The 230,686-nt window shown below is 61.8% G+C and carries 187 protein-coding genes, 2 tRNA genes, 10 pseudogenes and 1 riboswitch (2 of these 200 only partly in view); of the genes and pseudogenes, 88 read left to right on the forward strand and 111 right to left on the reverse strand.

What is annotated here, in order from left to right; genetic code table 11:
- The 7 genes and pseudogenes from prmA to TK06_RS17650 all read left to right on the forward strand — a co-directional run.
- On the forward strand, positions 1 to 525 hold the 3' portion of the coding sequence (gene prmA / locus TK06_RS17620; RefSeq protein ID WP_063323115.1) for a 50S ribosomal protein L11 methyltransferase. Its footprint begins 354 nt before the window's first position; the window shows 525 of its 879 coding nt (coding positions 355-879); its start codon lies beyond the left edge, outside the window; its stop codon occupies positions 523 to 525.
- A 30-nt stretch (positions 526 to 555) separates the two neighbouring features.
- A pseudogene (locus tag TK06_RS17625) lies at positions 556 to 1,786 on the forward strand (DUF3426 domain-containing protein).
- Between the two features lie 147 nt (positions 1,787 to 1,933).
- Positions 1,934 to 2,941 (forward strand): tRNA dihydrouridine synthase DusB, encoded by a 1,008-nt coding sequence (gene dusB / locus TK06_RS17630; protein WP_024617888.1) that lies wholly within the window; start codon positions 1,934 to 1,936, stop codon positions 2,939 to 2,941.
- A complete protein-coding gene (gene fis / locus TK06_RS17635; protein ID WP_003186237.1) occupies positions 2,938 to 3,258 on the forward strand; it encodes a DNA-binding transcriptional regulator Fis in 321 nt (106 codons plus the stop codon). The genes dusB and fis overlap by 4 nt, the downstream gene beginning before the upstream one ends.
- 83 nt (positions 3,259 to 3,341) lie before the next feature.
- The gene (purH, locus tag TK06_RS17640) at positions 3,342 to 4,949 is read left to right on the forward strand and encodes a bifunctional phosphoribosylaminoimidazolecarboxamide formyltransferase/IMP cyclohydrolase (RefSeq protein WP_063323116.1); all 1,608 of its coding nucleotides are present in this window, start codon (positions 3,342 to 3,344) and stop codon (positions 4,947 to 4,949) included.
- 140 nt (positions 4,950 to 5,089) lie between these two features.
- Complete coding sequence (gene purD / locus TK06_RS17645; RefSeq protein WP_063323117.1) at positions 5,090 to 6,385, forward strand: phosphoribosylamine--glycine ligase; 1,296 nt, start codon at positions 5,090 to 5,092, stop codon at positions 6,383 to 6,385.
- Between the two features lie 99 nt (positions 6,386 to 6,484).
- Positions 6,485 to 9,274 carry a hybrid sensor histidine kinase/response regulator gene (locus tag TK06_RS17650; RefSeq protein ID WP_063323118.1) on the forward strand — a complete coding sequence of 930 codons (2,790 nt, stop codon included), beginning with the start codon at positions 6,485 to 6,487 and terminating at the stop codon, positions 9,272 to 9,274.
- Between the two features lie 15 nt (positions 9,275 to 9,289).
- Here the strand turns inward: TK06_RS17650 and TK06_RS17655 are convergent, their stop codons facing one another.
- The 3 genes from TK06_RS17655 to TK06_RS17665 form a co-directional block, all read right to left on the reverse strand.
- On the reverse strand, positions 9,290 to 9,967 hold the full coding sequence (locus tag TK06_RS17655) for a hypothetical protein (RefSeq protein ID WP_063323119.1): 678 nt from the start codon (positions 9,965 to 9,967) through the stop codon (positions 9,290 to 9,292).
- Positions 9,960 to 10,679 (reverse strand): hypothetical protein, encoded by a 720-nt coding sequence (locus TK06_RS17660; protein ID WP_063323120.1) that lies wholly within the window; start codon positions 10,677 to 10,679, stop codon positions 9,960 to 9,962. Before TK06_RS17660 ends, TK06_RS17655 begins: the two co-directional genes overlap by 8 nt.
- 64 nt (positions 10,680 to 10,743) lie before the next feature.
- On the reverse strand, positions 10,744 to 11,553 hold the full coding sequence (locus TK06_RS17665) for a hypothetical protein (RefSeq protein ID WP_063323121.1): 810 nt from the start codon (positions 11,551 to 11,553) through the stop codon (positions 10,744 to 10,746).
- Between the two features lie 234 nt (positions 11,554 to 11,787).
- Between TK06_RS17665 and TK06_RS17670 the strand changes: the two genes are divergently transcribed.
- Complete coding sequence (locus TK06_RS17670) at positions 11,788 to 12,384, forward strand: MarC family protein (protein ID WP_003186248.1); 597 nt, start codon at positions 11,788 to 11,790, stop codon at positions 12,382 to 12,384.
- A gap of 3 nt (positions 12,385 to 12,387) precedes the next feature.
- Here the strand turns inward: TK06_RS17670 and TK06_RS17675 are convergent, their stop codons facing one another.
- Positions 12,388 to 13,227: a hypothetical protein gene (locus TK06_RS17675; RefSeq protein WP_063323122.1), complete on the reverse strand. Its 840-nt coding sequence runs from the start codon at positions 13,225 to 13,227 to the stop codon at positions 12,388 to 12,390.
- Positions 13,228 to 13,444: 217 nt separating this feature from the next.
- Between TK06_RS17675 and TK06_RS17680 the strand changes: the two genes are divergently transcribed.
- The gene (locus TK06_RS17680; protein ID WP_063323123.1) at positions 13,445 to 14,095 is read left to right on the forward strand and encodes a hypothetical protein; all 651 of its coding nucleotides are present in this window, start codon (positions 13,445 to 13,447) and stop codon (positions 14,093 to 14,095) included.
- A gap of 131 nt (positions 14,096 to 14,226) precedes the next feature.
- Here TK06_RS17680 and TK06_RS33060 read toward each other — a convergent pair whose 3' ends face one another.
- The 7 genes from TK06_RS33060 to cobG all read right to left on the reverse strand — a co-directional run bounded on the left by TK06_RS33060 (position 14,227) and on the right by cobG (position 26,078).
- Positions 14,227 to 14,955: a hypothetical protein gene (locus TK06_RS33060; RefSeq protein WP_238992551.1), complete on the reverse strand. Its 729-nt coding sequence runs from the start codon at positions 14,953 to 14,955 to the stop codon at positions 14,227 to 14,229.
- A complete protein-coding gene (locus TK06_RS33065) occupies positions 14,903 to 15,544 on the reverse strand; it encodes a hypothetical protein (protein WP_238992552.1) in 642 nt (213 codons plus the stop codon). The genes TK06_RS33060 and TK06_RS33065 overlap by 53 nt, the downstream gene beginning before the upstream one ends.
- Positions 15,545 to 15,554: 10 nt before the next feature.
- Positions 15,555 to 21,299: a TcdA/TcdB pore-forming domain-containing protein gene (locus TK06_RS17685; RefSeq protein ID WP_238992553.1), complete on the reverse strand. Its 5,745-nt coding sequence runs from the start codon at positions 21,297 to 21,299 to the stop codon at positions 15,555 to 15,557.
- A gap of 421 nt (positions 21,300 to 21,720) precedes the next feature.
- Complete coding sequence (gene cobJ, locus TK06_RS17690; RefSeq protein WP_063323124.1) at positions 21,721 to 23,409, reverse strand: precorrin-3B C(17)-methyltransferase; 1,689 nt, start codon at positions 23,407 to 23,409, stop codon at positions 21,721 to 21,723.
- Complete coding sequence (locus TK06_RS17695) at positions 23,409 to 24,140, reverse strand: precorrin-2 C(20)-methyltransferase (RefSeq protein ID WP_063323125.1); 732 nt, start codon at positions 24,138 to 24,140, stop codon at positions 23,409 to 23,411. The genes cobJ and TK06_RS17695 overlap by 1 nt, the downstream gene beginning before the upstream one ends.
- On the reverse strand, positions 24,140 to 24,766 hold the full coding sequence (locus TK06_RS17700) for a precorrin-8X methylmutase (protein ID WP_063323126.1): 627 nt from the start codon (positions 24,764 to 24,766) through the stop codon (positions 24,140 to 24,142). The genes TK06_RS17695 and TK06_RS17700 overlap by 1 nt, the downstream gene beginning before the upstream one ends.
- The gene (gene cobG / locus TK06_RS17705) at positions 24,759 to 26,078 is read right to left on the reverse strand and encodes a precorrin-3B synthase (RefSeq protein WP_063323127.1); all 1,320 of its coding nucleotides are present in this window, start codon (positions 26,076 to 26,078) and stop codon (positions 24,759 to 24,761) included. Before cobG ends, TK06_RS17700 begins: the two co-directional genes overlap by 8 nt.
- Positions 26,079 to 26,417: 339 nt before the next feature.
- Between cobG and TK06_RS17710 the strand changes: the two genes are divergently transcribed.
- The 23 genes and pseudogenes from TK06_RS17710 to ureC all read left to right on the forward strand — a co-directional run bounded on the left by TK06_RS17710 (position 26,418) and on the right by ureC (position 49,105).
- The gene (locus tag TK06_RS17710) at positions 26,418 to 27,629 is read left to right on the forward strand and encodes a bifunctional cobalt-precorrin-7 (C(5))-methyltransferase/cobalt-precorrin-6B (C(15))-methyltransferase (protein WP_063323128.1); all 1,212 of its coding nucleotides are present in this window, start codon (positions 26,418 to 26,420) and stop codon (positions 27,627 to 27,629) included.
- Positions 27,622 to 28,719: a cobalt-precorrin-5B (C(1))-methyltransferase gene (locus TK06_RS17715; RefSeq protein WP_063323129.1), complete on the forward strand. Its 1,098-nt coding sequence runs from the start codon at positions 27,622 to 27,624 to the stop codon at positions 28,717 to 28,719. The genes TK06_RS17710 and TK06_RS17715 overlap by 8 nt, the downstream gene beginning before the upstream one ends.
- On the forward strand, positions 28,716 to 29,438 hold the full coding sequence (locus TK06_RS17720; protein WP_063323130.1) for a cobalt-precorrin-6A reductase: 723 nt from the start codon (positions 28,716 to 28,718) through the stop codon (positions 29,436 to 29,438). Before TK06_RS17715 ends, TK06_RS17720 begins: the two co-directional genes overlap by 4 nt.
- Positions 29,439 to 29,901: 463 nt before the next feature.
- A pseudogene (locus TK06_RS33540) lies at positions 29,902 to 30,012 on the forward strand (addiction module antidote protein); the annotation flags it as partial.
- Positions 30,013 to 30,389: 377 nt separating this feature from the next.
- A pseudogene (locus tag TK06_RS33075) lies at positions 30,390 to 30,626 on the forward strand (DUF2946 family protein); the annotation flags it as partial.
- A 144-nt stretch (positions 30,627 to 30,770) separates the two neighbouring features.
- Positions 30,771 to 31,251 (forward strand): annotated as a pseudogene (locus TK06_RS17730) (copper chaperone PCu(A)C).
- Between the two features lie 12 nt (positions 31,252 to 31,263).
- Positions 31,264 to 31,707, forward strand: a complete 444-nt coding sequence (locus TK06_RS17735; RefSeq protein ID WP_203417385.1) for a DUF2946 domain-containing protein — start codon at positions 31,264 to 31,266, stop codon at positions 31,705 to 31,707.
- 245 nt (positions 31,708 to 31,952) lie between these two features.
- Positions 31,953 to 34,079 (forward strand): TonB-dependent copper receptor, encoded by a 2,127-nt coding sequence (locus TK06_RS17740; protein ID WP_063323133.1) that lies wholly within the window; start codon positions 31,953 to 31,955, stop codon positions 34,077 to 34,079.
- Positions 34,080 to 34,282: 203 nt separating this feature from the next.
- Positions 34,283 to 35,662, forward strand: a complete 1,380-nt coding sequence (locus TK06_RS17745) for a PepSY-associated TM helix domain-containing protein (protein ID WP_063323134.1) — start codon at positions 34,283 to 34,285, stop codon at positions 35,660 to 35,662.
- Between the two features lie 115 nt (positions 35,663 to 35,777).
- Positions 35,778 to 36,566: an ABC transporter ATP-binding protein gene (locus tag TK06_RS17750; RefSeq protein ID WP_063323135.1), complete on the forward strand. Its 789-nt coding sequence runs from the start codon at positions 35,778 to 35,780 to the stop codon at positions 36,564 to 36,566.
- Positions 36,563 to 37,510, forward strand: a complete 948-nt coding sequence (locus tag TK06_RS17755; RefSeq protein WP_063323136.1) for an ABC transporter substrate-binding protein — start codon at positions 36,563 to 36,565, stop codon at positions 37,508 to 37,510. Before TK06_RS17750 ends, TK06_RS17755 begins: the two co-directional genes overlap by 4 nt.
- A complete protein-coding gene (locus tag TK06_RS17760; RefSeq protein WP_063323137.1) occupies positions 37,507 to 38,517 on the forward strand; it encodes a FecCD family ABC transporter permease in 1,011 nt (336 codons plus the stop codon). Before TK06_RS17755 ends, TK06_RS17760 begins: the two co-directional genes overlap by 4 nt.
- 381 nt (positions 38,518 to 38,898) lie before the next feature.
- Positions 38,899 to 40,164: an urea ABC transporter substrate-binding protein gene (gene urtA, locus TK06_RS17765; RefSeq protein WP_063323138.1), complete on the forward strand. Its 1,266-nt coding sequence runs from the start codon at positions 38,899 to 38,901 to the stop codon at positions 40,162 to 40,164.
- Between the two features lie 158 nt (positions 40,165 to 40,322).
- Positions 40,323 to 41,825: an urea ABC transporter permease subunit UrtB gene (urtB, locus tag TK06_RS17770; RefSeq protein ID WP_063323139.1), complete on the forward strand. Its 1,503-nt coding sequence runs from the start codon at positions 40,323 to 40,325 to the stop codon at positions 41,823 to 41,825.
- The gene (gene urtC / locus TK06_RS17775; RefSeq protein ID WP_063323140.1) at positions 41,825 to 42,904 is read left to right on the forward strand and encodes an urea ABC transporter permease subunit UrtC; all 1,080 of its coding nucleotides are present in this window, start codon (positions 41,825 to 41,827) and stop codon (positions 42,902 to 42,904) included. The genes urtB and urtC overlap by 1 nt, the downstream gene beginning before the upstream one ends.
- Complete coding sequence (gene urtD / locus TK06_RS17780; protein ID WP_063323141.1) at positions 42,901 to 43,770, forward strand: urea ABC transporter ATP-binding protein UrtD; 870 nt, start codon at positions 42,901 to 42,903, stop codon at positions 43,768 to 43,770. The genes urtC and urtD overlap by 4 nt, the downstream gene beginning before the upstream one ends.
- A gap of 133 nt (positions 43,771 to 43,903) precedes the next feature.
- Positions 43,904 to 44,602 (forward strand): urea ABC transporter ATP-binding subunit UrtE, encoded by a 699-nt coding sequence (urtE, locus tag TK06_RS17785; RefSeq protein ID WP_063323142.1) that lies wholly within the window; start codon positions 43,904 to 43,906, stop codon positions 44,600 to 44,602.
- A gap of 30 nt (positions 44,603 to 44,632) precedes the next feature.
- Positions 44,633 to 45,484, forward strand: coding sequence for an urease accessory protein UreD (locus TK06_RS17790; protein ID WP_063323143.1), 852 nt, complete (start codon positions 44,633 to 44,635; stop codon positions 45,482 to 45,484).
- Between the two features lie 89 nt (positions 45,485 to 45,573).
- Positions 45,574 to 45,876 carry an urease subunit gamma gene (gene ureA / locus TK06_RS17795; RefSeq protein ID WP_003197350.1) on the forward strand — a complete coding sequence of 101 codons (303 nt, stop codon included), beginning with the start codon at positions 45,574 to 45,576 and terminating at the stop codon, positions 45,874 to 45,876.
- Between the two features lie 9 nt (positions 45,877 to 45,885).
- Positions 45,886 to 46,419 carry a GNAT family N-acetyltransferase gene (locus TK06_RS17800; protein WP_063323144.1) on the forward strand — a complete coding sequence of 178 codons (534 nt, stop codon included), beginning with the start codon at positions 45,886 to 45,888 and terminating at the stop codon, positions 46,417 to 46,419.
- 5 nt (positions 46,420 to 46,424) lie between these two features.
- Positions 46,425 to 46,958, forward strand: coding sequence for a GNAT family N-acetyltransferase (locus TK06_RS17805; protein ID WP_063323145.1), 534 nt, complete (start codon positions 46,425 to 46,427; stop codon positions 46,956 to 46,958).
- Positions 46,955 to 47,257, forward strand: a pseudogene (locus tag TK06_RS33080) (urease subunit beta); the annotation flags it as partial. The gene TK06_RS17805 and the pseudogene TK06_RS33080, both read left to right, overlap by 4 nt.
- Before the next feature lie 147 nt (positions 47,258 to 47,404).
- Positions 47,405 to 49,105, forward strand: a complete 1,701-nt coding sequence (ureC, locus tag TK06_RS17810) for an urease subunit alpha (RefSeq protein ID WP_063325175.1) — start codon at positions 47,405 to 47,407, stop codon at positions 49,103 to 49,105.
- Positions 49,106 to 49,304: 199 nt separating this feature from the next.
- On the opposite strand, the gene TK06_RS17815 is transcribed toward ureC, so the two are convergent.
- Together TK06_RS17815 and TK06_RS17820 are read right to left on the reverse strand one after the other, a co-directional pair.
- Positions 49,305 to 49,604: a chaperone modulator CbpM gene (locus tag TK06_RS17815; RefSeq protein WP_063323146.1), complete on the reverse strand. Its 300-nt coding sequence runs from the start codon at positions 49,602 to 49,604 to the stop codon at positions 49,305 to 49,307.
- Between the two features lie 246 nt (positions 49,605 to 49,850).
- Positions 49,851 to 50,792 carry a DnaJ C-terminal domain-containing protein gene (locus TK06_RS17820; RefSeq protein ID WP_063323147.1) on the reverse strand — a complete coding sequence of 314 codons (942 nt, stop codon included), beginning with the start codon at positions 50,790 to 50,792 and terminating at the stop codon, positions 49,851 to 49,853.
- Positions 50,793 to 51,089: 297 nt separating this feature from the next.
- Between TK06_RS17820 and TK06_RS17825 the strand changes: the two genes are divergently transcribed.
- Positions 51,090 to 52,364, forward strand: coding sequence for an Hsp70 family protein (locus tag TK06_RS17825; protein ID WP_063323148.1), 1,275 nt, complete (start codon positions 51,090 to 51,092; stop codon positions 52,362 to 52,364).
- A 133-nt stretch (positions 52,365 to 52,497) separates the two neighbouring features.
- On the opposite strand, the gene TK06_RS17830 is transcribed toward TK06_RS17825, so the two are convergent.
- The 4 genes from TK06_RS17830 to TK06_RS17845 all read right to left on the reverse strand — a co-directional run bounded on the left by TK06_RS17830 (position 52,498) and on the right by TK06_RS17845 (position 55,802).
- Positions 52,498 to 53,511, reverse strand: coding sequence for an AI-2E family transporter (locus TK06_RS17830; RefSeq protein WP_003197331.1), 1,014 nt, complete (start codon positions 53,509 to 53,511; stop codon positions 52,498 to 52,500).
- 218 nt (positions 53,512 to 53,729) lie between these two features.
- Complete coding sequence (locus tag TK06_RS17835; RefSeq protein ID WP_063323149.1) at positions 53,730 to 54,017, reverse strand: PsiF family protein; 288 nt, start codon at positions 54,015 to 54,017, stop codon at positions 53,730 to 53,732.
- 137 nt (positions 54,018 to 54,154) lie between these two features.
- Positions 54,155 to 55,045, reverse strand: a complete 891-nt coding sequence (locus TK06_RS17840) for an esterase/lipase family protein (protein WP_063323150.1) — start codon at positions 55,043 to 55,045, stop codon at positions 54,155 to 54,157.
- A 118-nt stretch (positions 55,046 to 55,163) separates the two neighbouring features.
- Complete coding sequence (locus TK06_RS17845) at positions 55,164 to 55,802, reverse strand: FMN-dependent NADH-azoreductase (RefSeq protein WP_063323151.1); 639 nt, start codon at positions 55,800 to 55,802, stop codon at positions 55,164 to 55,166.
- Between the two features lie 136 nt (positions 55,803 to 55,938).
- Here TK06_RS17845 and TK06_RS17850 point away from each other — a divergent pair, with 136 nt between their 5' ends.
- Positions 55,939 to 56,880, forward strand: a complete 942-nt coding sequence (locus TK06_RS17850) for a LysR substrate-binding domain-containing protein (RefSeq protein ID WP_063323152.1) — start codon at positions 55,939 to 55,941, stop codon at positions 56,878 to 56,880.
- A gap of 57 nt (positions 56,881 to 56,937) precedes the next feature.
- On the forward strand, positions 56,938 to 57,468 hold the full coding sequence (locus tag TK06_RS17855; RefSeq protein ID WP_063323153.1) for a ferritin-like domain-containing protein: 531 nt from the start codon (positions 56,938 to 56,940) through the stop codon (positions 57,466 to 57,468).
- 112 nt (positions 57,469 to 57,580) lie between these two features.
- Here the strand turns inward: TK06_RS17855 and TK06_RS17860 are convergent, their stop codons facing one another.
- The gene (locus TK06_RS17860; RefSeq protein WP_063323154.1) at positions 57,581 to 59,656 is read right to left on the reverse strand and encodes an AsmA family protein; all 2,076 of its coding nucleotides are present in this window, start codon (positions 59,654 to 59,656) and stop codon (positions 57,581 to 57,583) included.
- 376 nt (positions 59,657 to 60,032) lie between these two features.
- On the opposite strand from TK06_RS17860, the gene TK06_RS17865 reads away from it, so the two are divergent.
- The 8 genes from TK06_RS17865 (at position 60,033) to TK06_RS17900 (ending at position 66,032) form a co-directional block, all read left to right on the forward strand.
- Positions 60,033 to 60,449, forward strand: a complete 417-nt coding sequence (locus tag TK06_RS17865; RefSeq protein WP_063323155.1) for a hypothetical protein — start codon at positions 60,033 to 60,035, stop codon at positions 60,447 to 60,449.
- 158 nt (positions 60,450 to 60,607) lie between these two features.
- Entirely contained in the window at positions 60,608 to 61,240 is a 633-nt protein-coding gene (locus tag TK06_RS17870; protein ID WP_063323156.1) for a TetR family transcriptional regulator, read from the forward strand.
- A gap of 466 nt (positions 61,241 to 61,706) precedes the next feature.
- Positions 61,707 to 62,090 (forward strand): DUF6124 family protein, encoded by a 384-nt coding sequence (locus TK06_RS17875; RefSeq protein WP_063323157.1) that lies wholly within the window; start codon positions 61,707 to 61,709, stop codon positions 62,088 to 62,090.
- Between the two features lie 224 nt (positions 62,091 to 62,314).
- Complete coding sequence (gene ureE / locus TK06_RS17880) at positions 62,315 to 62,815, forward strand: urease accessory protein UreE (RefSeq protein WP_063323158.1); 501 nt, start codon at positions 62,315 to 62,317, stop codon at positions 62,813 to 62,815.
- Entirely contained in the window at positions 62,812 to 63,486 is a 675-nt protein-coding gene (locus tag TK06_RS17885) for an urease accessory protein UreF (RefSeq protein ID WP_063323159.1), read from the forward strand. The genes ureE and TK06_RS17885 overlap by 4 nt, the downstream gene beginning before the upstream one ends.
- Before the next feature lie 9 nt (positions 63,487 to 63,495).
- Positions 63,496 to 64,110, forward strand: coding sequence for an urease accessory protein UreG (ureG, locus tag TK06_RS17890; RefSeq protein WP_003197309.1), 615 nt, complete (start codon positions 63,496 to 63,498; stop codon positions 64,108 to 64,110).
- Positions 64,111 to 64,141: 31 nt separating this feature from the next.
- Positions 64,142 to 64,714 (forward strand): HupE/UreJ family protein, encoded by a 573-nt coding sequence (locus TK06_RS17895; RefSeq protein ID WP_063323160.1) that lies wholly within the window; start codon positions 64,142 to 64,144, stop codon positions 64,712 to 64,714.
- Positions 64,715 to 64,898: 184 nt separating this feature from the next.
- On the forward strand, positions 64,899 to 66,032 hold the full coding sequence (locus TK06_RS17900; RefSeq protein WP_063323161.1) for an AGE family epimerase/isomerase: 1,134 nt from the start codon (positions 64,899 to 64,901) through the stop codon (positions 66,030 to 66,032).
- 138 nt (positions 66,033 to 66,170) lie between these two features.
- Here TK06_RS17900 and TK06_RS17905 read toward each other — a convergent pair whose 3' ends face one another.
- From TK06_RS17905 to amaB, 8 genes are all read right to left on the reverse strand, one after another.
- Positions 66,171 to 66,935: an SDR family oxidoreductase gene (locus TK06_RS17905; RefSeq protein ID WP_003197302.1), complete on the reverse strand. Its 765-nt coding sequence runs from the start codon at positions 66,933 to 66,935 to the stop codon at positions 66,171 to 66,173.
- Between the two features lie 765 nt (positions 66,936 to 67,700).
- Positions 67,701 to 68,417: an ABC transporter ATP-binding protein gene (locus TK06_RS17910; protein ID WP_053117959.1), complete on the reverse strand. Its 717-nt coding sequence runs from the start codon at positions 68,415 to 68,417 to the stop codon at positions 67,701 to 67,703.
- Positions 68,414 to 69,286, reverse strand: a complete 873-nt coding sequence (locus tag TK06_RS17915; RefSeq protein ID WP_063323162.1) for an ABC transporter ATP-binding protein — start codon at positions 69,284 to 69,286, stop codon at positions 68,414 to 68,416. The genes TK06_RS17910 and TK06_RS17915 overlap by 4 nt, the downstream gene beginning before the upstream one ends.
- Complete coding sequence (gene livM / locus TK06_RS17920; protein ID WP_060739397.1) at positions 69,283 to 70,563, reverse strand: high-affinity branched-chain amino acid ABC transporter permease LivM; 1,281 nt, start codon at positions 70,561 to 70,563, stop codon at positions 69,283 to 69,285. Before livM ends, TK06_RS17915 begins: the two co-directional genes overlap by 4 nt.
- A 2-nt stretch (positions 70,564 to 70,565) precedes the next feature.
- Positions 70,566 to 71,480: an ABC transporter permease subunit gene (locus tag TK06_RS17925; RefSeq protein WP_063323163.1), complete on the reverse strand. Its 915-nt coding sequence runs from the start codon at positions 71,478 to 71,480 to the stop codon at positions 70,566 to 70,568.
- Between the two features lie 164 nt (positions 71,481 to 71,644).
- Positions 71,645 to 72,781, reverse strand: a complete 1,137-nt coding sequence (locus TK06_RS17930; RefSeq protein ID WP_063323164.1) for a branched-chain amino acid ABC transporter substrate-binding protein — start codon at positions 72,779 to 72,781, stop codon at positions 71,645 to 71,647.
- Positions 72,782 to 73,151: 370 nt separating this feature from the next.
- Positions 73,152 to 74,435 (reverse strand): L-pipecolate oxidase, encoded by a 1,284-nt coding sequence (gene amaA, locus TK06_RS17935; protein ID WP_063323165.1) that lies wholly within the window; start codon positions 74,433 to 74,435, stop codon positions 73,152 to 73,154.
- A gap of 92 nt (positions 74,436 to 74,527) precedes the next feature.
- Entirely contained in the window at positions 74,528 to 76,018 is a 1,491-nt protein-coding gene (gene amaB / locus TK06_RS17940; protein ID WP_063323166.1) for an L-piperidine-6-carboxylate dehydrogenase, read from the reverse strand.
- Between the two features lie 177 nt (positions 76,019 to 76,195).
- Here amaB and TK06_RS17945 point away from each other — a divergent pair, with 177 nt between their 5' ends.
- The 3 genes from TK06_RS17945 to nadE all read left to right on the forward strand — a co-directional run bounded on the left by TK06_RS17945 (position 76,196) and on the right by nadE (position 79,392).
- Entirely contained in the window at positions 76,196 to 77,104 is a 909-nt protein-coding gene (locus TK06_RS17945; protein ID WP_063323167.1) for a LysR family transcriptional regulator, read from the forward strand.
- 229 nt (positions 77,105 to 77,333) lie between these two features.
- Entirely contained in the window at positions 77,334 to 78,560 is a 1,227-nt protein-coding gene (pncB, locus tag TK06_RS17950; protein WP_063323168.1) for a nicotinate phosphoribosyltransferase, read from the forward strand.
- A 4-nt stretch (positions 78,561 to 78,564) separates the two neighbouring features.
- Positions 78,565 to 79,392 carry an ammonia-dependent NAD(+) synthetase gene (gene nadE, locus TK06_RS17955; protein ID WP_063323169.1) on the forward strand — a complete coding sequence of 276 codons (828 nt, stop codon included), beginning with the start codon at positions 78,565 to 78,567 and terminating at the stop codon, positions 79,390 to 79,392.
- 319 nt (positions 79,393 to 79,711) lie between these two features.
- Here nadE and azu read toward each other — a convergent pair whose 3' ends face one another.
- Positions 79,712 to 80,158 (reverse strand): azurin, encoded by a 447-nt coding sequence (gene azu, locus TK06_RS17960; protein ID WP_063323170.1) that lies wholly within the window; start codon positions 80,156 to 80,158, stop codon positions 79,712 to 79,714.
- A gap of 342 nt (positions 80,159 to 80,500) precedes the next feature.
- On the opposite strand from azu, the gene TK06_RS17965 reads away from it, so the two are divergent.
- Both TK06_RS17965 and TK06_RS17970 read left to right on the forward strand, forming a co-directional pair.
- On the forward strand, positions 80,501 to 81,088 hold the full coding sequence (locus tag TK06_RS17965) for a TIGR00730 family Rossman fold protein (protein WP_063323171.1): 588 nt from the start codon (positions 80,501 to 80,503) through the stop codon (positions 81,086 to 81,088).
- A 68-nt stretch (positions 81,089 to 81,156) separates the two neighbouring features.
- Positions 81,157 to 81,345: a hypothetical protein gene (locus tag TK06_RS17970; protein WP_057448273.1), complete on the forward strand. Its 189-nt coding sequence runs from the start codon at positions 81,157 to 81,159 to the stop codon at positions 81,343 to 81,345.
- Positions 81,346 to 81,417: 72 nt separating this feature from the next.
- On the opposite strand, the gene TK06_RS17975 is transcribed toward TK06_RS17970, so the two are convergent.
- The 14 genes and pseudogenes from TK06_RS17975 to rnr form a co-directional block, all read right to left on the reverse strand.
- Positions 81,418 to 81,795, reverse strand: a complete 378-nt coding sequence (locus TK06_RS17975) for an NUDIX hydrolase (RefSeq protein WP_063323172.1) — start codon at positions 81,793 to 81,795, stop codon at positions 81,418 to 81,420.
- A gap of 142 nt (positions 81,796 to 81,937) precedes the next feature.
- On the reverse strand, positions 81,938 to 82,831 hold the full coding sequence (locus TK06_RS17980) for a transglutaminase family protein (RefSeq protein WP_063323173.1): 894 nt from the start codon (positions 82,829 to 82,831) through the stop codon (positions 81,938 to 81,940).
- Complete coding sequence (locus TK06_RS17985) at positions 82,831 to 85,317, reverse strand: circularly permuted type 2 ATP-grasp protein (protein ID WP_063323174.1); 2,487 nt, start codon at positions 85,315 to 85,317, stop codon at positions 82,831 to 82,833. The genes TK06_RS17980 and TK06_RS17985 overlap by 1 nt, the downstream gene beginning before the upstream one ends.
- Positions 85,318 to 85,544: 227 nt before the next feature.
- Positions 85,545 to 88,840: pseudogene (locus tag TK06_RS17990) on the reverse strand (DUF2126 domain-containing protein).
- A 174-nt stretch (positions 88,841 to 89,014) separates the two neighbouring features.
- Positions 89,015 to 89,476 (reverse strand): hypothetical protein, encoded by a 462-nt coding sequence (locus tag TK06_RS17995; protein ID WP_063323175.1) that lies wholly within the window; start codon positions 89,474 to 89,476, stop codon positions 89,015 to 89,017.
- Positions 89,473 to 90,393: a hypothetical protein gene (locus tag TK06_RS18000; RefSeq protein ID WP_063323176.1), complete on the reverse strand. Its 921-nt coding sequence runs from the start codon at positions 90,391 to 90,393 to the stop codon at positions 89,473 to 89,475. Before TK06_RS18000 ends, TK06_RS17995 begins: the two co-directional genes overlap by 4 nt.
- Before the next feature lie 277 nt (positions 90,394 to 90,670).
- A complete protein-coding gene (locus tag TK06_RS18005; protein WP_057448265.1) occupies positions 90,671 to 92,971 on the reverse strand; it encodes a YgiQ family radical SAM protein in 2,301 nt (766 codons plus the stop codon).
- A gap of 291 nt (positions 92,972 to 93,262) precedes the next feature.
- On the reverse strand, positions 93,263 to 94,660 hold the full coding sequence (gene dnaB / locus TK06_RS18010; protein ID WP_027911801.1) for a replicative DNA helicase: 1,398 nt from the start codon (positions 94,658 to 94,660) through the stop codon (positions 93,263 to 93,265).
- A 117-nt stretch (positions 94,661 to 94,777) separates the two neighbouring features.
- A complete protein-coding gene (rplI, locus tag TK06_RS18015) occupies positions 94,778 to 95,224 on the reverse strand; it encodes a 50S ribosomal protein L9 (RefSeq protein WP_003197251.1) in 447 nt (148 codons plus the stop codon).
- 18 nt (positions 95,225 to 95,242) lie between these two features.
- Positions 95,243 to 96,133: a hypothetical protein gene (locus TK06_RS18020; protein ID WP_063323177.1), complete on the reverse strand. Its 891-nt coding sequence runs from the start codon at positions 96,131 to 96,133 to the stop codon at positions 95,243 to 95,245.
- A 36-nt stretch (positions 96,134 to 96,169) separates the two neighbouring features.
- Positions 96,170 to 96,400, reverse strand: coding sequence for a 30S ribosomal protein S18 (gene rpsR / locus TK06_RS18025; protein WP_002551829.1), 231 nt, complete (start codon positions 96,398 to 96,400; stop codon positions 96,170 to 96,172).
- A gap of 28 nt (positions 96,401 to 96,428) precedes the next feature.
- Positions 96,429 to 96,857, reverse strand: a complete 429-nt coding sequence (gene rpsF / locus TK06_RS18030) for a 30S ribosomal protein S6 (protein WP_003186395.1) — start codon at positions 96,855 to 96,857, stop codon at positions 96,429 to 96,431.
- 306 nt (positions 96,858 to 97,163) lie between these two features.
- Complete coding sequence (gene rlmB / locus TK06_RS18035; RefSeq protein ID WP_063323178.1) at positions 97,164 to 97,922, reverse strand: 23S rRNA (guanosine(2251)-2'-O)-methyltransferase RlmB; 759 nt, start codon at positions 97,920 to 97,922, stop codon at positions 97,164 to 97,166.
- Positions 97,919 to 100,549, reverse strand: a complete 2,631-nt coding sequence (rnr, locus tag TK06_RS18040; RefSeq protein WP_063323179.1) for a ribonuclease R — start codon at positions 100,547 to 100,549, stop codon at positions 97,919 to 97,921. The genes rlmB and rnr overlap by 4 nt, the downstream gene beginning before the upstream one ends.
- 226 nt (positions 100,550 to 100,775) lie before the next feature.
- On the opposite strand from rnr, the gene TK06_RS18045 reads away from it, so the two are divergent.
- Together TK06_RS18045 and TK06_RS18050 are read left to right on the forward strand one after the other, a co-directional pair.
- Positions 100,776 to 100,862 (forward strand) — tRNA-Leu (locus TK06_RS18045).
- A gap of 177 nt (positions 100,863 to 101,039) precedes the next feature.
- Positions 101,040 to 101,126 (forward strand) — tRNA-Leu (locus TK06_RS18050).
- Positions 101,127 to 101,317: 191 nt separating this feature from the next.
- On the opposite strand, the gene TK06_RS33545 is transcribed toward TK06_RS18050, so the two are convergent.
- The 13 genes and pseudogenes from TK06_RS33545 to TK06_RS18110 form a co-directional block, all read right to left on the reverse strand.
- Positions 101,318 to 102,202, reverse strand: a complete 885-nt coding sequence (locus tag TK06_RS33545; protein ID WP_371914741.1) for a methyl-accepting chemotaxis protein — start codon at positions 102,200 to 102,202, stop codon at positions 101,318 to 101,320.
- Between the two features lie 21 nt (positions 102,203 to 102,223).
- Positions 102,224 to 102,916: pseudogene (locus TK06_RS33550) on the reverse strand (methyl-accepting chemotaxis protein); the annotation flags it as partial.
- Between the two features lie 487 nt (positions 102,917 to 103,403).
- Complete coding sequence (locus tag TK06_RS18060; protein ID WP_003186407.1) at positions 103,404 to 104,696, reverse strand: adenylosuccinate synthase; 1,293 nt, start codon at positions 104,694 to 104,696, stop codon at positions 103,404 to 103,406.
- Between the two features lie 54 nt (positions 104,697 to 104,750).
- Positions 104,751 to 105,938: an ATP phosphoribosyltransferase regulatory subunit gene (locus TK06_RS18065; protein WP_063323181.1), complete on the reverse strand. Its 1,188-nt coding sequence runs from the start codon at positions 105,936 to 105,938 to the stop codon at positions 104,751 to 104,753.
- Between the two features lie 474 nt (positions 105,939 to 106,412).
- The gene (gene hflC, locus TK06_RS18070; RefSeq protein WP_063323182.1) at positions 106,413 to 107,282 is read right to left on the reverse strand and encodes a protease modulator HflC; all 870 of its coding nucleotides are present in this window, start codon (positions 107,280 to 107,282) and stop codon (positions 106,413 to 106,415) included.
- Positions 107,282 to 108,454 (reverse strand): FtsH protease activity modulator HflK, encoded by a 1,173-nt coding sequence (gene hflK / locus TK06_RS18075; RefSeq protein ID WP_063323183.1) that lies wholly within the window; start codon positions 108,452 to 108,454, stop codon positions 107,282 to 107,284. Before hflK ends, hflC begins: the two co-directional genes overlap by 1 nt.
- 85 nt (positions 108,455 to 108,539) lie before the next feature.
- Complete coding sequence (gene hflX, locus TK06_RS18080) at positions 108,540 to 109,841, reverse strand: ribosome rescue GTPase HflX (RefSeq protein WP_003197227.1); 1,302 nt, start codon at positions 109,839 to 109,841, stop codon at positions 108,540 to 108,542.
- Between the two features lie 12 nt (positions 109,842 to 109,853).
- Entirely contained in the window at positions 109,854 to 110,114 is a 261-nt protein-coding gene (gene hfq / locus TK06_RS18085; protein ID WP_003186419.1) for an RNA chaperone Hfq, read from the reverse strand.
- Between the two features lie 91 nt (positions 110,115 to 110,205).
- Positions 110,206 to 111,177 carry a tRNA (adenosine(37)-N6)-dimethylallyltransferase MiaA gene (gene miaA / locus TK06_RS18090; protein ID WP_063323184.1) on the reverse strand — a complete coding sequence of 324 codons (972 nt, stop codon included), beginning with the start codon at positions 111,175 to 111,177 and terminating at the stop codon, positions 110,206 to 110,208.
- Complete coding sequence (gene mutL / locus TK06_RS18095) at positions 111,177 to 113,090, reverse strand: DNA mismatch repair endonuclease MutL (protein ID WP_063323185.1); 1,914 nt, start codon at positions 113,088 to 113,090, stop codon at positions 111,177 to 111,179. Before mutL ends, miaA begins: the two co-directional genes overlap by 1 nt.
- Entirely contained in the window at positions 113,087 to 114,514 is a 1,428-nt protein-coding gene (locus TK06_RS18100; RefSeq protein ID WP_063323186.1) for an N-acetylmuramoyl-L-alanine amidase, read from the reverse strand. Before TK06_RS18100 ends, mutL begins: the two co-directional genes overlap by 4 nt.
- Before the next feature lie 3 nt (positions 114,515 to 114,517).
- Positions 114,518 to 114,985, reverse strand: coding sequence for a tRNA (adenosine(37)-N6)-threonylcarbamoyltransferase complex ATPase subunit type 1 TsaE (tsaE, locus tag TK06_RS18105; RefSeq protein ID WP_003197219.1), 468 nt, complete (start codon positions 114,983 to 114,985; stop codon positions 114,518 to 114,520).
- Positions 114,973 to 116,472: a bifunctional ADP-dependent NAD(P)H-hydrate dehydratase/NAD(P)H-hydrate epimerase gene (locus tag TK06_RS18110; protein ID WP_063323187.1), complete on the reverse strand. Its 1,500-nt coding sequence runs from the start codon at positions 116,470 to 116,472 to the stop codon at positions 114,973 to 114,975. The genes tsaE and TK06_RS18110 overlap by 13 nt, the downstream gene beginning before the upstream one ends.
- A 63-nt stretch (positions 116,473 to 116,535) precedes the next feature.
- Here TK06_RS18110 and queG point away from each other — a divergent pair, with 63 nt between their 5' ends.
- The gene (gene queG / locus TK06_RS18115; protein WP_063323188.1) at positions 116,536 to 117,615 is read left to right on the forward strand and encodes a tRNA epoxyqueuosine(34) reductase QueG; all 1,080 of its coding nucleotides are present in this window, start codon (positions 116,536 to 116,538) and stop codon (positions 117,613 to 117,615) included.
- On the opposite strand, the gene TK06_RS18120 is transcribed toward queG, so the two are convergent.
- Positions 117,597 to 118,208, reverse strand: a complete 612-nt coding sequence (locus tag TK06_RS18120; protein WP_057448254.1) for a trimeric intracellular cation channel family protein — start codon at positions 118,206 to 118,208, stop codon at positions 117,597 to 117,599. The genes queG and TK06_RS18120 overlap by 19 nt on opposite strands.
- A gap of 264 nt (positions 118,209 to 118,472) precedes the next feature.
- Positions 118,473 to 119,015, reverse strand: a complete 543-nt coding sequence (orn, locus tag TK06_RS18125; RefSeq protein WP_024780809.1) for an oligoribonuclease — start codon at positions 119,013 to 119,015, stop codon at positions 118,473 to 118,475.
- Positions 119,016 to 119,124: 109 nt separating this feature from the next.
- On the opposite strand from orn, the gene rsgA reads away from it, so the two are divergent.
- Complete coding sequence (rsgA, locus tag TK06_RS18130) at positions 119,125 to 120,156, forward strand: small ribosomal subunit biogenesis GTPase RsgA (RefSeq protein ID WP_063323189.1); 1,032 nt, start codon at positions 119,125 to 119,127, stop codon at positions 120,154 to 120,156.
- Positions 120,157 to 120,279: 123 nt separating this feature from the next.
- Here rsgA and motB read toward each other — a convergent pair whose 3' ends face one another.
- A complete protein-coding gene (gene motB, locus TK06_RS18135) occupies positions 120,280 to 121,317 on the reverse strand; it encodes a flagellar motor protein MotB (RefSeq protein WP_063323190.1) in 1,038 nt (345 codons plus the stop codon).
- A gap of 3 nt (positions 121,318 to 121,320) precedes the next feature.
- Entirely contained in the window at positions 121,321 to 122,172 is an 852-nt protein-coding gene (gene motA, locus TK06_RS18140; RefSeq protein ID WP_063323191.1) for a flagellar motor stator protein MotA, read from the reverse strand.
- A 167-nt stretch (positions 122,173 to 122,339) separates the two neighbouring features.
- Between motA and TK06_RS18145 the strand changes: the two genes are divergently transcribed.
- The 4 genes from TK06_RS18145 to TK06_RS18160 all read left to right on the forward strand — a co-directional run bounded on the left by TK06_RS18145 (position 122,340) and on the right by TK06_RS18160 (position 127,570).
- Positions 122,340 to 123,878 carry an HDOD domain-containing protein gene (locus tag TK06_RS18145; protein WP_063323192.1) on the forward strand — a complete coding sequence of 513 codons (1,539 nt, stop codon included), beginning with the start codon at positions 122,340 to 122,342 and terminating at the stop codon, positions 123,876 to 123,878.
- 42 nt (positions 123,879 to 123,920) lie between these two features.
- Complete coding sequence (locus TK06_RS18150; RefSeq protein WP_063323193.1) at positions 123,921 to 124,736, forward strand: rhodanese-like domain-containing protein; 816 nt, start codon at positions 123,921 to 123,923, stop codon at positions 124,734 to 124,736.
- Between the two features lie 19 nt (positions 124,737 to 124,755).
- The gene (asd, locus tag TK06_RS18155) at positions 124,756 to 125,616 is read left to right on the forward strand and encodes an archaetidylserine decarboxylase (RefSeq protein WP_063323194.1); all 861 of its coding nucleotides are present in this window, start codon (positions 124,756 to 124,758) and stop codon (positions 125,614 to 125,616) included.
- Positions 125,617 to 125,809: 193 nt separating this feature from the next.
- Complete coding sequence (locus TK06_RS18160) at positions 125,810 to 127,570, forward strand: hypothetical protein (RefSeq protein ID WP_063323195.1); 1,761 nt, start codon at positions 125,810 to 125,812, stop codon at positions 127,568 to 127,570.
- Between the two features lie 170 nt (positions 127,571 to 127,740).
- Here the strand turns inward: TK06_RS18160 and serB are convergent, their stop codons facing one another.
- Positions 127,741 to 128,955 carry a phosphoserine phosphatase SerB gene (gene serB / locus TK06_RS18165; protein ID WP_003197189.1) on the reverse strand — a complete coding sequence of 405 codons (1,215 nt, stop codon included), beginning with the start codon at positions 128,953 to 128,955 and terminating at the stop codon, positions 127,741 to 127,743.
- A 133-nt stretch (positions 128,956 to 129,088) separates the two neighbouring features.
- On the opposite strand from serB, the gene TK06_RS18170 reads away from it, so the two are divergent.
- The gene (locus tag TK06_RS18170; protein ID WP_063323196.1) at positions 129,089 to 130,603 is read left to right on the forward strand and encodes an AhpA/YtjB family protein; all 1,515 of its coding nucleotides are present in this window, start codon (positions 129,089 to 129,091) and stop codon (positions 130,601 to 130,603) included.
- A 392-nt stretch (positions 130,604 to 130,995) separates the two neighbouring features.
- On the opposite strand, the gene TK06_RS18175 is transcribed toward TK06_RS18170, so the two are convergent.
- The 10 genes from TK06_RS18175 to TK06_RS18220 form a co-directional block, all read right to left on the reverse strand.
- Positions 130,996 to 131,700, reverse strand: coding sequence for a PqiC family protein (locus TK06_RS18175; protein WP_063323197.1), 705 nt, complete (start codon positions 131,698 to 131,700; stop codon positions 130,996 to 130,998).
- 179 nt (positions 131,701 to 131,879) lie between these two features.
- Positions 131,880 to 134,144, reverse strand: coding sequence for a DNA topoisomerase IV subunit A (gene parC / locus TK06_RS18180; RefSeq protein WP_063323198.1), 2,265 nt, complete (start codon positions 134,142 to 134,144; stop codon positions 131,880 to 131,882).
- Between the two features lie 10 nt (positions 134,145 to 134,154).
- Positions 134,155 to 134,673 (reverse strand): retropepsin-like aspartic protease family protein, encoded by a 519-nt coding sequence (locus TK06_RS18185; protein WP_063323199.1) that lies wholly within the window; start codon positions 134,671 to 134,673, stop codon positions 134,155 to 134,157.
- Complete coding sequence (locus TK06_RS18190; RefSeq protein ID WP_063323200.1) at positions 134,670 to 135,656, reverse strand: esterase-like activity of phytase family protein; 987 nt, start codon at positions 135,654 to 135,656, stop codon at positions 134,670 to 134,672. The genes TK06_RS18185 and TK06_RS18190 overlap by 4 nt, the downstream gene beginning before the upstream one ends.
- A complete protein-coding gene (parE, locus tag TK06_RS18195; protein ID WP_063323201.1) occupies positions 135,656 to 137,560 on the reverse strand; it encodes a DNA topoisomerase IV subunit B in 1,905 nt (634 codons plus the stop codon). Before parE ends, TK06_RS18190 begins: the two co-directional genes overlap by 1 nt.
- 41 nt (positions 137,561 to 137,601) lie before the next feature.
- A complete protein-coding gene (locus TK06_RS18200) occupies positions 137,602 to 138,210 on the reverse strand; it encodes a YqiA/YcfP family alpha/beta fold hydrolase (RefSeq protein ID WP_063323202.1) in 609 nt (202 codons plus the stop codon).
- Between the two features lie 640 nt (positions 138,211 to 138,850).
- Positions 138,851 to 139,210, reverse strand: a complete 360-nt coding sequence (locus TK06_RS18205; RefSeq protein ID WP_063323203.1) for a DUF6124 family protein — start codon at positions 139,208 to 139,210, stop codon at positions 138,851 to 138,853.
- 560 nt (positions 139,211 to 139,770) lie between these two features.
- Positions 139,771 to 140,586: a 3',5'-cyclic-AMP phosphodiesterase gene (cpdA, locus tag TK06_RS18210; RefSeq protein WP_063323204.1), complete on the reverse strand. Its 816-nt coding sequence runs from the start codon at positions 140,584 to 140,586 to the stop codon at positions 139,771 to 139,773.
- 123 nt (positions 140,587 to 140,709) lie between these two features.
- Positions 140,710 to 141,162, reverse strand: coding sequence for a DUF1249 domain-containing protein (locus TK06_RS18215; RefSeq protein ID WP_003186471.1), 453 nt, complete (start codon positions 141,160 to 141,162; stop codon positions 140,710 to 140,712).
- Complete coding sequence (locus TK06_RS18220) at positions 141,153 to 141,770, reverse strand: NUDIX domain-containing protein (RefSeq protein ID WP_063323205.1); 618 nt, start codon at positions 141,768 to 141,770, stop codon at positions 141,153 to 141,155. Before TK06_RS18220 ends, TK06_RS18215 begins: the two co-directional genes overlap by 10 nt.
- Before the next feature lie 214 nt (positions 141,771 to 141,984).
- Between TK06_RS18220 and TK06_RS18225 the strand changes: the two genes are divergently transcribed.
- Positions 141,985 to 142,731 (forward strand): DUF3298 domain-containing protein, encoded by a 747-nt coding sequence (locus tag TK06_RS18225; protein ID WP_063323206.1) that lies wholly within the window; start codon positions 141,985 to 141,987, stop codon positions 142,729 to 142,731.
- Here the strand turns inward: TK06_RS18225 and cytX are convergent.
- Together cytX and thiC are read right to left on the reverse strand one after the other, a co-directional pair.
- Positions 142,700 to 143,992 carry a putative hydroxymethylpyrimidine transporter CytX gene (gene cytX / locus TK06_RS18230; RefSeq protein WP_063323207.1) on the reverse strand — a complete coding sequence of 431 codons (1,293 nt, stop codon included), beginning with the start codon at positions 143,990 to 143,992 and terminating at the stop codon, positions 142,700 to 142,702. The two genes, TK06_RS18225 and cytX, sit on opposite strands and share 32 nt — an antisense overlap.
- Positions 143,993 to 144,205: 213 nt before the next feature.
- Positions 144,206 to 146,095 (reverse strand): phosphomethylpyrimidine synthase ThiC, encoded by a 1,890-nt coding sequence (thiC, locus tag TK06_RS18235; protein ID WP_063323208.1) that lies wholly within the window; start codon positions 146,093 to 146,095, stop codon positions 144,206 to 144,208.
- Between the two features lie 175 nt (positions 146,096 to 146,270).
- Positions 146,271 to 146,376, reverse strand: a riboswitch (TPP riboswitch).
- Positions 146,377 to 146,530: 154 nt separating this feature from the next.
- Here thiC and TK06_RS18240 point away from each other — a divergent pair.
- On the forward strand, positions 146,531 to 147,970 hold the full coding sequence (locus TK06_RS18240; protein ID WP_063323209.1) for a TolC family outer membrane protein: 1,440 nt from the start codon (positions 146,531 to 146,533) through the stop codon (positions 147,968 to 147,970).
- Positions 147,971 to 148,163: 193 nt separating this feature from the next.
- Here the strand turns inward: TK06_RS18240 and waaA are convergent, their stop codons facing one another.
- Complete coding sequence (gene waaA / locus TK06_RS18245) at positions 148,164 to 149,438, reverse strand: lipid IV(A) 3-deoxy-D-manno-octulosonic acid transferase (protein ID WP_063323210.1); 1,275 nt, start codon at positions 149,436 to 149,438, stop codon at positions 148,164 to 148,166.
- Positions 149,439 to 149,460: 22 nt separating this feature from the next.
- Positions 149,461 to 150,351: a LysR family transcriptional regulator gene (locus tag TK06_RS18250; RefSeq protein WP_063323211.1), complete on the reverse strand. Its 891-nt coding sequence runs from the start codon at positions 150,349 to 150,351 to the stop codon at positions 149,461 to 149,463.
- 103 nt (positions 150,352 to 150,454) lie between these two features.
- On the opposite strand from TK06_RS18250, the gene TK06_RS18255 reads away from it, so the two are divergent.
- The 4 genes from TK06_RS18255 (at position 150,455) to TK06_RS18270 (ending at position 153,993) form a co-directional block, all read left to right on the forward strand.
- Positions 150,455 to 150,787 (forward strand): DMT family transporter, encoded by a 333-nt coding sequence (locus TK06_RS18255; RefSeq protein ID WP_046065574.1) that lies wholly within the window; start codon positions 150,455 to 150,457, stop codon positions 150,785 to 150,787.
- 221 nt (positions 150,788 to 151,008) lie between these two features.
- Positions 151,009 to 152,184 (forward strand): NAD(P)/FAD-dependent oxidoreductase, encoded by a 1,176-nt coding sequence (locus tag TK06_RS18260; protein ID WP_063323212.1) that lies wholly within the window; start codon positions 151,009 to 151,011, stop codon positions 152,182 to 152,184.
- Entirely contained in the window at positions 152,181 to 152,993 is an 813-nt protein-coding gene (locus TK06_RS18265; protein ID WP_003197149.1) for an aldo/keto reductase, read from the forward strand. Before TK06_RS18260 ends, TK06_RS18265 begins: the two co-directional genes overlap by 4 nt.
- Before the next feature lie 34 nt (positions 152,994 to 153,027).
- Complete coding sequence (locus TK06_RS18270) at positions 153,028 to 153,993, forward strand: hypothetical protein (protein ID WP_063323213.1); 966 nt, start codon at positions 153,028 to 153,030, stop codon at positions 153,991 to 153,993.
- 147 nt (positions 153,994 to 154,140) lie between these two features.
- Here TK06_RS18270 and hldE read toward each other — a convergent pair whose 3' ends face one another.
- The 7 genes from hldE to TK06_RS18305 form a co-directional block, all read right to left on the reverse strand.
- Positions 154,141 to 155,562 (reverse strand): bifunctional D-glycero-beta-D-manno-heptose-7-phosphate kinase/D-glycero-beta-D-manno-heptose 1-phosphate adenylyltransferase HldE, encoded by a 1,422-nt coding sequence (gene hldE / locus TK06_RS18275; RefSeq protein WP_063323214.1) that lies wholly within the window; start codon positions 155,560 to 155,562, stop codon positions 154,141 to 154,143.
- 85 nt (positions 155,563 to 155,647) lie between these two features.
- Complete coding sequence (cysC, locus tag TK06_RS18280; RefSeq protein WP_063323215.1) at positions 155,648 to 156,256, reverse strand: adenylyl-sulfate kinase; 609 nt, start codon at positions 156,254 to 156,256, stop codon at positions 155,648 to 155,650.
- Between the two features lie 121 nt (positions 156,257 to 156,377).
- Positions 156,378 to 157,793 carry a PIG-L deacetylase family protein gene (locus tag TK06_RS18285; RefSeq protein ID WP_063323216.1) on the reverse strand — a complete coding sequence of 472 codons (1,416 nt, stop codon included), beginning with the start codon at positions 157,791 to 157,793 and terminating at the stop codon, positions 156,378 to 156,380.
- A 16-nt stretch (positions 157,794 to 157,809) separates the two neighbouring features.
- Positions 157,810 to 158,706, reverse strand: coding sequence for a GNAT family N-acetyltransferase (locus TK06_RS18290; RefSeq protein ID WP_063325176.1), 897 nt, complete (start codon positions 158,704 to 158,706; stop codon positions 157,810 to 157,812).
- Positions 158,706 to 160,496, reverse strand: a complete 1,791-nt coding sequence (gene msbA, locus TK06_RS18295) for a lipid A export permease/ATP-binding protein MsbA (RefSeq protein WP_063323217.1) — start codon at positions 160,494 to 160,496, stop codon at positions 158,706 to 158,708. Before msbA ends, TK06_RS18290 begins: the two co-directional genes overlap by 1 nt.
- A 150-nt stretch (positions 160,497 to 160,646) precedes the next feature.
- Positions 160,647 to 161,813: an O-antigen ligase family protein gene (locus tag TK06_RS18300; protein ID WP_153044846.1), complete on the reverse strand. Its 1,167-nt coding sequence runs from the start codon at positions 161,811 to 161,813 to the stop codon at positions 160,647 to 160,649.
- A 12-nt stretch (positions 161,814 to 161,825) separates the two neighbouring features.
- Positions 161,826 to 162,932 carry a capsular biosynthesis protein gene (locus tag TK06_RS18305; protein WP_063323219.1) on the reverse strand — a complete coding sequence of 369 codons (1,107 nt, stop codon included), beginning with the start codon at positions 162,930 to 162,932 and terminating at the stop codon, positions 161,826 to 161,828.
- Between the two features lie 221 nt (positions 162,933 to 163,153).
- Between TK06_RS18305 and TK06_RS18310 the strand changes: the two genes are divergently transcribed.
- Positions 163,154 to 163,786, forward strand: coding sequence for a phosphotransferase (locus tag TK06_RS18310; protein ID WP_063323220.1), 633 nt, complete (start codon positions 163,154 to 163,156; stop codon positions 163,784 to 163,786).
- 18 nt (positions 163,787 to 163,804) lie between these two features.
- On the opposite strand, the gene TK06_RS18315 is transcribed toward TK06_RS18310, so the two are convergent.
- The 11 genes from TK06_RS18315 to glnE form a co-directional block, all read right to left on the reverse strand.
- The gene (locus tag TK06_RS18315; RefSeq protein WP_063323221.1) at positions 163,805 to 165,091 is read right to left on the reverse strand and encodes a hypothetical protein; all 1,287 of its coding nucleotides are present in this window, start codon (positions 165,089 to 165,091) and stop codon (positions 163,805 to 163,807) included.
- Complete coding sequence (locus tag TK06_RS18320) at positions 165,088 to 165,990, reverse strand: glycosyltransferase family 2 protein (RefSeq protein WP_063323222.1); 903 nt, start codon at positions 165,988 to 165,990, stop codon at positions 165,088 to 165,090. Before TK06_RS18320 ends, TK06_RS18315 begins: the two co-directional genes overlap by 4 nt.
- Positions 165,983 to 167,731, reverse strand: a complete 1,749-nt coding sequence (locus tag TK06_RS18325; protein ID WP_053181410.1) for a carbamoyltransferase family protein — start codon at positions 167,729 to 167,731, stop codon at positions 165,983 to 165,985. Before TK06_RS18325 ends, TK06_RS18320 begins: the two co-directional genes overlap by 8 nt.
- 358 nt (positions 167,732 to 168,089) lie before the next feature.
- Complete coding sequence (locus tag TK06_RS18330; protein ID WP_063323223.1) at positions 168,090 to 169,544, reverse strand: lipopolysaccharide kinase InaA family protein; 1,455 nt, start codon at positions 169,542 to 169,544, stop codon at positions 168,090 to 168,092.
- On the reverse strand, positions 169,544 to 170,296 hold the full coding sequence (locus TK06_RS18335) for a lipopolysaccharide kinase InaA family protein (protein WP_063323224.1): 753 nt from the start codon (positions 170,294 to 170,296) through the stop codon (positions 169,544 to 169,546). Before TK06_RS18335 ends, TK06_RS18330 begins: the two co-directional genes overlap by 1 nt.
- Complete coding sequence (locus TK06_RS18340) at positions 170,293 to 171,027, reverse strand: lipopolysaccharide kinase InaA family protein (protein WP_063323225.1); 735 nt, start codon at positions 171,025 to 171,027, stop codon at positions 170,293 to 170,295. Before TK06_RS18340 ends, TK06_RS18335 begins: the two co-directional genes overlap by 4 nt.
- Positions 171,027 to 171,833: a lipopolysaccharide core heptose(I) kinase RfaP gene (rfaP, locus tag TK06_RS18345; RefSeq protein ID WP_063323226.1), complete on the reverse strand. Its 807-nt coding sequence runs from the start codon at positions 171,831 to 171,833 to the stop codon at positions 171,027 to 171,029. The genes TK06_RS18340 and rfaP overlap by 1 nt, the downstream gene beginning before the upstream one ends.
- Positions 171,830 to 172,954 carry a glycosyltransferase family 4 protein gene (locus TK06_RS18350; protein ID WP_063323227.1) on the reverse strand — a complete coding sequence of 375 codons (1,125 nt, stop codon included), beginning with the start codon at positions 172,952 to 172,954 and terminating at the stop codon, positions 171,830 to 171,832. The genes rfaP and TK06_RS18350 overlap by 4 nt, the downstream gene beginning before the upstream one ends.
- On the reverse strand, positions 172,954 to 174,012 hold the full coding sequence (gene waaC / locus TK06_RS18355; protein WP_063323228.1) for a lipopolysaccharide heptosyltransferase I: 1,059 nt from the start codon (positions 174,010 to 174,012) through the stop codon (positions 172,954 to 172,956). The genes TK06_RS18350 and waaC overlap by 1 nt, the downstream gene beginning before the upstream one ends.
- A gap of 1 nt (position 174,013) precedes the next feature.
- Positions 174,014 to 175,048 carry a lipopolysaccharide heptosyltransferase II gene (waaF, locus tag TK06_RS18360; protein WP_063323229.1) on the reverse strand — a complete coding sequence of 345 codons (1,035 nt, stop codon included), beginning with the start codon at positions 175,046 to 175,048 and terminating at the stop codon, positions 174,014 to 174,016.
- 187 nt (positions 175,049 to 175,235) lie between these two features.
- Positions 175,236 to 178,187, reverse strand: coding sequence for a bifunctional [glutamate--ammonia ligase]-adenylyl-L-tyrosine phosphorylase/[glutamate--ammonia-ligase] adenylyltransferase (glnE, locus tag TK06_RS18365; RefSeq protein ID WP_063323230.1), 2,952 nt, complete (start codon positions 178,185 to 178,187; stop codon positions 175,236 to 175,238).
- 382 nt (positions 178,188 to 178,569) lie between these two features.
- Between glnE and aceE the strand changes: the two genes are divergently transcribed.
- The 5 genes from aceE (at position 178,570) to msrA (ending at position 188,260) form a co-directional block, all read left to right on the forward strand.
- Positions 178,570 to 181,215 carry a pyruvate dehydrogenase (acetyl-transferring), homodimeric type gene (gene aceE / locus TK06_RS18370; protein ID WP_063323231.1) on the forward strand — a complete coding sequence of 882 codons (2,646 nt, stop codon included), beginning with the start codon at positions 178,570 to 178,572 and terminating at the stop codon, positions 181,213 to 181,215.
- An 11-nt stretch (positions 181,216 to 181,226) separates the two neighbouring features.
- Positions 181,227 to 182,864 (forward strand): dihydrolipoyllysine-residue acetyltransferase, encoded by a 1,638-nt coding sequence (gene aceF, locus TK06_RS18375; RefSeq protein WP_063323232.1) that lies wholly within the window; start codon positions 181,227 to 181,229, stop codon positions 182,862 to 182,864.
- A 396-nt stretch (positions 182,865 to 183,260) separates the two neighbouring features.
- Positions 183,261 to 184,652 (forward strand): alkaline phosphatase D family protein, encoded by a 1,392-nt coding sequence (locus TK06_RS18380; RefSeq protein ID WP_063323233.1) that lies wholly within the window; start codon positions 183,261 to 183,263, stop codon positions 184,650 to 184,652.
- A 182-nt stretch (positions 184,653 to 184,834) separates the two neighbouring features.
- Positions 184,835 to 187,528 carry a putative bifunctional diguanylate cyclase/phosphodiesterase gene (locus TK06_RS18385; protein ID WP_063323234.1) on the forward strand — a complete coding sequence of 898 codons (2,694 nt, stop codon included), beginning with the start codon at positions 184,835 to 184,837 and terminating at the stop codon, positions 187,526 to 187,528.
- Positions 187,529 to 187,612: 84 nt separating this feature from the next.
- On the forward strand, positions 187,613 to 188,260 hold the full coding sequence (msrA, locus tag TK06_RS18390; protein ID WP_063323235.1) for a peptide-methionine (S)-S-oxide reductase MsrA: 648 nt from the start codon (positions 187,613 to 187,615) through the stop codon (positions 188,258 to 188,260).
- A gap of 137 nt (positions 188,261 to 188,397) precedes the next feature.
- Here msrA and TK06_RS18395 read toward each other — a convergent pair whose 3' ends face one another.
- The 3 genes from TK06_RS18395 to TK06_RS18405 form a co-directional block, all read right to left on the reverse strand.
- Positions 188,398 to 189,237: a 23S rRNA (adenine(2030)-N(6))-methyltransferase RlmJ gene (locus TK06_RS18395; protein ID WP_063323236.1), complete on the reverse strand. Its 840-nt coding sequence runs from the start codon at positions 189,235 to 189,237 to the stop codon at positions 188,398 to 188,400.
- A gap of 81 nt (positions 189,238 to 189,318) precedes the next feature.
- Positions 189,319 to 190,050: a DUF4123 domain-containing protein gene (locus TK06_RS18400; protein WP_063323237.1), complete on the reverse strand. Its 732-nt coding sequence runs from the start codon at positions 190,048 to 190,050 to the stop codon at positions 189,319 to 189,321.
- Positions 190,047 to 192,101, reverse strand: coding sequence for a type VI secretion system tip protein VgrG (locus tag TK06_RS18405; RefSeq protein WP_063323238.1), 2,055 nt, complete (start codon positions 192,099 to 192,101; stop codon positions 190,047 to 190,049). Before TK06_RS18405 ends, TK06_RS18400 begins: the two co-directional genes overlap by 4 nt.
- A gap of 268 nt (positions 192,102 to 192,369) precedes the next feature.
- Here TK06_RS18405 and TK06_RS18410 point away from each other — a divergent pair, with 268 nt between their 5' ends.
- Positions 192,370 to 192,864: a DUF2165 family protein gene (locus tag TK06_RS18410; RefSeq protein WP_063323239.1), complete on the forward strand. Its 495-nt coding sequence runs from the start codon at positions 192,370 to 192,372 to the stop codon at positions 192,862 to 192,864.
- Between the two features lie 90 nt (positions 192,865 to 192,954).
- Complete coding sequence (locus TK06_RS18415; protein WP_063323240.1) at positions 192,955 to 193,719, forward strand: heparin lyase I family protein; 765 nt, start codon at positions 192,955 to 192,957, stop codon at positions 193,717 to 193,719.
- 139 nt (positions 193,720 to 193,858) lie between these two features.
- Here TK06_RS18415 and putP read toward each other — a convergent pair whose 3' ends face one another.
- Complete coding sequence (putP, locus tag TK06_RS18420; RefSeq protein WP_063323241.1) at positions 193,859 to 195,343, reverse strand: sodium/proline symporter PutP; 1,485 nt, start codon at positions 195,341 to 195,343, stop codon at positions 193,859 to 193,861.
- Positions 195,344 to 195,805: 462 nt separating this feature from the next.
- On the opposite strand from putP, the gene putA reads away from it, so the two are divergent.
- Both putA and TK06_RS18430 read left to right on the forward strand, forming a co-directional pair.
- A complete protein-coding gene (gene putA / locus TK06_RS18425) occupies positions 195,806 to 199,759 on the forward strand; it encodes a trifunctional transcriptional regulator/proline dehydrogenase/L-glutamate gamma-semialdehyde dehydrogenase (protein ID WP_063323242.1) in 3,954 nt (1,317 codons plus the stop codon).
- Between the two features lie 241 nt (positions 199,760 to 200,000).
- Complete coding sequence (locus tag TK06_RS18430; protein ID WP_063323243.1) at positions 200,001 to 201,803, forward strand: acyl-CoA dehydrogenase; 1,803 nt, start codon at positions 200,001 to 200,003, stop codon at positions 201,801 to 201,803.
- Positions 201,804 to 202,016: 213 nt separating this feature from the next.
- Here TK06_RS18430 and TK06_RS18435 read toward each other — a convergent pair whose 3' ends face one another.
- Together TK06_RS18435 and TK06_RS18440 are read right to left on the reverse strand one after the other, a co-directional pair.
- Positions 202,017 to 202,319 (reverse strand): cell division protein ZapA, encoded by a 303-nt coding sequence (locus TK06_RS18435; RefSeq protein ID WP_003197073.1) that lies wholly within the window; start codon positions 202,317 to 202,319, stop codon positions 202,017 to 202,019.
- Entirely contained in the window at positions 202,316 to 202,546 is a 231-nt protein-coding gene (locus tag TK06_RS18440) for a hypothetical protein (protein WP_063323244.1), read from the reverse strand. Before TK06_RS18440 ends, TK06_RS18435 begins: the two co-directional genes overlap by 4 nt.
- Positions 202,547 to 202,819: 273 nt before the next feature.
- Here TK06_RS18440 and TK06_RS33555 point away from each other — a divergent pair.
- From TK06_RS33555 to selO, 5 genes and pseudogenes are all read left to right on the forward strand, one after another.
- Positions 202,820 to 203,527, forward strand: a pseudogene (locus TK06_RS33555) (MCP four helix bundle domain-containing protein); the annotation flags it as partial.
- Between the two features lie 198 nt (positions 203,528 to 203,725).
- Positions 203,726 to 204,430 (forward strand): methyl-accepting chemotaxis protein, encoded by a 705-nt coding sequence (locus tag TK06_RS33560; RefSeq protein WP_371856959.1) that lies wholly within the window; start codon positions 203,726 to 203,728, stop codon positions 204,428 to 204,430.
- A gap of 278 nt (positions 204,431 to 204,708) precedes the next feature.
- A complete protein-coding gene (locus TK06_RS18450) occupies positions 204,709 to 206,451 on the forward strand; it encodes a potassium/proton antiporter (RefSeq protein ID WP_063323246.1) in 1,743 nt (580 codons plus the stop codon).
- 34 nt (positions 206,452 to 206,485) lie between these two features.
- A complete protein-coding gene (gene mscK, locus TK06_RS18455; RefSeq protein WP_063323247.1) occupies positions 206,486 to 209,848 on the forward strand; it encodes a mechanosensitive channel MscK in 3,363 nt (1,120 codons plus the stop codon).
- A gap of 37 nt (positions 209,849 to 209,885) precedes the next feature.
- Complete coding sequence (gene selO / locus TK06_RS18460; RefSeq protein WP_063323248.1) at positions 209,886 to 211,349, forward strand: protein adenylyltransferase SelO; 1,464 nt, start codon at positions 209,886 to 209,888, stop codon at positions 211,347 to 211,349.
- Positions 211,350 to 211,584: 235 nt separating this feature from the next.
- Here the strand turns inward: selO and TK06_RS31930 are convergent.
- The 5 genes and pseudogenes from TK06_RS31930 to TK06_RS18485 all read right to left on the reverse strand — a co-directional run.
- A pseudogene (locus TK06_RS31930) lies at positions 211,585 to 211,734 on the reverse strand (helix-turn-helix domain-containing protein); the annotation flags it as partial.
- A gap of 274 nt (positions 211,735 to 212,008) precedes the next feature.
- Positions 212,009 to 212,158, reverse strand: a pseudogene (locus tag TK06_RS31935) (helix-turn-helix domain-containing protein); the annotation flags it as partial.
- Between the two features lie 274 nt (positions 212,159 to 212,432).
- Complete coding sequence (locus TK06_RS18475) at positions 212,433 to 212,834, reverse strand: helix-turn-helix domain-containing protein (protein ID WP_063323250.1); 402 nt, start codon at positions 212,832 to 212,834, stop codon at positions 212,433 to 212,435.
- A gap of 159 nt (positions 212,835 to 212,993) precedes the next feature.
- On the reverse strand, positions 212,994 to 213,272 hold the full coding sequence (locus TK06_RS18480) for a hypothetical protein (RefSeq protein WP_063323251.1): 279 nt from the start codon (positions 213,270 to 213,272) through the stop codon (positions 212,994 to 212,996).
- A 133-nt stretch (positions 213,273 to 213,405) separates the two neighbouring features.
- Entirely contained in the window at positions 213,406 to 214,311 is a 906-nt protein-coding gene (locus tag TK06_RS18485; protein ID WP_203417442.1) for a LysR family transcriptional regulator, read from the reverse strand.
- A 207-nt stretch (positions 214,312 to 214,518) separates the two neighbouring features.
- Between TK06_RS18485 and ycaC the strand changes: the two genes are divergently transcribed.
- Both ycaC and trxC read left to right on the forward strand, forming a co-directional pair.
- Positions 214,519 to 215,145, forward strand: coding sequence for an isochorismate family cysteine hydrolase YcaC (gene ycaC / locus TK06_RS18490; RefSeq protein ID WP_063323253.1), 627 nt, complete (start codon positions 214,519 to 214,521; stop codon positions 215,143 to 215,145).
- Between the two features lie 113 nt (positions 215,146 to 215,258).
- Complete coding sequence (trxC, locus tag TK06_RS18495; RefSeq protein WP_063323254.1) at positions 215,259 to 215,681, forward strand: thioredoxin TrxC; 423 nt, start codon at positions 215,259 to 215,261, stop codon at positions 215,679 to 215,681.
- A gap of 3 nt (positions 215,682 to 215,684) precedes the next feature.
- Here the strand turns inward: trxC and TK06_RS18500 are convergent, their stop codons facing one another.
- The 8 genes from TK06_RS18500 to TK06_RS18535 form a co-directional block, all read right to left on the reverse strand.
- Positions 215,685 to 216,881: an ABC transporter substrate-binding protein gene (locus TK06_RS18500; protein ID WP_063323255.1), complete on the reverse strand. Its 1,197-nt coding sequence runs from the start codon at positions 216,879 to 216,881 to the stop codon at positions 215,685 to 215,687.
- Complete coding sequence (locus tag TK06_RS18505) at positions 216,881 to 217,885, reverse strand: CobW family GTP-binding protein (RefSeq protein ID WP_063323256.1); 1,005 nt, start codon at positions 217,883 to 217,885, stop codon at positions 216,881 to 216,883. Before TK06_RS18505 ends, TK06_RS18500 begins: the two co-directional genes overlap by 1 nt.
- Complete coding sequence (locus TK06_RS18510; RefSeq protein WP_063323257.1) at positions 217,882 to 218,181, reverse strand: hypothetical protein; 300 nt, start codon at positions 218,179 to 218,181, stop codon at positions 217,882 to 217,884. Before TK06_RS18510 ends, TK06_RS18505 begins: the two co-directional genes overlap by 4 nt.
- A 14-nt stretch (positions 218,182 to 218,195) precedes the next feature.
- The gene (locus TK06_RS18515; RefSeq protein WP_063325177.1) at positions 218,196 to 218,945 is read right to left on the reverse strand and encodes an SDR family NAD(P)-dependent oxidoreductase; all 750 of its coding nucleotides are present in this window, start codon (positions 218,943 to 218,945) and stop codon (positions 218,196 to 218,198) included.
- A gap of 70 nt (positions 218,946 to 219,015) precedes the next feature.
- Complete coding sequence (locus tag TK06_RS18520; protein ID WP_063323258.1) at positions 219,016 to 219,777, reverse strand: SDR family NAD(P)-dependent oxidoreductase; 762 nt, start codon at positions 219,775 to 219,777, stop codon at positions 219,016 to 219,018.
- A gap of 11 nt (positions 219,778 to 219,788) precedes the next feature.
- Positions 219,789 to 221,129, reverse strand: a complete 1,341-nt coding sequence (locus TK06_RS18525) for an MFS transporter (protein WP_063323259.1) — start codon at positions 221,127 to 221,129, stop codon at positions 219,789 to 219,791.
- Positions 221,130 to 221,156: 27 nt separating this feature from the next.
- A complete protein-coding gene (locus TK06_RS18530) occupies positions 221,157 to 222,038 on the reverse strand; it encodes a polysaccharide deacetylase family protein (protein ID WP_063323260.1) in 882 nt (293 codons plus the stop codon).
- A 37-nt stretch (positions 222,039 to 222,075) separates the two neighbouring features.
- On the reverse strand, positions 222,076 to 223,437 hold the full coding sequence (locus tag TK06_RS18535; protein WP_063325178.1) for an amidase: 1,362 nt from the start codon (positions 223,435 to 223,437) through the stop codon (positions 222,076 to 222,078).
- A 347-nt stretch (positions 223,438 to 223,784) separates the two neighbouring features.
- Between TK06_RS18535 and TK06_RS18540 the strand changes: the two genes are divergently transcribed.
- Positions 223,785 to 224,786: a GntR family transcriptional regulator gene (locus TK06_RS18540; protein ID WP_063323261.1), complete on the forward strand. Its 1,002-nt coding sequence runs from the start codon at positions 223,785 to 223,787 to the stop codon at positions 224,784 to 224,786.
- A 16-nt stretch (positions 224,787 to 224,802) separates the two neighbouring features.
- Here TK06_RS18540 and TK06_RS18545 read toward each other — a convergent pair whose 3' ends face one another.
- Entirely contained in the window at positions 224,803 to 225,570 is a 768-nt protein-coding gene (locus TK06_RS18545; protein WP_063323262.1) for a ParA family protein, read from the reverse strand.
- 359 nt (positions 225,571 to 225,929) lie between these two features.
- Here TK06_RS18545 and TK06_RS18550 point away from each other — a divergent pair, with 359 nt between their 5' ends.
- The 7 genes from TK06_RS18550 to TK06_RS18580 all read left to right on the forward strand — a co-directional run.
- Positions 225,930 to 226,649, forward strand: coding sequence for a beta-ketoacyl synthase chain length factor (locus TK06_RS18550; RefSeq protein WP_063325179.1), 720 nt, complete (start codon positions 225,930 to 225,932; stop codon positions 226,647 to 226,649).
- Positions 226,625 to 227,434, forward strand: coding sequence for a lysophospholipid acyltransferase family protein (locus tag TK06_RS18555; protein ID WP_063323263.1), 810 nt, complete (start codon positions 226,625 to 226,627; stop codon positions 227,432 to 227,434). Before TK06_RS18550 ends, TK06_RS18555 begins: the two co-directional genes overlap by 25 nt.
- A complete protein-coding gene (locus TK06_RS18560) occupies positions 227,415 to 227,675 on the forward strand; it encodes a phosphopantetheine-binding protein (RefSeq protein WP_063323264.1) in 261 nt (86 codons plus the stop codon). Before TK06_RS18555 ends, TK06_RS18560 begins: the two co-directional genes overlap by 20 nt.
- Before the next feature lie 9 nt (positions 227,676 to 227,684).
- Positions 227,685 to 227,939, forward strand: coding sequence for an acyl carrier protein (locus TK06_RS18565; protein ID WP_003197040.1), 255 nt, complete (start codon positions 227,685 to 227,687; stop codon positions 227,937 to 227,939).
- Positions 227,936 to 228,481 (forward strand): hypothetical protein, encoded by a 546-nt coding sequence (locus TK06_RS18570; RefSeq protein WP_063323265.1) that lies wholly within the window; start codon positions 227,936 to 227,938, stop codon positions 228,479 to 228,481. Before TK06_RS18565 ends, TK06_RS18570 begins: the two co-directional genes overlap by 4 nt.
- Positions 228,478 to 230,157: an acyl-CoA synthetase family protein gene (locus TK06_RS18575; RefSeq protein ID WP_063323266.1), complete on the forward strand. Its 1,680-nt coding sequence runs from the start codon at positions 228,478 to 228,480 to the stop codon at positions 230,155 to 230,157. The genes TK06_RS18570 and TK06_RS18575 overlap by 4 nt, the downstream gene beginning before the upstream one ends.
- A 146-nt stretch (positions 230,158 to 230,303) precedes the next feature.
- A protein-coding gene (locus TK06_RS18580; RefSeq protein ID WP_063323267.1) for a glycosyltransferase family 2 protein crosses the window boundary here: on the forward strand, positions 230,304 to 230,686 show its 5' portion. Its footprint extends 352 nt past the window's final position; only the first 383 of its 735 coding nucleotides appear in the window; its start codon is at positions 230,304 to 230,306; its stop codon lies beyond the right edge, outside the window.

Here is a 230,686-nt window from a genome sequence, read left to right on the forward strand (position 1 = left end):
GCTGCGCCAGAGCCAGACGCAGTCAACCTGCTGCTGGATCCGGGCCTGGCGTTCGGCACCGGCACCCACCCGACCACCGCACTGTGCCTGGAATGGCTCGACGGCCAGGACCTGAAGGACTGCAACGTCCTCGACTTCGGCTGCGGGTCGGGGATCCTGGCGATTGCCGCGCTGCTGTTGGGCGCCAGGGAAGCGGTGGGCACCGACATCGACGTCCAGGCCCTGGAAGCGTCCCGCGACAACGCCGGGCGAAACAACATTGCCGAAGCATCGTTCCCGCTGTACTTGCCGCAGGACTTGCCACAGGTCCAGGCCGACGTCCTGGTGGCCAACATCCTCGCCGGCCCGCTGGTGTCCCTGGCGCCGCAACTGTCGAGCCTGGTCAAGCCGGGCGGACGCCTGGCACTGTCAGGCATCTTGGCCGAACAGGGTGAAGAAGTCGCCGCCGCTTATGCCGCGGACTTTGACCTGGACCCGATCGCCAATCGCGATGGCTGGGTGCGCATCACCGGACGTCGGCGCTAGAATGACCGCCTGTATCCACCGGATTGCCGCATGACTGACAGTTTCGTCACCCAGTGCCCGCATTGCCATACCCGTTTTCGCGTCAGCCATGCTCAATTGAGCGTGGCCCGCGGGGTGGTTCGTTGCGGCTCGTGCCTGCAAGTGTTCAATGCCGCACGACAGTTGCTGGAACAACGCACTGCCAAACAAGCGGCGCCTGCCGTCGTGCCGACCTCCAAACCGGCGGTCGAAGCCCCGCCCCGGGCGATCAGCCAGAAACAATGGAGCGCTGCCGAGCTGGATCTGGATGATCTGGACAAGGAACTGGCGCGCCTGGAGCGGCGCGACAATCGCGCGCCAGGAAATACCGGCCGGCGCCGGGAAGACAACCTCAGCGCGCAACGCGACTCGCTCTCCAGCGAACAGCAAGCCTGGCCCGACAGCCTGTACAGCGAATCTTCCAGCGAGCGCGCCGAAGCCGTCCTCCAGGACACCATCGAACCGTTCGAACCCCACGAGCCGGCCCGACCACCGCGCACCGAGCCGTCGCTATCCCTGGCCCTTGAACCACTGGAACCGGACGACGAGCCCGACGAACACCTTGAGCGCCTGTCCGCCACCGACGACCACGACGACGAACCCGAGCAGTTGGCACCGTTGCGCAAGTCACGGGAACGCCAGGAGCCGGGGATACGCGCCGAAGCCCTCCACGACCTGGACGACGACCCGTTGCAACTGGACTGGCGCAAACGCCGCTCGCCCTGGGGCCGACGCTTGTTGTGGGGCCTGCTGATACTGCTCGCCAGCGCGGCCCTGGGGGGGCCAGTACATCGCCTACCATTTCGAAGAACTGGCCCGCCAGGACCAGTACCGGCCGTGGTTCCTGCAAATCTGTCCGACCATCGGCTGCGAAGTACCGTCCAAGGTCGACATCGCCAAGATCAAGAGCAGCAACCTGGTGGTGCGCAGCCATCCGGAGTTCAGCGGTGCCCTGGTGGTGGACGCGATCATCTACAACCGTGCGCCCTTCTCCCAACCTTTTCCATTGCTGGAACTGCGCTTTGCCGACCTCAACGGACACCTGATCGCCAGCCGTCGCTTCAAGCCCGGCGAGTACCTGGGTGGCGACCTTGAGGACCGCGGCGAAATGCCGCCCCAGACGCCCATTCACATCGCGCTGGATATCCTGGACCCTGGCCCCAAAGCGGTGAACTACAGTCTGAGCTTCCATTCCCCCCGAATGAAGCCGGCCAGGGTCGGCCAATTGACGGCAGCTTTCTGACTGACCCTACCCAGACCAAACCGCTGGCGATAACAAAATAGCTGTTCAGATTTTATCCAATTCGATCTTTATCCAGTCATCGAGAGCGGGTATCATGCCAACCCTTTTTCGAAGTCTCATGATCCGGCCCCACTTCAGGGAAGTCCTATGTCGGCGGTACGCATCGGCCCATATACATTGCAGAACGGCCTGGTTCTCGCCCCGATGGCGGGGGTCACCGACCAGCCCTTTCGTCAGCTGTGCAAGCGACTGGGTGCAGGATTGGTGGTTTCGGAAATGGTCACCAGCGACATGAGTTTGTGGAACACCCGCAAATCGCGTCTGCGCATGATCCACGAAGGTGATCCCGAGCCCCGCTCGGTACAGATCGCCGGTGGCGACGCACAGATGCTGGCGGAGGCGGCCCGGGCGAACGTCGAGCTGGGGGCGCAGATCATCGACATCAACATGGGTTGCCCGGCAAAGAAAGTCTGCAACAAGGCTGCAGGCTCGGCACTGTTGAAAGATGAAGCACTGGTCACCGAGATCCTGCAGGCGGTCGTCGCCGCGGTCGATGTGCCGGTGACCCTGAAGATCCGCACCGGGTGGGACCGGGAGAACAAGAATGGCCTGGTGGTGGCGAAGATCGCCGAACAGGCGGGCATCACGGCGCTGGCGGTCCACGGCCGCACCCGTGCCGACCTGTACACCGGCGACGCCGAGTACGACACCATCGCCGCGATCAAGCAGGCGGTGTCGATTCCGGTGTTTGCCAATGGCGACATCGATTCGCCCGAGAAGGCCCGGTACGTGCTCGACGCGACCGGTGCCGATGGCCTGTTGATCGGCCGGGCCGCCCAGGGGCGGCCATGGATTTTTCGTGAGATCGAACACTTCCTGCGCACGGGCGAAAAGCTCGCGGCGCCGCAGTTGTCCGAGGTGGAACGTATTCTGCTAGAGCATCTGGCCGCGCTACATGCCTTCTACGGAGAAGTCATGGGCGTACGCATCGCTCGCAAGCATGTGGGCTGGTATCTCGCAACCCTGCCGGGCGCCAGGGAGTTTCGCGCCCGTTTCAATCGTTTGGATGGTACGCAAGCACAATGCGCCGACGTTCAGGCGTTCTTCGCTGAGCGTTACAAGAGCCTGACAGGGGACGAAGGGGTGGCCGCATGACGATGATGACCGAGACTTTAGTGAGTGGAACAACACCCGTGAGCGACAACGTGAATTTGAAACAGCACCTCAATACGCCCAGCGAAGAAGGCCAGACCCTTCGCGGGAGTGTCGAGAAGGCGCTGCACAATTATTTCGCCCACCTTGAGGGCGCTGCCGTCACGGATGTGTACAACCTGGTGCTTTCCGAAGTCGAGGCGCCTCTGCTCGAAAGCGTGATGAACTACGTCAAGGGCAACCAGACCAAAGCCAGTGAGCTGCTGGGCCTGAACCGCGGCACCCTGCGCAAGAAACTCAAGCAGTACGATCTGCTGTAAGCATTCAATCAAACCAGAAAGGCGCCCGCGTAAAAAACGGTCGCCTTTTTTGCTGACTTCCCTTGCTTTTGATGGAAATTGAAATGACCGACCAGACCACCCGCCTGCCGATCCGCCGCGCCTTGATCAGCGTCTCCGACAAGACCGGGATCCTCGAATTCGCCCGCGAGCTGCAACAGCTGGGCGTCGAGATTCTCTCCACCGGCGGGACCTTCAAGCTGCTGCAGGACAACGGCGTCGCCGCAGTGGAAGTCGCGGACTACACCGGTTTTGCAGAAATGATGGACGGTCGGGTCAAGACCCTGCACCCGAAAATCCACGGTGGGATCCTGGGCCGTCGCGGCATCGACGACGCCATCATGAACGAACACGGCATCAAGCCGATCGACCTGGTAGCGGTCAACCTCTACCCGTTCGAAGCCACCATCAACAAGCCCGGCTGCGACCTGCCAACTGCCATCGAGAACATCGACATCGGCGGCCCGACCATGGTCCGCTCGGCGGCCAAGAACCACAAGGACGTGGCCATCGTGGTCAACGCCAGCGACTACGCCAGCGTGCTGGAAAACCTCAAGGCCGGCGGCCTGACCTACGCCCAGCGTTTCGACCTGATGCTCAAGGCCTTCGAACACACCGCCGCCTACGACGGCATGATCGCCAACTACATGGGCACCGTGAACCAGGCCGCTGAAACCCTGTCGACCGAAGGCCGCAGCGAATTCCCGCGCACCTTCAACACCCAGTTCGTCAAGGCCCAGGAAATGCGCTACGGCGAGAACCCGCACCAGAGCGCGGCGTTCTACGTGGAAGCCAAGCCTGCCGAAGTCGGCATTGCCACCGCCACCCAGTTGCAAGGCAAGGAACTGTCGTTCAACAACGTGGCCGACACCGACGCCGCGCTGGAATGCGTGAAGAGCTTCGTCAAGCCTGCCTGCGTGATCGTCAAGCACGCCAACCCGTGCGGCGTGGCGGTGAGCCCGGACGCCGAAGGCGGCATCCGCCAGGCCTACGAACTGGCCTACGCCACCGACACCGAATCGGCCTTCGGCGGCATCATCGCCTTCAACCGTGAGCTGGACGCCGCGACCGCCAAGGCCATCGTCGAGCGCCAGTTCGTCGAAGTGATCATCGCCCCTTCGGTCACTGAAGAAGCCCGCGCCATCGTTGCCGCCAAGGCCAACGTTCGCCTGCTGGCCTGCGGCCAATGGTCGGCCGACCGTGTGCCGGCCTGGGACTACAAGCGCGTCAATGGCGGCCTGCTGGTCCAGAGCCGCGACATTGGCATGATCGGCAGCGAAGACCTGAAAGTAGTGACCAAGCGCGCCCCGAGCGAGCAGGAAATCAACGACCTGATCTTCGCCTGGAAAGTCGCCAAGTACGTAAAATCCAACGCCATCGTCTACGCCAAGAACCGCCAGACCATCGGTGTCGGCGCCGGCCAGATGAGCCGCGTGAACTCGGCCCGCATCGCCGCCATCAAGGCTGAGCACGCCGGCTTGCAGGTACAAGGCGCGGTCATGGCCTCCGATGCGTTCTTCCCGTTCCGCGACGGCATCGACAACGCGGCCAAGGTCGGCATCACCGCCGTGATCCAGCCGGGTGGTTCGATGCGTGACAACGAAGTGATCGCCGCTGCTGATGAGGCAGGGATTGCGATGGTATTCACCGGCATGCGCCACTTCCGTCACTAATTTGCTTGATCGTACCCACGCTCTGCGTGGGTACGCAGCCCGGGACGCTCTGCGTCCCTGGACGCAGAGCGTCCGTAGAGGCATTCCCACGCAGAGCGTGGGAACGATCAGCCCCATCAGCGTCATCCGAGGTTTTTGAAATGAATGTTTTGATCATTGGCAGCGGTGGCCGCGAACACGCCCTGGCCTGGAAAGTGGCCCAGGATCCACGCGTGCAGAAGGTTTTCGTGGCACCGGGCAATGCCGGCACCGCCATCGAAGCCAAATGCGAAAACGTCGCCATCGACGTGCTGGCCCTGGAACAACTGGCCGACTTCGCCGAAAAGAACGTCTCGCTGACCATCGTCGGCCCGGAAGTGCCGCTGGTCGCCGGCGTGGTCGATCTGTTCCGCTCCCGTGGCCTGGACTGCTTCGGCCCGACCGCCGGTGCCGCGCAGTTGGAAGGCTCGAAAGCGTTCACCAAGGATTTCCTGGCGCGTCACAAGATCCCGACCGCCGACTACCAGAACTTCACCGAAATCGAACCGGCCCTGGCGTACCTGCGCGAGAAAGGCGCACCGATCGTGATCAAGGCCGACGGCCTGGCTGCCGGTAAAGGTGTGATCGTTGCCATGACCCTGGCCGAAGCCGAAGACGCCGTGCGCGACATGCTCGCCGGCAACGCCTTCGGTGACGCCGGTTCCCGCGTGGTGATCGAAGAGTTCCTCGACGGCGAGGAAGCCAGCTTCATCGTTATGGTCGATGGCAAGAACGTCCTGCCAATGGCCACCAGCCAGGACCACAAGCGTGTCGGCGACGGCGACAGCGGCCCGAACACCGGCGGCATGGGTGCCTACTCCCCGGCCCCGGTGGTGACCGCCCAAGTACACCAGCGCGTCATGGACCAGGTGATCTGGCCGACCGTGCGCGGCATGGCCGAGGAAGGCAACGTCTACACCGGTTTCCTCTATGCCGGCCTGATGATCGACAAGGCTGGTAACCCAAAAGTCATCGAATTCAACTGCCGTTTCGGCGATCCTGAGACCCAACCGGTGATGCTGCGCCTGCAATCGAGCCTGGTCCTGCTGGTCGAGGCCGCACTGGCCCAGGCCCTGGACAAGGTCGAAGCCCAATGGGATCCGCGCCCAAGCGTCGGTGTCGTATTGGCGGCCGGCGGTTACCCCGGCGACTACGCCAAGGGTAGCGCGATCCAGGGCCTGGATGCCGCGGCCCGCCTGGAAGGCAAGGTCTTCCATGCAGGCACGGCGTTGAAGGACGGGCAAGTGGTCACCGCCGGCGGTCGCGTGCTTTGCGCCACCGCCATGGGCGCCAGTGTCGACGAAGCTCAGCAGCAGGCCTACAAGCTTGCCGCCGAGATCGACTGGGAAGGTTGCTTCTACCGCAAGGACATTGGCTACCGCGCCATTGCCCGCGAGCGTGGCGAAAATCTGGAATAACCCAGCCATTCAGCCAGGCAAGGGGCTGCGGCCCTTGCCTGACTGTTCCGGCGCCGCGCATAGTTATACTCTGGCATCAACCTACGAAGGGATTTCGCCGTGCGCTGGCTCAGGATTGCCATAGGCCTTACCGTCACCTTGCTGACGTTGCTCTGCATGCTCCCGGCCCAGGCCGCGCCAGGCAGTGGCTGGGCCGTATTGCTCGACGAACAGGGCGACCTGACGCTGAGCGACATCCGCTCTGCCCGCTACACCAATCAATTCAGCCCCATCGACCTGGACCGTCTCCAGGCCGCCGAGCCCGGCGGGGCATTGTGGTTGCGTTTCCGCCTGGCCCCCGACCGGCATGAACAGATCCTGCGCATCTTCGCGCCCGACCTGTCGCGCCTGAACCTCTACGTGCTGGACGGCGATACCCTGGTTGACCAGCAAGTCAGCGGCAATGCCACGCCGCACACTGAACCTGCGGTCCCCAGCAACGATTTGATGCTGCCCCTGCCACGCAGCGACAAATCGCTGGACGTCTACCTGCGACTGTCCTCGCGCCATGAACTGCGCCCCTACATCACCTTGCAATCGGCAGTCGTGGCCGCGGCCGATCAGAACCAGACACTGATCTATGGGTTGCTGTTCGGCTGCATCGCCATGCTGGTGCTGCATAACCTTACCCGCTACGCCTACACCCGTTCACGCAGTTGCCTGTGGCTGGCAGCCTGTGAAGGACTGCTGATGCTCAGCCTGGCGCTGTTGCTGAATCTGGCCGGAGCCTGGCTGCCCGACTGGCCAGCCGTCCAGACGCCCGGAGCCTACCTGGCCTTGTTACTGACAGCGCCCTGCGGCCTGATGTTCGCCTACCGTTTCTTCGCGCCCCTGGGGCCGCACCCGTTGAATCGGCTGCTGCTGGGGGACATCGTGCTCGTCATGCTGTGCAGCCTGTTGCTGTTGTTCGTCAATACGCTGCCGCTCAATATCATGACCTATGCCCTCGTGGCCCTGGCCGGCCTCAGCATGCTGCTCGTCAGCGCCTGGCACTGGCAAAAGGGCTACCGCCCAGCCCGGCTGTTCGTCGCGGCCATGGTGGTCTTCAACCTGGGCACGCTGATCATCCTTCCGGCACTGCAAGGGCTCACGGAGGTTCCTCCCCAGGGCTTGATCATCACCCTGCTGATCTTCATCTGCATCAGCGGCCTGTTGATGAGTGTCGCCCTGGGTGAGCGCCAGCGCTCGATCAACGAAAGCCGATTCAGCATCAGCCGCGACCTGGCGGCGAGCAATGCCGAGATCAATGCCAAGGCCGAGTTCCTGGCCAAGATCAGCCACGAGATCCGCACCCCGATGAACGGCGTGCTGGGCATGACCGAACTGCTGCTGGGCACGCCGTTGTCGGTCAAGCAACGCGACTACGTGCAGACGATCCACAGCGCCGGCAATGAACTGCTGACCCTGATCAACGAGATCCTCGACATCTCCCGGCTCGAATCCGGGCAGATCGAACTGGACGACGTGCAGTTCGACCTCAATGCACTGATCGAGGACTGCCTGAGTATCTTCCGCGCCAAGGCCGAACAGCAGAATGTCGAGCTGATCAGTTTCATTCAGCCCCAGGTGCCGCGAGTGATCAGCGGTGACCCGACGCGACTGCGCCAGGCGCTGCTGAGCCTGTTGGAAAACGCCCTGAAGAAAACCGACGAGGGCGAAGTGCTGATCGTCGTCGCCCTCGACGAGCGCAGCAATCAGCCGCGCCTGCGCATCGCCGTGCAGGACAGCGGGACGCCGATGGACGCCGAAGAGCGCGACACGCTGATGCACGCCGAGCTGCACAGCAAGAATTTCCTGTCGGCCACGCGCCTGGGGGGCAACCTGGGCCTGGTCATCGCCCGTCAGTTGATCATCCTGATGCACGGGGAATTCGGTATCAAAAGCGGCAGCAACCAGGGCAGTACCTTGTGGCTGACCTTGCCGCTGGACCCGGATCGCCTCGAACATCCGACTGCCGACCTCGATGGCCCGTTGCAAGGGGCGCGGGTATTGATCGTCGACGACAACGACACCTGCCGCAAAGTACTGGTGCAACAGTGCAGCGCCTGGGGCCTGAACGTCAGTGCCGTGCCATCGGGCAAGGAAGCCCTGGCGCTGCTGCGCACCAAGGCGCACCTGCGCGATTATTTCGACGTGGTGTTGCTGGACCAGAACATGCCAGGCATGACCGGCATGCAACTGGCGGCCAAGATCAAGGAAGACCCGAGCCTGAACCACGACATCCTGTTAATCATGCTCACCGGTATCAGCAATGCACCGAGCAAGATCGTCGCACGCAACAGCGGGGTCAAGCGCATCCTCGCCAAACCGGTGGCCGGCTATACCCTCAAGACCACCCTGGCGGACGAGCTGAACCAGCGCAACCGGGGCCAGGCGACGAATGTACAGGTGAACGCCGGCCCTCCCCTCCCGGTGAAAGTGCCGAGCGATTTCCGCATCCTGGTGGCCGAGGACAACAGCATCTCCACCAAGGTCATCCGCGGCATGCTCGGCAAGCTCAACCTGCAACCCGACACCGCCAGCAACGGCGAAGAAGCCCTCAAGGCCATGAAGGAGCAGCGTTACGACCTGGTCCTGATGGACTGTGAAATGCCGATCCTCGACGGGTTTTCCGCCACCCAGCAATTGCGCGCCTGGGAAATGGGCAACCAGCGGACCCGTACGCCCGTGGTGGCGCTCACCGCTCACATCCTGGCCGAGCACAAGGAACGCGCCCGCCAGGCCGGGATGGACGGGCACATGGCCAAGCCGGTGGAGCTGTCACAGCTACGCGAGCTGATCGAGCATTGGGTGGCCCAGCGTGACCAGCAGAACCAGACCGTCGCGCATTCGTCCGAGGGCGTCCGCTGACGCCCGGAGCCCTGTTCAACATTTCAACGCATGAATATTACGGGTCGTCTCGGCGATAACGGCGCGCAGGACTTTTTCCCGGAACATTGAGTAATGCAGCGTGTTGAACGTCACGACCGCCATTTCTTCATGGCTGGTTTGCACAACCTCCTCTATCGGCCAAAAAAGGAAGGTCGAGAGCGTTTTACGAATGCTGAATTGCTTGTGGTAAAGCGCGACCTCTATTCGCCCAGGCGATTTCGGCAGGCAGGGAACCACCTGGAAGAACGCCGAATCATGCTGCAGGCTTGCCCGTTCGAATGCCTCAAGGGCATTGGGGTGGCGCTTCAGGGCGCCAATCGAATCAGTCGCCGAGCGCGCAAAGCGTTCATCGAATGACTGGGAGATTTGCCGGGCAACACTCTCGGCCATTGACCCCTCGCCCGCCTGTCCAGGCCTGAGGGGACGCGCCGAATCCCACCCCAGGTACCTGAGCGTGTTCCTGTAGTAGTTGAACCAACTGCCCACCAAACCGTCCTGATAAGCCGACCGCGTTGCCAACTGGGCATACAGGTTGCTCAGACAGATGTCTTCGCGATCCTGGGGAGACAACCCCTGGCCGAACGACACGAGGCTTGCCCCCACGACAGCAGCCGGCGCGGGATCGCTGCTGTGAAACAGGCGCTCGCCGGCCTGTAGGCGTTCGCTATTCATCGCGCGCCCCCCGTTCAACGTCGTCGGAAATATCAAAGACATGCTTCGTTGGCTTATCACCCAGCTTCCGTACGATCGCACCGCGCAGGGGAGCGTAAAGCTCTTTCGATAAGTTGGCCTGAAAGCATCTGGACTGAAGATTACCGACCACATTGGCGACGGACAGGCACTGACCGAGGGGGTTGGAGATAGCCCGTTGCGTGGTCTCATAGCTCAGGGAAATGCTGCTCAGCAAGGGGGCTCGCCGGGCCAGAATCACTTGCAGGCAGACCCTGCCAACGGCTTCATCGGTCTCTGACGGTGGCACGGGCTCCTTGCGCTTGCAGGTCTGCTCGCGCAGTTGCTCGATGGCCGGCAGGGTACCGGGCAACTGCGCGACACGGTTCAACAGGCGAGTGACTTCATCGGCCACTGTAGGATCGACATACTCCCCCAGTCGACGCCCTAGCCAGTGCGCCGCATTGAAGTTGGATTGCTCATCGAGGGTGAAGTTGTCCCATGCTGCAGTCTTTTGCAACCAACCGTTCTTCAAGACGTCACGGTACTCGTCATACCATATTTGTGCCTGGGTATAAGCCGGATACTTCTTGTTGGCGACCAACTGCGCGAACAATACCGAATCCAACACATCACTTTTTTCCTGCCCGGCCATATCCGGAGACACGATCACGACAGCGCCAGCATTAATAAAAACCGAATAACCATTATTCATTGCAATCACCTGGTTATTTTTATGATTGGCGACTACGGTGTAGTCGCCAGGTGGATACACAAGATCAGAGTTCGTATGCTTCGATTTTCTTCTGGGCGCGATCGCCGAGTCTTTCGATAATGGTCGCACGTGTACGGTTAATAACGGACGGCACCATGGTCATGTGGCTTTCACCGCGATACAAGTCAACCGAACTGCTGTCCCAATTAACGAACAAGACCTGGGTCTGGTTCGTGCGCTTGATGAAACGCACGGCTCCCAGTGCCATGATGACTTCGCCATGCGGCGTCTCATGGCAGGCGGCGACGCCAAACCCTCCCGCACCAGACTCCTGGATGTTCTGGTCAAACACCCGGAGCGGCCTGTCACGGGTTTGCAAGGCCGCGATGGCATCGCTGGCGACCTTGAGCATCAGCATTGACGCCGGCCCGGGCACCGCGGCGGCCGTCACCGCCGACCCCAGGATCCTCAGCACCAGTTGGTCCATCTTGAAGCTCTTGCCCGAGGCGGCAACCGCGTCGTAGTACTTCTGCAGTATCGTCCAGCCGCAATCCTGCATCACTTGCAGGAAAAGTTGATACCACTCCTTACCCTGCTCATCACGTGGGTAGCGCTTATTAGCCACTAACGAAGCAAACAGATAAGAGTGCTGGATATCCGCCTGGTTTTGTTCGGACATTCCCGAAACAAAAGCCAGGATACCGTCACCCACAATCGAAGCGCGATCCGGTTTTTCCGGATAGTCAGCCGTCTCGCCAGGACGCACAATAAAAGCACGCGTCGACAACTCAAACGCCTCCGGCTCAACATCATAAGCACTCAAGCGCCCCAGACGATCAGCCAGGGTTACAACAGAATCATATTTAACGTTCATACTATTTCCTTATTTAATCAAGATCATCCTTGGATCCGAGAATTGAACTTACGCAACCCACCCCATCACAACAAGCGCGCAACTGTAACCGTAAATAATCAAATTCAATGGCGTACAATCACCTGTAATGAAGTGGCATTTTCCTGGACTTGCATCTCGCCCTTGCCACGAGCCGACAGACATCCCGACGCCTGATAGACTCCACGTCAAATTCATTCGTCGCGAGCCTCAACCATGCTCCATGTGCTGTTCAGCGTTTACCTGAAGATGCTGGTGCTCTATAGCCCCTTCTTCGTGCTGTCGTGTTTTATCGGCCTGACTCGCGGCTATTCGCGCAAGGAACAACGCCGCCTGGCCTGGAAGGTTGCGACCGCGACGCTGGTCTCCAGCGTGTTGCTGTATTTGTTCGGGCGGGTGATTTTCAGCGTGTTCGGCATCACTGTGGACGCCTTCCGTATCGGCGCCGGCAGTGTGCTGTTCATTTCGGCCCTGGGCATGGCCCAGGGCAAGTCGGCCGTACAGACCGACAACGTGCAGCAGGACGTGACCATCGTCCCACTGACCATACCGTTGACCGTCGGCCCCGGCACCATCGGTGCCCTGCTGGTGATGGGCGTGAGCCAGCCGCACTGGGACGACAAACTCATGGCCATCATCAGCATCGCCCTGGCCAGTTTCACCGTCGGCGTGGTGCTTTACCTGTCCAGCCGCATCGAGCGGATCCTGGGTGACCAGGGCTTGCAGATCGTCAGCCGGCTGATGGGTTTGTTTGTCTGTGCGCTGGCGGCGCAGATCATCTTTACCGGCGTGAAAGGCTACCTGGTACCGTAGCCATCATGGCATGCTCAAGCGCACCTTGGGCTTGCGCCGGCTGAACCTCCTGCTCAGCACCTCCCGGCGATGTACGCCCAGATATTCCTCGATGTCCTGCCTGAACGCTTCATAACGCGCGGGGTTGAAGGTCACGAACGATTTACCGCGGAAGATCTCCCGCGCCGAAGATTGCCAGTTCACGAAAACCACACCGCCGTTACTCGAAGTACCGGACTGTTTGATCGAGGCGGACGAGGCGATCAGGATTCCGTTGGCCAACTGCTCGCAAGGAATGACCGACAAACGCGCGCCTTCGGCCACCTTGACCTGGCTGTTGAACAGACGCATGGTCTCCTCATCCCGCTTCAAACCGTCAATCGTGGTGCTCACCACGGTACCCAGCACCGTCGCCGCCGGAACGCTGGCCTTCACGCCATCGATGATCCCCTTGACGATATCGCTGATCACGAAGTCCATGTCCACCCGCCGGGAACTCTCGGAGTAACGGGTGTAACCGTCATCGGCAACGAAACACCCGAGGTCTTGCAGGCATTGGATAAACGCGTCGTACCACGCCCGCGTATTTTTGCCGCCAGGAACTTCAAAGTTGGCCTCCATCATCGCCATGGTCATCAGGTTCTCCATGATCGCCATATTGTTGAGCGACATGTTGTTGCCATAGCCCACGAGCGCATCCCCCAACATGAGCGCATCCAGGTCCTTGTTCGGATTGTCATGCATCTGCACCACGGACCTGCGTACACGTCGACCCGCAGTGGCCAGCGCCTTACGCTTGTTGATACGTGCCTGGATCAACTCAACACTTTGCGCCACACTGGCTCCACTTTCGAACTGTTCCATAAAAACCTCCTTGGTTATATATAAGCCCGCTCCTGCGGACCGACTTCAATCTAATTTATTATTTTCAGGAACAACAACACTGACTGATTGCAGAATATTAACCCGCGCATGCCTTCAAATATCCAGACTCAATTCCACTGCCGACTTAATCAAGACCCACGTTCATCATTGCACTTCCAACAAGCCAAACAACACACTTACTCTTGGCGGAAATATTATGAGCAATGAATTATTAACCGGATTGGTCACCGGCCCTAACCTGTTTTCGTATATTGGCGCACCCTCCCTGCAAGACCACGATGACATCGCCGATTGCAACAATATCGCTACCCGATCAGCCGACCTCGGCCATCATCGCTATGTAAATCCCAGGGGCTGGTTCGAAGAATATGCCCGCACCTTGAGTTTCCTCGGCTGGTCGCTGTATGGCGACTCCATCCATACGCGCACACAACATCTCGTCTCGGGCTCCGTGGCGGATTTCCTGGTGCAGAGCGCCCACGCCATGAGGGATGCACAGCAGGCCAACGCAATGATCGATACCCTCGACACACTAAAAACCAATCACCCGGCCATCCTGTCCTTTGACAACGAAACCCAGGAAGGCGAGACCTTTCAAGTCGTCCCGGCCCGCTACGACTCACAAGGCAACCTTCATATCGCCCTGTTCAAACTCGAACTGAGCGTCGAGGTAAAGAGGCGCAGCTTCCTGTTCTGGAACTGGGAAGAGCGTTCAGCCAGGATCGTTCAACGCAAAGCGTTCCTGAAATTGGACCGAAGCGAACTCGACAACAAAAGGACACTTATCAACAAAGTCCTGGATGAACACTTGATGAGACGTTTTACCTTGAGAAGGAACGTCTCGTGAAACATTGATACTTCCAGGCCTGGCGCGGCGCAACGTCTTTACGGAATGACGGCCAACCAAAAAAGAGTTGTCGACTAACACACCGACAACTCCTTTTTACTTAAAACCTAACCCTGGATAACGGCCTTGGTTCAACCCACCGTATTGGTCTCCACCGCATACGTTTCATCCGACAACGCTTGCAGCAGGACACCATTCTGGAGATCCGGCAGGGCATCCAGGCGCTGCACCAGTGTCGAAACGGCATAGTGTTGCCCCCCGCCGAAGCTGAGCAACACGTCGCCACGCAAATTGACATCGGCCGCATACACCTCTCGAAAAATCACACTGTGACCGCTGTTCGGATCGATGATCACCAGGTGCTCATGAACCTTGCTCAGCCATAACTGGTCCGGCTCATCCAGCTCCCAGATCAACTTGCCGGGGATGGTCACCGCGTTGCCCAGGGAATGTCGGCAGTCGAGGACCACCGACTTGACTCTCAACCAGGCTGCTTTTGACAACCGGTAACTCACCGCGCCCTGCCCCATGCGCAGGATCAGGATCTTGACGTCATCCGGCATCAACGGCAGCAGATCATCGATCTTCGCTTCGTGACCCTCGACGACCATCACCTCACCTTCACGCTGGACATAGCTGAGCGGCCCGCCATGGCCCATGCCTGGCAAGGACAATAGCGTTCCGCTCCTGCTTTCGTGCAACAGGACGTTGGTCTGCCGCTGGGTCCCCAGTACCTCGAAAGATTCAGGGATGGCGGCCTTGGGAACCCGGATGACACGTTCAGTCCCGGTGACATACCACTTCAGGTCATCGGGATCGCCCACCGACAGCAGTGGGCTGGAGAACGCACGGGCGGTCAATTGCCTGAGCCCCTCGATCACCCGCCCCCCCTTGAGTGACGACCCACTCCTGAGTGACACCGGTCACCAGCGCCGGCGCCTGGTCACGCAGCAGGACCTCCACGCCTTCGAATGTCACGCCGCGCAGGCCCGCGCCATCGGCCGTCAACTCGACAAACTGCCAGGGCGACCACTCACGCTGGGGGTGGGGCAGCACATCCGCCTCCAACAATTGCGAACCCTGGCCAAAGGCAGCGTCCAGCTTCTGCGGATCGATAAAGGCCTGGCGATAGACCTCGCCGCTCGCCACGTCGAGCAACCAGGCGGCCTCGCCGTCCGGGGTTGCGCCCAGCAGCCGCAGCTCCGTGGTGCTGCCCAGGTCAGCCAGCAGCAACCGGTTGCCGACGTACCAGGCGCACAACCGCTCGTCACCGCTGAAGTTGGTCAAACCGATCAGGGCAAGCGTTTTGTTCCTGTGCTGCAGGACCAGCGCATCCAGGGCCGTCCACCATTGTGCCCGGTCCTTGAACCACTGTTCCCTGACACCGCCCAGCGCCAGGTCGCCTCGGCCACTCAGGTTGTAGAACACGCCATTCGAGGTCAGCGCCACGTAGCCACTGTCAACGGCGATGACATCCTCCAGGCCGGGGGCACGCGCCCAGCGGTTGGCCCAATGCCCCCCGGCCCTCTACCAGCGTACGCCGCCGGCCGCACAGCTCCTGTTTGAGCCGGTCATAGATGACAAATACATCGCTGTCGTCCGGCGGTGCGAGCAGCGTCAGGTCGGTCATGTTCTTGATCGAGTCGGGCCATCCATGTGGCTGGTTTCGTCGCGGCGAAGGACGAATGATCAGGCGGTCACTGCGGCGAACCCAGGCCATGTCCCGCCACTGTGCATCGAACTTCCAACAGATCGAAACGAAGGGGGCCGGTTGCCAATTGACGGTGACGAACGAGTCCTCAGGATGGGTACTCGGTGTGAAGGGCAGGCTGTCACCCAGTACCTGCGACCAGTCGGCCAGCGTCTCGCTGGCACTCAAGACCGGTTCCATCGCCAGATCCAGCTCTCGTGTGATCGAACTGAGCAGCAGTTGCCCGTCATGGATCAGATACACCAGCACATCGACGCTCTGGTCCGCGCGGGTGTTTTGCTGGACGACATGAATCACCCCCTGCGCGTCCGCCTCGACGCTCTTGATGGTGCTTGCCAGGTTGCTCGTACTGCGCAACCAGTAACGATGGCTCACCAACCCAGTGACTGCATCGACTTGCCAGATGATCACGTTCTGCGGGTCGTAGAAATAGCAGGAGTCGCCGACCACTGCCCTCAGCACCGCGTCCTCGACACCCAGCAGATCGTCGCGAATGTAAAGAAAGCGGTCCTCCTTCGCGTCATACCAGGCCGTGACGTAGCGAGGCTCGTCCGGGTCCTCAAACGGAATGAGGTGGTGGTGAATCGGTGTGTACGCCATCGCTAGACGGTGGTCTCGAGCCAGGGCCTTGAAATGATCCTGCAACGCTTGCTGATCCATGTCGGGCGGTGCGTCCAGTTCCAAAAGCACGAGCGTGCGGTTGAGCACATCAACCTTGAATACTTGATTGTCGGCAAGCCGGAGTAAAATTTCGTGACGCCACCCTCCTACGATCGTTACCTGAACATCGTCGATGAAGAACTGATCGTGACGCTCAATCCTGATCTCTTTCTCCGAGGCCCAAGAGGCGTCCATAAACCAAGTGGACACCTGCAGGCTCGTCGACTCCAGGCTCAGCTTCACGCCGGGATGAACGACCAATGCGCATCGTTTGCCGGCCCCCTGGATTTTATAAGCGATCATGTTGTGCCAAATCGGGGGAATGAGAGGCACCACCAGTGAACGGTCAGCACTATCGAGCAATACGTCGATCACCGTTGGCCGATAATCGGGAACCATGCGCCGGACGATGTATTCACTGGGAAACGAATAAAAGGAAAACTGAAATTGCCAGCTGCCGTCCGCTTTTCTTTTCTCCAGGCGCCGTGCCGTGTCGAACCCGGTGTCATGACGCGATGTCGCGAATGGCAGGGCGATGTACTCATAGCGGTAACAGGTTTGCGGTGTGCAGGGCAGTACGATGACTTGGCCGGCTGGTGGCTTGAATGCAACTTGACCCGGCAGACCTAGATCTCGACGGATGTTAATGGCCCGATCGTAATCGAGTTCTATCGTCGGCACCCCAAAATGATCGCGTTGCGGATAGAGCTTGGGGCTGTCCAGCATCAATGCGCCCCGAGTCAGATCCAGCGCCTGGACGATCAACGACGAGCGCGGCAGCCATGCACCCTGCCTGGCATCAAAGTGGTACGCCTGCAGATGAGCCTTGGCGATTTCATCGAATAACAACCCGACCTCTTTGGCTTCTTCGGCAATGGTGGCGAAGCCGCGGGCCAATGCCGCGACCCCCACCGCCAACCCACCGAGCATCACCGCGGCGCCGCCCAGCATTGCGCCGGCCGTCGTGGCGCCAACCGCGTAGGCACTCACCGACAACACCAGGCTGGCGGAGTCGAAAGCCAGCTGGGTGCCGAACTGAGCGCGTTCGACGTCGTTGTGGGCCGTCGCCAACTGGTAGATGTCAAACCCGACATTGGCCAGTTGCAGCAGCCCCCCTGTGGCTTCACTGACACTGGACCCCAGCGCCGCCTTGACCACTGGCGCGACGGTACGGGCAATCAGTTTCTCTTCGGCCAGTGCCTGCCGAACCAGGCCGACCAGGCCGGCGATATCCGCCACGACGCCATGCACCAACTGCGCGTAGTTGACATAGGCGTGCAAGCGCACCGCCAGGGTCAGGGGCCGACCCGATCCTTCCTGGCCGCGCAACGCGTTCATCAGCGCTTGTATGGCGAAACCGGCGTTCAGCGTGTGGACGCTCCCCACCTCGGTGGGGTCGCTCGGCACGAAGGGTTTGTTGGCCAAGGCTGAAAACTGTTCCGAGAGGTAGCTTTTTATCCGCAGGAGCCGATGGTCATCCGTGACCACCCGTACCAGTTGCTCTGGATTGGCCGGATCGATCAGGCTCACCCGGTACGACCCGTCCGGCGAGACCTCCAGCGTATCGAACAACGGCACAAGGTGCGCCGCCAGCTGGTTTTCCTGCTGGAGGCGGCTCGTCGCTTGCTCGATCTGCTGGCTCCACCAATGGCCATCCAGCGCCAGCAGACAGCTGCCCAGTCGAGGATTGTTTTGCAGCGACTGTCCACGGGCGCTGGCCAACCGCTGTCTCACAGGGCGTTGCGACTGCCCAGGCAAGGCGCCGGGTTGCAGCAGTTTCGAAACCTCAATGGCGCCTGGCAATACCTGCCTCGACACCCGTGCACCTTCCAGTTCGACCAGGTCGAAAGTCGGCCGCGCCGCATCGCCATACGCCGCGTAATGGCTGGCCATGTCCTGTTGGAGGAAGAACCGCTCCAGCGCCTGCCTGAACAAGGTCGGATGTTCGAACTCAAACACACCGAAATTCGGATCGTAGAAGTGATAGGTGCTGCGCTCACCCTCCACGGTCTTGGCCACCAGCATGGCGTGGTTATCGGAGTTGAGCATCAGCGTGCTGGTGGTTGTCCTGGCTTGCAGGATATCCACGACCTCACTCAGGTCCGAGCGCGCCAGCGCACTGCCCACATCGCCGAGCTGCACATCGCGCAACGCCTCCACGCTGTTGAGGAAGGCCACCGAATCGCTTGCCCCCGGTTCGAGCACCGCGAGGTAGAAACGCTCACGCAAGGTGTTGACCGCAGCCTTGCCTTGCGACACGGCCGCCGCCATGGCGAGGGCCAGGGGATAGCAACGTCCGCCGACCCTGTCACCCTCACCCTGGAGCAGCAGATCCTGCGGTACAAGCTTGTTCGTGGCGGCCTCGAAACCGTTCAGGACAGTACCAAGGCGTTCGATGATCCGGACGCGGTACTCAAGCTGCGCCACCTGACGAATCCGGGCCACGTGCTGGCCCCATTGGCGCAACGTCAACGGCTGCTCCAACGCGGTTTTCTTCAAGCCCAAGGCGGTTTCGCCATGCCTCGGTAACGCATCGGTAGCGCTGGCCAACCCGGCCAGGAAGGCCGGCGCCTGGCGCTGGAGCAACGCTTGTTCGATCGCCGCATAACGGCCAGCGGTTCCGTGCGTGGCGAGGTTGTTGGCCAGGTTATCCAACGCCGGGCGAGCCGCGTCGAAGCTGCGGTTATCCAACGCCTTCGCGCCACTCAGGCCTCCCAGCAGCAGACGCTGCAAGGGGCTCAGCCGAGCGACTTCGAAACGGTCGCTGGCCAGGCGCTCCAGCAGTTCAGCGATCGACAGCTGTCGCGTCTGCGAATCGCTCACCGATGCGGGCGGCAACGCATAGGCGCTTTGATCGCGGATCGACTGACGCTCATCAAAACTCAGCGGGATGGGTTTATCGAAGATCACCTCACCGTTATGGCGCTGGCTCATCATCTGCATGAACGGCTCACCCAGCTCATCGGCCAGATGCTGCAACAGCTCGGTAGACAGTACATGCCTCCCCTCGATCACGGGCCAGCCCTCATCGAACTGGAGGGCGCGGTATTTGAGCAGCTCTGCCATATCACCCGCATAACGAGCCTTGAACTGCCCCTCCTGCCAGCGTTTTTTTTCGTCGATCAGCCATTGCGCGGTGTCACGCGCGTTCTCTTTCCAGGAGTGATCCAACTCCTCCTCCGTCGCCCGGTTGACCGTGGCGACGGCCTTGATCGCCACCTCCGCCTGCCACTGTTCGGCGGTTTGAGGGGTGAAGTGGGTGCGTTGGTAGTCCGCCATCCCCTGGCGCATGGCGGCGGGACCGGTGAGATAGATCGTGCCTTCGCTCTGGGGGCGGATGCCATCGCTGTAGTAGGCGGCGGCCGCCTCCACCAGAAAAGCCGCGGCCAGTTCAATGTCCGGCGGCAGCTCATGCAATGCACCGAACACCTGCGTCGCGGCCTGGCGCGCCAGATCGCTCATGGCCTTGACGTCGACTAGGCTGACGTTTTGCTCATCGGCCAGGCGCGCGGTGGCGTCGACGATTTCATAGTTGAGCCGCAAACGCTCGATCACGCTCTTGAGCATCGCCGCCCCGGGGTGGGCCATCAGGAATGCGTTGCCCACCACGTGCTGTTCGACGACAGCACGCAATTCGTCCGGTCGGGCCAGGCGCTCCGCCGGGGGGCGAAAGACGCGATTCAACGCCGGTCCGCTTTTAGCGAAACGCTCGAGCGCTTCGCGATGCTCGGCTGGAATCTCGTTGGCGTAGTCCGTGTATTTATTGCGCTGGGCCTGGCGGCCGGGCATCCATTCGGGGTTTCGATCCAGCAGTAACTGCAGCACGCCCAGCCGCGCATCCGTCTGGAACGCCCGGATGTCCACCTCGCCCAGCTTTTCCGCCAAGGGCGGCAGGCCATCGACATCAGCGTAGCTGCCACCCTCGGCGAACAAGGCTTCGAAACGCACGATATCGGAGCCCCCGGCAAGCATGCCACGCAGACTGATCTCGCGTTCGTAGGCATCCTGCAGATGCAGTGGCAATTCACCGCTGGCCAGATCGCGCAGTCCCAGGCTGCCCTCGGCCAACGCTTCGAGGCTGAGCCGGTTATCGTGCCTCAGGGCCACCAGTCGTGCCTTGTCCTGGCCGTAAGCCCGAACCAGCAGATCGATTCTCGCGTCATCGGCGCTGCCGCCGTTGTTCACCGCCTCGGTGATATGGGCGTACATCTGCTGCTTCAGGACGATCGCGCGTTCTTCATAACGGTCGCCCAACGCCAAGGCATCGACACTGTTTTCTGCGCCATTGAGCATGGCATCAGCCTTGGCCGCTTCGACAATGATCCGGTTGGTTTCATAGGCCAGCAGTGCATCGCTGTCATACCAGAGACTGATGCGATAACCCTCCGGGCCCAGCACCTGTTTCCAGACATTGATGTAGTCACGCTGGATCGCTCCGACGCCGCCGCCCAGCCAGACCAAATGCAGTTTTTTTGGCACCTCGGTGGCAGGCACTTTCAATTGTTCGACGCTATTGCGCAGGCGCGTTTCAAAACCCTCTATCTTGTTGTAGGCGTGCGTCAGATCCGCGGCCTCGGCAACTTCCGGCAACTCAGGCGTACGCCGCCGCCTGCTGTTTCCCCGCAAGGCCCCCACGGCCTGTTTGAGCAACCCTAATGGCTCCAACATTTGTGGAGAATCGAGCAAGGCGATACAACCGAAGTAATAGCGCAACACCGCTTCATATTCATCGGTGCCCTTGTGGGTTATTAATGCCTGTTCAAGATCCTTAAGCCTCAACAACCCCACAAAATCGACGTAGCTGCCCGTCGATGAAATTCCAGATTTACTCATGGACAACACTTCCATTTATTGTATGTAAATAGCCAGGACAGCCCTCAGGCGCCTGAACATCAACAAGTTGAACGACACGCATCCATGCGCTGACAACCCATGAATCAGTGGTCTGATTAATTAACTGACCTTATCCAGGGCCGTGACGACCCGCAAAGTCAAAACGAACATAACCCTCATCAAGACCGCGCTCAACCACTAAGGAATTCAATAAATGTCCAGCGGCGAACGTTCATATTATTTCCTCACAACTTGGCATTCGAAACATTAGAACTTTCGACCTGCAGCCAATAAATCAGCCAACTAACGTCAGGACTTATTACATTCCGAAAAAACCGGATACAGGCACGCAGACCGATACCCGGGTGCACTCAGGGGCGGGAATCAGGAAGCGGTGGCCCAGGCAGGCCACCGGAGTTCATCAGAGCGGTTTACTGCCGTACCAGCGCGGGGTGTACACCCAGTCACCGCCTTCGGCACGAGGGAAGACACAGGTCGTGGAAGAACCGATCAGCACCATGGTGCGCATGTCCACCTGATCCGGGGTCAACTGCCCCAGCGTCGTGACGCGCAGTGTCTGGCCCGGGCGTCCGATGTCGCGTCCCAACACCACCGGTGTCTGCGCCGTACGATGGTGCGCGACGATTTCCAGCGCCCGCCCCAATTGCCAGGGTCGAGAGCGCGAGATCGGGTTGTAGAACGCCAGGGCCAGATCCGCCTCGGCGGCCAGGTCCAGGCGTTTTTCGATGATCGACCAGGGCTTGAGGTTGTCCGACAGCGACATCACGCAAAAGTCATGGCCCAGCGGCGCCCCAGCCTGGGCGGCGGTGGCCAGGGAGGCCGAGACGCCGGGAAGGATTTGCAGGTCGACGGCGTGCCATTGGACATCCGTCGATTCGTGCAACGCTTCGAGCACAGCGGCGGCCATGGCGAACACGCCCGGGTCACCGGATGACACCACCACGACCGAGCGGCCCTGGGCCGCCAGTTCGAAGGCATGGCGGGCGCGCTGCATTTCTTCGCGGTTGTCGGTGCAGTGCTGCACCTGATCGGCCCGGAACGGCCCGGCCATGCGCACGTAGGTTTCGTAGCCCAGCACATCGGTGGCGCGGTCGAGTTCGGCGCGTACCGCCGGCACCATCAGCTCGGCCGCCCCTGGGCCAAGACCGATCACCGCCAGGCGCCCGCGCAGGCGGCCGACCTGTCGAGGGTCGAGGGGCTGCTCGGTCACAGCGACGGCATGCTCGCCCAATATGCGAATTGACGCCGGTTGGTCGAGGGTTTCGCTCAGCCACTGGCCGACGTCACCAGCGACCGGCGCGAAACGCAGCGGCACGTTCAAGGAAGATGCGACCTCATGCAATTCTGGCCGGGCCATGTCGCTGTCCGCCGCCAACAGGCATGCCAGCGACCGCACGGCGAGGTCGGCCTTACGCAAAGTCTCGCCAATGGCCGGCGACGCCCCCGCGCTGATCGCCACGACGACATTGCGCGGATAAATACGCAGCTCATCCGCCGCAGGCGTGCCCGCGGCGCTGTCGATGCGGATCGCCAGCCGGGCCTGTTCATCCTCGGGCAACTGCGCCTGGTCCAGCCACGGCGCGGCCCCCTCGATGCGTACCGATTCGCCAGCGAGCAGATCGGAGACGAAACGCTTGCCCTGCTCCAGATCGCCAAGGCGGTAGCCGCTCGGCGGATTGAGCAGGCAAGTGCCGAAACGCAATTCGCCGCTGGTGGTGATGGCCGGCACGACTTGCAGCGTTTGCGCGATGTCGCGGGCCATGACATTGACCCCACCCAGGCCGCCCAGCAACGGCACCACGGCGCTGCCATCTTCGGCCACCGCCAGCACCGGCGGCTCGACGCCTTTTTCCAGCAGCAGCGGCGCCAGGGTGCGGATGACGATGCCGGCGGCGCACAGGGCGATGATTGGCGTGTCGTGCTGGTAGAGCTCACGCAACGTCGCGCCAAACTCCAGGTATTGACGATCACCCTCGACCCGTCCGGCCAGGCCATGGATCAAGGCGTCGGGGTAACGCTGCTGAATCCGTCGGGCGGTTGCCAGGCTGCCGGGGCCGAGGATGACGATGGCCGGCGTCTTGGCGGCCATCAACCCTGCCACCGTTCGCCCGGCACGATGATCAGCGAGAAGTACGGCGAAGACATCGGCTCGACGTCATCCAACGGCACGATTTTCTGGTTGGCCATGGTCGCTCGCTCGACGTACAGCGCTCGCCCGTCCATGCCCAGTTCCTGAAGCACCTGGCGAACCTTGGGGAAATTGCGCCCCAACTTCATGATCACCGCCGCATCGGCGTCGGCCAGGCGACGCTTGAGATCATCGTGGGGCAAGACGCCGGAAAGCACCGACAGGCTCTGGTTGCGATAGACCAGCGGCGCACCGAGCACCGAAGCGCCGCCGAGCATCGAGCACACCCCGGGAATGACCTCGGCGTCATAGCGCTCGGCCAGGCGATCGTGCAGGTACATGTAGGAGCCGTAGAAAAACGGATCGCCCTCGCAGATCACCGCCACGTCGCGACCGGCATCCAGGTGCACGGCCAGCTGTTCGGCGGCCGTGTCGTAGAAATCGGCGATCACTTGTTCATAGGACAGCGGTGCCGGCAGCGCTTCGGTGGTGACCGGGTAGACCAGCGGCAGCAAGGTCTGCTCAGCCTGCAAATGGGCTTCGATAATGCCGAAGGCGTTGCCCTTCTTGCCCTTGGCAACGAAGTACGCCACCACGGGCGATTCACGCAGCAGGCGCAGGGCCTTGACCGTAATCAGTTCCGGGTCACCGGGGCCCACGCCGAGGCCGATCAGACGTCCAGGCTGCTGCATCATTCAATCTCCGTGGCGAGGGCATTGACGGCCGCGGCGGCCATGGCGCTGCCGCCGAGACGGCCTTGCATGATCACGAACGGCACACCACGGCTGTCGGCCGCCAGCATCGCCTTGGACTCGGCGGCACCGACGAAGCCCACCGGAAAGCCGAGGATCAATGCCGGTTTCGGTGCGCCGGCATCGAGCATTTCCAGCAGATAGAACAGCGCGGTCGGTGCGTTGCCGATGACCACGACGCTGCCTTCCAGGTGCGGGCGCCACAGCTCCAGGGCAGCGGCCGAACGGGTGTTGCCCAGCTCAAGGGCCAACGCTGGCACGCTTTCGTCGCGCAGGGTGCAGATCACCGGATTGTTGGCCGGCAGGCGAGCCCGGGTCACGCCCTCGGAAACCATCCGCGCATCGCACAGGATCGGCGCACCGGCGGCCAGCGCCTGGCGCCCGGCCGTGCCTGCGCCCTCGGAAAACTGCAAGCCATCGATGGCCTCGACCATGCCGCAGGCGTGGATCACCCGCACCGCGAGTTTTTCCAGGTCGGCCGGAATGCGCGCCAGGTTGGCTTCGGCGCGGATGATCGCGAAGGAGTTGCGATAGATCTCCTGACCGTCGCGGATGTAATCAAGCATCAAGGGGGCTCCGGGAGCGAGCGTCGAGCCAGTGGCCGAGCGCTTCAATAGTTAGATTGTGTGCCTGCAACGCGCCGAAACCCGGCAGCGTGGCATCGCGAAAATACAGGTCATAACGACCGGGGGCGACCGCCAGCAAGGTGGCAGGCGCGACATGGGCTGCCGCGCAGGAACGCGGGCAGCCCGACAGATGGACTTTCAGGGTCTGGCCCTGGCGTTGCAGCAGCTCGGCCAGTTGGCGGGCATCGGCCTTGGTGTCGGCCAGGGCTTTGCCACAGCCACTGGAGCCGGTGCAGGCGATGAGCTGCGCCAGGGGTTGATCGAGCGAGCACAACAGGCCCAATCCTTCAAGCCGCGCCAGCACTTGGTCGGCGTCCTCGCTGCGCACATTGGGCAGCAGCAGGCTCTGCCAAGGGGTGAAACTAAGGCTTTCGTCGCCCTTCTCCCGCGCCAATTGCGCCGCTCCCCGCAGCATGACCGCATCGAGCCGCCCCAGGGGCGCCGCCGCGCCGACGTAGACACGGTCGTCGTGCTGGGGATGAACACCGAGGTGCAGTCCATCGATGGACGCATCCCGCTGCCAATCCAGGCACGCTTGCAGGGGCACACGACGGGCCAGCCGGGTCATGAACTCATCCACAGAGACTTCAGCCAGCAAGTGGCGCATGCGGATCTGGTCCGGGCGGGCCAAGTCGAGGAACAACTCCAGCACCGCCACCACCAAGGCATGCCCCTGGGTCAGGGGCACCTTGCCCGCCGGTTTATCCAGCGGGGTGCCGGCCAAGCCGAAGGCCAGCCAGGGCTCGCCGTTACGGACAAGGGCCGAGAGCCACAAGTCGTGGTGATGTTCGAGCATCGCCAACGCTTCCCCACCGTCCAGTTGCACGGCGAACTTGGCCGACAGTTCATGGAAGCGCTCATGGGTTTGCAGGGTGACGAGGATCTGCGCGGCCAACGGACGAGTATCCAACAACATCTGCCTGTCGATCCCGGCTGAGGGGCTGAGCATCAGGTTGCGCACGTCATCGCCAGCCGGGGTTCGGGGCCCAAGCCCGGCGGCCAGCAATTGTTCGATCAGCGCGCCGTGCTCAGGACCGATGCCGCGGATTTGCAGGTTGCCGCGGTTGGTCGCCTCGATCACGCCAGCGGCGAACCGCTCGGCCGCGGCCGCCACGGCGTCGGCCTGGTCCGCCCGGATGGAGCCGCCATCGAGCTTGATCCGACAGATTCCACCGTCCAATGCCTGGACGACACGCAACAAACCCGGACAACCCGAGGGGCGTATGACGTTGGTTGATGGACGTTCGTTCAAGGGATAACCGCTAGACAAGGCACGCCACGACGGCGAAGGAGCGCCATTATGCCTGCTTTGCCGGGGGTCATGAAAAGCTTGCCGGTCGGATTGCGGACGACAGGCAATGTTGTTCACTGAAAGTAGATGAGCCCGTGGCGAGGGAGCTTGCTCCCGCTTGACCGGGCTGGCGCTCCAGGCGAAGCGCTCACCAAAAGGGCTGCTGCGCAGCCTAGCGGGAGCAAGCTCCCTCGCCACAATGACTCACACAAGTCTTAAGTGAAGGGGCGCGGTATGATGGCGGCCCGGTTCGCGGGCATAGGCCCCCGGGAATCAACCCCATCGATTCGAGGAACACAGATGACACCCTGGCTGACCGTAGTGGGCATCGGCGAAGACGGCTTCAAGGGCCTGGGCCGGACGGCCCGCCATGCCTTGCTGCGGGCGTCGCGCATTGTCGGCAGCGACCGGCAACTGGCATTGTTGCCGGTGTGCATCCGCGGCGAACGGGAACTGTGGCCCAGCCCGTTTTCCCTGGAACCGCTGCTGGCGCGACGGGGTGAGTCGGTGTGTGTGCTGGCCAGCGGCGATCCGATGTTCTATGGCGTGGGCGCCAGCCTGGCGAAACAAGTGCCTGGCGATCAGATGCTGGTGATACCGGCACCCTCCTCCTGTTCGCTGGCGGCGGCGCGCCTGGGCTGGCCGTTGCAGGACGTGGTCACGCTGTCGCTGGTGGCTCGCCCCTTGGCGGCGCTCCATGTTCACTTATCCACAGGCGTCAGGCTGTTGCTGCTGAGCAATGACCGCCACAGCCCTGCCGCCGTGGCGATGTTGCTGCGCGAACGGGGGTTCGGCCCAAGCGTCATGACCGTGCTGGAACATTTGGGCGGTGCGGCAGAACGACGGATCGACGGTTGCGCCGCGCAATGGTCCGATGACACCGTCGCCGACCTGAACCTGATCGCTATCGAATGCCGGGCCGAACCTTCAACGTTACGCCTGTCTCGTCTGGCCGGTTTGCCGGACAGCGCGTTCGAACATGACGGCCAGTTGACCAAACGCGACGTGCGCGCCATCACCCTCGCCCGCCTTGCGCCAACCCCTGGCGAGCTGCTCTGGGATGTCGGCGCCGGCAGCGGCTCCATCGGCATCGAATGGATGCGCACCCACCCTAGTTGCCGGGCCCTGGCCATCGAAGCCGACGAAGGTCGCCAGGCCTTGATCGAACGTAACCGCGACAGCCTCGGCGTGCCCGGCCTGCAGCTGATTCGCGGCAAAGCCCCACAGGCACTGGAAGGCCTGGAGCGGCCGGACGCGGTGTTCATCGGCGGCGGTGTTACCCGTGAAGGAGTGCTTGAGGCTTGCTGGGCTCAACTCAAGCCCGGCGGCCGGCTCGTCGCCAACGCCGTGACTCTGCAAAGCGAAACGACCCTGATGCACTGGCGCGAACGTCACGGCGGTGAACTGACCCGGATCCATATCGCCCAGGCCCAGCCATTGGGGGAGTTCGACACCTGGCGCCAGGCCTTGCCGATCACCTTGCTGGACCTGACGAAGCCTCTCGATGCGTGACGAAACCGCCGAACAACCCGCCCCCTTGCGCAGTGGCCTGACCACCGGCAGTTGCGCCACCGCCACGAGCCTGGCGGCCGCTCGACTGCTGCTGCGCGGCACCGAAGCCGATGCCGTGGAAATCGTACTGCCCAAGGGCAAGCACGTGCAGATGCGCCTGGAGTTCTGCCGGCTGACCGAACAAGGTGCCGAAGCCGGGACGATCAAGGACGCGGGCGACGACCCGGACGTGACCCACGGCGCCCTGTTGTTTTCCCAGGTGCGCTTGATCGCCGAGCCCGGTGTACGTTTCGTCGCTGGTCGTGGCGTCGGTACGGTGACGCGCCCCGGCCTGGTGCTGGAGGTCGGTGAGCCGGCGATCAACCCGGTGCCGCGCAAGATGATCAACGATCACCTGTCCCGTCTGGCGCAAGACAGCGGATATGCTGGCGGCTTCGAGGTCACGGTCAATGTCGAGGGCGGCGAAGCCCTGGCGCTGAAAACCATGAATCCACGCCTGGGGATTCTGGGTGGCCTGTCGATCCTCGGCACCAGCGGCATCGTCCGGCCGTTCTCCTGCGCGGCCTACATTGCCTCGATCCACCAGGGCATCGACGTGGCAAAAACCAACGGCTATCTGCACATCGCCGCCTGCACCGGCAACGCCAGCGAAGACACCATGCGTCGGGTCTACAACCTGCCGGAAATCGCCCTGATCGAAATGGGCGACTTCGTCGGTGCCGTGCTCAAGCATGTGCGCAAGGTCCCGGTGGAAAAACTCAGCCTGTGCGGCGGCTTTGGCAAAATCAGCAAACTCGCCGCCGGCCACATGGACCTGCACAGCCGTCACTCGAGCATCGACCTGCCACAACTGGCCGAGTGGGCCGCCGCTATCGGTGCCGATGAGGCGTTGCAGCAAGGCATCCGCGCGGCCAACACCAGCCAGCAAGCCCTGGCAATGGCCAGCGCCGCTGGCATCGCCCTCGGCGACGCGGTGTGCGCACACGCGTTGGCCTTCGCCCGCAGCGTGGTGCCGGCCCAGGTCCAGGTCGAAGTCTTCGCCATCGATCGCCAGGGCGGGATTGTCGGCCACGCCGGAGAGCTTCGATGAAACGCATCCTCCTGCTGGGCGGCGTCACCGAAGCCCTGGCCATCGCCCGCACCCTCGGCCCCCAACACATCTACAGCCTGGCGGGCATCGGCCGCGTCCCCACCGACCTGACCTGCCAGGTGCGCGTCGGCGGCTACGGCGGCGCCGAAGGGCTGGCGCACTTCATCCACGCCGAAGGCATCGACCTGCTGCTGGACGCCACTCACCCCTACGCCGCACAAATCAGCCACAACGCCGCCCACGCCGCCCGCGCCTGCGCCATCCCCTGCTGGGCCCTGCGTCGCCCGGCCTGGCAACCCCAAGCCGGGGATGACTGGCGCGAAGTGGCCGATTGGGCCGAACTGATCCAAGCCCTGAAACCCTTCCACCGCCCGTTGTTCACCCTCGGCCGCGAACCACTGCAACACCTGCACGAAATTCCGCCAGAGCAATTCTGGACCCTGCGCGCCCTGGACATTTATCCCGGCAATGAACGCTGCGAAGTCATCGGCGCCCGCGGGCCGTTCCACATCGAAGGCGAGCGCGAGCTGTTCGAGCGTCGGCGGATCGATGTGTTGGTCAGCAAGAACAGCGGCAGCACGGCGACTGAGCCGAAGCTGGAGGTGGCGCGGGAGCGGGGGGTGCCGGTGTTGATTTTGCAGCGGCCGGTGTTGGCGGAGGTGGATCGGGAGTTTGGGACCGTGGATGAGGTATTGCAGGGCTTGCGACATCTGGTCTGACAGTCTTTTTTGCTGCAACGCTGAAGGCCTACATATCCCTACAGCCCTGTCCCGTAGGAACTACGACAGCAGGCTACATCGTCTTGCGCCGCAGCCTACAACTTCGCCAGAATCCGCCGGCTTGTGCGCCTTGGAGGCCGCCGGTAACTTGATTCCCGTCACTGCCCTTCAGTGATCGGGTTTAGTCGCTCGGTGGTTTCAGCAGGTTCACAAGCTCCGTCCAGTCAGGTATCCACTCCTGCACTTGATGGTGGTTGTGCGCAGGGCGCCCTCGGGCGCGCCGGTAATGCTGGACTCCCCGGTCGACTAACCTGCCCCTGTGGCGAGGGGATTTATCCCCGTTGGGCTGCATAGCAGCCCCTGAACGACAGCACGGGGTTAGGCTGATGCTGCGAGGTGCCGGCTTTTGGGACTGCTTCGCAGCCCAGCGGGGATAAATCCCCTCGCCACAAAAACTACGCAGGCTTATCTAGATGCTTGTCTCGAAGAAGACACGGGGGACGGGGTACTGATTCGAGCATCCCTTGACGATATCGCTCGGGCAAAAGATATGACACAGATGGACTACGATGCAGATTGGGAACAATCGAATATCGACTGATCAACAACATTCTCCGTGGCGAGGGAGCTTGCTCCCGCTGGGCTGCGCAGCAGCCCCAAAAAGGATCGCCGCCATTCTCCTGACACACCTCGCAACTTGATATTCAGGGCCGCTTCGCGCCCCAGCGGGAGCAAGCTCCCTCGCCACGAAAGCATCCACTTACAAAAACTGTTGCTACTGTTAGTGCAAACCCTGCGACCCTATACCGCATGCGCCTTTTTTACTTCTCAACCCCGATCAGGCTAAATACCGCCACTTGATCGCCCAACCGAGCGGATTCGCCCATGTCCCGACAACGGCTTGCATTTGCCTGGATCGCCTGCTTCGCAGTGCTGTTCAACATGCTTGCCATGCCGCTTTCCAACAGCGGTGGCGCGGCTGCCAATTCGCCAGCCGAGCAACTGGTGTGGGGCAGTTTCTGCTCGTCCAGCGGCACGAAAATGGTCGCGGTGTCCCTGGGCAAGCTTGAACTGGGCACGCCGCAGAAGGACACTCACTCGACGATGCAGCATTGCTGGTGCTGCGCCGGCTCCGCGTCGCTGGTGGCACTCACCGGCCATGCCCCCGCAGTTGTATCTGGATGCTCGGCCCCACCATCGCGGCATTGCCCATTCCAAGCTCGACAGCCCCACGCCACGCCAGCAATGGCCCAGCCTCAACCCCCGCGCCTCGCCTCTGGCCTGATTCTTTCCGCACAAGACTGCGCCTCGAATCGTTCTGGAGAATCACCCATGTTGAACAGACTTATCCTGCTGGCTGCCCTGCTGCTTCCCGTCGGCTTTGCCCACGCGCACCAATACAAGGTGGGCGAGCTTGAGATCGCCCATCCGTGGTCCCAGGAGTTGCCGCCCAACGCACCGAACGTGGCCGCGTATTTCGTGATTCACAACGGCGGCACGACCGCCGACAAGCTGCTCAGCGTCGACTCGCCGATTGCTGGCAAGGCCGAGCTCCATGAGCATGTGATGCAAAACGACCTGATGAAAATGCAACCGGTGCCCGTCGTGGATATCGCCCCCCGGTGCGACCGTCACCTTCGCGCCGATGGCGTATCACGTGATGCTGTTGGGCCTGAAGGACCGCAGCCTGCTCAGCGATGGCAAGCGCTTTGCCATGACCCTGCATTTCGAAAAAGCGGGGGATGTCACGGTCGACGTTGCGGTGCAGAAAAAAGCCCCCGACGGCAGCAAAACCCAAATGCACATGCACTGATAGCACCTGCCCATGGGTCTTCCTCGCAACAGGTCCGCCATACCCCGCCGCCAGCCCTTGAGCCTGGCACGCGGCAGTTGGATCAGCCTGTTCGCCATGTTGATGATCTTTATCGGTCCACTGATTTCTCAGTCGATGCCGATGAATCAGCGCATGCCTGTGAGCATGAGCATGTCGATGGACATGAGCATGGACATGCCGGCGGGAGCCCACGCCGAACATGAGGCGCCAGCCACCGAACACTGCCCGCCCCCGAGCGAGCACCACGCGCTGTGGGAAAAGTGTGGCTATTGCAGCCTGCTGTTCAATTGCCCCGCGCTGCCTGGCGGTCACACGTTCGCGGTCTTCGACACACCCCACACCAACACCTACACCAGTCCTTCCCCACGCCTGGGCCATGCCCGGCCCGCGTTTTTCCCGGGTGCCCGTACTCGCGCACCGCCCCTCGACGCGTAACCCCCGACACTTACCCAACCCGGTCGCACAAGACAGCCTCAGTGGCATGTGTAGCTAGTTGTGTTAGTCAACTTCGGGCGCCAGAAGCCCATATCCTGCGTTGCTGTTCCTCGCCATAGCGGGCTATGACTCGTCACAGCGCCTTGGCTATGGACTTCTGGCATCCGAATTTGAGCTAACAAACTAGCCACACATGCCACTAGGCTGCCCGGCCGTGTCGTCTACGTCTGTTCGATGGAATCATCATGTCCAGGTTTTCTGCTGGCACCGCTTTGGGCTCTGCCCAGGTTCGCTGCCCCCTGAACGAACCACGGGTTCGTTTACGCCAAACTATCGCCGCACTGTGCGGCCTGCTGCTCACGCCCTACGCACTCGCCGATGAGCACGACCATCACGACCATCAGGTCGAAGAGCTGAGCCCGACGGTCATCACCGCCATCGCCCCCAGTTCACCCCTGACTGTCGTCACCAACCCCAAGGACCCGCGTCAACCGGTGCCAGCCAGCGACGGCGGCGACTACCTCAAGACCATCCCCGGCTTCGCCCTGGTGCGCAACGGCGGCACCAATGGCGACCCGGTGTTGCGCGGCATGTTCGGCTCGCGGCTGAACATCCTCACCAACGGCAGCATGCTGTTGGGTGCTTGCCCTGGCCGGATGGACGCGCCGACGTCCTATATATCGCCGGAAACCTACGACATGCTCACCGTCATCAAAGGCCCGCAAACCGTGCTCTGGGGCCCCGGCGCATCGGCCGGGACCGTGCTGTTCGAGCGCGAGCCGGAACAGTTCGGCGAATTGGGCACCCGGGTCAACGCCAGTGTGCTGGCCGGCTCCAACGGCCGTTTCGACAAAGTGGTGGATGCCGCCGCCGGTGGGCCGCTGGGGTATGTACGAGTGATCGGCAACACCGCCCACTCGGACGATTACCGCGACGGCAACAACGATACCGTGCCGTCACGCTACGACAAGTGGAACGGCGACGTCACCCTCGGCTGGACCCCGGACGCCGATACCCTGCTGGAATTGACGGCCGGCAAGGGCGACGGTGAAGCGCGCTACGCCGGGCGTGGCATGGACGGCTCGCAGTTCAAGCGCGAAAGCCTCGGGCTGCGTTTCGAGCGCTCGAACATCGGCGAGGTGCTGGACAAGGTCGAGGCCCAGGTCTACTACAACTACGCCGACCATGTGATGGACAACTACACCCTGCGCACGCCATCCGGCACCGGGATGATGGCCGGGCCCATGGCCTCCAACGTCGACCGCCGCACCCTGGGTGCGCGTATCAAGGCCACCTGGCGCTGGGCCGATGTGCAGTTGATCAGCGGCCTGGACGCCCAGACCAACGAGCATCGCCAACGCAGCAGCATGGGCGTCGACACCTACAAGGACCTGCCGTACACCAAGGACGCCGACTTCCACAATTACGGGGTGTTCGGCGAGTTGACCTGGTACGCCGCCGACCGCGACAGGGTGATCACCGGCGCCCGGCTCGACCGCGCCTCGGCCAAGGACTATCGCCAGAGCACCGGTTCCGGTATGTCGGCCCGACCCAATCCCACCGCCGATGACACTCGCGCCGACACGCTGCCCAGCGGTTTCGTCCGCTACGAACACGACCTGGACGACAGCCCCACTACCCTCTATGCAGGCGTGGGTCACGCACAACGCTTCCCGGACTACTGGGAGCTGTTCTCGGCGAACGTCGGCCCCAGCGGCTCGCTGAATGCCTTCGATGCGATCAAGCCGGAGAAAACCACCCAGCTCGACTTCGGCCTGCAGTACAAGACCGAAACACTGGAAGCCTGGGCGTCGGCTTATGTCGGGCAGGTACGCGATTACATCCTGTTCGACTACACCCCCGGCATGATGGGCACCACCTCCCGGGCCGAGAACATCGACGCGCGGATCATGGGCGGTGAATTGGGTGCGGCCTACAAGCTGAGCGAGCGCTGGAAAGCCGACGCGACCCTGGCCTACGCCTGGGGCAAGAACAGCAGCGACGGCAGCGCCCTGGCGCAAATGCCGCCGCTGGACGCACGCCTGGGCCTGACCTACAGCGAAGATCGCTGGAGCGCCGGCGCCCTGTGGCGTGTGGTGGCGGCGCAGCACCGGGTCGACGAGAACAAAGGCAACGTGGTCGGCAAAGACTACGGCAAGAGTTCGGGCTTCGGCGTGTTCTCACTCAACGGCGCCTACCGCATCAACAAGCACTGGAAGGTCAGCAGCGGCGTCGACAACCTGTTCGGCAAAGCCTACGCCGAGCACTTGAACCTGGCGGGCAACGCCGGGTTCGGCTACCCGGCGAGCGACCCGCAAGCCATCAACGAACCGGGGCGCACCCTCTGGACCAAGGTGGACATGAGTTTCTAACACCATCGCAGGCAAGGCCTGACACCTGACCCTGTGGCGAGGGAGCTTGCTCCCGCTGGGCTGCGCAGCAGTCCTTCTTTGATGCGGTCGCTACGCAACCGAGCGGGAGCAAGCTCCCTCGCCACAGGTTTTGTGTCCAAACAAGGCTTTGCCCAAACCGCAAAAAACATAACGATCACATTTGCCCTGCGGAGCGCTTTCTGATGAGCCAACCGAAACCCAATTTCTACAACCTGGCCTGGCGCTGGCATTTCTATGCCGGGCTGTTCGTGGCGCCGTTCATGGTGATGCTGTCCCTGACCGGCATCATTTATTTGTTCAAGCCACAGCTCGATCCCCTGATGTACGGCAGCCTGCTGAATGTACCCGCCGGGCATCACACCCTGGCGGCGGACGACTTGCTCAAGCAGGTCCACCAGGCCTACCCCCAGGGCCAGGTCAAACAGTACCTGCCACCGGCCAATGCCGAGCGCAGCGCGCAATTCGTGGTGATCGACCAGGGTCGGGAACTGAACGTGTTCATCGACCCGTACCATGGTGATGTCCTCGGCGAGCAGGATGCGAAGAACAACCTGCAAGCCATGGCCCGGGCCATCCACGGCGAGCTGCTGATCGGCACCGTCGGTGACCGGCTGGTGGAAATGGCCGCCGGCTGGGGTGTGGTGCTGGTGGTGTCGGGGCTGTACCTGTGGTGGCCCCGTGGGCAATCGTCAGCCGGAGTGCTGTGGCCGCGCTGGAGCGCGCGCGGTCGGCTGTTCTGGCGTGACCTGCACGTGGTCGTCGGTTTCTGGGGCGCAGCCTTGCTGCTGGTGATGCTGCTCAGCGGCATGACCTGGACCGGTTTCTGGGGCAAGCAATACGCCAACCTCTGGAACCGCTTCCCGGCGGCGATGTGGAATGACGTGCCCAAGTCCGACGTCGAGGCCGGCAGCCTCAACAACGCCCATCGCCAGACCGTGCCGTGGGCCGTGGAAAACACCCCGATGCCGATGTCCGGCGACCATGCCGAGCACATGGGCCACGGCGGCATGCACGAAGGCCCCGCCGCCCCGGCTGTCAGCCTGCAAGCGGTGCAGGACATCGCCACCGAACGCCAGGTCACGCCCGGCTACAGCATCACCCTGCCGACCACGGCCACCGGCGTGTTCACCGTCGCCGTGTTTGCCGACGACCCGCGCAACGATGCCACCCTGCACGTGGACCAATACACCGGCAAGGTCCTGGCCGATGTGCGCTGGGAGCATTACGGCGTCGTGGCTCGCGCCACCGAAACCGGGGTAATGCTGCACGAAGGCAAAATGTTCGGCCCGCTGAACCAGATCATCGTGTTGCTGATTTGCCTGATGATCCTGCTCAGCGCCGTGAGTGGCCTGGTGATCTGGTGGAAGCGCCGGCCAGAAGGCAAGTTCGGCGTACCGCCGCTGCGTCACGACTTGCCGACGTGGAAGACCGGGGTGTTCATCATGCTGGCCCTGGCGGTGGTGTTTCCGATGGTGGGGGCGTCGCTGGTGGTGGTGTGGTTGCTGGATCGGCTCGTCACCCGGCTCAATCGCCAGCCTGAGATTGCCTCATCTTCAAACTGAAGACAGTGCGTTAACGGAAGGCGGCGCGAAACCTCTACAATCGCGCCCGCCTTTCGAGCTGTGAACACCGCTCCCACAATGGGATTGTGTTTCGGCCCAATAATTGAGTGTACGCATGACCTCTCTAACCCTCTCCCACCTCGCCTGGACACCCCTGGGCCATGGCCATTGTCATCACCAGTTCCAGCTGCGTGACGTGACGTTGCAGGTGGCGGCCGGGGAGTTTGTCGGGTTGATCGGCCCCAACGGCAGTGGCAAGACCAGCCTGTTGCGCTGCGCCTATCGCTTCAGTCGGCCGGCACAGGGCGAGGTAAAGCTTGCCCATCACAACGTCTGGCAACAGTCCTCGCGCTGGAGCGCCCAACGCATCGCCGTGGTGCTGCAAGAGTTTCCCGACGCCTTCGGCCTGACGGTGGAAGAAGTGGTCGCCATGGGCCGCACACCGCATAAAGGCCTGTTCGACGGCGACAATCACGACGACCGTCGGCTAGTGCTCCAGGCCCTGGAATCGGCCGGGCTTGCAGGCTTTGGCGACCATGCATTCGCGACCCTCTCGGGTGGTGAGAAGCAACGGGTGATCCTCGCCCGGGCCCTGGCCCAGCAACCGCAGTTGTTGATCCTCGACGAACCGACCAACCACCTCGATCCCCACTATCAATTGCAATTGCTGCAACTGATCAAGGGCCTCGGCATCGGCACCCTCGCCAGCCTCCACGACCTGAACCTGGCCGCCGCCTTCTGCGACCGCCTGTACGTGATCGAACACGGGCGCATTGTCGCCAGCGGCACGCCCAGGGAAGTCCTGACCGTCGAGCTGTTGCGCGAGGTGTTCGGCATCGAAGCCCTGGTGGATGAACACCCGCTGTCCGGCTACCCACGAATCACCTGGATAACCCAACCATGACCTTGCGTTCCCTGCTGTTGCTGCCCCTGCTGCTGGGCAGCGCCCATGCCTTGGCCGAAGCCACCCACTATCCGTTGACGATCCAGAGCTGCAACCGCCAGGTGGTGTTCAACGAGGCACCTCGGCACGCTGTCAGCCATGACATCAACATGACCCAGATGATGCTCGCCCTGGGCCTCAAGCCGCGCATGGTCGGCTACAGCGGCATCAGTGGCTGGAAATCAGTGACGCCCGAGATGGAGAAGATCCTCGACGGCCTGCCGGAGCTGGCCGCCAAATACCCGTCGGTGGAAACCCTGCTCGATGCCAACGTGGATTTCTTCTTCGCCGGTTGGGACTACGGCATGCGCGTGGGCGGCGACCTGACGCCGCAGACCCTGCAACCGCTGGGCATCAATGTCTACGAACTGACCGAATCCTGCGCGTTCGTGATGAAGCGTCCAGCGGCCTCGCTGGAGGATACCTACAACGACCTGCGCAACCTCGGGAAGATCTTCGACGTGCAGGATCGTGCCAACGCACTGATCGCCCAGATGCAGGCCCAAGTGGCGCAAGTGCGCAAGCACCTGCCGCCCGGTCAACCCCGCGTATTCCTCTACGACAGCGGCGAAGACCGCGCCATGACCTCCGGCCGTCTTGGCATGCCCCAGGCGCTGATCGACGCGGCCGGTGGACGCAATATTCTCGATGACCTGGAAACCAGCTGGACGCGGGTGAACTGGGAGAACGTAGTGGAGCGCAACCCCGAGGTGATCGTGATCGTCGACTACGGCGAAGTCAGCGCCGAGCAGAAGCAACAATTCCTGCTGAACAACCCGGCCCTGCAATCGGTGGCGGCGATCAAGCATCGGCGCTTCATCGTGATCCCCTACGTCCAGGCCACACCAGGCATCGATAACGTGCTGGCGGTGCAAACCCTGGCGCAGGGTTTTCACGGCCAATGAACGGTCGTCACTACGGCGCCCTGCTGATGTTCCTCGGTGCATTGCTGCTGGTGTCGTGCGTGGTGTCCCTGGGCTTCGGGCCGGCGCGGGTGCCGGTGGCCGTGGTCTGGGACATCCTGTTGAACAAGGCCTTCGGTGTCGGCAGCGCCTATTGGTCGCCTGGCCAGGAACACATCGTGTGGCTGATCCGCGTGCCGCGCCTGCTGCTCGGTGCCCTGGTGGGCGCCGGGCTGGCGTTGATCGGTGCGGTGCTGCAAGCAGTCACGCGCAACCCGCTGGCGGACCCGCACCTGCTGGGCGTCACCTCTGGCGCGACGCTGGGGGCGGTCATCGTGGTGCTGCATGTCGGCGAGATTGTCGGCCTGCTGACCCTGCCGCTGGCGGCGTTCATCGGTGCGCTGTTGAGCATGCTGCTGGTGCTGACCATCGCTGCCCGCCAGGGTCGTCTGGAAAGTGATCGCCTGTTGTTGTGCGGCGTGGCGGTGTCCTTCGTGATGATGGCGGCGGCCAACCTGTTGTTATTCCTCGGTGACCATCGCGCCAGTTCGGCGGTGATGTTCTGGATGCTCGGCGGCCTGGGCCTGGCCCGCTGGGAACTGCTGGCGGTGCCGGCGGCCAGTGTGGTGCTGGGGCTGGTGTTGCTGCTGGGCATGGCCCGTCCGCTGAACGCGCTGATGGCCGGCGAACAGACCGCCGTGACCCTGGGCCTGAACGCGGCGAAGGTGCGCTTGTGGATCTTCTTGATCGCCTCGCTGATGACCGGTGTGCTGGTGTCCATCAGCGGTTCGATTGGTTTTGTCGGGCTGATGGTGCCGCACATTGCCCGGCGCCTGGTGGGCGCAGAGCATCGTCGGTTACTGCCGGCCTGCGTGCTGCTGGGCAGCCTGTTCCTGGTGTGGGTGGATGTCGCCGCCCGGACCTTGATCGCGCCGGAGGACTTGCCTATTGGTGTGGCGACAGCCGCCATCGGCGGGTTGTTCTTCATCGGCCTGATGCGCCGCCGATAAAAAGGAGACTGACTCCAACCTGTGGCGAGGGAGCTTGCTCCCGCTGGGGTGCGAAGCGCCCCCCCCGGATTCTGAGTCCTGAGGTGTTCGCTGATGACTTGCCGAATGGGCCTGCTTCGCAGCCCAGCGGGAGCAAGCTCCCTCGCCACAGGGTGTATTCACAAGCAGAGTCTCGGCAAGGCTTCAACCCCGCGCTCCAATGTGGCGCATCCCTCGCACCAAACCCCATGACGCGATCACTCATGGTGCACCACGCTTTTCCCTCCCCCACCACCCCCTGTTTCCGGGCCTTTTTTCCGACCGGGCACACCCCTTGCAAAAGCGCTTTCAGCGTTTGCATCTGCCCTCAAAAAAAATTCATAAGTCCACGGAGATCGCACAATGAAGCGTCGTAGCTTGATCAAGGCTTTTACACTCTCGGCAAGCATTGCCGCGATGGGCATGGCCTGGACCGTCCAGGCCGCCGAGACCATCAAGGTCGGCATCCTGCATTCGCTGTCCGGCACCATGGCGATCTCCGAGACGTCCCTCAAGGACATGGCGCTGATGACCATCGATGAGATCAACGCCAAGGGCGGTGTGAACGGCAAGAAGCTTGAAGCGGTGGTCGTGGACCCGGCGTCGAATTGGCCGCTGTTCGCCGAGAAGGGCCGTCAACTGCTGACCCAGGACAAAGTCGCGGTGGTGTTCGGCTGCTGGACGTCGGTGTCGCGTAAATCCGTATTGCCGGTGTTCGAAGAACTCAACGGCCTGCTGTTCTACCCCGTGCAGTACGAAGGCGAAGAGATGTCGCCAAACGTGTTCTATACCGGCGCGGCGCCGAACCAACAGGCGATTCCGGCGGTGGAATACCTGATGAGCGAAGAAGGCGGCAGTGCCAAGCGCTACTTCCTGCTGGGCACCGACTACGTCTACCCGCGCACCACCAACAAAATCCTGCGCTCGTTCCTGCACTCCAAAGGCGTGGCAGACAAAGACATCGAAGAGGTCTACACCCCGTTCGGCCACAGCGACTACCAGACCATCGTAGCCAACATCAAGAAGTTCTCGGCCGGCGGCAAGACCGCAGTCATTTCCACAGTCAACGGCGACTCCAACGTGCCGTTCTATAAAGAACTGGCGAACCAGGGCCTGAAAGCCACCGACGTGCCGGTCGTGGCGTTCTCGGTGGGCGAGGAAGAACTGCGCGGCATCGACACCAAGCCACTGGTGGGCAACCTGGCGGCGTGGAACTACTTCGAATCCGTGGATAACCCGGCGAACAAGAAATTCGTCGAGTCCTGGAAAGCCTACGCCAAGGCCAAGAACCTGCCAGGCGCCGACAAAGCAGTGACCAACGACCCGATGGAAGCCACCTACGTCGGCATCCACATGTGGGCGCAAGCCGTGGAAAAAGCCAAGTCCACCGACGTCGACAAAGTCCGCGAAGCCCTGGCCGGCCAGACCTTCGCCGCACCGTCGGGCTACACCCTGACCATGGACAAGACCAACCATCACCTGCACAAGCCAGTGATGATCGGCGAGATCCAGGCCGACGGTCAGTTCAACGTGGTCTGGCAGACCGAAGGCCCGATCCGCGCCCAGCCGTGGAGCCCCTTCATCGCCGGCAACGACAAGAAGCCTGACTATGCGGTGAAGAGCAACTGAGCCCATGGGTGTCGGCCCCAATCCCCGGGCCGACACACAACCCCTGTGGGAGCGAGCTTGCTCGCGATAGCGATGGATCAGCCAGAAGAACAGTGACTGACACACCGCTATCGCGAGCAAGCTCGCTCCCACAAAAAGCACTGCGCAAGGCCTAGCATATGCCCACCGCCCTTTACCGCCTTATCCTCGCCCTGGTGCTGCTGTTGCCACTGGAGGCCCATGCCGGTGACGCCGAAGACTTCGTCGCCGCCAACCCTACCCAGCAAGCCAAGCTCCTGGAAACCTGGGCCGCGCAGCCGGAGCCTGAGCGCGTCGAACTGATCAATGCCCTGCAACAGGGCCAGTTGACCGTCGACGGCCAACCCAAGACCCTGCGCCTGAACAACCGCTTGCGCGGGCTGATCGAAACCGCCCTCGCCAGCCATCAACTGCTGGCCGTGGATGCCCGCGTACGCCTGGGCGCCGCGCAGCAGCTGCAAAAAACTGCCCGTCCGGCCCAATTGGCTTTCCTCGATCGGCAACTGGCCGGCGAGCAGGACGAAGATGTGCATGCCGCCCTGAGCCTGGCCCTGGCGAACCTGCAACTGGTGGACACCAACCCGAACGTGCGCCTGGCCGCCGTCCGCCTGCTGGGGGAAACCGGCGATCCGCTGGCCCGTACACGCCTGGAAGGTTTGCTTGAGCCCGGCGTCGAAACCGATGCCAACGTGCGCACCGCTGCCGAAACCAGCCTCGCCCAAGTCAAACGCAAACTCCTGGTGGGCGAGCTGCTGGGCCAGGCCTTCAGCGGCATGTCCCTGGGTTCGATCCTGTTGCTCGCCGCCCTCGGCCTGGCCATCACGTTTGGCTTGCTGGGGGTGATCAACATGGCCCACGGCGAAATGCTCATGCTCGGCGCCTATTCCACGTATGTGGTGCAGATGCTGTTCCAGCGCTTCGCCCCGAACGCCATCGAGTTCTACCCGCTGATCGCCCTGCCGGTGGCGTTTTTCATCACCGCCGCCATCGGCATGGCCCTGGAGCGCACGGTGATCCGCCATCTCTATGGGCGCCCACTGGAAACCCTGCTCGCCACCTGGGGCATCAGCCTGATGCTGATCCAACTGGTGCGCCTGGTGTTCGGCGCGCAGAACGTCGAAGTCGCCAACCCGGCCTGGCTCTCAGGCGGGATTCAGGTATTGCCGAACCTGGTGCTCCCATACAACCGCATCGTGATCATTGCCTTCGCACTGTTCGTGGTGGTGCTGACCTGGCTGCTGCTGAACAAGACGCGCCTGGGCCTGAACGTGCGCGCCGTCACCCAGAACCGCAACATGGCCGCCTGCTGCGGTGTGCCCACCGGGCGGGTCGACATGCTCGCCTTCGGCCTCGGCTCGGGCATCGCCGGGTTGGGTGGCGTGGCCCTGAGCCAGATCGGCAACGTCGGCCCGGACCTGGGCCAAAGCTACATCATCGACTCATTCCTGGTGGTGGTGCTCGGTGGTGTCGGCCAGTTGGCCGGTAGCGTGTTCGCCGCGTTCGGCCTGGGCATCGCCAACAAGATCCTCGAACCGCAGATCGGCGCCGTGCTCGGCAAGATCCTGATCCTGGCGTTGATCATTCTGTTCATCCAGAAGCGTCCGCAAGGCCTCTTCGCGCTCAAAGGACGGGTAATCGACTGATGAACCAGCCCCTGATGCTCACGGCCACGCAAAAGGCCGGTCCCAAACTCACCCTCGCCGTCGGCGCGGTAATCCTGGCGGTGCTGCTGAGTCTGCCGCTGCTGTCGCTGTTGGCGGCGGACCATCCACTGCACGTTTCAGCCTATACCTTGACCCTGGTGGGCAAGATCCTCTGCTACGCCATCGTCGCTCTGGCGTTGGACCTGGTCTGGGGCTACGCCGGTTTGTTGTCCCTGGGTCACGGCCTGTTCTTCGCCCTGGGCGGCTATGCCATGGGCATGTACTTGATGCGCCAGGCCGCCGGTGATGGCTTGCCGGCGTTCATGACCTTCCTGTCGTGGACCGAATTGCCCTGGTACTGGTCCGGCACCGACAGTTTTCTCTGGGCCCTGTGCCTGGTGGTGCTGGCGCCGGGGTTGCTGGCGCTGGTGTTCGGCTTCTTCGCCTTCCGTTCGCGGATCAAGGGCGTGTACTTCTCGATCATGACCCAGGCCCTGACCTTCGCCGGGATGCTGCTGTTCTTCCGCAACGAAACCGGGTTCGGTGGCAACAACGGCTTCACCAATTTCCGCTCGATCCTGGGCTTTGGCATCACCGAGCCAGGCACCCGGGCGGTGCTGTTTTTCGCCACGGTGTTGCTGCTGGTGGCGAGCCTGTTCATCGGCTGGCGTCTGGCCCGCAGCAAATTCGGCCGGGTACTGACCGCCCTGCGCGATGCGGAAAACCGACTGATGTTCTGCGGTTACGATCCCCGTGGCTTCAAGCTGTTCGTCTGGGTATTGAGCGCGGTGCTGTGCGGCCTGGCCGGGGCCTTGTACGTGCCGCAGGTGGGCATCATCAACCCCAGCGAAATGTCGCCGACCAACTCCATCGAAGCCGCCGTGTGGGTCGCCCTTGGCGGGCGCGGCACGCTGATCGGACCGCTACTGGGTGCCGGCGTAGTCAATGGCATGAAGAGCTGGTTCACCGTGGCCTTCCCTGAGTACTGGCTGTTCTTCCTCGGTGCGCTGTTCATCGTCGTGACCCTGTACTTGCCCAAGGGCGTGATCGGGTTGCTGAAGAAACGAGGTGAACAATGAGAATCACAGCGAGTGCCGAATTCATGCTCGAACCTGCTTTCTTTCCGCCGGAACCCAACCAGGACGCCGGCAGCAGCCGCGACGCCATCGGCCTCGGCCAGGCGGCAGGCGTTGGCCTGAATACCCGCCACGGCACCATCCTGACCCTGGAAGACATCAGCGTCAGCTTCGACGGCTTCAAGGCCTTGAACGATTTGAACCTGTACATCGGCGTCGGCGAATTGCGCTGCATCATCGGCCCCAACGGCGCGGGCAAGACCACGTTGATGGACGTGATCACCGGCAAGACCCGCCCCAGCCACGGCAAGGCCTGGTTCGGCGAAACCCTGGACCTGACCAGCATGAGCGAAGTGCAGATCGCCCAGGCCGGCATCGGGCGCAAGTTCCAGAAACCCACGGTGTTCGAAGCGTTGAGCGTGTTCGAGAACCTGGAGCTGGCGTTGAAAACCGACAAATCGGTGTGGGCCAGCCTGCGGGCAAGACTCACTGGCGAGCAGCACGACCGTATCGACGAAGTGCTCGAGACCATCCGCCTTGCCACGTCGGTCAACCGCGCCGCGGGGCTGCTGTCCCATGGGCAGAAACAGTTTCTGGAGATCGGCATGCTGCTGGTGCAAGACCCGCAATTGCTGCTGCTCGACGAACCGGTGGCGGGCATGACCGACGCCGAGACAGAGTTCACCGCCGAGCTGTTCAAGTCCCTGGCGGGCAAGCATTCACTGATGGTGGTGGAGCACGACATGGGCTTCGTCGGCGCGATTGCCGACCACGTCACCGTGCTGCACCAGGGCAGCGTGCTGGCCGAAGGGTCGCTGGAACAGGTGCAGGACAATGAGCGGGTGATCGAGGTGTACCTCGGTCGCTAGAGCGACAAATGCTGTTCCCTGTGGGAGCGAGCTTGCTCGCGATGGCGGCGACACATTCAGCACCTAAGCAAGCTGACCCACCGATATCGCGAGCAAGCTCGCTCCCACAGGGAACTTGAGGAGATTCTGGAAGATGCTGCAAGTCGACAAGCTGCACCAGTACTACGGCGGTAGCCACATCCTGCGGGGCCTGTCGTTCGACGTAAAGGTCGGCGAGGTGACGTGCCTGCTGGGTCGCAACGGCGTGGGCAAGACCACCCTGCTCAAATGCCTGATGGGCCTGTTGCCGGCCAAGGAAGGTGCGGTGAATTGGGAAGGCAAGGCCATCACCACGTTCAAGCCGCACCAGCGGGTGCATGCCGGCATCGCCTACGTGCCCCAGGGCCGGGAGATTTTCGGGCGGCTGACGGTGGAAGAAAACCTGCTGATGGGCCTGTCGCGGTTTCCCGGCTCCGAGGCCAAGGAGGTGCCGGCGTTTATCTACGAACTGTTCCCGGTGCTGCTGCAGATGAAGCAGCGTCGTGGCGGTGACCTGTCCGGCGGCCAGCAACAGCAACTCGCCATCGGCCGGGCCCTGGCCAGCCGTCCGCGCCTGCTGATTCTCGACGAGCCCACCGAAGGCATCCAGCCGTCGGTGATCAAGGAGATCGGCGCGGTCATCAAGAAGCTGGCGGCCCGGGGCGACATGGCGATTCTGCTGGTGGAGCAGTTCTACGACTTCGCCGCCGAGCTGGCCGATCAATACCTGGTGATGTCCCGGGGCGAGATCGTGCAGCAAGGGCGTGGAGAAAATATGGAAGCCGAGGGTGTGCGCGGGCTGGTTACGATCTAGTCTGTAGCGTCCTGACGATAATCAGAAATCATGAATCTACCTGTTTGTTCACTGGCAACTTCGGCCCTCTTCACCCCCAGCTGGCATGCCGAGCTGGAACTGGGTTACGCCCGATTCGGCGATTGCACGCGCCCGGTACAGCGCCGCCATAAAGGCCCGCTGCGGGTGCAGAAGCACTTGTATGCCGAAGGCCCCGAGGTGTGCCAGCACATCATCGTCCACCCGCCCGGTGGGATAGCCGGCGGTGACCGCTTGGACATTTCGGCCCACGTCGGCCCGGACGCCTGGGCGCAGTTAACCAGCCCCGGCGCAGCCAAGTGGTATCGCGCCGCCGGCCCGGCGTACCAGCAGTTGACCCTGAGCGTGGCTCCCGGCGCGACCCTGGAATGGCTGCCCCAGGAAACCATCGTCTTCAGCGCGGCCCAGGCCGAACTCAGCACCTGCATAGACCTGCAGGGCGACGGGCGTTTGTTCTACTGGGACATGGTTGCCCTCGGCCGACCGGCCAGCGGCGAGCGGTTCGACCTGGGGTATTTCCAGTCGCGGCTGGACATTCGCCGCGACGGCCAGTTGCTGTGGCATGAGCGCCAGCGCATTGTGGGCGGTGATGGCTTGCTCGACTCGCCCATCGGCCTGGGCGGGGATCCGGTGTTTGCCACGTTATGGGTGACCGGCGAGATCGACAGCGAGCTGTTGGAGCAGTGCCGCTCCCTGGGCCATGCCGTGCGCGGTGACCTGACCCAGTTGCCCGGCCTGGTCGTGGCGCGGTGCCTGGCGAGCGAGGCGTTGCTGGCGCGGGGGTGGTTGATTGCGTTGTGGCGGCTCCTGCGCCCGGCGCTGCTCGGTCGAGAGGCCGTCCCCCCGAGAATCTGGAGCACCTGAATTTGCTTTCCTGTGGGCGCGAGCAAGCTCGCTCCCACAGGGGGATGTGTTTACAGCGAAAACTATTTATCTGCCCTTATGGATTGCACATGGACCTGACCCCACGCGAAAAAGACAAGCTGCTGATCTTCACCGCCGGCCTCGTCGCCGAACGACGGTTGGCTCGCGGCTTGAAACTCAATTACCCGGAGGCCATGGCCTATATTTCCGCGGCCCTGCTCGAAGGCGCCCGTGACGGCCAGACCGTGGCCGAGCTGATGCACTACGGCACCACGCTGCTGAGCCGCGAACAGGTGATGGAAGGCATCCCGGAAATGATCCCCGAGATCCAGGTCGAGGCGACGTTTCCCGACGGCACCAAACTGGTCACCGTCCATCAACCGATCGCCTGAGGCCATGCCATGACCTATCTCGTGCGCGACGCCCAGCCGACCGACCTGCCAGCGATCCGCGACATCTACAACGACGCGGTGCTGAACACCACCGCGATCTGGAACGAACAGGCCGTGGACCTGGGCAATCGCCAGGCCTGGTTCAGCGCCCGGCAATCCCAAGGCTACCCGGTGCTGGTGGTGGTCGACGCCGAGGACAACGTGCTCGGCTACGCTTCATTCGGCGACTGGCGGCCTTTCGACGGTTTCCGGCACACCGTGGAGCATTCGGTGTACGTACGCAGCGATCAGCGCGGCAACGGCCTCGGTCCACGCCTGATGACCACGCTGGTCGAGCGCGCCAGGGCCTGCGCCAAACACGTCATGGTCGCCGCCATTGAAAGCGGCAACACCGCCTCGATTCGCTTGCACGAGCGAGCCGGTTTCATCACCACCGGGCAAATGCCTCAGGTGGGTACCAAGTTCGGTCGCTGGCTGGACCTGACTTTCATGCAGTTGGTCCTCGATCCCGGGGCGCAACCGCCTGCCTTTGACAAGGAGTGATGCCTATGAACCCCGCCCAGTTGCGTCGAGTCCACGCTGAAAGCTTTGCGCATTATCGCCAGGGCCTGATCGATCTGTTGCTCGATGCCGTCGGCTATGGCGCCAGCGTGGGGTTCATGGCCGACCTCGATGCCGTCCAGGCCCGCGCCTACTTCGACGAGGTCCAGGCCAGCCTCAACCAGGGCCACTTGCTGCTGTGGGTAGTGGTCAAGGATGAACAGGTGCAGGCCAGCGTCCAGCTTGCCCTGTGCCAGAAGCCCAACGGTCTCAATCGCGCCGAAGTGCAGAAGCTACTGGTCCGCGGCGAAGCCCGCCGCCGTGGCCTCGGCCAACAATTGATGAGTGCCCTGGAACTCGGCGCCCGCCAGCACAAGCGTGGCCTGCTGTACCTCGACACCGAGGCCGGTTCCGAGGCCGAGGCGTTCTACCGCGCCATGGGCTACACCCGCGTCGGCGAGTTGCCCGACTACTGCCAGAGCCCGGACGGGACCTACACCCCGACCACCATCTACTACAAGATTTTGGGACAACCGCAATGATTCCAGGCCAATACCAGGTCCAGCCCGGCGACATCGAGCTCAACGTCGGCCGCCGCACCCTTACGCTGAAGGTCGCCAACAGTGGTGACCGGCCGATCCAGGTCGGCTCGCACTACCATTTTTTCGAAACCAACGACGCCCTGACCTTCGACCGCGCCGCCAGCCGCGGCATGCGCCTGAACATCCCGGCCGGCACCGCCGTGCGCTTCGAGCCAGGCCAGAGCCGCGAGGTGGAGCTGGTGGAACTGGCCGGGCATCGGCGGGTGTTCGGGTTTGCCGGGCGGGTGATGGGCGACCTGGATTGCCACGCCTTTGTGGCGAGGGAGCTTGCCCCCGCGGGGGCGCGTAGCGGCCGTGTTTTTGGGGTCTGCTGCGCAGCCCAGCGGGAGCAAGCTCCCTCGCCACAGTGGATCGCACATTTCGATTTTGAATTCCAAGGCAAGCACATGAAAATTTCGAGACAAGCCTACGCCGACATGTTCGGCCCCACCGTCGGTGACAAGGTCCGCCTGGCCGACACCGAGTTGTGGATCGAAGTGGAAAAGGACTTCACCACCTACGGCGAAGAAGTGAAATTCGGCGGCGGCAAGGTGATTCGCGACGGCATGGGCCAGAGCCAGCTGCTGGCCGCCGAGGTCGTCGACACCTTGATCACCAACGCGCTGATCATCGACCATTGGGGCATCGTCAAGGCCGATGTCGGCCTCAAGGACGGGCGCATCGCGGCCATCGGCAAGGCCGGTAACCCGGACATCCAGCCCGACGTGACCATCGCCATCGGCGCCAGCACCGAAGTGATCGCCGGCGAAGGCATGATCCTCACCGCCGGCGGTATCGACACCCACATCCACTTCATCTGCCCCCAGCAGATCGAAGAAGCGCTGATGAGCGGCGTGACCACCATGATCGGCGGCGGCACGGGCCCGGCCACCGGGACCAACGCCACCACTTGCACCTCCGGGCCGTGGCACCTGGCGCGCATGCTCCAGGCCGCCGATGCGTTCCCGATGAACATCGGTTTCACCGGCAAGGGCAACGCCAGCCTGCCGGAACCGTTGATCGAACAGGTCAAGGCCGGGGCCATCGGCCTGAAACTCCACGAAGACTGGGGCACCACGCCCGCGGCCATCGACAATTGCCTGAGCGTGGCCGACCAGTACGATGTGCAGGTGGCGATCCACACCGACACCCTCAACGAGTCGGGCTTCGTCGAGACCACCCTCGCCGCGTTCAAGGGCCGCACCATCCACACCTACCACACCGAAGGCGCTGGCGGCGGTCATGCGCCGGACATCATCAAGGCCTGCGGTTTTCCCAACGTATTGCCCAGCTCCACCAACCCGACCCGGCCGTTCACCCGCAACACCATCGACGAACACCTGGACATGCTGATGGTCTGCCATCACCTGGACCCGAGCATCGCCGAAGACGTGGCTTTCGCCGAAAGCCGCATCCGCCGCGAAACCATCGCCGCCGAAGACATCCTCCATGACCTCGGTGCGTTCTCGATGATCAGCTCCGACAGCCAGGCCATGGGCCGCGTCGGCGAAGTCATCACGCGCACCTGGCAGACCGCCGACAAGATGAAGAAGCAACGCGGCGCCCTGCCCGGCGACGGCGAAGGCAACGACAACTTCCGCATCAAGCGCTACATCGCCAAGTACACCATCAACCCGGCGATCACCCACGGCATCAGCCATGAAGTGGGTTCCATCGAAGTGGGCAAATGGGCTGACCTGGTGCTGTGGCGACCGGCATTCTTCGGCGTCAAGCCAACCCTGATCCTCAAAGGCGGGGCCATTGCCGCCAGCCTGATGGGCGACGCCAACGCCTCGATCCCGACGCCGCAACCGGTGCACTACCGACCGATGTTCGCAAGCTTTGGCGGCTCGCGGCACGCCACCAGCCTGACCTTCATCAGCCAGGCCGCCGCCGAGGCGGGGCTACCGGAGCAATTGGGCTTGAAGAAGAGAATCGCCGTGGTCAAGGGCTGTCGCGATGTGCAGAAGACCGACTTGATCCACAACGACTACCTGCCGAGCATCGACGTTGATCCACAGACTTATCAGGTCAAGGCCGATGGGGTGTTGCTGTGGTGTGAACCGGCTGAGGTGCTGCCGATGGCGCAGCGGTATTTTCTGTTTTGAGGTGAATCAAAAAGCATACCTGGCCAAACACTTGACCCTGTGGCGAGGGAGCTTGCTCCCGCTCGGTTGCGCAGCAACCGCCAAAGAGAGGGCTGCTTCGCAGCCCAGCGGGAGCAAGCTCCCTCGCCACAGGGTTGGTGTATGACTCGGCTTTCGTGCCTGACTCAAGTTATGCGCCTGGCCCTAGCCTCGGGCAGGCCTACTCCACCAACCGCCCCAGCCTCTGCTTGAGCATGCGGTTTTCGCTGCGCAGTTGTTGCACTTCCTCCAGCAGATCCAGCGCCAGGGCGACGCCTTCCCATTCCAGCTCCAGTTCGCGGCGCAGCTTGGCTGCACGGCGGGCCAGAACCAGTTCGTAGTCGGTGAAACGCCAATCCGCCGGAGCCGCGCCATGGGGTTCGAGGATGCCGTGGGCGACGATTTCGATGACGTGAACATCCTGCAACGCGGCGGCCTCGCAGAACTCCGTCAGGGTCAGTTCGATGATCGGGTTGTTCATGGTCTGCTTCTCCCAATGCGTTAACTGTCGAGTCTAGCCGTGACTGCCTTTGTGGACACAAACACCTGTGGCGAGGGGATTTATCCCCGCTGGGCTGCGTAGCAGCCCCAAGACTCACCGCCTCGGTGTGTCAGGCTGATTGCGCTCAGCCTTTTTGGGGCTGCTTTGCAGCCCAACGGGGATAAATCCCCTCGCCACGGTTTCTTGCCTGGCCAATCAAATGAATGCCTCAGCAACCAGCAACAATCAGAAATTCTCCCGCGGATCGAACGCGGCTTTCTTCGCCAGTTCTGCCCACAGTGCCTTGACCGCCTCATCGTTGGCCTTGGGCATCACGGCCTTGAGCTGCACGAACAGGTAGCCGCGCTCGCCGGCCTTGTTGCGCAGGCCATGGCCCTTGGCGCGCATGCGCTGGCCGTTCTGGCTGCCGGCCGGGACCTTGAGGTTGATCTTGCCGGTGAGGGTCGGCACCGCCACTTCGGTGCCCAGGGCCAATTCCCACGGAGCCAGGGGCAAGGTGATGATCAGGTCCTGGCCTTCGACGTCGAACTTGGGGTGCGGCGCGAAGCGAATGGTCAGGTACAAATCGCCATTGGCGCCGCCACCGATGCCCGGCGCACCCTGGCCCTTGAGGCGGATGCGTTCGCCGTCCGTCACACCGGCCGGGATCTTCACGTTCAGGCTTTTGCTGGTGTTGCTCACATGCTGGCCAGCCGCGTTGTATTGCGGCACCTGGAAGCTGACTTTCTTCGACTCGCTCGACAGGGTCTCTTCCAGGAAGATCGGTAATTCCATTTCCACGTCTTGCCCTCGACGGCCGGCACTGCGACCCGACTGTCCGCCACCGAAACCCGGTCCGCGATTACCGAAAATAGAACTGAAGAAGTCCGAAAAGTCGCCGGTGTCCTGGCCACCGCCAAAACCGCCACGGCTCTGCCAACCCGGCGGGCCCTGGAACGGCTGGCCGTGCTGGCCGTAGCGGCGCAGGTCGTCGTACTCGGCGCGCTTGTCGGCGCTTTTCAGCGCTTCATAGGCTTCGGAAACGTCCTTGAACTTGGTCTCGGCGTCTTTTTCCTTACTGACATCCGGGTGGTACTTGCGCGCCAATTTGCGATAGGCGGCCTTGATCGTGGCGTCGTCGGCCGTCGGCTCCACACCCAGAATCTTGTAATAGTCTTTGAAGTCCATTGAAGGATCACCATCCGTTATCGATATCGCACCGCCACCCGCAGCATGCTCGTGATACAAGTCCTGGGGTTTGATCGACCTCAAGGTTTGTGACCGGGCGGTGCAGCAGAAGTTTATCGGCAGTCGGTGGCGGTTCTTGTGCCCGCCCTGTGGCTGCCAGGCTCATGCCAGCAAGTTTGGGGGTGTCGGGGCGTCTTTCAAGGCCAACGATTGCGAATTAGCAGATAACCGGCCTTCGAATCCGGGCCGCACTGACATACACTGCGCGGCCGTTTTTTCAACTGGAACCCGAAAGACATGAAAAACGCATCCCCGGCCCGTGCCTGCGGCATCGACTTTGGCACGTCCAACTCCACTGTCGGCTGGCTGCGCCCCGGCATGGAAACGTTGATCGCGCTGGAGGACGACAAGATCACCCTGCCCTCGGTGGTCTTTTTCAATCTCGAGGAACGCCGCCCGGTGTATGGCCGCCTGGCCCTGCACGAATACCTGGAAGGCTACGAAGGCCGGCTGATGCGCTCGCTCAAGAGCCTGCTGGGCTCCAAGCTGATCAAGCACGACACCAGCGTGTTGGGCACGGCGATGCCGTTCAAGGATCTGCTGGGGCTGTTCATCGGCCAGTTGAAGAAACGCGCCGAAGCCACCGCCGGTCGGGAATTCGAAGAAGTGGTGCTGGGCCGCCCGGTGTTTTTCGTCGACGACGATGAAATGGCCGACCAGGAAGCGGAAAACACGTTGGTGGACGTCGCCCGCGCCATCGGTTTCAAGGAGGTTTCGTTCCAGTACGAGCCTATCGCGGCGGCCTTCGACTATGAATCGACCATCGAGAAAGAAGAGCTGGTGCTGATCGTCGACATCGGCGGCGGTACCTCGGACTTCTCCCTGGTGCGCCTGTCCCCCGAGCGCCGTACCCACGACAACCGTCACGCCGACATCCTCGCCACCGGTGGCGTGCACATCGGCGGGACCGATTTCGACAAACAGCTGAGCCTGCAGGGCGTGATGCCGCTGTTCGGCTACGGCAGCCGCATGAAGAGTGGCGCCTACATGCCCACCAGTCACCACATGAACCTGGCGACCTGGCACACCATCAACGCGGTGTACTCGCAAAAATCCACCCTCGCCCTGGGCAGCATGCGCTACGACATCGAAGACACCGGCGGCATCGACCGGCTGTTCAAACTGATCGAACAGCGCGCCGGGCACTGGCTGGCGATGGAAGTGGAAGAAACCAAGATCGAGCTGACCCACGCCAACCAGCGCCACGTGCCGCTGGACCGGATCGAGCCAGGCCTGAGCGTGGACCTGAGCCGGGCCTTGTTCGAGTCAGCCATCGACGGCTTGCTGGAGCGAGTGCGCGGCAGCGTCACGCAGTTGCTGGGCGATGCCAACGTGCGGGTCGATCAAGTGGATACGGTGTTCTTCACCGGCGGTTCCAGCGGCATCCCGGCGCTGCGCAACAGCGTCTCGGCGATGCTGCCCCAGGCGCGGCATGTGGAAGGCAATATCTTCGGCAGTATCGGCAGCGGGTTGGCGATCGAGGCGATGAAGCGCTACGGCACACAGGCCTGATCCAGGACCGAGGCGCCTGAATCGCGAGCAAGCTCGCTCCCACATTCGACCGCATTCTTTCTGAAGAAACCCGGTCAACTGTGGGAGCGAGCTTGCTCGCGATGGCGCCAGACCAGACGCCACATACCCCCGATCAGACCATCCCCACCTGCTTCAACTCACTCTTGAGATACGCATAATAAATCGGCCCCGCCACCACCCCCGGCAGGCCGAACGCGGCTTCGAACACCAGCATTGCCATGAGCAACTCCCAGGACTTGGCGCTGATCTGCCCGCCGACAATGCGGGCGTTGAGGAAGTACTCGAGCTTGTGGATCACGATCAGGTAACCCAGCGCCGCCACCGCCACCCAGATCGACAGCGACAAGCCGACAATGGTGATCAGGGTGTTGGACATCAGGTTGCCGATGACCGGTAGCAGCCCCAGCAGGAAGGTCATCACGATCAGGGTCTTGGTCAGCGGTAGCTTGATGCCGAACAACGGCAGCACCACCGCCAGGAAAATCCCGGTGAAGAAGGTGTTGAGCAGGGAAATCTTGATCTGGGCGAAGACGATGTTGCGAAACGCCTTGACCAGCAGGTTCAGGCGATCGAACAGCGCCGCGGCCAGAGGCTTGCGCTTGGTCAGGTCGGGGATGCGCTGCAGGGCAACGATGGCCCCCAGCACCATGCCGATCAGCAGCGTCACGAACATGTGGGCCGCGTCCTTGCCCACCAGTTGCAGGTCGCTCAGGTGCTTGCTCACCCAGTCACCGATCGCCACCCGGAACTCGGCGGCGCTGGCCGGCAGGTAAGCGTCAATGAACGGCGGTAATTGCCCACGGGCACGGTCGACCACGGTCATGAACTTGTCCAGGGACGCGCCCGGGTTTTCCGCTTCATGCAACAGGAAACTGAAAGCGCCGGCGAAGATCAACGTCAGCACACTGACCACCAGCGTGCCCAGCAACGCCACCGCCAACCAGCGAGCACGGCGGCCTTCGATCAGTCGCTGCAACTGCGGGGTGAGCATGTTGACCAGTTCGAACACCAGCAACCCGGCCAGCAGGCTCGGCAACAGGCGCAGCGGCAGCACCAGCAACAGCCCACCAAAAATGATCACCCAACTGATCACCAACAACACATGACGCTGAGAAAACGTTGGCATACAGCCTCAGGACAAAACGGCGTGAAAGGATCGGCAGTCTGCCAGCCTTCCACTAGCAGCACTAGGGATTGTATCGGCCAACCTTCGTCGCAGTTCAGGGTTTTTTACGGTGGATGTGCCGGCCCCATCGCGAGCAAGCTCGCTCCCACCCTGGACCGGGCAACACAGCCCCACCGTGGGGGCGCGCTTGCTCACGATAGGGCTCATGGGTTCAACGCTTATTTTTTCTTCAGGCACTCACTCATGAACGCCTTGCGGGCATCGCCCTTCAATGCCTGGGTGGTGGCCGTGGCATTGCAGGTTTTCATACGCTCCTGCGGGGTGCTCGGTGCAGCGGTAGCCTTGAGACAGGTGCTCATGAACGCCTTGCGCTCGTCACCCTTGAGCGCCTTGGCGGTGGCATCGGCGTTGCAGGTGGTCATCTTGGTCTGCTGCGCCGTCTCGGCGAAGCCCTGGGAACACAGTAGCAAACCGATCATCAGCAGAGGGACACGCAGCATCTTCATGGTGGTTCTCCTGGCTGCCGCACGAGGGTACGGCGATGAGGTGCAGTGTAGACAACGCCTGTTACACCTTCACCAGGTTGACCCTCAGGGCCTGATCTAGCGCTTGCTCGCGGTGAACGATAACGCGGCCCAACGGGCTACACCCCGGCAGCCTTCAACCGCTCGGCATGCTCGACAAACAACCGGATCGGCTCGGCCCCCTTGCCCACCAACCCCAGCGATTGGTTGACGATATCGAAATGGTCCAGCGGATAGTCATCGCCGATGACCGTGCCCAGGTGCGAGCTGTAGCGTCCGACCATGCCATCGCATTGCCCCGCTTCCCTGACAAAGGTGCGGGCGAATAAACGGCAAGTGCGGTTGGTGCCGTCGAACAGATTGCGCCCTCTATCGGTCTTGCCTGGCTGCAAGGTGCCGGACCACGAGTAGTAACGCACGCCATTGACCTCTTCCGGTCCATTCCCGCCCCAGGTTTGCGGCAAGCCCTGTGGATAACGTTGGTTGAACAGCGCCACCCCGGCGGTGGTCAGGGAAGCATGGGACGCCTGAATATCCACCGGTAGCTTCGGCCCACGATAGCCGGTTTCCAGCAGGCTCATCAGGGCGTTGATCAGGCGCAGCACGGCACTGAGCACGCGCCCCTTGGCACTGTCGGCGGGGTAGTGGGCTTGCAGGTAATCCGCCAGTTCGGAGCCGTGGTTGGTGCCGGCCACCGACGTGACCGACGCCACCAGGTCCGGCCGTTTGGCCGCCGCATAGCGGGCGGTAAGGCTGCCCTGGCTGTGGCCGATCAGGTTGACTTTCTGCGCACCGGTTTGCCGCAGGATCTCCTCGATCCGCGCCAGCAATTGCTCGCCGCGCACCTCGGAAGAATGCAGCGGCGAAACCTTCACCGCCACGACCACTGCCCCGCCGCGACGCAACGCCGAGACGATCCCATACCAGTACGAATACAACACCAGGCGTATGAACCCGAGCATGCCCGGGACCAGTACCAGCGGATAACGAGTGGCGCAGCGTTGCGACATGGCGACATCCTTGTGATCAAGAGGGGTCAGCATCGGTACTGATGATGACCAGTCTATGACACCCAGATGAATCCGTGGCGGGGGAGCTTGCTCCCGTTAGGCTGCGCAGCAGCGCGTTTCAAAAAGTCCGCGCCAGCGCCAGCAAACGCTCCTCGGCCTCGGCGCAGGACAACGCAAAGCTGCGCTCGGCCGACTCCTCGCCTTCTGCCGCCACCACCGTCACATCGGTAATGCCGATAAACCCCAGGACGGTGCGCAACAGCGTGTCGGCGTGGTTCATGCTCTCCAACGGGCCGCCAGGCCCGAAACCGAAATCGCCGCGACTGGTCACGATCAGGGCTTTCTTGCCCAGCAACAGCGGCTCGTAGTGCGACACGCCATTATCCAGGCTGTGGTTGAACGTCAGCCCGATGCGCACGATCTGGTCGATCCAGGCCTTCACGCCGCCGGGCACGCTGAAGTTGTGCATGGGCGCGGAGATCACCAGTCGGTCATGGGCTTGCAACTCCTCGACCAAAGCATCGCTCAGAGCCAGGTCCGCTTGCATGATCAACGGTCGAGCCTGGGGCTCGGGGTAGAACGCCGCGGCGATGAACGCTTCGTTGACCGGTGCAATTACCGTCCGTCCAACTTCTCGACGGGTCAATTGCGATTGTGGATGGGCGGCCTGCCACGCCGAAACAAAAGCCTCGGCCAAGCGCCGGGAATGAGAGCGCTCGCCACGGGGACTGCCATGCACCACAAGAATATTACTCATCTGAATCTCCTTTTATGCGGCTACAATCAACACTGCTTATGCCTTGCAGCTTGAAGCTCGTTGCCGCTGACAGACAAATGAGCGTTAGTTCATCTGGATGAGTTAGTTTCATCCATTGCATTTCAGGAGAATCAGGATGTTCGCCAACCTGCCGCTCAACGCCCTACGCGCCTTCGAGGCTGCCGCGCGGCTGCTCAGTTTCAAGGCGGCTGCGGCGGAGTTGTCGGTGACGCCTACGGCGGTCTCCCATCAGATTCGATCCCTGGAGAACTGGCTGGGGCTGGCGCTGTTCGAACGCCTGCCACGCCAGGTACGCCTCACCGACGGCGGGCAACGTTTGTTCCACAGCCTGCACGGGGCGTTGCTGGAAGTGGCACAAAGCGTCGACACCCTGCGCCCGCAACGCAGCACCAGCCACCTGACACTGTCCACCACCGCAGCGTTTGCCGCCCTGTGGCTGGTGCCTCGCCTGGGGCGTTTTTATGCGCGTCACCCGAACATCAACGTGCGCCTGGACACCCACTGCGAAGTGATCGACCTGCACCAGGACGCCAGCGTCGACCTGGTGGTGCGCTACAGCTTGGACGCCTACCCGAACCTGTACGGCATGTGCCTGTTCGATGAAAGCTTCGGGGTCTATGGCTCGCCTGAACAGGTGGCCCTGGCGGCACGGCAGGTGCCGACGCTGATCAGCGTGCATTGGCACAATTCCAAGCTGTACGCCCACGGTTGGGATGCCTGGTGCGCCCAGGCCGGGGAAACCTGGCTTACCCGGCAGCCGTGCATGCGCGCGTACGACGAGGAGCATTACGCCTTGCAAGCGGCGATCGCCGGGCAGGGCCTGGTGCTGGCGAGCAATATCCTGGCTTCCGAAAGCATCGCCAGTGGCTTGCTGGTGGGTTATCGCCCGGACGTCCAGGTCAATGGCGCCGGCTACAGCGCCCTGTGCGTCCCGGGCCGCGAACGCCATCCCCCGGTGCGGGCGTTCTTCCAGTGGCTAGGGGAGGAAGCACGGCTGTCCGGCTATGCGCTGAAAAACTCGGTAAAACTTTTTCAGGACCGTGTCACTCAGACTTAGAGTGATCGCGCCATCAGAGCGTGACGCTCCCACCGGATCAGCCTCCAGGAGAACGAGATGAGCGACATGCACTTATCCGATGTAACGACCCTGCGCGAACGTGCACGGCAGAACGTGCAGAACGGCGCAGTGACCGAAGGTTACGGCACCGATCGGCAGGAAGTTGTCCGCCTGCTCAACGAAGCGCTGGCCACCGAACTGGTGTGCGTGCTGCGCTACAAGCGCCACTACTTCATGGCCACCGGCCTCAAGGCCAGCGTGGCGGCCAGTGAATTCCTCGAGCACGCGAACCAGGAAGCCGAACACGCCGACAAACTCGCCGAGCGAATCGTGCAGTTGGGCGGCGAGCCGGAGTTCAACCCCGACCTGTTGACCCGCAATTCCCACGCCCAGTACGTGGCGGGCAACACCCTCAAGGAAATGGTGTACGAGGACCTGGTGGCGGAACGGATCGCCATCGACAGCTATCGGGAAATCATCCAGTACATCGGCGAAAAAGACCCGACCACCCGGCGCATCTTCGAAGACATCCTGGCCCAGGAAGAAGAGCATGCCGATGACATGGCCGATATCCTGGCCGACCTCTGATACTGATACTGATACCGCCATCGCGAGCAAGCTCGCTCCCACATGGAATCGCATCTCCCTGTGGGAGCGAGCTTGCTCGCGATGAGGCCCGTCGCCTCACCGCAAGCCTGGCTTATCGGGTGGGCTTGACCGTCACCGGTGCCTTGCCCGCTTTCATCTGCTCCAGCAGCGGCGCGCACTGGTTCGGCTCACCGCCGCTGGGCGCTACCAGCGCGAGCAAGCCGGCGGCCGGTGCAGCGATCACACCCAACGCCACCATCCCGGCGCCGCGCAGCATCAGCGGCACCGCCTTGACCCCGGCGGCGGGCTTGGCGAACGGACCCCGGACGTACAACGGCGAGCGCAGGGAAATCAGGCGCCAGCCCTTGGACTCGGGGGTGATGGTCAGGTCCAGCTGTTCATTCGCCATGTTCGCCGTGCCGTCGATGTAGATGATCGCGTTCTCGGTGTCGAACACGAACAGACGCGTGGTTGCCAGGCCCGTCTTGATGTCGAAGTCCGCCGCTGCGCAGTTGATCTTCACTTCCTTGTCGCCAAAGATTTTCCCCACCACGTAGTTGCCGACGTTCAGCCCCGCCAGCTCCATCAGCTCACGACTGATGGCGCCATCGTTGATAAGCATTTTCAGCGTGCCGTTGGAAGTGCCCAGCAACGCCGCCACCGAATTGCCGCGCCCGGTGATATCGGCATCGCCGTTCAATTCGCCGAAACTGGTTTTCATCGGCTCAAAACCCGGGAACAGCTGCTTGAGTTTGAAGCCGCGCGCCGTCAACTTCGCCCGGCCTTCAAGGGGCTGGGCATGGCCATTGAGGCGGATCTGCGCATCGAGGCGACCACCGGCCACGCCGAAGCGCAGGGGCTCGAGGCTCAACTGCCCATCGTTGAGCACCAGATGGGTATACAGGTCGTTGAACGGCAACTGCTCGCTATGGACAATGCGCTTGCCGGTGAACTCCACATCGGCGTCCATCACGCTCCAGCGCTCAGTGCGAAACTCTTCCACGGGCAAGATCTTGTCGGCTGGCTGCTTGCTGGCGCCGCCACGGGCCTTTTGCTCGGTATTGGAGTCCGCACCGATCAGCGGCGCCAGGTCGCTGAACAGCAATTGGTTGGAGACCAGCGCGCCACTGAGTTTCGGCCGGGGCTGACTGGCGACATAAGCCAGGTCGCCATGAATATCGCTGTCGCCGATCTTGCCGTTGAACGCCTCGTAGCGGAACAGCGCCCCACCCGGCTCATGCAGCTTGGCAATCAAGCGGCCATCGGTGGCGTAAGGCGGCGAATCCGGCAAGGTCACGCCGGTCAGCGGGTAGAGATGAGCCAGGCTGTTGCCGGCCAGTTTCAGGCGCAAGTCCAGGGCCCCGAGATTCATTGGGTCGGTGAGGGTGCCGGCCAGTTCGACGCGGGTCTCGGCGATCTTCGCCTGGGCCTGGAGCGGAAAGGGTCGTGAGGCATCCTGCAATGCCAGCAAACCACCAACCTTGCCGGAGCCGGCCAGGTTCTGCCCGTGATACTGCCCGTTGACCTTGAAGGCGAACGCGTAGTCCTGCGGTGTCGCGCCCTGGTCCTGGGCCTTTTTCGCGGCCTTGTCACCGACGATATCGCTGAACGGGATGGGTTTGCCCAACGGGTCGATCAACAGGTAGAGCCGGGTCTTGAGTGTCTGGTCGTCAAGAGTGACATGGCCTTTGTCGAAGCCGATGGCGCCGATGTCCACCACCCAGCTGGACGGCTCGGCGTCCGGGTCTTTCGGATCGAACTGGAAGGTCCAGTTGGCGCGTCCGTCAGCCAGACGCTGCAGGTTGGCGTTGGGCTCCGTCAGGTCGATGCGCGGAATCGCCACTCTCCGGGCCAGCAAGGCCAGGGGCGAAACGCGTAGCTCGACACGCTTGAGCGTGACCATTTGCGGGGTTTTCGACCAGTCAGGGTTGCCCAGGCTCAAATCCTCGGCCACCACATGGGGCCAGGGCAGCCAGGCACGCCAGCCCCCTTCCTCTGGCTCACGCTGCCAGGCTACCGCCAGATTGCCGTTGATGGCGAAGGGGCGATGCAACTCCTCGGAAACCTTGGCATTGAGCGGGGGCTTGATGCGGTTCCAGTCGAAGAACGCGATGACCAGGACCAGCACCGCCAGCAGGACAACAAGGCTGGCAAAGCTCCAGGCGAGGATTTTCGAGGTGCGCGTCATGCACAAGGCTCCTGATGACAAGTCAGCGTCCGCAACCGCGCCGCCGCTGGGAACACGACCTTGCAGTCGGTTCGTTATGAAGGGTTGGACTGGTAAAGCGGCCCGCAGGTGCCGATGAACGGCACAAAAAAATGCAATATTCCTGACCGATCAGCCAACAAACTGTTACCGCCCCGCACATTTACGAGGCAGTAGTGGGTACAAAATACCCACCTCGGTGCAAAACAACACCTCGGAAACGCCCGTTCTAGAGCCTTCGCCCCGAACAATCAATTCCGTTGATTATTACCATTGTCTTTATGAACTTTTATATCGACTTATCGAGAGTAGCATTGCCCTCGTACCCACTTTATCGCCCTCCCAAGGAGCAACGATCATGAAACGCCAATTACTGATGAGCCTGTCCCTTTCACTGCTGGCCTCCACTGCCTTCGCACTGCCAGCCTCCGAACAAGCTACCCCACAGGTCAAGGACAGCCATTCTGTCTACAGCCAGACTGTTGCCGAAGGTGGCCGTGATCGTCTGGAAGAAAAAGGTCTGGCCGAGGACGGTTATGACCGCACCAAGCAAAGCGATACCGTTGCAGCTGATGGTTCCGACCGCACCCCAGGCCAAACCTTGGCAGCCGACGGTTCCGACCGCACCCCAGGCCAAACCTTGGCAGCCGACGGTTCCGACCGCACCCCAGGCCAGACCCTCGCCGAAGACGGTTCTTCTCGCACTAAAATGGGCGATACCGTGGCCGAAGGCGGTGGTGACCGCGTGATCGAACGCAACGGCACAGTGAGCTGAGCCCATGGTGGCCCAGAAAAAAGCCCGATTCCTGCAATCGGGCTTTTGACTTTTCAAACCCCTCGTTTTCCCCGCCCGCCCCCCTCTCTATCGTTCGACGTCGACAAAGCCGATTTGCTAGAGTGCGTCGCTCCCGTGAATCAGAAGCCAGCCTTGCGATGCTGCCCCGCGCCGAACAGAAACAACAGACCCGAATTGCCCTGATGGACGCAGCCCGCCGTTTGATGGAGTGTGGCCGGGGGTTCGGCAGCCTGAGCCTGCGGGAAGTCGCCCGGACAGCCGGCATCGTCCCCACCGGGTTCTACCGGCACTTCGACGACATGGACCAACTGGGCCTGGTACTGGTCAGCGAAGTCGGCCAGACCTTCCGCGAAACCATCCGCCTGGTACGCCACAACGAATTCGTCATGGGCGGCATTATCGACGCGTCAGTGCGGATCTTTCTCGATGTGGTGCAGGCCAACCGCTCGCAGTTCCTGTTCCTGGCCCGCGAGCAATACGGCGGTTCCCTGCCGGTGCGCCAGGCCATCGCCCAACTGCGCGAAGACATCAGCTCGGACCTGGCAGCCGACCTGGCCTTGATGCCCAAGTTGCAGCACCTGGACCTTGCCGCCCTGGGCGTGATGGCCGACCTCATCGTCAAGAGCGTATTCGCCACCCTGCCGGACATCATCGACCCACCCGCCCAAGCCCTCCCCGAACATCTCACGCCCCAGGCGAAGATTACCCAGCAACTGCGATTCATCTTCATTGGCCTCAAGCATTGGCAAGGGTTGGGCAGTACCGAATAACCCCGATGTACCCACTGTGGGAGCTTGCTCGCGATAGCGGAGTCTCAGCCCCCTGATTGCTCACCTGACACACCGCCTCCCAAAGAACCGCCTGGGAGATGTGGCCATCTCTGTAGGAACTGCCGACCGCTGTGACCTTTCGGGGCTTTTCCCTGCCAACCCCTCGGACATTTCCTTCAACACGCAGGGCTGTTCATGAACTAGGCAGTGCTTTCGAGCGCCGCTAACCTCTGTTCGTCATCGCAAAAAACGGTGACACGGACGTGCAAGTCCGATCTAGGAACGCATTCGTTATGGCTATTCGCCGAGCATTTTTCTATGCTCGCCGACTGTTATGGCGGCTGCGCGTGGGAGACCTTCGGGTCTGCCGGGTTCCTGGACCGGTCTTGCACACCTACGTACAGCTGCCACCCATTTTTCGACGTGCAATCGGAGGGTGTCGGCTCCACTTCCAGGAATTTTCACTATGTTCAAAGCAACTCCGAATCCCCCGCAAAGCGGCCACAAATCCCGCGTCGAAGCACAGGAAGAAAAAAAGCTCGAAGACGCCGCCACCCGCGCCCTCGACTACTACCTCAAGCCCAAGCCCGCCTCACCGCCCGAACCTGACAAAAACCAACTCTTCATCGTGTCCCCCCACATCGACACCGAAACCCTGCTCGCCAACGCCTCCGAAGACCTGCTCTCCATCAGCACCATCGCCGCCGACCTGGCTGACGACGTGGACGATTCACGCCGCTGCGTCGCCCTGGCGATCAGCCGGATGGCCGATGGGGTGCAGTTGTTGGTTGAGCGGGCGTTGGATCATCTGGAAACCAAGGAGATGGCGGCGCCTGGTGCCAAGGGATAGCGCTTTGTTTTGATGCAAGCTGAGCCGACGCCTCCGCGAGCAAGCCCGCTCCCACAGGTTCTTTTTGTGTCAGCCGCAAAATGGTGCGCGCCATCGCGTCGCGCACCAACATGGCACGCAATCCGCCCCATCCTGAAACGCCATCCCAGCTATTTCCTACACCTCATTCGGTTGGCAAGCCCCTTGCTCTAAACACAGCACTGTTCATTGCTGGAAGCACTCCGATGCTGGTGATTCATCGCAGAATCGACACTCAACCGCGCTGGGACGCCGAGCTGCACCTGACCTTTGACGCCCGTAGCAAAAGCCGCCTGCGCTGTTTCAGTGCCGAGGGTGAAGACGTGGGGTTGTTCCTGGAACGAGGCCAACCGCCGCTGTACGACGGCGAATGCCTGCAAGCTGAAGACGGGCGCATCGTGCGCGTTTGCGCCCGCGCCGAACAATTGCTGCATGTCACCTGCGCCAACGCCTTCGAACTGACCCGCGCCGCCTACCATCTGGGCAATCGCCATGTCGCCCTGCAAGTGGGCGATGGCTGGTTGCGCCTGCTGGACGACTACGTGCTCAAGGCGATGCTCGAACAACTGGGCGCCCGTGCCGAATCCATCGAAGCCCCGTTCCAGCCGGAACACGGCGCCTATGGCGGCGGTCACCATCACTCCCGGCACGGCGACGAAGATTTCAACTACGCGCCGCGCCTGCATCAGTTCGGCGTGCGCACATGAACCCGGCCTGGGCGCTGCTGCGTCTGGCCAGCCCGCAACTGCCGATTGGTGGCTACAGCTATTCCCAGGGGCTGGAGATGGCGGTGGACAACGGCCAGGTGAAAAACCCTGACGACGCCCGTCGCTGGATCAGCGATCAACTGCTGCTGAACCTGGCGCGTTTCGAAGCGCCCTTGCTGCTGGCGCACTGCACCGCAGCCGCCGCTGACGATTGGGACGTGCTGCTGCAACGTTGCGAAGAACACCGCGCCAGCCGGGAAACCCGCGAGCTGTATCAGGAGAGCCGGCAGATGGGCTACTCGTTGCAGCAATTGCTCGCGGGCCTGCCGGAACTCGACCGCGCCGCGCGAGACTTTCTCGAACAGCGCAGCGAGCCGCACCTGGCCTTGTGCTGGGCCCTGGCCGCCCGCGCCTGGCAGATAGCCCCCCAGGACGCCCTCGCCGCCTGGCTGTGGAGCTGGCTGGAAAACCAACTGGCGGTGCTGATGAAAACCCTGCCCCTGGGCCAGCAAGCGGCCCAGCGCCTGACCAGCGAGCTGCTGCCGCTGCTGCAACAGGCCCAGCGCGACGCCTCGAACATCGACCCCGATCATTACGGCAGCGCCGCATTTGGCCTGTCCCTGGCGTGCATGGCCCATGAGCGCCAGTACAGCCGTCTGTTCCGTTCCTAGGAGACACTCATGAATACACAACCTCTGCGCGTCGGTATCGGCGGCCCGGTAGGTTCCGGCAAGACCGCCCTGACCCTGGCCCTGTGCCTGGCCCTACGTGAACGCTACAACCTGGCGGTGGTCACCAACGACATCTACACCCGCGAAGACGCCGACTTCCTGGTGCGCAACGAGGCCCTGGCGCCGGAGCGGATCATCGGCGTGGAAACCGGCGGTTGCCCGCACACGGCGATTCGCGAAGACGCGTCGATCAACCTGGAGGCGGTGGACCAGTTGAACCGGCGCTTCCCGGGCCTGGACCTGATCCTGGTGGAGTCGGGCGGCGACAACCTGTCGGCGACCTTCAGCCCGGAATTGTCGGACCTGACCATCTATGTGATCGACGTCTCGGCCGGTGACAAGCTGCCGCGCAAGGGCGGGCCGGGCATCTGCAAATCAGACCTGCTGGTGATCAATAAAATCGACCTGGCACCGCTGGTGGGTGCGTCCCTGGAAATGATGGACAGCGACACCCGGCGGATGCGCAACGGCAAGCCCTTCGTATTCAGCAATCAGAAGACCGGCCAGGGCCTGGACGACATCATTGCCTTCATCGAGCGCCAGGGTCTGCTGACCGCCGCCTGATCTTTCCGACTGACCACAAGGAAGCTTATCCATGAACTTCAAACGCATCCTCGGTGCCCTTGCCCTGCTGCTGACCCCAGCCTTGGCCTTCGCCCATCCCGGCCATGGCGACAATGGCCTGATCGCCGGCCTCGGCCACCCCATCGGTGGGCTCGACCATTTGCTGGCGATGCTGGCGGTCGGCTTGTGGGCCGCGCAACAACAAGGCGCCGCGCGCTGGGCGCTGCCCTGCACTTTCGTCGGTACAATGCTGCTCGGTGGCCTGCTGGGCTTTGAAGGCCTGGATCTGCCAGCGCTGGAAAGCGGGATCGCCGCCTCGGTGCTCGCCCTGGGCCTGGCGGTGGCACTGGCGGTGCGTCCACCATTGAGCCTGGCAGTCGGTGCGACGGCACTGTTTGCGCTGTTCCATGGCGTGGCCCATGGCTTGGAACTGCCGGACATGTCGAGCCCGTGGGCCTATGCGGTGGGCTTTGTCGCAGCGACGGCGGCGTTGCATGGCGCCGGGTTTGCCCTGGTGCGGGTGTTGCCGCGAGCGGCGGCGCCGTTGGTTCGATTGGCTGGGGCGGCTTCGGCAGGAGCTGGGGTTTGGTTGTTGGCGGGTTGATTTTCTAGCGCCTGCAAAGACCCCTTCGCGAGCAAGCCCACTCCCACATTTGATCGGTGCACACCGCACCTAACGTGGGAGCGGGCTTGCTCGCGAAGGCGGCCTGACAGGCGCCCCATCTCCCACGGCCTGCCACTCTGCTACCATGTCGCGCAATCGCCCCCAGCCGTGACGACCTCCGCCGATGCCTGATGCTTCCCGCCCCGCTCCCCAGCCTGAATTGACCGCCCTGTTCGCAACGGTGCGTCAGCATTTTCACGACGTGATCGTGCCGATGTGGCAAGGCCCGGGCTGGAATGCCGAACTGGCGTTGCCCTATGAATCCCTTGATGCCGAGCATGTGCCGCTGCCACCCCAGCGCTACCGCGCCATGGCATGTGCGCGGCAGTTGTATGTGTTCGCCAATCTGATCGGCGAAGTGCCCCAGGCCGAGGAGCGGGCCAGTGCACTGTTCCGCTCGCTGCAGCGTCATTTCCACGATGCCGAGCATGGCGGCTGGTTCTACAGCATCGACCCGCAAGGCGCGCCGCTGGACACCGGCAAAGACCTCTACACCCACGCCTTTATCCTGTTCGCCTGCGCCCATTACTGGGGCAAGGTCCGCGAACCGCTGGTGGAGTCGGTACTCAACGCGAGCCTGGAGGTCATTGCCCGGCGCTTTGCCAGCGCAGACGGCCTCTACGAAGCCAGCCTAAAGCGCGACTGGTCAACGACCGGATCCGGCCCGTTGCAAAACCCCTTGATGCATCTGGCCGAAGCGTTCCTCGCGACCTTGTCGGTTCGCGAAGACGCCAACGTCCGCCAGGCGCTGCTGAGCCTTTGCGACGGGATGTCCAAGCATTTCATCGAGCCGCAGCAACGCGTGATGATGGAGAAGCCGCTCAAGGCTGTGGATAACTGGTTCGAACCGGGGCACCAGTTCGAATGGTATTTCCTGCTGGCTTCCTCACCCCTGCTGCGTGACGGCAAGCTGCATGCGGCCCTGGAGCACAGCTTCGGCCATACCGAACAACGCGGCGTCGCCCCGGACTCCGGCGCTGTGTGTGCAACGCTGGCCTTGGGATCCCAGGCAGGCCCGCGCGATGCCACCCAACGCATCTGGGCCCAGGCGGAATACTTGCGGGCACTCACCTTGCGCCCGGGCAGCCAGGGGCTGCTGCTGCGTCAATTGCGCGCGCTGCAGCAGCATTTTCTGCATGCCAAGGGCTGGAACGAATGCCTGGACGCCGCCGGCGTCGTCAGCCGCCGGGACATGCCGTCCACTACGCCGTATCACCTGCTGACCTGCTATCGCGGGCTGGCCGACTACCTGGCATAACGCTGCTGTGGCTTCTGTGACTCCTGTAGCTTTTGTGGCGAGGGAGCTTGCTCCCGCTGGGCTGCGTAGCGGCCCCAAAAGCTGACGACTGCTTCGCAGCCGAACGGGAGCAAGCTCCCTCGCCACAGATGTCCCCCATCAAGTCTTGTTGCGCTCAATGGCAAACCCGGCCCAGGTCTGGCTCACCGGCATCAGCTCCAGGCTGTTGATGTTGATATGCGCTGGCGCATTGAGCACCCAGAAAATCGTATCGGCGATGTCCTGTGGCTGGATCGGCTCCGCGCCGGCGTAGGTCGCGTTGTAGCGCTCCTGGTCGCCACCGAAGCGCACCAGGGAGAACTCGCTCTCGCACAGGCCCGGCTCAATATTGCTCACCCGCACGCCCGTGCCTTGCAGGTCGCAACGCAGGTTCAGGGAGAACTGTTTGACGAACGCCTTGCTCGCGCCATACACATGGCTGCCCGGGTACGGGTAGTTGCCGGCGATGGAACCCAGGTTGACGATCCCGGCCCCACGACCGTGGGCGATCAGTCGCGGCAACAACAGGCGAGTACTGTAGATCAGCCCTTTCACATTGGTGTCGACCATGGTGTCCCAGTCATCAAGGTCGCACTTGGGTGCAGGGTCAACGCCCAGGGCCAGTCCGGCGTTGTTGATCAGCCCGCGCAATTTGGCGAAGGATGGCGGCAGGTTGGCGATGGCCTCTTCCATGGCCTTGCGATCACGCACATCCAATACCAGGCCATGGACTTCAGTCTGCTTCGACAGCTCGGCACAGAGGGCATTGAGGCGTTCTTCACGACGACCGGTCAGCACCAGTTTCCAACCGGCCTCGGCAAAACGACGGGCACAGGCTTCACCAAAACCGGACGTCGCGCCGGTAATAAACAGGGTGTCAGACATCGTGTTCTCCTTGTTTGAACTTCAACAGCCATTGAATGGAAATCGGCCCACAGCATGCCCGCCCTGGCACGGCAGGGGCAAGGCTTGCACGCGGCTTTTCCCAACGACTGCTCATAAAACAACCAATCAACGCCAGGCCTTGTCGAACAAGGGTCGCAGCCGGTTGCCCGCACCTTATCCACAGGCACGTCCACAGTAATCGGGGGCAAGTGCAAAACCCGCAAGCCGCTGTGCATAAGGCTTTGCGGGGTATTTGGAAAATTTTTTCGCTTGACCCTGCAAGTGAGGTTGTGCAGCGCAAGTTATCTGCTATAAGCCAATGCGAGATGGGCGATGGCTCCAAGCCAGTAACGACGCTGCTCAGCGCCGTCTTTCCAGAGTTTAACCACAGACTTATCCACAGGCTTGCCCAGCGACTTTCGAGCCCATTGCAGCGGTCACAAAAGTGTTGACAACAGCCATTCCCGCTTGACTAAAAACGCCTGATCAAAAAACGATCACAGCCCTGCAAGCCACGTATTCAAAGGCTTTCAGCCAGCTACTCCCACGTTACCCACAGCCAGTTCCACAGCAAACGGGGACAAGTCAAAACCGTGGCAAAACAACTATTTGCGGCGACTTTATGTCGCGGCTTCGCAAGGGCTAAGGATTGTTGTCCACAATTCTCCAAGCGACCAAAGCCCGCTCCCACAGGGAATGAGTGGTGCATTCGAGGAATAAAAAAACCGGCGATCACTCGCCGGTTTTTTCATTGCAACAACCGCCTCAATGACCGCCCAGGTACGCGTTACGCACCTCTTCGTTGGCGAGCAATTCCTTGCCGGTGCCGGTCAGGCGAATTTCACCGTTGACCATCACATAGGCCCGGTCCGACAGCTTGAGGGCGTGGTTGGCGTTCTGCTCCACCAGGAAGATGGTCATCCCCGTGGATGCCAGCTCACGCAGGGTGGCGAAGATCTGCTTCACCACAATGGGTGCCAGCCCCAGGCTCGGCTCATCGAGCAGCAACAACTTTGGCCGGCTCATCAATGCCCGGGCGATGGCGAGCATTTGCTGCTCGCCGCCAGACATGGTCATGGCCCGCTGGTTGCGCCGCTCCTTGAGTCGCGGGAACAGCTCGAACATGCGTTGCATGTCTTCGCTGGCGTATTTGTCACCGATAGGAATGGTACCCATCAGCAGGTTTTCCTCGACGGTCATGTCGGGGAACACCCGCCGCCCTTCCGGCGACTGCGCGATGCCGTTGGACGCGATGTAGTGGGACGACTTGTGGGTGATGTCCACGCCTTGGTAGATGATCTGCCCACCGGCGGCACGCGGTTGGCCGAAGATCGACATCAAAAGCGTGGACTTGCCGGCCCCGTTGGAGCCGATCAGGCTCACGGTCTCGCCTTCGCCAATGTGCATCGAGACTTTCTTCAGGGCCTGGATCGGCCCGTAGAACACGTCCAATTCCTTGAGTTCGAGGATAGGTCCACTCATACCAGTTCCTCTTCGTCGGCACCCAGGTAGGCCGCGATCACCTTCGGATCGTTGCGAATCGCCTCGGGACCGCCCTCGGCGATCACGTTGCCGTGGTCCAGCACCACGATGTGATCGGAAATGCTCATTACCATGCCCATGTCGTGTTCGATCAGTACCACGGTCAGATCATGCTCGTCGCGCAGCAGCCGGATCATCGCGCTCAGCGCTTCGGTTTCCTGAGGGTTGAGGCCGGCGGCCGGTTCGTCGAGGCAGATGATCTGCGGGCGTGTGCACATGGCCCGGGCGATTTCCAGGCGCCGTTGCTGACCGTAGGAAAGCTCGCCCGCCAGACGGTTGGCGCAATCCACCAGGTCCACCACTTCCAGCCAATAGAACGCATGATCCAAGGCGTCGCTTTCGGCCTTGCGGTAGCCCTTGGTGTTGAGGATACCCGCCACCATGCTGCGGTTGACCCACATGTGCTGGGCCACCAGCAGGTTTTCCAGCACCGACATTTCCTTGAACAGGCGAATGTTCTGGAAAGTACGCGCCAGGCCGGCGCGGTTCACCAAGTGGGTGCCGCCGAACATCTTGTAGTACAGCCGGCTGGCGAAGGACTTCGGCGACACGAAATCAGTCGGGCGAAACGCCTCGCCCAACAGCTTGATGACGTTGGTTTGCTCGCCACGCACATTGAGCTCGATCTTGCCGCCCGAAGCCTTGTAGAAACCGGTCAGGCAGTTGAACACCGTGGTTTTGCCCGCGCCATTGGGACCGATCAGGGCAAAGATCGAGTTGCGTTTGACTTGCAGGCTGACATCGCTGAGGGCCTTGATGCCACCGAACTGCATCATCAGGTTTTCAACTTTGAGTACGACTTCGCTCATGGCGCAACCCCCTTGCGCGGCGTCACGCCGGTTCGGCTGATACGGATCAGGCCGCGAGGACGCCAGATCATCATCAACACCATCAGTACGCCGAACAGCAACACCCGGTATTCGGAGAAGCTGCGCAGCAGCTCCGGTGCCACGGTGAGCACGAATGCCGCGATCACCACGCCAACCGTCGAGCCCATGCCACCGAGCACCACGATGGCCAGGATCAGCGCCGATTCGAAGAAGGTGAACGAAGACGGGTTGACGAAGCCTTGGTAACTGGCAAAGAACACCCCGGCCAGGCCAGCCGTGGACGCACCGATAGTGAACGCCGAGAGCTTGACCAGTACATGGTTCAGGCCCATGGAGCGGCAGGCGATTTCATCCTCGCGCAGGGCTTCCCAGGCACGACCGACCGGCATGCGGGTCAGGCGATGCTTGACGTAGAGCACCAGCAGTACCGTGATGAACAACACGATGTAGATGAACAGGAATTTGATGTTGGGGTTGTAGTCGATGCCGAAGAACTCATGGAATGGCACCCCGCCATCCTTCGCCCGCCTGCCGAACTCCAGGCCCAGGAAAGTCGGCGAAGGAACCGGCATGCCATTCGGCCCACCGGTGAACGACAGCCAGTTGTTGAGCACCAGGCGAATGATCTCGCCAAAGCCCAGGGTCACGATGGCCAGGTAGTCACCGTGCATTCGCAACACCGGGAATCCCAATATGCACCCCGCCATCGCCGCCGCAATGGCCGCCAGCGGCAGTACCGTCCAGAAGCCCAGCCCCAGGTATTGGTAGCCCAGCGCCAGGCCATAGGCGCCGATGGCGTAGAACGCCACATAGCCGAGGTCGAGCAGCCCCGCCAGGCCGACCACGATGTTCAGGCCCAGGCCCAACAGCACATAGATCAACCCGAGGATGACCACCGTGAGCACGTATTTGTTGGCGAAGAACGGAAACACGATGGCAATCACGATCAACGCCGGGATGATCCAGCGCAGCCGCGACTTGTAGTCCGGTGGCAGCACATGCACGCCGGAACCGGTGCTCTCGAAACCCTGGAGAATCTTCAGTCCCTTGGGGGTTTGCAGGAACAGGCTCAAGGCAAAGCGCCCGATCATCACGATCGCCACCAGCCAGCCGACGCGGGCCGGTTGCAAGTTGAAGCTGTAGCCGTCGAGCACCACGCCGACGATCGGCCCGAACACGATCAGCGAGATCAGGCCGGCCAGGATCGCGTCGATGACGCTCTGTTTGATATCAAGCGGTTTATTGGCAGCAGACATACTTATACCTTCGCCACGAGTGGGCGACCCAACAGGCCTTGGGGACGGAAAATCAGAATCAGCACCAGCAGCGAGAAACTGAACACATCTTTGTAGTCGGAGTTGATCAGACCGGAGAACAGCGACTCGGAAATCCCGAGGATGATCCCGCCGAGCATGGCCCCAGGCAGGGAGCCGATGCCGCCGAGTACCGCCGCGGTGAACGCCTTGATGCCGATGATGAAGCCGGCATAGAAGTCGAATGTGCCGTAGTTCATGGTGATCAGCACGCCGGCCAGGGCCGCCATGGCCGCGCCGATGATGAAGACGTAGGAGATCACCCGATCGGTGTTGATCCCCAGGATCGAGGCCATCTTGCGGTCTTGCTGGGTGGCGCGGCACATGCGCCCGAGCTTGGTGTACTTGATGATGTAGGTCAGCACCGCCATCCCGGCGAATGCGGCGATCAGGATGAAGATCTTGGTGTAGGTGAGCTGGACGAAACCGCTGCCGATGTCGAGGCGCATGGCGCCTTCAAGCAGCGTCGGGACACCCTGTTGACGGGCACCCTGGCTGATCTGTGCGTAGTTCTGCAGGATCAGCGAAATACCGATGGCACTGATCAGCGGTGCCAGCCGGGTCGAGTTGCGCAGGGGTTTATAGGCGACGCGTTCGATGACCCAGCCGTATACCCCGGTGACCACCACCGTGAACACGAGCGTGCCAAGGATCATGAGTGGAAAGGATTCGATACCGAAGTAAGCCAGCAGAGCCAGACTGATTGCCGCGAGGTAAGCGGAAATCATGTAAACCTCGCCGTGGGCGAAGTTGATCATGCCGATGATGCCGTAGACCATTGTGTAGCCGATGGCGATCAGACCATAGACCGACCCGAGGGTCAGGCCATTGATCAGTTGCTGCAGGAAAATACCATCCATAACGCAATCTCACGCAGTGAGAACCTGCACACCTTTGGGTGCGCGGTTCTTCTAAGGAAAATACAGATTAACGTCGGAGCAATGTCAGGCACGACCTGCACGCACCCTTTGGAAACCGGGGTTTGCCCGGCCCCCAAAGGAGGCGTTGACGGTCGCGTCAGCCCTTACTTCTGTTTTTCCAGCTGGTGGTATTTGCCGTCCTTGTCCCACTGATAGACCACGTAGTCGGAGACTTTCAAGTCGCCCTTGGTGTCCCATTCCTTCTTGCCCATCACGGTCTGGACGGGGTTGGCCTTGAGCCACTTGGCCGCGTCTTCGCCTTTATTGGACTTGGCGCCATTGAAACCGGCGGCCAGGGCCTGGACCGAAGCGTAGGCGTACAGGGTGTAGCCTTCAGGCTCGGTGCCATTCTTGCGGAACTCTTCAACCACGGCCTTGCTGTCTGGCAGCAGGCGCGGGTCGGCGCCGAAGGTCATGTACACGCCATCGACGTATTGCGCGCCGCCGGCGGTGGTGACCAGTTCGTCGGTCACGATGCCATCGTCGGACATGAACTTCACGTCCTTGAGCCCTTGCTCACGCAACTGGCGAACCAACGGGCCGGCTTCCGGGTGCAGGCCACCGAAATAGACCACGTCGGCACCGGCCGCACGGATCTTGGTGACCACGGCGCTGAAGTCTTTCTCGCCGCGGGTCAGGCCTTCGTACAGCACTTCCTTCACGCCACGCTTGGCCAGTTGTGCCTTGGTGGCATCCGCCAGGCCTTGGCCGTAGGTGTCCTTGTCGTGCAGCACGGCCACTTTCTTGCCCTTGAGCACGTCGACGATGTAGTCACCCGCCACGATGCCCTGCTGGTCGTCACGACCGCACATGCGGAACATGGCGCTCAGGCCGCGCTCGGTGACCTGGGGGTTGGTGGAGCCCGGGGTGATGGCGATGATGCCAGCTTCGTCGTAGACCTCGGAGGCCGGGATGGTGTTGGACGAGCAGAAGTGCCCGACCACGCCGATCACCTTGTCCTGGTCGACCAGGCGGTTGGCCACGGCCACGGCCTGCTTGGGTTCGCAGGCGTCGTCGCCCGCGACCAGTACGATTTTCTCGCCGTTGACGCCGCCAGCCTTGTTGATGGCATCGGCTGCCGCCTGGGCACCCTTCATGTACTGCTCGCCAAATGCAGCGTTGGCGCCGGTCATCGGCCCCGCCACACCAAATTTCACATCAGCTTGAGCAAACGCAGAAACACCCAGCGCAGCTGCCACTGCGAGGGCCAGGAAACCTTTCTTGTAAAACGTCTGGGACATGAGGTGGTGCTCCAAGGTTTTTTTTAGTTGGCACTGCGACTTCATTTCACTGAAAAGCTCAGAGCAAGGGCCGTGCCATCGGTTTTTTATTCTGAAAAAAGTCGCTGCTTTATTGTTATTTCGACTGTTTCGAGCCCTTTTTCATAGGGCGTGCAACCGTCTAAACCGCACGAGGTGCAACCTTTTATTTAAATGAGTGAAACCCTCTGTGAGCCATCATTGCAACCATCGCACGAAACAGCGTGCAACCGCTGTGTAACAACCCACGTCACCGAACTGCACACTGTCGGTGCACGATTGCTACAACCCGCACCATAACAGGCTAGACGCTACGCCAGAAAACGCGGGTTCCAGCAACAATTTTCAACACTCAAATGACGATCCGCAGGCACTGGCCCGCGTGATACAGCGAAAAGCCCGCTTCATACAGGCAACTGCGCAACCCCACCCCGGCCAATGGCTGCATGGGGGCGAACGGGATCGGCAGGGCCTGGGCGTTACCGTGACACAGGTAATCGGCGAACGCCTTGCCAACCACCGTGCCGGTGGTCACGCCCCGACCGTTGTAGCCGGTAACGGCCACCAGCCCGGGAGCCGGTTCGAACAGGCGCATCAAGTGATCGGGGGTAAAAGCAATGCAACCGGTCCAGGTGCACTCCCACTCCACCGACTTGAGGTAAGGAAAATAGTGCTGCTGTACCCGATCGGCCCAAGCCTTGAGGAACCAGGTCGGCTTGCGGTTGCCGTTGCCCAGGCTGCCCAGCAGCAAACGGCCGTCCTTGTCCCGGCGGATGCTGCTCAACACCTGGCGGGTATCCCACGAGCCCTGCCCGCCCGGCAGAATGCGTCGGGCGGCCTCGTCGGTCAGCGGGACCGAGGCGACCTGATAGTAATAACCGGGGAAGAAATTGCGCCGCAGCTCGGTCCAGTCGCCCTCGGTGTAGGCGTTGGAGGCGATCACCACCTGCTCGGCCAGCACCGCCCCCTGGGCAGTCTGCACCGACCAGCGCTGGCCTTGGCGTTCCAGGTGCGTCACCGGCGAGTGGTCGAACAACTGACCGCCAAGGTCGGTGGCCGCCTTGGCCAACCCGCTGGTGTAGGCCATCGGGTTGAGCGTGCCGGCGCGACGGTCGAGCAGCGCCGCGGCGATTTTCGACGTGCCGGTGGCATCGACACAGGCCTGGCCGGTGAGCAATTCCACCGGGGCACCGCGGCGCTTCCATTGCTCTTCACGACTGCGCAGGTCGGCCTCGCCCCGGGCGTTATGGGCCATGTGCAAGGTGCCTTCGCGGCGCAGTTGGCAATCGATGTTGTATTTGTCGATGAGGCTGAACACCAGGGCCGGTGCAGCCCCCAGCATGCGGTTGAGCTGGCTGCCCACCGCCTCGCCGAACCCGGCCTCGATGTCATCCGGCGGGATCCATAGGCCGGCGTTGACCAACCCGACGTTACGCCCCGATCCGCCGTGCCCGGCCCGATGGGCTTCCAGCACAACCACGCGCTTGCCTTGTTCGAGCAAATGCACCGCCGCCGATAACCCGGTAAAACCCGCGCCGATCACGCAGACGTCGGCCGTGACTTCACCGGTGAGCCCGCTGTTTTCAGGCCTTTGCGGCGTCAGTTTTTCCCATAGACATTCTTCGCGTAACGGCATTGCCAGCTCCTGGTCAGGAGCAGCTGCGAGCTTCAAGCCTCAAGCTGCAAGCAGGGGTCGCTTGCAGCTTGGAGCTTGCGGCTTGAAGCTGCTTAATCAAAGGTAATTCCCTGCGCCAACGGCAACTCCAGCGAATAGTTCACGGTGTTGGTCTGGCGGCGCATGTAGCCGCGCCAGGCATCGGAGCCGGATTCGCGACCGCCGCCGGTTTCTTTTTCGCCACCGAATGCACCGCCGATCTCGGCGCCACTCGGGCCGATGTTGACGTTGGCGATGCCGCAGTCACTGCCCACGGCCGACATGAACTGTTCGGCTTCACGCACGTCGGTGGTAAAGATGCAGGACGACAGGCCCTGGGGCACGGCATTGTTCAGGTGCAAGGCCTCGGCAAAGTCCTTGTAGCCAACCACATACAGGATCGGCGCGAAGGTTTCGTGGCGCACGACGTCGCTCTGCTCCGGCATCTCGACGATGGCCGGCGAGACGTAATAGGCATTCGGGAACTGGTCTTCGAGCTGGCGCTTGCCCCCAAACACGCGCCCGCCTTCGCTCAGGGCCTGCTCCAAGGCGTCCTGCATGTTGTCAAAGCTGTGCTTGTCGATCAGCGGCCCGACCAGGTTGCCTTCCAGCGGATGGCCGATGCGCACTTTCGAATAGGCGGCCTTGAGGCGGGTGACGATTTCTTCCTTCACCGACTCATGGGCGATCAGCCGACGCAGGGTGGTGCAACGCTGGCCGGCGGTGCCGACGGCGCTGAACAGGATGGCGCGTACGGCCATGTCCAGGTCGGCACTCGGTGCCAGGATCATGGCGTTGTTGCCGCCCAGCTCCAGTATGCTGCGGGCGAAACGCGCGGCAACTTTCGGTGCCACTTCACGGCCCATGCGGGTGCTGCCGGTGGCGCTGATCAAGGCCACGCGCGGGTCATCCACCAGCGCTTCACCGGCATCACGACCGCCGATGATCACCTGGCTCAGGTATGGGGGGGCGTCACTGAAGTTCTTCAACACGCGCTCGAACAGCGCCTGGCACGCCAGGGCGGTGAGCGGGGTCTTTTCCGACGGCTTCCAGATCACCGCGTTGCCGCACACCAGGGCCAGCGTGGTGTTCCAGGCCCAGACCGCCACCGGGAAATTGAAGGCACTGATCACCCCGACCACGCCCAGCGGATGCCAGGACTCACGCATGTGGTGGCCCGGACGCTCGGAGGCGATGGTCAGGCCGTACAGCTGGCGGGACAGGCCGACGGCGAAGTCGCAGATGTCGATCATCTCTTGCACTTCACCCAGGCCTTCCTGGGTGATTTTGCCGGCTTCCCACGACACCAGCTCGCCAAGGTCGGCCTTGTATTCACGCAACAGGTCGCCAAATTGACGCACCAGCTCGCCGCGACGCGGGGCCGGCACCTGGCGCCACAGGTCGAAGGCGTGTTCGGCACGGCTGACCTGCTGCTCGACTTCAGCCGCGCCTTCCCAGTTCACAGCGCCGATACGGCTGCCATCAATGGGCGAATGTACCGGTTGTGTGCCGTTCTGGTACAAGGCCGAGTCGACGCCCAAGCGATCAAGCAATGCAGCAACCATGGAAAATTTCCTCACACGAAAAACAAAGGATTGGCAGCCGGACGAATGCGACTGATCAGACCTGTAGTTGTAGCTGGCCTGAGTCTTGCCAACAAACGACCTTTAAGCGAGATATCATTCCGTTTATTCATGCTGGCCATGACCGGATAAGCAGAGCGACAAGAAATAAGGCCTCATATGCTCAATAAACGCTATTTGCCGTCGATCACGGCGCTGCAATGCTTCGAAGCGGTGACCCGCCACTTGAGCTTCACCCGTGCCGCCGAAGAGCTGAATCTGACCCAGAGCGCCGTCAGCAAACAGGTCGCGCAACTGGAGGAGCTGCTGCAGCACTTGCTGTTCCGACGCGTGCGCCGACGCTTGCAGCTGACGCCTGCCGGTGATTTGTACCTGGGGGAGGTGCGAAAAATCCTCACGCAGGTGGAGATGTCTACCCATTACCTGCGCTCCTACGGCGGCGACACTGAAGTTCTGCGCGTTTCCACGCCTCCGACCTTCGGCGCTCGCTGGTTGGTCCCACGCTTGAAGGGCTGGCGATTGCGCCATCCGAAGATTCACCTGGACCTGTGCAGCGAGCAGGAGGCCGACGACTTGCTGCAAGGGCGCAGCGACCTGGCGTTCTATTTCGGCCAAGGCTCGCGCCCCGGCACCGAATCCCTGAAGCTGTTTGGCGAAGAACTGGTGCCCGTCTGCGCGCCCGGCAGCCTGCCTGACCAGCCCTTCACCGACCCGACCCAACTGGCCGAGCTGGTGCTGCTGCAAAACGCCTCGCGGCCCCAGGCCTGGCACGACTGGTTCGACCACCAGGGCTACCACACCGAACATAGCTATCACGGGCCGCGTTTCGAAACCTTCTACATGTGCATCCGCGCCGCTCAGGTCGGCTGCGGCGTCGCCCTGCTGCCACGGTTTCTGGTGGAAGAAGAACTGGCCGACGGTAAACTGGTCATCCCCTGGCAACACGCGATGCCCAGCACCAACGCCTATTACCTGGCCTATCCGGAACATTCGGCGGAAGTGCCCAAGGTGCGGTTTTTTGTGGAGTGGATGTTGGAGCAGATCGAGAGCCCGGGTACGCCGCAGTAGCCATTGGCTTTCCCTCTGTGGCGAGGGAGCTTGCTCCCGCTGGGCTGCGAAGCGGCCCCAAAAACGTGCGGGCGCTGCGCACCCGAGCGGGAGCAAGCTCCCTCGCCACAAAGGCCTGTGAACACTAAAAAATCACTGGCAATACCCACCCAGGTTATGCGCCACTAACCCCCTCATCCCAAACCGCTGCACCCCGCTGCCCGCCGCAGCGGCCTGTCTGGAGAACCCTATGAGCGAGAGCGTATTTGCCGATCGTATCGTGCAGAACCTGCTCGACACCGACTTCTACAAACTGACGATGATGCAGGCGGTGTTGCACAACTACCCCAACGTCGAAGTCGAATGGGAATTTCGCTGCCGCAACAGCGAAGATCTGCGCCCGTACCTGGCGGAGATCCGCTTTCAGATCGAGCGCCTGGCCGAGTTGAGCCTGAGCGCCGACCAGTTGGGTTTCCTGGAGCGCATCAGTTTTCTGAAGCCGGACTTCCTGCGTTTCCTGGGCCTGTTTCGCTTCAACCTGCGCTACGTGCACACCGGTATCGAAAACGGCGAGCTATTCATCCGCCTGCGCGGGCCGTGGCTGCACGTCATTCTGTTCGAAGTGCCGCTACTGGCCATCGTCAGTGAGGTGCGCAATCGTTATCGCTATCGTGAAATCGTCCTGGAACAGGCGCGGGAACAGCTTTATCGCAAGTTCGACTGGCTGAGCGCCAACGCCAGCGCCGAAGAACTGTCCGAACTGCAAGTCGCGGACTTCGGCACCCGTCGTCGTTTTTCCTTCCGTGTCCAGGAAGAAGTGGTCAACGTGCTCAAGCATGACTTCCCCGGGCGTTTCGTCGGCACCAGTAACGTGCACCTGTCCCGGGAACTGGACATGAAGCCCCTGGGCACCATGGCCCACGAGTGGATCATGGCCCACCAGCAATTGGGCCCGCGGCTGATCGACAGCCAGATCGCCGCCCTCGATTGCTGGGTGCGCGAGTACCGAGGCCTGCTGGGGATCGCCCTGACCGATTGCATCACCATGGACGCCTTCCTCAAGGATTTCGATCTGTTCTTCGCCAAGCTGTTCGACGGTTTGCGCCATGACTCCGGCGACCCGGTGATCTGGGCCGAAAAAGCCATTGCCCACTATCACAAGCTCGGCATCGATCCGATGAGCAAGACCCTGGTGTTCTCCGATAGCCTGACATTGCCCAAATGCCTGGAGATTTTTCGAGCATTGCGTGGTCGCATTAATGTCAGCTTCGGTATTGGCACCAACCTGACGTGTGACATTCCAGGTGTAGAGCCGATGAGCATCGTGCTTAAAATGATCAGCTGTGACGGGCAACCCGTGGCCAAGATTTCAGACGAGCCCGGCAAGACCCACTGCAAAGACCCGAATTTCGTCGCCTACATGCGACATGTTTTCCAAGTACCTGCCGCCCTTTCTGACACATCAAGCAAGGAGTGAATTCATGCAAGCCGTACAGCGTGAGATTGCTGAACAGCTCAAGGTCCAGCCACCGTTCACCGATGACGCCGCCCTCAAGGCCGAAATCGCCCGTCGGGTAGACTTTATCCAGGATTGCCTGGTCAACTCCGGGCTCAAGTCCCTCGTGCTGGGCATCAGCGGTGGCGTTGACTCGTTGACCGCCGGACTGCTGGCCCAACGTGCCATGCGCGAACTGCGGGAGAAAACCGGTAACACCGCCTACAAGTTCATCGCCGTGCGCCTGCCGTACGAAACCCAGTTCGACGAGCATGAAGCCCAAGCCTGTGTGGACTTCATCGACCCGGACGAGCGCCATACCGTCAACATCGGCCCGGCGGTCAAGGCCTTGGCCGATCAAGTCGCGGCGTTCGAAGGCAAGGCAGCGGTCTCGCGGGATTTCGTGCTGGGCAATACCAAGGCGCGGATGCGTATGGTTGCGCAATACACCATCGCGGGCACCGAGCACGGCCTGGTGATCGGCACCGACCATGCCGCCGAAGCGGTGATGGGTTTCTTCACCAAGTTCGGTGATGGCGCCTGCGACTTGGCGCCGTTGAGTGGCTTGGTGAAAAACCAGGTCCGGGCCATCGCTCGTGACTTTGGCGCGCCGGAGTCGCTGGTGGAAAAAATCCCCACCGCCGACCTTGAGGACCTGTCCCCAGGCAAGCCGGACGAAGCCTCCCACGGCGTGACCTACGCCGAGATCGATGCGTTCCTGCACGGCAAGCCGGTACGGGACGAGGCGTTCAGGATCATTTGCGAGACCTATCGCAAGACTGAGCACAAGCGGGTGATGCCTTACGCCCCATGACTACAAGAGGCGCCTGCTCTGCCGCCATCGCGAGCAAGCTCGCTCCCACAGGGGGGTTGCCTGGCATAAAAAAAGCGCCCCGCATGGGTAACGCTGTTCATTTAAGAACAATGATGGACCTGTGGCGAGGGAGCTTGCTCCCACTCGGCCGCGAAGCGGTCGTAAACCGGTAGATGCAGTGTGTCTGATGCTCCGCATTTGGCCGGTTTTGGGGCCGCTTCGCGGCCCAGCGGGAGCAAGCTCCCTCGCCACGGGTGTATCGATTGCCTTAAGTGAACAGCATTACCCTGCCTGGGGCGCTTTTTTGTGCCTGAAGTGATTATTTCAGGGTAACGGTGCCTTTCATCATCGAGATGTGGCCCGGGAACGAGCAGAAGAAGCCGTACGCCTCACCGGCAGCCAGTTTCGACACATCGAAGGTCACCGAGTCGCTTTCCTTGGCACCAATGAGTTTGGTGTGGGCGATGATGCGTGCATCACCTTCCGGCAGGTAGTTCTTGTCGATGCCTGCTGCCAAACCAGCCGTGGCAATCGGCTGCATGTCAGCCTCTTTGCTCAGCACCCAGTTATGGCCCATGACGTTTTTCGGCAAGCTGCCCGAATGCGTCAGCTCAACGGTGAACGTCTTGCAGCTCTTGTCGATCTCGATGGCCTTGGTGTTGAAGGACATCTGGTCGGTCGAGTCGATGGTGGTCTTGCACTCCGCTGCCATCAGTTGGCTGCTGGCCAGCGTCAACAGGGATACTGCAACAAGTTTGGCAAACATCGTGAATCTCCAAGGCATGGTTAACAAAAATCCGTCAAAGGGGAAGACTGCCTGAATTTCAGACAAGTTCCTATGACCTGAATCAAAGATTGTATACAACTTAAGGCTATCAGCCTGATGGACACAATCAACCAGCCAGAGGGATGACACCCCCTTATGATCAGCCTCACCACCTCTCGGGAGCGCCCATCATGAACGTCAACAGCCTGTTATGCAGCTTGCTCGCCGCCTACGCCTGCGGCGCCAGTGGCACCTACGAAAAACCCCAGCGCGAGGTTTAATCGCTTTGCGCCACCAAGGCCAGGCTTTACTCTGGGTCGGTTACTGATCATGGAGTAAAGCATGTCCATCGCGTCTGTTTGTGTATTTTGCGGCGCCAGCACCGGCACCGATCCAGCGTATCGTGAAGCGGCGCAGGCCCTGGGCCGGGCATTGGCGGAACGAAAATTGACCCTGGTCTACGGCGGCGGTGCCGTCGGCCTGATGGGGATCGTCGCCGACGCGGCCTTGGCGGCCGGCGGCGAGGTCATCGGCATCATCCCGCAAAGCCTCAAGGACAAGGAAATCGGCCACAGCGGCCTGACTCGCCTGGAAGTGGTGGACGGCATGCACGCCCGCAAGGCACGCATGGCCGAACTCAGCGATGCCTTCATCGCCCTGCCTGGCGGCCTCGGCACGTTGGAGGAGTTGTTCGAAGTCTGGACCTGGGGCCAACTCGGCTACCACGGCAAACCGCTGGGGCTGCTGGAAGTGAACGGTTTCTACAGCAAGCTCATCGGCTTTCTCGATCATATCGTCGACGAAGGCTTCGTCCGCGCGCCCCATCGTGACATGCTGCAAGTGAGCGAATCAGCGCAGAGCCTGCTCGATGCGCTGGACGAATGGCAACCGTCAGTGCAGCCAAAGTGGGCCGAACAAAAACCCAGCTAACGGCTCGGCCCCGATACAGGGCAGAATATGCGCCGCTCAACCTCACCTTCGACCCCAGAGGATCGCCCATGGCCAAACCCAATTATTCCTTCGCCAAACGTCAAAGAGACTTGGCCAAGGAGCAGAAGAAAGAGGAAAAGCTGCAGCGCAAGAAAGCCACAGCTGAAGAAGAAGCCGCACTGACCCCGGATACCGAAGGCGAAGTGGCGGCAGAAGATGATGTTGATGCACCGAAAGATCAGGCGCCCGACGCCTGAGCCCCTCCGGGCCCGATGATGTAATCCGGCCCCACGGTTTGTGTCCAGGGCCGGCAGCCTAGCTGCCGGTCCTCACAACCCCAATGCCTTGATAATCGACTCGCGATAACCCGTTGGCAGGTTCGCCGGCAGCCGCCCCGGTTCGAACAGCCCAATCTCCTTGTGTTCATGACTGATCGTCGGCACGAAACCGCCCAGCAACTGGCAGCGGTACGTGGAGATGAAGACGTGCTTGCCGGGAATCACCTCGAACAAGTACGAATCCAGCGGCTCCCCCACGCTCACCTCGATCGCCAGCTCCTCGGTAATTTCCCGCGCCAGGCATTGCGGCGCTGTTTCGCCCAGCTCGATCCGCCCGCCGGGCAATTCCCATTCATCCCGTTCGTTGAGCATCAGCACGACCAGGCCTTCGGGGGATTGCAGCACGCCCTTGATGGAAACCGGGAACATGAAGAGGCCTCGCAGTTAATGATTTATCTGTGGCTAGGGAGCTTGCTCCCGCTTGGGTGCGAAGCGCCCATAAAAATGGGGTCGCTGCGCGACCCAGCGGGAGCAAGCTCCCTCGCCACAAGTATTTCACCGCAAAGCGGGGTCATGACTCCAGCGGCATCACCGTCACCCGCACCTCGGGATCATGATTGCCGCCCCCCAGGATCACGCCCCGCAACGGCGACACATCGGAAAAGTCCCGGCCCCAGGCCAGGGTGATGTGTTCCAAGGCCGGTTGCACGTTGTTGGTCGGGTCAAAGTCCACCCAACCCAACACCGGGCAATACACCGAGACCCAGGCATGGGACGCATCGGCGCCAATCAGCCGGGGTTGGCCGGGTGGCGGCTGGGTCAGCAGGTAGCCGCTGACGTAACGCGCCGCCAGCCCGCGAGAGCGCACGCAGGCCAGCATCAAGTGGGCGAAGTCCTGGCACACGCCCCGCCGCCGCTCCAGCACCTCCACCAGCGGCGTGGCCACCTGGGTCGCCTCGGCATCGAAGGTGAACTCCTCGAAAATCTTTTCCATCAGCGCCCGCACGCCAACCATCAACGGGCGCCCCGGCGGGAAGCAGCTTTCGGAAAACTCGACGAAGCTGCGCTTGAGGTGCACATACGGTGACTCGAAACGAAAACGGCATGCTTGCAGCAATGGCGCCGCAAGTGGCCGGCCGCTGTAGGTCAGCGCGTTGCAGGTCGACTCCCAGGCCGGGGACAGGTTGAAGTCCAGCGAGGGGCGAGACAGCACCTCGACGCTCAAGCGAGCATTGACCAGCAACTCGTCGTGGGGGCGTTCGAAGGCCAGGCGGGTCAGCGGGTTGCCGAACACATCCTGCTCATCGCGCCGGGTCGTCGGCTCCGGGCTGATCAGCAACTGCTGTTCGGTGCAACGCTGCCAGTCACAGGCGCGCGGCCACAGATGAGCAAGCTGCTGGGCCAGGGACACCGGGCTGTCGTAGTGGTAATGGGTGTCGTGGAGGATCTGGTAACGAGCGCTCATCAGACGGATACCGTGCGTTGGCTGACGTCATCGACGTGGGCGAAATGACGCAAGGCCAGGCGATCGGATACCTGGCCACCGACATCGGCCACTTCCTGCAACAGGTCGGCCAGCCCATCAAGTGCTGCGCGCAGGCTGGCTTCGCCAAACAGGGGATTTTCCAGGCAACGCAAGTCAAAGCGAGAAAGACGCGTCACCAATTCTGGCAAGGCCGTTTCCTTCGGCGCGCCAAAATCGTCGTTCAGGCGCTTGAGCGTGCGGGCCACCAGTTTTAACTGGAAAAGCACCGCGTGGGGGTTCTGCTCGTCCAGCAACAACAGGTCCAGCACCGGGATCAGTTGCGCCACCGCCAGGTAGCGCGAACGGTAGGTGATGCTGCTGTTGCCCAGTTCCAGCAGCCACTCCAGCCCGGCCTGGTCGAATACTGCATCGCTGCGCAAAAACGCAGCCAGGCTGCTGCTGAGGAACTGCAAGCGCTCCAGGCGCCGGCCAATCATCAAGAAGCGCCAGCCCTCGTCGCGGGTCATGTCGTCCAAGGCAAATCCGGACAACGCCGCCAGGGACATCACCAGCCGATTGAGGAAATCCAGCAACTCACCGAAATCCGGTTCCTCGGTTTCCAGCTCCGCCGCTTCGCGCTGCAACTCCACCAGCGCCTGCCAGTTCTCCCGGGACAGCTTGCCGCGAACCTGCGAGGCCGCCCACTGCAAGCGCTGCAGGTTGGAACGCAGGCTGAACGACCAGTCATCGCCCAACAGCGCCGCCAGCAAACGCTCGTGCAGCTCACCCTCTTCAGGCAGCAGCATCAGGCTTTCGCCCAGGGCCACCGCCGACTGCAGGGCCTGCGGGTCATCGCCATCGACATATCGTCCCAGCATGATCCGCAGCAGCCGCGCGCTGTCGTCGCAGCGTTCGCAGTAACGGCCGAACCAGAACAGGTTTTCCACCACCCGCGAAGGCAGGTACGGATCGCGTCGAACCAGGTCATGGACGCCTACGGTTCGCTGGGCCGTCCATTGTTCACCGCCGGGCACCTGCTCGCCCAACACCCAAGTGTCCTTGCTGGCGCCGCCGCGCTGCATCGACACCACTTCGGCGTCGGCCTCGGCGGCCACGCGGGTCAGGCCACCCGACAGCACCCGATAATCATCCTTCCCGGACACGGCATACACGCGCATGCCAATGGCCCGAGGCTGGATGTGCCCGTCTTCGGCCTGCCAGACCGGGGCCTGGGACAGTTGCGCCAGCTCCTGGGCGACATAGGCATAGGGCCGAGCCTGCATGCGCGCCGCCAGTTGGCCGCGCTGCACCTCGTTCAGGTCACGGCCGAACACCGGGGTGAAACTTTGGGAAGGAAACGCTGGCTTGATCAACAGTTGCGGCAGCTTTTCCAGGGCCTGGGCCAGCACCGGCGGCTCACCGCACCACCAGGTGGCGATGGACGGCAGTATCAATTCCTCGCCGAACAGATACTGGCTGATCTTCGGCAGGAACCCCAACAGGCCCGGAGACTCCAGCACGCCGCTGCCCAGGGCATTGGCCACCAGCACCCGGCCCTGGCGCACCGCTTCCAGCAGTCCCGGCACGCCGAGGGCTGAATCAGTGCGCAGCTCCAGGGGGTCACAGAAATCGTCGTCGAGCCGGCGCATGATGGCGTGAACCCGGCGCAAGCCGCTAAGGGTCTTGAGGTAGACCGTGGCGTCCCGCACGGTCAGGTCGCCCCCTTCCACCAGCGGATAGCCAAGCTGACGGGCCAGATAAAGATGCTCGAAATAACTTTCGTTGAACCGCCCCGGCGTCAACAGCACCACCAGTGGCGACTCTCCGTCGCTGGGTGCCTGTCGTGCCAGGGTTTCCTGCAAGGTGCGGAAGAACCCGGACAGGTGTCGCACCCTCAGGTCGCGATACAGCTCGGGGAACGCGCGGGAAACGATCATGCGATTTTCCAGCGCATAACCGGCCCCCGAAGGCGCCTGGGTCCGATCCGCCGTGACCCACCAACGGCCATCGGGGGTGCGCGCCAGATCCACCGCATACAAGTGCAGGAAGCTGCCGTCCGGCGGCACGATGCCCTGACAGGGCCAAAGGAAGTTGTTGTGCCCGAACACCAACTCTGCCGGCAGCAGCCCTTCGCTGATCAGCCGCTGTGGCCCATACAGGTCGGCCAGAACCGCATTGAGCAGGCGCGCACGCTGGGCGATCCCGGCCGACAGATGTTTCCATTCCTGCGGGTCGATCACGTGGGGCAGCAGGTCCAGCTCCCACGGCCGGTCGGCGCCCTTCGGATCGGCGTAGACGTTGTATGTCACACCGTTTTCCTGGATCTGCCGAGCCAGCAGCGCCTGACGCTGGATCAGGTGAGCCGGCGTGCTGCGCTGCAACTGATCGAACAACCGCCGCCAGTGCGGACGCACCGCACCGTTGTCGTCCAACAGTTCGTGATAGGTGCCCGTCGTCAGCGGGTAACGGTCAAGCAGGTCAGGCATGGAAAGCTCGGCAGACGGCAATAAAAGGTGAGACTAGCGCAAGCGCATGACGCCCGGATAGTTGAGTTTGGAGCGGAACATGACGACCGTGGCGAGGGAGCTTGCTCCCGCTGGGCTGCGCAGCGGCCCCAAGACAGCAGACTCCATTGGCCTGACACACCGGGTCGTCAGGTTTCAGGGCTGCTGCGCAGCCCAGCGGGAGCAAGCTCCCTCGCCACGGGGCTCACTTACACCTTGGGCGCCCCTTGAAAACGTCGTAGATCAAGCGTGAGGGGAAACTCGTCATCCATTGCCAGGCTGGGTATCGGAAGTTTCCCAGGTGTGTGTCCGATACGGAAGAAACGCGCCATCCGCCGGCTTTCGGCCTCGTTGGCATTCACCGGCAGGCTGTCGTAGTTACGCCCGCCCGGATGGGCCACGTGATACTGGCAGCCGCCCACGGAACGCTGCATCCAGGTGTCGAGCAAATCGAAGACCAGTGGCGCATGCACCGGGATGGTCGGTTGCAGGCAGTTGGCCGGTTGCCAGGCGCGGAAACGCACCCCGGCGACGAACTCGCCGACCCGACCAGTGGGTTGCAACGGCACCGGCACGCCATTGCAGGTCAGCAGGTAGCGTTGCGGCGCCAGGCCGCTGAGCTTGACCTGCAAGCGCTCCAGGGAAGAATCCACATAACGTACGGTGCCGCCTACCGCGCCCTCTTCCCCCCAGCACATGCCAAGGCTCGAGGGCTTGGCGCAATTGCAGTTCGATACCGCTGACCGCGTAATCGCCCACCTTGGGGAAGCGGAACTCCAGGTGCGCGGCGAACCACTCGGCCCGCAGCGGGTAGCCGGCGGCGTTCAGCTCATGGATGACATCGGCAAAATCCTGCTCGATAAAGTGCGGCAACAGGAACCGGTCATGCAGCTCGGTGCCCCAGCGCGCCAGTTTCGCCGGCGCGTAAGGCTCACGCCAGAACCGCGCCACCAGTGCCCGCAGCAGTAATTGCTGGGCCAGGCTCATGCGGGCGTGGGGGGGGCATCTCGAAAGCACGCAACTCCAACAGGCCGAGGCGCCCGGTGGCGCCATCCGGCGAATAGAGCTTGTCGATGCAGAATTCGGCACGGTGTGTATTGCCGGTCACGTCGATCAGCAGGTTGCGCAGCAGGCGATCGACCAACCACGGCGGGCATTGCTCGCCGGGCTGTGGCATTTGCGCGAAAGCGATTTCCAGCTCGTACAACGCGTCGTTGCGCGCCTCGTCCACGCGAGGTGCCTGGGAGGTCGGGCCGATGAACAATCCGGAAAACAGATAGGACAACGACGGATGGTTATGCCAGTAGCTGATCAGGCTGCGCAGCAGGTCGGGACGCCGCAGAAACGGTGAGTCAGCCGGTGTCGCGCCACCCAGTACGAAATGGTTACCGCCGCCGGTGCCTGTGTGCCGGCCATCGATCATGAATTTCTCGGTGGTCAGTCGGGTCTGGCGCGCCTCTTCGTATAAAAATTCAGTGCGCTCGACCAACTCATCCCAGGTCGCCGAGGGTTGCACGTTGACCTCGATCACACCCGGGTCGGGGGTGATGCGGAAATTGCCCAGGCGCGGGTCGCTCGGCGGCTCGTAGCCCTCCAACAGCACCGGACAATGCAGCTCCTCGGCCGTCGCCTCGATGGCGCTGACCAGCTCCAGGTAATCCTCGACCCGCTCCAGTGGCGGCATGAACAGGTACAGCCGGCCATCGCGGGCCTCGGCACAGAAGGCGGTGCGGGTCAGCCAGTCGGCGGATTTGTCGATCTCCGGGACACGCTCCTGCTCGGCCGCCGGCTCGCCGTGACGCGCCAGTTGCTCGGTGCCGGGCAGCTCGGGCAAATCCTGGTTCGGGTCGGTGGGGTGGATGAACGGGTACTCGGCCGCCGTTACCCAAGGCTGGGACGCCAGCGGCAAGCGATAACCCAGGGGCGAATCCCCCGGCACCAGGCGGCAGTGGTTGTCGCGCAGGTACCAGCGACCGCTTTGCCACTGATCGCCCTTGGCGGTACGGGCCAGCGGCAGGACCTGGCCGATGACCTTGTCCAGGCCCTGGCTGAAGACCTTGCGCAACCGTGCACGCTCCAGGGCGTCCTCCAGGCGTGGGTCCTCGGCTGTGACATTCGAAGGCAATGCACCTTCACGCCAGAGGTAATAGAAGTTGTCTTCGTAGGCCGGAAACACGAACCGCGCAGGAATTTTCAAACGCTCGGCGACGCTCGCCAGGAAACGTCCGGCCAATTCGCCATCGGCGCCGTAGTCCTCCTGCTCATCGGCAATCAACGCGCTGTTGTGCCAGATCGGCACACCGTCGCGCCGCCAATAGCAGTTGAGCGACCAGCGCGGCAATTGCTCGCCGGGGTACCACTTGCCCTGGCCGAAATGCACCAGCCCCTTGGGCGCATAGTGATTGCGCATGCGCTGGAACAGCTCGGCGGAGAGCCGGCGTTTATCCGGCCCGAGTGCCGCGGTGTTCCACTCGGCACCGTCCGGGTCATCAATGGAGACAAAGGTCGGTTCGCCCCCCATGGTCAGGCGCACGTCGCCCTCCAACAGGTCGGCATCGATCTGCCGTCCCAGCGCCTGGATCGCCAGCCACTGTGCGTCGGTGTAAGGCTTGGTCACCCGCGGCGCTTCCCAGACCCGCTCGACGGACATTTCGTGGCTGAACTCACACTCGCAAGGCTCCACCAAGCCACTGATCGGGGCCGCCGAGGACGGATCGGGACTACACGCCAACGGGATATGGCCTTCACCGGCGAACAACCCCGACGTCGCATCCAGGCCGATCCAACCGGCACCGGGCAGGTAGACCTCGCACCAGGCATGCAGGTCGGTGAAGTCCACCTCAGTGCCGGACGGACCATCGAGGCTTTTCACATCGGCGGTCAACTGGATCAGGTAACCGGAAACGAAACGCGCGGCCAAGCCAAGGTTGCGCAACAGCTGCACCAACAGCCAGGCCGAGTCGCGGCAAGAGCCGGACGCGTGCTCAAGGGTATGCTCCGGGGTCTGGACGCCCGGTTCCATGCGAATCAGGTAGTTGATGTCTTCGCTCAGGCGCTGGTTGAGCGCCACCAAAAAATCCACCGCTGGCAATGGCGAGCGGTCGATGCCGTCCAGATAGGCCTGGAATTTCGGCGTCAACGGCAGGGTTTCCAGGTAAGGCGCCAACTCCTTGCGCTCGTCGGCCGCGTAGGCGAACGGAATCTTTTCGGCGTAGGGCTCGAGGAAAAAATCGAACGGATTGAACACCGCCATTTCCGCCAGCAGATCGACTTCGATGCGCATCTCCTGGGTTTTCTCGGGAAACACCAGCCGCGCCAGGTAGTTACCCTGGGGATCCTGCTGCCAGTTGATGAAGTGCTGCTCGGGCGAAACCTTCAGCGCATAGGAAAGAATGCGCGTGCGGCTGTGGGCCGCCGGGCGCAGGCGAACGATCTGCGGGCCGAGTTCGACGGCGCGGTCGTAGCGGTAATGCGTAACGTGGTGCAATGCGACATGGATCGACACGACGTGCCTCCTGCGAGCCTGAGCGTTGGTGAAAGCGGCGCAAGACTTATGCCATGCAGGCAGGTCGGACACTTTCTTTGTCTACTCAAGGCAGTAGAGCACTAAAAACGCGCGCTGCCCGAATTCATCTGCAAAGCAATGCACATAAATGCGGCGCGGGCAGCGCGAATTGACTCAGCGACGCGGGCGTGATGCCTTGGCGGCCTGGATGGTGAGTTCGCGTTGCTGGCGGATGTCGACGAGCTTGCGGCGCATCTCCCGGTGGCGTCTGCTGTTAAGCAGCAGCAGAGCAAGCAATGGGAACAGCAGACTCAAACTGTAAATCAACCTATCGGGCCGATAAGCGATCGTGGGCAGGACGCAAAAAAAACACAGCCCCAACACCGCAACCATCGGCCACACCCAAACGGGGCGCCCACGGGCAATCATGAAGTTGCAATGCACTATGACAAGCGTAAGCGCTACGCCCCCAAAAAAAGACCACTTCGCGTTATCCGCCAATGAAAGGGCTTGAAAATAGCTGTCAAAAAAAAGGGGAATAGCAAAAACCAGAGCGAAGACCGACGCGAATATCGCCCCCATGAAGACCGGAAAATATTGGATGAGAAAAACGCGAACACCGGGCTGTCCATTCATTCTTCGATCTCCTCATACAACCCCACTGCAACGGTCCGGACATTCCCGGAAATCGCACTTCCAGTGAAGCCGATGGCGGCTCCCAGGGCATCCCGAATCTGTGTGACGGTGGCATGCCTGATTTGAGTGGGCGTAAAGCGCTTGGGTAACTCGCCAGACAGTTGCTTGAGTTTGAGCAATTTGGAGGTCAGGCGAGGGTCATTGATACTCAGCAACTCTTTGGTCAGTTTGGCCCGCTCCTGTCGATTCAGGCCCCGGAGCACCTCCCTCACACTTTTGCCCGTGGCGGCTTTATTCAATCTGACCAGTTTGAGGGTCGTCAGCGACGATGCCCCGACCCCAACCAACGCCGCGGCATCCAGCACAATCATGGTGTTCTGGTACCACTCCTCACCGTCGAGCTGATCGTTTCGGGCTGGGTTACTGATTTCATTGCGCATGCGATAACCGCTCGCAAAACATTGCGCTGTGCTGGCCGCGGCGGCGGTATAACCCAACACAGCGATCGCGGTGCTTGCCCCTGCTGAAAATGGGATAGCCACAGAGCCGCTGAGTACCACGACCCAACCGATAACGGCCCCCGCACACGACAAGGAAGTGTTGATCGCTTCGCCGACCAATCGCGATTCCCGTGGATTGTCCTGAACCTGCTGGGCAAACTGAGCCGGCGCAATGTACTTCTGCGCCTCGCGCAAGATGATCCGTTTGGGCTTGATGCTGCAAATCGGCTTGAACTCACGCAGGGTCACTACATTGAACTCAGCATCGATGTACACCACACCCGCGCCGACGATGCCTGGGTCGGCATCGATGGCGGCGAACAGACGTGGCAGGTTGATTTGGCTTTCAATGCGTTTGCGGGCCATGACCTGGGAGAAGCTCAGGTCCATGCCGATGCCTGTTGGAGCGCTGCTCATATGAATCGTCCTTGAGAATCGGAAGTGAATCTTTATCCACACACAATATTGTGGCGAGGGAGCTTGCTCCCGCTCGGCGGCGAAGCCGTCGTACACCGGCCGGCACGGTCTGTCTGGAAACATTGCGTGGGATTGTTTGGGCCGCTTCGCAGCCCAGCGGGAGCAAGCTCCCTCGCCACAAGGGCTATGCGGGCGCCACGATAACAAACGGCCAGCACCGTCGCCAGAAAGCAAAACGCCAGCACTTAGGCTGGCGTTTTGCGATGCGGCTAGGCGATCAGCGCGGCACGACAGGCTTGCGCGCCGGTTTCGGTCCTTTGCCCTTGGCGGCGTCCTTGCGTTCCTTGGCGGCCTGCTGGTTGCGGGCGAATGCCGCGGCCTTGGCCTGCTCACGCTTGTCCCACGGGTTGCCGCCGTCACTGGCGCGCGGTGGCAGGCCGGTGTGCTGGGTCAGGATCTTGGTGGTTTCCTTGCCAACCTTGTGGCTGCCGGCTGGCGTCGAGTTCTTGCGACGGGCGCTCTGGTAGCTGTCGGTGGCCGGCTGGTGCAACGGAATCAATTGGTTCTTGCCCGGCCCGATCAGGTCGGCACGGCCCATGCGGGTCAGCGCTTCACGCAGCATCGGCCAGCCCTTGGGGTCGTGATAACGCAAGAAGGCCTTGTGCAGCCGGCGCTGCTCCTCGCTCTTGACGATGGTCACCGCGTCGCTCTTGTAGGTGACCTTGCGCAGCGGGTTCTTGCCCGAGTGGTACATGGCCGTGGCCGTAGCCATCGGCGACGGATAGAACGCCTGCACCTGGTCAGCGCGGAAGCCGTTGCCCTTGAGCCACAGCGCCAGGTTCATCATGTCTTCATCGGTGGTGCCCGGGTGGGCGGCGATGAAGTACGGAATCAGGTACTGCTCTTTCCCGGCTTCCTTGGTGTACTTCTCGAACATCCGCTTGAATTTGTCATAGCTGCCGATGCCCGGCTTCATCATCTGGTTGAGCGGGCCTTCTTCGGTATGCTCCGGAGCGATCTTCAGGTAGCCGCCGACGTGGTGGGTCACCAGTTCCTTGACGTATTCCGGCGACTCGACCGCCAGGTCGTAACGCAGGCCGGAAGCGATCAGGATCTTCTTCACCCCAGGCAAGGCCCGGGCGCTGCGGTACAGCTGGATCAGCGAAGAATGGTCAGTATTCAGGTTCGGGCAGATGCCAGGGAACACGCAGGACGGCTTGCGGCACGCGGATTCGATTTCCGGGCTCTTGCAGGCAATGCGATACATGTTCGCGGTCGGGCCGCCGAGGTCGGAAATGACCCCGGTGAAACCTGGGACCTTATCGCGGATCTCTTCGATCTCGCGGATGATCGACTCTTCGGAACGGTTCTGGATGATCCGGCCTTCGTGCTCGGTGATCGAGCAGAACGTGCAGCCACCGAAGCAGCCACGCATGATGTTCACCGAGAAACGGATCATCTCGTAGGCCGGGATCTTTTCCTTGCCGTAGGCCGGATGGGGGACGCGTGCGTAAGGCATGCCAAACACGTAGTCCATTTCTTCGGTGGTCATCGGAATGGGCGGTGGATTGAACCAGACATCGACTTCGCCGTGCTTCTGCACCAGGGCACGGGCGTTGCCCGGGTTGGTTTCAAGGTGAAGGACGCGGTTGGCGTGAGCGTAGAGCACCGCATCGCCACGGACCTTTTCCACCGAGGGCAGACGGATCACGGTTTTGTCGCGGGTCATTTTCGGGCTTGCCAGGATCTGCACGACCTTGGCTTCGCTCGGGTCTTCAACCGGCCCCTTTTCCTGCTCGATAGCACAAGCCTGGGTGTCTTGGGTGTTCACATACGGGTTGATGATCTTGTCGATCTTGCCCGGACGGTCGATGCGCGTGGAATCGACTTCGTACCAGTCTTTCGGCGTGTCACGACGGATGAAGGCCGTGCCGCGCACGTCAGTGATGTCTTCGATCTTGTGACCGTAGGACAAGCGCTGGGCGACTTCGACAATCGCCCGCTCGGCGTTGCCGTAGAGCAGGATGTCGGCGCAGGCGTCGATCAGGATCGAGTTGCGGACCCGATCCTGCCAGTAATCGTAGTGAGCGATGCGGCGCAGCGACGCTTCGATGCCTCCCAGCACGATCGGCACATGCTTGTAGGCTTCCTTGCAGCGCTGGCTATAGACAAGGCTCGCGCGGTCCGGCCGCTTGCCCGCCATGCCGCCCGGGGTGTAGGCGTCATCGGAGCGAATCTTCTTGTCGGCGGTGTAGCGGTTGATCATCGAGTCCATGTTGCCGGCCGCGACACCGAAAAACAGGTTGGGCTCGCCAAGCTTCATGAAGTCGTCTTTGGACTGCCAGTTCGGCTGGGCAATGATCCCGACGCGAAAGCCCTGGGCTTCCAGCAAACGGCCAATGATCGCCATGCCGAACGACGGGTGATCGACGTAGGCATCACCGGTCACGATGATGATGTCGCACGAATCCCAGCCGAGCTGATCCATCTCCTCCCTGCTCATGGGCAGGAACGGCGCCGGGCCGAAACATTCGGCCCAGTACTTGGGATAGTCAAATAACGGCTTGGCTGCTTGCATGTCGATGACCGGTATAAAGGATGAAAAATCGCGGGCGCGGAATATAGCACAAATTTTGACCAATTCCGACGGCTATGGTCGGAAATCGATTTTGTGGCTCGCCCCCAGAACTCAAGCCAGATACAAATCAATTGTGGCGAGGGAGCTTGCTCCCGCCGGGCTGCGCAGCAGCCCCACAGCTGTATCCACTTTTACCCTGGCAAACCGCATTCGCTGGTTTTGCGACTGCTGCGCAGTCGAGCGGGAGCAAGCTCCCTCGCCACAAAGACAATATCCAATCGAGCGAACGGCTTACTCGTCGTCATCGAAATTGTAGCTACCCGGCGCCAGGTTTTCGAAGCGCGTGTATTTGCCGATAAACGCCAGGCGGATGAAGCCGATCGGGCCGTTCCGCTGCTTGCCGATGATGATTTCGGCGATGCCCTTGTGCTCCGTCTCGGGGTGGTACACCTCGTCGCGGTACACGAACATGATGACGTCGGCGTCCTGCTCGATCGCTCCGGATTCCCGCAAGTCGGAGTTCACCGGACGCTTGTTGGGGCGCTGTTCCAGGGATCGGTTCAACTGGGAAAGTGCCACCACCGGGCAGTTGAATTCCTTGGCCAGGGCCTTGAGGGAACGGGAGATTTCGGAAATCTCGTTGGTCCGGTTGTCGCCGCTGGAACCCGGGATCTGCATCAATTGCAGGTAGTCGATCATGATCAGTGCGATATCACCGTGCTCACGCACCAGGCGACGGGTACGGGCGCGCATTTCCGACGGGCTGATACCGGCCGTATCGTCGATGAACAGCTTGCGGTCGTTGAGCAGGTTGACCGCCGATGTCAGGCGGGGCCAATCGTCGTCTTCCAGCTGGCCGGAACGGACCTTGGTCTGGTCGATACGCCCCAGGGACGAAAGCATACGCATGATCAGCGATTCGCCTGGCATCTCGAGGGAGTACACCAGCACCGCCTTGTCGCTGCGCAGCACGGCGTTTTCCACCAGGTTCATCGCAAAGGTCGTCTTACCCATGGACGGACGGCCGGCGACGATGATCAGGTCGGACGGTTGCAGGCCGCTGGTCTTCTCGTCGAGGTCGGTGTAACCGGTGGACAGGCCGGTGATGGCGTTGTCGGTGTTGAACAAGGTGTCGATGCGGTCGATGGCCTTGGTCAGCAGGTCGTTGACGCTGACCGGGCCGCCGGTTTTCGGACGGGCCTCGGCGATCTGGAAGATCTGCCGCTCGGCTTCGTCAAGGATCTCGGCGGCGGTACGGCCTTCCGGGTTGAAGGCGCTGTCGGCGATTTCGGTGCTGATGCCGATCAATTGGCGCAAGGTCGCCCGCTCGCGCACGATCTGGGCATAGGCCTTGATGTTGGCGACCGACGGTGTGTTTTTCGCCAGTTCGCCCAGGTAACCGAGGCCGCCGACCTGGGACGTCTGCCCTTCCTTGTCCAATTGCTCGGCCAGGGTGACGACGTCGATCGGCATGTTCTGATCGGCCAGACGGGCGATCGCACGGAAAATCAGACGGTGGTCATGCCGGTAGAAATCGCCATCGGAGACTTGATCGAGCACGCGTTCCCAGGCGTTGTTGTCCAGCATCAGGCCACCGAGCACGGCCTGTTCGGCCTCGATGGAATGCGGAGGCACCTTCAGGGCAGCGGTTTGCAGATCGTATTGCTCGGGAGCGGTGATTTCGTTCATGGCCACTTCTGGTTATGAAAATCAGGAATTGCAGAAAGACAAAGGGCACGACCTGTAAACAGGATCGTGCCCGATGTTACCGGCAAGCACCCGAAGGTGCCAACCGACAGGTGTTGCTTAGGCTGCTACCACGACAACGCGTACGGTGGCTTCAACTTCGGCGTGCAGGTGCACGGCTACGTCGAATTCGCCTACGTTGCGGATGGTGCCGTTCGGCAGACGAACTTCGCTTTTCGCAACTTCAACGCCGGAGGCGGTCAGTGCATCAGCGATGTCGTGAGTGCCGATCGAACCGAACAGCTTGCCTTCGTCGCCAGCGGTGGCAGTGATGGTCACTTCCAGCTCAGCCAGTTGGGCAGCGCGGCTTTCAGCCGAGGTTTTACGGTCTGCGGCAGCTTTTTCCAGCTCGGCACGACGCTCTTCGAACGCAGCCAGGTTGGCAGCGGTCGCAGCGGTGGCTTTGCCGTAAGGCAGCAGGTAGTTACGACCGTAACCGGCCTTAACGTTTACTTTGTCACCCAGGTTGCCCAGGTTGGTGACTTTTTCCAGAAGGATCAGTTGCATGTGAAAATCCTCTAACTTTTAACCTTCACCGTTCGCGTTGTCGGCGTCTTTCGGCGCCATACGACCGCGAAAATCAATCAGGCTGTCAACGATGGCCAAGACCACGAGCAACGGACCGAGCAAGTGCATGAAAGGCAACAACGTCACGTATACCCCCACCAGCCAGAAAGTGGCCAGTCGTTTCTGCGCCACCAGCCCGTGAATCAGGGCCAGGCCGGCGAAGACCAGCGGTACACTGCACAACGGCAACAGGATCAGTGCATGCAGCCCGAAAAACGGAGCAACACACATGACGGCCAGCAGTGACAGCGCCACGCTCTTGGGGAATCGGATGGCGCGAAACTCGCGACCGAAACCACCGGGGTTATACAACGACGCCTGCCAATAGCGCCCAAGAATCAGGCACAGCACGCTAAAGATCTGCAGCGAAGACGCTATCGAGATGATCATCAGCGGAGCGCTCAGGGCAGTGAGAAACGCCTTCTGGTCTGCCGAGAATGTCTCGTAGACCTCACCCATCGCCAGCGGCAGGACGTGTTCGAACGTCTGCGCCAGTGACTCGATGAAGGAGCTGAATACAGCTCCCAGGCTCACCGCACACAACAACCCCACGGCCACGCTGCACAGCAGCACGCGGTTCCAGGTATGTCCGGCGCGCAGAACCAGCGCCAGGCCACAAGCCCCGAGCAACACCAGGAGTGTTGTCGGGTCCTTCAGGAAATACCAGCTCACCAACGCTGACAGCAACCCGATACCCAGGACGCTCAAGGCGTCCGAACCGCGCCGCAGGAGCACAAGGCACCCAGCGGCGGCACTCAACCAGAACAACAGCGGCAATGCCGCGGATCCGGCCACAACCAACGTGGCCTGCACACGTCCCCGCATGATGAAGTCAGCTAAGGCGCGCATGCATTCAATCCCTTACTACTCGTCGACTGCCCGGTCTCAGCGGCCGTGGCTGTCGGTGTAGGCCAGCAGGGCCAGGAAGCGGGCGCGCTTGATAGCGGTGGCCAGCTGACGCTGATAACGAGCTTTGGTACCGGTGATACGGCTTGGAACGATTTTGCCGGTCTCGGATACGTAGGCTTTCAGAGTGTTGAGATCTTTGTAATCGATCTCTTTCACGTCTTCAGCGGTGAAGCGGCAGAATTTACGACGACGGAAGAAACGTGCCATGTGATTGGCTCCTTAAAAGGTCCGTGGATTACTCGTCAGCGTTATCGCTGTTGTCGCTGTCGCTATCGCTGTCATCGCCATCGGCGCTGTCAGAGTGCTCAGGACGGTCGCGACGCTCACGGCGCTCACTGCGGTTTTCTTCAGCCTTGAGCATCTCGGATTGGCCAGTGACGGCTTCTTCGCGACGGATGACCAGGTTACGGATCACTGCATCGTTGTAGCGGAAGTTGTCTTCCAGCTCGGCCAGGGCCTTGCCAGTGCACTCAACGTTCAGCATCACGTAGTGAGCCTTGTGAACATTGTTGATTGCGTAGGCCAGTTGACGACGGCCCCAATCTTCCAGACGGTGGATTTTGCCGCCGTCTTCTTCGATCAGCTTGGTGTAACGCTCAACCATGCCGCCGACTTGCTCGCTTTGATCCGGGTGGACCAAAAAGATGATTTCGTAATGACGCATGAATGCTCCTTACGGGTTGTAGCCTGCCGCTCAAAAACGGTCAGACAAGGAGTGAATGACACTTATGGACTTGTGGACGCTAGACACATAAGTGCCTGCCATCACAGCAAGGGGCGCAATTGTAGAGAAGGGTCGAGGGAGGTGCAAGGCAATTGGCGATTATTTGAACAACCGCCGATCCTTGCCCTTGCACAAAACACTGTGGGAGCGAGCTTGCTCGCGATAGCGGCGTGCCAGTCAACATTTCTGGCACTGATACACCGTCATCGCGAGCAAGCTCGCTCCCACACTTGATACACGTCTGGCTCAGGGCTTTTTGGCGACAGCCTTGACGCTGCGCTGGCGCAGCGCTTCGAACAGGCACACACCGGTCGCAACCGAAACGTTGAGGCTGCTGACGCTGCCGGCCATCGGCAGCTTGACCAGGTAATCGCAGTGCTCGCGGGTCAGGCGACGCATGCCCTTGCCCTCGGCGCCCATGATCAGGATCGTTGGGCCCGTCAGGTCCTGGTCATAGATACTGACCTCGGCCTCGCCCGCCGTGCCAACCACCCACAAGCCACGCTGCTGGAGTTTTTCCAGGGTGCGCGCCAGGTTGGTCACCGCCACCAGCGGAATCACTTCCGCCGCGCCGCAGGCGACCTTGCGCACAGCCGGCGTCAAGGTTGCCGACTTGTCTTTAGGCACGATGACCGCCAACGCACCCGCCGCATCTGCCGAACGCAGGCAAGCGCCGAGGTTATGCGGGTCGGTCACGCCGTCCAGCACCAGCAGCAGGGGGGCGCCTTCGGTGCGATCGAGCAGTTCGTCGAGCATCGCCTCGCCCCAGACCTGGCTGGGGCTTACGTCCGCAACCACACCCTGGTGAACGCCTTCGACCCACACGTCCATTTCGCGACGCTCGGCCTGGCCAATGGCAACCTTGTTTTGGGTGGCCAGTTCGACCAGCGCTTGCACACGCGGCTCGCTGCGACCTTCCGCCAACCACACTTGCTTGACACGTTTAGGGTGGTGACGCAGCAGTGCTTCCACGGCGTGCACGCCGTAGATTTTTTCCAGACTCATGACTTGGCCTTAGGTTTGCGCGACCCGCCGCTTTTCGCAGGAGCCGAACCCGCTTTTGGCGGGCCTTTACGGTGTTTACTTGGCTTGCTCGATGGCTTTTCCGCCCCGTGGGACTTTCCCCCAGACGCCGCTTTACCACCGCTTTTGGCTTCGTTGAGCAACTGCTGCTTCAACTCGCGGCTCTTGCGCAACTCGGCATTTTTCGCCGCAGCGTCGCTGGGGCGGTAGGCTTCGGGAGCCTTGTCCTTGACTGACGAACGGCGACCGGCCTTGGCTGGCTCAGGTTCTGCGTTTTTTGCAGGAGCACCTTTACCTTTGGTCGCAGGCGCGGCGGTCTCGTTGCCACGCTTTTTACGGCCAGTCGGTGCTTCGGCGGGCTTGTCAGACATTCCGAAGTCGATCTTGCGCTCATCGAGGTCGACGCGCATGACCTGCACTTCCACGGTGTCGCCCAGACGGAAGCTGCGACCGGTGCGCTCGCCCGCCAGGCGGTGGTGCACAGGATCGAAGTGGTAGTAATCACCTGGCAAGGCGGTAACGTGCACCAAGCCCTCGACGTAGATGTCGGTCAGCTCGACAAACAAACCAAAGCCTGTCACTGCGGTGATCACGCCTGGGAACGACTCGCCCACGCGGTCTTTCATGAACTCGCACTTGAGCCAGTTCACCACGTCGCGGGTGGCTTCGTCGGCGCGCCGCTCGCTCATGGAGCACTGCTCGCCCAACTGTTCCAGGGCCGCTTCGTCGTACGGATAGATCCGTGCCTTCGGAATGGTCATGGCACCAGCGCGCTTGACGTGCGGGGTGTTCTGCTTGGAATGGATCACGCTGCGGATCGCGCGGTGCGTGAGCAGGTCCGGGTAACGGCGAATCGGCGAGGTGAAGTGGGTGTACGCCTCGTAATTCAGACCAAAGTGGCCCTGGTTGTCGGCGCTGTACACCGCCTGGCTCAGGGAGCGCAGCATCACGGTCTGGATCACATGATAATCCGGACGGTCCTTGATGCTCGCCAGCAGTGCCTGGTAGTCCTTCGGCGTCGGGCCGTCCTTGCCTTTGTGCAGGGACAGGCCGAGCTCGCCGAGGAAGGCCCGCAGTTTTTCCAGACGCTCCGGCGGCGGGCCGTCGTGCACGCGGTACAACGCAGGGATCTCGTGCTTCTTGAGGAATTCGGCGGTGGCCACGTTGGCCGCCAGCATGCACTCTTCGATCAGCTTGTGCGCATCGTTACGGGTCGTCGGGGTGATTGCCGCGATCTTGCGCTCGGAACCGAAGACAATCCGGGTTTCCTGGGTCTCGAAATCGATCGCGCCACGCACATGACGGGCACCCAGCAACACCTTGTACAGCGAATAAAGCTGCTTGAGGTGCGGCACCACGCCAGCGTATTCGGCACGCAAGGCCTTGGCTTCGCTGGTCTTGGGCGTTTCCAGGATGGTGCTGACCTTGTTGTAGGTCAGGCGCGCCTGGGAGTGGATCACCGCTTCGTAGAACTGGTAGTCGGTCATTTCGCCGGTCTTGGAGATGGTCATCTCGCACACCATGGCCAAACGGTCGACTTTCGGATTCAGCGAGCACAGCCCGTTGGACAGCTGCTCAGGCAGCATCGGGATCACGCGCTCAGGAAAATACACGGAGTTGCCGCGCACCTGGGCTTCGTTATCCAGGGCCGAACCGATCTTCACGTAGCTGGACACGTCGGCAATCGCGACGAACAGCTTCCAGCCGCCGGAGAACAGGCGCAGCTTGCCAGGTTTGGCTTCGCAGTAGACCGCATCGTCGAAGTCGCGGGCGTCTTCACCATCGATGGTGACGAACGGCAGATGACGCAGGTCGATGCGTTTTTCTTTGTCTTTCTCTTCAACTTCCGGCTTGAGCTTGGCGGCTTCCTTGAGCACGGCCTCGGGCCAGACGTGAGGAATGTCGTAGGTGCGCAGCGCAACGTCGATCTCCATGCCCGGCGCCATGTAGTTGCCGACCACTTCAACGATATCGCCCTGCGGCTGGAAGCGCGCCGTTGGCCAGTGGGTGATTTTCACCTCGACGAACTGACCCACCTTGGCGGCGCCATTACGGCCCGGGGTAATCAGCACTTCCTGCTGGACCTTCGGGTTATCCGGCACGACAAAACCGATACCACCTTCTTCGAAGTAACGGCCAACGATGGACTCGTGGGCACGGGACACCACTTCGACGATCACGCCTTCACGGCGACCACGACGGTCCAGGCCGGAAACGCGGGCCAGGGCACGGTCGCCGTCGAATACCAGGCGCATTTGCGCCGGGCTCATGAACAGGTCGTCGCTGCCGTCGTCCGGGATCAGGAAACCGAAGCCGTCACGGTGACCGGCGATGCGGCCCAGGATCAGGTCGAGCTTGTCCACCGGCGCATAGGTGCCGCGCCGGGTGTAGATCAGTTGAGCGTCGCGCTCCATGGCGCGCAGACGGCGGCGCAGGGCTTCGAGTTGGTCCTCGGTGGTCAGACCGAACTCTTCGACCAACTGCTCGCGACTAGCAGGCGAACCCCGATCGGCGAGATGCGCCAGGATCAGTTCGCGGCTAGGAATAGGGTTTTCATATTTTTCCGCTTCACGAGCGGCCTCGGGATCGAGGGACTGCCAATCGGCCATTAGAGAGTTTTCACCTTGTCTATATGCGGGTTAGTTTGGCATAGGCTTAATGAAACGGGAAATTTCAAGCATCCGATCGCTTTTCTAAAGCCATTTGATCTGCCTTGGAAGCCCGGAAAAGCACCGCTCGTGAAATTTAGCGGTTTTTTTCTCAGGAGGGGTTTACAGTTAAAAAGACGCTCCGTATAGTGCGCGCCATCGACGACGTACACACGCTGTCGATATTGCCCAGATGGTGAAATTGGTAGACACGCCAGCTTCAGGTGCTGGTGACCGCAAGGTCGTGGAAGTTCGAGTCTTCTTCTGGGCACCAATTTCGAGCAACAGGTCACTGGCCTGGCAGCTCAACAAAAAACCCGCGAAAGCGGGTTTTTGCATTTTTGCCCCCTGCAATTGCGTTTGGCAATTACTAAAACAAAAACAGGGGTTTACAGATCAAAATGCGCTCCGTATAGTGCGCCACATCAACAGCGGCAACGCTGAAGATGCTGCCCAGATGGTGAAATTGGTAGACACGCCAGCTTCAGGTGCTGGTGACCGCAAGGTCGTGGAAGTTCGAGTCTTCTTCTGGGCACCAATTCTTGCTTCAAGGTTACGACCTTGAACCTCACAGAAACCCGCGAAAGCGGGTTTTTGCGTTTCTGGGTCCTGGAAATATCTGAGTCGCTGAAATCGCTATCGCGAGCAAGCTCGCACACAAGGATCGCAGTGAACGAGATCCGCTGTGGAAGCGAGCTTGCTCGCGATGAGGCCAGCCCAGCCGCCAGATCAGGCCCGGAACTGCCCCAGGCTTGCTTTCAATTGCGCAGCCAGGCTGTCGAGCACCTTGCCGCTGGCGGTGGTCTCGACCACGGCCTGGGCCGCCTTCTCGGCCTGGGCATGGATGGTTTCCACGCGCCCGCGCACCGCTTGCGCGCCCTGGGCCTGATGAGCCGCGGCCTGAGTCGCCAGGCCGATAGCCGCATGCACCTGCTCGACGGACGCCTGCACCGACTGCTGCAATCGCGCACTGTCTCGTAGCACCACCAAGCCTTCGCTGGCCTGGCGCCCAGCCTGGCCGATAGCGGCCACCGCCTCGCGAGCGCCCTGCTGCAAGGCCACGATATGCGCCTGGATATCGCCCGTTGAACTTTGGGTCTTGCTCGCCAGGGCCCGCACCTCATCCGCCACCACGGCAAACCCGCGCCCCGTTTCCCCGGCCCGCGCCGCCTCGATGGCCGCATTCAAGGCCAACAAGTTAGTCTGCTCGGCGATGCCGTGGATCACCGTCAGCACCACTTCGATCTGTTCGCTCTGCTGCGCCAGCCGCTCAATCACTTTCGCACCGGTGTCTACCTGCCCGGCCAACGCCTCGATCAAGCTGCCGACCTTGGCCGAAGTGCGGGTATTTTCATCAGTGGCCTGGCGGATTTCCACGACCTGCTGCAAAGCCGCCTGCATCGCCTGGCTTTCCGATTGAGCCTCATCTGCCATTTGCGACAGTGCACGCAGGCTCTCGGCCACCTCATCACGCTGCATCCCGGCCGCCGCATCGGCACCGGAGTTACGCAAGGTCATCGCACCGATTTCCACACCGGTACGCTGGGCCACATCGCCAGCCTCGCGCACGATGGGCTGCAACTTATCCACAAAGCGATTGACCGCCGAGGCCATGTCGCCGATTTCGTCCTTGCTGTTGATTTGCACGCGCTTGGTCAGGTCACCCTCGCCTGCCGCCAAGTCGTTCATGGCCGCGATCAGCAACTTCAAGCGATTGACCACCCGACGCCCCAGCACCACGGCCAGCAACACCAACACACCGAAGCCCACCAATGCCAGGCCCAGGCCGATACGCCAGCGCAAGGTGCCTGCCGCTTCCTGCACGGTGCTGGCAGTGTTGGTCTGCATCTGCGTGGCGGTGGCCTGGGCCGACTCCAGGCGACCACGCATGGCGGTGGCGCTGTCGGCCGCCGCCCCCTTGAGGCTGTCACCGACCAACTGGTCGCTGCTGGCGATCAAGGCCGAGAAGCGCTGGTCCAGCGCCTTCAGGTCAGCGTCAACGGAAGCCGTGGAAACGCCCATCAATACTTTGCCGATCTCTACGCCGTTGGGGCTGATCGAGGCTTCGAGGTAATACACCGAGGGGTCGCTCTTCGCCGCATCCAGCACTTTGTCCAACGCCCGCTCGCCCTTGCCTTTTTCCAGCAGCGCCTTGTTGATCGGGTTTTCCCGGTTCAGGTAGCGGGTCAGGTGCTCACCACTGGCGTCGTCATAAATAACGAACAACACATTAGGGTTGCGCTGGGCCCGGCGGGCGAATTCGGAAAGGGTCGGTATGTCGCTGTCCCACATAGCGCGTGGCGCGACCGAGGCCAGGAGTTGCGCCATATCGTTGGCGGAATCCTTGAGCGTTTTCTCCAGCGTCGTCCGCAATTGCGCCTGTTCGTCCTTCAGCCGCGTGGACAAACCGGCAGTGAGACGCTGGCGGGTGCTGGCAGACAAACTGTCCAGGCTCGAGGTGACCTCGCGCCCGGCCTGCTCCAGTTCGCCAGACAATTTCTGACTGTCGCCCCCCAGCCGAGCGCCTAGATCGGCCTCCAGGGCGGTGACAGTGCTTCGTGTCAGCGCGACAGCCACCAGCACCTGCACCAAAAGGGCGATACCAAGCGTAACGAAGACGGGCCGCAACAGACGGCTTTGTAACAGTGAGAGAACGGCCGACACAGGGGAATCCCTCTACTAAACGCCATTAATTTGATGGCACTTCAAAGAAGTACTTATTGTTAACGATGCATAGCAAAGGTCGTGCCGCTCGACAGACAGATACGACAAAGGCCCCAAACGAGGGGCCTTTGTTTTTTACATCAACGACTTATCAGGCAAACGGGTGACGCAGAACGATGGTTTCGTTGCGGTCCGGCCCCGTCGAAATAATGTCGATCGGCGCACCGACCAACTCTTCGACACGCTTGATGTAGTTGCGGGCCGCCACTGGCAGCTCTTCCAGGGTCTTGGCGCCCACGGTCGATTCGGTCCAGCCTGGCATCTGCTCGTACACCGGTTCCAGGCCGATGTAGCTGTCGGCGTCGGTCGGTGCGTCGATGACGGCGCCGTCCTGGTTCTTGTAGCCCACGCAGATGTTGATGGTTTCCAAGCCGTCCAGCACGTCCAACTTGGTCAGGCACAGGCCCGAGATGCTGTTGACGTCGATGGCGCGACGCAGGATGACGGCATCGAACCAACCGCAACGACGGGCACGGCCGGTGGTAGCGCCGAATTCGTGGCCACGCTTGGCCAGGAAGGCGCCGACATCGTCGAACAGCTCAGTCGGGAACGGCCCCGAACCCACGCGCGTGGTGTAGGCCTTGGTGATACCCAGGATGTAGTCCAGGTACATCGGACCGAAACCCGAACCCGTGGCGATGCCGCCGGCGGTGGTGTTGGAGCTGGTGACGTACGGGTAGGTACCGTGGTCGATGTCCAGCAGCGAACCCTGGGCACCTTCGAACATGATGTCCTTGCCAGCGCGACGCAGCTCGTGCAGCTCGGCAGTGACGTCGAGCATCATCGGCTTGAGCAGCTCGGCGTACTCCATGCACTCGTCCAGGGTTTTCTGGAAGTCGATGGCCGGCTCTTTGTAGTAATTGACCAGGACAAAGTTGTGGTAGTCCAGCAACTCGCCCAGCTTGGCGGCGAAACGCTCACGGTGGAACAGGTCACCGATGCGCAGGCCACGACGGGCTACTTTATCTTCGTAGGCCGGGCCGATACCGCGACCGGTGGTGCCGATCTTCAGCTCGCCACGAGCCTTTTCACGGGCCTGGTCCAGCGCGACGTGATAGGACAGGATCAGCGGGCAGGACGGGCTGATACGCAGGCGCTCGCGCACCGGTACGCCTTTTTCCTCCAGCTTGATGATTTCCCGCAGCAAGGCGTCGGGAGCCACCACCACACCGTTGCCGATCAGGCACTGTACGCCTTCGCGCAGCACGCCCGACGGAATCAGGTGCAGGACGGTTTTTTCACCGTCGATCACCAAGGTGTGACCTGCGTTGTGGCCACCCTGGTAGCGCACTACGGCGGCAGCATGTTCGGTCAGCAGATCAACGATCTTGCCTTTGCCCTCATCACCCCACTGGGTGCCCAGGACTACGACATTCTTACCCATAACACTTGTCCTCATTCGCGCAAACTTGGTGCCGGCCGCAGCCGGCAGGAAAACTCAAGAAGCCAGCGGCAATACTTGCCAAAGCCCGTTCTGCTGAATCAATTGCCGGTCGCAGTCCGCTTCACGGGCGGCGGCCAAAGGTTGCCCAGGCAAGGCCTGGACAACACGCTGACCCTCACTGCGCAACTGGCAGACCGCTTGCCAGAGTGCCGCATCCGTACTGTCAGGCATCCAGATACCGCCAGACGGTAGCTCGACTTCAGCACGCCCCAGGGTCACCAGGGTTTTCAAATCGGTTGAGAAACCGGTCGCCGGACGAGCACGACCAAAGTCGGCACCGATGTCGTCATAACGGCCGCCTTGGGCGATGGACTGGCCCACGCCCGGGACGAACACGGCAAAGACAACACCCGTGTGGTAGTGATAACCGCGCAATTCACCCAGATCGAAATACAGCGGCAAATCGGGGAAACGCACCGACAGACGCTCGGCAATCGCCAGCAAGTCGTCCAGCGCCGCCAACACAGGCGCCGGCGCGTGAGCCAGGCGTTCACGGGCAGCGGCCAATACTTCACGTCCGCCGCACAGGCCCACCAGCGCCCGCAGCATGTCCGACAGATCGGCCGGCAGGCCCTCGGTCAGGCTGATGACTTCGTCGATGGCCTTGCGTTGCAGGGCATCGAACAGCTGTTGCTCCACTTCGCCGGACAAACCGGCCGCTCGGGCCAGGCCGCGATAGATGCCGACATGGCCCAGGTCCATGTGGACATCCGGCACATCAGCCAGTTGCAGCATGGCCAACATCAGGCTGATGACTTCCACGTCGCTGCTCGGGCTGGCGTCGCCATACAACTCGGCGCCCAGCTGGATCGGGCTGCGCGAAGACGACAAGGCACGCGGCTGGGCATGCAACACACTGCCGGCGTAGCACAGGCGGCTCGGACCTTCACGGCGCAAGGTGTGGGCGTCGATGCGCGCCACTTGCGGCGTGATGTCGGCACGAAAGCCCATCTGCCGGCCCGACTGCGGGTCGATAACCTTGAAGGTGCGCAGGTCCAGGTCCTGGCCCGCACCGGTGAGCAGGGATTCCAGGTACTCGATATGCGGGGTAACGACGAACTCGTAACCCCAGCTCTGGAACAGATCCAACACCTGCCGACGCGCGACTTCAATTCGCGCAGCTTCCGGTGGCAGTACTTCTTCGATGCCATCTGGCAGCAGCCAGCGGTCTACCGTTGCCATTACGCCATTCCCCTATGGTCCGGGCGGCCAGCTTTCGGGCTGGCCTTGAGTGAAGCAGAAAATGCCCGCGCCAGGCGCGCCTCATGAGCAAAAGACGCGCAAGAGCGACGTGACGAATGGCGTCATGCCGTTCACCTACGAGCGATTGAATCATTGTGGCGAGGGAGCTTGCTCCCGCTGGGCTGCGAAACGGCCCATTGCTGTGAGCGCTTCGCACTCAAGCGGGAGCAAGCTCCCTCGCCACAGTTTCTATCCAACGCCTTAAATGAGCAGCACCCCAGCCTCGCCCAGCACTTTCCTCGAAAAACCTGTCGAGTCGTTCAACCCGACGCCTGCAACCAAAACCACAATCAAACGTGCAGACGCAAAAAAGCCGGGAATTTCCCGGCTGCCGCATCATACACACGTTTTCCCAAAGGATCACCCCGCCCGACGCTTTAGCCGCCGGGCGGAGTGCCTCAGGTCAACGTCGCATCAAGGCTTGGCCTTTTCCAGATAACGGAAGAAGTCACTGCTTGGGTCCAGGACCATGACGTCGGATTTGTTTGCAAAACTTTCACGGTAAGCGCGCAGGCTACGGTAGAAGCCGTAGAACTCCTGATCCTGACCATAGGCCTTGGAATAGATCGCAGCGGCCTGGGCATCACCATCACCACGGACCTCTTCCGATTCCCGATAGGCTTCGGCCAGCAGTACGCGGCGTTGGCGATCGGCGTCGGCACGGATGCCTTCGGCCAGCTCGTTACCCTTGGCGCGGTGCTCGCGGGCTTCACGCTCACGCTCGGTGCTCATGCGCTCGAACACACTGCGGTTCACTTCCTTCGGCAGGTCGATGGCCTTGACCCGGACATCGACCACTTCGATACCGAGCTCTTTTTCCGCCATCGTGTTCAACGAACGCGTGATGTCGGCCATGAGCGCATCACGCTCACCGGACACCACTTCATGCAGCGTGCGTTTACCGAACTGGTCACGCAGGCCCGATTCCAGACGGCGGGACAGACGCTCGTCGGCGATCTGCTTCAGGCCCGAGGTCGCGGTGTAGAAGCGCTCGGCATCCTTCACCCGCCACTTGGCATAGGCATCCACCATCACGGCTTTCTTTTCCAGCGTCAGGAAGCGCTGCGTCGGCGCATCCAGCGTCATCAGGCGGGCGTCGAACTTGCGCACCTTGTTGACGTACGGCACCTTCACATGCAGCCCTGGCTGGACATCAGCCTGTACCACGCGGCCAAACTGCAGCAACACCGCACGCTCGGTCTGAGCCACGATGTAGAAGCAGTTCCAGGCAGCGATCGCCACGACGACACCGACAATAAGGGCGATCAGCGATTTATTGCTCATCAGCGACTCTCCCTGGTACGTGCTTGCTGTTGTTGCAGGTCCGCCGCTGCGCGGGTGCCGGCCTCATTGCTGGCCGCCGCCGAACTGGCCGGTGGCGTGCTGGTGTTGCGACCGCTCTCGACCATCTTGTCCAGCGGCAGGTACAGCAGATTGCTCTGGCCGTTCTTGTTGCCGGTCACGAGGACCTTGCTGGTGTTACTGAAGACTTCCTGCATGGTGTCCAGGTACAGACGCTCACGGGTGACTTCCGGGGCCTTGCGATACTCGGCTACCAGCTTGGTGAAGCGATCAGCCTCACCCTTGGCGCGGGAGACCACTTCATCGCGATAACCGTTGGCATCTTCGATGATGCGCTGAGCCTGACCACGAGCTTCCGGCACGACGCCGTTGGCATAGGTTTCGGCCTGGTTGCGCGAACGCTGCTCGTCTTCACGGGCACGGATCACGTCGTCGAAGGCTTCCTGGACCTCACGCGGGGCTGCCGCGCTCTGGACGTTGACCTGGGTGACGGTGATACCGGTGCGATAGGTATCGAGGAACCGCTGCAGGCGCTCCTTGATTTCGCTGGCCATCAACTCACGTCCTTCAGTCAGCACCTGGTCCATGGCGGTGGAACCCACCACATGGCGCAAGGCACTTTCGGTCGCATGCTGCAGGCTGATTTCCGGCTGGTCGACGTTCAGTACGAAGTCCTGCAGGTTGGTAATCTTGTATTGCACGGTCAGCGGCACTTCAACGATGTTCTCGTCTTCGGTCAGCATCTGGCCCTGCTTGGTGTACGCACGCTCACGCGTGACGTTCTCCATATACTTCTGGTCGATCGGCGGGAAATAGATATTCAGGCCCGGTCCAACCGTCTCGTAGTACTTGCCGAAGCGCAGCACCACGGCCTGCTCCTGCTCGTCCACGACATAGACCGCGCTGTACAGCCAGACAGCCGCCAGCACGACCAGACCGATGCCGAGCAGGCCGAAACCGCCGCCCTTGCCCGGACGACCGCCGCCATCGTCACCGCGTTTTTTACCACCACCGAACAAACCGTTCAGGCTTTCCTGCAGCTTTCGGAAGGCCTCGTCGAGATCCGGCGGCCCCTTGCGGTCGCCGTTGTTACGACGCTTGCCACCCCAAGGATCCTGATTATTCGAGTTGCCACCCGGCTCATTCCAAGCCATAGCGCTCTCCATCTGATAAAGCAAAGACGCACCCACGGCGCGCCGACCAATGCTACAGAATGCCTGACACAGCTTTCTCAGGCTTTTATTGCAAAGTGTGTTGCTCGATGAATTCCATCGGTTGCAGCCCTTCGCGGCTGACCAGCCGATTGAGCTCCGCCCGAGGCAGGCGAACAGCCAGCAGGCAGACGCCTTCGTCGTCGTGTTCTTCTTTTTGCACGGCCCCCAGCTCAAAGAACTGGGCTCGCAGCCGGGCGAAACGTTGCGGCAACTTCAGGGTGCCAACAAACAGATCGTTGCCCAACAGCTCGGCCACTGCCTGTTTGAGCAGGTCCAGGCCGGTGCCATCACGGGCCGACAGCCAGACCCGTTGCGGCTTGCCGTCGGCATCGCGCTGGATCTGCGGCTCCACGCCTTCGAGCAAATCGAGTTTGTTGTATACCTCCAGGATCGGCAAGTCCTGCGCTCCGATCTCGCCCAGCACCACCATCACCTGCTCGATCTGCAGCATCCGGTCCGGTTCGGCGGCATCAATCACGTGCAGCAGCAGGTCGGAGTTGCTCGACTCTTCGAGCGTAGCCCGGAAAGCCTCGACCAGTTTATGCGGCAGGTGACGGATGAAGCCCACGGTGTCGGCCAGCACGATCGGCCCGAGGTCGTCCAGGTCGAGCCGACGCAGGGTCGGGTCGAGCGTGGCGAACAACTGGTCAGCAGCATAGACGTCGGATTGGGTGACGTTATTGAACAGGGTCGATTTGCCGGCGTTGGTATAGCCCACCAGTGAAACCGTCGGGATGTCCGCGCGCTTGCGGCCGCGTCGCGACTGCTCGCGCTGGCTGCGGACCTTTTCCAGGCGCCCCTTGATCTGGCGCAGGCGCACCCGCAACAGGCGCCGGTCGGTTTCCAACTGGGTTTCACCCGGGCCGCGCAGGCCGATACCGCCCTTCTGCCGCTCAAGGTGAGTCCAGCCGCGAACCAGCCGCGTACTCATGTGCTCAAGCTGGGCCAGTTCGACCTGGAGCTTGCCTTCATGGGTGCGGGCGCGCTGGGCGAAAATATCGAGAATCAGCCCCGTACGGTCGATCACGCGACACTCGAAGACACGTTCGAGGTTACGTTCCTGACTGGGTGTGAGGATGTGATTGAAAATCACCAGATCGACCTGTTCGGCCTTGACCAGGTCGCGCAACTCCTCGACCTTGCCACTGCCGATCAGGAACTTGGCGGTTGGCCGATGACGCGGCACGTTGAAAAACGCGACGGTCTCGGCGCCGGCCGAAAGTGCCAATTCCTGAAACTCCTGCGGATCTTCGCGCGCCTCAGGGTCCTGTCCATCCAAGTGAACGAGAATGGCCCGTTCACCACCACCGTGGCGCTCAAAGAACAAAGGAGGCTCCTATCAGGCGTTACCCGGTTCAGCGTCACCGCCTTCGGATTCGGTTGCGCTAGGCAGACGAATTGGACGAACTGGCACGACTGTCGAGATCGCGTGTTTGTAGACCATTTGGCTGACGGTGTTTTTCAGAAGGATGACGAACTGGTCGAAAGACTCGATCGTGCCTTGCAGTTTGATCCCGTTGACCAGATAGATGGACACCCCAACTTTCTCTTTACGTAAAGTGTTCAAGTAAGGGTCTTGTAGCGAATGCCCTTTTGACATGTGCCGCACTCCTTTAAGGATCAATAATAAAAATCGGAATCAGATGGCTTGGGCCGTCACACCCCCAAGGATAGACGGCAATTGCAAGGACTCAGCTCAATATGGAGATGGTCCCGAGGTATTTCAAGGCGCGTGGCAGATTGTCGCAATCGAGACTGTCGAGCCAATGCAAGTCAGTCCAGCTGCGCAGCCAGGTGAACTGGCGTTTCGCCAATTGGCGCGTGGCAATAATCCCACGCTCCTGCATCTCGGCTGACGTCAGCTTGCCGTCCAGGTAATCCCAGACTTGTCGATAACCTACCGCACGTATAGACGGCAACCCGGCATGCAGGTCACTTCGCTCACGCAGGGCTACGACCTCGTCTATGAACCCCTGTTCCAACATTAATGTGAATCTTTGTTCAATTCGCCGATGCAGCACTTGCCGGTTCGCCGGAGCGATGGCCAGATTCGCGACAGTATAGGGCAATTGTTGCAGTCCCGAAGCGGCTGCTTCAGTACTTTGCGCAGATTGTCGCTGGCGCAGGGCCGTCATGCTCTGGCCGCTGACCCGATAAACCTCCAGGGCCCGACTGAGGCGCTGCGGGTCATTGGGGTGAATACGCGCCGCCGATTCCGGGTCGATGACCGCCAATTGCTCGTGCAGGGCTTGCCAGCCAAGGCGCGCGGCCTCTTCTTCAATCTGCGCGCGCACCTCGGGATCGGCTGCCGGCATGTCCGCCAACCCATCGACCAAGGCCTTGTAATACAGCATTGTGCCACCCACCAGCAGCGGAATCTTGCCCCGCGAGGTGATCTCGGCCATGGCCTGGAGCGCGTCACGACGGAAATCGGCCGCCGAATAAGCCTCGGCCGGATCGAGGATGTCGATCAGGCGATGGGGAAACTCGGCCAGCAGTTCTTTCGACGGCTTGGCGGTGCCGATGTCCATGCCCCGGTAGACCAGGGCCGAATCGACACTGATCAACTCGCAGGGCAGGACTTTGGTCAACTCGATGGCCAGGTCGGTCTTGCCAGCGGCGGTCGGCCCCATCAGGAAAATCGCGGGTGGCAACTGGCTCATCAACGACCGCGCAGGAACAGTTTGTCCAGGTCGTCCAGGCCCAATTGGGTCCAGGTCGGCCGGCCATGGTTGCATTGACCGCTGCGCTCGGTGTTTTCCATGTCCCGCAGCAGGCCGTTCATTTCCGGCAGAGCCAGGCGTCGGTTGGCGCGGATCGCGCCGTGGCAGGCCATGGTACCGAGCAGTTCGTTCAGGTGCGCCTGGATGCGGTCGCTGGTGCCGTATTCCATCAAGTCAGCCAGTACGTCGCTGACCAGGCGATTGGCCTCGGCCTGCTTCAACAACGCCGGGATCTGACGGATCGCCAGGGTTTCGGGCCCCAGACGCTGCAATTCGAAGCCCAGGCGCTGGAACCAGGCCACATGTTCTTCGGCGCAATCGGCTTCGCGCTGGCTGACGGCCAGGGATTCGGGCACCAACAGCGGCTGGCCGCTCAAGCCTTCGCTGGCCATGGCGATTTTCAGTCGCTCGTACATGATCCGCTCATGGGCGGCGTGCATGTCCACCAGGACCAGGCCCTGGGCATTTTCCGAGAGGATATAAATGCCTTTGAGTTGCGCCAGGGCATAGCCCAGCGGCGGGATATCGCCTTGGCCGTCGGGCATCGCCGACGCTCCGGCTTCCGGCAAGGGTTTGAAGAACTCGCGATAGGCCGCCTGGGCCTCGGCTGCCGGCACGCTGGATTGCGGACGCGGAGTGTATTGGTATTGATAGCCGCTGCCGGTACCGCTCCCAGCCGTGTTGTAGCTCGGCTGAGGCTGGGGCTGCTCCAGCAGTGCGTTGGCCGCCAGGCGCATTTCGCCCTGAGGCCCGAATTCGCCAGCTTCCAACCCCGTTGGCCGGACCATGCCGCCCACCGCCGCCGGAGCCGCCAGTTGATCTTCCGGGCGCACATCGCCCAACGCACGGTGCAAGGTGCCGTAGAGGAAATCGTGGACCATGCGCCCGTCACGGAAACGTACTTCGTGCTTGGTCGGGTGTACGTTGACGTCGACCACGGCCGGATCGACTTCGAAAAACAGCACGAAGGTCGGATGCCGGCCATTGAACAGCACATCGCGATACGCCTGGCGCACCGCGTGGGCCACCAATTTGTCGCGCACCGCCCGGCCGTTCACGTAGAAGTACTGCAAGTCCGCCTGACTGCGGGAAAAGGTTGGCAAGCCGACCCACCCCCACAGGTGCAAGCCATTGCGCTCCACCTCGATGGGCAATGCCTGCTCCAGGAAACCTGCGCCGCACACCGCGCCGACACGTCGGGCGCGGGCCGCATCATCGTGGGCCTCGTGCAGGCTGAGGATGGTCTTGCCGTTGTGGCGCAAATGGAACGCCACATCAAAGCGCGCCAAGGCCAGACGCTTGATGACTTCTTGCAGATGATCGAATTCAGTCTTCTCGGCCTTGAGGAACTTGCGCCGGGCCGGGGTGTTGAAGAACAGGTCGCGCACTTCCACCGAAGTGCCCACCGGATGGGCTGCAGGCTGCACGCGGGAGGCCATGTCCCGCCCCTCGGTCTCGACCTGCCAGGCCTGCTCGGCGTCGCGGGTGCGGGAGGTAAGGGTCAGGCGCGACACCGAACTGATGGATGCCAGCGCCTCGCCCCGAAATCCCAGGCTCATGACCCGCTCGAGGTCTTCCAGGTCGCGGATCTTGCTGGTGGCATGACGCGCCAGGGCCAGCGGCAGGTCGTCAGAGGAAATCCCGCCACCGTCATCGCGCACCCGCAGCAGCTTGACGCCGCCCTGCTCGACATCCACATCGATGCGCCTGGCCCCGGAGTCGAGGCTGTTTTCCAGCAGCTCCTTGATGACCGACGCCGGACGCTCGACCACTTCGCCAGCAGCGATCTGGTTCGCCAGCCGCGGGCTGAGCAGTTCGATGCGGGCAGGGTTACCGATCACTTCGTCACTCATCGCTGGACCGCCACTTCGTTGCCGGGAATGGTCAGGGTCTGACCAATCTTGAGCTCGTCGCTTTTGAGATTGTTGGCACTGCGCAAGGTGGCGGGCGACACCTGATAGCGCACGGCGATCATCGCCAGGGTTTCGCCGGGGCTGACCCGATGGTCCCGCGGGCCTTGGGCAATCTTGCCCGAGTCGCGCAACCAGGCGATGTAGGTGCCTGGCGGTGGGTTCTGCTGGAAGAACTGCCGCACGCCGCTGCTGATGGAACGGGCCAGCGCCTGCTGGTGGTTGGCGGACGACAGCTTGGAGGCTTCGTTGGCGTTGGAGATAAACCCGGTCTCCACCAGGATCGACGGGATGTCCGGCGACTTGAGCACCATGAATCCAGCCTGCTCGACGCGCTGCTTGTGCAGCGGCGTGACCCGACCGATGTTGCTCAGGACTTTCTGGCCGACGTTCAGGCTGGAGGTCAGCGAGGCGGTCATCGACAAATCGAGCAACACACCGGCGAGCATCCGGTCCTTGTCGTCGAGGCTGACATTGCCGGCACCGCCAATCAGGTCGGAACGGTTTTCACTGTCGGCCAGCCAACGGGCGGTCTCGGAGGTAGCGCCACGGTCGGACAGGGCAAACACCGAGGCCCCGAATGCCGCCGCCGAAGGTGCGGCGTCGGCGTGGATGGAGACGAACAGGTCGGCACCTTTCTTGCGGGCGATCTCGGTACGCCCACGCAAGGGAATGAAGTAGTCGCCGGTACGGGTCAGTTCGGCGCGGAAGCCTTTCATGCCGTTGACCTGGCGTTGCAATTCGCGGGCGATGGACAGCACCACGTCTTTTTCACGCTGCCCGCGCGAGCCTGAGGCGCCTGGGTCTTCGCCGCCGTGACCGGCGTCGATCACCACGATGATGTCGCGCTTGCCAGCCGGGGCCGGTGGCAGCTTGAGCGCAGGTTCGGTCGGGGTCACTGGCACCGCTGGCACCGTGGCAACATTGGTCGGCGGCGGAGGTGGCGTCGCATCGGCCGGGTTGTCGAACAGGTCTACCACCAGCCGGTTGCCGTATTGGGCATTCGGGGCCAGGGTGAAGCTTTTCGGGGTCACGGCTTTTTTCAGGTCGATGACCACCCGCAGGTCGGTCGGCGTACGCTGGGCCGAACGCATCGCGGTAATCGGCGTGTTGGCGGTCGCCACGTTCAATGGCGCGCCCAGGGACGCGCCGTTGATGTCAATCACCAGGCGATCCGGGGCGGTCAGGGTGAATACGCTGTGCTGCACCGGGCCCGTCAGGTCGAACACCAGCCGTGTGTTGTCCGGCGCCCGCCAGAGGCGAACGCTGTTGACCTTTGTCTCGGCCACAGCATCGACGGCCAGTGCCGTAAGCAACAGTCCTACGACAGCAACCACCGCGCGAAAGCGCATACCAAACCCCATCATCAATTAGTTTTCCAATGCCAAAGCGGCACACCATGACTCGCCACGCGAGCCTTGCGGCGTCAGTTTCAGCGAACGCCCGCCGTTCTGCGCGCCAATGGTAATGGTCAGGTCGGGCTTTGGCAAAAAGCCTGCCCCCTTCTGGGGCCATTCGATCAGACACAAGGCGTCATCTTCGAAATAATCTCGAATACCGAGGAATTCCAGCTCCTCAGGATCCACCAGTCGATACAGGTCGAAATGGAAGGCGCGAATGTCGCCGATCTCGTAGGGCTCGACCAGGGTGAACGTAGGGCTCTTGACGGAGCCGACGTGCCCGAGACCGCGAATGATGCCACGGGACAGGGTGGTTTTCCCCGCGCCGAGGTCGCCTTCGAGAAAAATCAGGCCGTGGCCGGCGGTGATCTGCGCGATGCGGGCGCCAAATTGTGTCATGGCTTGTTCGTCCGCCACGTACAGGGTTACTTCAGACACGGTGAATGCTCCTCCAACAACTGACGAATGGTCGGAATCAGATCGGTGGCTGCCACCCCCCGACCCGAGCGACCGGCCTGGGCACCGGCATTGGCATGCAGCCAGACCGCCAGGCACGCGGCCTCGAACCCCTCCACGCCCTGGGCCAGCAAGGCGCCGACCACGCCGGCCAGCACATCCCCCAGGCCTGCCGTGGCCATGGCCGGATGGCCCTGGCTGCAAACCGCCAGGCGACCGTCCGGGCTGGCAATCAGGCTGCCGGCGCCCTTGAGGATCACCGTGGCGGCGTATTTCTGGCTCAATGCATGGGCTGCCGCTGGACGGTCGGCCTGCACCTGGGCTGTGGATAACGCCAACAATCGGGCCGCCTCGCCTGGGTGCGGGGTGATGACGCACTGTTCAGGCAGGCGGACATCGCCGCTGCAGAGCAGGTTCAGCGCATCGGCATCCCATACTTGCGGCAGCGGCGCATTGGCCGCCGCCGACAACAGGCTGCGCCCCCACGCAGCCTGCCCCAAGCCCGGCCCGACCACCAGCACGCTGGCCTGCTGGAGCAAGCCCATCAATTGGTTCGCCGAATGGGTGCCTTGCACCATCACTTCCGGCAAACGCGTCAGCGCGGCGGATACGTGCTCGCTGCGGGTCGCCAGCGAAACCATCCCCGCACCGCAGCGCAGGGCGCTTTCGGCGCTCATCTGGATGGCGCCGCCAAAGCCCCGGTCGCCACCGATCAACAGCACGTGACCGAATTTGCCTTTGTGGGACGTGGCGGCACGAGGTGTCAGACGTGGCAGATTATGGGGTGAGAGCAACCGGGCACTGGCCGGTGCCGCGTCAACAATATCTGGATCGGCGTGCAGGTCGTTGAACACCAGTTCGCCGACCCGGTCCGCCGCTTCGCCGGTAAACAGGCCCAGCTTCAAGCCAATAAAGGTCACGGTGAGATCGGCCACCACCGCCGTGCCCAGCACCCGGCCGGTATCGGCGCACAAGCCCGAGGGGATATCCACCGCCGCGACCGGCAGACCGCTGACGTTGATCGTATCGATAGCCCGCACATAAGGCTCGCGCACCTCGCCACTCAAGCCCGTGCCGAGCAGCGCATCCAGCAACACGCCGCGCAACTCTGCCTCATCCGACCACGGCTCCATCGGCACGCCCACCGCCACCGCTTCGGCGTGGGCATTGGCGGCGTCGCCCTGCAAGCGCCGGGGCTCGCCCACCGTCAGCACCCGCACCGCCCAGCCAGCGCGCCGGGCCAAGGTCGCGACCAGATAGCCATCGCCGGCGTTGTTGCCATGCCCGGCCAGCACCGTCAGCTCGTGGGCATCAGGCCAGCGCCGGACAATCGCTCGCCAGGTGGCGCGGGCGGCGCGTTGCATCAATTCGAAACCGGCGGTGCCGGCCGCGATCAGTTGTGCGTCGAGGGCCCGGACCTGCGCGGCGCTGTACAGCGCGTCGGGAAAATCATCTTTAGTGTGCGGCATGCGTCTTCGGGCTCCGATGTCTGGCAGAATTATACGCATCTCAGCTCTGGTTTCTCTCGCCTCATGCCTGCCATTCCCACAGACCTCCCCGCCCTCGCCCAATCCATCAAGGACTGGGGCCGCGAACTGGGCTTCCAGCAGGTCGGCATCAGCGGCCTGGACCTTGCCGAGCATGAGCAACACCTGCAACGCTGGCTCGATGCCGGGTACCACGGCGAAATGGACTACATGGGCGCCCACGGCAGCAAACGCTCGCACCCCGAGGAACTGGTGCCGGGTACGCTACGGGTGGTTTCCCTGCGCATGGACTACCTGTCGGGCGACACGCACATGGCGCAGCTGCTCGGCCAACCGGAGAAAGCCTACGTCTCGCGTTATGCATTGGGCCGCGATTACCACAAATTGATCCGTAAACGTGTGCAGCAACTGGCAGAAAAAATTCAGGCGGTGATCGGTCCCTTCGGTTATCGCGCCTTCGTCGACAGTGCTCCAGTCCTGGAAAAAGCCATCGCCGAACAGGCCGGCCTGGGCTGGATCGGTAAAAACACCTTGGTGTTGAACCGCAAGGCCGGAAGCTATTTCTTCCTGAGCGAGCTGTTTGTCGACCTGCCGCTGCCGGTGGACCCGCCCCATGCCAGCGAACATTGCGGGAAATGCACCGCGTGCCTGGACATCTGTCCTACGAATGCCTTCGTCGGGCCCTACGTGCTCGATGCCCGCCGCTGCATTTCCTACCTGACCATCGAGCTGAAAAGCGCCATCCCCGAGGAACTGCGGCCGTTGATCGGCAACCGGGTGTTCGGCTGCGATGACTGCCAGATCGTCTGTCCCTGGAACCGCTTCGCCCGGCCGTCCGGGGAAAGCGACTTCAAGCCGCGGCACAACCTGGACAATGCCGGGCTGGCCGAGCTGTTCATGTGGGACGAGGCAACGTTCCTGAGCAGCACCGAAGGCTCGCCGCTGCGCCGCGCCGGGTACGAGCGCTGGCTGCGCAACCTGGCAGTGGGCCTGGGTAATGCGCCGTCAACGATTCCCGTGCTGCAAGCGCTGGAGGCGCGGCGCGACTACCCGTCGGAGCTGGTGCGCGAGCATGTGGAGTGGGCGTTGCGGCAACATGCCGAGCGTCAAACCTCGTCGTTGTAGACGAACTTCGGCATTTCCCAGTGAAAACGAATCGCCAGGAGCCGCAGCAGGAAACCACCGAACAAGGTAATGAGGATCGCCTGTTCACTCGGCAGTTGCAGGAAGACGCACAGCAGATAGCACCACGCCGCGGCAAATGAAACGCTGGCATAGAGCTCGCGACGGAAGATCAGCGGAATATCGTTGCAGAAAATGTCCCGCAAAATACCGCCGAACACCCCAGTGATCACTCCGCTGACCGACGCCACCAGCATGCCATGGCCCATTTCCAGGGCCGTCATGCAGCCGATCAGGGTGAACGCCACCAGCCCCGCGGCGTCGAGCACCAGGAACAATGAACGCAGGTGGCGCATCCAGCGCGCCAGGAACACCGTCAGCATCGCCGCCGCGGTGGTCAGCACTAGGTATTCCGGGTGTTTGACCCAGGTGAGCGGGTAATGACCGAGCAGCACGTCGCGCACCGAACCGCCACCCAGCGCCGTGACACAGGCGATCAGCACCACGCCGAACCAGTCCATGCCGCGGCGCCCGGCAGACAAGGCGCCGGTCATGGCTTCGGCGGTGATGGCGATCAGATAAAGCATCAGCAACATGGTGGCGATCCTTGCAGGAAGGCGCGCAGTCTAGCCATTTCGGGCAGGCACCAAAAGAGGGCAAGGCAACGATCCCTGCCTAAAATACCCAGCCCACAGTCCAACCAGATCCCTGTGGCGAGGGAGCTTGCTCCCGCTCGGCTGCGCAGCAGTCGCAAAGCGGACAATGCGGTCTACCTGAAGGACGGTTGGGGCCTGCTGCGCAGGCCAGCGGGAGCAAGCTCCCTCGCCACAAAAGCAATCTCGCCGGTCGCCGGGTGCCGGTTAGAACTTGATGAAATGCTTGCGGTAATGCTGCAACTCGGCGATGGACTCGCGGATGTCGTCCAGGGCCAGGTGGCTGCCGCCCTTCTGGAAGCTGTCACGCACTTCTGGAGCCCAACGGGCGGCCAGTTCCTTGAGGGTGGAGACGTCCAGGTTGCGGTAGTGGAAATAGCTTTCCAGGGATTTCATGTGGGTATAAAGGAAGCGACGGTCCTGGCAGATGCTGTTGCCGCAGATCGGCGACTTGCCCTTGGGCACCCACTGCTCCAGGAAGGCGATGGTCTGGGCTTCGGCCTCAGCCATGCTGATCTTGCTCTCGCGTACCCGCTGGGTCAGGCCCGAGCCGCCGTGCTGGCGGGTGTTCCATTCATCCATGCCGGCCAGGATCTCGTCGCTGTGGTGGATCGCGATCACCGGGCCTTCGGCCAGGGTGTTGAGGTCGCTGTCGGTGACGATGGTGGCCATTTCGATGATGACATCGGTGTCGGGGTTCAGACCGGTCATTTCCAGGTCGATCCAGATCAGGTTCTGCGGGTTTTGCATAGGGGAGCTCCTCGGCGTAGCTGCGCAGTTTAGCTTAGGCCGGCCCTTGGGCGTGCTAAACTCGCGGCCGTTTTACCCTATTCGCTGCATTTCTTCATACGGAACACCCATGGCCAAACGCCAACTCAATCGTCGTCAGAACTGGCGCATCGAAAAGATCCAGGGCGAGCGCGCCGCCCGCGCCGCCAAACGCGAGTCCAGTGCTGTCGAAGCCTTGGAAGGTGGCGACCTGGGCCCGGAACAGACCGGCCTGGTGATCGCCCACTTCGGTGTGCAGGTCGAGGTCGAGGCCCGGGAAGGCGAGCTGGCCGGCCAAGTGTTCCGTTGTCACTTGCGCGCCAACCTGCCGGCCCTGGTCACGGGCGACCAAGTCGTCTGGCGTGCCGGCAACCAGGGCATCGGTGTGATCGTGGCGCAATTGCCGCGCCACACCGAGCTGTGCCGTCCGGACAGCCGTGGTCAGCTCAAGCCGGTAGCGGCCAACGTCGACATGATCGTCATTGTGTTCGCGCCCCTGCCCGAGCCCCACGCCAACCTGATCGACCGTTATCTGGTGGCCGCCGAACACGCCGGCATCCGCCCGTTGTTGCTGCTCAACAAATTCGACCTGATCGACGAGCACAACGCCCCGGCGCTGAACGCCCTGCTGTCGGTCTATCGGGATCTGGGTTATCCGGTGCTGGAAGTCTCGGCCCATCACGGCAACGGCATGGAGCAATTGCAACAGCAACTGGACGGGCGCATCAGTGTGTTCGTCGGCCAGTCTGGCGTGGGCAAGTCATCGCTGGTCAACAGCCTGCTGCCAGACGTCGAGACTCGCGTCGGGCCGCTGTCCGAGCTGTCCGGCCAGGGCACCCACACCACCACCACCGCGCGGTTGTTCCACTTCCCCGGCGGCGGTGAATTGATCGACTCGCCGGGCATCCGTGAATTCGGCCTGGGCCACGTCAGCCGGGCCGATGTCGAGGCCGGGTTCATCGAATTCAATGACCTGATCGGCACCTGCCGCTTCCGCGACTGCAAGCACGACCGCGAACCTGGTTGCGCGCTGCTCAAGGCGCTGGAAGAAGGTCGCGTGCATCAGCAACGGATGAACAGCTACCGCTCGATCATCGCCAGCTTGCCGGAAAGCAGTTACTGACCCGGAATGTGAGCCGGACACCATTGTGGCGAGGGAGCTTGCTCCCTCGCCACAAAGGCAAGCACGCCTCAGGTGAACAGCGCCTCATAAAAAAGCCGACAATGATGTCGGCTTTTTTATGGATCACTGCGCCGGCGGCTCGGCCGGTTTCGGCGCAGCGTCGTCGAACAGGTTCAGACGCTCGCGCAGCTCATGGGCCGGCACGGGTTGCTGGTCCGCCGGCAAGGCGTTCGGATCAGCCGCCGCGCCAGGCGTCGTCGGTGCTTCACCCGGTGCGCCCTGCCCCTGGGCCGGATCCAGCGGCGGATCGTCGGTTTGCGAACCTTCGATGGCTTGCTGGGCCTTCCTGGTCAACACCACGATATCGATACGTCGGTTGACCGGGTTGAACGGGTCCTTGCGATCGAACAACGCCGAGGACGCATAACCGACCACCCGCGCCACCTGCTCGTCCGGATAACTGCCGGCCACCAAGGCGCGACGGGCCGCGTTGGCGCGGTTGGCGGAAAGCTCCCAGTTACCGAAGTCTCCTTTGCCAACGTAGGGCTTGGCATCGGTATGACCGCTGATGCTGATTTTGTTCGGCACCGCTTTGATGGTGTCGGCCATGGCCAGCAAAATGTCTTCGAAATAAGGCTTCAGGCGCGCGCTGCCGGAATCGAACATCGGCCGGTTCTCGGCGTCCATGATCTGGATGCGCAAGCCGTTCGGCGTGATTTCGAACAGGATCTGGTCCTTGAATTTCTGCAGTTGCGGGTTCTCTTCGACCTTGTTCTGCAACTCTTGCAGCAACAATTCCAGGCGTTCGCGCTCGATCTGCTCGGCCATCCCTTCGACCTGCTCGGAGTCCACCGTCACCTTGTCAGGCTGGGGCTGGGACTTGACCTCGGGGTTGAGTGTGTTTTCCGGGGCCAGGGTCGGTGAACCACCCAGGTCGATGATGTAGGGCGTGCCGCTTTCGGAAAAGCCGACCGGGTCCTTGAAGTAACCGGCGATGGCGATCTTCTGTTCCGGGGTCGCCGTGGACAGCAACCACAGCACCAGAAAGAACGCCATCATCGCCGTTGCGAAGTCGGCGAAGGCAATTTTCCAAGCACCGCCATGGTGCCCGCCGGCAATGCGCTTGACGCGCTTGACGATGATCGGCTGGTTATTTTCCATGAGTTAGCGACCGCGAACCGCTTGTTCCAGCTCGGCGAAGCTTGGACGGTGCGCCGGGTACAGGACCTTGCGACCGAACTCCACCGCCAACGATGGCGGCATGCCCGAGGCCGAAGCCACCAGGGACGCCTTGATGGCTTCATAGACGTTGAGCTCTTCCTTGGCATCATGGGCCAGGGAATGGGCCAGCGGACCGAAGAAACCGTACGCGGCCAAAATACCGAAGAAGGTACCCACCAGTGCCGCACCCACGTGCAGGCCGATGGATTTCTGGTCGCCATCGCCCAGGGACGCCATGGTCACCACAATCCCCAATACCGCCGCGACGATACCGAAGCCAGGCATGCCGTCGGCGATGCCGTTGACCGCGTGGGAGGGGTGCTCCAGGTCTTCCTTGAGGCTGTACAACTCCATGTCGAACAGGCCTTCGAGCTCATGGGGCGCCATGTTGCCGGACGACATGATGCGCAGGTAATCGCAGATGAACGCCGTCATGCGGGCGTCCTTGAGCACAGCCGGGTACTTGGCGAAAATCGGGCTGGCGGCGGCGTCTTCGATGTCGCCTTCGATCGCCATCATGCCTTCGCGGCGGCTCTTGTTGAGGATCTCATAGATCAGCCCCAGCACCTCGAGGTAGAAGGTGTGGCTAAAGCGCGAACTGAACATGCCCAGGGATTTCTTGAGCACGTGCATCGTCATATAGCCAGGGTTGGCCTGCAGAAATGCACCGAGGGCGGCGCCACCGATGATCAACACCTCGAAGGGTTGGACCAGGGCCGCAATCTTGCCATGGGAGAGCACGTATCCGCCGAGTACGCTCGCGAACACGACAATGATGCCGATAATTTTAGCCATAGATAGAAAGTACTTATTTAAGTCGGGTTCAAGGTCATATTCGGAAGCTGAAAAATCTCTTCTTCTACTTATCGGCAAAACTGCGCCAGACTATAGTCAGTTCCGGCGAAAAGCCAATTTTGCCCCGTTCCGGGCGTAGATACCCTTTGCGATGATCACGTCCAACCATGGCTAACGAAACGAAGGTTCCAACTCCACGACCGACCACCCTCGAAGGCTGGGTCAAGCTGCTCGATGGCGTGCACCTGCCGGTGCCCCAGGCCAGCCATGACCTGGTCTGCAAGGCCATTGCCGACAGTCGCCGCTCGTTACGTGACATCGCCGAATTGATGCAGGACAGCCCCGCCCTGGCCCTGAGCGTCATCCGCGAGGCCAACTATCACACCCATGGCAGCCTTGCGGAACCTGCGGAAAATCTCGAAGTGGCCATCAACCGCCTCGGCCTCAAGCGTACCGAAGAACTGCTCGCTCGCTTACCGTCGTTGCCAGGGCACGAAATCCCCATCGCCTTGCGCCAGCTGCAATTGATCAGCCAACACGCCACGCAACAGGCCAATGGCTTTTTTGCCAGCCGCCTGGCGCGGCTGTGGCAGGACATTCACTGGGGCAGCCTGCTGTTTCTCTCGCCGCTCTGGCCATTGGCCTTGACTCACCCGCGATTGCTGGGGGAGTGGGAATTGCGGGTCGTCCACAAACGCGAACCCGCGCGCAAGGTAGAGCGCGAATTGTTCGGCGTCAGCCTGCTGAAAATCTGCCTGGCGCTGGTGGAGGTCTGGCGCTTGCCGATCTGGGTGATGCAAGGTTATCGCCTGCTGCTCAATGAACGCCGCGAGCTGGTGCAGGTCCTGCGCATCGCCCGGGACAGCGAGCACCCGCTGCGCCAGCAGAATCGCCTGGACGACGACCCAACCCTGCGGCGCTGGCTCAATCAACCGGCCAATACCGTGTTGCTGGCCAACGGCCTGGCACTTTCAGCGCAACAGGCCTGGGACGGCCCCCACAGTGCCCGCTGGCAATACCTCACCAGTTTGTACCTGCAGATGCCGATGGATGAGGTCCAGCAACAACTGCACCAACAAGCCGTTACCAGCGCCCGTCATGACGCCATGCCAGACCTCTGGCATCCGGCCGTGGCGTTGCTCTGGCCCTGGGGCAGCCGTCGCATCCACCCCGGTTTGCTAGCGCCCCCACCACCCAGCGCCGAGGACCTGAGCCAGTGGCGCAAGCAATGCTCCGCGCTGCTGGTGGAACCGAGCCCCTTCAGCAATGCCATGCACCTGACCACCTCGGCACGGGACGTGTTGGTGGCCTGTGGCATGCGCCGGGTGATGATCCTGATGGCCGACCGCAACCAGACCAGTGTGCGCGTACACCAGACCGCCGGCCTGCCCAAAGAAGCCGCGGCCATGAGCTTTACCATCAGCCAGAGCAAAATAGTGCAACGATTGCTGGCTCAGCAGGCCCAGGTTCGCCTGACCCCGGACAACAACGCGCAGTTTTCGGCGCTGCTGCCACCGGGCCTGCGCAGCCTGTTCCGTGGGGAGCACCTGCTGCTGCGCTCGCTGACCTGCAATGGCCGGGTGATCATGCTGGTGGTGGTGGACCAGGGCGGCGGGCCGTTCTCGGACGTGACCGTACAAGCCTTCGGCAAAACCGTGCAATGCATCGAAAGGGCCCTGCATACCTTTACCAACCGCGGCCGCTGAACTTGCTACAATCTTTTCCCTTTGCGCCCCTGGAGACCTCACATGCCTGACTTCTCTGGCTTGCCGTTGGTGATCGAGCCGAACGAGCTGCTGCCGCGCCTCGACGCCCGCGAACTGATTCTGGTGGACCTGACCAGCGCCGCCCGCTACAGCACCGGCCATATCCCTGGCGCACGCTTCGTCGACCCCAAGCGTACCCAGCTGGGTCAACCGCCGGCGCCAGGCCTGCTGCCGGCCAAAGCCGACCTCGAAGCCCTGTTCGGCGAGCTCGGGCACAACCCGGACGCGGTCTACGTAGTCTACGACGATGAAGGCGGCGGCTGGGCCGGGCGGTTTATCTGGCTGCTGGACGTGATCGGTCACTCCAACTATCACTACCTCGACGGCGGCTTGCTGTCGTGGCTGGACGAAGGCCTGCCGGTGTCCGTCGACGTGCCTGTGCCCGTCGCAGGCCCGGTCAGCCTGACACTGCATGAAGCGCCCACCGCCACCCGTGAGTACCTGCAAAGCCGTCTCGGTGCTGCCGACCTGGCGATCTGGGACGCTCGCGGCCCGCTGGAGTATTCCGGCGAGAAAGTGGTTGCAGCCCGAGGCGGACACATTCCCGGTGCGGTCAATTTCGAATGGACGGCCGGCATGGACCCGGCGCGCAACCTGCGCATTCGCAAGGACATGCCGCAGATCCTCAAACAATTGGGCATCACGCCCGACAAGGAAATCATCACCCACTGCCAGACTCACCACCGCTCTGGCTTCACCTACCTGGTGGCCAAGGCACTCGGTTATCCGCGGGTCAAAGGCTATGCCGGTTCCTGGGGCGAATGGGGCAACCACCCCGACACCCCTATCGAGCTCTGAAGGTTCTTAAGGACAGTTAATGAAAAACCGTTTGTTCATCCTCTCTCAGTACCTGTTGCCCCACCATCTGCTGTCGCGGCTGGCCGGCTGCATTGCCGAATGCCGCGTGCGCTGGTTCAAGAACGCCTTCACCGCTTGGTTTGCCAAGCGCTACCAAGTGGACATGTCCCAGGCACTGGTGGAAGACCTGACTGCCTACGAGCACTTCAACGCCTTCTTCACCCGCGCCCTGAAAGACGGTGCACGCCCGCTGGACGACACCCCGGGTGCGATCCTCAGCCCCGCCGACGGTGCCGTCAGCCAGCTTGGCCCGATCGAGCACGGCCGGGTCTTCCAGGCCAAGGGCCACAGCTTCAGCGTGCTGGAACTGCTGGGCGGTGATGGGGCCAACGCGGCGCCGTTCATGGGCGGCGATTTCGCCACCATCTACCTGTCCCCCAAGGACTATCACCGCGTGCACATGCCACTGGCCGGCACCCTGCGGGAGATGGTCTACATCCCTGGGCGGATTTTCTCGGTCAACCAGACCACCGCCGAAAACGTTCCGGAGCTGTTCGCCCGCAACGAGCGCGTGGCGTGCATTTTCGACACCGAACGCGGGCCGATGGCCGTGGTGCTGGTGGGCGCGATGATCGTGGCGTCAATCGAAACCGTCTGGGCCGGGCTGGTGACGCCGCCCAAGCGCCAGCTGAAAACCTTCCGTTATGACGAAGCCGCCCGCGCGCCGATTCATCTGGAAAAAGGCGCCGAACTGGGCCGCTTCAAGCTGGGTTCGACGGCCATCGTGCTGTTCGGGCCGGACCAGGTGAAATGGGCCGAAGGCCTGGTGGCCGGATCGCCAGTGCAGATGGGCCAGGGCCTGGCGCTGCCCAAAGACTGAGTAAAAGAGCAAATGTGGGAGCGAGCTTACTCGCGATGGCGATGCAACAGCCACCTTGATGGCGACTGACCTGGCCTCATCGCGAGCAAGCTCGCTCCCACAGGGCATCCAGCATAGATAGCACACCTCCTTCGACTACAACTGCTAGAGTTGGAAACATCACGTTTATTTCCCGCCGGAGCCCGTACACGGCATGAATGAGACCAGCCCTCTCCAGCTATTGCGCGTCCTGACCCCGACACAATCACGTCTGTCGTTCTGCGATGCTACGCCACGGGACCTCAAGCGCTGGATCGCCAACCTGCCCAAGGCCAACATCGGCGAAACAGCCCGCCTTTTGTACCAAGCCCTTGGCGAACTCAACCAACTGCTCACGCCCAGCGACAATCGCCTGCAACTGCTCGAGCTGCTGCGGCCCGAGGTGTATTACGTCTGCAAGCACCTGGAGCGGCACTTCCTGCAACAGGCCATCGTGCTGGATGAGCGCTCGCGCAAGATCGTCAACCTGTGCCAGGCACTGCAAACCCAGCTGGCGATGGGCTACAAACAGGTCGTGGCGCGTATCGCGTCGAAATACACCAAGGACCGAGCCCGCCTGCTGAGCACCGCGCTACAACGGGCGATGCATGCCCTCAATGGTCCGCTGCTGCGTGCCAGTCAGCTATACAGCCCCGTGCCTGAAGGGCTGTGGCTCGATTTGCATCAGTTGCATCGGATCGCCTGCCTGCACCGGTTGCAGCACCTGAGCGTGAGTGACGAACTGGCCAGTCAGGTTCATCAACTGACCCCCGAACAGACCTATGTCGTTGCCCTGTTGCTGGGAGCGTCACGCAGCAATCAGTTGCGCCAGAGCCAGATCGGGCGGCTGACCGAAGTGCTCGAAGCCTGGAGCCAGTGGGTCAAGCTGGATCCCGCCAGCAGCACTGCCAGCCTGTTCGCGGTCGCTCCGCAACTGGATGTCGGGCCACGCTACCGCTCCAAGTTCCGAGCCGAACAACAGCCCACCTTGCAGGGCTTCGACCCACAGCCCCTGGTGCGCGCAATCGCCACGCACCTGGAAGAACCTGCCGAGCAAAGCCTGCCGGTACCGGGCGGCATGAGCGTCGATACCTTGCATCACCTGCAAGCCGCCTGGGGCGAAGCAGCGGAACGCAGTTTCCAGCGCACCGAGGGCAATGGCACGCTGACACTGTGCGTGGGCATGAGTGCGCTGCACTACTACCTCGGCGGCGAGCGCTCTTTCAACGAAATACTGAATAGCCCCACCACCCGCAAGGCCCGCTTCGAAGCCTCATCAAGCAAGACAAACGACACCTGGGGCCAGGCCTTCGACGCCGCCCCCGCCGGCGACAGCGACCTGCTGCCCTATGAAGAAATCGAGTACCCGGTCAACCCGAGCGATGATGACGGCAGCCACTCCGACAACCAGCATCACTTCCCCACCTACGACCTGCCGATCATCAACCACAGCCCCGGCGGCTACTGCCTCGGCTGGCCCAAGGAAGTACCGGAACAGCTGCAAGCGGGAGAAATGATCGGCATTCGGGACAGCAGCGACCAAGCCTGGAGCGTTGCCGTGGTGCGTTGGATCCGACAAGTGCGCAACGGCGCCATGCAAATGGGCATCGAACTGGTGGCACCGCATGCCCAGCCTTGCGGGCTGCAACTGGTCCGGGAAGAAAACGAGCACGGTCACTACCTACGCGGGCTGTTGCTTCCCGAGATCAGTGCCATTGACCTGCCCCCGACCATGATCGCCCCCCGCCTGCCTTTCCAGGAGGGCCAGCAAGTGTTGATCAACACCAATGGACAGGAACGCCGCGCCGGCTTGGACCGCCGGGTGACCAGCACCCACAGTTTCAACCAGTTTTCCTATCACTCGGAAGACTCAACCGAAACCGGGGATGGCGGCGACCAGGAAGGGAATTTTGATTCGTTGTGGAAATCGCTCTAGGCCGAACACACACCCTCTGTGGCGAGGGAGCTTGCTCCCGCTGGGGCGCGAAGCGGCCCTAAAACCTGACACCCAGGTGTGTCAGGTTGACCGCATCGGGCCTGCTGCGCAGGCCAGCGGGAGCAAGCTCCCTCGCCACAGGGGTATTTCACTCCCCAAAGGGGTATGGCTCAGAGCTGCCCGTCACGATCCCTGAAGCCCAACAGGTACAACACCCCATCCAGCCCCAGGGTGGAAATTGCCTGCCTGGCCGACTGCTTGACCAGCGGCTTGGCGCGGAACGCCACGCCCAGGCCCGCTATCGCCAGCATCGGCAAGTCGTTGGCACCGTCACCCACAGCGATGGTCTGCTCCAGGCGCAGGCCTTCTTTTTCAGCCAGTTCACGCAGCAGGTCCGCCTTGCGCTGGGCATCGACGATCGGCTCGACGGCCACGCCGGTCACTTTGCCATCCACCACTTCCAGTTCGTTGGCGAACACGTAGTCGATGCCGAGCTTGGCCTGCAACTGCTTGGCGAAGTAGGTGAAGCCGCCGGACAGGATGGCGGTCTTGTAGCCCAGGCGCTTGAGTTCGGCGAACAGCGTTTCGGCGCCTTCGGTCAGGCGCAAGGAAGCGCCGATTGAGTCCAGCACGCTGACGTCCAGGCCCTTGAGCAGCGCCAGGCGCTCCTTGAAGCTGGCGCGAAAGTCCAATTCGCCAGCCATGGCCCGCTCGGTAATGGCTGAGACCTTGTCGCCCACGCCGGCCGCCTTGGCCAGTTCGTCGATGACTTCGGCTTCGATCAGCGTCGAGTCCATGTCGAACACCGCCAGGCGGCGGTTGCGGCGGAACAGCGAATCTTCCTGGAAGGCGATGTCGACGTTCAGTTCCTGGGCCACGCTGAGGAACTCGGCACGCAACGCCTGGGGGTCGGCCGGCTCGCCGCGCACCGAAAACTCGATGCAGCCCTTGCCCTTGTCGTCCGGGGTATCCAGCGGCATGCGCCCGGACAGTCGGTCGATGTGATCGATGTTCAGGTCATATTTGGCGGTGATCGAACTGACGCGCTGCAATTGCTCGGCGGTAACCTTGCGGGTCAACAAAGTGACGATGTGGCGTTTCTTGCCCTGGCCGGCCACCCAATGCCGGTAATCGTCCTCGGACACCGGGGTGAAACGCACCTGTTGGTCGAGCTTGTAGGCGGTGAACAGGATGTCCTTGAGCACCGACTTGCCTTGTTCGGCGTCCGGGATTTCAACCAGGATGCCGAACGACAGTGTGTCGTGGATCACCGCCTGACCGATGTCGAGAATGTTCACACCACCCTGGGCCAGAACGCCGGTAATGGCCGCAGTCAGACCCGGACGGTCGCTGCCAGTGATGTTTATCAGGACGATTTCGCGCAAGGCGCACCCCCGCAGGTGGAAAAAAACCGCATTCTACCCACATTCAGTGACCATCGGGCACCGCCAGTGCTTTGCCGGTCATGGGGCTGTCGCTATACTGCGCGTCAATTTCACGGACAAAGAGCCGAGCTCAGTGAACCGGCCCACGCCAGTCAAAACCGACAACTTCTTCCTGCTGATCTTCCGTGCACTGCGCCACCGTCGTGTGCCGATTGCATTGCGCATTGCCAGCCATAACGTGATCCTGGTCGCCCTGGCCCTGGTCATCTATGCCTGCGTGATGGGTTTGCAATTCAAGCAGGCGATGCACGAGCAGGCCGACGCCCTGGGTGAAAGCCTGACCACCCAGACCGCCACGTCCGCCACCGAGCTGCTGGTGTCCAACGACATCCTCAGCCTCAACGTGCTGCTCAACAACCTGACCAAGAACAAGCTGGTGGCCCACGCCGCCATCTACAGCGTGGACAACCGCATCCTCGCCGAGGCCGGCCAGCGTCCCAAGCCCGGCCTGCTGGGCGAGTCCGGCGGCATGTACCAGAGCAAGATCACCTTCCAGGACGTGACCGCCGGGCAACTGCGCATCAGCCTGGACATGGACCAGTTCCAGCAGCCGATGACCATCAGCCTGCAAAGCATGGGCATCCTCAGCGCGATCCTGCTGGCGCTGGCTTTGGCCCTGAGCCTGCGCCTGGGCCGGCACATCTCCACGCCGTTGCTGCAATTGCGCGTCTGGCTGCGGGACATCGACGAACACACGCCGGCCACCCAGCGCCAGGACGAAATCGGCGACCTGGCCCGGCAACTGCACGCCAGCTTCGCGCCGGAACCTGAGCCCGTGCCGGAACCTGAAGACATCGACTACATGGACGACGAGGCCGAGCCGGGCTTCGAAGTGCGCAACCTGCGCGACCCGGGTTTCGACGAAAGCCCGCCGATGCCGACCTCCAAACCGGCGCCACGCCACGTGGTACGCACGGTAGAGGACGAGGAGGACGACGACGCCTTCGCCGAGCTGCGTGACGAGTCGGTCGACGGGGCGCCCCGGTCGGTCGTCAAGCCTGTGGCTTCGAACCTGCCCCAACACAGTGCCGTACTGGCCGTGCAACTGGGCGCCCAGGACCAACTGCGCCGCCTGCCCCAGGCACGCCTGAAGGAATTGCTCGAGCGCTACCGCGACTGCCTCGACCAGGCCGCATCGCTCTATCAGGGCGAACTGCACACCCTGAACGATGGCAGCACGCTGATGCTGTTTCACACCGAAGACAGCGGTGACGACTACCTGACCAACGCCATTTGCTGCGGTGAGTTGCTGCGCGCCTTGGGCCACCAGTTGCAGATCGAAGTCGCCGACAGCGGCATCACCCTGCAACTGCAATTGGGCCTGACCCTGGGCGATGGCTTGTTTGGCCTGAGCCAGATCGACCTGCTGCTGACCGAAACCGCCCAGGACGCCCTGGCACTCTCGCAACACAGCCGCAACCTGCTGCTGGTGGAGCGCAAGATCAACGACGACGCCCTGATCCGCCAGCGCGCCCGTATCCGCCCCATCGCCAGCCCCGAAGGCGCATGCTGCGTGGAACGCTTGATGGAGCCTTATCCATCGATGCTGGAGCGGCAGTTGGCGCGGATGCATGAACGCCAGGCCTGACGCTCAGGACGTGAAATGACGAAGCCCGCAGATGAGTGATGGTCTGCGGGCTTTTTTGTTGCCTTCAGCGTCGCCATCGCGAGCAAGCTCGCTCCCACAGTGGATCTCTGCAAAGATCCAAGACATCACTGAACCTGTGGCGAGGGAGCTTGCTCCCGCTGGGCCGCGAAGCGGCCCCAAAACCGCGGTCCTGAGGAAAGCCGTGGGCCTGCCTGTTGCCTTCAGCGCCACCGTCGCGAGCAGGCTCACACACAGGGAGATGCCTGCAAGCCTCAGACCCAGTGTGGAGCGAGCTTGCTCGCGATAGGGCCGGCCCAGGCCCCAGAGATCCAACCGGCAGAAACGACAAAGCCCGCATCAATGCGGGCTTTGTCGTATATCCGGTCCAACCGTCAGAACCTGAACACTTCCATGTCCGTACGAATCGGCAAGGCCATGGGGATCTTGTCCTTGTCCTTTTCTACCGGCTTGGCCGGGGCAGGAGCGGCCTTGCGTGGGACTTCTGCAATAGGTGGCTGGTTGGCCAGGGGCTTGAGCGACACGGACAGCTGTTCGGCCAGGCGTTGCAGGAGCACGCCCTGGGCCTGGACCTGTGCCGCGGTGCTGCCGGCATGTTGCTCTTGCAGATGAACGATGCGGTTTTCACGCACCTTGCCACGACGGTCGATCAATCGCCATTGGGCATCGAGCACAGCCGGCTGGGCTTTACCCGAGTCCAGGCGGGTAATCGACAGCAGCACCTGTACATCCGGGGTGAAGCCTTGGGTCGCGGGTGCCAGCACCACACGCTGGCTGTCCAGATGCCCGGCGACCTGGCGCAGCAGCAACTGATCGATGTCAGAAGACAGGCTGCCAGCCCAACGACCGTCAGTGGCGGCCTGCAGGCTGCCGTCCGGTTGGCGTTGCAATAAGGTTTCACGTTGCAGGTAGTCGGCGATCAGGACCGGCCCCAGCAATACTGCCATGCCTGTGCTTTGCGCAGGCTGGGCCGGGGTTCCGCTGTCCAGTTGGTACAGCGACACCGGCTGGTTCATGCTGCAGCCCGCCAGGCCAAGCAGGCCGGCGAGCCACAAAATAGGGAGGCGCAGAGCAGTCATCGTTCCGTCCAGGTGGCAGCCACAAGGCTTACCACAATGAAAAAATACTCGGTCATTATGAAGAACGCTCGGCCACGCCGGCGCTTGAAAGGGCCTATCATCCGTGAATATGCGCGCCGACTCCAGCGCGAAAGTATCGATCTGCGGCATTTAATCGCAGACCGAGCCCTCTAGCACGCCTAATTGAGGTTTTCGACGAGCAGCGCATCGACTCGCTGAAATCCCCTTGGAAGCTTGTTGCCCCGCCGACCACGTTCACCCTTGTAATGCTCAAGATCGTCAGCCTTCAACGAAAGCGTGCGCTTGCCTGCCTGTAGCACAAGCGTGGCGCCTTCCGGCAACACTGCAATATCCGTGACATATTCCTCACGGCTGGCGACCCGTTCGCCGGAAATACCAATAATCTTGTTGCCCTTGCCTTTACCCAGCTGCGGCAGGTCGCTGATCTTGAACACCAGCAACCGGCCTTCGGTAGTGACCGACGCCAGCCAGTTGCTCTCCCGATCGGCCACCGGCCGTGGCGCAATCACCTTGGCGTTGTTCGGCAGGCTCAACAACGCCTTGCCCGCCTTGTTCTTGGCTTGCAGATCCTCGCCCTTGACCACGAACCCGTAACCCGCGTCCGATGCAATTACGTACAGTCCTTCATCATCAGGCATCAGCACGCATTCAAAAGTTGCACCCGGCGGTGGCGTTAAACGACCGGTCAGCGGTTCGCCCTGACCACGAGCCGACGGCAGGGTGTGGGCTGGCACCGAATAGCTGCGCCCGGTGGAGTCGACGAATACCGCAAACTGGTTGGAACGTCCGGCCGCCAGGGCCTTGAAGCCGTCCCCGGCCTTGTAGGAAAGCCCCGTCGCGTCAATATCATGACCCTTGGCGGAGCGCACCCAACCTTTTTCTGACAGCACGACGGTCACTTTCTCGTTTGGCAGAAGATCGTGCTCGCTCAGCGCCTTGGCTTCGGCACGCTCGACGATTGGCGAGCGACGGTCGTCGCCGTAGGTTTCGGCGTCCTTGAGCAGTTCGGTGCGTACCAGCTTCTTGAGCTTGGCTTCGCTGCCCAGCAGGGCTTGCAGCTTGGCCTGCTCCTTGAGCAACTCATCCTGCTCGGCGCGCAGCTTCATCTCTTCCAACCGCGCCAACTGCCGCAGACGAGTGTCGAGAATGTAGTCGGCCTGGATTTCGCTCAGGGCAAAACGCTCGATCAGGCTGGCCTTGGGGTGCTCCTCGGTGCGGATAATGTGGATCACTTCATCCAGGTTGAGGTAGGCAATCAGCAAACCGTCCAACAGGTGCAGGCGACGCTCGACCTTGTCCAGGCGGAATTGCAGGCGCCGGCGCACGGTCTTGACCCGGAATTCCAGCCACTCCACCAGCAATGCCCGCAGGTTTTTCAACTGCGGCTTGCCGTCCAGGCCGATGATGTTGATGTTGACCCGGTAGCTGGACTCCAGGTCGGTGCTGGCGAACAGGTGCTGCATCAGCGCGTCGTGATCGACTCGACTGTTGACCGGAATGATCACGATGCGGCATGGGTTTTCGTGGTCGGATTCGTCGCGCAAGTCAGCCACTTGCGGCGCTTTCGACGGTTTTGCCTGCATCATCGCGGCAATCTGTTCCAAGACCTTGGCCCCGGAGACCTGATGCGGCAGCGCCGTGACAATGATGTCGCCGTCTTCAACGTGATACACGGCGCGCATGCGCACCGAACCACGGCCGGTCTCGTAGATTTTCAGCAGGTCGGTACGGGGGGTGATGATTTCCGCTTCGGTCGGGTAGTCCGGGCCCTGGATGTGCTCGCAGAGCTGTTCCACCGTGGCTTTCGGTTCGTCGAGCAGACGCACGCACGCCGTGGCCACTTCCCGCAGGTTGTGGGGCGGCACGTCGGTGGCCATGCCCACGGCGATGCCAGTGGTGCCGTTGAGGAGGATATTCGGCAAACGTGCTGGCAGAACCAGGGGTTCGTCGAGGGTGCCGTCGAAATTCGGCCCCCAGTCCGCGGTGCCCTGGCCCAGCTCGCTGAGCAGCACTTCGGAATAACGCGACAACCGCGCCTCGGTGTAACGCATGGCCGCGAAAGACTTGGGATCGTCCGGCGCACCCCAGTTGCCCTGCCCATCCACCAGGGTGTAGCGATAGCTGAATGGCTGGGCCATCAGCACCATGGCTTCATAGCAGGCCGAGTCGCCGTGGGGGTGGAACTTACCGAGCACGTCACCGACGGTACGCGCCGACTTCTTGTGCTTGGAGTCGGCGTCCAGCCCCAACTCACTCATGGCATAGATGATCCGCCGTTGAACCGGCTTCAAACCGTCGCCAATGTGCGGCAAGGCGCGGTCCATGATCACGTACATGGAGTAATTGAGGTAGGCATTTTCGGTGAAGTCAGCCAGCGATCGGCGTTCTACGCCGTCTAAGCTGTCTGCAAGAATGTCGCTCATGCGGGCCTCATCAGTTCGTTGTCTGGCGCAGCAGCATGGTGCCGTCGCGCTGGGTAAATTCAAGTTTGTTCAGGGCGCTCATGCCCAGCAGCACTTGCGTGCCACCCAGGCCTGGCGCCACCAGGGCACGCACATCGCGCAAGACGATGTCACCCAATTGCAGCCGGTCGATGCGGGTGCGATAGCCCTCGCTCAAACCGTTGGCGGTACTCAATGTCACGCCGAAACCTTTTTCCAGCTTGAGGCGCTCGGCCAGCTCAATCGGGATCGCCACGTCGGTGGCGCCCGTGTCGAGCATGAAATCCACCGGCTGGCCATTGATCTGGCCGCTGGCGACGAAATGCCCCTGTTGATTGCCGACCAGCTTCACCTCGATAAAACCTTCACCTTTTTGCGAGTACACCTGGGTATTGGGGTTTTGCTGGCGCTGTTCCCATTGGGCAAAAAATCGCGTTGCCAGGAACAGCGCCGCGCACCAGGCCAATATCATCAACACCCGGCCAGCACGCTTGCCCGGCGGCTGACTCATGGCGAGGCGCCCCAGCCACCGTCCGGCGCGGCGAAGCGCCAGATGATCGGCCGCGTTTCGCCGTCGGCGCGGGCACCGTCGTTGTTGTCCAAGCCGACCCAGGCGCCCTCGGCGTCCACGACCAGCGCTTCGGCCAGCCCATAATCCTGGGAATAACGCCGATTGTCCTGCAACGCCTCGGCGGCGAACGACCAACACCGTTCCACCTGGGCGGTCTGCTGGTCACGCCGACAGATCTGAAAGGCGTTGCGGTCCAGGGTAAACAGCTTGCCATTGAACAATGACAGATCAGCGAAGTCCCGCGAAACCGCCTTGGCCTTGGGGAATTGCGCCGGTTGCATCTCCAGCCCCGCTTCGCTCAGCAACACGCAATTGCCATCGCAGTCCCACACCGTCTGCTGACGCTTGATCAGCAGCAGGCCGCGACGTTCGCGCTCCGCCGCCAGCCACAACTGATCACCCTCCGGGTTGATCGCCAGGCCTTCGAACAAGGCGTTGAAATGCAGCAACATGCCACTGCCCCGGGCCTGACGGATCATTGTCGGGGCGATTTTCAACCAGGAGGCGTCTCCCGACGGCGACACTTGCAACACCGCGGCATGAGACTCGCTGACCACATAACGATTGCCAGCACTGTCGCAACTGATGCCTTCGAAATCCAGCTCACCACCACGCAGGAACGACGCTGCCCAGGTCCGGGACTTCAAGCCCCAGGGCAAACCGCTGTCGGGTACCTCGGGCACCTCGATTTCAACCACTTCGGCTTGCCAGACCGGCGCATCGACGGGCTTGAGGCGGTAGATCCGGTCATCGTCGCGATCGGAAACCGTCCACATGTCGCTGCCGCACAAGGCCAGCCCGGACAGATTCCCACCGCGCATGCCATCGACGGCATGCTCGGACAGCAACTTCAGCTCCGGAGCCGGCCCGGCGACCACAACCCCCGCCCACAGCAACAACGCCAGGGCGAAACCGTTGCGCATCAGGCCAGCACCTCGGCCAGGTCCCCTTTGGATTCGAGCCAGGACTTGCGGTCGCCGGCGCGTTTCTTCGCCAGCAGCATGTCCATCATTTCCGAGGTCGCCTCGAAATCATCCAGGGTCAACTGCACCAGACGACGGGTGTTCGGATCCATGGTGGTTTCACGCAGTTGCGGCGGGTTCATCTCGCCCAGGCCCTTGAATCGAGTGACCTGCGGCTTGCCGCGCTTCTTCTCGGCCACCAGGCGATCCAGAATGCCGTCACGCTCGGCCTCGTCGAGGGCGTAGTAGATCTCCTTGCCCAGGTCGATGCGGTACAGCGGCGGCATCGCCACATAGACGTGACCGGCGTCCACCAGCGGGCGGAAATGCTGGACGAACAAGGCGCAGAGCAATGTGGCGATGTGCAGGCCGTCGGAGTCGGCGTCGGCGAGGATGCAGATCTTGCCGTAGCGCAGCTGGCTCATGTCCTCGGCACCCGGGTCGACGCCGATGGCGACGGCGATGTTATGCACTTCCTGGCTGGCCAGCACTTCGCTGCCGTCCACTTCCCAGGTGTTGAGGATCTTGCCCCGCAGCGGCAGGATCGCCTGGAACTCCTTGTCGCGCGCCTGCTTGGCCGAACCACCGGCAGAGTCACCTTCCACCAGGAACAGCTCGGAACGCATCGGGTCCTGCCCGGCGCAATCGGCGAGCTTGCCCGGCAAGGCCGGCCCCTGGGTGATGCGCTTGCGCTCGACCTTCTTGCTCGCCTTGAGACGACGACCGGCGTTGTTGATTGCCAGCTCCGCCAGGGCCAGGCCGGTTTCCGGGTTGGCGTTGAGCCACAGGCTGAACGCATCCTTGACCACCCCGGAAACAAACGCCGCCGCCTCACGGGACGACAAGCGTTCCTTGGTCTGACCGGAGAATTGCGGCTCCTGCATCTTCATCGACAACACGAAGGCGATGCGTTCCCAGACGTCTTCCGGCGCCAGCTTCACGCCACGGGGCAGCAAGTTGCGGAACTCGCAGAACTCGCGCATGGCATCGAGCAAGCCCTGGCGCAAGCCGTTGACGTGGGTGCCGCCCTGGGCCGTAGGGATCAGGTTGACGTAGCTTTCCTGGACGCTTTCGCCGCCTTCGGGCAGCCACAACAAAGCCCAGTCCACCGCTTCCTTGTTACCGGCCAGACTGCCGCAGAACGGCTCATCGGGCAGGCGTTCGAAACCGCTGACCGCGTCCACCAGGTAAGAGCGCAGACCGTCCTCGTAATGCCACTCGACTTTCTCGCCGGTAGCCTTGTCCTCGAAACTGACCAGCAACCCCGGGCACAACACGGCCTTGGCCTTGAGCACGTGCTTGAGGCGGCTGACAGAAAACTTCGGTGAATCGAAATATTTCGGGTCCGGCGCGAAATATACGCTGGTGCCGGTGTTGCGCTTGCCGACGGTGCCAACCACTTCCAGCTCGGTGGCCTTGTAGCCATCGGCGAAGGTCATCTGGTATTCGTTGCCGTCACGCTTGACCCGCACCCGTACCTGGGTCGACAAGGCGTTGACCACGGAAATACCCACCCCGTGCAAACCGCCGGAGAATTGGTAGTTCTTGTTGGAAAACTTGCCGCCGGCGTGGAGCTTGGTCAGGATCAGCTCGACGCCCGACACGCCTTCTTCGGGGTGAATGTCCACCGGCATGCCGCGGCCGTCGTCGCTGACTTCCAGCGAGTGATCGGCGTGCAGGATGACCTGCACCGAACGAGCGTGCCCGGCCAAGGCTTCGTCGACACTGTTGTCGATGACTTCCTGGGCGAGGTGGTTCGGCCGACTGGTGTCGGTGTACATGCCGGGGCGCTTGCGCACCGGGTCGAGGCCCGAGAGGACTTCGATGGCGTCTGCGTTATAAGAGCTAGCGCTGGGAGTGGCCATGGGGTCTCGTCGTCAGTGTTCAGTGAAAAAGGGGCGATGGCTCACAGCGACGTGAAGTCGATCGCCTGGTACAAATCGGCGCCAATGCCGGCAAAACTCAACAGCGCCGGCAACTGCTGGGCAAACCCTTGGAAACTGTGGTCGCCGCCGGCCTGGATGCGCAAGGCACAGGCACGGTAATACTGCTGGGCGTGGCGATAATCCAGCGTTTCGTCCCCGGTTTGCAACCATACCTGAAACCGCTGCGGATCCCGGGGTGCCGGCACGTCCAGTTCGGCCAGGGCCGTGACGTGGTCGTGGGTCAATTCCCAGGTTTCGTCGGTGTACAAATTCTTCTGCGTGCCCAGGTAACCGTCGAACATCCGATGCGGGCTGACGGCAGGGTTGATCAGCAGCGCCTTGAGGCCGTGGCGTTCGGCCAAGTGAGTCGCATAGTAGCCGCCGAGCGAGCTGCCGACCAGCAGCGGCCGCCCCAGTTGTGCAATCGCCTGTTCCAGCTGACCGATGGCCTGGCGGGGGTGGTGGTGCAGGGCTGGGACTTGTAGGTGGTCGCTCAGGCCCAATTGCGCCATTACGTTGATCAGCTGACTGGCTTTGGTCGAGGCTGGGGCGCTGTTGAAGCCGTGGATATAAAGGATAGAACCCGACATTGCCGACTCCCTGGGTGTGGGGCAAAGGCCGGAGTTTACAGGGAGTTCGTGGGGGGTTGGGGGTGATCTGTTCATACAAGACAACACAAAACCCTGTGGCGAGGGGATTTATCCCCGCTGGGGCGCGAAGCGGCCCCCTTCAGCTGGATTGGGTACATATCCATTTCTGCGGTAACGGCCACTTAGGGTTCCGCCCTGACGGCGGGTCACTTTCGAAAAGCGCGAAAGTAACCAAAGCGCTTCATGCCCCACCACTCGGCACCTCGCCTAGGCTCGGTGTGCCCTCACTCCGGCATTGCTCCGTGGGCCCGCCGCGAAGGGCCATCCATGGCCCAGCGCAGCTATCCCGGCATCCATGCCGGGATGCCCACTCCACAATGCCTGCGTTCGGCCATCGTGGTTAACGGGGCGCCGAAATCAACGTCCACCGCGAGGCGGCCTGAGAGCCGGCCTGGTTTAGGGTGATCGCGTTTCTCCAGTGCAAGCTTGCTCGCTTTTGCGCACGGTGTGGTCAGGGTTGTGTATTTCTGATCGTTCCCACGCTCCTGCGTGGGAACGCCGCCAGGGACGCTCCGCGTTCCGCTTGGTGACGCAGAGCGTCACTGGATGCATTCCCACGCGGAGCGTGGGAACGATCGCTCTAGCGTGGATCGACGATATCCAACGCCCGATTCGCCAACAACTCACTGAGTTCGATCATCTGCTGGACACCCAAAGCAAAATGCCGGCGCGAGCCTTCCAAGTCGAAGGCCAGGTCGCTGAGCATGACGTTGGCGGAGGCTAGGGTTTCGCTGAGGTTGGCTAGGAGGGTTTCGGTATCGAGCTTTTTGTTTACAGTGAACACTTGGAGGGAATCCCCCGGAGGATTCGAGGTGTCCGATTTTGGCTTGAGATAAAAGTCCAAAACTCGCTTGGCTGCCTCATCAAGTTTTTTGGGGTTCTGGCTGGCTTCGGGAGAAATGGAATCGTTTTTTGTTGGCCCAGAGTTATCTTCAGACATATTGGCGCTCCATTAGGATTGAAATAAAGCTCCTTTTTTTTTCAGGTTTCCAGGCCCGGCCGCTGAATTTTCAGCGACGGGAAAAGGTTAGCGACAGCCCTTCCCACCCGGCAACCGCCAGAACTCGTCGGAAAAATCTACTTGAACCAGAAAGTGTGTCCGACCATTCCCACAAACCTGGTCGGCTGTCAGGCCGCCATCGCGAGCAAGCCCGCTCCCACAATTGGATCGGAGTACGACAAAAGAGCCAGGCCGGCTATAAGGCCGCCTCGAGGTGGACGTTGATTTCGGCGCCCCGTTAACCACAATGGCCGAACGTAGGCATTGTGGAGTGGGCATCCCGGCATGGATGCCGGGATAGCTGCGCTGGGCCATGGATGGCCCTTCGCAGCGGGCCCACGGAACAGTGCCGGAGTGAGGGCATGCCGAGCCTAGGCGAGGCACCAAGTGGTGGGGCAAAAGCGTTTTGCTTACTTTTGCGCTCCTCAAAAGTGAGACGCCGTCAGGGCGGAACCCTAAGTAGCCGTTACCGCAGCAATGGATATGTACTCAATCAAACCTCAGTACCCGTCGGACTCATAGTCCGGAGTAAAAGCAAACCCAACCACCCGCTCAACCCCCGTCTCCAACCGCCCATCCGGCCAAAGCCGCAACCACCGATACCCCGGCGCCTGCAAGCCCACCGCAAAATCCTCACTCCCCGGCTCAAACTGAATACAAGTCGAAGGCGAAGCCAACAACCGAACCCCCTCACGGACCCGATCAACCTCCTGATGCACATGCCCCCACAGAACCGCCCGCACCTGAGGAAACCGATCCAACACCGCAAACAACGCCTCAGGATTACGCAACCCGATAGGTTCCATCCACACACACCCAATCGACACCGGATGATGATGCAGACACACCAGATGATGCCGCTCCGGCGCCTCACTCAACGCATTGGCCAACAGAATCAACTGCTCCTCAGCCAAAAACCCCGGCACCGAACCCGGCACGGCGGAATCCAACAGGGTGACGCGCCAGTTGCCAATATCCACCACCGGCTCGAGCAGCGTGCTTTTGACCGCTGCTTCAAGCATGACCTGCGGCTCATCATGGTTACCCGGAATCCAGCGCGCCGGCGCATCGATTCGCCCGCTCATCTGCCGAAACGCCTGATAGGACTCCAGCGTTCCGTCCTGGGACAAATCCCCCGTGGCCAGCATCAAATCGATCTTCGGCTGCTGCTCGAGCACCAGGTCAACGACCGCCCGCAGGCTGTCGCGGGTATTCATGCCCAGCAACGAACCGTCGGCCTCGGCGAACAGGTGACTGTCGGACAGCTGGACCAGCAACGCCGCATCAGCGGTGGTCAGGATGGATACGTTCGGCAAATCGCTCTCTCCCAGGCGCACTCACGCCGTTGGATGACGCCGCAATTATGCTGGGGAAGATCGAAAGGGGAAACCCGCGAACCGGAACCGGTTCACAACCAGAGTCCAGTATTTGAACGACAACTACCGAACGACTTCGAACTCGTGGCCCAGCGCCAGGCAATGACTCAGCCACTCGCCCAGGAACAGGTTCAACTGGGCCTTTTCGTCCGGCTGGTGCATTGACGCATTGGGGTAAGGATAGATGCCGCGAAAGCGTCGCGCATGTTCGGCACTGACGACTTCGGCCATGCGCGCATCGTGATAGACCTGAACTTCCAGCTGCGGCACCGGTAGCCAGGGCAGGCTGTGCTCCTGGCGCACTTGCAAGGTCGTGGTGTACGGGCAGGTCTGCAGCACTTCGAGGGCCAGCACGCCGAGCATCTGGTCGCCGTGGGTCACGGCGATACGCCGCGGCGCCGGATCGTTGCGCATGTCCGGCAACAAGCGCATCAGGCGGGCGTAGTTGGCCTCGCAGGCGGCCTGCAACCCCACCAGATCGACGCGATAGCGATCGCGCAGCTTGTTCAGGACCATAACCCCCTCACTTCCTCGCGGTTCAAGGCCAGCCATTGCAGGGCGATGATGCTCGGTGCATTGCAGATTTGTCCGTCGCGCACAGCTTGCAGGGCATCTTCGAAAGACCAGACCTTGACGCGGATATCTTCCGCCTCTTCCGCCAGGCCATGCAGCCCGCCCGCCCCCGTGCTGTCGCAACGCCCCAGGTACAAATGGACGAATTCATCGCTGCCGCCCGGGGATGGAAAATACTTGGTCATCGGCCAAAGCGCAGCGAAGGCAAGCCCAGCTTCCTCCTGCGCCTCACGATGAGCAACTTCTTCCGGTTGTTCGTCCTTGTCGATCAGGCCGGCCACCAATTCCACCAGCCAAGGGTTGGCGACCTTGTCCATGGCGCCGACGCGAAACTGCTCGATCAACACCACTTCATCGCGCTGCGGGTCGTAGGGCAACACGCACACCGCGTCATGGCGCACGAACAATTCACGGCTGATTTCGCGGCTCATGCCACCGGCAAACAATTCGTGACGCAAGTGCACACGATCGAGTTTGTAGAAACCCTGGAAGCAGCTCTCGCGCTTGACAATGTCCACGGTGCTCGGTGCGGCGTTGGCGAAATCGGTCATGACAATCCTCGTGTGCAATGGATCAATACGAGGTTCCAACCTCGGCTTCGCGCCATCCTAACGCGCCCGTACCCTTTGATGCAGCCCCTTTCCACTCATCGGGATGGACGGCAGAAGGTGAAAGAACTCTAATGAGCTTAGTGGCGAACTGATTGTCCTGCTGGCAGTCGAAGCGGGTAACTTTTCGCCTTTCCCTGTTCCATGAAGGACGCCCATGTCGCTTTTCAAAACTGCCTCCGTGGCCGCCATTGCCCTGACCCTGGGCGCTTGCCAAAGCCTGTTCCAACCCAATTACCGCGCACCGCTGGAAACCACCCGCGATGCCTCGGAGCAATTGCAACCCGGCTGCGCCAGTGCCGACTGCCCGTTGGTGAACATCGATACCCTGCACTTTCCCACCGAGCCGGCCCTGGACGGCATCGTCGAAAAACGCCTGCTGCAAATGACCCGCACCACCCCGGACGCCCCGGTTGCACCGACGCTTGCCGCCTATCGCGAGCAGTTCCTGCGCAGCGCCGCGCCCCGCAACAGCAGCTATTTTCAGGCCAAGGTACGTGAGCAACATGACGGCCTGGTGATCATCGAACTGTCCAGCTACCTGGATACCGGCGGCGCCCACGGCACGCCGGGCCGCGGCTTCATCAACTATTCGCGCCAGCAACACAAGGTTCTGACGCTGTCGGACATGCTGCTGCCGGGCCAGGAAGAAGCCTTCTGGAAAGCCGCCCAGGTCGCCCACAACAGTTGGCTGATCAGCACCAAGCTGGATCAGGAACCCGAGTTCCTGAAGCAGTGGTCCTTCCAGAAAACCCCACACGTGGCACTGACCTACGGCGGGGTGATCCTCAAGTACGAAGTGAGCACCATCGCCCCGTACGCCCTGGGCCACATCGAATTGAAGATCGCTTACCCACGCCTCAATGGCATCCTCAAGCCCGAGCTGTTCCCCGGCCGTAGCTGAAAGCCCGGCCCAGCAACAGTTGCAGCAACCCTGCCAGAATCAACGAAGGCAGGGTTGCGCCGATGTCTGGATGGAAGTTGGCCAGCAAGTGATAAGTGCTCACCCCACCCAACCAGGCCAACAGGGCCGGCCAGCGCAACGCGGCTAATACCACTTGGCTGCTGCGCTTGCGCAGGATGAAGTGATCCACCAGCACCACGCCGAACAGCGGTGCGAACACCGAGCCGATCAGCAACAGGAAGTTCTGGTATTGCGCCAACGGCGCGAAGCAGGCGATCAAGGTGCAGAGCACGCCAATCGCCAAGGCCAGGTGCTCGACCTTCAGCCCCGACAACATGCCACTGGAGACCGCCGCCGAGTGAATGTCGGCGAAGGCGTTTTCCGACTCATCCAGCAGAATCAGCAGCAACGGAATGCCCAACCCGGCGCCAGCCAAGGCCAATAGCAACGCATTGACTTCACCGCTCGGCGCGAACGCCAAGGTGTAGGCCACGCCCAGGCTCATCAGCCAGACGTTACCGATGAAGAACCCCACCGCCGTGCCGCCGAAGACATTCTTGGCGCGTTTTCCGAAGCGCGAGTAGTCGGCGATCAGCGGCAGCCAGGACAACGGCATCGCAATGGCGATATCAAACCCCACCGCCAGCGGCATCGAACCGTCACCCGCCTGGGCCCACAGCGCAACCAGATCAGCCTTGGCGAACAGGTTCCAGGTCAGCCAGATACACGCCGCCAGCAGCAGCCAGATGCCCCACTTGCGCAGGACCTTGCGCACGAACGTCAACGGCCCACTCACGGCAAGCAGGGTCGCCAGGGCGCCGAAGAACAGCGTCCACAGCAGCGGGTTCGAACCCAGGCTGCCTTCGCTGAAGGCTCGGGCACCGAGCAGGCTGGCGGCATCGCGCATGACGATGATTTCGAACGAGCCCCAGCCGATCAACTGCAGCAGGTTCAACACCGCCGGAACGCTCGCGCCCTTGCCGCCGAGGCTGAGCTTGAGGGCCGCCATGGCCGACAGGCCAGTGTCACTGCCGATCACCCCGACCGCCGCCAGCAGCAGGACGCCCACCAGCGTGCCGAGGAAAATCGCCAGCAACGAGCCGCTCAAGCCCAGGCCCGGCGCGAGCAAGGCGCCGACCTGCAAGACCATCAGGCCGATGCCCAGGGAGAACCACAGGGAAAACAGATCGCGCGCGCCGAAGACGCGTTTGTCCGGGGGGACCGCGGTGTCTGGGGAGTAGGTGCTGGGTTGGATGTTCACAGAGATTCTCAAGGGAGATTATTGTTTTGGGTCGCAGATCCCCCTTGTGGCGAGGGAGCTTGCTCCCGCTGGTCTGCGAAGCAGACCCAATACCAAGCGTCGCATCCTGTCAGTCAGAATCGCGGTGCAGGTTTTGCGGCTGCTTCGCAGCCGAGCGGGAGCAAGCTCCCTCGCCACACAGGGTGAGCGGTGCTTTTGCAAGCACCGCCCGGATCACACTTTCTTGTAAAGCTGACTTCCTTCCTTCTTGAACCGCTCGGCCTGTTCCGCCAAGCCCTGGGCAACGTCCACGTCCACCGCCTCGATGCGCTGGTTGGCCGCGTACTCGCGCACTTCCTGGGTGATTTTCATCGAGCAGAATTTCGGCCCGCACATCGAGCAGAAATGCGCCACCTTGGCCGAGTCCTTCGGCAGGGTTTCGTCGTGGTACGAGCGGGCGGTGTCCGGGTCCAGGCCGAGGTTGAACTGGTCTTCCCAACGGAACTCGAAACGCGCCTTGCTCAAGGCATTGTCACGGATCTGCGCACCTGGGTGGCCCTTGGCAAGGTCGGCTGCGTGGGCGGCGATCTTGTAGGTGATGATCCCCGTCTTCACGTCATCCTTGTTCGGCAGGCCCAGGTGTTCCTTCGGCGTGACGTAGCAGAGCATGGCGCAACCGAACCAACCGATCATCGCCGCACCGATGCCGGAGGTGATGTGGTCGTAGCCCGGCGCGATGTCGGTGGTCAGTGGGCCGAGGGTGTAGAACGGCGCCTCGTCGCAGCACTCGAGCTGCTTGTCCATGTTCTCTTTGATCAACTGCATCGGCACGTGGCCGGGGCCTTCGATCATGCATTGCACGTCGTGCTTCCAGGCGATCTTGGTCAGCTCGCCGAGGGTTTCCAGCTCGCCGAACTGCGCTTCGTCGTTGGCGTCGGCAATCGAGCCCGGACGCAGGCCATCGCCCAGCGAGAAGCTGACGTCGTAGGCCTTCATGATTTCGCAGATGTCTTCGAAGTGGGTGTAGAGGAAGTTCTCTTTGTGGTGCGCCAGGCACCACTTGGCCATGATCGAACCACCACGGCTGACGATACCGGTGACGCGCTTGGCGGTCAGCGGCACATAGCGCAGCAACACGCCGGCGTGGATGGTGAAATAGTCGACGCCCTGCTCGGCCTGTTCGATCAGCGTGTCGCGGAACAGCTCCCAGGTCAGGTCTTCGGCCACGCCGCCGACTTTTTCCAAGGCCTGGTAGATCGGCACGGTGCCAATCGGCACGGGCGAGTTGCGGATGATCCACTCACGGGTTTCATGGATGTGCTTGCCGGTGGACAGGTCCATGACCGTGTCCGAACCCCAGCGGATGCCCCAGGTCAGCTTCGCCACTTCTTCTTCGATGGACGAACCCAGCGCACTGTTGCCGATGTTGCCGTTGATCTTCACCAGGAAGTTACGGCCGATGATCATCGGTTCCAGTTCGGTGTGGTTGATGTTGGCCGGGATGATCGCACGGCCACGGGCGATTTCATCGCGGACGAATTCCGGGGTGATGACTTTCGGCACGCTGGCACCGAAGCTGTGGCCGGCGTGTTGCTGGTCCAGCAGGCCGGCGGCGCGGGCGACTTCCAGCTTCATGTTTTCGCGGATGGCGACGTATTCCATCTCGGCGGTGATGATGCCTTTGCGCGCGTAGTGCATCTGGCTGACGTTGGCACCGGGCTTGGCACGACGTGGGTTGTTCACGTGGGCGAAGCGCAGCTTGGTCAGCTCGGGGTCGGCCAGGCGTTCCTGGCCGAAGTTGGAGCTCAGGCCGGCAAGACGCTCGGTGTCGCCACGGGCTTCGATCCACGAAGAGCGCACGTCGGCCAGGCCTTTGCGCACGTCGATGATCACGTTCGGGTCGGTGTAGGGGCCCGAGGTGTCGTACACCACGACCGGCGCGTTGATTTCGCCGCCGAAGTCGGTGGGGGTCACGTCAAGGCTGATTTCGCGCATGGGCACGCGGATATCCGGGCGGCTGCCCTGGACATAGATTTTTTGCGAGCGGGTAAAGGGCTGGACCGATTGCTCATCGACCTTGGCCGAATCGCTGAGGTTGGTCGCGTTTTTTGATTTTGTCGTCATCACGGGCTCTCCAGACACACATCCAGGCAGTGGATTTTTGTCGGAGCGAACCTGTAACGAATGGACGCGTCCCTGCACGAAAGTGCGGACGCTGTGCTTGCTGCTCGAGCATGTTCGAAAATCGAAAGTCGATGGTCGAACAAGATCCCGGACGAAGCACAAGAGGACTCGCCGGGTGACGAGAAATCTTGTTCCCTACGCAGGCGCTAACCTGATCAGGTTCAACGGGATCCGAAATTATTCGATCTCAGCCTCATAGCAAGGCACCCCGACAAGAACCCGGCCAGTCTAGACACAACCACGGGAGAACGCCATCACCAGGACAAAAGGCGTGATGAATGGCGCATATACAGGATTGTTGCGGCGCGCAGGCGCAACTACACTCGCTACGCCGCGCCTCTTGTGCGCAATCATCTGAGAAGTAGGGAACGCCTCATGCTGCGCAAACTCTCACTGGCCCTTGCCGTGTCTTGTGCGTCCAATGGAATGGCCTGGGCTGCCGAAGCACCCTTGACCACCAGAACCGATCTGGTGAGCGTGTATCAGGAAGCGGTGGATAACAACGCCGACCTGGCCGCGGCTCGCGCCCAGTACGGCGCCCAGAAGGAAGTGGTGCCCCAGGCTCGCGCCGGGTTGTTACCGAACCTTTCGGCCGGTGCCGATCTGAACAACACGCGTACCGAGCTTGACCAGCCGGCGATGACGGCCAACCGCAGTTCCACGGTTTACCAGGCGACACTGTCCCAGCCGATTTTCCGCGCCGACCGCTGGTTCCAGCTCCAGGCGGCAAAATCCGTCGACGAACAAGCGTCGCTGCAACTGTCAGCCACTGAACAGAACATGATCCTGCAAAGCGCCGAGAGCTATTTCAATGTGCTGCGCAGCCAGGACAACCTGGCCTCGACCAAGGCCGAGGAAGCGGCGTTCAAGCGTCAGCTCGACCAGTCCAACGAGCGCTTTGACGTGGGCCTGTCGGACAAGACCGATGTGCTGCAATCCCAGGCCAGCTACGACACCGCCCGGGCCAACCGGATCCTCGCCCAGCGCCAGGTCGACGATGCCTTCGAAGCCTTGATCACCCTGACCAATCGCCAGTACAACTCGCTCCAGGGCATCGTCCACACCTTGCCAATCCTGCCGCCGGCACCAAACGATGCCAAGGCCTGGGTAGATACGGCAGCCAAGCAGAACCTGAATTTACTGGCCAGCAACTACGCCGTGACCGCCGCCGAAGATACACTGCGCCAGCGCAAGGCCGGCCACGCACCGACCCTCGATGCAATCGCCCAATACAAAAAAGGTGATAACGATGGCCTCGGCTTCACCAACCCGAACCCTACCGGCCAACGCTACGGCGGTGATGCCGAGCAACGCACCATTGGCCTGCAACTGAGTATCCCGCTCTACAGCGGCGGGCTGACCAGCTCCCAGGTGCGCGAGTCCTACTCGCAACTCACCCAGACCGAGCAGCAACGCGAAGCCCTGCGCCGGCAGGTGGTGGAAAACACCCGTAACCTGCACCGTGCAGTGAACACCGACGTGGAGCAGGTCCAGGCCCGGCGCCAGTCGATCATCTCCAACCAGAGCGCGGTGGAAGCCACGGAAATCGGCTACCAGGTGGGCACCCGCAACATCGTCGACGTGCTCGACGCCCAGCGTCAGTTGTACACCTCGGTGCGCAACTACAACAACGCCCGCTACGACTACATCCTCGACAACCTGCGCCTCAAGCAGGCGGCTGGGACGTTGAGCCCGGCGGACTTGCAGGACCTGTCGCGCTACCTCAAGCCCGACTACAACCCGGACCGCGACTTCCTGCCGCCGGACCTGGCCCAGGCAGCGGCGCAGCAGTTGCGCTCGCGGCCAGCGCAGTAACGTAGAGAGATAGTGTGTGGCAATTAGCTTTTGTGGTGAGGGGATTTATCCCCGCTGGGCTGCGCAGCAGCCCTAAAACCTGACAGCGCGGTGTGTCAGTCGTTTGAGAATGGGGTGCTTCGCACCCCAACGGGGATAAATCCCCTCGCCACAAAAGCGTGCTCCGAGTTCAAAAAAGGTGGGCTGCTCGTGATCAGTCGAGCAACCGCCCCAACCCCTCCAGCAACCGCTGCAACGCGCCCTGGTTGCTGCGCATCACCTTCAACCCCGCCTCGGCCATGCGCTGGGCATCGCGGGGCAGTTCGAACAGGCGCTGCACCGCCAGGGCCAGGCTTTCGGCATCTTCCACTTCCGCCAGTGCACCGGCGGCGCGCAGTTGCGCGGCGATTTCGAGGAAGTTGAACACGTGCGGCCCGCTGAGCACCGGTTTCGCCAGCGCCGCCGGCTCAAGCAGGTTGTGTCCACCGTTGGGCACCAGGCTGCCCCCGACGAACGCGCTGTCGGCCAACGCGTAGAGAAACAGTAGTTCACCCATGGTGTCACCGAGCAACACCGAAACCTGCGCAGTCACGGGCTGCCCGCTGGAGCGTCGCACCGTGGCCAACCCTTCGCTTACACACAGTTGGTGCACTGCGTCGAAGCGCTCGGGATGACGCGGCACCAGGATCAGCAACGCATCGGGATAACTGTCGAGCAACCGGCGGTGGGCAGCCAGCACCACTTCGTCTTCACCTTCATGGGTGCTGGCGGCGATCCACACCGGGCGCTCGGTTGCCTGCCACTGGCGGCGCAAGGCGCTGGCGTCTTCGAGCAATTGCGGGTCGATGGTCAGGTCGAACTTGATCGAGCCGGTGACCTCGACGGTTTCTACCCGGGCGCCCAACTGACGGAAACGCTCGGCTTCGGCGTCGGTCTGCACGGCGAACAGGCTCATCTCGGCAAGCATGGGCCGGGTAAGCTTGGGAAAGCGTGCATAACCCCGGGCCGAACGCTCCGACAACCGCGCATTGGCCAGGGCTACGGGAATGCCGCGTCTGGCGCATTGGTGAATATGATTGGGCCACAGCTCGGTTTCCATGATCACCGCCAGGGACGGCCGGACCCGGTCGAGAAAACGCTTGGCGGCGCAGGGCAAGTCGTAAGGCAAATAACAATGCTGGATGCGCGGCTCGTTGGCGAACAACGCCCGGATCCGCTCCGAACCGGTGGGCGTCATGCAGGTGACGGTGATCGGCAGCTGTGGATAACGTTGCAGCAAGGCGCGGATCATCGGCGCGGCGGCAATGCTCTCGCCCACCGACACCGCGTGGACCCAGATGCCCCCCGGCAGCATGACCGGCAGCCCCCAGGAGAACCGCTCGCCAATGCGCCGGGCATAAGCCGGCGCCTTGCGGGCCCGCAACCACAGCCGAATCGCTACCAGTGGCAGCCCCAGGTAAAACAATGCGCTATAGAGAGTTCTGTTCATGGCGGCGGAGTTTATCGGTTTTTCAGCCGATCGCCTGCAACTGCACGGCAAAACGTTCCGCCAGCCAACGCGCGGCCGGGCCCAGGGGTTCATCGCGGCGCCAGACCAGTTCCACCACCAGGGCCGGCGGGGTCCATTCGCTGCTGAGCTCGACCATGTCGCCCAGGTAGGCCGGGTACTGCACCACATGCCGTGGCAACCAGGCCCAGCCCAGGCCGCTCCTCAGCCATTCGGCCAACACATAGAAACTGTCGGCTCGCCAGACCTGCGGGCTGGCCTGTTCACTGCCGGGATAGACGCTGGACTGGGTGGCCATCAACAACTGGCGGTGCCGAGCCATTTCCCGACAGGTCACATAATCATGGTTCGCCAGTGGGTGGCCCCTGCCGCACACCGTCACCATCTCGACGCTGCCCAGCACCCGGCGCTCCAAGGCCTCGGGGATCTGGTCGTGATAGAACAGCAAGCCGAGGTCGGCGCGCCGCTCCACCAGTTTGCGCGCCACGTCGCCCTGGGCGGCGCTGGCCAATTGCACTTCCAGGGTGGGGAATTGCTCGGCCAGGGCCGCCAGGCTGTCGATGACCGGTTGATAAGGCATGGCTTCATCCTGGGCCAGGCGCAGCGACGCTTCCTGCCCGCGCATCAGGGCCAGCGCCCGGCCATTGAGACGCTCGCACTGACGCAGCACTTCCCTGGCCTCTTCGAGCAAGGCTTCGCCAGCGTCGGTGAGCCTGGGCTGACGGCCGCTGCTGCGCTCGAACAGGTTCACGCCCAAATCCGTCTCCAGCAACGCAATCGCACTGCTGATGGCCGATTGGGCTTTGCGCTGATCCCGGGCCACGGCCGAAAACGAACGCTTCTCGGCGACCCCGACAAACAGCCGCAATTGCTCCAGGTTCCACTGAACGTTCATGGCTCAACCTATCTTGATTACAGATAGGTAATGACTTTACCGCATCTGACCTATCTCTAGAATGGCCCCATCGAAAGACGCAACCGTCGAAGAGGAACCGCCTATGAACGCTTACTACTACCTGGCCATTGCCATCTGCGCCGAAGTGATCGCCACCGTTTCGATGAAAGCGATCAAGGGCCTGAGCACACCCCTGCCTTTGCTGCTGGTCATCGTCGGCTACGCCACTGCGTTCTGGATGCTGACGCTGGTGGTGCGCACCGTACCGGTGGGCGTGGCCTATGCGGTCTGGGCCGGGCTGGGGATCGTCATGGTCAGTGTCGCGGCGTTGTTCATCTATGGGCAGAAACTGGACGTGCCGGCGATGCTGGGGATGGCGTTGATCGTGCTGGGGGTGGTGGTGATCCAGCTGTTTTCCAAGACGGCCGGGCACTGATAACACACTGATCATTTGAGCTGGAACACCTCTGTGGCGAGGGAGCTTGCTCCCGCTTGGGTGCGAAGCGCCCATAAAAATGGGGTTGCTGCGCAACCCAGCGGGAGCAAGCTCCCTCGCCACAAAAGCTTTCCCTGCACGCTGCCGATGTTGATCGTCAACAAATTCCCTCTGCACCGAGTCTGTATACTGCGCCCTCGTCTTGAACACTGAGGTCGCTCATGCCATCCGTTATTTCCACCGACATTCTGATTGTCGGCGCAGGCGTCGCCGGCCTCTGGCTGAATGCACGCCTGCGTCGCCAGGGTTTTTCGACCGTGCTGGTGGAGAGCGCCAGCCTCGGTGGCGGGCAGAGTGTCAAATCCCAGGGCATCATCCATGGCGGCGCCAAGTACGCCTTGCATGGCGCCCTGACCGGTGCCTCGGAAGCCATTGCCGACATGCCGCGTCGCTGGCGCGAAGCCCTGAAAGGTGAAGGTGAGCTGGACCTGTCCGGCGTGCGCATGCTGTCCGACGCCCATTACCTCTGGTCCCCCGGCACCCTGGCCGGCAACCTCACCAGTTTCTTTGCCAGCAAGGCCGTGCGCGGGCGGGTCGACCAGGTCAAGGGCGACCAGTTGCCGCCGGCCCTGCAAGACAAACGCTTCAAGGGCAAGGTCTATCGCCTGGCCGAACTGGTGGTGGACGTGCCGAGCGTGATCGCACGCCTGGCGGAACTGGCCGGCGACAGCTTGCTGGCCGGGCAACACATCGAACCGCTGCGCGAAGGTGGCGAGCTGATCGGACTCAAGGTCGATGGCCGCGAGATTCGTGCGCAACGTATTGTCCTCAGTGCCGGGGCCGGCACCGCCGACCTGCTCGACGCCTTGGGCCTGGACCAGCCAGCCATGCAGCGCCGACCGTTGCACATGGTCCTGGTCAAGGGGCCCAGCCTCAAGCCGCTCTACGCCCATTGCCTGGGCGGCGGACCGAAGCCGCGCGTCACCGTGACCACTCATCCGGCGGCCGATGGCCAATGGGTCTGGTACGTGGGTGGCGATCTGGCCGAAGGCGATGGCGTGACCCGCGAGCCTGCCGCGCAGATCGCCGCCGCCCAGAAAGAACTCGGCCAGTTGTTGCCTTGGATTGACCTGAGCACGGCGCAATGGGCCACGCTGCGGGTGGACCGCGCCGAACCGTTGCAGTCGGGCCTGACCCGCCCGGACAACGCCTTCCTTGCCGAGCAGGATCGCCTGCTGGTGGGTTGGCCGACCAAACTGGCCCTGGCCCCGGACTTCGCCGATCGGGTGGTCGATGCCCTGCAGCGCGATGGCATCCAGCCAAGCCACCCGGCCCCACTGCCGGACCTGCCGAAGCCGCCGATGGGCGTCCCTGCCTGGGAGCAACTGCTGCCATGAGCCAACCGACCCTGCATGACCTCTATCGCCCCCTGGGCCATGACGGCCCGCGGGTCTCCCCCCTGGGCCTCGGGACCGTCAAGCTCGGTCGCGACCAAGGCGTCAAATACCCCAACGGCTTTCAGATCCCCGATGACGACGAAGCGCGCATGTTGCTCAAGCTGGCGCGCGACCTGGGTATCAACCTGATCGACACCGCGCCGGCCTATGGCCGCAGCGAAGAGCGCCTCGGCCCGCTGCTGCGCGGCCAACGCCAGGATTGGGTGATCGTCAGCAAGGTCGGCGAAGAATTCAGCGACGGCCAGTCACGCCATGACTTCAGCGCCGCCCATACCCGATTCTCGGTGGAGCGCAGCCTCAAGCGCCTGGAAACCGATTATATCGACCTGGTGCTCGTGCACTCCGACGGCAACGACCTGGCGATTCTCAACGACAGCGAGGTCTACCCGACCCTGGCGGCGCTCAAGCGCGAGGGCAAGATCGGCGGCTTCGGTTTTTCCGGCAAGACCGTCGACGGTGGCTTGAAAGCCTTGGAGCAAGGCGATTGTGCGATGGTCACCTACAATCTGAACGAACGAAACGAAAAGGCTGTCATTGACTACGCCAGCGAACACGGCAAAGCGATCCTGGTGAAAAAGGCCCTGGCCAGCGGCCACGTTTGCCTGAGCCCCGGGGTGGACCCGGTTCGCGCCAGCTTCGAACTGTTGTTTGAGCATCCTGGGGTCGCCAGTGCTATTGTCGGCACCATCAATCCGCTGCACCTCGCCCACAACGTCGCGACCGTAGCCAAGGTCCTGCGTAAAAACTGACGCCGCCCTACGCGGCCTTAAGGAAGGAGCCGACATGCCGCGTACGCTCATCAGAAAGAATCCCAGCAACTTCAAGACCCTGCCCCTGTTCGTCGAAGCGACACCCGAAGGCCTGACTTACCAGAGCGTCGGCATGCCGCTGAATTTCGCCCAGACCTTGCAGCGCCGCCGCCCGGTAGCCGTGGCCGATACCGAGCGCTTTTCCCTGGAGTTGGCAAACCTGGGCGTTTCTGTGCGCCTGACCCTGCATTGGCAAAACCGCGACTATTGGGTTCTGGTGCGCCAGCGTCGACAGGATCGCGGCGATGTGGTGCTCAAGCTGATTTCCGGCTACGTCCCGGCCCACGAGCTGAACCTGCCACTGCTTACCGCCATCAGTGAAATTGCCGAAGAATGCCTGCTGGAAACCCCGGAAGGCTGGCTTGGCGGGCGTTTCAACGACACCTGGCTGCCGGCCCCCTACGCCACGGCCCTGCATTACCGCGAAGCCTTGCCGTTTCGGCTGACACCCCTCTCGGGCTCCGCCCGCCCGGTGCGCAGCGCCAACCTGCAACTGATCGAGCGACCACGGGCCTACGTGCACCTGCCGACGGCATCGCTGCAATTGATCTATGACTTGCGTCTGGATGTGCCCAAGGAAGCCAAATCCCTGAGCCTGTTTCACGTCGATGAGCGTTTGGAGGGCGACCAGTTGGTGGCGCGCCTGGACCGCAAGCGACCTGATCTTTATTTGATGCCGCTACAGGACGGCCAACCCATGCCCGAGCTGTACACCTTGAAAAAGGACCAGCTATACCCGGCCAGCACGCGTGGGCTGTACCTGGCGGAGAGCTTTGCCAAGCAGGACGGCTGGCTAGTGCGAGACGAGCGGATTCGCTGGAAGGACTGGCTGCACCAACAAGGGCTGACGCCACCGGGCAAGGAGTCAGGCCTGACTCGACTCAAGGGCAAGGCCCGGCAATTGCTCAAGAAGATCGTGCCGCGCAAGGCGGCTCGTTAGAAACCACACCACTCAGAGCGCTTTTGTGGCGAGGGAGCTTGCTCCCGCTTGGGTGCGCAGCGCCCAATTAGAAACGGGACCGCTTCGCGCTCCAGCGGGAGCAAGCTCCCTCGCCACAAAAAAGCAAGCTGGCTGCAGTACACAGGCTCAGTTGTTGCGGATCTTCTCCACAATCGCCGTCGTCGAGCTGTTTTCCACCAGCCCCAACACCTTCACTGTGCCGCCGTAGGCGGTGACGATGTCCGCACCCACGACCTGGTCAATCCCGTAGTCACCGCCCTTGACCAGCACGTCCGGCTTGACTTCGCGCAGCAGGTTTTCCGGCGTGCCCTCGCTGAAACTGATCACCCAATCCACCGCGCCCAGGCCGGCCAGGACCGCCATGCGTCGGTCGACGCTGTTGATCGGTCGGCCCGGCCCTTTGAGGCGGCTGACGGAGGCATCGTCATTGACCGCGACGATCAGACGATCACCTTGGGCCCTGGCCTGCTCGAGGTAGGTCACGTGGCCTGCGTGCAGGATGTCGAAGCAACCGTTGGTGAAGACGATTCGTTCGTTGTGGGCACGGGCGTCGTCAACGGCCAGCAACAGTTGCTCCAGGCCCAGCACACCGCGCTCGGAGCCTTCCTCGCGCTGGATGGCGCGGCGCAGTTCCGGGGCGCTGATCGCCGCCGTACCCAGTTTTCCAACAACGATGCCGGCCGCCAGGTTCGCCAGGGCTACCGCATGGGGCAGTTCTTCCCCTGCGGCGATGGCGGCGGCCAGGGTGGAGATCACGGTGTCGCCGGCCCCCGTCACGTCGAACACTTCACGGGCACGGGCCGGCAGGTGCAACGCCGGGTGATCGGGGCGCAGCAGGGTCATGCCATGCTCGCCACGGGTCACCAGCAAGGCGCCGAGATCGAGGTCTTGCATCAGCTGGGCGCCTTTGCTCACCAGTTCGTGCTCATCGACACAACCGCCAACGATGGTTTCGAATTCGCTGAGATTCGGCGTGATCAGACTGGCGCCACGGTAGATGGAAAAATCCTTGCCCTTGGGATCGGCCAGGACCGGAATGCCACGGGCACGCGCGGCTTGGATCAGCGCCTGGTGGTTTTTCAACGCGCCTTTGCCGTAGTCCGACAACACCAGGACCTTGACGCCTTCGAGCAGGCTGTCGACCTCGGCACCAAGGGCCAGGGGGTCGGTGGCGAACGGCTCTTCGAAATCGATGCGCAACAGTTGCTGGTGACGACTCATGACCCGCAGCTTGACGATGGTCGGCTGGTGCGCAACACGCTGGAATATCGCACGTACGCCCGCGCCCTTGAGGCTGTTGGTCAAGCTGTCGGCAGCCTCGTCGTCGCCGGTCACGCCCACCAGGGAAGCCGGCGCGCCGAGGGCGGCGATGTTCAAGGCAACGTTGGCGGCACCACCGGGACGATCCTCGATATGCTCGACCTTGACCACCGGTACCGGCGCCTCAGGGGAAATTCGTGAGGTACCGCCATGCCAGTAGCGGTCGAGCATGACATCGCCGACCACCAATACAGGGGCTTGATCGAATCGCGGCATGGACAACTTCATGGAGCATCCCACATACAAAATGAACAGGGCGGGGATATTAGCACAGGGTTGGCGCAAGGCTCTTCTATGGCGGTGACGGGATGCGTTAGTCGTGCAATAGCGCCCACAGCCGGTCGCAGGCCTGGCCCAGCTCCAGCTTGTCGGTGTCGATTTCGCAAGCGGGTGTCAGCGGCACTTCGTATGGACTGTCGAGCCCGGTGAAATTCTTGAGCCTACCCGCGCGCGCCTCCCGATACAGTCCTTTTGGATCTCGTTTGGCACACACGTCAAAAGGCGTGCTCACATAAACTTCGAGAAAAGTGTCCGGGGCGAACAATTGCCGTGCGGCCTCACGGTCAGCCCGAAACGGGGAAATGGCCGCGACAATGACGATCAGTCCAGCATCGACCATCAATCGCGCCACCTCACCGATTCGTCGGATGTTTTCCTTGCGCGCCTCGGGACTCATACCCAAGTCACTGCATAAACCCTGGCGCAGGTTGTCCCCGTCAAGGAGGCAGGTGTGGAGGCCTAGCTCGTGCAAGCGCACTTCCAACGCATTGGCCAATGTTGACTTTCCCGCGCCGGACAAACCGGTCAGCCAAATACATCGCGGTCGCTGGGATTTGATCGCCGCCCGGGCCTGCGCTGAGACTGTCAACGCAGAAGGCCCGATAGCCGGCCGTGATGTCGATATCTTTGTCGTCCTGTCCATAACCGAGTCTCTCCCTGAAATCGAAATCCTGGGGGTTTACCGGCCTCCGCGCTGCATGGCGCGTATACCGACTTATTGCCCAGAGCAAAGCATAGGCTGAACACCGCATGTCGACGGCTCGCTAATCATCCTTTGGCGACACATCCAGTGGGCGCGTCCAGAAAAGCTCATGTCGACGAACCGCCTTGCGGAAAAACTCATCCTCCCCGGTACGAGGCCAGCGACGCCCGGCCAACAACCGCTGGATCATTCGCCGCAGCTGTCTTTTGAAGGGTGGACGCCCCTGCAGATCGTGCTGCATGCCTAAGGCCATCGCCTTGTCCATGCGGGTTGGTGCATCCAGCAGCGGACTCCATAGGCCATCGGCCGGCAACGGCTCGATGGCTGGCGGCAAGGCGATACCATAGCCTGCCGGACCCATTGGCCAACGGTCGTTATCGTGCAGGTGGTTGGCATACAGCAGCAGGGTACGTGGGCGCCAGGTACTGAGTTCAATTGCCTCCATCAAGGCGCGAGTACCGGCAACATGGTCGCTGTGAGGATCCAGTTCGGGATGAGGTGTCACTACCGCGTCCGGTCGGTGATGCTCAAGCAGTCCTACCAGATCGGCCACCAGGTTGCGCCAACTGGGTTGGCCGTCAACGTCACCAGGCAGACTCAGGGCGTTGAACCGGCGCACGTCCCGAGTATCACTATCGCCCGACTCCAGAGAGCCGAAGCTTCGCTCCGGTTGTTGCGCCATTGCCCCTAACTGAAGGCAGTAGTAGCCCAATTGCACACACTGCTGCTGCCCCACCCCACCCCACAGCGGTACCGCCAGGCTGTCCCAGCTACGCAGGCGGCCCTTCAGACGAGCGGCTTGAGCCATGTCCAGGCCCATATCGCGATAGTTATCGGCTTCGATTTCACCTTGGGTGAGCGTGACAATAGCCACATCGCTCGCCCGACTATAGAGACCAAAAGCCGCGAGTTCGGCATCATCGGCATGAGGGGCAATGATAAGCAAACGTTGCTGGCCAAAGTCCGGGTTGCTCAGGACATGAAGGGTCGCCTGTGGCGCCAGGCTGCAAAAACGGCCGTGCACTCTCAGGGCGCCGCTTGCCAGTAGCGAATCCTGTCCGGACAGATTGAGGAAACGTTCCCCCGCGACACCGCGCTCCAGATCCTGGCGATCGTCACCGATCCATACCTGAGGATCGAAAAAACGCCCCAACCAATGGCTTTTGACCCGCACCTGCAGAATCAGAGTCTGCCCCGCCTCGAACGCCCCCGCCACCTGCAAGAGGCCATCGTTCAAAATGGCAGAAAACTGCAGCGTGCCTGCAGGGAAGTCATAACGATAGTCATCGTCCGGAGCATAGAACAGATGATCGCAAAACCAGGCCTCGTGGGCGACCCAGCCCAACAGCAGGAAAAGCGGCGACGCCCACCACGACACAAAAAAACCCAGTGCCGACGCCACCAGCAACATGCCAATCAGTATCAGGCGTTTGCGTTGACGATGGCGTTTGAGCAATTGCTGTTTGCGTCCGCTCATGGCTGTTTACCCTCGCTCAAACCTGATAGACCGGAACCCGGTGACACCAGCGATCCTTGTATTCGCGATCGGCACGGCCGAACGAATAACGCAGCGGCTTGCCCAGGGCGCGAGCCTGCTCCCAAGCGGTTTGGGTATTGACGAAACTGAGCACGCTGCCAGGACTGAACTCGCGACTCTGCGGGTCGACGCCGCCGTTGATGTATTCAAGGCTGGTCCACTTGGGTGCCTCGACCCGGTACAGGATCTGAATAGCCACCGGCTCGTCGTTCAGGTAAATCAAGGACCCGGTCATGAACTCTCGCATCAGGCCGAACACGTCAGCCAGGTGTTTTTTGCCCGGGGCTTCGAAGTTCCAGCGGCGTTGGAACAGGTCTGCATAGATGGCCGCCTGTTCGCTGGCGCTCAGCTCCAACATAGGCCGGATAATGCCACCCGCATCCTCCAACAAGCGCTGCTCGCGACGTTGGTTGTAACGAAACTTCTTACTGTATTCCTCGGGTTCACGGGCCAGCGCCAACCCCTCAGGCTGCTCAGCAAGGCCGGTCACGTTCCGGGCATTGAGCTCGGACACATAGCGCATGCGATGTCGTACACGAATCCGAGCGTCTTCGGCAACCGGCAGGATGACCTCGGCATTGCCAAGATCGAGCATGCCACGCTTGCCTTCACGCTTGAGCACATCCTTGGATAAGGCCACATGACGTCCCCAGGTCGGGATCGCAGCACACAATTGCCCGTCAACGAACCACCCCAGGTAACGCACCGGAATACCTACAAGCCCGGCCAGGCGCTCGACCACATTGGGATGAGTTGCCACACTGCCGCCAAACTGTTGCCAGGCCTGGGCGTAAGCCACAGCATCAATGGGGGTCCAACCACTTTCTCGCCAAGACCGCCAGTAACTCAAAATCAAACGAAGGACTCCTTCGCTGCCTCTTCGGCACCTTCGACGAAATCTTTCTCGTGCAACCGGGCATAGAAGCCATTGAGTGCCAGCAACTCGGCATGGGTACCGCGCTCGACGATGCGCCCCTTGTCCATCAACAGGATCAAGTCGGCCTTCTCGATAGTCGACAAGCGGTGAGCAATCACCAGCGTGGTGCGCCCTTTTATCACTTGATCCAAAGCTGCCTGGATGTGGCGCTCGGACTCGGTATCAAGGGCCGAGGTCGCCTCATCCAGGATCAACAACGGTGCGTTCTTGAGCAGCGCACGGGCTATCGCCAGACGCTGACGCTGCCCTCCGGAAAGCAGGACGCCGTTTTCGCCCACCAGCGTGTCGTACCCCTGAGGCATCTGTTCGATGAACTCGGCGGCGTAGGCATCTTCGGCCGCCTTGCGCACAGATTCGAACGGCGCATCGGCAAGGTCACCATAAGCGATGTTATTAGTGACGCTGTCGTTGAACAGAGTGACCTGCTGGGTCACGAGGGCGATGTGGCGCCGCAGGTTGGTAAGTTTGTATTGCTCGACGTCCACACCATCGAGCAGGATCTGGCCCTGGTCATGGTGATAGAAACGCGGGATCAGGTTGGCCAAGGTCGACTTTCCGCTGCCCGAACGCCCCACCAGAGCAATCATCTGACCTTCTTCGGCCGTAAAGGAAATGTCATCGAGCACGATCTTCTCGGTACCCGGATACTGAAAGCTCAGGTTACGCACTTCCAGACGCCCGTTGACACGAGCCATCTCCTTGGTCCCCGTATCGACTTCCGGTTCCTCGTCTAGCTGCTCGAAAATGCTATCCGCTGCGGCCAAGCCTTTCTGGATCGTGGCGCTGACTTCCGACAATTGACGAATGGGCTTGGGCAACAAACCGGCAGCCGTGATGTAGGCAACCAGCTCGCCAGCAGAAGCATCGCCGCGAAGATAAAGCACCAGGTACATCAGCACGGCCATGCCGATGTAGATCACCAACTGCAACATCGGCGTATAGATCGACTGGGTCCGGGTCATACCCAGGCTGCGGTTCATGTTATCGGCACTGGCCTTGTGAAACCGTTCGATTTCGTAACTTTCACCGCCAAAGCTGCGAACCACACGGTAGCCCTGGATCGTCTCCGAGGCCACGTGAGTCACATCGCCCATCGCCACCTGGATTTTCTTGCTCTGTTTACGAAATTTCTTGCTCGCGCTACTCACCAGAATGGCAATAACCGGCAGAATCGCCAGCAATACCAGCGTCATCTTCCAGTTGCTGTACAGCAAATAACCGAACAGGAACACCACCGTCAGGCCCTCACGGATCACGACCTTGATCGCATCGGTGGCGGCACCGGTGACCATGGTCACGTTATAGGTAATACGGGATATCAGATGGCCGGAGTTATGGTTGTCAAAGTAACGGTTGGGCAGGGTCAGGAGGTTGTCGAAGAGGGCGCAACGCAGGTCGTGGACAACACCACGGGCAACCTTGGCCAGGTAGTAATTACCCAGGAATGAGCCTATGCCTTGGTAGACGGCAATGAGCACGATCAGCAACGGCACGCCGAGCACCAGCGAAACGCCCATGAACTGAGTGTCGTTGGGCTTCTGCAAAGCGTCGAGAAAATGCTTGAGCATATCTGCCAGCATTGGCTGGCTGGATGCGAACAGCACGAAACCGATAATACTGATGGCGAAAGCACCCCAGTACGGGAGCACGTATTTCAGCAACCGCAAGTAAATCGTCATGCTCGACTGCTGGTCGATATTGGCCATTCGGTGCGCCTCGGACGTTTGAAAAAGAGACAAGGTCTGGATTGTAACAGCGAACGAATTACAACACCGGCGCAGTCAGGACTGAACGACTGGACAGCACAGCGATAGCAATTCGCCTTCGCGTCAAAAGCATCAAGAAACAGAAACGCTCTAGATGGAGCTTTTGGTTTCAGCGCCCTCTCGAGCAGCCAACACAATACTCAAGGCGATCGGCAACCACATGACCAACCAGTCGGCGTTCGGCTTGAGCCAGAGACCGATGCCATCGGTCATCAACGACGCCCCGGAAAAAACCCAGAGTGCCAGCAAAACTTGACCCAGCGGCTGAGCTCGCGAAATCCAGCCGCGCCAGCCAGCCACCAGCCACAGCCAGCCGAACAGCAGCAGACCAGGCACCCCGAGACGCACTCCGGCGTCCAGAAAGAGGTTATGGGGATGTTTGAAGGACCTTCCTATTTCAGGGACCGGTATCAGGTACTCTTTGAATCCCAGCCCGGTCACCCAGTGGTCCAGAATCAACTGAATACCACCTCGCCATAGCTCGGGACGGTAAGAGACGCCACGCTGCAATAGAACCTCGGGTTTGAATAGAGCAATGCACGCCACTCCCAACGCCCCCAGAAGGATCAGGCCGCTTCCCAGGCGTGACGGTCGCGCTACGGCCATAACGAGAAAACAGACGGCCAAGCCGATCCAAACACCACGCGTTTGGCTGAAACCCAGAAACAGCGCATATCCGATCGCTGGGATCAGCAGCAACGCCATCACAACAGGAGGGAAACGCCTGGTTCGCAGTGTGAACGCGCCCATGATTGCCAAGGCACCCACCGCGTGCGCCGCCATGATCGCGGTGTCCCATAAGCCGATGGCGATCACCCGGGAGTGCAAAGATCGCGCGGATAGACCATAAAAACATGCCCAAGAAGCGGCCGCAAAAACACCACCGATAATCGATGCGTACAACAACATGGACTCTAGCCGCCATTTGCGGTTCTGTGCCGCCAGCAACACGCCTGCCAGGGTCAAGGCTACATAGAATGTCACCTTGACCTTGCCGAAGACGTTATCGCCCCCTTCGACCGCCAATACCAGGAACGTCCAGGCAACGAACAAGAGGAAAAAAATGCACTCCGGCTGTTTGAGTAACAGGCGAAAATCCCGATGAAACAGCGCCAGCAAGGCGGGCAGCCAGAGCAGTACAATCAACATCTGGTGATAAAGCTTGTTGCTCGGCAGTACCCACGGGCCACATAACAAAATGAGGAACCCGATGGATGCCCACACCGCCAGGACATCCTTGCTAATAAACCTTTTCATTTCTGACAGCACTTAACTTTTCCCCAGCATTCGATCGGCAACTCGTTGCAACTGAGCTTTATCTGCGTTCTTCCAGCCCCCCTTAATGCAATAGTGCTCGCTAAGGTAGTGCAGGAAGTTACGTCTTAATTGCTCGTCAAGCGGCCATCGCGGGAAGGCACGCGCCAATTCCACCGCCTGTTCAGCGGTGTCGGCATGCATCACCAGCCCCTCTATGTTGAAAAACGCTTGGCCCAAGGTAAGCACGGGCCTGCCCAGGAGCAAGCTTTCCAGGCCAACCGTCGAATTGATCGTCATCACAAAAAGACTGGACTCGATCAATTGCTGGGTAGAGTTACCGTTGGCGAACAGCACACGATCACCGGTACGCTCATGCAGTTCTGGATACGTCTCTCGACTGGACGGATGCTCCTTGAACACCACTGTCAGCCCCGTCTCTTTAGCCAGTCGTTCGCCCAAGGCAAACATCTCGCGCATGTTGCTGATCCAGGGAGAAAACAGCCGAACCTGGCTATCTCGGTCATCCTGAAACGGAACAAAGACGAACTGCTGCGGCAGCGCAATGGGTGCCGGCCCAGTGGTACGAGGCGGACGGGGGATCAGCACTGGTGCGGCCTGGTTTTCAGGCACGAGGTAAGGATAGTTGAGGTAAAAATCGGCCTCACGCGGAACCGCATTCAGGTAATTCACGCCCTTGGGGTCCACCGTCGTGGTATCGGGCAACAGGCCATTCTCGAAAAAGAACGTCTTGCAACTCGACGGGGCCAGCGCCGTCAGCAATCGGCAATAGCGATGGGAACCATTCCAGAATACCAATGCATCAGGACGCTCACGATTGAGCAAAGCCTGCGCCCGCAATGCCATCCCAAAGAGTTCAAGACGTAACAGCAGGCGGTAAAGCCGGCCATTGCTCTTGTTCTTGACGCGACGTTCCTCGCATTTCTCTTCGATCAGGCTCGCCCAGTCGATGCGAGAAAGGATCCTGGATATCTGCAGTGAGCCGAACCAGGGCATCTGTGAAGGGGTAACTACTTTGCCTTGTAGTTCAGTTTCGTCGAGCAACCGATTGAAATAAAGGCCTTGATGAGCGGCCAAGGAAATGAACAGCATTGTCGTCATGGAGTGTCCAAAAGATAGGCGGCATCTACACGCCAGCCGACGTATGGCGAATAGCAATATGGATCAGAAACAACACTCTGTGACAGAGTCCGAGCGACCTCAAAGACAGGGCCGGGGTCCCTTGAAATTTGGCGCGACTATACCACAGCTGTTTTTTGCAGCATGCACACTGCGGTAACATAGCCGGCGGCTCATCCATCGGGCCAGTTTTTGGAGCACTGATGCAAACGCTCGACCATGCACTTTATCTCAGCCTGCGCGAAGGTGCCGAGGTTCTCGAAGCCGATGGTAAAGGGGATAAAGTCCTGCGCCTGACGGATGGCTCGATACTCAAGCTGTTTCGTCGCAAACGCCTGCTGACCTCCGCGCTCTGGGCTCCTTACGCCAAGCGCTTCGCCGATAACTGCCGAACGCTGCGCGAACGCGGCATCGAGTGCCCGGAAATTCTCCAGGTTTATCGCATCCCCAGCATCAAGTGCGATGCCGTCCATTACACGCCACTGCCTGGCTACACCCTGCGCCAACTGCTGAACGTGGATACTAATGAGGATCTTCAGGCACGATTGGGAGAGTTCGTTGCACGGTTGCATCAGAACGGCATCTACTTTCGCTCCGCGCACCTGGGCAACGTCGTATTGACGCCGCAAAACACGTTGGGACTGATCGACATTGCCGATCTGCGCACCTACCGCAAGCCGCTTCGCAAAGGCCTGCGCCTGCGCAATTTCAAACATATGTTGCGCTATCGGCAGGAGCGCGATTGGCTACTCAAGGACAACCAGTTCCTGGAGCACTACCTGACCCACCAACGCCTGTGCAATGAACTGGAAGTGAGGCTGGCGCTCAACGCTTGAGCCATCTACCTCCCGAGGTCAACCGACTGCAGGCAGCCTGAAGGTCTCGAAGTCCCGCACAGGCTCTACGTCGTGCAACAGGTTATCGACTAGTTGAACGGTCTTCGCCAATCCCTGAGAACCGTACACCAAGTGATAATCGGCGAAATGGCGGGCTCGGGCCACATGCCCCTGGTAATCGCACTCAAGCGCCTGCAACTGACGGGACAATTCAGGTTCATCACGAACTTGAGGTCCAAAAAAAAGCGAATGGGAAAAAATGTCCTGATCACTGCCCGCGTTCACATGGATCACCGGCCGGCCCGCCAACCCTGCCTCGATACCGGCATTGGACATGATATTGATCACAACGCTGGCCTGGGCCAGCGCCTGGGCCAGCGAGCACGTGATATCCAGCAGTTCTACGTTGGCCAATCGCTCGGCAGCAGCGCTCCAGAATTGCGCCTTGCTACGCGGGTGACGCTTGAACAGTACGCGATAGTGCGGATTGCGCTCGGCCCAATCGCACAGTAGCTGATAGGTGTTCTGGTAGCCCGAGTCTTTCTCCCGATCAGGACCAACCCCCAAGACCAACACCGTTCGGAGCGCCGGGTCAGCGACAGGCAGATCATAGGTTTCATCGACCAGGTAGGACCCGACCAGCACGACTGTCGACTCACCAAACCGCAAGGTTCGCTCTTGCAAGGCAACAAGCGAACTGCGTCCAAAGACGCCGTAGAAATCAAAGTCGTTCATCGCCAGCCGCCGAGAAGACTCCAGCGTCGCGGCGTGAGCCAGATGCAGCAGTCGAGCGCCACGCGCAGCCAATGCCAGGCGCAGAAATGGCGCATGGAGACTACCGTTGCGCTCGTTGATCAACACCTTGGGCTGATAGGTCATCACTAACCACTGGGCATGGGCCGCGTATACCAGATATCGCAGCGGTACAGACTGCGCAGGTGCCACAAGCATTCGCTGCGCGCAAGCATCTGACGGCGAGCGTAAAGCGGCTTCCTTCAGATGGTGTCCGCGCTCGCGCAGAGCCTCGATCAAAATATTCTTGCGCTGCAATGCCATGGACTTGGGGGCCGAATGCAGCAACAGCACCTCACAGTGCATGGGGTCGACCGAACCACTCAAGCACGCTTTGGCGCGTATCCCGACAGCAACATCGACGAGCACATCACGAACCAGGCGCAGCAGGCTGCCAAAGCGACCATGACGCTCGCGTAGCAACTTCCAACGATAACGATCCAGCTCCCGTGCCTTTTGCGCCCAGCACCCATCAACCTGGAGCACTCCTTCGCCGGACAACGGCGCACTCATTTGAACAACAACCGAATGGCCTTGCGGGTATAGGGCCAACGCGTGAGAGAACGAATATCGGTGCGCACAGCTTGAACATAAAAAGCCCTGGCGTTGACATAGTCGCCAGCGGTGTAGCAATCACGGAACAACGACAGGCAGCGCTGAGCCATGAAAGCCTGGCGCAAGTCCTGCAGTTCAGGTAAGCGCGCAGGGGAAAACACCTCGTCAACCATCCCAACGCCCGCCGCCAGGCTTTGCTTGAGGTCGTGCCGCATACTGTCATCATGCTTATAGATCAACGCCAGCGGCTGATCGAGAACGCTGCACGGGAAACGCGCCAACACCTGGGCAAACACCGGGATATCTTCGACGTTACGCAAGTGCTCGGGGTAATTGCCCGGCGCAAACACATCGCGATGCATCACGCAGGCACCGTTGGACAGCGTCACCGTCTTGTCCAGCAAGTAGCCACGCACACGTTCGCGCGGTGTGGCAGGCAAGGGCTTTACGCGATGCTGGACCCGACGGCCATCGGCAAACACCGACCAGTGCCCACCGATGATAAAACGGCTCTCGGGATGACTGGCGATATGTTGGGCCACCGCAGCCAGCGCGCCTGGAGCCATCTCATCATCGGCATCCAGGAAGATCATGTATGGCCCTCGTGCCTCCTCGATCCCGCGATTACGAACCGAAGATAGACCACCATTGGGTTTACGCAGAACTCGAAAGCAATTCGCATGTTCAGCCTGGAGCTGTTCCAGCACTTGTGGCGTCGCGTCAGTTGAACCGTCATCGATCACCAGCAGTTCAGCTGGAGCATCTCCCAACTGCGCCACAACAGAGTTCACCGCACGCGGCAATGTCTTGGCGTAGTTATAAGCAGGGATGACAACGCTGATCAACGTCTCAGTCATAAGCGTCCACGCCATCTTTGACCACCAGGATGTCTTCCATGATCAGGTACTGCAGATCGGAACCGAAGAACATGTTCAGCGCGTCGGTGGGCGAGCAGATCATCGGTTCGCCACGACGGTTGAGCGAAGTGTTCAGCGACACGCCGTTGCCGGTCAGGACTTCCAGGGCCTTCATCATGTCGTAGTAGCGCGGGTTGTATTCGCGCTTGAGCACCTGGGCCCGAGACGTGCCGTCTTCATGGACGACTTCCGGCACGCGGGTTTTCCATTCTTCGGCCACTTCGAAGGTGAACGTCATGAACGGCGCCGGGTGGTCGACCTTGATCATCTGCGGCGCAACGGTGTCGAGCATCGACGGGCAGAAAGGCCTCCAGCGCTCGCGGAACTTGATCTGCTCGTTGATGCGATCGGCCACGCCGCTGGCGCTTGGGCAACCGATGATCGAACGACCGCCCAAGGCCCGCGGGCCAAACTCCATGCGCCCCTGGAACCAGGCCACCGGGTTGCCGTCGACCATGATCCTGGCGATGCGCTCGGGGGTGTTGTCGATCTTGCGCCACGCAGGCTTGCTCGGATGACGGGCGCATGCAGCGATCACATCTTCGTTGCTGTAGGCCGGGCCGAGGTAGACGTGTTCCATCTTCTCTACGGGTACGCCACGGGCGTGGGACACATAAGCCGCAGCACCCACGGCAGTACCGGCGTCGCCGGAAGCCGGTTGCACGAACAGCTCCTTGACGTCGTCACGGGCGATGATTTTCTGGTTCAACTTGACGTTCAACGCGCAGCCACCCGCGAAGGCCAGCTTACCGGTTTCCTTGAGCACGTCGCCCAGGTAGTGGTCGATCATCTGGAGCGCGAGCTTCTCGAACAGCGCTTGCATGCTCGCCGCGTAGTGAATGTACGGCTCGTCGGCGATGTCGCCTTCACGTTTCGGGCCGAGCCATTCGATCAGCTTCGGCGAGAAGTAGAAGCCCTTGCCCTTCTCTTTATAGCGACGCAGGCCGATCACGTTGGCGTAGTCGGTGTTGATCACCAGCTCGCCGTTCTCAAAAGAAGCCAGGCGCGAGAAATCGTACTTGCTGGCATCGCCATAGGGCGCCATGCCCATGACCTTGAACTCGCCGTCGAGCATCTCGAAGCCGAGGAATTCGGTGATCGCGCCGTACAGGCCGCCCAGGGAGTCCGGGTCGAAGAATTCCTTGATCTTGTGGATCTTGCCGTTTTCGCCGTAGCCAAAGAAGGTCGTGGCGTATTCGCCCTTGCCGTCGATGCCCAGAATCGCGGTTTTCTCCTGGAAGCCCGAACAGTGGTAGGCACTGGAGGCGTGAGCCAGGTGATGCTCGACCGGCTCGATCTTGATTTTCTTCGGATCGAAGCCCAGTTGCTCCAGGCACCAGACGATCTTGCGGCGATAGCGCTTGTAGCGACGGTTGCCCATCAGGATCGCATCGAGTGCGCGGTCCGGGGCGTACCAGTAACGCTTGGCGTAGTGCCAGCGCGCCTCGCCGAACAGGCTGATCGGGGCGAAGGGGATCGCCACGACATCGACGTCGGAAGGCTTGATACCGGCCTGCTCCAGGCAGAACTTCGCCGACTCGTAGGGCATGCGGTTCTTTGCATGTTTATCGCGTACGAAGCGCTCTTCCTCGGCCGCTGCGATCAGCTTGCCGTCAATGTACAACGCAGCGGAAGGATCATGGCTAAGGGCGCCGGACAGGCCAAGAATCGTCAATGCCACAGGGGTCTAGCCTCTTAATGTCTGCATACGGGCGACAAGCGCCGCGAACAATTGATGTGCCGCGAGCCCAGGGCACGGGGCAGCTAAAGGGCGGGATTATAGCTTAAAAGCGGCATTAAGCCTCTAGCGACAAGCGGCAAGCTTGGGGCCTACTTCTTAGAGGGACCACGGCAAGCCGGCTCCTGGGACTTGTGGCGAGGGGATTTATCCCCGCTGGGTTGCGCAGCGACCCCAAAACCAGTTGAACGCAATCAGCCTGACACACCCAGGTGGCCGATTTGGGGACTGCTTCGCAGCCCAGCGGGGATAAATCCCCTCGCCACAAAAGCTGTATCCGACTGCCGAAATACATTGCCCACTAGGAAGAGACGCTATCGGCCTCTCTAGGCAACCGCTGATCAATCACCCGATACAACGCACTGTCCTCAGGCCAATTACGCATGAACCGCGCGCGATCACGGGCGTAGGCCTGGGCGAAGCTGGCGTGGGTGCGGTGTTGGCACATCGAGTCGAGGTCGATCAACGCCCAGCGGTCTTGCTGCCAGAACAGGTTGTGGCCCTTGAAGTCGCCGTGACTGATGCGTTCGCGGATGAGGTCCGCGAACAAGCGATCCAGCGCCAGCAATTCCGTCTCGGGGGCGTCACCGTTTTCCACGTAGGGAGCAAAACGCTCGATGATGTCGGGCCCGGACAGGTATTCGGTCACCAGGTACGCACCGCGGCGCAGCCACAGGAAACGCTTTTCCAGCAGAGCCAGGGGCTTGGGCGTGGCGATGCCGAGAAAGGCCAGGCGATGGCCTTCGCGCCAGGAATGCCAGGCGCGACTCGGGCGCCAGAAGCGCTTGAGCCAATGGGCGAAGTTCTTGATGTTGTAGCGCTTGATCACCAAGGTGCGACCGTTCACCTCGACTTTGCCGACACTGGCCGCGCCGCCGGTCTTGAATAGGTGTCCCTGGTCGAGCAATGCATCGGCCTGCTCCAGCACCGGTGTCATGGCCGCTTCTTCATCACGGCGGATCGCCCGCAGGCCAAACGCCCCGCGTTGCACGCTGAACAGGCTGCACTCGCGCCCGACTTTCGCGAGGAAATCCTTCAGGCGCCAGGCTTGCACCTTGTCGATCTGTTTTTGCAGCGCTTCCATGGGCAGCGCGTGTTCGGCGTTGCCCAGCAGGTAATGCACCAACAGCTCTTCATTGAACGGCTGGAGGGCTTTGGGAAGCTGAGCGAAAAACACTCCCAGGTTCTCCAGGACTTTCTGCCGCGACAGCGGTTGACCTGGGGTTTCAGCACGGATGCCGGCGCCGTCGATCAAGTAGAGCTTGCCGTCGTGCCGCAGCAGATTGTCCAGGTGCAAGTCTTCCTGCCATAGGCCTTTGCTGTGCAATTGCGCGATAGCGCCCAGGGCTTCGGCCAATACCGCCGTTTGCTCGTCAGCCAGCAATGGCAGGTGCTCGACCTGTTTCCAGGCATCCCCCAGGCTCTCGGCGCCTTCGAGCAATTGGAACAACAACCAGCCGCCTTCACCCTCTTTCAGGCCATCGGCGAGCAACAGCGGCGTCGTCAACCCTTGCTCCGCCAGCAGGCGCACGCCTTGCAGTTCCCGTTGAAAATGCCGGGCGGCCTTGCTGCCCACCAACAACTTGGCCAGCACCGGCCGGCCGCGCCAGACGCCCGCGCCAACGTAACGCTGCCCCGGCAACACACGCAACAGCGAAAGCAGCTGCAACTTCGCCGGACCGGCGGCATCGGCCAGCTCCAGGCTCAGGGGCAGGCCGGGACTGCGGCCGGCGTTCTTCAGTTCGGACAAGTGCATCAACGGGCTTCCTTGTGGCTGCGCCGGATGGTCAGGCGGGTCATCCAGCTATCGACCAGCGCTCCGTCGAGCGGCTGGTCCAGATAAACAGACAGCAATTGGCGCACCTCGTCGTGACTCCAGATCGAGGCGCGACGCAGCAACGGCTCCAGGTCCTTGATCCGATCTCGCAGGCCGAACAGCAGTGGCCGGGTCTTTTCCAGATCAATCAATTGCGCCTGGTAACCGCTATCGCTGGCTTGCAGAAAGATGTGTTTTGGATAGAAACAACCGTGCACCTGATGCATGCCGTGCAGACGCCGCGCCAACTGGCCGCAGGCTTTCAAAATGGTGGTGCGTTGCGCCGCCGTCAGGGTCGACCAGCGCCGCAGCAGTGAATCCAGGTCATCCCAGCCGTCCAGGGCTCGGGTCAGCAAGACCGCTCGCACCTCGCCATTCACCTTGCGCTGACCATAGAACACCGCTTGCAGGGCCGGAATCCCCAACTGGCGATATCGGCTGATGTTGCGAAACTCCCGGGAAAAACTCGGCTCGCCAAACGGGTGGGACAAGGTCCGGGTCAGGTAATTGCTCTGGCGCTTGAGGTAATAGCCCTGCCCCTCCAGGTCCAGCCGGAACACACTGCTCCAGCCGTCACCCAAGGTGTTGGGAACGTCCACCGCGTCCAGTTGCCGCGCCCACAAGGCCTCGAAGCTGTCCAGGCCATGACGTTGCAACAACGCCCGGTCTTCAGCGGCCAGAAAATCAGTCATTCACGCCCCTCGAAAAATCTCACCACGTGACGGATGCGTTTCTTGTCGCACGCATTGAGCCGGTTGCGCTGGCGGTATTGCAGGTAGAACCGCAGGCGCTGCGTGGCCGACAAGTGATACTTGGCCACTTTGTCCAGGCACGCCAAATCCTTGGTGATGCGGTACTTGAGCCAGAAGCCGCGCCAGAAGTCGCCATTCGGGCAGTCGATCAGGAACAGCTTCGCCTGGTCATCGACCAGCAGGTTGCGCCATTTCAGATCATTATGGGTGAAGCGCTGCTCGTGCATGGTCCGTGTGTAACCGGCCAGTTGCCGGCTCACGCCTTCAACCCAGGCGCGGTCGGCCAGCCTCGGATCGCAACGCTCGGCCAGCGCCGAGAGGTCTTCTGTATGCGGCAGTTCGCGGGTGATCATCGCGCCACGGGCATAGGCCGCGCCGTTTCGCTCCAGGCCCCAGGCGACGATTTCGGCGGTAGGGATGCCCCACTTGGCGAAGCGCTTGAGGTTCTGCCATTCGGACTTGACCCGCGGCCTGCCCAGGTAACGGCGCAAGCCCTTGCCCGCCCCGACGTAGCGCTTGACGTAGTAATTCACACCGTTGCGCTGCACCCGGATCACCTCTGACAACGGATCACGGGTCAAACGCTCCCCTTGCAACGCGAAGACCGCCTCGAGGCTGCCGAAATCCTGCGCCAGGTCGGCGTAGGCCGGCTCCAGTGTCCAACCTGACATCAGAGCGCGTCCCCGTATCGCTGCTTGCGGGCATACAGCTTGTTGGCCTTGCCTTCGAGCCAGGCCAGCAGCGACGCCTCTTCAGCGAGGATCCGGCGCAACGGCTGCTGGAAATAGCCCTTGAGAAAACGCAACTTGTCGCGCCGGGTCAGGCCAATGTCCAGCGCCGAGAAATACAGCGCCGCCAGGTCCTTGTTGCGCCAGCGAGCGGTAATGGCTGGACGGGTCTGGGCACGGTGCAGGTCGATCACCGAAAGCTTGAAGTCGGCAGGCGTCACCGGCTTGTCGGTGTGCAGCAGGAAGTGGCAGATGTAGCAGTCGCGATGGTTGACCCCGGCGCGGTGCATCATGCCGGTCATGCGCGCCACTTCGGCGACCAGGGCACGCTTGAGTGCCGGTGGCGGCGGCTGCTTGACCCAGTCGATGCTGAAGTCTTCGAGGCTGACGGTCGGCGCCAGCTCTTCGGTGACGATGAACGAGTGCTGGTCCGCCGGATTGCTGCCCTTCTCGCCGTAGGCGACAGCGGTCATGGTCGGCACGCCAGCCTCCTGCAAACGCTGGATAGCCTTCCACTCCTGCCCTGCCCCGAGGACCGGCAGCTTGGCGGTGAACAAGTTCTTGAAGATCTCGCCCCAACCGATGCCACGGTGGATCTTCACGAAAAAGCCGCGACCGTCCACCTCCGTGCGCAAGGTGCGCCGGGCTTCCAGTTCACGATAGACCTCGCCCTTGAGCGCTTCGACTTCGGTGAACGCATCGCGCCCGGCCCAAAGGCTCTTGAACGGTTCGGCCAGCATCAACTTCATTGTGCGTGCTCCGCCAAAATCACATCGGCCGCGTGCTGCGGCATGCTGTAGAGGTCGGCCGTCTCGGCGAAGGCCAGACCGTTGCGGCTCCAGGCCGTCCGGGCATCGGCATCGTTCAACATGCGGCCCAGATACTCGGTGAGCTGGGCTTGTTCGAACGGCTCGTCCAGCACCAGGCCACTGTCGGCCTCGGCGATGTAATGGGCGTACCCACACACCGCGCTGACCAGCACCGGCAATCCGGCCACCAGCGCTTCGAGCAGTACGGTGCCGGTGTTCTCGTTGTACGCCGGATGGATCAACAGGTCGGCACCCAGCAGGAAACGCGGGATGTCGCTGCGCCCCTTGAGGAACCGCACATTATCACCGAGCCCCAGTGCGGCGCTCTGCAGTTGGAATACCTTGGGGTCGTCCTGGCCGATTACAAACAACCGGGTGCGTTTTCTCAATTCGGCGGGCAGCGCGGCCAGAGCCTTGAGGCTGCGATCCACGCCCTTGGTCTTGAACCCGGAACCGATCTGCACCAGCAGCAGGTCGTCATCGGCCAGTTCGAATTCGGCCCGGAACGCCGCGCGGATCTGGTCGGCGTCGGCGGGCCGACGCCGGTCCTGGGCGATGCCCGGCGGCAGCAGGTGAAAGCGCTCAAGCGGTGTGCCGTAGTGCTTGATGAACAGTGGCTGCTGGACTTCGGAAATCATCAGCACGTCGGTCTTGGCATCCTTGGCGAACACCGCCCGCTCGTACTCGGCGAAATGCCGGTAGCGGCCCCAGCGCCGGTACAGCGAATTGCGCAGGTTCTGCGCTTTGTCTTCGAAGCAGCCGTCGGCAGCGTAGTACACGTCCAGGCCGGGCATTTTGTTGAAGCCGATCAAACGGTCCACCGGGCGCTTGGCCAGGTCGGCCTCCATCCACGCACTGAGCTTCTCGTTACGGCGATGGTTGAACAGCGCCTTGACCGGCGCGACCAGCACTTCGAAGCCGGGCGGCACGTCACCTTCCCAAATCAGCGTGTAGACGCGGATCTGGTGACCGCGTCGCTGGCACTCCAGGGCGATGCGCATGAAGTCACGCTGCAGGCCACCGAAGGGGAAGTACTTATAAAGGACAAAAGCCAATTGCATCAGCGCGACTCCTCAGCCAATAACGTGCTCAGGTGGCTGGCAACACGCTCGGGGTTCAGACGCGTGAAGCACAGGGGCTGCTCGCGTTTCAGGTCAAACCGCCGGGCATCTTCGGCGGTGGGTGGGTAAGTGCACTGCTTTTGCATGCAAGGCGCACAGGGGAAATCGCTGGCGAGATGGATCTGGCCCTTGCCGTAGGCGCCGGTCAGCACCGGATTGGTCGGGCCAAGCAACGAAATGGTCGGTACGTCCAGGGCCGCGGCCAGATGACCGAGACCGGTGTCCACGGCCACACAGGCCTGGGCACCGGCAAGCACCTTGCCCATGCCGCCGAGGTTCAGCTTCGGCAGCACCAGGGCGTTGCGCAACCCGTTGGCGATGCGTTCGGCCCGGGCCTTTTCGGCGGGGTTGCCCCACGGCAGTTTTACCACCACGCCGAACTGCCCCATGCGCTCGGTGAGCTGGCGCCAGTAAAGTTCGGGCCAATGCTTGGACTCCCAGGTCGTGCCGTGCAGGAACACCACGTAGGGATAGGGGCGTGGCAATTCCACCAATCGATCGACGTTGAGGCCATAGTTACCCAGCGTCTGCGGCAAGTCATACCCCAGCGCCAGGGCAAACAGCTGCCGTACGCGCTCGACCGCATGCTGACCACGGGCCACCGCCAGGCGCCGGGAATAAAAGCGCGCCGCCAGGGGTTCACGCGCCGAATTTTTATCCAGACCGGCCACCGGAGCCTTGACGTAGCGAGTCAGCCAGGCGCTTTTCAGCAGGCCTTGGGCGTCGATGACCAGGTCGTACTTTTCGGCCCGCACGCTCTGCTTGAAGCGTCGCCATTCGCCACTCTTGATGGTTTGCCAGAGGTTCTTGCGCCAGCGACGGATCGCTACCGGAACGACTTTGCCCACGGCCGGGTGCCAGGTGGGGATTTCGGCAAAGCCTTCTTCCACCACCCAATCGAACTTGATGCCGGGAATCGCCCGCGCCGCGTCGGTCAGCGCCGGCAGGGTGTGGACCACATCCCCCAGCGAAGAGGTCTTGATCAGCAATACCCGCAAGTTACCGAACCTCCACGGGTGTGCCCTGCAGACGCTCCAGGGCCTCGTTCACCGACGACGGCATGAGCTGGCGCAGGCAATTGTAATGACCGAAGCGACAGGTGCGGTCGAAGCACGGACTGCACTCGATGCCCAGGCGCACGACTTCGACCTGGTCGGCCAGCGGTGGCGTAAAGCCTGGCGAGGTGGAACCGTAGACCGCCACCAACGGGCGGTTCAGGGCCGCGGCCACGTGCATCAGGCCGGAGTCGTTGGAGACCACCGAATCGGCGCAGGACAACAGGTCGATGGCCTCGGCCAGGGACGTGTCGCCGCTGAGGTTTACCGACTCCTCCCGAAGGCCCGGGATCAGCCGCGAGCGGATGTCCTCGCCCACCGGATGATCTTTTTTCGAGCCGAACAGCCAGACCTGCCAGCCTTCGCGAATCTTCGCCTCGGCAACCTGGGCGTAATGCTCGGCCGGCCAGCGCTTGGACTCACCGAACTCGGCCCCCGGACACAGGGCCAATACCGGTCGGTCCAGGCTCAGGCCGAACTTGGCCAGCGCCGCTTCGCGGGTGAGCGGGTCGATCTGCAGGCTCGGTCGTGGATACGGCTTGGGCAACTCGGTCCCAGGCTCGTAGGCCAGGGCCATGAAGCGCTCGATCATCAGCGGGTAGCGCTCTTTGTCCAGCGTGCGCACGTCGTTGAGCAGGCCGTAGCGAAACTCGCCACGCCAGCCGGTGCGTTTGGGGATGCCCGCGAAAAACGGCACCAGTGCCGATTTCAACGAATTGGGCAACAGAATCGCCTGGTCGTACTGACCGGCCAGGGATTTGCCAATGCGCCGACGGGTCGCCAGCTCCAGCACGCCGTGGCCGAGCGGGAAGCTCAAGGCCTTGCGTACCTCGGGCATACGCTCAAGGATCGGCCGGCTCCACTCGGGGGCCAGGACGTCGATTTCGCACTGCGGATGACGCTGTTTCAGGCACTGGAACAGTGTCTGCGCCATCACCATGTCACCGACCCAGCTGGGCCCAACGATCAGAATATTCATGTAGTTTCCAAAAACGCTACGGGGAGGCCTACGCCTCCCCGCCTCGAGAATCACTGTGGCTCAGGTCGCGAAAACACCGGCAATCTACTGTGGGAGCAGGCTTGCTCGCGAAGAGGCCGGCACATTCAACATCCCAGTTGACTGACACTCCGCTTTCGCGAGCAAGCCCGCTCCCACGTTTTAAGCTTCAGCTCAGCCCCAGCTCCCGCCAGATCCGCAGCACCTGCCGACGCTCCTCCACGAACTGGTCGCCTGCGATCACCCCGGCATCTTTCTGCAAGGCCTGGCGGTGAGCGGCGGAGCGATAGGCTTTGTAGGCTTCGCGCAACAGCGTGGCATCTTCGGCCGACATCAGCCCGACCTCCTGCAACCCGTCCAGAATGCGGATGTTATCGGTGTAGCGCACCAGCGATGGGTGTTCCTCGGACCACGCCAGAGCCGCGTATTGCACCATAAATTCAATATCGACGATACCTCCGGCATCCTGCTTGAGGTCGAAGGGCGCCGTGGCCTCGAAGGCATTTGGCGCGGTTCCGGCGGCGGTGACCTTGCTGCCCAGGTTGTCGCGCATCTTGGCGCGCATTTCGCTGACCTCCTGGCGCAGCGTCGGCAAGTCACGCTTGCGCCCCAGCACCTGGCCGCGGACCTTCTCGAACGCCTGGCCCACGTCCTGGCTGCCCACCAGCACCCGCGCCCGCACCAACGCCTGATGCTCCCAGGTCCAGGCTTCATTCTCCTGGTAACGGGCAAACGCCCCGAGCGAACTGACCAGCAACCCCGACGCCCCGGATGGCCGCAGGCGCATATCCACTTCATACAACTGCCCGGAGTTGGTCTGCGCGGTCAGCAGATGAATGATCCGCTGGCCGAGCCGGGTGAAGAACTGCGCACCATCGATGGGTTTGGGACCGTCGGTTTCCGCGTGCGGATCGCCATCGTGGATGAACACCAGGTCCAGGTCGGAACCATGTCCCAATTCCAGGCCGCCGACTTTCCCATAACCGACAATAATGAAGCCCGGATCGCACAGACTGCCATCGGTGCGCAAAGGCACGCCGTGCTTGGCGGCCGTCTGGCGCCAGGCCAGGGCCAACACTTGTTCGAGAATCGCCTCGGCCAGCCAGGTCAGGTAATCACTGACTTTCATCAGCGGCAGGCTGCCGGCGATTTCCGAGGCGGCCACCCGCAGGCGATGCGCCAGCTTGAAATGCCGAAGCGCCTCCATTTGTTGCTCAAGATCATCCTCGGGGATGCGCGTCAGGCGCTCACGCAATTCCGCCGCCAACTCCGGCGCCAAGGGCGGCTTGAACAGCCGGCCCTCATTGAGCAATTCATCGAGCAGCAAGGGGAACCGGGTGATTTGTTCAGCAATCCACGGACTCGCCGCGCACAACGTCAGCAAACGACGCAGTGCGCCGGGGTTTTCCGTCAACAACACCAGGTAGGCCGAGCGGCGGGCTACCGCTTCGACCAAGGGCAGCACCCGTTCCAGCACCAGGTCTGGATCGGCATGTTCCACGGCTTGGGCCAGCAGGCGTGGAATGAAGGCGTCCAGACGCTCGCGTCCCAGGCGCTGCATGGCGCGCAGTTGCGGGCTGCCGCGCAGGGCGGCCAAGGCCTTGAGGGCTTTGGGTGCATCGACGAAGCCCCCCTCCTCCAACTGACGACACGCCGCCTCTTCATCCTGGCTGTCTTCCCACAACGGCAACCATTCACCGCCCACCACGACTTCGCTTTCGCCACCCGCCTCTTCATCCGGGTCGGCGATGACCTGGCCGAAATGCCAGGCCACACGCCCTCGCCAGTACATCAATTGCTCGTGAAAGGCCGACCAGTCGGCAAAACCCAGCATGAACGCAATGCGCGCCTGGTCCTGCGGATTGTCCGGCAACATCTGGGTCTGGCGATCGGCGATGGCCTGGATCGCATGTTCGGTATAACGCAGGAATTCATAGCCTTGGCGCAGCTCGTCGATCACCTTGGCCGGCAGATAGCCTTGGCCTTCGAGCGTCCCCAGCACCTTGAGCAGCGGACGCTGCTGCAAGCTCAGGTCGCGGCCGCCATGGATCAGTTGGAACGCCTGGGCAATGAACTCCACCTCACGAATGCCGCCCGAGCCCAGCTTGATGTTGTCGGCCATGCCCTTGCGCCGCACCTCCTGCTGGATCAGCTGCTTCATGGTGCGCAACGCTTCGATGGCGGAAAAATCCAGGTAACGGCGATAGACGAACGGGCGCAGCATGTCGAGCAACTGGGCACCGGCCACCTGGTCGCCCGCCACCACACGCGCCTTGATCATGGCGTAGCGTTCCCAGTCGCGGCCCTGGTCCTGGTAATACTGCTCCAGGGCATTGAAACTCAGCACCAGCGCACCGGCTGAGCCATAGGGACGCAGGCGCATGTCGACACGGAACACAAAACCGTCGACGGTCATCGGATCCAGGGCCTTGATCAGGCGCTGGCCGACACGAATGAAAAACTCCTGGTTATCCAGTGGTCGCTTGACGCCAACGGTTTCGCCGCCCTCGGGGTAGGCGAAGATCAGATCGATGTCCGACGACAGGTTCAGTTCCACGGCACCCAGCTTGCCCATGCCCAGGATGACCATCTGCTGCGGCTCGCCGCTGCGCCGTCCGGTGGGTGTGCCGAATTGCTGGCTGAGGCGCTGGTACAACCATCGATAGGCCTGGTCAATGCAGGTGTCGGCCATGTCCGAGAGGTCGCGGCAGGTCTGGACCAGGTCGGCCTGGCGGGTCAGGTCACGCCAGATGATCCGTACCTGCTGGCGGGTTCGCTGGCGGCGCAGGACGCGGCCCAGTTCTTCTTCAGTCTCGGCGGCCCGCACGGCGGCACCGATCTGCGCGCACATTTCACCGGGCGCCAGGCTACGGTCCAGCTCGCCGCTGCGCACCAGCTCCAGCAGCATTACCGGGTCGCGGAGACTCTGCTCGATGACAAAGTCGCTGGCGGCGGCAATACGGTTGAACGCCTCCCAGCGCTGCGGGGTCCAGGCCGACAGCCCGTGATCGTCGTCGAGCAAGGCGACCACCGCACGGAACGACTGCTCGGCACGACTGACCAATGACTGGAGAATGGCCGGCACCGTTTCCGATATTGGGACAAGCGAGGGCAGGCTCATGGTCTATCCTTGATCGGCGCGGGAGAGGCTGGATGTAGTGTTTTTTCCAAATACACTACCTGATCGACTGTCGAACAAAGATGATAAATAGCTGAAAATCTGATTTTATTGGCAGCCGGCATCAAGTTTTTACCTGTACGAGTTGGCTAATGACCAACAGTAACGATTATTCTCACAACGAAACGAGGGGCCATAAGCCGCTCATGTGTAGTTTTACTACTCGTCTATACATTCGAAAGGCTGAAACGGTCGACGATTTGTAGTAAAACTACACGCCGCCGAAACAACCTTCGGCAATCCAAGAATTTATATCGTCTGCCCACAAGGCCAGTCGCAAACTCAGGCAACCGATTCTGGTAGCCTTTCCGCCCTGGAGCAAGCCATGCAAGACCTCGATCCCGTCGAAACCCAGGAATGGCTGGACGCCCTGGAATCGGTTCTCGACAAAGAAGGCGAAGACCGTGCTCATTATCTGATGACCCGTATGGGCGAACTCGCAACCCGCAGCGGTTCGCAACTGCCCTACGCCATCACCACGCCGTACCGCAACACGATCCCCGTTACCCACGAAGCACGCATGCCTGGCGACCTGTTCATGGAACGCCGCATTCGCTCGCTGGTACGCTGGAACGCGTTGGCCATGGTCATGCGTACCAACCTGAAAGATTCTGACCTGGGCGGTCACATCTCCAGCTTCGCCTCCAGCGCGACGCTGTATGACATCGGCTTCAACTACTTCTTCCAGGCCCCGACCGACGAACACGGCGGCGACCTGATCTACTTCCAGGGCCACGCATCGCCAGGCGTCTACGCCCGTGCGTTCATGGAAGGCCGCATCTCCGAAGACCAGATGAACAACTTCCGCCAGGAAGTGGACGGCAACGGCCTGTCTTCGTACCCGCACCCTTGGCTGATGCCGGACTTCTGGCAGTTCCCGACCGTTTCCATGGGCCTGGGCCCGATCCAGGCGATCTACCAGGCACGCTTCATGAAGTACCTGGAAGCCCGTGGCTTCATCCAGCCAGGCAAGCAGAAAGTCTGGTGCTTCATGGGTGACGGCGAGTGCGACGAGCCGGAATCCCTGGGCGCGATTTCCCTGGCCGGCCGCGAGAAGCTGGACAACCTGATCTTCGTCATCAACTGCAACCTGCAGCGCCTCGACGGCCCGGTTCGCGGCAACGGCAAGATCATCCAGGAACTCGAAGGCGTGTTCCGTGGCGCCCAATGGAACGTCAACAAAGTCATCTGGGGCCGTTTCTGGGACCCACTGCTGGCCAAGGACGTCGACGGCATCCTGCAACGTCGCATGGACGAAGTCATCGACGGCGAGTACCAGAACTACAAGGCCAAGGACGGCGCGTTCGTCCGTGAGCACTTCTTCAACACGCCTGAACTCAAGGCGATGGTTGCCGACTTGTCCGACGACGAGATCTGGAAACTCAACCGTGGCGGCCACGACCCGTACAAGGTCTATGCGGCGTACCACGAAGCGGTCAACCACAAGGAACAACCAACCGTCATCCTGGCCAAGACCATCAAGGGTTATGGCACTGGCGCCGGCGAAGCGAAGAACACCGCGCACAACACCAAGAAAGTCGATGTCGACAGCCTGAAGTTGTTCCGCGACCGCTTCGACATTCCGGTCAAGGACAGCGAGCTGGAAAACCTGCCGTTCTTCAAGCCTGAAGAAGGCAGCGCCGAAGCCCGTTACCTGGCCGAGCGCCGTGCCGCACTGGGCGGTTTCGTGCCGCAGCGTCGCGCCAAGAGCTTCAGCGTTCCGACCCCACCACTGGAGACCCTCAAGGCGATCCTGGACGGCTCGGGCGACCGTGAAATCTCCACCACCATGGCCTTCGTGCGGATCCTCGCGCAACTGGTCAAGGACAAGGAAATCGGCCAGCGCATCGTGCCGATTATCCCGGACGAAGCCCGTACCTTCGGCATGGAAGGCATGTTCCGCCAGTTGGGCATCTACTCGTCCGTCGGCCAGCTCTACGAGCCAGTCGATAAAGACCAGGTAATGTTCTACCGCGAAGACAAGAAGGGCCAGATCCTCGAAGAAGGCATCAACGAAGCAGGTGCCATGAGCTCCTTCATTGCCGCCGGTACTTCGTACTCCAGCCACAACCAGCCGATGCTGCCGTTCTACATCTTCTACTCGATGTTCGGCTTCCAGCGTATCGGCGACCTTGCCTGGGCGGCCGGCGACAGCCGTACCCGCGGCTTCCTGATCGGCGGTACCGCAGGCCGGACCACGCTGAACGGTGAAGGCCTGCAGCACGAAGACGGCCATAGCCACATGCTGGCCGGGACCATCCCGAACTGCCGCACCTATGATCCGACCTATGGCTACGAGCTGGCGGTGATCATCCAGGACGGCATGAAGAAGATGACCGAAGAACAACAGGACGTCTTCTACTACATCACCGTAATGAACGAGTCCTACCAGCAGCCAGCCATGCCGGCCGGTGTCGAGGCAGGCATCGTCAAGGGCATGTACCTGCTCGAAGAAGACACCCGCGAAGCGGCGCACCACGTCCAGTTGATGGGCTCGGGCACCATCCTGCGCGAAGTGCGCGAGGCAGCGAAGATCCTGCGTGAAGAGTTCAACGTCGGCGCCGACGTCTGGAGCGTCACCAGCTTCAACGAACTGCGTCGCGACGGCCTGGCCGTAGAGCGCAGCAACCGCCTGCACCCAGGCCAGAAGCCAAAGCTGAGCTACGTCGAAGAATGCCTGAACGGCCGCAAAGGTCCGGTCATCGCGTCTACCGACTACATGAAGCTGTTCGCCGAGCAGATCCGCCAGTGGGTTCCTTCCAAGGAATTCAAAGTGCTGGGCACCGACGGTTTCGGCCGTAGCGACAGCCGCAAGAAGCTGCGTCACTTCTTCGAAGTCGACCGTAAGTTCGTTGTGTTGGCAGCCCTGGAAGCCCTGGCTGACCGTGGCGATATCGAACCTAAAGTGGTGGCCGAGGCCATCGTCAAGTTCGGCATCGATCCAGAAAAACGCAACCCACTGGACTGCTGAGGAGAATTTTCGTGAGCGAACTCATTCGCGTACCTGACATCGGCAGCGGTGAAGGTGAAGTAATTGAACTGTTTGTGAAGGTCGGCGACCGTATCGAAGCCGACCAGAGCATCCTGACGCTTGAATCGGACAAGGCCAGCATGGAAGTGCCTGCGCCGAAAGCCGGTGTGATCAAGAGCCTGAAAGTGAAGCTGGGCGATCGCCTGAAAGAAGGCGACGAACTGCTGGAGCTGGAAGTCGAGGGCGCCGCTGCGGCACCTGAGGCGGCAGCGCCTGCAGCGGCCCCGGCGGCTGAAAAGCCGGCCGCGGCACCGGCTGCCGAGGCGGCTCCCGCTCCGGCTGCTGCGCCTGCGGCGGCCACGGTCCAGGACATTCACGTTCCGGACATCGGTTCGTCGGGCAAGGCCAAGATCATCGAAGTGCTGGTCAAGGCCGGCGACACCGTCGAAGCCGACCAGTCGCTGATCACCCTGGAATCCGACAAGGCCAGCATGGAAATCCCGTCGCCGGCCGCCGGTGTGGTGGAAAGCGTCGAGATCAAGCTGGAAGACGAAGTCGGCACCGGTGACCTGATCCTGAAGTTGAAAGTAGCCGGTGCCGCCGCACCGGCCGCACCAGCCCAGGCCGCGGCACCCGCTGCCAAGACCGAAGCCGCTCCGGCTCCGGCTGCTGCCGCACCTGCCGCCAAGGCCGAAGCCGCGCCCGCCCCGGCCGCCGCACCAGCCCCAAGCGGCGCCAAGGTCCACGCCGGTCCTGCGGTGCGCCAGCTGGCCCGTGAGTTCGGTGTCGAGCTGTCCGCCGTCGGCCCAAGCGGCCCTCACGGTCGTGTGCTGAAAGAAGACGTGCAAGCCTACGTCAAGGCCATGATGCAGAAGGCCAAGAACGCACCGGCCGAAGGCGCCACTGGCGGCGCGGGCATTCCGCCGATCCCGGCGGTGGACTTCAGCCGCTTCGGCGAAACCGAAGAAGTGGCCATGACTCGCCTGATGCAGATCGGCGCGTCGAGCCTGCATCGCAGCTGGCTGAACATCCCGCACGTGACTCAGTTCGACCAGGCCGACATCACCGAGCTGGAAGCTTTCCGCGTTGCGCAGAAAGCCGTGGCGGAAAAGGCCGGCGTGAAGCTGACCGTACTGCCCCTGCTGCTCAAGGCCTGCGCGCACCTGCTCAAGGAACTGCCGGACTTCAACGCCTCCCTGGCCCCGAGTGGCAAGGCTGTGATCCGCAAGAAATACGTGCACATCGGCTTTGCCGTCGACACCCCGGAAGGCCTGCTGGTACCGGTCATCCGCAACGTCGACCAGAAGAGCCTCTTGCAACTGGCTGCCGAAGCCGCTGCCCTGGCCGAAAAAGCCCGGAACAAGAAGCTCACCGCCGACGACATGCAAGGCGCCTGCTTCACCATCTCCAGCCTCGGCCACATTGGCGGCACCGGCTTCACGCCGATCGTCAACGCGCCGGAAGTGGCGATCCTGGGTGTTTCCAAGGCCACCATCCAGCCTGTCTGGGACGGCAAGGCCTTCCAGCCGAAGCTGATGCTGCCACTGTCGCTGTCCTACGATCACCGTGTGATCAACGGCGCCGCCGCTGCACGCTTCACCAAGCGTCTGAGCGACCTGCTGGGCGACATCCGCACCATCCTGCTGTAACACCGCACGGCCCTCCCTTGGGGAGGGCCATTCGGAGCACTGTTTTCCGAGCGCCACGCTCGTACCTCAACCCCGCCCGTTTGGCGGGGCTTTTTTTGCCTGGAATTCCAGCCAGGCTGCCTGGATGCAGGATGTGCCGGCCTCATCGCGAGCTCGCTCCCACAGGAACAACACAAGTCCTTTGTGGGAGCGAGCTTGCTCGCGATAGCGGAAGATCGGGCAACGCGGCAACTTTCCTACCTCACAAGTTTGAAATGACTACGCCCCCTGTTAGTCATTACCCACAACTTGCGCCCTCTCCTCGATCAATATTTATCCTGCATCGCGCTTTAGCATCGGAGCCTCAAGGCAACTTGATGTTTGCCCCCACTGCTGAAACTTCGAATGGATTCGAATATGTTCAAACCTACCGTTGGCCCCATTGTCGGCCACACGACAACGGACCACGCCCGGATATTCCTGCGCGGCGATCGCGACAACAACCGGGTATTCGCCGGTATTCGCCATCGGCGCCAAGGCGATACACGCTGGTCGAAAGGGCATTTTGTCCAATTGAAGGCCTACCGCGACATGTCCGATGTCATCGTGTTGAAAGGCCTTCAACCCGATACCGCCTACGAGTACCAGGCCGGCTGGTTCAGCCCCCTGAGCCCGACCCATACCGTGGAAACCGTCCAGGAACTGCCGCTGCAATGGCCCAGGACCACCTACTGCTTACGCACGCCGGCCAGCAAAACCGATGCGCCACGCGCTTATATCGTGGGCTCTTGTCGCTACTTGCGAATCGCCGCCGGCATCCCATTGCTACCTGGGCTTGGCGACCGCACCTTTGCCGGCATCAACCGCCTCGTGGCGCAGGCCAACCCACCGATCAGCGCGGTATTGATGACCGGCGATCAGGTTTATCTGGATGACCTGAATGTCATCGGACCGGACCGAACCTATCAGAACATCCTTTTCAGATACCGATCGGTATTTACCCAGCCGCATATCCGGAAACTGATGTCTGGCACCCCTACCTACATGATCCTTGACGACCATGAGATCGAAGACAACTGGCCCGCCAGGAAAACCGTCAACGACGACATCCTCTACGCAAATGCCATGGGCGCTTATGGGCTTTATCAGGCCAGCCACGGGCCAGCCCATGAACTGTCGAGCGACGGAACATTACACAAGTCGTTAACCCGCTACTGGTACACCTTCTCCCACGGCGATATCCAATGGTTCGTCACCGACAGCCGGACGCAACGCAACCTGTCGGCGAATGACCGGCGCATCCTCGACGAAGAACAGGAACAGTCCCTGCTCCAATGGCTCATCGACAGCCCCGCCAGGGTCAAACTCGTCGTGACCAGCGTCATGTTCTTCCCTGACAGCAAGCACGATGACGGCGACGCCTGGCAGGCTTTCCCGGAACAACGCCTGCGCTTGCTGGAAACCATACGCCGCCATCGGATCAAAAACGTGATTTTCGTCTCGGGCGATGTCCACGGCTCCATGACCAGCCGCCTGCGTCACAGCGAGGATCCTGATTTCGAGGTCAACACCGTCGTTTCCTCACCGTTCTACAACAGTAAATTGCTGCCTTTTGCAAAAGCCTCGGATTTTATTTTCCACAGGCCCATGGCCCGCACCCAAAGCGGTGAGTACCGCTATGAACTGACCAGCAAAGTGGTGAGCCAGGACAACTTCGCCTACCTGCATGTCACGGCCCAGAGCCTTCAAGTCACCTTCCACGACCGGGACGGCAACCCCTTGCAGACGGTCGATATCCCACTGCAATGATCTTCCATGCCCTCTGATCGGCCGGCGACTGGAGAAATCCTCTCGTCGGCCGATAAAAGGTTTATAGCACTTGGCCTTCATCTCTCTTGTCAGCCGGTGCCGCAATGATGCAACCTTGCGCCAATCCGTAATAACGAGGGCGTTAGCCCGGCGCGATCAGCATTTTCGAAGCGAGTTTCCCCATGAAAAGCCAACCCGATGCCGCCAGCCGTATGGCGGCCGAGGTAGTGACGCAGTTACCGGTGCCCTCGCGGCTCGGTATGCTGCGTTTCGAACGGCTGAATGAAGCAAGCTGGGCGCTGTTGTTCCTCGATCCCAACTGCGAGCGATACTTCGGCCTGCCGGCGGTAGAGCTGTGCTCGCTGGTCAGTGCGCCTTACGCCAGCTTGATGGAGCCCGAAGCACGCTATCAGTTGCACGACGCCATCCAGCAACAATTGGCCCAGGCCGCGCATTACCAGATTCGCTACACGCTCCACACCGCCAAGGGCCCGATGAACGTGCTGGAGACGGGTGAGGCCTATAAGCAACACAATCGTCATCTGCTGCGCGGTTATCTGCTGGCAGTGGACAATTTGCTACAAAGCGAACCCGCCGTGCCGGCACTGGACCTGGAAACCCAGAACTCACGCCTGCAGATCGCCCTGGAACTGAACCAGCGCGCCCAGCAAGAGCAACTCCAGCACCTGGACCGGGTACGCGCCCAACAGGACTTGATCCTGCTGCTGACCCGTCAACGCTACAGCGCCAACAACTCCCTGCTCGAAGCCGCTGAACTCATTACCCGCAGCGCCTGTGACATCTACCAGATCGACTGCGCCAGCCTCTGGAATCTGGACGATGGCAAACTGGTACCGATTTCCGCCTACAACCGCGCGTCCCAGGCGTACTTCCTGCCCGCGGTGATCGACGCCAACGACTTTCCCGACTACATGGAGGCGCTGCAGACCTGCCGCGCCATTGACGCCCACAATGCAATGCGCGACCCACGCACCCGAGAAATGGCCGAGAACCTGCGCGCCCGTGACGTCAATGCCATTCTCGACGCCAGCGTGCGTATCGACGGCCAGGTGGTGGGCGTGCTGTGCCTGGAGCAAGTAGGCGTCACCCGCGCCTGGCAGTCGGATGAAATCGCCTTTGCCGGCGAGCTCGCGGACCAGTTCGCCCAAGTCATCAACAACCATAACCGACGCACCGCCACCAGCGCCCTGCACTTGTTCCAGCGCGCCGTGGAACAGAGCGCCAACGCGTTCCTGCTGGTCAATTGCGACGGTGTGGTGGAGTACGTCAACCCGAGCTTCACCGCGATCACCCAGTACACCACCGAGGAAGTCCACGGCCAACGCCTCTCGGAACTGCCGGCCCTGGAGAACCTCAGCGAACTGCTGTTCGACGCCCCCTCGGCGCTGGCCCAGAGCAACAGTTGGCAGGGTGAGTTCAAGAGTCGACGCAAGAACCTGGAGCCCTACTGGGGCCAGCTGTCGATTTCCAAGGTCTACGGCGATAACCGCGAGCTGACCCACTACATCGGCATCTACGAAGACATCACCCAGACCAAGCTGGCCCAGCAGCGCATCGAGCGCCTGGCGTACACCGATAACCTGACCAACCTGGGCAACCGTCCGGCATTCATTCGCAACCTCGATGAACGCTTCGCCCGGGACAGTGATTCGCCCATCAGCCTGCTGCTGGTGGACATCGACAACTTCAAGCGCATCAACGACAGCCTCGGCCACCAGACCGGTGACAAACTGCTGATCAGCCTGGCCCGGCGCCTGCGCAACAGCTTGAGCCCCAGCGGCAGCCTGGCGCGATTTGCCAGTAACGAATTCGCGGTCCTGCTGGACGACACGAGCCTGGAAGCCGGGCAACAGATCGCCAGTCAGTTGCTGATGACCCTCGACAAGCCGATGTTCGTCGATAACCAGTTGATCAGCGTGACCGGCTCCGTGGGCCTGGCCTGCGCGCCGCTGCACGGCCGCGATCCGCAGACCCTGATGCGCAACGCCGGCCTCGCCTTGCACAAGGCCAAGGCCAACGGCAAACACCAGGTCCAGGTGTTCACCGAAGCACTGAATGCCGAGGCCAGCTACAAGCTGTTCGTGGAAAACAACCTGCGTCGCGCCTTGACCCAGAACGAACTGGACGTGTTCTACCAGCCCAAGTTGTGCCTGCGCAGCGGCCGCCTGCTGGGCATGGAAGCGTTGCTGCGCTGGAACCATCCGGAAAAGGGCATGATCCGCCCGGACCAGTTCATCAGCGTGGCCGAAGAAACCGGCCTGATCATTCCCATCGGCAAATGGATCGCCCGCCAGGCCTGCCGCATGAGCAAGCAATTGACCGCCGCCGGCCTGGGCAACCTGCAGGTGGCGATCAACCTGTCGCCCAAGCAGTTCTCCGACCCGGACCTGGTCGCCTCCATCGCCAGCATCCTCAAGGAAGAACAACTGCCGGCCCGGTTGCTGGAGCTGGAGCTGACCGAAGGCCTGTTGCTGGAAGCCACCGAAGACACCCACTTGCAGCTCGACCAGCTCAAGCGCCTGGGGCTGACCCTGGCCATGGACGACTTCGGCACCGGTTACTCGTCCCTCAGTTACCTGAAGAAATTCCCGATCGACATCATCAAGATCGATCGCAGCTTCATCCACGAAATCCCGGACAACCAGGACGACATGGAAATCACCTCGGCGGTGATCGCCATGGCCCACAACCTGAAACTCAAGGTCGTGGCCGAAGGCATCGAGACCGCCCAGCAACTGGCGTTTCTACGGCGCCACCGCTGCGACGTCGGCCAGGGCTACCTGTTCGACCGGCCAATCCCGGGCGCGGAGCTGATCGAAAAGCTCAAGCGCTACCCGCGCGGGCCTCTGGTCTGACAGCTGCGTATAGCTTGCGGCGGCTTTTCTGAGGCACACTGACGGTCTATTGCGCTCAATTCAATCTGACTGAGAGGACTGATAATGGTCTTGCGCTCGGAAATCCTGGTGAATAAAAACGTGCTTCCTACTCAAGAACAAGCCCTGCCTGGCCGTGAAACCCCGATGACCGTGCCGGACAAACACTTCGTCCTCGACGCGCCCCTGCTGGGCCCGTTCGCCATGGACGTGGATTTCGCGATCTTCGGCCTCGGCTGCTTCTGGGGCGCGGAACGCAAGTTCTGGCAGCGCGAAGGCGTGGTCAGTACCGCAGTGGGTTACGCCGGTGGTTTCACACCGAACCCGACGTACGAAGAAGTCTGCTCGGGCCTTACCGGCCACAGCGAAGTGGTGCTGGTGGTCTACGAGCCAGCCAAAGTCAGCTACGAACAGCTTCTGAAGATGTTCTGGGAACTGCACAACCCGACCCAGGGAATGCGCCAGGGGAACGACATCGGCACCCAGTACCGTTCGGTGATCTATGCCACCACCCCAGCCCAACTGGCGGCGGCCAAACACAGCGAGCAAGTCTTCCAGGCCGAGCTGACCAAGGCCGGCAAAGGCACCATCACCACCGAAATCGAAGAAGCGCCAACGTTCTACTTCGCCGAGGCCTATCACCAGCAGTACCTGGCGAAGAACCCTGAAGGCTATTGCGGGATTGGCGGGACCGGCGTGACCTGCCCAATCTGACTGTCCGGCCCTGAAAAGCTTCGCGAGCAAGCCAGCTCCCACAGGTCTGGCGGCGCACACAACTCTTGCGTACGCCTAAGATCCCCATGTGGAAACGAGCTTGCTCGCGATAGCGCCCTTCCAGGCGCCAGCAAAACTCAGCTTTCAGCAATCAACCAATCCATCTGCCACCCGCCCTGGGTCTGCCCCAGCTTTTTCGACAGCCACGGCAGCAGTTCACGCAACTCTTCCTCTAACCCCCACGGCGGATTGGCAATCGCCAGGCCGGAGCCGTTCAGGCTGTTGGGCGTCGCCAATGGATGCACCAGCAGTTCCACCCGCAACAGCTTCGGTGCGCCCGTGCCGGCCAGGTCCTGGTAGAAGCGGCGCAACATCCGCTGGTCCTTGACCGGGTACCAGATCGCCGCCACCGTCTGGCGCATCCGGCCAATGGCTTCCTTGAGGGAGGCGGCGCAGCGCTGCATCTCGTCCGGCTGTTCGAAGGGCGGATCAATCAGCATCAGGGCACGCTTCTCTGCCACCGGCAGCAGCGCCCGCGGCACATGCCAGCCCTCACCCAGGTGGACCGCCACGCGACGGTCGCCTTTCATGTTGTCCTTGAGCAACACGCCGTCTTCAGGGTGCTTCTCATTGAGCAGCACACGGTCCTGCGAACGGGTCAGGCGCCGCGCCAACTCCGGCGAGCCCGGGTAGTAGCGCAACTGCCCGTCCGGGTTCATCTCGTGCAGCACCTTCATGTAATCGGCGGTCAGCGGCGGCAGATCGCTCTCGCCCCACAACCGCGCAATGCCTTCCAGGTACTCACCGGTACGGTTGGCCTGGTCACCCTGCAAGTCGTACAACCCGATGCCCGCGTGGGTATCGAGGTAGGCGAAGGGCTGCTCCTTGCGCGACATCAAGGCGATGAGGCGGGTCAAGGTCAGGTGTTTGAATACATCGGCGTGATTGCCGGCGTGGAAGGCGTGGCGATAATTCATGGCGGCTCCTGCGAAGGGCGACGAGTTTACCTTGAAGCGCGTCGAACGTCAGGGGTTCGCAGCCCAGCGGACAGGTCACCATCAGCCCAGCTCTCGCAGCAAATAGGCCTGCAATGGCGCCATTTTCGCCTCAACCACCGCCGATCGCTCAAGAAAGTGGGCAATCTTGCAGCGCAGGACGCTGCCGTCGACCCGCTCGAACACATGCGGATGCTCTTCACCCAGCCAAGTGAGCACGTTTTCCAGCAGACAGTCCGTCGGACCCTCGGCCGTTGCGGCCAACAGGGTGATGGGCACTTGCCACCAGGGAAAAGCCTGGGCCGGCCGCTGGGCATTTCCCACGACCTCAAGGGATCGCCCATTGATCAGGCAACGTTTGATAACCGGCAAGAGTTGCCCGGCCTCCACCTCGGTCGATTGCAGGATCGGTCGCATGAAGCGCCCATCCCAAAAGCGCAGGAAGACCGGCTTGCCACCGGGCAACAGTACCTGTGTGAGCCCTCGCAAGTGTTCGACAAGGATTTCTTGACTCACGCACGAAACCGCCAGCCAACCCCAATCGAGGGAATCGGTGGCGGCTATCCAATCAAGAAACCCACTGTCTGCGCTGACCAGCCCTACATAGGGCATGACCGCTTCCCACCCGGCGTACGGCGTGTCGGCCCAGATCGGGCTGGCGACCGAGTTCATCGAGCGCCTCCAGGCCGACAACGCTCCGGCGCTACTGGCATTGCTGAAAATGGCGAATAGTTGCTCGGAGACCTGCAAGGGGTGCTCCTCAAGCCAGGCGCGAGGAGATTGATCGCTGTTCATGGACGCCCCCGGACATCGACAGGTTTGTGAAAGACCGGAGGCGTTGCACAGGCGCCATTTCTGCAACGCTCGCACTCCTCACAGAACGGCGCCGAACCTTGGAAACTGAGAATCTGCGCAAGGGAAAGCGCAGGCGCCGCCGCAGCGACCCGCTTCTCGGCGCTGCCTGGAGAGCCGGATGCCGCGCTCATGACCGCCATCGGCGCGCCACCGACCTCGATGGGTACGCTGCTGGAAATCCCGCCGGCACCGATGTTGATCCAATGACCGCCAGCCTGAAGGGTCACGCTCGCGCCCCCGTCCAAGACTACCTGCTGGCCGGCGCTGACATGAAACTGCTGGCTGGCATTCAGGACCTGGCTGGTGACACGAATATGCCGCTCGCCGCTCACCAGCAGATGATCGTCATGCCGCACTTCTGCCCGGCGTTGACCGTGGGTGAGGCGCTGCTCATCGGCCTTGAGCTCGTGCCGTGCCGTACCGGCGACAACGATGCTGCGCTCGTGATCGACCTGCACCCGCTGGTCATGCAGCACATGCTGGGTCCAGTTGCGCTGGGCCCGCAGGTAGATCTCCTCGGCGCCCTTGCGATCTTCGATGCGCAATTCGTTGTAGCCTCCCCCGCCGGGGCTGCTCTGGCTGCGCAACACGCTGCGGGTCTTGTCCGCAGGCAAGTCCAGCGGCACTGGGTTGGCGCCGTTGGGCAGACAACCGACGACCAACGGCTTGTCCACGTCGCCATCGATGAACCCCACCAGGACCTCCATCCCGACCCGGGGGATCATCACTGCGCCATAGCGATCGTGAGCCCAACCGGAGGCCACGCGCAGCCAGCAGCTGGAATGCTCGTCGCGTTGACCGTCGCGATCCCAGACCAGTTGCACCTTGACCCGTCCGAACTCATCGCAATGGATCTCGCTGTCCACCGGCCCGGTCACCACCGCCAACTGATAGCCCTGGGCACGGGGCTTTTCGTGATGCAAGGGTGGCCGAAAGAACACGTCCCATGGCGTGGCAAGAAAGGTATTTTTGTAGCCTTGGAATTCATCCGGGCCGGCGGCGGTTTCTTCCAGCACCTGCGGTTGGCGGCCATGATGGTCGATCTGCGTCAGGAGCCAGAGATCATTCCACGGCTCTCGGGGATGTTCCTTGATACGCATGAAATGTCCGCTGACCAGGGCGTTTTCATTGCTGCCGCCTTCTGCCACGCAGTGGTCGGCGCCGTGGCGCTCGAGGGCGCGTCGGGTCAGATGCTTGCCGTCGTCACGGGCGCAGAAACCACCGGGATAGTGATAGTCCTCGAGCACAGGACGCTGTCGATTGTCGAGTTGGGTTTGCAGTAACGAACCGGGCCTGCGGAAGTCGTAATCGCGCAACGTCACGGCAGTGGTACGGGTCTGGAGCCGCACCGCCAGGCGCTTGATGGCCGGCTCGTCGGTAGCCATGCCGCTGTCCGGCAGGTATAGCGTCGACTCAGGCAGGCGGGGAAACACCGTCTGGTCGTCACCGAACACCAGCAGATGACCGCAAGGGCGGTGCCTGAAGTGATAATGGATACCGACTTCGGCGCAGATCCGCTCGATGAAGGCCAGGTCGCTTTCGCCATACTGCACACAATACTCGCGTTCGGGATATTGGCCGCCAAGCGTGAACTGGCAGGCATCCGCCAGGATCCCGTGCTCCTTCAACACCCGGGCGACGATATCGGGTACGTTCAGGCGCTGGAAAATCCGCTGGTTGATGCGATGGCGCAAGTAGGCCAGGCGGGGCACCAGGCTGATCTGGTAACGGGTCAGGCGTTTGCCCGAATCCCCCTGGGCCACGCTATAGACCTGACCGTGTACGCCACTGTCCCGATCATCGAACCCCAGAAATGCCTGGCGATGCAGGAGCTCTTCCAGCGCCAGGTCAGACCGCTCGCTGACCAGTTCCAGGTCAAAGCGATAGGGTTGGCTGATGGCCTCCTGCCCCTTGAACTCAAGCACTTTGAGTTCACTCGGCCCGCTGTCGAGCGTTAGCGTGAAACGTGATGGATTGGCAGGCGCGAACATCCGATGTCCTTTGCTGAGTGGAGGCCAGCGATTCTGCATCAGCCATCGGAAAGTTGATCGACGCTCAGGAAAAACAGATTTTCCTTACATACACAAAGCTAAAAGCTGCAAAACGTGTGGCGCTTTCCGACAGACAATCCTTGCATCACGCCCTTCAGAAACCGTCGCACGAATGAATCAGCAACTTCTTACAACGCAACAGGACTCTGACTGCAAGTTCGCGTGATAACGTTTTTTACCCGATTACAAAAAGCAAAGGACGCAACCCATGACCATTCGCTACGCAAAGATTGCAATGATCCTGGCGCTCGCCGCATTCGCCTTCCTGACCGTGTTCAACAACATCACGGACTACAGCTCCAATTTCAATTTCGTCCATCACGTGCTGAGTATGGACACCACCTTCCCCGACAATGCCGCCCGGTATCGTGCGATCGACCAACCCTGGGTGTGGCACGGCGCCTATTGGCTGATCATCCTCGGTGAAGCCATCACGGCAGGCCTGCTGGGCTACGGCGCGCTGCTGCTGTGGCAGGCGCGCAAGGCCGAGGGCGCGGTGTTCGCACGTGCCAAGGGGTGGGCCATCGCCGGCTTGACGGTGGGTTTTTTCGTCTGGTTTTTCGGCTTCATGGTCGTTGGCGGCGAATGGTTTCTGATGTGGCAGTCAGAAATCTGGAATGGCCAGGATGCCGCGTTCAGATTCTACATGGCGATCCTGGGCGTGCTGATCTTCCTCAACCAGGCGGATCCCGACATGGCGTGAGCGCCGTGAGCATCGCGGGCCCACATCACGCTTCCCATAAGTGTCGAAAGTTTCACGTCAACAACATCAAGAACTTCAGGAAACTCACTGATGAAATTTCCCCTGCTCGCCGCTGCGAGCCTGATCACTGCCTTTCATCTTTGCCCCCCCGCGGAGGCCCACTTGATTTGGAATGGAGACGCCGCCAATCCTATCGGTAAAGAAAAAATATTCGCGAATGCCGTGAGTGAATGCCCAGCCCCGTCCAGCATCACCGTGGTAGACGATGATGACCGAGGCAAATCCTGGTTATTCCATAAAGGCGCCGGCGAGCCCCGCTGCGAAGCACGCAATATCAGGACTGGCGCCAATCACACACCCTATCGATTCGAAAAGGACAGAACCTATTTTATTGGCTGGTCATTCAAGTTGAATGACACCCAGAGCAATCATCATCCATTCCAGTGGAAGTCCTATGAAGCGGGGCATCAACAAAACTATCCGTTCCTGATGAGTGCCAAGGACGGCAACTTGAGGCTTTTCTACTACGGCATGCCAGGCGAGACATCCGGTGTGATCTGGACCCAACCTATTGAACCGCTGAAGTGGTACTGCCTGGTCTTGGCCATCCATACTTCCAATCAATCAAGCAGCGGTTGGACGCAGTTATGGTTCGAGGGTCAGGCACAGACCTTCAGCAACGGCCAGAAACGCTTTTCCGGAAGAACCTGGGACGGCGCGAACATAGGTGCGAACGAGCCTAAATGGGGCGTTTACAATAAGCATCAGCCAGGCGTCATGGAGGATGTGAAGAACTATATTTCCGGCCTGAAGATCGGCACCACGTACGCCGATGTCGAACAGTCCTGTCATTGAGGGGCTGGATTCGCTCGGTGAGCCATACGTTTTGCCAGTCCCATCCCACCTGACACCCGTAAAAAAGGCCCGCCTCCATTGGAGACGGGCCGTTTTCATGCAAGTCGTCCTGCGAGCCATCAAGGCCTCGCCGAAGGCCTTACTGGTTCAGGCGAAAATCTTTTTCCGCCGCGTCGAAGCGCTGCAGCATACCGGCGGTAGGCGCGCCCATCTTGCTGACGAAGTAGATAGCCAGGCTGGCGAAGATGAAGCCCGGGATGATTTCGTACAGGCCCAGCAACGCGAAATGCTTCCAGACGATCACGGTGATCGCACCCACCAGAATGCCGGCGAGCGCGCCATTGCGGGTCATGTTTTTCCAGATCACGGAGATCAGCACAACCGGGCCGAAGGCGGCACCAAAACCGGCCCAGGCGTAGCTCACTAGGCCCAGTACGCGGTTTTCCGGGTTGGCGGCCAGGGCAATGGCGACCAGGGCCACCAGCAGCACCATGGCGCGGCCGACCCAGACCAGTTCCAGCTGGGAAGCGCCCTTGCGCAGGAAGGTCTTGTAGAAGTCTTCGGTCAGGGCACTGGAGCACACCAGCAACTGGCAACTCAGGGTGCTCATCACCGCCGCCAGGATGGCCGACAGCAACACACCGGCAACCCAAGGGTTGAACAGGATCTTCGCCAGCTCGATGAACACCCGCTCTGGGTTCTCGGTCACGGGACCGGCCACGTCAGGGTGCGCCGAGAAGTAAGCGATACCGAAGAAGCCCACAGCCACGGTGCCGCCCAGGCACAGGATCATCCAGGTCATGGAAATGCGACGGGCATTGGCGATCGACTTGACCGAATCCGCCGCCATGAAGCGCGCCAGGATGTGCGGCTGGCCGAAGTAGCCCAGGCCCCAGCCCATCAGCGAGATGATGCCGATGAAGGTGGTGTTTTTCAGCATGTCGAACGACGTAGGATCTTTTGCTTCGATGGCCAGGAACGTGGTGTCCACACCACCGGTAGCCAGCAGCACGATGATCGGCGTGAGGATCAGCGCAAAGATCATCAGGGTGGCTTGTACGGTGTCGGTCCAGCTCACGGCCAGGAAACCACCGACGAAGGTGTAGGCAATGGTCGCTGCAGCACCGGCCCACAGCGCCGTCTCGTAAGACATGCCGAAGGTGCTTTCGAACAGACGGGCACCGGCCACGATGCCGGAAGCGCAGTAGATGGTGAAGAACACCAGGATCACCACCGCAGAGATGATCCGCAGCACGCCGCTCTTGTCTTCGAAACGGCTGGAGAAGTAGTCCGGCAGCGTCAGTGCGTCACCGTTGTGCTCGGTCTGAACCCGCAGGCGACCGGCCACGAACAACCAGTTCAGGTAGGCACCGGCGATCAGGCCGATGGCGATCCAACTTTCCGACAGGCCGGACATGTAGATTGCACCGGGCAAACCCATCAACAACCAGCCGCTCATGTCGGAAGCACCTGCAGACAGTGCCGTCACCACGCTGCCCAGGCTACGACCGCCCAGGATGTAATCGGAAAGGTTGTTGGTGGAGCGGTAAGCCATCAGACCGATCAGGACCATGGCTGCGATATAGATCACGAAAGTGATCAAGGTGGGATTACTAACACTCATGAGTTACGCCCTGGCTTTGTTTTTATGTAGCGGTGGCAGTTGAAAGCGTCGACAACACAGACGTTGTAGCGACGATTTGCAGTCCCGCGAATTTATGACTGATGTTTCCCCAGGAAAGCCATCAGCCGATGCCCCTCGGCTTTGAACCGGTTGCACCTTGGCCGCGAATGCTATTCAACAAATCAAATAAGGTGCAACCAGTTTCGTTCGAATAAGTTGCACCTGATCGGTTTTATCGCAAAATCTGTGTTTTTTGCTCCCTTTTAGTGCAGTTCCCAGCGCTCAGCTAGAAGCCAAAGCACTAAGCCGGTGCAGAATCAACCGGACGATATTTGCTTCCGGATGAGCTGCCTGTCATTTCGAGAAAAAAAGGGTTGCACCCGGTTGCACCTCAATCATCCCGCAGCTAATCTTGCCGCCAGCTGATGCCACGCGATACGTGGTAAACATGAGGATAAAAATATGGCTACCACCACCCTTGGGGTCAAACTCGATGACCCGACCCGCGAACGCCTCAAGGCGGCCGCAACCTCGATTGATCGCACGCCGCACTGGCTGATCAAGCAGGCAATTTTCAATTACCTGGAAAAACTCGAGGGTGGTGCAACCCTGACCGAGCTGAACGGTTCACCTCGCACCGACAGCGACGATGCTGGCGATGTGCAAGTCGACCATGCTCACCAATGCTTCCTCGAATTTGCCGAGAGCATCCTGCCGCAATCGGTCCTGCGCGCCTCCATCACGGCCGCTTACCGTCGCCCAGAGCCGGAAGTGGTGCCGATGCTGATCGAGCAGGCCCGCCTGCCGGCACAAATGGCCGAAGCCACCAACAAACTGGCGGCTTCGATTGCTGAAAAACTGCGCAACCAGAAAAGTGCCGGCGGCCGTGCCGGTATCGTTCAGGGTTTGCTGCAGGAATTTTCCCTGTCGTCCCAGGAAGGCGTAGCACTGATGTGCCTGGCCGAGGCGCTGCTGCGCATCCCGGACAAAGGCACCCGTGACGCCCTGATCCGCGACAAGATCAGCACCGGCAACTGGCAGCCACACTTGGGCAACAGCCCGTCGCTGTTCGTCAACGCCGCCACGTGGGGCCTGCTGCTGACTGGCAAGCTGGTCGCTACCCATAACGAAGCGGGCCTGACCTCTTCCCTGAGCCGCATCATCGGCAAGAGCGGCGAACCGATGATCCGCAAGGGCGTCGACATGGCCATGCGCCTGATGGGCGAGCAGTTCGTCACCGGTGAAACCATCGCCGAGGCCCTGGCCAACGCCAGCAAGTTCGAAGCCAAAGGCTTCCGCTATTCCTACGACATGCTAGGTGAAGCCGCACTCACCGAACACGATGCGCAGAAGTACCTGGCCTCGTACGAACAAGCCATCCACTCGATCGGCAAAGCGTCCCACGGTCGTGGGATTTATGAAGGCCCAGGCATTTCCATCAAGCTGTCCGCCCTGCACCCACGTTACAGCCGCGCCCAGTACGAGCGCGTCATGGACGAGCTGTACCCACGCCTGCTGTCGCTGACCCTGCTGGCCAAGCAATACGACATCGGCCTGAACATCGACGCCGAAGAGGCCGACCGCCTCGAGCTGTCGCTGGATCTGCTCGAGCGCCTGTGCTTCGAGCCGCAATTGACCGGCTGGAACGGCATCGGCTTCGTGATCCAGGCCTACCAGAAGCGTTGCCCGTACGTGATCGACTATGTGATCGACCTGGCTCGTCGCAGCCGTCATCGCCTGATGATTCGCCTGGTAAAAGGCGCGTACTGGGACAGCGAAATCAAGCGCGCCCAGGTCGAAGGCCTGGAAGGCTATCCGGTCTATACCCGCAAGGTGTACACCGACGTGTCCTACATCGCCTGCGCCCGCAAACTGCTGTCGGTGCCGGAAGTCATCTACCCGCAGTTCGCCACGCACAACGCCCATACCCTGGCAGCCATCTACCACATCGCCGGTCAGAACTATTACCCGGGCCAGTACGAATTCCAGTGCCTGCACGGCATGGGTGAACCCCTGTACGAACAGGTTGTAGGCAAGGTTTCCGAAGGCAAGCTGAACCGTCCGTGCCGCGTGTACGCTCCGGTCGGCACTCACGAAACACTGCTGGCGTACCTGGTACGTCGCCTACTGGAAAACGGCGCGAACACTTCGTTCGTCAACCGTATCGCCGACCAGTCCATCTCGATTCAGGAGCTGGTGGCCGATCCAGTGGCCAGCATCGAGCAGATGGCGACGCTGGAAGGCGGTTTCGGCCTGCCGCACCCGCGCATCCCGCTGCCGCGCGACCTGTATGGCAGCGACCGGGCCAACTCCAGCGGCATCGACCTGGCCAACGAACATCGTTTGGCGTCGCTGTCCTGCGCCCTGCTTGCCACTGCCCATAACGATTGGAAAGCCGTGCCGATGCTCGGCTGCGCCGCCAGCGAAGAAACCCCGGCCCCGGTACTGAACCCGTCCGATCACCGCGACGTGGTTGGCCATGTGCAGGAAGCCACGGTCGCCGATGTCGACAACGCCATCCAGTGCGCCCTCAACGCCGCACCGATCTGGCAAGCCACGCCGCCAGCCGAGCGCGCCGCGATCCTCGAACGTGCCGCCGACCTGATGGAAGGCGAGATCCAGCCGCTGATGGGCCTCCTGGCCCGCGAAGCCGGCAAGACCTTCGCCAACGCCATTGCTGAAGTGCGTGAAGCGGTGGATTTCCTGCGCTACTACGCGGTGCAGGCGCGCAACGATTTCACCAACGATGCCCACCGCCCACTGGGTCCGGTGGTCTGCATCAGCCCGTGGAACTTCCCGCTGGCGATTTTCAGCGGCCAGGTCGCCGCTGCCCTGGCCGCCGGTAACCCGGTATTGGCCAAGCCCGCCGAGCAGACGCCATTGGTGGCGGCCCAGGCGGTGCGCCTGATGCTTGAAGCCGGCATTCCGGAAGGCGTGCTGCAGCTGCTGCCGGGGCGCGGCGAAACCGTCGGAGCCCGCCTGGTGGGTGACGAGCGGGTCAAAGGCGTGATGTTCACCGGCTCCACCGAAGTCGCGCGCCTGCTGCAACGCAACATAGCCGGGCGCCTGGACAACCAGGGCCGTCCGATCCCGCTGATCGCCGAAACCGGCGGCCAGAACGCCATGATCGTCGACTCCTCGGCGCTGACCGAACAAGTGGTCATCGACGTGGTGTCGTCGGCCTTCGACAGTGCCGGCCAGCGTTGTTCGGCCCTGCGGGTCCTGTGCCTGCAGGAAGATTCCGCCGACCGCGTCATCGAAATGCTCAAGGGCGCCATGGCCGAATCGCGCCTCGGCAACCCTGAGCGCCTGTCCGTGGACATCGGTCCGGTGATCGACGCCGAAGCCAAGGCTGGCATCGAGAAACACATCCAGGCCATGCGCGACAAGGGTCGCACCGTGTACCAGATGGCAATCGCCGACAGTGACGAGTGCAAGCGCGGCACCTTCGTGATGCCAACCCTGATCGAGCTGGAAAGCTTCGACGAGCTGCAGCGCGAGATCTTCGGTCCGGTGCTGCACGTGGTGCGCTACAAGCGCAAGGAACTGGGCCAGCTGATCGACCAGATCAACGCCTCCGGCTATGGCCTGACCCTGGGCGTGCATACGCGCATCGACGAGACCATCGCCAAGGTGATCGACAATGTCCATGCCGGTAACGTCTACGTGAACCGCAACATTGTCGGCGCTGTGGTCGGCGTGCAGCCGTTTGGCGGCGAAGGCCTGTCGGGCACCGGTCCCAAGGCCGGTGGTCCGCTGTACCTGTACCGCCTGCTGTCGACACGTCCTACCGATGCGATCCAGCAATCCTTCGCCCGTGGTGATGCCCTCACCGCGCCGGACCTGCGTTTGCGCGACGCCATGAGCAAACCGCTGACCGCCCTGCAAGCCTGGGCCGACAGCCAGAAGCTCGCCGAGCTGAGCGCCCTGTGCGTGCAGTTCGCGGCTCAATCGCAAAGCGGTATTACCCGGACTCTGACCGGCCCGACCGGCGAGCGCAACAGCTATGCCATCCTGCCGCGCGAGCACGTGTTGTGCCTGGCCGACGTGGAAGGCGACCTGCTGACACAACTGGCGGCCGTACTGGCGGTGGGCGGCTCGGCTGTGTGGCCGGAAACCGACACCAGCAAGGCTTTGTTCGCACGCTTGCCGAAGGAGATTCAGGCGCGCATCCAGCGGGTGGCTGACTGGAGCAAGGACGAGGTGCTGTTCGACGCGGTCCTGCACCACGGCGATTCGGATCAACTGCGCGGCGTTTGCCAACAGGTAGCCAAGCGCACCGGCGCTATCGTCGGGGTCCATGGCCTGTCCCAGGGCGAGACCAGCGTGGCGCTGGAGCGTCTGGTGATCGAGCGAGCCTTGAGCGTCAACACCGCGGCCGCGGGTGGTAACGCCAGCTTGATGACTATCGGTTAAACCGCTGCAACCCAGGCACCTGCAATGGGTGCCTGGCAATCCAATCCCTGTGTGCGAGCTTGCTCGCGATAGCGGTGGTTCAGTCAGGAATGTTGTCGACTGAGATACCGCTATCGCGAGCAAGCTCGCCCCCCATTGGGATTAGTGTCGCCCGCACCTCTGCATCACTACCATCAATCATCCTGTTCAGCCTTTATCAGCACGCCTAGACTCGGCCCATCCCAAAAAAAGGTAAGCCGCCATGTCCGAGACGCTGCTCAGTTCCCGCAATCTGGCTTTCGAGCTGTATGAAGTCCTCGATGCCGAGGGCCTGACCCAGCGCGAGCGGTTCGCCGAACACAATCGCGAAACCTTCGACGCGGCCCTCGCGACGGCGCGAAACATCGCCGAGAAATTTTTCGCCCCCCACAATCGCAAGAATGACGAAAACGAACCGCGCTACGAGAACGGCGAGGCGATTCTGATTCCCGAGGTGAAACCGGCGGTGGATGCCTTCCTCGAGGCGGGCTTTCTCAACGCCGCACGCAGTTTCGAGGCAGGCGGCATGCAACTGCCAACGTTGCTGTCCCAGGCCTGCTTCGCGCACTTCCAGTCGGCCAACGCCGCGTCCACGTCTTATCCGTTCCTGACCATGGGCGCGGCGAACCTGATCGAAAGCTTCGGCAGCGAAGAACAGAAAAGACGCTTCCTGCAACCGATGATCGACGGTCGTTTCTTCGGCACCATGGCCCTGACCGAACCCCATGCAGGCTCTTCGCTGGCGGATATTCGTACGCGTGCAGAGCCGGCATCCGACGGCACCTATCGACTCAAGGGCAACAAGATCTTCATTTCCGGCGGCGATCATCCGTTGTCGGAAAACATCGTGCACATGGTCCTGGCGAAATTACCGGACGCGCCGCCGGGTGTGAAAGGCATTTCGCTGTTTATCGTGCCCAAGTTCCTGGTCAACGATGACGGCAGCCTCGGCCAGCGTAACGACGTGCTGTTGGCCGGGCTGTTCCACAAGATGGGCTGGCGTGGCACCACCTCCACCGCGCTGAACTTCGGCGACAACGGCGCGTGTGTCGGTTACCTCGTAGGTAAACCGCACCACGGCCTGAGCTACATGTTCCAGATGATGAACGAGGCGCGGATCGGCGTCGGCATGGGCGCAGTAATGCTGGGTTACGCCGGCTACTTGTATTCCCTGGAATACGCCCGCGAACGCCCGCAGGGCCGGGTGCCCGACAGCAAGGACCCGACCACCGCCCCGGTGACGATCATCCAGCACGCCGACGTGCGCCGCATGCTGCTGACCCAGAAGGCCTACGTTGAAGGTTCGTTTGACCTGGGCCTGTACGCGGCGCGCTTGTTCGACGACACCACCACCCTGGAAAGCGAAGCCGAGCGCAGACGCGCCCATGAGCTGCTGGACCTGCTGACCCCGATCGTCAAATCCTGGCCCTCTGAGTTCTGCCTGAAGGCCAACGAGCTGGCGATCCAGATCCTGGGGGGCCACGGCTACACCCGCGAATACCCAGTGGAGCAGTATTACCGCGACAATCGCCTGAACCCCATCCATGAAGGCACCCACGGCATCCAGTCCCTGGACCTGCTGGGGCGAAAACTGGCGCAGAACGGCGGTGCCGGGCTCAAGCAGCTGGTCCGCCTGGTGGCCGACACCACCGAACGCGCCCAGGCGCACCCATCGTTAACGCCGTTGCGCCAACCACTGGAAGCCCTCGTGGCACGCCTGCAAACCGTCACCCTCGGACTGCTGACGGACCTGGCCCAGGGCAAGGTGAACAGCAGCCTGGCCAACTCGGCCCTGTACCTCAAGGTGTTTGGCCATATGGTGATTGGCTGGCGCTGGCTGGAACAGGCGATCCGTGCCGAGGAGGGCTTGGCCAAGGGGGATACCGCGGACAGCGACTTCTATAAAGGCAAGCTGCAAGCGGCGCGCTACTTCCTGACCTGGGAAGTGCCGGGTTGTCATCATGAGCTGGCAATTCTCGAAGCGCGGGATGATACGTGCCTGGGGATGCGGGATGAGTGGTTCTGATCCAGGGCGGCGCCGCTGAAATCCAATCGCGAGCAGGCTCGCTCCCACAAGGGTTCCAAGTGGACGCGACATCTGCGCTCACCACCGATCCATTGTGGAAGCGAGCTTGCTCGCGATAGCGGTGTTTCAGCCAACACACAGGCAACTGTGCTGACGCCGTCGCGAGCAAGCTCGCTCCCACACAAACCCCACAGTCAACATTCGTTAACGGTTTCAGGCCTGCTGGATCGTCTTGGCAATCACATCGACCGTGGCGCTGACTTGCTCTTGGTAACGGTCGAGTTCCGCTTGATGTTGCTTCTGCATTTCCATCTGCTGCGAACACAGGTTCATGGCCGCCAGCACCAGCAGGCGATCACCGATCAGCGTCGGGTACTTCCTTTTCGTATCGGCCAGTGCGGCCTTGAGCATCGAAGCGGCGTCCAACAGGGCCTGTTCCTGCCCGGCCGGCGCTTTGATTGAATAGTCTTCTCCCAGGATCGAGATGACTGTCACTCCATCGGCGCCGTGCTTCATGCGCTGACAGGACCGGCGCTGGCGCGCTCAATCAGGGCCTGGATGCGGGCCGCGGTGGTGCCGTGCAGTTCTTCCTGTTCCATCAGGCTCAGTTGCAGGCTTTCGTTTTCATCCTTGGCCTTGGCAAGCTCGGTGTTCAGGGTTTCGTTCAGGCCGGTGAGGTGACGGTTCTGTTGCACCAGGTCATTGACCAGTTGCTCAAGTTGGCTGAGGGATGTTTCCAACATATTGATTTCCAGGCTTTTTCAAGGGGCGCGTACGATAAAGAAAAGTCACTGCCAATGCCACGCTTTACGGGGTGGCAGGGCTTTCCAGCGAGTTTTAGAGACTGCGAATGGAGAATCTGGTTCCGACCCTTCGTCGCACCGCCACCTTTGCTCCGTGACAAAAACACGCATGTCACTCAAGACTTTAGTCGTATGACCGATAAGTCAGGGAACAGCAGTCACAGCCCCGCACGGACGCATCTACTTCCGGTACTTTCCATGTCCCTACGTAATATGAACATCGCGCCGCGGGCGTTCCTGGGGTTTGCCCTGATCGGCGCCCTGATGCTGGCCCTTGGGGTATTTGCCCTGACCCAGATGAGCAAAATCCGCACGTCCGGCGAAAACATCGCCCAGAACAGCGTACCCAGCATCAAGGCCCTGAATGAGTTCACCCAGCTCACCCTGCGCCTGCGCGTCTTGTCCTATCGCTTGCTGGTCAACCGCGAGCCGGACATCCAACAGAAAACCTACGATCTGGTCGAACAACGCAGCCAGCAGATCCGCGCGGCCCAGACCACCTACGAAAAGCTCATCAGCGCTTCGGACGAACGGGCCGCCTACGACCAACTCGTGCAACTGCTCGGGCAGTACCGTCAGCTCGAAGAGCGCATGAAGACCCTGTCGCGAAATAATCAGGTCGATGAACTGCGGGCGCTGCTCAACACTGAACTGCTGAGCAACTCAGATGCCATCAATGCCGCAATCGACCGCTTGGTGGAGATCAACAACCTGCAAGCCGAGGCTCTCAATAAGGGCGCGGCGCAACAATATTCAAGCGCTTTCAACTGGGTGGTCACCCTGCTGCTCATCGCCACCGGCCTGACCCTGCTGTTCGCCTGGCTGCTGACCAACAGCATCACCAAACCGATCGCCAACGCCCTGGACGCTGCCGAAGAAATCGCCAAGGGCAACCTGACTCGGCCGATCACCGTGGATGGCAGCGACGAAGCCGGTCGCCTGCTGCGGGCAATGTCGACCATGCAGGAAAAACTGCGCGACACCTTGCAGCGGATCTCCGGCTCGGCCACACAACTGGCCTCCGCCGCCGAAGAACTCAACAGTGTCACCGATGAAAGCGCCCGTGGCCTGACCCAGCAAAACAACGAAATCGAGCAGGCCGCCACCGCAGTCAACGAAATGACCAGCGCCGTGGAAGAAGTCGCGCGCAATGCAGTGAGCACCTCCGAAGCATCGAAAAACGCCACCACCTCCGCAGGCGACGGTCGCGACCTGGTGCAGGAAACCGTCAGCGCCATCGAACGCATGAGCGCCGATGTGCAAAGCACCGCGGCGTTGATCGGCAACCTGGCCGATGAATCCCGTGACATCGGCAAGGTGCTGGACGTGATCCGTGGCCTGGCCGACCAGACCAACCTGCTGGCCCTGAACGCCGCCATCGAAGCCGCCCGTGCCGGTGAGGCCGGTCGTGGTTTTGCCGTGGTGGCCGACGAAGTCCGCGCCCTGGCCCATCGCACCCAGCAGTCGACCAGCGAGATCGAGCGCATGATCGGCAGCATCCAGAGCGGCACTGAACACGCCGTGGATTCGATGCGCAACAGCACCGAGCGCGCGGAGTCGACGCTGAACATCGCCCGCGGCGCCGGCATGTCCCTGGACACCATCAACACCGCCATCGTCGAGATCAACGAACGCAACCTGGTGATTGCCAGCGCCGCCGAAGAGCAGGCCCAAGTGGCCCGTGAAGTGGACCGCAACCTGGTGAACATCCGCGACCTGTCGGTGCAATCGGCCACCGGCGCCAACCAGACCAGCGCCGCCAGTGCCGAACTGTCGCGCCTGGCCGTGGACTTGAACAACATGGTTGGGCGGTTCAGCCTGTAACCCACTAACGGTTGATCGTCCACAGACCGTGAGCGATCAACCCTCCAGCTTTTGTGGCGAGGGAGCTTGCTCCCGCTGGGCTGCGAAGCGGCCCCAGGACCTCAAAAGCGACGACTGCTTCGCAGCCGAGCGGGAGCAAGCTCCCTCGCCACGGTATGATCAGCTCCCCTCCCTCCCAACCTTTTTTGACAGCATCACATTTCAACAGGTTAGAATCGCTGGCACGCAGACTGCATGGTCAGTCTGCGCCCGCCCTTAGCTTTCCCGGAGTACTGCCATTGACTGCTACGACCATCAACAGCCTGTTCTTGATCGGCGCGTTGCTGGTAGGTGCGAGCATCCTGGTCAGTTCCCTTTCGTCCCGCCTGGGCATCCCGATCCTGGTGATCATCCTGGCCGTGGGCATGGTGGCCGGTGTCGACGGCGCCGGTATTCTTTTCGATAACTACGCCACGGCTTATCTGGTCGGCAACCTCGCCTTGGCCGTCATCCTGCTGGACGGCGGCTTGCGCACGCGAGTCTCGAGCTTTCGCGTCGCACTGTGGCCAGCGTTGTCGCTAGCCACGGTCGGTGTGTTGATCACCACCGGGCTGACCGGCCTGGCGGCGGCGTGGCTGTTCAACCTGAACCTGATCCAGGGCCTGCTGATCGGCGCCATCGTCGGCTCGACCGATGCCGCGGCGGTGTTCTCGCTGCTGGGCGGCAAGGGCCTGAACGAACGGGTCAGCGCCACCCTCGAGATCGAGTCCGGCAGCAACGACCCCATGGCGGTGTTCCTCACTGTCACCCTGATCGGCATGCTCGCCAGTGGCGAAACCGGCTTGCACTGGAGCCTGCTGGGGCATCTGGTGCGCGAGTTCGGCATCGGCGCGGTGATCGGCCTGGGCGGTGGCTGGCTGATGTTGCAACTGGTCAATCGCATCAACCTGGCCAACGGCCTGTACCCGATCCTGGTCATCAGCGGCGGCCTGGCGGTATTCGCCTTGACCAACGCCCTGCACGGCAGCGGCTTCCTTGCGGTCTACCTGTGCGGCCTGGTGATCGGCAACCGTCCGGTGCGCAGCCGCCACGGCATCCTGCACATGCTCGATGGCATGGCCTGGCTGGCACAGATCGGCATGTTCCTGGTGCTAGGGCTGCTGGTCACGCCTCATGACCTGCTGCCCATCGCCCTGCCCGCCCTGGGCCTGGCGCTGTGGATGATTCTGTTTGCACGGCCCCTGTCGGTCATGGTGGGCCTGTTGCCATTCAAGGCATTCCACGGTCGCGAAAAAGCTTTTATCTCCTGGGTCGGCCTGCGCGGCGCGGTGCCGATCATCCTCGCGGTGTTCCCGTTGATGGCTGGCCTGCCTCACGCCCAGCTCTATTTCAACCTGGCGTTCTTTATCGTGCTGGTCTCGCTGCTGGTGCAGGGCACCAGCCTGCCGTGGGTCGCCAAGCTGCTGCACGTGACCGTCCCGCCGGAGCCCCTGCCGATTTCCCGGGCGGCGCTGGAAGTCCATGTCACCAGCGAGTGGGAGCTATTCATCTATCGCCTGGGCGCGGAAAAATGGTGCATCGGCTCGCCCCTGCGGGACCTGAAAATGCCCGATGGCACCCGCATCGCGGCACTGTTTCGGGGCCAGCAACTGCTCCATCCGTCGGGCAGTACGGTGCTGGAAGTCGGTGATTTGCTGTGTGTTATCGGCCATGAACACGACTTGCCAGCCCTTGGAAAACTGTTCAGCCAAGCGCCGCAGCGGGGCCTGGATCTGCGTTTCTTCGGCGACTTCGTACTCGAAGGAGACGCCCAGCTGGCCGCGGTTGCGGCGTTGTACGGGTTGCAACTGGACGGCATCGATCCGGACATGTCCCTGGGGCGCTTCATTGCCCAGAAAGTCGGTGGCGCGCCGGTGGTGGGCGACCAGGTGGAATGGAATAACACTCTGTGGACCGTCGCGGTCATGGACGGGAACAAGATAGGCAAAGTGGGCGTCAGATTCCCCGAAGGAAGTCGCCCGGGTCCCGGCTTGTTCCTCTAAACTGCTCCCACTCTCACTTGCTTGACCGGTCTCTATGCCTACCCTGCGCTCCTTTATCACCATCGCCCTGCTGGGCCTGAGTCTTTCCATCTGCACGCTGCAAGCCGCTGAACCGCTGACCAGCGCCTCGGTAGAAGCCAGCCTGGACAAGATCGCCGACCGCAAACTGCCGGAAGCCGAGCAGAAGGCCTTGCAGGCGGTGCTGCAAAACACCCTGACCCAGCTCAACAATAAGGCCGACTACGAACAGAAGCTGCTCGCCCTCAAGCAGCAATTGGCCACCGCCCCCAAGCAGAACATCGAAAACCAGCGCGAACTGGCGCGGCTCAAAGGCACCGCGGTGGTGCCGGTGGCGCAACGCTACGCCAACCTGCCGATTCCCCAGCTCGAGCAAATGCTCACGGATCGCTCCACCCAGCAGGGCGATCTGCAAAAAGCCCTGGCCGACGCCAACAGCCTGATCATCACCGCCCAGACCCGTCCCGAGCGGGCCCAGGCGGAAATTTCCAGCAGCCAGACCCGCATCCAGCAGATCAACGCCATCCTCAAGGCCGGCCGAGACGCCGGCAAGACCCTGAGCGGCGAGCAGCGCGACCAACTCAACGCCGAGCTGCTGGCGCTCAATGCGCTGATTCCGCTACGCCGCCAGGAACTGGCCGGCAACAGCCAACTGCAGGATCTGGGCAACGGCCAGCACGACTTGCTGATGGAAAAAATCGCCCGCATGGAGCAGGAAATCCAGGACCTGCAAAACCTGATCAACCAGAAGCGCCTGGCCCAGTCCCAGGAGACGGTGACCCAGCAATCCATCGAAGCCCAGAAGGCCGGTGGCAGCAGCTTGCTGGCGACCGAGAGCGCGGCCAACCTGAAGCTCTCCGACTATTTGCTCAAGAGCACCGACCGCCTCAACGAAGTCACCCAGCAGAACCTGCAGACCAAACAACTGCTGGACAGCGTCACCCAGACCGACGCCGCCCTGGATGAACAGATCAGCGTGCTCAAGGGCAGCCTGCTGCTCTCCAAGATTCTCTACAAGCAGCGCCAGACCTTGCCGCGCCTCAAGCTGGACCAGAACCTGGCCGACCAGATCGCCGACATCCGCCTGTACCAGTTTGAAGTCAGCCAGCAACGTGAACTGCTGAACAACCCCAGCGCCTACGTCGACAGCCTGCTGGCCTCCCAGCCCTCGGAACAAGTCACCCCGCAACTGCGCAAGACCTTGCTGGAACTGGCCCTGACCCGTGTCGACCTGCTGGAACGGCTGAACCGTGAGTTGAGCGCAGTGCTCAACGAATCGATCACCTTGCAGCTCAACCAGAAACAGCTGCTCAGCACCGCCCAGAACCTGCGGGCGACCCTCGAAGAGCAGATGTTCTGGATTCCCAGCAACAAACCGCTGGATTTCGAATGGATGCGTGCGGTGCCGACGCGCCTGGAAAAACAGATCGACTCGCTGCCCTGGGCTTCGAGCCTCAGTGAACTGGCCGATGGCCTGACCCAGCGGCCACTGCTGTTCCTGCCCCTGGCGCTGCTGATCGGGGCGTTGCTGTGGCGGCGCAAGAATCTCTATGCTCGCCTGAACAAGGTTCACCAGGACGTCGGTCACTTCAAGCGCGACAGCCAGTGGCACACCCCCCAGGCGATCCTGATCAATATCCTGCTGGCGATGCCGGTGGCCCTGGCACTGACCCTCTGCGGCTACGCCTTGCAAATCGACGCCCGCGGCCAGAACGCCAACCTCGGTGCGGCGCTGCTGCAGATCGGCCAGGCCTGGCTGGTGTTCTACACGGCCTATCGCGTGCTGGCCCCCGGCGGCGTGGCCGAGTTGCATTTCCGCTGGGAGAAACCCCAGGTCGAATTCCTCCAGGGCTGGATCCGCCGGCTCGGGCTGGTGGTGTTGGCGTTGGTGGCTGTGGTGGCCGTGGCCGAGTTGCAACCCTCGACCCTGGCCGATGACGTGCTCGGCATGCCGGTGGTGCTGACCTGCTACGCGCTGATGGCGTGGTTACTCAGCCGTCTGCTGCTGAGCAGCCCGACCCACAAGAACACTTCGTTGTTCCGCAAGGCGGTCGGGGTGCTGTTCACCGCGCTGCCGATCGCGCTGTTCGTGGCGGTGTGCTTCGGCTACTACTACACCGCGCTGAAACTCAGCGATCGATTGATCAACACCCTGTACCTGCTGATGTTCTGGCTGGTGATCGAAGCCACCTTTGTGCGCGGCTTGTCGGTGGCAGCGCGGCGCCTGGCCTACCAGCGCGCCCTGGCCAAGCGCCAGGCTGCCAAGGAGGCCGGCGATGGCGAAGCAGTGGTCGAGGAACCAACCCTGGACATCGAGAAGATCAACGAACAGTCCCTGCGCCTGATTCGCCTGGCGCTGCTGGGCGGCTTCATCGCCGCGCTGTACTGGGTCTGGTCGGACCTGATCAGCGTGTTCTCGTACCTGGACAACATCACCCTCTACGAATATACCAGCGGCACTGGCGCCAACATGAGCATGGTGCCTATCAGCATCGGCGACATGCTCGGCGCGCTGATCATCATCGGCATCACCTTCGCCCTGGCGCGCAACCTGCCGGGCCTGCTGGAAGTGTTCGTGCTGTCGAAGCTGAACCTGGCCCAGGGCAGCGCCTACGCCACCACCACGTTGCTGTCCTATGTGATCGCCGGCGTCGGTTTCGTCACCACCCTGTCCACCCTCGGCGTGAGCTGGGACAAACTGCAATGGCTGGTGGCCGCGCTGTCGGTGGGCCTGGGCTTCGGCATGCAGGAGATCTTCGCCAACTTCATCTCCGGCATCATGATCCTGTTCGAGCGTCCGGTGCGCATCGGCGACACCATCACCATCGGCAATCTGTCGGGCACGGTCAGCAAGATCCGCATCCGTGCGACTACCATCACCGACTTCGACCGCAAGGACATCATCGTCCCGAACAAGACCTTCATCACCGGGCAACTGATCAACTGGTCGCTGACCGACACCGTCACCCGGGTAACCTTGAAACTGGGCGTGGACTACGGCTCGGACCTGGACCGGGTGCGTGAGTTACTGCTCAAGGCGGCCCGCGAGAATCCACGGGTGCTGAAGGAACCGGAGCCGATCGTGTACTTCCTGAACTTTGGTGAAAGCACTCTCGACCATGAGCTGCGCATGCACGTACGCGACCTCGGTGACCGCAACCCGGTACTGGACGAGATCAACCGCTTCATCAACCGTGAGTTCAAAAAGGAGCACATCAACATCTCCTTCCGGCAGATGGAAATCTATCTGAAGAACATGCAAGGCCAGGAGTACAAACTGGTACCCGCCGAGCCTGATAAAAAGACCATCCCGCCCGTGCCGTCGGCTGTCGCCAGCATCAAGCCGGTGCCTGAGCCGCCGCAAGGCACACTCGACTGATTGCGGGTTGCCTGCGGGCGTCCCGCCGGAGACGGCCATGAAAACGCTGGAAACCCTGACCTTCGATAACCGTTTCGCCCGCCTGGGCGACGGTTTATCGACCCACGTGCTGCCCGAGCCCATCGACAACCCGCGGCTGGTGGTCGCCAGCCCGGCCGCCATGGCGTTGCTGGACCTGGCCCCGAACGAAGCCCAGGCCCCGCTGTTTGCCGAGATCTTTGGCGGCCACAAGCTGTGGGCTGAAACCGAGCCTCGGGCGATGGTGTATTCCGGGCATCAGTTCGGTCACTACAACCCACAATTGGGCGACGGTCGTGGATTGCTGCTGGGCGAGGTGTACAACGAGGCCGGCGAGCACTGGGACCTGCACCTCAAGGGTGCCGGCCAGACGCCGTTCTCACGGATGGGCGACGGGCGCGCGGTGCTGCGCTCCTCGATCCGCGAATTCCTCGCCTCCGAAGCCCTGCACGCCCTGTGCATCCCCACCACCCGGGCCTTGTGCGTGATCGGCTCGGACACCCCGGTGTGGCGTGAAAAGCAGGAACGCGCCGCCATGGTCCTGCGCCTGGCCCCCAGCCATGTGCGCTTCGGGCATTTCGAATACTTCTACTACACCAAGAAACCCGAACTGCATGCAGCCCTGGCCGAGCACGTGTTGAACCTGCATTTTGCCGAGTGCCGCGAGCAGCCGGAGCCGTACCTGGCGATGTTTCGCGAAATCGTCGAGCGCAACGCCGAGCTGATTGCCAAATGGCAGGCCTACGGGTTCTGCCACGGCGTGATGAACACCGACAACATGTCGATCCTGGGCATCACCTTCGACTTCGGGCCGTTCGCCTTCCTCGACGACTTCGATGCCAACTTCATCTGCAACCACTCTGATGACCAAGGCCGTTACTCGTTCAGCAACCAGGTGCCCATCGGCCAATGGAACCTCAGCGCCCTGGCCCAGGCCTTGACGCCGTTCATCAGCGTCGAAGCCCTGCGTGAGACCCTCGGCTTGTACTTGCCGCTGTACCAGGCCCACTACCTGGACCTGATGCGCCGCCGCCTCGGCCTGACCCGCGCCGAAGAAGACGACCAGAAACTGCTGGAGCGCTTGCTGCAATTGATGCAGAACAGCGGCGTCGACTACAGCCTGTTCTTCCGGCGACTGGGCGACCAAGCCCCCGAGCAGGCCGTCGCGACCCTGCGCGATGACTTCGTCGACCTGAAGGGCTTCGATGCCTGGGGCCAACTGTATGTTGCCCGCGTCAACCGCGAAGGCCCCGTCGATCAAGACCAACGCCGCGCACGCATGCACGCCGTCAACCCGCTGTACGTGCTACGCAACTACCTGGCGCAAAAAGCCATCGACGCCGCCGAATCAGGCGACTACGACGAAGTCCGCCGCCTGCATACCGTGCTGAGCAAGCCGTTCGAAGAGCAACCGGGCATGGACAGCTACGCGCAACGTCCGCCGGAGTGGGGCAAGCACCTGGAGATCAGTTGTTCGTCGTAACGCGGCGCCACGACTGAAATCACCTTCCCGCCCAACACATAACTGTTTGGGAGCAGGGTTAACCCTGTGGCGAGGGAGCTTGCTCCCGCTGGGCGGCGCAGCCGCCCCAAGAAGGACTGACGCGGTCTTCCAGGCAGACCGCGTCAACCGGTTTTACGACGGCTACGCCGCCGAGCGGGAGCAAGCTCCCTCGCCACAAAAGCAGGTCGGTATTTCACTGCGCTACACCGATCCATCAAATGAAGGTTTCCACCGATACACCGAAGCGCTCGGCCAACCAGCGGATCTGCCTCAAATTGAGCTGACGCTTACCGCTCAAAACTTCCGATACCACCGACTGAGTACCAACGCCCGGCAAGTCGCTCTGGCTCATGCCATGTTCACGGAATGTGGCAAGCACCCGGAGATCAGTTGCTCGTCGTAACCCAGCCCCTCGGCTGAAATCACCTTCCCGCCCAACACATAACTGTTTGGGAGCAGGGTTAACCCTGTGGCGAGGGAGCTTGCTCCCGCTGGGCGGCGCAGCCGCCCCAAGAAGGACTGACGCGGTCTTCCAGGCAGACCGCGTCAACCGGTTTTACGACGGCTACGCCGCCGAGCGGGAGCAAGCTCCCTCGCCACAAAAGCAGGTCGGTATTTCACTGCGCTACACCGATCCATCAAATGAAGGTTTCCACCGATACACCGAAGCGCTCGGCCAGCCAGCGGATCTGCCTCAAATTGAGCTGACGCTTACCGCTCAAAACTTCCGATACCACCGACTGAGTACCAACGCCCGGCAAGTCGCTCTGGCTCATGCCATGTTCACGGAATGTGGCAAGCACCCGGAGATCAGTTGCTCGTCGTAACCCAGCCCCTCGGCTGAAATCACCTTCTCGCCCAACACATAACTGTTTGGGAGCAGGGTTAACCCTGTGGCGAGGGAGCTTGCTCCCGCTGGGCGGCGCAGCCGCCCCAAGAAGGACTGACGCGGTCTTCCAGGCAGACCGCGTCAACCGGTTTTACGACGGCTACGCCGCCGAGCGGGAGCAAGCTCCCTCGCCACAAAAGCAGGTCGGTATTTCGCAGCGCTACACCGAACCATCAAATGAAGGTTTCCACCGATACACCGAAGCGCCCGGCCAACCAGCGGATCTGCCTCAAATTGAGCTGACGCTTACCGCTCAATACCTCCGATACCACCGACTGGGTACCAACGCCTGGCAAGTCGCTCTGGCTCATGCCATGTTCACGCATCAGGTAACGAAGCGCCTCGACGCCGCTCGCCTTGGGTATTGGCCGGTGCTGCTGGTCCCATGCCTCGATCCATTCGCCGATAATATCCACCAGGCTCATGAGAGGATGGGTTTCGTCTTCGCCCACCAACGCCAACAGCTCATCAAGAGCACTCGCCAAGCGGTCATAATCCTCTTCGCTCCTGGGTTTTCGCAGCAGGGGCGACACAAATTCCCAATGGGCAGCGACTTGTTCAATCAGTGCACTCATCCCTTTTCCTCCTTTTTGCTGTGGAGGATTTAAACATAGATTGCAACTATCGCAAATTGCGATAGTAACAGCCAGACTAAGGGTTGCCTGACTGCGTTTTAGCCTAGCCAGCCAACCCTTAAGGCTTCGGTAAGAAATGTGAACGGATGTGAGCCCAGCTCACCCCACCTTATCGTTCCCCTGCTCGGGCGTCTCGATGCCCGGCTCGGCTTCGGCATTGTCCTTGTCAGTGGGTTTTGCCGGTGGTTTTTCCTCGGGATAGCCGGGCATGCCGCGGGCGTCTTCGGGGGTCAGTTCATCCCGTTCATGACGGCGGTCGGTGGCGTAGGCCGGGGCGGCGTTGGGGTCTTCGTCGCGGCCAGCGGTGCCGAGGACGAAGCCGTCGTCATTGGGGTTGTCCACGGCCTGTGGGGTGTCTGGGTCTTGAGGATTGCTCATGGGACCTCCGGGTTGCGAACAGGTACGTTGTGGTTTTTTTGAGGGCCTGGCGTGCGTTGAGTGCAACGCACCTGATGAATGGCAGCCTGGCTAGCCGCCCTTCACCGCAGGCAAAAAACCAACGGGGCCGGCCCTACGCCATGTCGCTGTGACTGAATTCCTCAGCCAGAAAATCGATCAGCGTACGCACCGACGGCAGCAACCCGCGTCGTGAGGCAAAGATCGCGTGGACGATCCCGCACTTGGGCGTCCAGCCCGGCACCAGTTCCACCAGCCGGCCAGCCGCGATGTCTTCACGCACCACCACGGTGGGCAGGTGAGCGATGCCGATGCCGGCCAACACGGCGTGACGCAGGGCCAGCAGGTCGTCGGTGACCATGCGCGGTTCATGGCGGATCAATGCGCGGGTGCCGTCCGGGCCGAACAATTCCCACTGATATTCCCGTTGCGCCCCGCCCCAATGCACGCTCGGCAGGCCGTTGAGGTCCGCCGGCGAAGCGGGTGAAGATAAGCGCTCAAGGTAAGCCGGGCTGCCCACCAGGCATTGGGTGCTATTGCTCAGCACCTTCATGACCATGTCGGTGTTTTCCAGCGGCGGAAAGCGCACCCGCAAGGCGATATCGAACCCTTCATGAATCAGGTCGACCCGGCGGTTGGTGCTCTCGATGAACAACTCCACTCGCGGGTACTTGAGCATGTAGCGGGTCAGCATCGGCCCGACCCAACTATTGAGCAGCGCCGTCGGGCAACTGATGCGCACCAGCCCCTGGGGTTCGGAACGGTTGCGCTCGATCACCTCCGCCGCGCTCTCGGCCTCGACCCGCATCGCCAGGCAGCGCTGGTAATAGGCCTGGCCGATCTCCGTCAACGTGCAATGGCGGCTGGTGCGATGGAGCAAGCGTACCCCGAGTCGCTCTTCCAGTTGGGCGATACGCCGGCTGAGCTTCGACTTGGGCATGTCCAACGCCCGTCCCGCGGCGGCGAAGCCACGGTGTTCCACGACCTGGGTGAAGTAGTACAGCGTGTTGAGGTCTTCGATGATCGTTCTCCAAATAGAACGCTAAGGCGGATTTTTGCAGTCTAGCGCATCAAAGGTGCCAGTTTTAATCTACACCCATCGAAACGCAACACGGATTGAAGCCGGGGCGCTTCGACCGGATGAGCCACCGATCAATCGCTGCACCGATATTGAAAACCTTAACCACGCCGACACCTTCGGCAAACAAAACTTAATGAGGACTACGCCATGACCACTTCCTACAACCGCCTCGACAAAGATAACGCCGCCGTTCTGCTGGTCGATCACCAAGCCGGCCTGCTGTCTCTGGTACGCGATATCGACCCGGACCGCTTCAAGAACAACGTGCTGGCCCTGGCCGACCTGGCGAAGTACTTCCAACTGCCGACCATCCTCACCACCAGCTTCGAAACCGGCCCCAACGGCCCGTTGATGCCCGAGCTCAAGACCCTGTTCCCGGATGCGCCGTACATCGCCCGTCCTGGCCAGATCAACGCCTGGGACAACGAAGATTTCGTCAAGGCGATCAAGGCCACCGGCAAGAAGCAACTGATCATCGCCGGTGTGGTCACCGAAGTCTGCGTAGCCTTCCCGGCACTGTCGGCCCTGGCCGAAGGTTTCGAAGTGTTCGTGATCACCGATGCGTCCGGCACGTTCAACGAGCTGACCCGTCAATCGGCCTGGGACCGCATGTCGTCCTCGGGTGCGCAACTGATGACCTGGTTCGGCCTGGCCTGTGAACTGCACCGCGACTGGCGCAACGACGTGGAAGGGCTGGCGACCTTGTTCTCCAACCACATCCCGGACTACCGCAACCTGATGACCAGCTACAACACGCTGACCAGCGCAAAATAACCCGCGACGCAGCCCCCCCTGTGGGAGCGAGCTTGCTCGCTCCCACAGGGGTTTTTGTGGTGGTTTCTATATAGTGTTCAATCTGTGCCCATGATTTTCTGGAGACCGACCTGATGCTGATCCCCTGCCCCCATTGCAACGGGCTCAATCGCATACCCGCCGAACGCCTGGGCGACCAACCCAAATGCGGGCGCTGCAAAGCCCAGGTGTTATTGAACAAACCGTTCGAACTCAAGCAAGGCGACTACACCAGCCAGATCAAAGGCGACCTGCCATTGCTGGTGGATGTATGGGCCGATTGGTGTGGGCCGTGCAAGTCCTTCGCCCCGGTGTTCGAACAGGCCGCCGCGCAACTGACGGGCAAATGCCGCTTGGCCAAGCTCGACAGCGAGGCCAATCAGCAGTTATCGGCACAGTTGGGGATCCGCTCGATTCCCAGCCTGATTCTGTTCAAGGATGGCCGGGAAGTGGCACGTCAGAGCGGTGCGTTTCCGTTGCCGCAATTGATGAGCTGGTTGCGCAGCCAGGGGATTTGATGTTCATCGGCCTTTGTTGGCCGCACGCAGAAAATCCCCCCAACGCCGCACCAGGTAGTTGTGCTCGTCCATCACCGAGTTCCACACGGCGATATGGCCCATGCGTTGCTCATACGAACCGCCGTCGCGCATTTCGCCGATGTCGATCAAGGGTTCGCCATCGCTGCCTGGCAACACTTCACGGGCCGGTTTGCCGGCGTACCAATAGTCCCATTCGGCATCGCTCAAATGATCGCGGCTGCGGGGTGGGTTGCTGATGTAATAACCCTGGCGCGCCATGACCGCGCCAGGCCATCCCGAGAGCCACCAATTAAGGAACGCATAGGCAGCATCCAGCACCGCTCCCCGGGCATGGCGTGACACGGATAGCCCGCCGAACCAGGCGCGATAGCCTTCACGGGGCACGGCGAGGCGGTACTTGATCCCGGCCCGATGCAGGCGCATGAGGGTCGGTGACCAGAGGCTCTCGATGTCGATGGTCGGGCTGAGCATCAGTTGCGCCGCCTGTTCGTCATCTGACCAGAACGCCGCGAAATGGCCTTCGCGCTGTTTGCGCACCAATACGTCGGCCAGGCTGTCGATCTCTTCGATGCTGAGATTGCCGATGTCCTTGAACGACGCCAACCCCATGCCCTGTATCGCCAGCGCCGCATCGATGGCGCCAATTGCCGCGTCGCTTTGCAGCGCGGTGCGCCCGCTCCAGGCCGGATCGAGCAGCCAGCCCCAACTTTCGTTGTCACGGGAAAAACCCGCCGGCAAGCGTTCCGGGCGGTAGGCAAAACTGTCGGCGTTGTGGGTCAACGGCAACATGCTGATGTAGTCGCTGACGGTGCTGCCCAGGCTGCCGTCGTGTTGCACGTACAGGCGCTCATTGGGCACGCTGCCGCTGACCGGGCGATCCGCGGCGGACAACCGGCCGCGCTTGGGCAGGTCATTGATCTCGTGCCACAGCGCGATGCGCCGTGTGTCGATGGGCTGGATCGCGCGTGCTGGCCAGACGAAATCAACGTTGTGAAACCACTGGTCGTAAAGGTCGTAGCTGTCCGGTTGCATCACCGCAATGCGCTGGGCCTGCTCGACACTGTGGACCTGATAGACCAGGCGAATGCCAAGGTCCTGTTCGGCGCGAACCCGCAGGGATTCGAGGAGCGTGACGGAGGTGCCAAGCACCCGCAACGTGATGGGCGTGCCGCGGGTCATCAGGCGCTCACCTCAACCGCCGGTGCGAAGCAACGGGCGAAGACATCGAACGAATGCCGCAACCGCTCCGGATCCAGGCCCCTGACGATAAATACCAACCGCGATTGGCGTTCGGCACAGGGCCAGTGGGGCAAGTGTACCGGTGCGTGCAGGCAATGCTGCACGCCATGGATGACGACTGGGGCCTGGAGGCTGTTCACGTTGAGCAATCCCTTGACGCGAAGAATGCGTTCGCCGTGGCATCTTAGCAGCATCGACAACCAGACTCCGAAGCCGATCCAGTCCAGCGGCTGATCGAAGGTCAGGCAGCAAACCTGTGCCTGGCCATGCTGCGTGACCTGGCCCTGCGGACGATGCAATTGCCAACGGGCCACCTCGACTTCAGGCGTGGCGCCACGCAGACCTTCGCCCAACAATAATTGATCGCCACTGAGCACGTCGTGAGTGTCGAGCAGCGGCGCCCCCGGGTTCAGCGCTTGCAGCCGTTGACGCAACGCGCTGACAACCGGCGCAGCGACCTGATCAGTCTTGCTCAGCAGCAGGCGATCCGCGGCGGCCACCTGGGCCAGCCACTCCGGGTGAATACGCGCCTGCAACTCGGCGTGACAGGCGTCTACCAGCGTCACCACCAAGCCAATGTGGAAGCGCCCGCGCAACTGCACGTCGTTGTTGAGTGTCGCCAGGATCGGCGCCGGATCGGCCAGCCCGGTCGTCTCCAGAATCACCCGTCGAAAAGCCGGGATCTCTCCTCGGTCACGCCGTGCCAGCAGATCGAGCAACGCGTCTTTCAACTCGCCGCGGATGGAACAGCAGACGCATCCGCTGGGCAACAACACGGTGTCCGGCGCCACTTCCTGGACCAACAAGTGATCGATGCCGATGTCGCCGAACTCATTGATCAGCAGCGCTGTGTCACCGAGGCTTTCGTCTTGCAGCAGACGGTTGAGCAAGGTGGTCTTGCCGCTGCCGAGAAACCCGGTCATGACGTTCAAGGCGATGCTCATGAGCCCTGCTCCAAAGACTGGAGCAGGGCCGGATCGAGAGGGTCCGCCGCGCGGCCCGACATCGACTCGGCCAGGCTCCACAGCTGGTCGAGCCCACTGGCCAGTTCCTGCCGCCCGGTGGCGCCCAGCAGCAGATAGGCCGTGCCCTGGAAATCCTCGACCTTGAGCCGTAACGGCGCCAACACACGGTTAATCGCCGAAATCCGCCGCAACCGCTCACGACGCCGGGGCAGTTCATCACCCAGCGGATCACTCCAGTGGACGTCCTCGCCCAATAGACCGCACAAGCCACACATGCTTCAGCACTCCTTCATGGCATGACGTCGCCAGCGTTCGGTCCCAGGGTTTGCCCCACGAACAGGTTGCCCCCTGGGTCACTGGCCAGCAGGACGGCGGTGGGCGCCACTTCCGTGGCCAAGCCGAAGCGTCGCAAAGGCAGTTCGGCGGACTTGGCCTGTTTCCAGCTTTCGCTGATGCCGGCCACCAGCGGTGTTTCGATCGGCCCAGGGGCGATGGCATTGACCAACACGTTGTCGGCCGCCACTTCCAGGGCCAGTGACTTGGTAAAACCGATCACACCGGCCTTGGCCGCCGCGTAGTGGCTGAGCTCGGCCCCGCCTTTGATGCCCAATTGCGAGGCGATGTTGATGATCCGCCCCCAGCGCTGCGCCAGCATATGTGGCAAGGCTCGCTGGCTGGCGATGAACACGCTGGTCAAGTCGACCCGGAGCATGTCGTTCCACATCTCGATACTCAACTCGGTGCAGCGCGCCTGGGTCAGCATGCCGGCGTTGTTGACCAGGATATCGATACCGCCAAAGTGCTCGACGCACGCATCGACCCCAGCCTGGGCCCCTTCGAGCGTGCCGACATCGGCCACGCACTCGTGCACCTCGACCGCCAACGCGCGACAGTCATTTGCGGTGGCGGTCAAGCGTTCTGCATCACGATCGGCCAGTACCAGGCGCGCGCCTTGCTCGGCATAGGCTCGCGCGATAGCGGCACCGATGCCGCTGCCGGCGCCGGTGATCACGGCGCGGCGGTTGAACAGTTGCTGCATGGGAGAACCCTCCAGATCCAGGACAAACATGGATTACCATCCATGGAAAACAAAACCCGTGACGCCCTCTTCAATCCGGCCAACGCACGGTCAGGCCGCCATCAATGATGATGCTTTGGCCCGTCAGGTAGCTGGACTCATCGCCGGTCAGGAACCGCACCAGCGACGCCACCTCATCGGCCCGGCCGACTCGCCCCAGCGGAATCGCCCGGGCCGCCTTGGCCAGGCCTTCGGGCCCGAGGGAATTTTGACTGTCCAAGGACTGCGGCGTCTCGATCAGGCCCGGGATCACCGCATTGCAGCGAATGCCCTGCCCGGCCAACTCCACCGCCAGCGAACGGCATAGGCCCGGCACACCGGCCTTGGCCGCGGCGTAGTGGGCGTGGTCCTGCCAGCCATATACGCCGCCGGCGATCGAAGAAATCGCCACCAACGCACCGCCCTCGGTCATGTAGCGAACGCTGGCGCGGAAGGTGCGCATCACCCCGGTCAGATCGACATCGAGCATGGCGTTCCAGGCCTCGTCGCTCATTTCCAACAGGGGCGCGCGGCGCAGCAGGCCGGCGTTGGCCACCGCGTAATCAAGACGCCCGAAGGTGCTGAACGCCTGCTCGGCCAGGTTATCCACCGAGCGAGTGTCGGTGACGTCCAGTGGCAGCATCAGGCATTCGCCACCCAACGCCTCGATCTGTCGGCGGGTGTCTTGTGGGTCGTGAGGGTCCGCTGGCAAGTAGCCTGCGGCCACGGCCACACCGTGGCGGGCATACGCCACGGCAAGGGCCTGGCCGATGCCGCTGGCGGCACCGGTAATCAATGCAACTCTTCGGGTCATGGGGGGCCTCCTTACTTCACGGTTTCCGGACGGACATGGCGCGCCGCGAACATCAACGCACCGGAGAGGAAACAAGGCAGCGCGCCGAAGTACAGCGCCGAGGTCTGCCAGTTGCCGCCCGCCGCCAGCACCTGGGTGGCACCGAACCCCGCCACTACCGCGCCGATCGGCCCCATGGCATGGATAATCGCGCCGCCCGTGGCGCGGATACTGGTGGGGAAACTCTCGCCGATGAAGAACAGCGCCGCCGAATAGGGCCCGATCAGGAAGAACAGGCCCAGGCTGTAGAGACCGACCACCATCGGCAGGTTGCTCGGACCGTAGAGCATGCCGGCAAACGACAGCCCGCCCAGCATCCAGCCCAACGCGATGACATTGCGCCGGCCGATCTTGTCGCCCATCCAGCCATGGCTCAGGTAACCGCAGTAGCCCACCAGGTTGGAGAGCACCAGGATGATCAACGAGTTTTCGAAGGAGATATGGTGCACGCTGACGATCACCGTCGTGCCGAGCACGCTGAACACCTGGATCGCCGCCCAGTTGAGCAGGATCGCCGCGCCGATCACCAGTGTCGCGCGCCGCGACGTGCCGCGAAAGGCCGACGCGAGGCCGGCCTTGCTGTGTTCCTCATAGTCGACGCCATAGGTGGACGCCACTGCCTGGGCATCGGCGACCGCGCCGCTTTTGCGCAACTGGCCGATACGCTGGTGGATCTGGAACTGCGGGCTTTCCTTGAGCTTGCGCGCCATGATCGCAATGACGATGGCCGGGATCGCCGCAAAGATAAAACAGCCCTGCCAGCCGATGGTCGGCAGCAACACGGCGGTCAATCCGGCGGCGATCAGCGCGCCCACCGGCCAGCCACCCTGCACCAGGCTGTAGATGAAGCCACGTCGCTTGGCCAGCCTCGGGTCATCGGAGGCGGCGTAGAGCTCGCTCAGATAGGTGGCATTGACGGTTTCTTCCGCGTAACCCAACCCGCCGAGAGAACGGATCAGGATCAACGGGGACTTGCCCCAGGCACCGCCGATGGCCGTCAGCGCCGAACAGATCGCCGCGCCGCTGACGGTGAAGATGATCCCCATGCGCCGGCCCAAGCGGTCCACCAGCGGGCCGATGGCCAACGCCACCACCGCCGTGCCGACCGCTACCCAGGTGGCGATTTCGGCTTGCTCGACTTCGCTCCAATTGAAGTGCCGGCCGATTTCCGGCAACAACGTGCCGAACAGAATGAAGTCGTAGACCGCAAACACCCAGGCAAAAAAAGCGATCCAGGTGGCGAAGCGCACCTGGGCCGGAGTCAATTGCTCGGGTTTCCAACCAGTCAGGTCGAGTTTGTTGTAGATGGACATGAGAACACGCCTCGATTAAATGCCGGCTCAGCGGCTGCGGGGGTTGCGACGAATGAAGTCATTGGCAATTTCATCGAACGTGACGAAGCGCACGCCGGCATGGCCCTGGATGTGTTCGATCAGGCGCTCAAGCATCAGCAGCACCTGGGGACGCCCGGAGACGTCGGGGTGGATGGTCATGGTGAACACGGCATGCTCGTGTTCGCGATAGACCCAGTCGAACTGATCGCGCCACATCTCCTCAAGGTGCCGTGGGTTGACGAAACCGTGGCTGTTGGGCGATTTCTTGATGAACATCATTGGCGGCAAATCATCGAGGTACCAATTCGCCGGAATCTCCACCAGATCGGTTTCCTGACCACGCACCAACGGTTTCATCCAGGTGTCCGGGTGCTGGCTGTAGTCGATCTTGGTCCAGCTGTCGCCGACGCGAACATAGTAGGGGTGGAAGTCGTTGTGCATCAGGCTGTGGTCGTACTTGATGCCTTTCTTGAGCAGCAGCTCGTTGGTCACTTTGCTGAATTCCCACCAGGGCGCGACATAGCCGGTAGGCCGCTTGCCGGTCACCTGGGTAATCAACTCGATGGATTTATCAAGCACCGCTTCTTCCTGTTGCGGGGTCATCGCGATGGGGTTTTCGTGGCTATAGCCGTGCACGCCGATCTCGTGGCCCGCATCCGCCACGGCTTTCATCTGCTCGGGAAAGGTCTCCAGGGAATGCCCGGGCACAAACCAGGTGGTACGCAGGCCGTAGCGCTCGAACAATTTGAGCAGCCGCGGCGAGCCGATTTCACCGGCAAACAGGCCGCGGGAAATATCGTCGGGCGAATCTTCACCGCCGTAGGAGCCGAGCCAGCCCGCCACGGCGTCTACATCGACCCCAAATGCACAAAGAATATCTTTAGCCATGATCGGCCTCCGGTTGTGGTGGTGGTTTAAACATCAATCAGGAATTGGCCAGCGTCGCCTCGACCGAGCGCGCGACTCGCAGGAGCCGCGCATCCTCGCCTTGGGGCACGCTGAGCAGCAGGCCTGTGGGCAGCCCCTGGCTGTCACGGCCGCTGGGAAGGTTGACGCTGGGCATGTCGAGCAAACTGCCGGGCATCGTCAGCCTCAGGGTGGCGAGATTGGTGCGGACAAACAGTTCGTCATCGGCTTCCAAAGGCGCCAGCGGCGGGGCGACGTGGGCCACAGTCGGCGTGATCAGCACCGCGCCGTCGAGTTCTTCGACGAGCTGTCGCTGCAAGGCCGAGCGGGCGTCGTAGAGTTTGAGCACCTGGCTGGCGGTCATCGGCCGCGCCGCTTCGAGCCGTCGGCGTACCCGCGGGTCGAGTCGTTCGGCATCGGCGCTGTCGAGCAAGGCCTCATGCAAGGCGAACGCCTCGGCGGCCCCCAGCCAGCCGTGGTCGCGGATCAGCGCAAGGCTGGCCTGGAAAGCCGGCAATGGCCGAATCTCCACCAGCGCCCCAGCGGTGCGCAGCGCCTGGACACCGGCCAGCACATTGGCCCGCACCGCGGCCTCGACACTGGCATCCTCCAGCACCGCTTGCTCGACCCAGAAACGCTGCCCGGCCAGGCTGCGCACCGGTGGCGCTTGTCGTGGGTCGCGCCCCTGAAGCAGTTCGTCGATCATCCAGGCGTCACGCACGCTGCGAGTCAACGGGCCGATGCTGTCGATGCTGTGGGCCAGGGGAAATACCCCGTCACGACTGTGACGACGGGAACTGGCGCGAAACCCCACCAGAGCGTTGAAAGCCGCCGGGACGCGGATCGAACCGGCGGTATCGGTGCCCATGGCGATCGGCACGATGCCCGCCGCGACCGCTACCGCCGAACCGCTGGAGGAGCCGCCGGGGATCCGCGGTTGTGCATCGCTGAACGGGTTGACCGGCGTGCCGAAGTGCGGGTTGAGGCCGAGCCCTGAATAGGCGAACTCGCTGAGGTTGGTCTTGCCCAGGCAGACCATACCGGCCCGGCTGAGCAGGCTGACACTGGCGGCGTCCAACAGCGCGGGCGGTGCATCCCGACGCACCGCCGCTGCCGCGGTGGTGACACTGCCGGCCACGTCGAACAAGTCCTTCCAAGCCAGCGGCACGCCGTCGAAGCCACTCAACGGTTGCCCGGCACGCCAGCGCGCCGCCGAGGCCTGCGCTTCGCGCCGAGCTCGGGCTTCGGTCAGCGACACGAACACGTGCTCAGCACGCGAGGCTTGCTCCAGCGCTTGCTCCAGCACTTGGACCGGGTCGGTACGCCCCGAGGCGAAAGCTTCGGCGAGCGCAATGGCATCCGGCGAGGAAAATGCATTCATGGGCAACGGCATCCGATAAAACGTATCAATTATTAAAATGTACATTTATGCGGAGCAGATTCCGTGCCAGCTACGCTTGAGCCGGAGATACTCATTGAGTTCCCAGGCTCACCAATGGGCCAAGATAACCGGGTTAGAGCCGCGTCCATGTCTTGGACGACCACGCCCCTGGTCAAAACCGAAATGGAATGCTTATCTAATGTATGTTTTAAGAAAAGATACATTTAGGTGCACAAAAGTAACGCTTTGATGGAGCGGGCCCCACGAAAGGGCGCGCCAATGTGACCCTCAGTGACACAGGACACTGTGAGAGAATCCCGCCATCACCGTCACGCCCAGAGGAATCGATGAAAGCAGCGCCAGCCCAAGACCCGCGCACCGCATCGCGCTACGCGATGATTCATCAAGTATTGCGTGACGCAATCACCGAGGGCACCGCGCTGCAAGGCTTGGTATTACTGGAAGCACCGCTGGCCGAGCTGTTCGGCACCAGCCGTGTGCCGGTGCGCAAGGCGCTGGATCTGTTGCATGAAGAGCGATTGATCAGTCGTTTTGACGGGCGTGGGTACTTGATCAATCCCCTGGGCCTGGATATCGAGCCGCTGCGCCTGCCCTTGAGCCATGTTCACCTGGGCCTGGCGAGCGGCGAAGAACTGGTGGACACGCGGCCATTGGGCGAGCGGATTCACGAGGAAATCGGCAGCGCGCTGCTGACCTGCATTACCTTCGGCCACTACCGCCTCGATGAACAAGCCGCCGCCGAGCATTACGGCGTGAGCCGGGCCGTGGTGCGAGAAGCCTTGATGCGCCTGAGGGATCGGGGCTTGCTGGAAAAAGAACCCTATTCCCAATGGCTGGCCGGCCCGCTCACCGCCCGTGAAGTCACCGAAGATTATGAATTGCGCGCCTGCCTGGAGCCCGAGGCACTGCGTCAGAGCGCGCCAGGGCTGGGCCGCGAGCAATTGCAAGCCATGCTGGAGCGGGTGACCCAGGCGCAACAGGCTGAGCATTGCCCGGAAGAGACGATCCAGCGCATCGAGGAAGACCTGCACCAACACTGCCTCAGCGGCCTGCAAAATCGCAAGATGGCCGCACTGATTCGCCAGGCCCAGAGCCCGATGATCATCAGCCGGATTTTTTCCCGGTTGCTGGGAATCGGCGCGGACCCCGCCATGCTGGCCGAGCACCGCCTGATCCTGGAGCTGCTGTTACACGGCGCCTTCGACGCCGCCGCGCTGAACCTCAAGGAGCATTTGCAACGCGCCCGGCAACGCATGTTGCAGCGCCTCAAGGTGCTGTCTGTGGTGCCGGAGCAAGACTTGCCGCCCTACCTGAGCAAAATCAGCTGATCGCGAAGGGCCGCCCTCAGCTTTCCAGCAACCCATGCAACTCGACGAACTGCTGGGTCAGCTTGTGTCGCGGGTCCAGGTGGATCAGCGGCAGGCTGGCCTGGTGGGATTCGCGCATGCGCACCGAGCTGCTCAGGTACACCGGCAATACCGGCAGCCCTTCGGCGATCAATTCGTCGAGAATCTGCTGTGGCAGGCTGGCCCGAGCCTGGAACTGGTTGACCACGATGCCTTCGACTTCCAGGCCTTCGTTATGGTCGTCCTTGAGCTCTTCGATTTCCGCCAGCAGTCCGTACAACGCCTGTCGGGAGAAGCTGTCGCAGTCGAAAGGGATCAGCACCCGATCGGCGGCGATCAATGCTGAAACCGCATAGAAATTCAGTGCTGGCGGGGTATCCAGGTAAATCCGGTCGTAATCTTCCTCCAGCTCTTCGAGCAGTTTGCGCAGCTTGTTGATCTTGTGCTTGGCCTCAAGCTTGGGCTGCAGATCCGTCAGTTCCGCCGTGGCGGTGATGACGTGCAGGTTGTCGAACGGCGTTTCGTAGATATCCACCTTGTTCTTTTTCGAGAACGGCCCGGACGACAGGGTTTGCTTGAAGAAATCGGCAATACCCATGGGAATGTCATCGCCGGTCAAGCCAGTCAGGTATTGAGTGGAGTTGGCCTGGGCATCCAGGTCGACCAACAGCGTGCGATAGCCCTCGCTGGCGCTGACTGCCGCCAGATTGCAGGCGATGCTGGACTTGCCCACGCCACCTTTCTGATTGAACACCACACGCCGCATGTCAAAACCTCCGTGTATCAAAGATTCCCGAGTGTAGTAGGCAGCGACACCGCTTAGCTACCTTCCGCGTAGAAGGACTACAGCCACAGTGGCTTTTCCCACGATTCAGACGTCAATTCGCCCAGACCGTGACAGAAACAACCGACAGACAGACTCATGATGATCGCGACAATGGTCCAAGCCTGGCCTTGAGCGGACCAACTCGTACATTTCGCTGGACAAAATGTAACCAGCATTTGCTACAAGCCAATCGCACCGGGATAATGCGCGCCACTTGGGTCGCAAGGCCATGCAGGGTTGGACGCGGGTCAAACCACTGAACCGTGACAATAAAAGCCCGCAGGGGTGGGGTGAAGTTTGTGATCAATTTCAATATCGCCCAATGGCGCGCGTGGGCCCCTGGGCTCGAAAGCGTGGACGATTGGCAGGCATGGAGCCGACAGCCGGTCGTATTGCCGGCCAGCGATGCCGCCCCTGACGTTTCGTTCCTGCCGGCCATGCAGCGCCGGCGCCTCAGCCGCCTGGCGCGGATGGCCTTCAGTGTTGGCTGGCCGTTGGCCGAGGGCCGGCCGGACCTACCGTTGGTCTTTATTTCCCGCCACGGCGAAACCCCGCGCACTTTTGAGATTCTCAAGGACCTGGCAGCCGACCAGCCCTTGTCGCCGACCCAATTCAGCCTGTCGGTGCACAACGCGGTGATTGGCCTGTGGTCGATCATGCGCGGCGAAACCAGCGAAATGACCGCCCTGGCCGCTACCGGCGACGGCTTGGAACACGGCGTGCTGGAGGCCGTCGCGCTGCTGAACGAAGGATCGCCTGCGGTGCTGCTGGTGATCACCGAAGAGCAACCTCCGCAAGTCTATGCACCCTGGGTCGATGACGTTCCGTTTCCCTATGCCATGGGCCTGCTACTGACCCCGGGCGATGACTGGCAACTGGATCTCTGCGCGCAGGCCGGCCAATCGCCTGGCAGCGACTGGCCCCATGCCCTGGATCTGTTGCGTACCCTGCTGAACAATGAAACCACCTGCCAACATGCCTGGAAGAATCGTGTATGGACCTGGCAACGCAACCGGTGACGGGTAAATATCGCGACGCCTATTACTGGCGCCTGATCGCGACCGCCGCAAGCTTCGCCCTGTTCGGGCTGGGCGGGCTGTGCCTGCGTTTGCTGGTGCTCCCGTTGCTGGCCTGGTGGCCCGGCGATGCCCAGGCCCACCGGCAACGGGCGCGCCGCACGGTCGGGCGGTTGTTCTGGTTCTTTATCCGGTTCATGGCCCGTACCGGCGTGCTCACCTATCAGATCGATGGCGCCGAACGACTCGGTCGCCCTGGGCAGATGATCATTGCCAATCACCCGTCGCTGATCGACGTGGTGTTCCTGATCGGGCTGGTGCGCGACGCCAACTGCGTGGTCAAGCAAAGCCTCTGGGACAACCCCTTTACCCGGGGCCCACTGCATTCGACCCAATACATCAGCAACGACGGCAGCATGGACATGCTCGATGCCGCCAGCGACGCCTTGCAAGAGGGCCAGACATTGATCGTCTTCCCCGAAGGGACACGCACCCAGCCAGGCCAGGTGCCGGCCTTTCATCGGGGGGCGGCGGCCATCGCCCTGCGGGGTGCGAAAATCCTCACGCCCGTCACGATCAAGGTCTGCCCCACGACCCTGACCAAGGCTGAACCCTGGTATCGCATCCCCCTGCGCCGCGTGCACTTCAGTTTTCACGTCGGAGCCGATATAGACCCACAGGCGTTCGCCGCGCTCGGCCCGCCACCCCAGGCTTCGCGCAGGCTCAACGATTTTTTGCATCACTATTACATCAAGGAGCTCGCCGAAGATGAGCGATCTGCACCGTGACATCAAAAAGCTGATCATCGACGCCCTCGGCCTGGAAGACATAGACATCGACGACATCGGCGACCACCAGACGCTGTTCGGCGAAGGCCTGGGCCTGGACTCGGTGGATGCCCTGGAGTTAGGCCTGGCGATCCAGAAGGAGTACGGCATCAAGATAGACGCCGACGCCAAGGACACCCGTAACCATTTCAGCAATGTGGCAAGCCTTGCGGCCTTCGTCACTGCAAAAAGCGTAGCCTGAGACCAGACCATGCAAACTCGTGACGATATTTTCCACACCCTGCGCGATGCTCTGGTCGAGCTTTTCGAGCTGGACCCTGAGCGTGTGACGTTGGAATCGAACCTGTACCAGGACCTGGAAATCGACAGCATCGATGCGGTCGACCTGATCGACCATATCAAGCGTCAGACCGGCAAGAAAATCGCCGCCGAAGAATTCAAGTCGGTGCGCACCGTCAATGACGTGGTCGAGGCGGTTTATCGACTGGTCCAACCGGCCGCATGACCCGGCTGATTGGCCTTGGCCTGCTGCTGGCGGGCCTGCTCTACCCCTTTGCGGTGTATTTCGGCATGGAGCACTTTGCCCCGTGGCAGTTCGGACTGCTGCTGGGCAGCCTGTGGCTGGCCCGGGCGTTGCTTGGCACAGGCGGGGCCGGCAGCCGCTGGATGGCGGCCACGGCGATCGTGTTTTGCATATTGCTCGCGCTGTTCGACAGCCCGCTCCTGCTGCGCTGGTACCCGGTGCTGATCAGCGCGTTCATGCTTGGGCTGTTCGTGCTGAGCCTGAAATACGGCCCGCCAATGATCGAACGCCTGGCCCGCCTGCGCGAACCGCAGTTGCCGGCCAAGGCGGTGGTGTATACGCGCCAGGTCACGGTGGCCTGGAGTGTGTTTTTCCTGTGTAACGGTTTGCTCGCCGCCGCCCTCACCCTCTGGGCGCCGCTGAGCTGGTGGATGTTGTACACCGGCCTGATTTCCTACGGATTGATGGGGCTGCTGTTTGCCATTGAATGGCTCATACGACAACGGGTAAGAGGCCGCCCATGAATTGGATAACGCTTGAGCAGATGCTGCTCAAGACTCAGCCGGAACGCACCGTTGCGGTCGATCCGGCGCTGAATCACTCGCAACTGCGGGACGCGGCGTTGCGCCTGGCGGCCGGCCTGCAAGCTCGGGGGGTGCGGCATGTGGCGGTGCACCTGGAAGATGCCGCCGACCTGGCCGTCGCCCTGCTTGGTGCCTGGCGCGCCGGGGTCCGGGTCCTGCTGCCCGCCGACCTGCAAGCGCAGACACGTCAGCGTTGGGCGGCGGACGTGGATCTGTGGCTGACCGACCAGCCCGGCGATGCACATCCCGGCGACCTGCAACAAGCGCCGATGGACGCCGCCGAACTGGACCTCGATCACTGCTGGCTGAGCCTGTGCACCTCGGGCTCCAGCGGCGAGCCCAAGCGCATCGAGAAAACCCTGCGCCAGTTAAGCAACGAGGTCCAGGCCCTGGAACACCTGTGGGGCGCCGACCTGGGCCCGGCCTGCATGATCGGCAGCGTTGCTACCCAGCACATCTACGGGTTGCTGTTCCGGGTGCTGTGGCCGCTGTGCGCCGGGCGTGCGTTCGTGCGTCGGCAACTGGCCTTCCCGGAAGACCTGCAACGTGCCAGCCGTGAGCAACTGGCCTTCGCCTGGGTCGCCAGCCCGGCGCTGCTCAAGCGCATGGGCGATAACCTCGATTGGCCAGCCCTGAGCAGCGTGCGCCGGGTGTTCTCCTCTGGCGGCGCCTTGCCCCCCGAGGCAGTGCAAAGCTTGCAGCAGCGCCTGGGGCAATGGCCCACGGAAATTTTCGGCAGCTCGGAAACAGGCGGCATTGCCTGGCGCCAAGGTGGCGGATTGTGGCAGCCCTTTGCCGGCGTCGAGCTGAGCCAGGACAGCGACGGCGCCTTGCTGATCGCATCGCCCTATCTGCCGGTTGGGCATGTGGAACACACCGCCGACGCGGCGCGGATCGCCGAAGACGGCCGTTTCGAGCTACTCGGGCGACTGGACCGTATCGTCAAGCTAGAAGAGAAACGCATCTCCCTGCCCATGCTGGAACACGCGTTGGTGACCCACGACTGGGTCAGCGAAGCGCGACTGGGCGTGGTGCAGGAGAATCGCGCCTCCCTTGGCGCGCTACTGGTGTTGAGCGATGCCGGCCTGGGCGCCTTGCGCAACCAGGGTCGGCGCGCCGTGACCGAGGGCCTGCGCCGGCACCTGAGCGAACATTGCGAAACCCTCGCCCTGCCACGGCGCTGGCGCTGGCTGCGGCAGTTGCCGCTCAACGCCCAGGGCAAGCTGCCCCAGGCCGAGGTCGAGGCGCTGCTGATGGCGCCACGCCCCAAGGCCCCCGACGTGTTGGCGCAAGTCGAAACCGATGGTGAGTGGAGCCTGCAACTGGTCGTGCCGCCCGATCTGGCGTACTTCAGCGGCCACTTCCCCACCGCGCCGGTACTGCCGGGCGTGGTGCAAGTCGATTGGGCCTTGAGCCTGGGGCGCCAACTGCTGGACCTGCCGCCTCGGTTCGTCGGCATGGAAGTGCTGAAATTCCAGCAACTGGTGCGCCCGGGCGATGACATCCAATTGCACCTGCGCTTCGACCGCGAGCGCGGCAAGCTGTACTTCGCCTACCGCAATGACACGGCGGCCTGCTCCAGCGGGCGGATTGTATTGGGGGAAAACAATGCCTAGGCATCTGCACAGATCACTGTGGCGAGGGAGCTTGCTCCCGCTGGGCTGCGAAGCAGCCCCTGGTGCTACAAGAGCGAGTGCTTCGCACTCGAGCGGGAGCAAGCTCCCTCGCCACAAAGTGCACCTTAGCCACCGAGACATGCCGCATGCATAACCCCTGCGCCGTCATCCCGGTCTACAACCACGAAACCGCCATCTCGGCGGTGGTCCAGGCGTTGCTCGCCAACGGACTGCCCTGCGTGCTGGTGGATGACGCCAGCAGCCCGGCGTGTGCCGCCGTGCTCGACCGGCTGGCAGAGGGCGAGCGGGTTCATCTGGTCAGGCTAGCCGTCAACGAGGGCAAGGGCGGCGCGGTGATGACTGGCCTGCGCGAGGCTTCGCGCCTGGGTTTCAGCCACGCCTTGCAGGTGGACGCCGACGGGCAGCACGACCTTGGCGACGTGAAAGCCTTCATCGAACAATCCCGTGCCCACCCGGACGCGGTGATCTGTGGTTATCCGCGCTACGACGCCAGTGTGCCGAAAGGTCG

It is taken from the genome of Pseudomonas fluorescens (assembly GCF_001623525.1).
In the GTDB taxonomy this organism is placed as follows: Bacteria; Pseudomonadota; Gammaproteobacteria; order Pseudomonadales; family Pseudomonadaceae; genus Aquipseudomonas; species Aquipseudomonas fluorescens_Q.

Coding starts and splice junctions, on each gene's coding strand:
- dusB (WP_024617888.1), top strand. CDS start 1,934: ATGTCGGCGGTACGCATCGGCCCATATACATTGCAGAACGGCCTGGTT.
- fis (WP_003186237.1), top strand. CDS start 2,938: ATGACGATGATGACCGAGACTTTAGTGAGTGGAACAACACCCGTGAGC.
- purH (WP_063323116.1), top strand. CDS start 3,342: ATGACCGACCAGACCACCCGCCTGCCGATCCGCCGCGCCTTGATCAGC.
- purD (WP_063323117.1), top strand. CDS start 5,090: ATGAATGTTTTGATCATTGGCAGCGGTGGCCGCGAACACGCCCTGGCC.
- TK06_RS17655 (WP_063323119.1), bottom strand. CDS start 9,967: ATGAATAGCGAACGCCTACAGGCCGGCGAGCGCCTGTTTCACAGCAGC.
- TK06_RS17660 (WP_063323120.1), bottom strand. CDS start 10,679: ATGAATAATGGTTATTCGGTTTTTATTAATGCTGGCGCTGTCGTGATC.
- TK06_RS17665 (WP_063323121.1), bottom strand. CDS start 11,553: ATGAACGTTAAATATGATTCTGTTGTAACCCTGGCTGATCGTCTGGGG.
- TK06_RS17670 (WP_003186248.1), top strand. CDS start 11,788: ATGCTCCATGTGCTGTTCAGCGTTTACCTGAAGATGCTGGTGCTCTAT.
- TK06_RS17675 (WP_063323122.1), bottom strand. CDS start 13,227: ATGGAACAGTTCGAAAGTGGAGCCAGTGTGGCGCAAAGTGTTGAGTTG.
- TK06_RS17680 (WP_063323123.1), top strand. CDS start 13,445: ATGAGCAATGAATTATTAACCGGATTGGTCACCGGCCCTAACCTGTTT.
- TK06_RS17685 (WP_238992553.1), bottom strand. CDS start 21,299: ATGAGTAAATCTGGAATTTCATCGACGGGCAGCTACGTCGATTTTGTG.
- cobJ (WP_063323124.1), bottom strand. CDS start 23,409: ATGGCCGCCAAGACGCCGGCCATCGTCATCCTCGGCCCCGGCAGCCTG.
- TK06_RS17695 (WP_063323125.1), bottom strand. CDS start 24,140: ATGCAGCAGCCTGGACGTCTGATCGGCCTCGGCGTGGGCCCCGGTGAC.
- TK06_RS17700 (WP_063323126.1), bottom strand. CDS start 24,766: ATGCTTGATTACATCCGCGACGGTCAGGAGATCTATCGCAACTCCTTC.
- TK06_RS17710 (WP_063323128.1), top strand. CDS start 26,418: ATGACACCCTGGCTGACCGTAGTGGGCATCGGCGAAGACGGCTTCAAG.
- TK06_RS17715 (WP_063323129.1), top strand. CDS start 27,622: ATGCGTGACGAAACCGCCGAACAACCCGCCCCCTTGCGCAGTGGCCTG.
- TK06_RS17720 (WP_063323130.1), top strand. CDS start 28,716: ATGAAACGCATCCTCCTGCTGGGCGGCGTCACCGAAGCCCTGGCCATC.
- TK06_RS17735 (WP_203417385.1), top strand. CDS start 31,264: ATGGGTCTTCCTCGCAACAGGTCCGCCATACCCCGCCGCCAGCCCTTG.
- TK06_RS17740 (WP_063323133.1), top strand. CDS start 31,953: ATGTCCAGGTTTTCTGCTGGCACCGCTTTGGGCTCTGCCCAGGTTCGC.
- TK06_RS17745 (WP_063323134.1), top strand. CDS start 34,283: ATGAGCCAACCGAAACCCAATTTCTACAACCTGGCCTGGCGCTGGCAT.
- TK06_RS17750 (WP_063323135.1), top strand. CDS start 35,778: ATGACCTCTCTAACCCTCTCCCACCTCGCCTGGACACCCCTGGGCCAT.
- TK06_RS17755 (WP_063323136.1), top strand. CDS start 36,563: ATGACCTTGCGTTCCCTGCTGTTGCTGCCCCTGCTGCTGGGCAGCGCC.
- TK06_RS17760 (WP_063323137.1), top strand. CDS start 37,507: ATGAACGGTCGTCACTACGGCGCCCTGCTGATGTTCCTCGGTGCATTG.
- urtA (WP_063323138.1), top strand. CDS start 38,899: ATGAAGCGTCGTAGCTTGATCAAGGCTTTTACACTCTCGGCAAGCATT.
- urtB (WP_063323139.1), top strand. CDS start 40,323: ATGCCCACCGCCCTTTACCGCCTTATCCTCGCCCTGGTGCTGCTGTTG.
- urtC (WP_063323140.1), top strand. CDS start 41,825: ATGAACCAGCCCCTGATGCTCACGGCCACGCAAAAGGCCGGTCCCAAA.
- urtD (WP_063323141.1), top strand. CDS start 42,901: ATGAGAATCACAGCGAGTGCCGAATTCATGCTCGAACCTGCTTTCTTT.
- urtE (WP_063323142.1), top strand. CDS start 43,904: ATGCTGCAAGTCGACAAGCTGCACCAGTACTACGGCGGTAGCCACATC.
- TK06_RS17790 (WP_063323143.1), top strand. CDS start 44,633: ATGAATCTACCTGTTTGTTCACTGGCAACTTCGGCCCTCTTCACCCCC.
- ureA (WP_003197350.1), top strand. CDS start 45,574: ATGGACCTGACCCCACGCGAAAAAGACAAGCTGCTGATCTTCACCGCC.
- TK06_RS17800 (WP_063323144.1), top strand. CDS start 45,886: ATGACCTATCTCGTGCGCGACGCCCAGCCGACCGACCTGCCAGCGATC.
- TK06_RS17805 (WP_063323145.1), top strand. CDS start 46,425: ATGAACCCCGCCCAGTTGCGTCGAGTCCACGCTGAAAGCTTTGCGCAT.
- ureC (WP_063325175.1), top strand. CDS start 47,405: ATGAAAATTTCGAGACAAGCCTACGCCGACATGTTCGGCCCCACCGTC.
- TK06_RS17815 (WP_063323146.1), bottom strand. CDS start 49,604: ATGAACAACCCGATCATCGAACTGACCCTGACGGAGTTCTGCGAGGCC.
- TK06_RS17820 (WP_063323147.1), bottom strand. CDS start 50,792: ATGGACTTCAAAGACTATTACAAGATTCTGGGTGTGGAGCCGACGGCC.
- TK06_RS17825 (WP_063323148.1), top strand. CDS start 51,090: ATGAAAAACGCATCCCCGGCCCGTGCCTGCGGCATCGACTTTGGCACG.
- TK06_RS17830 (WP_003197331.1), bottom strand. CDS start 53,511: ATGCCAACGTTTTCTCAGCGTCATGTGTTGTTGGTGATCAGTTGGGTG.
- TK06_RS17835 (WP_063323149.1), bottom strand. CDS start 54,017: ATGAAGATGCTGCGTGTCCCTCTGCTGATGATCGGTTTGCTACTGTGT.
- TK06_RS17840 (WP_063323150.1), bottom strand. CDS start 55,045: ATGTCGCAACGCTGCGCCACTCGTTATCCGCTGGTACTGGTCCCGGGC.
- TK06_RS17845 (WP_063323151.1), bottom strand. CDS start 55,802: ATGAGTAATATTCTTGTGGTGCATGGCAGTCCCCGTGGCGAGCGCTCT.
- TK06_RS17850 (WP_063323152.1), top strand. CDS start 55,939: ATGTTCGCCAACCTGCCGCTCAACGCCCTACGCGCCTTCGAGGCTGCC.
- TK06_RS17855 (WP_063323153.1), top strand. CDS start 56,938: ATGAGCGACATGCACTTATCCGATGTAACGACCCTGCGCGAACGTGCA.
- TK06_RS17860 (WP_063323154.1), bottom strand. CDS start 59,656: ATGACGCGCACCTCGAAAATCCTCGCCTGGAGCTTTGCCAGCCTTGTT.
- TK06_RS17865 (WP_063323155.1), top strand. CDS start 60,033: ATGAAACGCCAATTACTGATGAGCCTGTCCCTTTCACTGCTGGCCTCC.
- TK06_RS17870 (WP_063323156.1), top strand. CDS start 60,608: ATGCTGCCCCGCGCCGAACAGAAACAACAGACCCGAATTGCCCTGATG.
- TK06_RS17875 (WP_063323157.1), top strand. CDS start 61,707: ATGTTCAAAGCAACTCCGAATCCCCCGCAAAGCGGCCACAAATCCCGC.
- ureE (WP_063323158.1), top strand. CDS start 62,315: ATGCTGGTGATTCATCGCAGAATCGACACTCAACCGCGCTGGGACGCC.
- TK06_RS17885 (WP_063323159.1), top strand. CDS start 62,812: ATGAACCCGGCCTGGGCGCTGCTGCGTCTGGCCAGCCCGCAACTGCCG.
- ureG (WP_003197309.1), top strand. CDS start 63,496: ATGAATACACAACCTCTGCGCGTCGGTATCGGCGGCCCGGTAGGTTCC.
- TK06_RS17895 (WP_063323160.1), top strand. CDS start 64,142: ATGAACTTCAAACGCATCCTCGGTGCCCTTGCCCTGCTGCTGACCCCA.
- TK06_RS17900 (WP_063323161.1), top strand. CDS start 64,899: ATGCCTGATGCTTCCCGCCCCGCTCCCCAGCCTGAATTGACCGCCCTG.
- TK06_RS17905 (WP_003197302.1), bottom strand. CDS start 66,935: ATGTCTGACACCCTGTTTATTACCGGCGCGACGTCCGGTTTTGGTGAA.
- TK06_RS17910 (WP_053117959.1), bottom strand. CDS start 68,417: ATGAGTGGACCTATCCTCGAACTCAAGGAATTGGACGTGTTCTACGGG.
- TK06_RS17915 (WP_063323162.1), bottom strand. CDS start 69,286: ATGAGCGAAGTCGTACTCAAAGTTGAAAACCTGATGATGCAGTTCGGT.
- livM (WP_060739397.1), bottom strand. CDS start 70,563: ATGTCTGCTGCCAATAAACCGCTTGATATCAAACAGAGCGTCATCGAC.
- TK06_RS17925 (WP_063323163.1), bottom strand. CDS start 71,480: ATGGATGGTATTTTCCTGCAGCAACTGATCAATGGCCTGACCCTCGGG.
- TK06_RS17930 (WP_063323164.1), bottom strand. CDS start 72,781: ATGTCCCAGACGTTTTACAAGAAAGGTTTCCTGGCCCTCGCAGTGGCA.
- amaA (WP_063323165.1), bottom strand. CDS start 74,435: ATGCCGTTACGCGAAGAATGTCTATGGGAAAAACTGACGCCGCAAAGG.
- amaB (WP_063323166.1), bottom strand. CDS start 76,018: ATGGTTGCTGCATTGCTTGATCGCTTGGGCGTCGACTCGGCCTTGTAC.
- TK06_RS17945 (WP_063323167.1), top strand. CDS start 76,196: ATGCTCAATAAACGCTATTTGCCGTCGATCACGGCGCTGCAATGCTTC.
- pncB (WP_063323168.1), top strand. CDS start 77,334: ATGAGCGAGAGCGTATTTGCCGATCGTATCGTGCAGAACCTGCTCGAC.
- nadE (WP_063323169.1), top strand. CDS start 78,565: ATGCAAGCCGTACAGCGTGAGATTGCTGAACAGCTCAAGGTCCAGCCA.
- azu (WP_063323170.1), bottom strand. CDS start 80,158: ATGTTTGCCAAACTTGTTGCAGTATCCCTGTTGACGCTGGCCAGCAGC.
- TK06_RS17965 (WP_063323171.1), top strand. CDS start 80,501: ATGTCCATCGCGTCTGTTTGTGTATTTTGCGGCGCCAGCACCGGCACC.
- TK06_RS17970 (WP_057448273.1), top strand. CDS start 81,157: ATGGCCAAACCCAATTATTCCTTCGCCAAACGTCAAAGAGACTTGGCC.
- TK06_RS17975 (WP_063323172.1), bottom strand. CDS start 81,795: ATGTTCCCGGTTTCCATCAAGGGCGTGCTGCAATCCCCCGAAGGCCTG.
- TK06_RS17980 (WP_063323173.1), bottom strand. CDS start 82,831: ATGAGCGCTCGTTACCAGATCCTCCACGACACCCATTACCACTACGAC.
- TK06_RS17985 (WP_063323174.1), bottom strand. CDS start 85,317: ATGCCTGACCTGCTTGACCGTTACCCGCTGACGACGGGCACCTATCAC.
- TK06_RS17995 (WP_063323175.1), bottom strand. CDS start 89,476: ATGAATGGACAGCCCGGTGTTCGCGTTTTTCTCATCCAATATTTTCCG.
- TK06_RS18000 (WP_063323176.1), bottom strand. CDS start 90,393: ATGAGCAGCGCTCCAACAGGCATCGGCATGGACCTGAGCTTCTCCCAG.
- TK06_RS18005 (WP_057448265.1), bottom strand. CDS start 92,971: ATGCAAGCAGCCAAGCCGTTATTTGACTATCCCAAGTACTGGGCCGAA.
- dnaB (WP_027911801.1), bottom strand. CDS start 94,660: ATGAACGAAATCACCGCTCCCGAGCAATACGATCTGCAAACCGCTGCC.
- rplI (WP_003197251.1), bottom strand. CDS start 95,224: ATGCAACTGATCCTTCTGGAAAAAGTCACCAACCTGGGCAACCTGGGT.
- TK06_RS18020 (WP_063323177.1), bottom strand. CDS start 96,133: ATGCGCGCCTTAGCTGACTTCATCATGCGGGGACGTGTGCAGGCCACG.
- rpsR (WP_002551829.1), bottom strand. CDS start 96,400: ATGGCACGTTTCTTCCGTCGTCGTAAATTCTGCCGCTTCACCGCTGAA.
- rpsF (WP_003186395.1), bottom strand. CDS start 96,857: ATGCGTCATTACGAAATCATCTTTTTGGTCCACCCGGATCAAAGCGAG.
- rlmB (WP_063323178.1), bottom strand. CDS start 97,922: ATGAGTCTGGAAAAAATCTACGGCGTGCACGCCGTGGAAGCACTGCTG.
- rnr (WP_063323179.1), bottom strand. CDS start 100,549: ATGGCCGATTGGCAGTCCCTCGATCCCGAGGCCGCTCGTGAAGCGGAA.
- TK06_RS33545 (WP_371914741.1), bottom strand. CDS start 102,202: ATGGCCTCGGCGGTCAATCGCTTTGTGGATAAGTTGCAGCCCATCGTG.
- TK06_RS18060 (WP_003186407.1), bottom strand. CDS start 104,696: ATGGGTAAGAATGTCGTAGTCCTGGGCACCCAGTGGGGTGATGAGGGC.
- TK06_RS18065 (WP_063323181.1), bottom strand. CDS start 105,938: ATGGCAACGGTAGACCGCTGGCTGCTGCCAGATGGCATCGAAGAAGTA.
- hflC (WP_063323182.1), bottom strand. CDS start 107,282: ATGAGCAATAAATCGCTGATCGCCCTTATTGTCGGTGTCGTCGTGGCG.
- hflK (WP_063323183.1), bottom strand. CDS start 108,454: ATGGCTTGGAATGAGCCGGGTGGCAACTCGAATAATCAGGATCCTTGG.
- hfq (WP_003186419.1), bottom strand. CDS start 110,114: ATGTCAAAAGGGCATTCGCTACAAGACCCTTACTTGAACACTTTACGT.
- miaA (WP_063323184.1), bottom strand. CDS start 111,177: ATGAGCCAGTTGCCACCCGCGATTTTCCTGATGGGGCCGACCGCCGCT.
- mutL (WP_063323185.1), bottom strand. CDS start 113,090: ATGAGTGACGAAGTGATCGGTAACCCTGCCCGCATCGAACTGCTCAGC.
- TK06_RS18100 (WP_063323186.1), bottom strand. CDS start 114,514: ATGATGGGGTTTGGTATGCGCTTTCGCGCGGTGGTTGCTGTCGTAGGA.
- TK06_RS18110 (WP_063323187.1), bottom strand. CDS start 116,472: ATGCCGCACACTAAAGATGATTTTCCCGACGCGCTGTACAGCGCCGCG.
- queG (WP_063323188.1), top strand. CDS start 116,536: ATGCCTGCCATTCCCACAGACCTCCCCGCCCTCGCCCAATCCATCAAG.
- TK06_RS18120 (WP_057448254.1), bottom strand. CDS start 118,208: ATGTTGCTGATGCTTTATCTGATCGCCATCACCGCCGAAGCCATGACC.
- orn (WP_024780809.1), bottom strand. CDS start 119,015: ATGCAAAACCCGCAGAACCTGATCTGGATCGACCTGGAAATGACCGGT.
- rsgA (WP_063323189.1), top strand. CDS start 119,125: ATGGCCAAACGCCAACTCAATCGTCGTCAGAACTGGCGCATCGAAAAG.
- motB (WP_063323190.1), bottom strand. CDS start 121,317: ATGGAAAATAACCAGCCGATCATCGTCAAGCGCGTCAAGCGCATTGCC.
- motA (WP_063323191.1), bottom strand. CDS start 122,172: ATGGCTAAAATTATCGGCATCATTGTCGTGTTCGCGAGCGTACTCGGC.
- TK06_RS18145 (WP_063323192.1), top strand. CDS start 122,340: ATGGCTAACGAAACGAAGGTTCCAACTCCACGACCGACCACCCTCGAA.
- TK06_RS18150 (WP_063323193.1), top strand. CDS start 123,921: ATGCCTGACTTCTCTGGCTTGCCGTTGGTGATCGAGCCGAACGAGCTG.
- asd (WP_063323194.1), top strand. CDS start 124,756: ATGAAAAACCGTTTGTTCATCCTCTCTCAGTACCTGTTGCCCCACCAT.
- TK06_RS18160 (WP_063323195.1), top strand. CDS start 125,810: ATGAATGAGACCAGCCCTCTCCAGCTATTGCGCGTCCTGACCCCGACA.
- TK06_RS18175 (WP_063323197.1), bottom strand. CDS start 131,700: ATGACTGCTCTGCGCCTCCCTATTTTGTGGCTCGCCGGCCTGCTTGGC.
- parC (WP_063323198.1), bottom strand. CDS start 134,144: ATGAGCGACATTCTTGCAGACAGCTTAGACGGCGTAGAACGCCGATCG.
- TK06_RS18185 (WP_063323199.1), bottom strand. CDS start 134,673: ATGAGTCAGCCGCCGGGCAAGCGTGCTGGCCGGGTGTTGATGATATTG.
- TK06_RS18190 (WP_063323200.1), bottom strand. CDS start 135,656: ATGCGCAACGGTTTCGCCCTGGCGTTGTTGCTGTGGGCGGGGGTTGTG.
- parE (WP_063323201.1), bottom strand. CDS start 137,560: ATGGCCACTCCCAGCGCTAGCTCTTATAACGCAGACGCCATCGAAGTC.
- TK06_RS18200 (WP_063323202.1), bottom strand. CDS start 138,210: ATGTCGGGTTCTATCCTTTATATCCACGGCTTCAACAGCGCCCCAGCC.
- TK06_RS18205 (WP_063323203.1), bottom strand. CDS start 139,210: ATGTCTGAAGATAACTCTGGGCCAACAAAAAACGATTCCATTTCTCCC.
- TK06_RS18215 (WP_003186471.1), bottom strand. CDS start 141,162: ATGGTCCTGAACAAGCTGCGCGATCGCTATCGCGTCGATCTGGTGGGG.
- TK06_RS18220 (WP_063323205.1), bottom strand. CDS start 141,770: ATGACCGATTTCGCCAACGCCGCACCGAGCACCGTGGACATTGTCAAG.
- TK06_RS18225 (WP_063323206.1), top strand. CDS start 141,985: ATGTCGCTTTTCAAAACTGCCTCCGTGGCCGCCATTGCCCTGACCCTG.
- thiC (WP_063323208.1), bottom strand. CDS start 146,095: ATGACGACAAAATCAAAAAACGCGACCAACCTCAGCGATTCGGCCAAG.
- TK06_RS18240 (WP_063323209.1), top strand. CDS start 146,531: ATGCTGCGCAAACTCTCACTGGCCCTTGCCGTGTCTTGTGCGTCCAAT.
- waaA (WP_063323210.1), bottom strand. CDS start 149,438: ATGAACAGAACTCTCTATAGCGCATTGTTTTACCTGGGGCTGCCACTG.
- TK06_RS18250 (WP_063323211.1), bottom strand. CDS start 150,351: ATGAACGTTCAGTGGAACCTGGAGCAATTGCGGCTGTTTGTCGGGGTC.
- TK06_RS18255 (WP_046065574.1), top strand. CDS start 150,455: ATGAACGCTTACTACTACCTGGCCATTGCCATCTGCGCCGAAGTGATC.
- TK06_RS18260 (WP_063323212.1), top strand. CDS start 151,009: ATGCCATCCGTTATTTCCACCGACATTCTGATTGTCGGCGCAGGCGTC.
- TK06_RS18265 (WP_003197149.1), top strand. CDS start 152,181: ATGAGCCAACCGACCCTGCATGACCTCTATCGCCCCCTGGGCCATGAC.
- TK06_RS18270 (WP_063323213.1), top strand. CDS start 153,028: ATGCCGCGTACGCTCATCAGAAAGAATCCCAGCAACTTCAAGACCCTG.
- hldE (WP_063323214.1), bottom strand. CDS start 155,562: ATGAAGTTGTCCATGCCGCGATTCGATCAAGCCCCTGTATTGGTGGTC.
- cysC (WP_063323215.1), bottom strand. CDS start 156,256: ATGGACAGGACGACAAAGATATCGACATCACGGCCGGCTATCGGGCCT.
- TK06_RS18285 (WP_063323216.1), bottom strand. CDS start 157,793: ATGAGCGGACGCAAACAGCAATTGCTCAAACGCCATCGTCAACGCAAA.
- msbA (WP_063323217.1), bottom strand. CDS start 160,496: ATGGCCAATATCGACCAGCAGTCGAGCATGACGATTTACTTGCGGTTG.
- TK06_RS18300 (WP_153044846.1), bottom strand. CDS start 161,813: ATGAAAAGGTTTATTAGCAAGGATGTCCTGGCGGTGTGGGCATCCATC.
- TK06_RS18305 (WP_063323219.1), bottom strand. CDS start 162,932: ATGACGACAATGCTGTTCATTTCCTTGGCCGCTCATCAAGGCCTTTAT.
- TK06_RS18310 (WP_063323220.1), top strand. CDS start 163,154: ATGCAAACGCTCGACCATGCACTTTATCTCAGCCTGCGCGAAGGTGCC.
- TK06_RS18315 (WP_063323221.1), bottom strand. CDS start 165,091: ATGAGTGCGCCGTTGTCCGGCGAAGGAGTGCTCCAGGTTGATGGGTGC.
- TK06_RS18320 (WP_063323222.1), bottom strand. CDS start 165,990: ATGACTGAGACGTTGATCAGCGTTGTCATCCCTGCTTATAACTACGCC.
- TK06_RS18330 (WP_063323223.1), bottom strand. CDS start 169,544: ATGCACTTGTCCGAACTGAAGAACGCCGGCCGCAGTCCCGGCCTGCCC.
- TK06_RS18335 (WP_063323224.1), bottom strand. CDS start 170,296: ATGACTGATTTTCTGGCCGCTGAAGACCGGGCGTTGTTGCAACGTCAT.
- TK06_RS18340 (WP_063323225.1), bottom strand. CDS start 171,027: ATGTCAGGTTGGACACTGGAGCCGGCCTACGCCGACCTGGCGCAGGAT.
- rfaP (WP_063323226.1), bottom strand. CDS start 171,833: ATGAAGTTGATGCTGGCCGAACCGTTCAAGAGCCTTTGGGCCGGGCGC.
- TK06_RS18350 (WP_063323227.1), bottom strand. CDS start 172,954: ATGCAATTGGCTTTTGTCCTTTATAAGTACTTCCCCTTCGGTGGCCTG.
- waaF (WP_063323229.1), bottom strand. CDS start 175,048: ATGAATATTCTGATCGTTGGGCCCAGCTGGGTCGGTGACATGGTGATG.
- glnE (WP_063323230.1), bottom strand. CDS start 178,187: ATGAGCCTGCCCTCGCTTGTCCCAATATCGGAAACGGTGCCGGCCATT.
- aceE (WP_063323231.1), top strand. CDS start 178,570: ATGCAAGACCTCGATCCCGTCGAAACCCAGGAATGGCTGGACGCCCTG.
- TK06_RS18380 (WP_063323233.1), top strand. CDS start 183,261: ATGTTCAAACCTACCGTTGGCCCCATTGTCGGCCACACGACAACGGAC.
- TK06_RS18385 (WP_063323234.1), top strand. CDS start 184,835: ATGAAAAGCCAACCCGATGCCGCCAGCCGTATGGCGGCCGAGGTAGTG.
- msrA (WP_063323235.1), top strand. CDS start 187,613: ATGGTCTTGCGCTCGGAAATCCTGGTGAATAAAAACGTGCTTCCTACT.
- TK06_RS18395 (WP_063323236.1), bottom strand. CDS start 189,237: ATGAATTATCGCCACGCCTTCCACGCCGGCAATCACGCCGATGTATTC.
- TK06_RS18400 (WP_063323237.1), bottom strand. CDS start 190,050: ATGAACAGCGATCAATCTCCTCGCGCCTGGCTTGAGGAGCACCCCTTG.
- TK06_RS18405 (WP_063323238.1), bottom strand. CDS start 192,101: ATGTTCGCGCCTGCCAATCCATCACGTTTCACGCTAACGCTCGACAGC.
- TK06_RS18410 (WP_063323239.1), top strand. CDS start 192,370: ATGACCATTCGCTACGCAAAGATTGCAATGATCCTGGCGCTCGCCGCA.
- TK06_RS18415 (WP_063323240.1), top strand. CDS start 192,955: ATGAAATTTCCCCTGCTCGCCGCTGCGAGCCTGATCACTGCCTTTCAT.
- putP (WP_063323241.1), bottom strand. CDS start 195,343: ATGAGTGTTAGTAATCCCACCTTGATCACTTTCGTGATCTATATCGCA.
- putA (WP_063323242.1), top strand. CDS start 195,806: ATGGCTACCACCACCCTTGGGGTCAAACTCGATGACCCGACCCGCGAA.
- TK06_RS18430 (WP_063323243.1), top strand. CDS start 200,001: ATGTCCGAGACGCTGCTCAGTTCCCGCAATCTGGCTTTCGAGCTGTAT.
- TK06_RS18435 (WP_003197073.1), bottom strand. CDS start 202,319: ATGAAGCACGGCGCCGATGGAGTGACAGTCATCTCGATCCTGGGAGAA.
- TK06_RS18440 (WP_063323244.1), bottom strand. CDS start 202,546: ATGTTGGAAACATCCCTCAGCCAACTTGAGCAACTGGTCAATGACCTG.
- TK06_RS33560 (WP_371856959.1), top strand. CDS start 203,726: ATGACCAGCGCCGTGGAAGAAGTCGCGCGCAATGCAGTGAGCACCTCC.
- mscK (WP_063323247.1), top strand. CDS start 206,486: ATGCCTACCCTGCGCTCCTTTATCACCATCGCCCTGCTGGGCCTGAGT.
- selO (WP_063323248.1), top strand. CDS start 209,886: ATGAAAACGCTGGAAACCCTGACCTTCGATAACCGTTTCGCCCGCCTG.
- TK06_RS18475 (WP_063323250.1), bottom strand. CDS start 212,834: ATGAGTGCACTGATTGAACAAGTCGCTGCCCATTGGGAATTTGTGTCG.
- TK06_RS18480 (WP_063323251.1), bottom strand. CDS start 213,272: ATGAGCAATCCTCAAGACCCAGACACCCCACAGGCCGTGGACAACCCC.
- ycaC (WP_063323253.1), top strand. CDS start 214,519: ATGACCACTTCCTACAACCGCCTCGACAAAGATAACGCCGCCGTTCTG.
- trxC (WP_063323254.1), top strand. CDS start 215,259: ATGCTGATCCCCTGCCCCCATTGCAACGGGCTCAATCGCATACCCGCC.
- TK06_RS18500 (WP_063323255.1), bottom strand. CDS start 216,881: ATGACCCGCGGCACGCCCATCACGTTGCGGGTGCTTGGCACCTCCGTC.
- TK06_RS18505 (WP_063323256.1), bottom strand. CDS start 217,885: ATGAGCATCGCCTTGAACGTCATGACCGGGTTTCTCGGCAGCGGCAAG.
- TK06_RS18510 (WP_063323257.1), bottom strand. CDS start 218,181: ATGTGTGGCTTGTGCGGTCTATTGGGCGAGGACGTCCACTGGAGTGAT.
- TK06_RS18515 (WP_063325177.1), bottom strand. CDS start 218,945: ATGCAGCAACTGTTCAACCGCCGCGCCGTGATCACCGGCGCCGGCAGC.
- TK06_RS18520 (WP_063323258.1), bottom strand. CDS start 219,777: ATGACCCGAAGAGTTGCATTGATTACCGGTGCCGCCAGCGGCATCGGC.
- TK06_RS18525 (WP_063323259.1), bottom strand. CDS start 221,129: ATGTCCATCTACAACAAACTCGACCTGACTGGTTGGAAACCCGAGCAA.
- TK06_RS18530 (WP_063323260.1), bottom strand. CDS start 222,038: ATGGCTAAAGATATTCTTTGTGCATTTGGGGTCGATGTAGACGCCGTG.
- TK06_RS18535 (WP_063325178.1), bottom strand. CDS start 223,437: ATGAATGCATTTTCCTCGCCGGATGCCATTGCGCTCGCCGAAGCTTTC.
- TK06_RS18540 (WP_063323261.1), top strand. CDS start 223,785: ATGAAAGCAGCGCCAGCCCAAGACCCGCGCACCGCATCGCGCTACGCG.
- TK06_RS18545 (WP_063323262.1), bottom strand. CDS start 225,570: ATGCGGCGTGTGGTGTTCAATCAGAAAGGTGGCGTGGGCAAGTCCAGC.
- TK06_RS18555 (WP_063323263.1), top strand. CDS start 226,625: ATGGACCTGGCAACGCAACCGGTGACGGGTAAATATCGCGACGCCTAT.
- TK06_RS18560 (WP_063323264.1), top strand. CDS start 227,415: ATGAGCGATCTGCACCGTGACATCAAAAAGCTGATCATCGACGCCCTC.
- TK06_RS18565 (WP_003197040.1), top strand. CDS start 227,685: ATGCAAACTCGTGACGATATTTTCCACACCCTGCGCGATGCTCTGGTC.
- TK06_RS18570 (WP_063323265.1), top strand. CDS start 227,936: ATGACCCGGCTGATTGGCCTTGGCCTGCTGCTGGCGGGCCTGCTCTAC.
- TK06_RS18575 (WP_063323266.1), top strand. CDS start 228,478: ATGAATTGGATAACGCTTGAGCAGATGCTGCTCAAGACTCAGCCGGAA.